We start from the raw sequence: 212,923 nt of genomic DNA on the forward strand, positions 1-212,923 counted from the left end.
TCCGCGACTATTGTTCAATTGGAAAGAATCACATTTAGAATCTGAGAAAAGCAGGTTTAGAAAACGAACCTGTTTTTCTCAGACCCTAAACATGATACTTTCCTTTAGAATTATAGCACAATAACCTGACAACATCATGTCAGGTTATTACCATTTACCGTATTATCATTAATTTACTGCTTATTAGTTTTTTCATTATTTTTCTGATGAATCGGGAATAAATTTTTTTGAATAGATTGATTTTTACGTTAGTATAATATATTTTTTCGAACCATCCACGCTCTTTCCAGTATTCAAATGATAAATCCTTTTTCTTTGCGGATCCGAAGGCTTTAGATTGCATTGCCCTGAACATTGCCAATTGATATAAGGTAGGGGGTGTTTCTTTGTTTTCAAATAATCCATCAACTAAATGATTGATATTATTTTGAACTTCTTCCTTATACGCCTCGTCTGTTTTTAGCGTAACTCCGCAGACTCCTATAGTTCCGGCAATTTGAAATCCCCATCCAATTGCGCACATTTTCATATAGCTCAATGTTCCTTTTAGTCCGGATCCTCCTGTAGAAGAAACCAAAATTGCCTTTTTATTAAAGAAGCGGGGCCTGTGGAACATGAAGGAAAAGTTATTATAAAAATTTTTCATTAATGCTGTCACATGCTGCTCATAAACGGGGCTGGCAAAAATTACAACATCGCTTTCCAGCATCTTATTTAAAAGCATGGTGGTCACTTCTTTATGGGGGCAGTACTGCTCTCCTTTTGTGTAGCACAATAAGCAGCTTTTACAGAATCCAAGATCGATATTTGGATCATTTCTATTACGTTAAAGCAGTCTCCTTTTTTTCTTGGACTGCCTGAAATAGCTGTAACTTTCATCTGATTTTTCTTCCTTTCCTGTCTCGCCAGATGGATTCTGATCTTATATGTTATGGCTCCAATTGTCTAAAAAGTCTGTTGTTTTCCTCCAGCTATCCAGACATGCCTGTTTCCATTCTTCAAGGCCTGCATTCCATTTCTTCAGGTTGGCAATTGACTGATTTGGTAAAGTAAGCATATGGCCTGCTTTTTCATAGGTACAATGCTTGTAAGAGTGTTGGAACTTTTTTTCGTTTAATCTATGTACTGCTGTTTTACAATGAAGGAGAGAGGGCCATATTGAATCAGCTTCTGAGGAAAGAAATAATATAGGGCCATTGATCTTTTCAACAGCAATGCTGGCTTTATCCGTTTCTCCCTTTGTAATTAACTGCTGATACATCCACCGTATCAGGTCTTTCTGCCCCAGCATTTTTTTAATTATCATCTGAAATAGAACAGAAATGGAAAACTTCAGATATGGAAGTTCCTTTCCGCCATAAGTCCACGATGAATGACGGGAAGAGATCTTATCTTTTAATCCTTCATAGACATAACAACTGGGTGTGTTGGCAATTACACAGGTAAGGTCAGGAAAGATTGAGGCAGCTGCAAGAACAAGTTCTCCGCCCTTGGAACGTCCATAAATTCCAATCCGTTTTTTATCGACACTGTCCTGTTTCTTTAACCATTCAATGGCGTTTTCGATGATTTCAAGTGGAATCTGGCTCAGATTTGGTGAAGTACCCTTCATTCCGAAATAACAGATTGCTAATGCGGAATATCCGCGCTGAGCCAGGACCTCTGCAATGGTTTGTGCAATCTCTATTCTACCGTCACTTCCACTTACAACAATAACCGCAGGTCTTTTCTTTATAATATCTGAGGTGAAATAACGTGCAATCAGACCTTTTTGAACAATGGATTCGCTTCTTATGGTTTCATCGCAGAACTGTCTGGTATGTTCTTTAGAAGTCAGAATCTTACCATCGGCCTCCACGGTAAAAAGAATATGAAAACTTCGATTTTCGCTTACTTCGGAAAGTTCTTTTGCAGGTTTTGCCGGACACAGTTCACGAATTTTCATTGAGTAGAAAAGTCCCATTGCATCACACATCTGATACGTCCCCTCAACCGGCGCAGTCTTTCCTAACGAAAGATTACCATTATCATCAGCTATAAAAGTGCCATAGGACTCCCATGTTGAATTTTGTCCCTGCTCAGACAATCCTGAGTTTATGCAATAATAATCTTTGCTTACAGCACGAATGATAACCTTTTGATTTTGTTGCAATCCGCTGAGAGTAATATCAACGGATTGGTCAATAAAGGATCTTTCGGGAATGATACTTAAAACACAATTTCTGTCCATCTATAACCTCCGGTTTTTTCAATCAAGAGAAACTTTTTCCTCGTAGCCAAGCCAATCGCTGCTTTCATAAGCCGCAACCTTCTTCAAAAGTTTCCATAAAGTATGTGCTTCTTCTTCGTCAAAATCTTTAAACAGGTCATTTAAGTATAAATTACCTCTTTTATAGTAATCGCGTAAAATGTCTCTGCAGCTTTCTGAGACCTGGATACAAACGGCACGACGATCAGAATCACTTTCTCTGATTGTGACAAAGCCCTTTCTTTCCAGGACAGTTACCAATTTTTTCGCATTTTGTTTTGTACATCCCATCATGTTCGCAATTTGATTATAATTGGCTTTACCTTCTGGTAAGTGCAGGATAGTCAGCAGTGTCATCCACTGCCGGACTGTAATATCTCTATCTAACTTGTCTCCTTCTGCTTGGATTTTATTGGATAAATAAAATATTGTAGAAAAGATTTGCTGAAAATAAAATTGTTTCATGTTACCTCCTTATAAATAAAGACAACTTGTTGTCTATTAGTATATCATGTAATTTTTTCTTGTCAAGTTATAGTGGATTCCTTAATTGCTTGTAATTTATTACGTTTAGTGATAAATTTATTACAGTAAACGTAATATTGATGGGAGTGATAATTATTCGGGATAATATAAAAGGCGGTGCACTGACTGAAACAACCTTTCTTGTCTTACTGGCCGTATATCAACCCAATCATGGGTATGGAATTATGCAGTTTATTGATAAAGAAACCAATGGACGGGTTGTTTTGGGCGCGGGCACTTTGTATGGAGCGATTAATACATTAGTAAAGAAGAAGTGGATAGATTCTTATGATGATGATGCCGGCAGCAAGAAAAAAGAATATGTCATAACTGATGTTGGAAGACAAAAAGCGGAGGAAGAGTTACAACGATTGAGAGAAGTTGTGAAATTGGCTTCTGTTATCATGTCAGGGGGTAATAGCGAATGAGCAAATTGGTATTTCGATACTTTTTTGATTTTATGAACGGTCAGGAAAGATGGTTAAATCGTATGGATGAGTATGGTTTGCGATTAAGGAGATGTGGTAAGATCACCTATATTTTTGATAAATGCCAACCAAATCAATATGAGTATAAAATAGAGTTTGTGGGGCATAAGACTTACTCACAGGCAAAAGAATATAGAAGATATCTTGAAAACATGGGATTTCGGACCTTTACTAAAAATATTAATCTTAACTTTTCCTTTGGTAAGGTCAAATGGCGGCCATATGCAGCAGGATGGGGGCGGATTGCTGCATCACCCGGAGGTTTTAATAAGGAACTTTTAATTTTGGAGAAAAAGAGGGATGGTAAGCCTTTTGAACTTCATACAGATCTGGCTGATAAAGTGGACATATACAAAAGAGTTATGCGAGTATATACCTGGGCTGCGTTAATGATACTTCTGTCAGGCGTTATGACATTCATGCCCAACATATCTTCATTATCAGACGGTGTGTTATTGGCGGTCAGGATAATACTGCTAACAGGCGGTGGGCTGATTCTTATTCCATTGGTAAAGTACTTCCGATTGGTTCAGTGTTTTAAAGAGGAAGGTAAAATCTATGAATAAGAGCCTGATTCCAGAGACAGATCGAAGCATTCTGAGACAGGATGAATGTGTTCCATTTTGTTATTATAAGTTTGTCAGGAGGTGTTTGAATGGAATGGGTCAGGAGCCTTAACAGAGCAATTGAATATATTGAAAGCCATTTACTTGAAGAGCTAACCTGCGAAGAGGTTGCAGCGCATGTCTATATTTCAAATTTTCACTTTCAGAGGTGTTTCAGTCTGTTGACAGAAATGACCGTGGGAGAGTATATCAGAAACAGACGTCTTTCTCTTGCTGGTCAGGAACTTACTTCGTCTGATAAAAAAATAATTGATATTGCCTTAAAATATGGGTATGAGACACCGGAAAGCTTTACAAAGGCGTTCGCGCGATTTCATGGGGTCACGCCGACACAGGCTAAGGTTGAGGGCTCCGGGCTAAAATCCTTTAATCGCCTTTTGATCAAAATAAAATTGGAAGGTGGAACGGTTATGGATTACAAAATTATAACGAGAGAAGCATTTAAGGTATTGGTAATGACGAGGCTGTTTAAAACGGAGAGTAGTTTTACCGATCTTCCGGATTACTGGACGGAATATTTCTCTAAGGGTTACGGTAAGCTGGTACCCGGCAGTATGGGGATTTGCGAGCCGGAGCGGCCGGATTCTGATGAATTCAGATATGGAATCGGTCAAGAGTATGCCGAAGGAGCGGAAATTCCAAAAGGATATGAACTATTGACTATTCCGGCAAATACCTGGGCTGTATTTAAATGTATTGGTCCCATGCCTTCAGCCATGCAGGAAGTCTGGAAGCGAATTTATGGTGAATGGCTGCCGCAGGCAGATTATGAACGTATTCAGGGATGCGACTTTGAGGTATATACAGAAGGCAATAATCAGAGTGAGGACTATGTCAGCGAAATCTGGATACCTGTCAGAAAAAAATAAACACAATGCTTTGAACTGAGACAATGGCAGATCAGGAAAATGGAGGATTCCTTTTTCTAATCTGCTATTGCTGTTCTATAAGGGCAGGTGTTTTGGGTGTGGCATACCAGACTGTAAGTAAATGGGAAACAAGTGAAACATTCCCGGACACATGAAAAGCTTAGTATTGATTATTAGTGGTTAATGGACTAAAATAATGGGTAACTATCAGTAAAATTGGAGGATATAATATGTCTACAGACAGATTTGAGAGGATTTATGTTCAGGGAAAGTTTGCGCCTGTGACGGAAATATGGGTAGATAAGCAAACGGGTGTAAACTACATATTTCACAGAGATGGCAATGCATCTGGATTTACTCCCTTGCTGGATGAAACTGGAAAACCGGTTATATCGGCTAAATAACATGGAAAGGAAATGGACATGAATGTTCTGCAGATAAAAGACAACCTTGTATGCGAAATTTCAAAATGTAACAATGTGTTGGGCATAGCGCAAACAGGTGATATAAATGCAAAACTGGTACCTGGGCAGAGTGATATTGATTTGTTCGTTCTTTGTGAGAATATCCCTGACCGGAAAGAGCGCGAGCAGATATATTCTGTTTTCGCGGGACAGTATTCAGAATGTACTATGAATGTATGCAATGGCGGTATGTGGGGGTATGGGGATATACTGGAGATCGACGGAATTGAAGTCATGCCCATGTATTTTACTGTGCAGGAAATGACTGCTTACCTGGAAGAGACACTACAAGGAAAACATCTGGAAAAGATGGGCGGTTTTTACCCAACGGGAAGGCTGTCCAGTGTTGAGACGATTAATATACTATATGAAGAAGGTTCTGTTTGGTCAGATTTGAAAGCGATGGTGAAGAGACCTCCGGCTGAATTGTTTCATAAGCTGTTTCAATATCATATTTCCAGGGTGCTTAATGAAGAGGATCTGGGCAGAGTGGTCTTGAGAAAAGAGGTTCTCTTTTATCATCAGGTACTGGAGGACTCCCTCGATCATCTTCTTCAGGCTCTATATGCATTGAACCATACGTACTTTCCCAGCCGCAAAAGGATTGAAGAGTATATCATGCGGTTTGAAATTAAACCGGATAATTGTTATGAAAGGCTGTCAAGGATTCTTAAATCTGCTGTCTCTGATGAAACCATAGAGGAATCGGTAAGAGATTTAAAAATCCTGGCAAGAGAACTTGAAATGGCAGGAAATATGAACAGGAGGGGATAACTTGAGTCTCCTCTTATTTTATTGGCTGTCTGGATAAGTTAACTAAAAAATCATAAGCTTTCTTCTTCTCTTCCTCAGTCAGTGTTAAATAAATTTCTGTTATGGCGGCAGCTCCGTTATCGCCTGTCCGATAGTTATCATCATATGATTCTTTGAGTAGTATCCCGTCTTCCGGTTTGAATGTTCCGCTCTGCCAATGGCTGTTATCAGTAAAGTAATTCTGACAGCCAATTAAGTAATCTGGAGTTGTTTTCAGAATCTCAGCTAATTTTTCCAGAACGTTTGCAGGGACTTTCTCGATATTGCCGTTTTCATATCGAAAGACGGTCGATCTTGAAACACCTAATAGACTTGCCACGTCATCTGCGCGCATACCTAATTGTTTTCTTCTTTTTTTTATTCTTTGTCCGGTTATTGACATGGTTTTACCTCCTGATTGTATTATAACATTAATGTTGCAATAATGCAACAAATATAGGAGCAGATATGCGAATTATCAGTTGACATTTCAACAACTGCATGAAAGCTGCAAAAGAAGGATTGTCCGGCTTACTCGGTTGCTGTATTGGAAGCAAATGCACGATCAAAAAAGACGGTGTATTTTGAGCGGGTTTTAGGGGGAGTGACCATAAAGCGGATATAAAGGGAAAGGAGAAAACTGCGGTTGTGTTGGAAAGGGGGAAAGGGAAGGGGATATTTTTGGAGATAAAAAAATGTCAAGATAATAATTATTAATAGCAAGCAGTCCCATTTTATTTTATATAAAGGGACTGCTTGCTATTTATTGTGATATTTCAGACTACCGAAGTTCATCTCTCCAGCATGCTACTCTTTTCTCATTGATTTCTTTTATTCTTCCAGGGTCAACCTTATAGTTTCTCCTGATATCCATCAGTCCATTGACCTCCTGCTGTACATCTGTAACCTGGGTGTAACAGTAGCCGCACACGTAAGGAATTTCTTTGATTGCCGTTGTGATGCTTTCGAATCGCTTTAAAAAGTCTTCTTCCGTGTTGACTTTATTCCCGTATCCCCAGCCATCCTTGTCTCTGTCAAATGCGATGCCTCCAAATTCACTAATGATTATTGGCTGTCCTTTGTAGGAGAATCCGTTTGCAAGAGCGGATTTGGAAGTGGAGTGATAAACTTCGGATGTCAGGATCTGGTCTTTGTATTGTGTATAACGCTTTTTAAGATTTTCTCCCGCTTCTTCATAGTCGTGCAGTGTGATAATATCGGATACCGTATGTTCCCAGCCGTCGTTTACAATTACCGGACGATGGGGGTCAATGCTTTTTGTCAGGTGATAGATCCCTTCGGTAAAATGCTGCTGTGTTCTGTTTGTTTCAACCTGAGGGACGCCCCAGGATTCATTGACAGGAGTCCAGGTGATAATGGAAGGGTGGTTATAATTCTGTTTTACGATATCGAGCCATTCCTTTGTAAACAGCTCCACTGCTCTGTCAGAATAAACATAGGCAGCAGGTGCCTCGCTCCATACCAGCATTCCCTTTACATCGCACCAGTAAAGGAATCGTTCATCCTCTGTTTTCTGATGCTTTCTTAAGCCGTTATAACCAAGTGCATGAATCTTGTCAATATCCTGGATTAACGCTTCCTCATCAGGAGGTGTCATATGAGTTTCTTCCCAATATCCCTGGTCGAGGATCAGCCTTTGATATAATGGGGCCCCGTTGAGCAGAATGTTGGGGCCTTCGATCCTTATCTCACGCATTCCAAAGTAAGACAATGCCTCGTCGAATAATTCCCCATGATACCATGTACAAAATCTGATATCATACAGGTTTGGTTCGGCAGGTGTCCACGTACGTATTCCCCAGGGGTAACCTGCCTCTGCAGCCTCCAGATCAATAGTAACTTTTGTTGGATTTTTTCCTATGGCTGTCAGTACTTTTGCCACAGGTCTGCCATCAAAGCTTACCTCTGCCGCCACCTCCAGTGCACTTACATCTAAGGCATCAGGATAATCCACTATATATTCCAGTTCCAGACTGCCTTCTGGTAAATTTGGTGTCATTTTAACCGAATGTAAGCTGATTTCCGGTACAGACTCCAGCCATACGGTTTTCCAGATTCCTGTTGTCTGTACGTACCAGCAGCCGAAATTTTCAGGTATCCAGCGCTGCTTTCCTCTGGGCTGCTGCGGGTCAGGATGATCCTCTGCCTTAACAACCACAAGGTTCTCTCCGTTGGTTACCAGGTTTGTGATATCAAAGGAAAAACGGGAATAACCGCCTTCGTGTACTCCGGCCAGCTGCCCATTAATCCACACTTTTGTAAAAAAATCACTTCCCTCAAAGTGGAGTAATAGCTTATTGCCGGTTAATTTCATGTTATCCGCCTGAAATCTGCGGGCGTACCAAATAAAATGATGAAACTCTTCGTCATGAATTTTGCTTTTTTTTGTTTCGTAGGTAAAGGGTACACATATTTCTTTTCCCCCCTGGAAGCCCTGATTCCATCCTTCGGCCTCTCCTTTCTTCTCATCGTCAAAACGGAAGTCCCAGATACCATTTAAACTGGTCCAGTTCTTGCGGACAAATTGCGGTCTTGGATAATCTTTTTGATAGCATAACATGAAGTTGATTCTCCTTTATCTATTTTATACTTATGTCAACCCTTGACGCCGGACATGGTAATTCCCTGCACAATCTGTTTTTCGAAAATAAGATAAATGATAATGGCAGGCATTGACGCGATCATGTTGGCAGTCATTGGTTTTACATAATCCACGGTGTAAGTTCCGGCAAAGATGGGGATTCCCACAGGTAATGTGAATTTGTTGCTGTCCATCGTGCAAAGCAGAGGCCAGAGATAGTTATTCCAGCTTCCTATAAATGAAAAGATGCTGATGGTGGAAAGGACTGCCTTTGATAATGGCATGATAATTCTGGCAAAAATCATAAGCTCTCCCGCCCCGTCAATCCTTGCTGCTTCAATCAGAGAGTCCGGGATGCCCTTAAAAAAAGTGACCATAATGACAAGATTCATGGATGCTGCCACAGATGGCAGAATCAGACCTGCATATGTATCAATAACGTGGATGCTGTTTGCTGTAATAAACAGAGGAACAATAGTGGCTTCTCCGGGGACCATTAGTCCCAGTAAAAAATAAAGAAACAAATTATTTCTTCCTGTAAATTTAATTTTTGAGAGGGCATAAGCGGCCATGGCGGAGAAAAGAAGGGTTAACATAGTAACCAAAATTGCGACAATTACGGAGTTAAGCAGCCATTTCGCAACATCAGAGCCAATAATCAGATCCAGATAATTGCCAAAGGTATAAGGAGGGGAGAACCAGCTGGCTACGCTTTTAATCTGCTTTCCTTCATATTGCAGGGATACAAAGAATGCCCAGATCACCGGTGCCAGAAAAATGATGGCCATCATCGCTGAAAGAAACGTCAAAACAACGCTTCCGGCATTTGTTTTCTTATGATTCATCTTTCTGTTCCCCCTTTTTTTGAATTGTCCTCTGAATGAGGGTACATACTACCAGGACGGCAAACAGTACATACGACATGGCAGCAGCATACCCCATATTGTTTTTCGTAAAACCTGTTTCGTAAATATACTGGATCAGGGGCTTTGTGCTTCCTGCCGGTCCCCCGGCTGTGATTAACTGAATCTGGCCAAATACTTTAAAGCTTGCAATGACCTGCAGCATAACAATTAAGTAAGTGGCGGGCTTTAGCAGTGGCAGGACAATGGACAGCAATTGCTGCCATTTTGCAGCACCATCGATTTCTGCTGCCTCATAAATTTCAGGCGGGATATCCTGTAAAGCTGATAAGTATAAAAGCATGGAAAAACCTACGGTCCACCATACCGTCATTACTGTGATGACTCCCCAGGCATGATTTGTGTCAATCAGCCACTGAATTTCTGTCCCTGATTCTAAAAAACCAATTGCATGAAGAATTCCGTTTACAAAGCCCATATAAGGTGCAAACATATATTTTGCTATAAAGGATGCAACTGAAACAGATATAATACTGGGGAGATAATACGCAATTCGTAACCCCCTTCTGATCTTTACCGGTCTGTTGGCAAACAGGGCAAGTATAAAAGCCATGACTACCAGAAATGGGACGGAAAGAGTGACAAAGATAACTGTATGTTTCAGTGCATCAACAAATTTTTGATCTGATAAAAATTTAATATAATTATCCAGTCCTACATATTTTACCTTACCCATTAAGGACCATTTATGAAGACTTACATAAAGCCCCTGTATGACCGGCCATATGGTAAAGACCGTATATAAGGTAAAAAAAGGAAAGCACAATCCGAGGCCTGTAGCCATATTTCTTAATTTTCTGCTTTTGATCAAATTTCTGTCCTCCCAACTATACAAACCTTCTTCCTTAGAGGGGGATATGATCCCCCTTGGCTGTCATTTTATTAAGGAAGATTTGATTCAAGCTCGTCGTAAAGGGCATCAACGCCGGATGCAGCATCACCCTTACCAGTCCAGATGGTATCAAGACTGTCAATCATGCCTTTCTTCATTCCATTAAAAGTTGATACTTTAGCGGGAAGCACCGCTTTTTCTACCTCGGACATATAGCTGCTTCTGTATGGAAGCGATTTATATTCCTCACTGGCAAGCACTTCCCTGCATGCTGGAATCTGACCAGATCCAGCCCAGGTTGTGCCCCCATTCATGGATGCAGACACCATAAATTCCACTGCTGCCTTGCTGTCTGCCTCACTTCTTGCTTTTTTTACAGGGAGTATGAAGGTATGGGAATCCGCCCAGCAATTATCTGTGTCAAAGAGTTTTGGAAATGGCATAGGCACAAAGCTTAAGTTATCTGTCTGTTCAAAGGCACCGACAGCCCAGGTTCCACCGATGCAGATTCCAGCCTTTCCGCTCTGGAAAAATTTCTGGTGGTCATCAATCCCTTCCCTGACATAACCTTTGTCGTAGAGTCCTTTTACAAATTCTGCGGCCTTAACTGCCTTATCTTTATCAAGAGTGACTTTTTTACCGTCATCGCTGACAATAGGAGTGCCTCCCATCTGAAAATAGACTGCCCACCATAAGCGGTATGGATCGTCTCCGTTGTTAGTGAGGGCAATGGTAGAACCGTCCTCAGGAATCACTGCCTTGATTTTATCGCAGACAGCATAAAAATCATCTGCACTTTGAATATCAACCCCGCCGGTTCCGTTTAATGCCACACCGGCCTTTTCTAATATACTTTTATTAAAATACATAATTTCTGCGTGTGTATCCAGGGGTATTGCATAGACTTCGCCGTCAAAAGTAACCGCATCTATGGAAGCCTGGGAATAATGCTGGCTTAGATCGACCCCCTGTTCTTTAAGGTAGGAAGTAATGGGCTGCACTACGCCATCTTCTACTAACTGAGGCAGTGAAGAGGCGTGTGATATGCCGATATCCGGCCCTTTTCCAGCAGCGACAGCTGTCTGAAGCTTGGTATAATAGTCTGCCCAGACCAGCATGATGGACTGCACCTGTTTTGTAGGGGCGGTACTGTTATAATCTTCAATCATCTTTGACATAAAGCCGCCGTCGCCCCCGCTGAATAAGGACCACATTACCAGCTTGTTGGCATCAACTGCGACCTGCTCAGGATTGTTGACTGTTCCGTCGTCATTGACATTCTTTGTTTCTTCCGCAGCAGCTGACGTATCTCCTGAAACTGTCTCCTTGCTCTCCTGTCCCCCTTTTGCTGACTGGGTTTCCTTGATGGTCTGGGTTGATGCGCTGCCAGTGCATCCTGCCAGTGCTGTCGTAACCAATACTGCTGCACCTAAGGCAGCCATCCAATACTTACTCCTTCTCATAATAACCTCCTTGTTTTAATTTGTTTTACCACAGATCAGCACACTGCTAATTAAGTAGAAAATGTAATTAGTAACAGAAATGCTGATGTAATAAGGTAACAATACGCCTTTTTATTGTGTAAGTCAATATAAAATATGATAAATATAAGCAATATTTGTTAATTATTTATATTTACAACAGTAATAATGTTACAATGGCGTTTTGTTTTCGCTTTATAAATGGTATTTCTGTGATAAAAATAATTGTTCATTCTTCTGGTATATGGCAATAAAAAAACAACCATCTGGAAAATGATGATTTCCAAACAGCTGTTTCGTTTTACCATATCTTAATATTCGATCTCCATTAAAATATCATGGGGATAGTCACCGAAGGTCTTACCAAAAAGATTAAAGCCGCCTTCATACTTTGTATTTCTTTTATTGCCCATAGTCATGGTGATGAAGGCATTTTCTGAAAGAGTGATATCACTGAGTCTGACCTTTGATGCATGCTCTCCATTGATATAGGTTCCGTCTCCCCTGATTTCCCATTTTACCCATATGCCGTACTGGGTAGAGCCGTTGGGCCAGAGGGAGGGGGTAAGTTTTCCTCTTCTTGATCCAAAATCACCCGGGCAGCACCATGTGGCACATTCGATGCCATTCACCCACAGGGTAATGTCGGATTTCCAGTCTTCTGCATATCCAGGTGCTTCTGAACATATTTCCATCGCAAAGGAAAGACGCAAGGGCATTCTTTTGGCAGGCAGCTGATTGGGAAACTTATAGGACACATATCCTTTGGATGTCCATAATAGTCCTGCTTCCAGTCGTTCCGGCAGATAAAAGCTGTACTCCTTATCTTCCATTCCAACAACTCCATGGGGAGTATATAATCCACAGGTAGGGGAAATGCTGCAGTCCACAAATGTGCCTACCGGCATTTCAATGCTTAATACTTCATTGATCTGGCTGTTTCTGGGAAGAAAACATAGATTTGCATAATCCTGCTTTCGGCTGCAGACCTTCATAGTTCCGTGGCTTCCGGGCTGTTCTTCCATACGGATTAAGTCGGCTGCCTCAAGGAGCTTTAAATGAAATGCGGCACTGGACTGAGGAAGACCAAGAGCTTCGGCAATCTGGCTGATGGAATAATTATCCTGATATAACAGTTTAATGATTTCTAATCGAATGGGAGATGAAATTGCTTTGCCAAATTCACAGATTTCCTTGATGTTTTCCAGTGTGAAATCCTTGATTTTTGCCATGCCATCAACGTTCCTTTCTTTTTCGGTACTTTGGAGATTGGTTCTTTCCGGATCTATGTATTTGGTATTTATAATACTCTATCTTCCGGCTTCCTGTCAATCTAAGAGTATCTGGGATATAGAATGTATAATTTCGAAAGCGCAATGGTTAAATGATTGCGCTTTTGCATTAAATATAAGAGATAAAACAATAAATAATTACTAAATAATTAGAGATATATATTTACAATTTATATATATTGCCATATAATAAGAGCGTAGCGCAAACATAGTGCGCAAAATATAATAATTGCGCAAAGCAAAGGGGGATAATAAATGAATAAAAAAAGATGGGGCTGTCTTGCGGCTGCTTTTACTCTGGCGGTGAGCATGACCGGAGTGATGCCCGAAACCAGTTATAATGCGAAAGCGGCTCAAAGGGACCTGGGGATAACGGAAGATTTTATCAGAGGAGTGGATATCTCAAGTGTTATGGCATTTGAACAATCCGGTAGGAAATTTTACTATTCCAATGGAACTGAGGGTGACATATTTGATATTTTAAAAGATGCAGGAGTTAATTATATACGGGTACGCGTATGGAATGATCCTTACGATACGCAGACACACAAAGGTTATGGTGGTGGAAATAATGATATATCAAAAGCAATTGCAATCGGACAGCGGGCCACTGCTCATGGAATGAAACTTCTGGTGGACTTTCATTATTCCGATTTCTGGGCAGATCCTGCAAAGCAATACGCACCAAAGGCCTGGAAGGATTATACTCCATCTCAAAAGGCCGATGCTGTTTATGATTTTACATATCATTCTCTATCTGAACTTTTGTCCTCCGGCGTGGATGTGGGAATGGTTCAGATTGGAAATGAGACAATGGGGACGATGGCGGGAATGGGCGGTCTTTATGATGGCGTATGGAATCTAACCACAGGTGTGGGTGCGGCAATGCAGAAAGGCTGTGAAGCGGTCAATGCAATTAATGCCAGATATGGTTTGAAGGGTGAGAGAGCTGTTCTGAAGGCACTTCATTTTACTGATCCCAATACAACTGCCGCCTGGTATGCGCAGCAGGCTGCTGAAAGAGGAATTGACTACGATGTGTTCGCGGTTTCTGCTTATCCATTTTGGCACGGAAGTGGGGATGATCTGGCGGTAACCCTGAAAAATATTGCAAGGACCTATCATAAGAAAGTATTGGTAGCTGAAACTGCATATCCTTATACGTTTGCAGACGCAGATTCCACAGGAAATAATATCAGATCAAAAAGCGATATGTCTTTCAGCGAATATGAGGTCAGCGTCACTGGACAAAAGAAAGCGGTTTATGATATGTTTCTTGCCGTTGCTTCTGTAAACACCCAGGCAGGTACAAGGGGATTCGGGCTTGGCGTATTTTACTGGGAGCCTGCATGGCTTGGTGCAGATACGTCAGACAGCGGATTATATGGTACGGGTTATGCCTCTTCCGTATCAGGAAATTATGAGCTGCTGTTTCACGACAGAATTGTGGAGTATGCATCAGAGGATAAAGGAAGCTCATGGGATAATATGGCAATGTTCGATTCAGGTGGCAGAGCTTTGGATTCTTTGCAGGTTTTTAAGCTCACCGGATATTAGAGAAGGGATAAGTTTATGAAAGAGATGCAAAAAAGACTAAAGAAAAATAAAACGCTGCTTCTCATGCTGCTCCCTGCAAGTATATTTGTTGTTGTTTTCAGTTATATTCCTATGTTAGGTATTGTTGTAGCCTTTAAAAATTATAATTATACCAGTGGTTTTTTAAAAAGCCCCTGGGTAGGGCTTGATAATTTTCATTACCTGTTTGCCACCGGTAAGATATGGGCGCTTACCAGAAATACACTGCTTTATAACATCGCTTTTATATTCTTTGGGATAATTTTTGAAGTGGGTTTTGCGGTTATGTTAAGCGAAATATCCGGAGCTATATTTAAAAAAGTATCACAGGGATTCATTTTTCTTCCATATTTTATTTCCTGGGTTGTGGTTTCCACCATCATGCTGAATATTTTTGGAGAGAATGGGGTGCTGAACTCGGTACTGGGGGCTTTTGGAATCCAGGGCTTCAGCGTATATAGACAGGTGTCCCGATGGCCGGTTGTAATGGTAATGGTCAAGCTGTGGAAACAAACCGGGTATGGGACCGTCGTTTACCTGGCGGCAATTGCAGGAATCAGCCAGGAGATGACGGAAGCGGCGGAGATTGACGGGGCATCTGTCTGGCAGAAGATACGATATATTACTGTTCCCAGTATAAAACCCACCATCATAATTATGACACTGCTGGCAATCGGAAATATATTCCGGGGAGATTTTGGAATGTTTTATCAGCTGGTAGGTTCCAATCAGCTGCTGCTGCAATCATCGGACGTCATTGATACCTATGTTTACCGCTCTTTGATTACAACACCTAATATAGGAATGTCGGCGGCGGCAGGTTTCTATCAGTCTGTGCTTTGCTTTGCAACCATCTGTACCGCAAACTACATAGTTAAAAAGGTTGATCCGGATTATACCTTGTTTTAGGAGGGGGAACATGAAAATAAGAAAGGGAAAGGATGCCATACTGTTTTATGCTTTGGCATATCTGTTAGTTGGTGTATTTGCGTTTGCCTGTGTGATACCTTTTTACTTAATCATTGTAGGATCCATGACAAAAGAAAATATTATTATTACCCGGGGGTATCAGCTTTTTATTACTGCAAAGGTATTTTCTCTGGAAGCATACCGGCTGGCGTTAAAAGATCCGGAAAGTATTTTAAAAGCCTATGGTGTAACGATTTTCGTTACGGCAGCAGGGACAGGCATATCTATATTTTTAACCACAATGACAGGCTATGTTTTAGCCAGACCGGACTTTCCGTGGAGAAATAAATTCTCATTTTTCTTTTTCTTCACCACCCTGTTTAATGGAGGTCTTGTGCCATGGTATCTGCTTTGCACGAAATATTTAAATTTCAGCAACCATATTTATTCCTTAATTATACCGGGTTTGCTTTCGGTCTGGAATATCATTATTGCCAAAAGCTTTATGAAAGGAATTCCTTTTGAAATGACGGAAGCAGCCAAGATGGATGGAGCAGGAGATTTCCTCATCTTTTATAAAGTGATTATGCCCATGGCAAAGCCGCTGGCTGCCACACTGACGTTATTTATAGCGTTGGCATACTGGAATGACTGGTATAACTGTATGCTGTTTATGAGCACAGGCAGTTATTGGAATCTGCAGTATACGCTTCAGAATATTTTAAATAGCACAGCCGCATTAAAGCGTGTTGCCGCGCAGACTGGAATGCAGGTTGGCCAGTTACCGTCAGAAGGCTTAAAGCTTGCTATGACTGTAATTGCCACCGGTCCCATAGTACTTTTGTATCCGCTGCTGCAGAAGTATTTCGTTAAGGGACTTACCATTGGAGCAGTGAAAGGATAACCAGGAGGGTAAGATGAAAATGAAGTTAAGACGAACAATTTCCGTATTGCTGCTTTGTACAGCTGTTTTATTCATGACAGCCTGTGCAAGTACTGCCTCAAATGAAAAAGATGCAACCATTGTTATGTATGTGCTGGGTGACGAGCCGGCAGACATGCAAAAGATTGTTGATCAGGCAAATGCAGATTATTTTGTACCTGACTTAAACACCACTGTTGAGATTAAATTTTTAAACTGGAGTGATTATGCCACAAAATATTCCCTTCTGCTGTCTGGAGGCGAACAGGTGGATTTAATCTATACCGCAGCCTGGTGCTATTTTAATGAAGAAGCGGCCAAGGGGGCATTTTTAGAGCTGACAAAGGAATTCTTAGAAGAAAACATGCCTGCTACATATAAAGAACAGCCAAAGGAAAGCTGGGAACAGATTTCCATTGATGGAAAAATCTACGCAGTACCAAAGGGGAAAGCTACATTTACCGGATATAATATTGCTGTGGTACGAAAGGACTTAATTGATAAATATAACCTCACTGTACCAGACAGCTGGGAGCATTATCTTAAATATTTAGAAGAACTGGCAGCGCTGAAACCGGAAACGGGTGTAACACCTTTAAATACCAATGCAAACCGTGAACAGCTGCTTACTGTTTTTCTCCAGACAAAAGGAATTCAGAATGTGGCAGAAGGTTATGACTGGATGTATTATCATAACGGAAAAGAACAGGCCCCTTCGGCAGATGATATTTTTTACTTTTATGGTTCAGAACTCAATCTGGAATATGTAAAGAAAATGGCAGAGCTGGCAGCAAAAGGAATATGGCCGGCAGATGCAATCAATGATACCACAGATGCACAGGCGTATTTTGAAAATGGAACCTCAGGCTCTTTCCTGTGGAATACCAGTGTATTTCAGGCTGGTAAGAATCTTGAAGCAGCCGGAAACGGAACCTATGCCGTATATGATTTAACACCAAAAGCAAAAAGATGCCGGGCAAGTTATGCTACAGATGCCATTGCCATAACAACAAAGTCTAAGGATCAGAAGAGAGCTGCACGGGTGCTGGATTATATGAAGAGTAATGTTAGCTTAAACAGACTTTTGCTGGGAGGAATTGAGGGGACACACTATCAGCTGACCGACAAAGGAACCCGTCTGGCATTGGAAGAATCTAAAAATTATACCTGGAATAATTGGGCATGGGCGATTAACCGCCAGGATGAACCGGACGAGGACGGGCTGGATGAGAGGCAGATTGTAATTGATAAAAATTTAAATAACAATGAATATCATCCTCAGGTATCCGGCTTTACATTTGATCCAAAAAAGGTTGAAACTCAATATACCGTGGTTAAATCTATCATTGACGAATATAAACAAAGTTTTGCACTGGGGATTTATGGAGATAATACAGAAGCAGAGTTTGCTTCCTTCCAAAAGAAATTAGATGCCGCTGGAATTGATAAAGTGACGGCAGAACTGAAAGCGCAGTATCAGAACTATTTACAGCGAAATATAAATCAAGTACAATAATAGACATTTAAGAGTGCAACAGACCAGGAGGTAATATGAGATTCCAATACGGGCAGGAGAATGGACGGGAGAGAATTACTATACAGGAGATAGCCAGGCTGCTTAAGATGTCGCCGACCACCGTGTCAAGGGCGATTTCAGGGAAAGGCAGGGTCAGCCAGGCGACAAAGAATAAGGTTTTTGACTTTCTGGAACAGAATCAGTATACGCCTAATGTAATCAATCATTCAGAGAAAAAGTTAAATAATATCTGCGTGCTTCTGCCGGGGGAAGAGGGGCATGCACAGCTGCCTTATTTTCAGGATATTCTTCTGAGTGTCTATGACTGCTTTTCGTCATGGAATTACGGTGTATTAATTGCAAAGACAACTTCCCTGGATATACAATCATTAAAGTCATTGGTGGAACAGCATAAGATAGATGGAGTGGTGCTGACCAGAACCATCGAAAATGACCTGGCTGTCAGCTATTTAAAAAAACAGAAGATTCCATTTGTGGTAATAGGTAGCTGGCCGGAGAAGGATGTACTTCAGGTTGATTTTGACCAGGAGGGGGGCTGCAGGGATTTAGCATCTGTGCTGCTTCGAATGAACATTAAGAGAATTGCCTGTATCTGCGGGGATGAAGAACATATTGTAACGCAAAGCCGCCTGAAAGGAATCCATGCTGCTTACCATGAGGCTGATGCAGTAATGGAAAAAGAGCTTATTTATACGGGAGCGGTTTATTCCTCGATTGTTGAGAAAGATGTGATTGAGCTTCTGGATAAAAAAGTGGAATGTATTCTATGTCTTGATGATAACATCTGTATGGGGGTATTGAATGCACTGCACAAAAACCAGATCAGCATTCCATCTGAGATAAAAGTTGCTTCCTGTTATGGCGGGCGGCTGCTGGCTGGCTGTTATCCTCCGGTTACCTGTCTGGAATTTAATGTGAAGGAAATTGGCAGTGTCGCGTCTAAGAAACTGCTGGATGCGATTCATAAAAATGCGGACTGCAAGAAACTGATTCTTGGCTATCATGTCTTGATTAAAGATTCTACCATGTAGGAAATTAGAGTGGGGATTATGGAGAAGAAACAATGAATAAAAAAATTATAATGAATCAGGATAGGCTGCTGCACGGAGGTGACTACAACCCGGAGCAATGGCTGGATTCCCCGGATATTCTGAAGCGGGATGTGGAGCTTTTTTTGAAGGCGGGTATTAATACGGTTACAATGGGGATGTTTTCCTGGGCATTGCTGGAGCCGGAGGAAGGAAGATACCAGATTGACTGGCTGGTTGAAATCGTAGAACGGCTGTATCAAAACGGAATTTATACAATTCTTGGGACACCTTCCGGGGCAAGGCCCCAGTGGCTGGCAAAACGATATCCGGAAGTACTGCGGGTTGATGAGCAGCGACAACGGAATTTATTTGGAGGACGGCAGAACCATTGCTATACCTCCCCTGTATACCGGCAAAAGGTCAGAGGAATTAATCTGCTTCTGGCGAAAGCGCTTGGAAATCATCCCGGTGTTCTGCTTATTCATCTTTCCAACGAATACGGAGGAGACTGCCATTGCCCGTTATGCCAGGAAAAATTCAGAGGCTGGCTGAAGGAGCGCTATGATACGATAGAGGAATTAAACCGCAGATGGAGTACCACATTCTGGGGGCACACATATCAGAGCTTTGAACAGATAGAGAGCCCCTCATCCAGGGGAGAGATGCTTCTTCATGCACTGAATCTGGACTGGAAAAGGTTTGTAACCGCCCAAACGGTGGATTTTGCGGCACAGGAAAAGAAAGCAATCAGGGACGGAGGGTGTCAAAAGCCTGTTACCACTAATTTTATGGGGGATTATGATGGGCTGAACTACAGAAAATTTAAAGGTGTTATTGATGTCGCATCCTGGGACAGTTATCCGGAATGGCATAGAAAGCCTGTACCCCAGACTGCCGCAGAGACTGGATTTCAGCATGATTTTATGCGCTCACTGCTGAAAAAACCATTTCTGCTGATGGAATCATCTCCTTCCGCTACAAACTGGCAGGAAGTGAGTAAACTTCGAAAACCCGGATTGCTTCACGCGGCATCTTTGCAGGCTGTGGCCCATGGCTCTGACAGTGTGCTGTATTTTCAGCTGCGCCAAAGCAGGGGGGCATCGGAAAAATTCCACGGTGCGGTGATTGACCACTATGGCGGTGAGGATACCAGGGTTTTTAAAGAGGTCTGCCAGGTCGGAGAGACACTTTCGAAGCTGTCAGAACTTGCTGGAACGGTTCAAAAACCAAAGGCTGCTTTAATCTGGGACACGGAAAACCGATGGGCATTGATGGATTCACAGGGACCCAGAAATGCCGGTATGCCCTATAAAGAAACAGCAGAAAAGATGTACGCAGGGGTACGCAGGCTGGGACTTGACATGGATATCATTGACATGGAGGATGATCTGGAGGATTACCGCATTGTCCTGATTCCCATGCTTTATCTGTTCCGTGCGGCAATAGAGGATAAAATCAGGGAATTTGTTAAAAACGGCGGAACTGCAGTAATGACCTTCTGGTCCGGAGTAGCAGATGATACGGACCGCTGTTTTCTGGGAGGTGTGCCTGGAAAATTAACTGAGGTATTTGGTCTCAGGAGAACGGAAATTGATGGATTATATGAAGGGGAAGAAAATGCTGCAATTCCCGTTAAAGATAATTTTCTATCTCTGGAAAGAAGCTATACCTGCCGGAATCTGTGTGAGCTGGTGAATGTCTCGGAGGCCAGGGTGCTTATGACCTATGAGAAAGATTTTTATAAAGATCTTCCAGTTTTAACCTGTAATCAATATGGAAAAGGGAAGGCATATTATATCTGTGCGGATATGGAACGGCAGTTTTATAACGACTTCCTGGAAGCAGTACAAAAAAATGATAAGATTGAAAAACCCCTTTCTGATATTCCTGATGGAGTAGAAGTGACTATAAGAGAGTCTGAGGAAGCCACTTATGTGTTCATTCAGAATTTTAGTACAGATCCGGTTAGTTTAAAATTGCCGGACCATGACTTTGAGGTTGTTTATGGAGAGACAGGGGGCAGTCTGAACGGGCTTTCGTCTGTTGTATTAAAAATATGAATTAGGGATTTATAAAATCAGGGCAGGATTCCTGTTTGGGGAATCCTGCCCTTGTATAGAATAACTCTAAATAGTAACAGCTGGATTTTTAAATAGTTTGAAATAAGTGATAGTCTCCTGATAATCTGCCTCGTCTTTATATATATTTGCAGCTTTTCCAATAGCCAGTGCAAAATCTACATATTCATTACCAGGGCTTAATACGATATTGCCGTCTAAGGTTTGGGTATGATGCGAATTAGCTTCAATGCATAGCGCCTCTGCCACAATATCCCTTCCAGCGCAAATACCACCGATCACTTTATCAATCTTTTTACATTCTCTGATTAAATGATTAAGTTCTGACAGCTTATTAATATTATCTGTATTCCCGCCGCAGATGACCAGAACGTCGATCTCTTCAGCACTTATCTCATTGATGCTTAAATCCACCACGATCCGGACTCCTTCGTTTGTCTCTATCATACTTTTATCATCAGCCAGAATATTAACATTACCTACGGTTTTCATAAAATAAGCCACCAGATCTACCTCGAAAAATGATGTCTCCTGATAAAGATAAATACAAGTATTCATAATACCCCCCCCTTTTTGTTATATTAAACTGCAGCCTTTGATTTTTTTAAAAACAAAGCGCTAATTACCATAACAACAAAACATACGATAAGAAAAGCGACTACAGCAGTACCATGTGCATACCATGCGGCAATGATCATAAAAATGCAGCCTGCAAGGGATATACAGGGCATTATGAACCGGTTAAAGATGTTTAAGCCTTTGCTTTTTACCATAAACAAAATAAATATAGGAATATACAAACCATACACGGTAACGATGGGAAGCTCGGATGAATCAAAGGTGAAAAATCCAAACCAGCTGGCGGTAAGATTCGCTCCGTAAAAATAAAACAGCCAGATACCGCATAAGAATAACCCTAAGATCGCAGAGTTAACTGGCATGTTGGTCGTAGGATCTACCTGATTGAATACCTTAGGTTTCGGTCCTAAACCTCTTGCTGCAAGAGAGTAAATTCCACGGGTGCAGCCAAGCATCAGTCCGTTTAGCGTCCCCAGACAGGATATAATTACAAACACAAACAAAAGGTTGCCGCCGATTGATGTGAATACAGTCTGGAAGGCCAGTTTGGCACCGGCTTCTCCGCCTGCCATAATTACTTCGTTCTTAACGGTGCCCGCCAGTCCGATGTAATACAGGATGTAAGCGGCCATGGTTATTAAGGTTCCGGTAATTAAAGCAAGGGGAAGATTTCTTTTTGCATTCTTAAGCTCTGCATTGATACAGGTTGCAATAATCCAGCCCTCATAGGCAAAGCTTGCAGCAACAATTGCTGTAAACAGTCCGTTGGAGGAGCTATCAGATACGGTATGAGTAAAGTTGTAAGCGGTCATACCATTGTGAAGACCGGTAATGGTTCCGATAATCGCCATTAAAAAGAGAGGAATCAGCTTAATGACAGTGGTGCTTACCTGGAATTTTCCTGCTAAAACAGGAGATAAAGCGTTAATGGTAAAACTGGAAATAAGGTAAAGGCAGGCAATCGTCATACATTCACCTCCGGTAATGGAAAAACCAAAGATAACACTGGTATACCGTGCGGAAACCCAGGCAAGGACGGAGGTGATTGTAGGATAGTAGATAATTGCCATAAAACTGCCTACGTAATAGGCAAATGTTTTTCCTGCCGTTGCCTCTGCGTAGTCTACGATGCCATTAACGTACTGATATCTGGTAGCCATAACGGAAAACGTGTATGCACAGGAAATCATAATGATGCCGCCGATGATCCATGCAAGAATGCCCTGCTTTAAATCACCCCCTGTTGCAGTCAGAATCTTTTCTGCCTTAAAAAACACACCGCTTCCAATCACGATGCCTACAACCATAGCGATGGCTGTAAATAAACCATACTTTTTTTCTAATTTCGCTTCCATAGTTCAACTGTTCCTGCTCTTCTATCGTATTTTTGTGAAAAATCCTTTATATTTTATCATAAAATGATTTACAATTCAGCAAGATTTTATTACCAGGAGCAAGTTTTTTAACTGCATAAACCTATGAGAAAAACAGCTGGTTCTGACTAGTCTTTCTCTTCTTCGCAGCCTAAGGATGAATCCTGAGATTGATTCCGGTACTTTGGCTGTTCGTATAGATCCATGATATATTCATTCGCTTTTCTTTTCCCGGAATCCGTAAGGGTTAAGTAAATCTTCGCCATAGCGCTGATTTTATCACGGTCTTCCTGCCGGGCACTTTTAAGCATTGCTTGTAAGCCATTGTCTGTGTGGTAGCCCAGGCCTTCATCTTCCCTGAATAAGTTATCGTATGCTGCATCTGCAGATCCACGCATCCAGACGGGTGCATCCCAGCTGGAATTTGGATGTTCGAAGCAGTCGTCCTGCCAGCCCATCAGATATGCAGGAGTGGTTTTAAGAATGCCCGCCAGCTTTTCCAGAACATTGGCTGGTACTTTTTCTATGTGTCCGTTCTCATATCTGAAAATGGTAGACCTTGAAACACCTAGTCGGGCGGCTACATCATCTGCACTCATCTCCAATTGATTTCTTCTTTCTTTGATTCTCTGACCAGTGATTGACATATTCATACCTCCTGAATGTATCATATCATCAATGTTGCAAAAATGCAACGAAAACAGGTGCATTTTTGCGATTTATATATTGACTTTTTAATTTCTTTGAGCTATTCTTATAATACGATAGTAGCATTAATGCAACTGGAAAGGGGTGTATTATTTGAACATACAAATGTTAAAGGAGAAGATGGCAGAATCAGCTTTGACTCAGGAAGCGGTTGCAGATGCCATTGGAGTAAGCAGATGTACATTTTATCGTAAGATGAAGAGAAAAGGGAACACGTTTACAGTGGAAGAGATGAACAAAATTATGAAGATGATCCCTCTGACGAAGGAAGAAGCAGCAAGAATTTTTTTTGCCCGGTAAGTTGCATTTATGCGACTGAAAAACTATGGAAGGCGGGAGGTTTTCATGATTATCTCACTTGATTCGGATATTATAGAAAAACTGACTAAGACAGAACTGGAAATCATTAATTTTATTAACAGTCATGAGAATACTCTTCATACAATGTCCATTGTTGACATTGCTTTTGATACTTACTCTTCCCCATCTACTGTATCAAGAGCCATCCGCAAGTGCGGTCTGAATGGATTTAACGAATTAAGATACCGATCCGGGAACCGCGCCAGGAGTGAAGAAATCCAGAGCATGAATGAGCTTTTTAATAAAACTCTTATAGAAGCTCAGGCGGTACATGAACGAATTTCACTGACAGATATTCTGGCAGTTATACAATGCTTAAAAGAAGCACGTCAGATATCTGTGTTTGCCAGAGGACTCACTACCTATGTCGGACAGGAATTTTCATTGAAGTTGCAGCTTCTGAATTATGATGTTTTCTTTACGGACGACCCGAATATCATGCAGGTAAAGGCAGCAAAGCTGAAAGAACGGGATGTTTTGTTTGTTTTGTCGTTGAATGGACAGACTCCGGAACTGGTTTCTTCGGCTGTGACAGCCCACCAGAGAGGTAACTGCGTAATCTCATGCTGCTGTAATCCCAAGTCCAGGCTGATCGCATGCAGTAAGATATCACTGGTAGGGTTTAAGCATTCTCATCAGGCGATTAAGGAATTTGAGGTCTCATCGAGGATTCCCCTGTATATGATCTGCAGAATTATTATAGATTATATGTCAACTTATTCCTGAGTGGTTACATAGGCGCTGGAGTACCTGATTATCTGGTATTCCAGCGTCTTTTAGCAGGAGTGCCCCCGGATATAGATTTTCAATAACTGAAAAGATTTTCATTACCATCTTCTCTATAATAGCAGGTAAGCAGAATTAACATGGAAAAGAGAGGTGGAATCAGTGATCTATACGTTGACAGCAAATCCGGCGATTGATATGAATCTCTCGTCTTGTGGAATTATGGGAAGGGTGGTAAACCGTACCTTTGATGCGGTATACACTCCCAACGGTAAGGGGTTAAATGTCAGCTACTGCTTAAAGCGGTTTCAGACCCAGTCCGCTGTTCTGGGGTTTTTCGGGGGCTTTTCCGGTCGTTTTATTGTTGATGAGACCAGGAAAAGGGGAATTAAGACTTATCCGGTCTGGGTGAATGACACAACCAGAATTAATATCTTTTTAAATGATGGAACGGAGGAGTATAAGTTTGTAAATGAAGGTTCCTATGTTTCGCCAGGGAAGCAGAAGAATCTGTGCAGGCTATTGGAGACACTGAACGATTTGGATACGTTAATCATCAGCGGCAGTCTTCCAAAAGGGGTTAAGGATTCCTTTTACGATGAGGTGATGGAGATTTGCCAGAGAAAACAGACGTCCGTTATTCTGGATATCAGCTCTCCTTATTTAAAAGATTTAATCGGCTGCCGGCCGTATCTGATTAAACCTAATGACGAGGAGATTAAAGAAATCTTCGGAATCGTGATGCGGGATGAAGCAGATGTTAAAGATGTGCTGAAAGATCTCCATGAAAGTGGTGCAGAGAATATTCTGCTCACCTTAGGAGATCGGGGATCTTATTTTTACAATGGCAGTGCTCTGTACCATGCAGGTACGAAGAAAGTCCGGCTGGTCAGTTCGGCCTGCGCCGGTGATGCAGCACTTGCCGGTTTTTTAAGCATATGGCTGAAGCAGCCATATGAGATAGAGGGAGCATTAAAACGTTCCGCAGCAGTAGGCGCCAATGTGGCAGAGAGCAGCGGACTGGGTTTAATGGATAGAGTGGAAGATTATACAAAAGAGATTATTGTGAGAAAGGTGGAGGGTGTATGAAATTACTTGGAGTAACCGGTTGTCCTACGGGAATTGCCCATACGTTTATGGCTGAAAAGGCATTAAAAGAGGCAGCTGGAAAACTGGGGTGTCAGATCAAAGTGGAAACTAACGGAGCCATAGGGGTTGAGAATGCATTAACAGAGGCTGACATTCGGGCGGCTGATGCCGTTATTGTTGCCAGTGACAAAAGTGTGGATCTGGAACGTTTTAACGGCAAGCCGGTTCTGGAGGTATCGGTGGGAGATGGAGTCAGCAGGGCGGAGGAACTGGTGAAAGCATGTCTGGCTGGCAGCGTTCCTGTCAGAAGAGGAACGGTCAGCCGTAATCTGAATCCCCAGCCGCAGCAGAATGCTGTCCGTCAGATTTATAAGCATCTCATGAACGGCGTTTCCCATATGCTGCCGCTGGTGGTGGCAGGAGGTGTTCTGACAGCGGTTTCTTTTCTGTGGGGGATCTATTCTTTTGATCCGTCATCGGAGCAGTATAATCCAATTGCAGCCCTGATTAAATCGGTAGGCGGCTATTCGATGGGATTAATGGTCACGGTTCTAAGCGGGTTTATTGCCCAGTCCATCGGCGGGCGCCCGGGGCTTCTTGCAGGACTGGTGGGAGGTGCCATAGCGGCAGGAACAGATGCTGGTTTTCTTGGAGGAATTGTCGCCGGATTTTTATCCGGATATCTTTCCCAGGGAGTTGTCAGCTCATTAAGAAGGCTTCCCAGGCAGTTAGAAGGATTAAAGTCCATTTTTATAGTTCCAATCATTACCATTGGAGGTGTTGGTATACTGATGATGCTGTTTGCCCAGCCTTGTGCGGCTCTCAACCAGTGGATGATGGCGGCACTGACAAAGATCCAGAATACCAGTCCGGTTCTATTGGGAATCGTTATTGGAACTATGTGCGCGTTTGATATGGGAGGACCGGTTAATAAGGCGGCTTATGTGACGGGAACCGTTCTTCTCGGTCAGGGGAATTATTATTTTATGGCGGGAGTTTCGGCGGCCTGCATTACTCCTCCGCTGGTTATGGCCATTGCTGCCACTCTTAAGAAAAACAGGTTTTCAGAAGAGGACCGGACTGCAGCATTGGTTAACTATGTTCTGGGTTTTACCCATATTACGGAGGGTGCCATTCCCTTTGCGGCAAAGAATCCGTTGAAGGTAATACCGATTCTTATGGTGAGTTCATCTATTTCTGCCGTTTCCACGTATCTGATGAAGATAGAGGTGCCTGCCCCTCATGGTGGATTCCTCATTCTTGGTCTGGTGAATAAACCGGCTGCATGGGTTCTCTGCATACTACTTGGTTCTTTTATCGGTGCCATACTGTATATATTAGTGACTCCGGTTGCAAAAAAGGAAACAGCCCCGTGGAAAGCGGCAGGTGCTTCTTTCCTGCCGGCCTCTCTATTAAAAGAAGAAACAATATGCCTTTCTCTTGAAAATACGGGGAAAGAGGAGGCAATTGATGAAATGGTGGCCATGCTTTATGCAGATGGGGTATTGCAGGATGCAGAGGCATTTAAGAAAGAGATTATGAAGCGGGAGGAAGTTTCTTCTACGGCATTTGGCGGTGGAATTGCGATTCCACACGGCAGATCAAAGGCGGTTCGTATGCCTAGAGTTGCAGTTGGTTTATCAAGGAAGGGAATATCATTTGACTCATCGGATGGAGAACCGGTATATGCGGTGTTCATGATTGCCGTGGGAGAGGAAGAAGATAATGTTCATTTAAAACTACTTTCTGCTCTTTCTCAAAAACTTATGGAACCAGGATTTTTATCAAGGCTCAGAGAATGCAGGCAAAAGGACCAGATTATACGACTGATTACGGAAGAATAGGAGAGAAAAAATGCCATTAGTTACTTCAAAAGATATGTTGCTGGATGCTCAGAAAGGGAATTATGCTGTCGGTGCCTTTAACGTGGAGAATATGGAGATGGTCATGGCAGTCGTGGAGGCTGCACAGGAGATGCAGTCACCTGTTATTTTACAGACAACGCCATCTACAGTCAGATATGCCGGTCTGAACCTCTATTATGCCAATGTAAAAGCAGTGGCTGAGAGAGCGACGGTTCCGGTTGCTCTGCATCTGGACCACGGCAGCAGCTTTCAACTGGCAGTTCAGGCACTGCGGGAAGGGTATACCTCTATTATGATAGATGGTTCTCATCTGCCCTGGGAGGAGAATAACCGGTTAGTCAGACGTGTTGTGGAAGCATGCCGCCCCTGCAGAGTTCCGGTTGAAGCGGAATTAGGCTGTGTGGGAGGGAAAGAGGATGATCTGGTAAGCGGCGGTACCGGTCTGACCTCACCGGAACAGGCTGTGGAATTTGTGGAGCAGACTGGTATTGATTTTCTTGCAGTAGCAATCGGAACCGCACATGGAGTATATAAAGGATGCCCCAACATTAGGCTGGATCTTTTAAAAGAGATAAAAAAGAGAGTTTTTATACCCCTGGTGCTTCATGGGACCTCCGGCGTAGAGGATGAGGTTGTGAGAAGCTGCATTCAGGAAGGAATCTGTAAGGTGAATTATGCCACGGATTTAAGAATTGCGTTTACCGATGGTATGAGACGGATTCTCAGTGAAGACCAGTCTGTTATAGATCCCAAGATTTATGGGAAGATGGGGAAAGAACTGGTAAAGCGCTATGTGCAGGATAAGATCTGGGTTTGTAAAAGCAGCGGGAGAGGGTTTTAAAAAAGAATATTTACCGGTGCTGACTATATAATGGTAGAAATAGAAGGAATCCAGACTGTTGCTGGTAAGGGGGCTGCATGATATTATCTGATGATCGGATCCGTGAGGGGTATATTATAGAAGCGGTTGGCGAAGAGGACTTAGATCAGTACGTAAAAATAAGAAAAGAATTCTTAAAACCATTTGTTGATCAGTATTATGGCGGCTGGGTTGATGAGATACAGAAGATTATTGCAGACGATTTATTTCAAAGGACGAGAAAAGATGCAAGTTTTTTAAGCATCCGGCTGAACGGATTAATCATAGGATTTCTTACATATAAGGAACAGCCGGACCAGATTACAGATGTTTCTGTTATCATGTCTGCGTCCGGCAGTGAAAGAGAATTGTTAAGTGATTTTCTTGATTTCATTACCTGCTTATCCGACAGGACTAAAAAACCTGTTCTGCTAACGGTTTATCAGGCATCTCCTTTTGCAGATATATACCGGGGACACGGATTTACTGTCTATGGCACATCCAGGACTCATTTCCTTATGTGCTATAACGTAGAAGACACCAGTGGTCTGGGGGATTATAAAAAACGGATCTTTTCCAGATAAATATAAAGAATTATTATATCGCAATTATTAAATAAGTTCATGCGTTTGTAGAAATACAAGTGTATGAACTTATTATTGTTTTATGAATAACAGTGCAAGAACTGGCAGGAAAAGTTACATAAATGATAGTAAAAGTTACATTAAAGTAAAGGAGTTAAGAACTTAATTATTCAATCTTTAAAATCAGATACATCCGATTCTCATAATGGTGGAGAGACTGTATTTATAGTTACACTTAAGAATAATATTAAACTAGTATATAAATCCAGAAGCTTAAAAGCAGAAGTATATTTGCAAAAAGCAATTGATTTTATAAAACCCGGACTTAAATATGATTTAGGAAAATTTAATATAATTAATTGTGAGAATTATGGTTGGGAAGAGTTTGTAAAATGTGACTGTTGCAGAAGTTATGAACAGCTAAAACGATATTATTATAGGTTCGGAGCACTGATATTTATCAGCTATATTCTTAATGCAAATGATTTTCATGAGGAAAACTTAATTGCAAATGGCGAATACCCCAAAATCATAGATGCAGAAACTATTCTAGAGAATTGGAGAACATCTGGCCAACTGTATGCAAGAGATAACATAAATATTATGTTAAGACAATCGGTTTTATCTTCTGGTCTTCTACCTAAGAATAGATTTGATAAGAAGGGGCAAGGAATTGATATGAGTGCAGTGGGGGGGAAGGGAGGAACGCTTTACCCATTTAAAATTCCTCATATTGTTGACGAATATACTTCCAATATGCATCTTGAGTATAAAAACCCTGTGAAAGAGGAACGGGAAAATCTGGCCAGGTTAAATGATCTATTTGTGCCCGTTGCAGAATTTTCAGATGATATTGTGGAGGGATTTAGTCATGCATATACATATACTTTTGCTAATAAAAATAGTATGTGTGAGTTATTAAATAGTTTTGGTGATTTAAAAGTGAGACACCTGATACAAGATACTCAAAAATATAGTATGATTCTGCATCTTTCTTATCATCCGGATTTCCTTCAGGATTGTAAAGATAGAGAGTTGTTTTTATGCTCCTTATATAAAGACAGTACAACTGATAAATCAAAAGATATAATTAAACATGAAGTGGATGATATGCTTCATATGGATATTCCGTATTTTACAGTTATGGCAAATGAGACTATTCTAAGGAATGGCAGAGGGGAGTGTATTGAAAATTACTTTTCTCATACAAGTATTGAACGTGCATGCCTTAAAGTAATGGAGTTAAGTGATGGCGATTTGGAAAAACAGGTAATGTTTATAAACATTTCTCTGGATGACGTAGATAAAACAAATGAAAGGAACGCAAAGATAAAACATATTACTCCAATGAATTCTGTTTTGACATATGAGTCTGTATGCGAAGAAGCAGTTAAAAAAATTGCTGACTCCATTATCCGTAAAGCCGTGTGGGGAAAGAATGAAAAAGATATTAGCTGGATCGATGTACTTCCGTTGGGTGATGATGATAACTTTTCGTGGGATATACGGCCTATTTCCGTTTATTTGTATGAAGGTTTGTCTGGTATTGCTATATTTTTTGCTGCCATTAATAAAGTTTTTCAATGTGCAAAATATGAAGAGGTATTAAATGCGGTTGCAGAATCATTATTTCAATATACAGATAGCTTGCTGGAAGATGAGCAGGATCTCAAAGAGGAAGATAGTGGAATTTTTAATGGAGAAGCTGGTCTTGTTTATACATATTGCCTGTTGTATAAAATCACAAACAGGAAAATTTATTTAGAATATGCAGTCCGCCACGTAGATATTTTGGCGGCAGCAATTCAGAGTGATAATAAATTTGATTTGGTATATGGAAATTCCGGAGCGGTTATTGCATTGGTTGAAATGTATGAAATAACAAAAGATAAGACTTACCTAATATTGGCGCAGCAGGCTGGTGATACTTTGGTAGTATCTCAAGATCACAATGGAGGCTGGATTGGAAACCCTAAAATGTCTGCGCTTGCGGGTATGTCTCACGGTACCAGTGGTATTATTTATGCTTTGACAAGATTATGGAAATATACACAAAATGAATATACGTTAAATGCCATAAAAAATGGATTGGAGTTCGAACGAACACTATTTGATCAAACGTATAAAAACTGGAAAGATGAGCGGCACTTTAAAGGCGAAAAAATTTCTGATAAAAATATCTATACAGTTGCATGGTGCCATGGTGCACCAGGAATTTTATTGGGAAGATTAGGCATGTTAAGTATTTATGATAATGAATGCAAAACAATTATCATTCAAGATATACGAAATGCTATCGAAACTGTTTATGGTAATGGAATCAGTAATAATAATTGCTTATGTCATGGTAGCATTGGTAACACAGAAATTATACGGGAGTATTGTAAAAAATTTGATAATAAAAAATTAGAGTTGGACGTTAAAAAAATCAGAAAAGAGATTGTAGCAGGAATTGCTCAAGACGAAAGCCTGGGCGTAACATCTCTATATGGTTATTACTCATTAGGTTTTATGAATGGAATGTCTGGGATCGGATACTCGTTACTAAGAGATTTGTCAGACGATTTACCCTGTGTATTAGCAGTTAATATGAGGTGATAATATGCCAAAAAAGAAAAAGGTTCCTTTGATCAGGCAATTAAGTACAACTGATTGTGGAATTTCATGTCTGACTATGATTTTTCAGTATTATGGCTGTAAATTTAATCAAAATTATATTAGAGCTAACTTTAATATTGGCCGTGATGGATTATCCTTATCTGATATGAAATATATTGCAGAGGATTATGGATTTCAATTTACGGCCTATGAGGATTTTTTTGTGGAAGAAAATATAAGCGTTAATTTACCGCTTATAATGTGCACAAAAAATAATCATTATTTTGTAGTAACTCAGAAGAAGGGAAATATATATCTTATAAATGATCCGGTTAATGGATTAAGGCATATGTCTTTTCAGGATTTAATGAGTGAGTGTGAAAGATATATTATCATAATTATACCAACAAAGGACATTAAAAAAAATAATAAACATGTTAAATATGTTAAACATTCACCTATAAAGATCAAATATTCTTCTATTGTTTTTGCATTTATATTAACGCTTTTAACACAGTGTATTGTTTTGTTACCATCGTTAACAATTCAAAGAATAGTAGATACAATGGGAGAACGTTCTGGTGGATACAAAACTCTTATATATTTCGGAATTGCAGCATTTATCCTGATCGCTTTTTTTTGTGCGAATCTGGTGAAACAAAACATAATACTTCTGGTACAAAATAGTCTATATAAAGAAACTATACACCACATGATTGACAAATTATTTCGTATTAATTTAAAGTTTTATGAAAGTCACACATCTGGTGATCTGCAATATAGATTTAACAGTGTAAATGACATCTATGATTTTGTGTCATCATTACTTATAACAACTCTTGTAGAAATAATAACTGGAATTATTTGTGCTGTTTTTATGATAGGACAATCATTTGTTCTATTTTTAATGACTTTAACTATAATAATTCTTCAGTTAATATATATTAGTTTAATTAAAAAAAAGTTAGATGAATTGGTTATGAATTATATGGCGGAGAGAAGTAAGTTAGAGGGGAAGATGGTTGATACTTTAGTAAATATTCAACAGATCAGATGTATGAGATTAAGTGAGATATTAAATACAGGTCTTAAGCATGATTACGATAAGGTGCTAAATTTATTACGAAGAAAGAGCATTGCGGGAAATTATCTTGAATCAGGCATTAATGCCATAGGTATCATAACCCCACTTTTAATTTATATCTGTGGATCATACTTTGTCTCTCAAACAGAAATAACAATGGGGGGGCTTATTGCATTTGTGACATTATCATCTTATTTTATGGCACCATTTAACACAGTATCAATTGTAATCCCCCAGTTAGGTAATTTAAAAGAGACATTATTAAGAATGGAAGAATTCCTTACATATAATGAGAATGCTGAGAATGGACAGATAGAAATTACGCATTTCGAGAATCTAAAACTGGAAGAACTCAGTTTTTCTTATGGGGACAGTAATAAAAAAGAATTATCTGATATTAACTTTGAATTAAAAGCTGGTGAGCGGATTGCTATTGTGGGGACATCAGGAAGTGGAAAGTCAACATTACTAAAAATAATAATGAATGTTTTATTTAATTATGCAGGTAAAATTACTTTAAATGGGATTGACATAGCAGAAATTAATAGAGATGGTATTGACAGGTTATTCACCATAGTTACGCAGACTCCGGTTGCATTTAGTGGTTCAATTAAGGATAATATAGATGTCTTTAACTGCCTGTCTGATGAAAAACTGAATAAAGCTGTCAGAGTCTCAGAAACCCAGGACTTTATTCAAAGTTGTCCAATGGGTATTAATACTTTTATAGGTGAAAATGGACAGAATATTTCAGGAGGACAAAAGCAGAGGATTGCAATAGCAAGGGCAGTAGCACTTGAACCAGAAGTTATAGTATTTGATGAGGCAACTAGTAATTTAGATCCAATTACAGAAAAGAAAATTTATGAAAATATAAAGAGTGAGGGCGTAAGCCAGATTGTAGTTACTCATCGCTTAAATACGATACAGGATTTTGACAGGATATATGTGATCCAATCAGGAAAAATAATTGAGTCAGGAAAACATGAGGATTTATTAGACAACAAATCATTGTATTATAGATTAACTCACTCAAAACTCTAGGTTAATGCCCTCGTATAGGCTACTATATAATCCTATATGAGGGCATTGATTTACTAATTCATAAGACGAGGAAATACTACAAAAGCAAGAATACATAAGAGATATAGACTGTTAACACCTAGTGAGATCTTTACATTAGTATTTCTCAATCGTATCCCAGCAAATAAAAAAAGGGTATAAAAGAAGCTGATTGTAGAAAAAATGCAATATCCAGTTAAGATAGCGGTGGCATTGGGATTATTAGCGTTCCAAAGTAAGATGACAGTAAAAGGAACAAAAATAGTAATTAAAGAAATAGTGCTTAATAATTTTTCTTTCATAATTAAAACTCTCCTTATTATTAATTTTGGGCTATATCAGCTCTCTTTTTTTTGCCCTTGTCTTAAAAAGATATTGTTCTTTTTAATTTTTATCGATTTTTCAGGCGGGTCAGTAAATAAAATAATTTGGCTGGTGAGCAAAAGTACGACAGCCAGAGTTAAAACTGAGATAAAAAGATTAGCAGGTTCAGCTGTATTCATGTATATTCTTGTATCAAACTGAATTACAGTAAGACCGGATAATATGGGGTACAAACTGCGAAGAGTGACATTTTTTATAAACATAGAGCTATATCCAAATAGAAATGATATAATAACGCCCCCCATAAAAGCATCGCGTTTCCGACTAGTGAAAGTGATAATGGGAAGAACTGAAATAAATGTACAGAGGGCTAAAGCAGGCATTTGAATAAGACCTTTCAACAAGATAGCTGCGCTTAAACCAGTAATACCAGTTACCAATCCTACAATTATAGTTACTAAGAAGCTATAAAAACCAAATAACACACTAATTATACCCATAGTAATCAGTTTTCCAATAATAAGATTTTGAAAACTGATAGGAATTGTGAATATACTTTTAAGTGTATCATCTGTATATTCACGATTAATTAAGTACCCACCGATCAATGTGAAGGTAACTGGCATAAAAATAGTTGCGTTGTTCCAGATAGTATTATCTATCATTGCAGAGATATTAAAATTTTGTATCTGGGCTTCGGGAGTAGAGACAGTTTGTGTAAAAACTGAGAGAATAGCTGGGAAAGTCATTCCAATCATACCAATAAGCAGAATATTAAATCGTTTTAATTTTATGAACTCTGTTTTTATAATACAGATCATGAAGAAGCTCCTTTCTTAATTTTCTCTGTTGTCGTAGATCCGGAACATTATATAAATGCATATAAATGCCTCGAGCAGAAGTACAAAAAAACAAATGGGTGTAGATGCAAAATATTGGCTAAAGCGCTTATAAAAAGCAGTTTGTATATCTCCGGCTGGTTTATAAAACTGATATAACCATCGAAATATCATTGGGACAGGCATTAAAGTACCGGCATTCAATCCAATAGGCTGCATCATTATTGCATCGCTGAAATGCATTACATAGTTTGTAAGGGTGTAAAAGAAAACTATGATAATAGAGAGCAAATAGCTTTTATTAAACCAGATAACCAAAACAATACATGGAAGGGCGGCAGCCCATATCAGTATACCTGTAGACACAGTCAGAAAAAATTGAAAAAAAGGGTCAACAATTGGAATGTTTTTAATGACGGCAATTACCGTACTGACAGCAAAACCAGTAATCTGAAATGTAATTGAAAAAAGCAATAAAACCAACAGCTTTACAATCACCAACTTTTTTGGTGGTATAGGAATACAAAGTAGATTTTTAAGAGTGTTATTATCCTGCTCCACAAAAAAAAGATTAGCGGCCAGAATGATGAGCATAGGCATTAAAAGTAAAAAAGCATTGTCTTCCCTCACACCGGATTGTATACTTGCAAAATTAAATTCTGATAACAGTGCAGAATTAAAAACAGGAAAAATTAATGCAGCCAGTATACCAAATAAAAAGATTTTTCTTCTTTTAAATTTGATAAACTCTGCATAAAGAAGATTAGGCAATTCCTTCACCTCCTGTTACACGTTTAAAATAATCTTCCAGTGTATCTTCGCATGTATGCGCTTCAGAGACCTCCAACCCATTCTCTATGAAAGTTCGGTTTAATAAGGAGACAGATAGATTATCATCATATAGACGAATGCTGTGGTTTCCTTCAACAATAAAGTTTACTGTTTTAAAATTTTTTTCCAATATTCTGGCGGCCTGGGCCGGATCAGATACCACAAAATTAATATATTTACTATTTTTATCTTCTAATTCAGAAAGACTTTGTTCTTCCAGCAGAATACCGTGATCAATAATTCCAATATCGTCTGCCAGCAAAGCAATTTCAGATAGAATATGGCTTGATATTAGAATTGTTTTCTTTTTTACTTCACATAGTTCACGTATAAAGGTGCGAACCTCAGCAATTCCTATGGGATCAAGTCCATTGATAGGTTCGTCTAGAATCAGCAGCTCAGGATCATGCATGATAGCGAGAGCAATGGCCAGGCGCTGTTTCATGCCAAGTGAATATTGTGAAAACAACTTCCTGTCATTATAAGGTAAACCAACCACTTCTAAAGCACTTTCAATTGCATTGCGTTTTGAGACTCCTCTGAGAAGCGCATAAATTTTTAGATTTTCAGTTCCTGTTAAATTCGGATAAAATCCGGGCGCTTCTATAAGACTTCCAATTCGTGGTAATATTTTTCCTTCGTTTCCATATATGTTTTCACCAAATATACTGATTTCTCCAGAAGTGGGATTTGATAAATTTAAGAGCATTTTCATAGTTGTTGTTTTCCCTGCTCCATTTCTGCCAAGCAAACCGTAGATTCGCCCTTGTTTTACGTGTAGATTCAGGTTATCAACACTTTTTTGCTCTCCATAATGTTTAGAAAGATTTTTTGTTTCAATAATTAATTCATTCAAACCGTAAACCTCCTTTTCTTATTGAGATTATACTAACATACCAACCTTGCATTAACCTTGCCTCAACCTTGCGGGAACCTTGTATTTGCCTTATATGTCTTTAATTTGCAGCGGGAAAGCGGACTATAAAAATAGTATAATGATTTGGTTCACTCTCCGCTTCAATCATACCATTCATTTTCTCCACAAGCTGCCTGACAATTGACAAACCTAACCCGCTTCCTTTGTCAGAGCGTCCTTTATCACATTTGTACAACCGTTCAAAGATGTGCTGTAGATCAGCTTCATTAATTCCGATTCCGTTGTCTTTTATCCGGACTACGATATTGGTTTCTTCTTTTTCCATCTGTATCGTTATTATGGAAGCCTGACTGTGGCTGATAACGTTTTGAACAAGATTGTTTATAATTCGTTCATAACAATCAGGATCTACATTTGTCAAAAAGGGCTTTTCAGGAATCTCTATTTCAAAATGAATTCGTTTTTCTTCAAATATGGGAACCCAGTTTTTCAAGATATTACGTGTCAGTTCAGCCAGTTCAATTTGCTGCGGATATAAAGTAAATTCGCTTGAATTTAATTTAAACCAGTCAAATAATACATCAATATAATTTTTTAGGTCATGAGCTTTTAGTCTTGCAGTTTCAATATAGTTTTCATAATCTTCCGGGGAGGCTACGCCCCTGTGTATCGCATCTAAATACCCGATAAGAGTAGTTAGTGGTGTTCTTACATCATGAGAAAGGCTGGTCATAAGCTGGCGATTCGCTTCGTCCGCTGTTCTGAACTTATAAATTTGTTCTTCGTAGCTATAAACAATTTCATTTAATTTATAGGAGAGCTCTGCAGTCAGTTCATTGCTGGCAGCCAGAATTTTTCGGTTGCCATTACCAGACCCAATATCTGATAAAGTCTCTGACATTTCCTGTATCTGTTTTCTGATACTGATTAATTTTGCAAAACTGATTCCACCAAGAAATAATGATACGCACAGAAGTAAACCTAGGATATATGTCAGTGTCACTTTATACCTCCCTGTTAAAACGGTAACCAATTCCTTTTACCGTCTGAATATACATTGGCGATCCTGAATCTGGTTCTATTTTTTTTCGGAGACGGCTGATAATGGCCATAATATTGCTGTCATCGTATACATAATCTTCACCCCAGACCTCTTCGTATATCTGCTGTTTGGTTAATATTTTCCCCTGGTTTTTTGCACAATAAAGTAAAATATCAAACTCTTTAGGCGGTAATTCCAATGTGCCATTTTTTGTAGTCACACTTCGGTTGTCAATATCAATAATTAATCCTTTATAGCTAAGCGGCTGTGATGTGTCGCCCGTGCTATTAAAACGGGTGTATCTGCGGATCAGTGAAATGATTCGGGCTATTAATTCCTCCATATTAAAAGGTTTTGTTAAATAGTCATCAGCACCGGAACGGAGACCGAAGATTTTTGATGCGTTGTCGTTTTTAGACGTCAGCATGAGAACCGGAATGCTGCTTATCTGTCTTATTTTCTCAAGAATCTGAAATCCATCCATTCCAGGTATCATTACATCCAGGATTATAAGCTGATACTCCATTTTTTCAAGAAAAGCCAGTCCCTCAAGGCCTGAGTAGCAGTAATCAGCAGTTATATTTTCTTTTGCAACACTCTGCCTGATTAAAGAACACAATTCTTTATCATCATCAATTACTAAAATATTATAGTTCATATTTAGTCCCCCTAATATTATAATTTTCATTTTTAGTGTAAACTCAGAAACGAATATTTTCAAGAGAATTAAATTAGATATGAATGTACTTATAAAAATATAAAAGGTTACTGATGATAAATATTCGCTATTTTTTATTAATTATGTTATTTTTATAAAAAAAATGTTAAAATGTAATTGCTATATCTAATCAGTTGTTTATTTTAGGGGGGCTAACATGATTAATATCGCAATTTGTGATGATGACAATTTATTCTCAGGTCAGTTGGATACTTTTTTGCATGTAATATCTAAAAATGAATGGAAGAATATTGAAACTGAGATATTCGAAGATGGACAAGAATTAGCTGATTATGTTACGAAGGGAGAAAAGTATGATTTAATTTTTATGGATATAGAAATGAAAGTAGAAGATGGATTATCAGCTGCTAAGAGAATTAGAAAAATTGATAAAAATGTTCTGATTGTATATGTTACCAGTCACGAGATCTATATGAAGCAGTCTTTTGATATGAGGCCTTTTCGCTTTCTCACAAAGCCTATTGATAATGAAATTCTTAAGAAATGTTTTTTTGAAGCATGTGAAGAAATTGAAACAAACAATTATTATTTCAAATTTCGATATCAAAGAATAAACTGGAAAATTCCTGTAAAAGATATTTTGTATTTCGAGAGTCAAAAGCGAAAAGTAAGAATAATAACCCAAAATGGTTATTATATAATGTATGAAAAAATGAATGAGATAGAAAAAATGATAACAAAGGAGAAAATAAATTTCCTAAGAGTGCATCAGTCTTTTCTGGTTAATTACAGGCATATTGAAGGTCTGGCATATGATCGAATAATCATGGATAATGGACAGATTATTTCTATAAGCGAAGATAGAAGGAAAATAGTCAGTGAAGAATATTGTATGATTGGAGATGATTTAGATGTTAATTAACCAATTATATCAATTGACTATAAATATAGCGCTTGCTGTATTTTCGGTATATTTGCTTAATGCATACCTGGAAATATTTCTGGTAATTAATACAAATAGAAATAAAGTCTTAATATCGAATTTAATATTTGGAGTATGGCAGTTGTCTATAAACAAATTAATTATTTTACCTCAAACTATTAACATTATAATCTCGATATTAATGACTATATTAGTTGCTTCACTTGCTTTTAAGGATAACTATTGGAAAAAAATAATTTTTAGCCTATTATTTAATGCAGTTGCTGCTGATGATTGCACCAGTTCCAACTATAAACAGACAAATAGATATTTTAGAAAGTAAGTACCTGACTAAAAAAATAAAATTTATTTTTTTACTGATTGTATTAGTAAATGTGATTTTAACTTTTCTCTCTTATGTAAATTATATTTCATTAATAGCAATGACTATGATAGTTGTTTTACTCTCGGCTATTGCAGGAAAGATAAAATATCACTATGAAGTGAGTAAAAATAAAATCTGATGATTACCCTAATAGTTTAACACAGAATCTTTTTCTGTGTCTTACTATTAGGGTATATTTTAGTTGTTTTTTAAATAATTACCGGCTGAATCTGTTTCCCCTCCAGCGCATATTCCAGTGTCTTACAGATCATATCTGTGCGGGCAATCATGGAATTTGGTTTTTTAACCGGATTATCCTGGCCAAAGGGAACAAAATAAATATTTTTCACATTGTAAAGAGTACCGATATTTTTAAAATTCATACCAAGTGCATCATTGGTGGAAAGGGAGATAACAAGAGGCTTTTCATTTCTTAAATGAGCTTTTGCAGCCATAAGGACCGGAGTGTCGGTAATTCCATTGGCCAGCTTTGCAAGTGTGTTGCCTGTGCAGGGAGCAATAAGAAGGATATCCAGATATCCTTTGGGACCAATGGGTTCTGCTTCTTCCAGCCGCAGTATGGGCTGGTTACCGGCGATCTTCGTAATCCGGTCAATAAATTCTTTTGTGCTGCCAAACCGGGAATCAGTGGTTTGGACGTTGGAAGAAAAAATAGGATAGATATCTGCACCTTCATCCGCAAGGACTTTTATTTCTTCTTCTATTTTGTCAAAAGTACAAAAGGACCCGGTAATCGCCAGGCCTACTTTCTTTCCTTCCAGTTTCATAAAATACTCCTTTGCCTAAACAGTTTCAGATAAACAGGTGAGAATCGCTTCATACAGAATTTTCGCCGAGGTTTCGGGAGCATAGATTCCAGGGAGACCGAGACAAAGTTTTGCACGGATTCCCTGCTGACTGCAGGCATCAAAGTCCACACCGCCAGGGGCGGAAGCAATATCAATAATGGTTGCTGTCCGCGCTGTTAAAGAAACCAGTTCTTCAGGGATAACCAGCGCGGGTATGGTATTGAAGATATAGTCATATTTTCCAATTTCCTTTTCTAAATCACGAAGCAAAACAGTCTGAAAACCCATGGCTGAAGCGAGAGCCAGCTGGTTTGCTTTTCTTCCCGCAATGGTAATTGTTAAATCAAGCCCCTTTAGTTTCAGCGCCAGTGTCCTGGCACATCTTCCAAAGCCTGTAATCAGGCATTTGCTTTGATGGAGACATCCTGGGCTTAACCGAATCGCCTCAGCAATTGCGCCTTCTGCAGTTGCAATGGTGTTTTTTATGGTGACATCTTCCATATCCATATAGTCAAAGCAGCCAATTTCATTTTTTCTGGCATATTCTTTTACGTAAGACGGAATGCCACCTCCAAACAGGATATGATTAGAGGTGAGATGGCTTAAGAGATCGCCAATTCCAAGGTCACTTATAACATGCTCAGAAGACAGGCTGATTTTATCCCTGGTAAATGGTATAGGGCAGAGAATAATATTGCAGTTTTCCATGGCTTCCTTCAGAGAGAAGTCCGGATCGTCTCCGCCGGAATGAAGAACATTAAAAAAGCCGTTTTCAGATAAAATGCGGCTTAAATAAAGCTGTCTTGAGTCGCCGCCTAATAGAAGAAATTTATACATACGGTCATCACTCCTTATACTGGTTTATATGATTGAAAAAAATGTTTTGTGTATGGTACCAACCCGGAATGTTTGTCATATTTGTGTTAGTATGAACCTATTTTTTAGGAATGAGTGTCTATGAATAATGGGATTTTTAAAGGCTCTGCTGCAGCCATTGTTACCCCCATGGATAAACAAGGCAGTCTGGACCTTACAGCAATGGAACGGCTGCTGAAATTTCAGCTGGAAAATGGTACAGATGCGATTTTAGTAAACGGAACAACAGGTGAATCCTCGACTCTGCAGGAAAAGGAAAAGCTGGAACTGCTGGAATTTGTGATACATTATGTAAATCACAGGGTTCCGGTTATTATGGGAACAGGAAGCAATTCAACGTCCTGTTCCATCCAGCTTTCCAGAAAGGCACAATCATTGGGTGCATCGGCGCTTTTGCTGGTTACACCGTACTATAATAAGACATCCCAGCACGGACTGGTGGAGCATTTTAATACCATAGCGGACCGCGTTGATATACCGGTGATCTTATACAACGTCCCCACGCGTACAGGAGTTAATATTGAACCGGAAACTTATTTAAAGCTTTCAGAACATCCCAACATCAGGGCCGTAAAGGAGGCTGGAGGAAATATCTCCCACATTGCAAAAACTGCAGCTCTCTGCGGGGACCGGCTGGACCTGTATTCCGGAAATGATGATCAGACGGTACCGGTTATGTCTCTTGGAGGAAAGGGTGTGATTTCCGTTCTGGCAAATATCATGCCTTATGAGATGCATACCATGTGTGAGCTGTTTTTTAAGGGAGAGATCAAGAAAAGCAGGGATATGCAGCTGGAACTGCTGCGGATTATGAATGCCATGTTTATGGATGTGAACCCTGTTCCGGTAAAAGCTGCCTTATCCATACTGGGATTGTGTGAGGAAAAGTACAGGCTGCCTCTGGTTCCGTTAAAAGAATCGGATAAAGAAAAACTGAAAAATATTATGGATTTATATTTTCCAATGCAGACATTATAAAAAAAAGCGGGGTGTTTAGTGGGTTTCAAACGACCCCGCTTTCATTTCTTTCGAATATTAAGTAAATTCTTTGTTTTATTAATTGATATTCTTTGCAGTTGCTATCCAGAAATCTCCATGCTATATTAAGGATAATTATGGGGAGAAAGGATGTCTATGATGAACAAGAGAAAAAAACGCATATTTACAAAGCTGCTCTTCGGGATTTCCATGCCAGTTATAATCATTTTAATCTTATCAGGATTTCTGATTACCACGCAGGTGGGTAACAGTATGGAACGCCAGTCTATGGAAAATCTTAATTCGGCATCCTTAGCGGCAGCAAATCAGGTGGACTCATTTCTGACTTTTTATCTGGCGGAGATGAAGAGTGCCGCAGCGAGTGAACAGGTGGAGACATATCTAAAGAATGCCACTGGGAAAGTTCGGCTTCCGGATAGTGAGGGGTATCCGGAAATCAAGAAAACCCTGGATAAGCTGCAGGCAACGGATAAGGATAATATTCTTGCTGCATGGATTGCAGATCTGGATCTCAGTCAGGTTACACAATCGGATAACTTCACATCCGAAGACGGCTGGGATATCTCAAGCAGGCCCTGGTACCGCGCCATGGAGCTGGATCACCCGATACTGACAGAACCGTATGCGGATGCAAGCACAGGACAGGTGATTGTCAGTGCTGTCTGCGGTGTTTTTGATGGCAGTACAGGAAAACCACTGGGTGTAATGGGACTGGACATTAAACTGTCCCAGCTTGTTACGATCATGGGCAATTACCGGATCGGAACAGACGGCTTTGTAGTTCTGGCTACAGAGGGCGGACAAATTGTATATCATCCGAATAATGACATGATTCAGAAGAATGTGGCGGAAGTGGATATGTCAGAAAATATTAAACAGGCCATAACCACACAGGCAGCAGGAAACTATAAGTACACCATGAATCAGGAATCGTATTTTGGAGCTGTAAACCGGGTGGGGGACTCCGGCTGGCTTGTACTTTCCAGTATTCCAAAATCGGAAGCGCTTGCTTCCCGTACGGCTGTGACCACTACAATTACAGCAGTCTTTTTTCTGGGTTCAGCGTTATTGGTATTATTAATTTTTCTGATTTCCAAGGGCATGACAAAACCGCTTAGAAAACTGTCTCATGTTGCAGAACAGATTGCTAAAGGCAAGCTGGATCTCGCCATGGAAAACTTTGACAATGATGAAATCGGTATGGTTGCTTCTTCTTTGGGAAATACCGTATTGCAGCTGAAAGATTACGTAAACTATATCGATGAGATTACTTCTGTTCTCAATCAGATTGCAGACAGAAATCTTGCCTTCCAGCTGGAATATGATTACAAAGGGAATTTTGAAAAGGTAAAGAGTGCCCTGCTTAAGATCCGTACAACTTTAACCGCGACGATGGAACGGATCGTATCTGCGTCAGAACAGGTGGCTTATGGATCGCAGAATATATCCGGCAGCGCACAGGCTCTTGCCCAGGGCGCGACGGAGCAGGCCAGCGCTGTTGAGGAACTGGCAGCTACCATCAATGATATCTCACATAACATTGAAAAGAATGCACAGGATTCCACCAGTGCAAATGAGCAGGCGGTTAATGCAGCCAATGAACTGGAAATCAGCAGCAGGCATATGGAGGCACTGGTTAATGCCATGGAGGAAATCAGTGAAAATTCCGCGGAGATCAGCAAGATTATAAAGACCATTGAGGATATCGCCTTCCAGACCAATATCCTGGCGCTGAATGCGGCTGTAGAAGCGGCCCGGGCAGGAGAAGCGGGAAAAGGCTTTGCTGTTGTAGCAGATGAAGTCCGCAACTTAGCTTCTAAAAGTTCAGAAGCAGCGCAGAATACCACACACCTGATTGAGGGTTCCATTCAGTCGGTCATGAATGGTTCCAGCCTGGTGAAGGAGGCGGCAGAGTCCTTATCAACAGCAGTAGCGGGAACCCGTTCCGTCTCCGGAATGATTGAGCGGATCTCACAAGCCTCCGTAAGACAATCGGAAGCGATCCGCCAGGTTACGGTAGGGATTGATCAGATTTCAGCAGTGGTACAGACGAATTCCGCAACTGCGGAGGAAAGTGCCGCAGCCAGCAAAGAGTTGTCTGATATGGCAAATGTGTTAAAAGAACTGGTAGAGGAATTTCAGTTAAATAATCAATAAAATAAATATGAGGCTGTTAAACCAATCAATTAAGATTCGGTTTCGCGGCCTCTTTTTATTAGTATGTATTAATCACGCAGTTTTTTGATCTACCAGAAATGCGGATATGGATTCCAGAACTTCGTCATGGTGGTTGTTGTAAATAATCAGTTCCAGATCGGTGTCGGAACAGATGGTCATGATACCCAGAAAGGATTTGGCATCTATGATAATACTGCCTCTGCAAATGTCCATATCACATTCAAATTTATTTACTGTTTTTACGAATGCAGTTGCTTCTTCAATGTTTGTTAAACGTATTGGATATCTTTTCATATGTCCCACCTCTTGCGTTTTGTGATAATTGTATAAATATGAATACATCACTAGATTATAAAATTCATTTTACAAATAAACTATGTCCAATTTTGTATAAAAACCGTCTTTTCTTGCAAACAATATGGAAAAGGTGATATAATAAATGGGGGAAGGTCATGTGAGTCTGCCGTTTGGAGGTAAATATGGATGAAAAACTTCTGAAATTTTTAAGGAATACATCGGAAGAAAAAAACGGTATTATCAAAGATGCATCTTCAATTGTGTCATACTATTTAAAAGAACCGGGAAGCAATGTGGTAGACAAGGATAAGCTCATTGAACCGGGAAGACTGATGAGCCTTTACTGTCAGCCGCCTCATATAGCAATTCCGGACCACAGTCATAATTATGTGGAGCTGGTTTATATGTACAACGGTACCACAACCCAGGTGATTAATAAAACCAGACGAATTAAGCTGGAGACCTATGATCTCCTTCTTTTAAGGCAGGGAACCAGCCATGCCATAGAACCAGCCGGCGAAGATGACATCGCAGTTCATTTTTTTCTCATGCCGGAGTTCTTTTCCCATCCTTCGTTAATCACAGAGGATGGAAGTATCTTAAGACATTTTATTGCAGGTGCTGTATTAGGAAATCATTCGGTAGCGGATTATCTGCATTTTAGGCTGCAGGATATTCTTCCGGCCAGGAATCTTCTGGAGAATATGATCTGGTCTTTGATGGTGGGAAAAAAGTGCAGGCAGGAGATTAATCAGGTGACGATGTCCATGCTGGTCATGGAGCTGCTTCATGACGCAGATCAGGTAAAATCCTACGATACGGTCCGGTATGAAGAGCAGATTGCATTAACTGCGCACCAGTATCTGGAGAATAACTATTCCACGGCGACACTGGAGGAATTCTGCTTAACGGTCATGCAGCCCACCTATTATGTAAGCCGACTGTTTAAGCGGTATTATCAGATGACGTTTACTGAATGCCTGCAGCTCATCCGGCTTTGCAGGGCAGCCAATTGTCTGACCGCATCCTGCAAACCTGTGGAAGAGATTATCCAGGAAATTGGATATGAAAACAGCAGTTATTTTCATCGGCTGTTTAAAGAACGCTATGGTTTGACGCCGAAGCAGTACCGGGATAAATCCAGGGATTAATTCTGAAAAGATTATGAAATATGTGCTCATAACATTGACTTTGGCTGGATAGGTTATTATAGTTAAGGCAAAGAAAAGGGGCGATAACAAAGCATGAATCAAATGAAAGATCAGTTTATAAGATTTATGACCGGAAGATATGGCGTCGATAAGCTGGGACGGTTTTTAACGGCAGCAGCATTTGTATTATTTATAGCTGGTCTGTTTATAAGGGGTCCATGGTTGGATTTCATAGCGGCAGCAGTCCTTGCGGTAAGCTATTACCGTATGTTTTCAAGAAATATCAGGAGACGTTTTGAAGAAAATCAAAAGTTTGAGCGGCTTTGCTATTCTGTTGCGGAAGCTTTCCGCAGATGGCGTTTCCGGCTGCAGCAGGCGGTAAAGTTTCATATATATAAGTGCCCCGGCTGCGGACAGAAAATCAGGATACCAAGAGGAAAAGGAAAGATAAAAATTCATTGTCCCAAGTGTAATGCTGATTTTATTAAGAAAAGCTAGTGATAAAATATAGAAGGGAACAATTATGAGTTTACAATTTAAGCCGATCGAGGCGATCGATGTTGAAAAGATAACTCCATTTTACGCCTTGCGGGCAAATAAGACCTGTGATAGTGTGTATCTGGATTGTTTTATCTGGAGAGAGTACTATCATGTGAAATACGCAATCAGCGATAACAAGGCGCTGCAGTTTTTAATGGAAAAGGATGGCCAGCCATTTACAGCCATGCCGATGTGCAGGGAAGAAGATCTTCCTTATTATTTTAACGAAATGGTGGAATATTTTAATAAAGAGTTAAACAAGCCCCTTCGCATCTCCCTGGCGGATGAAGCGGCTGTTCAGTATTTAAATCTGGATCCCGATCAGTTTGAGGTGAAAGAAGTAGAGGATTTAAAGGATTATCTTTATAGTGCCGAAGCATTAAGGACATTATCCGGGAAAAAGCTTCACAAAAAAAAGAATCATCTGAATTCCTTTTTAAAGGAATATGACGGAAGATACGAATACCGGACGCTGTGCTGCTCAGACAGGGACAGTGTAGTGGAGTTCTTAAATGAATGGTGGGAGAATAAGGTTGAGGCAGCGGAATTTGTCCGTCAGCTGGACTACGAGGTCATGGGAATTCACAGTATCTTAAAGAACTGCGCCTTTTTAAATGTAAGAATGGCAGGCGTATTTATAGACGGTGTATTAAAGGCCTTCACCATAGGAAGCTACAACCCATTTGAAAAAATGGCAGTCATTCATATCGAAAAGGCTGATCCCAATGTAAAAGGTCTTTACCAGTTTATTAACCAGCAGTTTATCACACATGCATATCCGGAAGAGTTACTACTGGTGAACCGGGAAGACGATGTAGGCATGGAAGGCTTAAGAAGAGCGAAGATGTCCTATTATCCAATTGATTTTGCAAGAAAATACGCGGTAGTACAGAAGGGTTTCTAACTATGGTACGGTATTTGAAGCAGGAAGAAAAAAGTGAAAGCCGGGCATTGTGGGAAAACGTTTTTTCTGAAGATTCCAAGAGCTTTCTGGATTATTATTATTCGGACAGAGTCCGGAAGAATAAGATATTAACCGCGTGGAGCGCAGATCATTTAGCTGCAATGCTCCATCGGAATCCTTATGATGTGGTGGTAAAAGACCGCATATGGAAGGTGGATTATATCGCTGGAGTTGCTACGGATCCGGCATTCAGGCACCAGGGCTATATGAGAAGGCTGTTAAACCGGTGCTTTTTGGATATGTATATGGAACGGATGGAATTTTCCTTTCTGGTTCCGGCTAATCCTGCTATCTACCATCCCTTTGATTTTACCTATATCTGCGATCTGCCGGAACGTGTGCTGAATGAAAAAGGCAGGACCCAGTTAAGCCGCCGTGCGTTTATGGAACGGTCGGATGACAGCAGAGAGGCCGCCAGATTTGTAGGCCGTCAGCTGGAAAAGAAGTATGAGGTATATGCTCACAGAGATGAGGAGTATTACCGGAATTTATGCAGAGAGGTAAGAAGTGACAGAGGAGATATGCTCTTTTTGTTTACCAGAGATGAGAGGGAGCGGCTTGCAGGCGTCTGGGCTTATTACGGAGAACTTGCACAAACGCAGAGAGAGCTCATTGTTCTTGATGATTATGTGAAGGAAGTGGGCAATTTAAGACCTGCTGTTATGGGCCGCATCATTCATCTGGAGCAGTTTGTAAAAGTGATCCGGCTGAAAGAAGACTGCCCTGTCAGCGAGATGGAGCTGTTTATCGAAGTAAAGGATGAGTTTATACGGCAGAATAGCGGTGTATTTCTCTGGAAGCTTAAGAAAGACGGTTCTGTTATGACGCCGGTATCCGAGAATAATAAAATAAAACCTCATCTGTTCATGGGAATCAGTGAACTGACTTCCTGGCTTTTCGGATATGGAATGCCGGAGGTGCCGGAAAACCGTCAATCGATGGTTGACCGGATCAGACCTTTAGAAGGTGTATATTTTGATGAAATAACCTGATTTTTCTTTGTCGGAAATCAGTTTGGGGCGGATTCAGCTGAATCCGCCCTGCATATTGGAGGGTTAAGAAGATGAATGAACAAAGTCTGTTAAAGGACTGGATCAGTGAGAGCCGGAATATAGTATTTTTCGGCGGAGCAGGCGTATCTACAGAAAGCAATATTCCTGATTTCAGGGGTGTGGACGGGCTCTATCATCAGGAGTATCAGTTTCCTCCGGAGACCATCATCAGCCACAGCTTTTACCGTTCCAATCCCGGAGAGTTTTTCCGCTTTTACAAAAATAAGATGCTGTATCCCGAAGCAAAGCCCAATGCGGCTCATTTAGCGCTGGCTAAGCTGGAGGAGATGGGAAAATTAAAGGCGGTTGTAACTCAGAATATTGACGGACTGCACCAGGCCGCCGGTAGTAAGAATGTACTGGAGCTTCATGGATCGGTCAGGAGAAATCATTGCACCAGATGTATGAAGTTTTTTACATTGGAGGAGATGCTTTCTTCCATGGGGGAAGATGGAGTCCCCAGATGCAGCTGCAAAGGGATTATCAAGCCTGATGTAGTGCTGTATGAAGAGGGCCTTGATGAAGATGTGATCAGTCGCTCGGTGGCTTCAATCTCCCAGGCGGATATGCTCATTGTAGGCGGAACTTCACTGACGGTCTATCCCGCCGCCGGACTGATTGATTATTACAGGGGCAAAAGAATGGTGCTTATTAATAAAACCGTTACTCCTATGGATGACAAAGCGGATCTGGTGATCAGCGGCAGCATCGGGGAAGTACTTTCCCGGGCAGTTGACATTTAAAGAGCGGTTCAGGAGAAGAAGGAGAGTAAAACGATGTATCAGGCAGCAGAAGACAGATATAGCACTATGAAATATAAGCGTTGCGGAAGAAGCGGAATCATGCTTCCCATGGTTTCTCTTGGGTTATGGCAGAATTTTGGGCTGGAGAAACCGTTATCAGAGCAAAGAGAGATTCTTCTGAAAGCATTTGACATGGGAATTACCCATTTTGACCTGGCCAACAATTATGGATCTCCGGCACCTGGAAAAGCAGAGGAGAACTTTGGGAAGATTTTAAAGAGTGATCTGTTTCCATATAGGGATGAACTGATTATTTCCACAAAAGCCGGATATGATATGTGGCCGGGACCCTACGGTAACTGGGGTTCCAGGAAATATCTCATGTCCAGTCTGGATCAGAGCTTAAACCGAATGGGACTGGAATACGTTGATATCTTCTACCATCACCGGCCAGATCCGGAGACTCCTCTTGAGGAGACCATGGGAGCGCTGGCTGACATTGTGAAGCAGGGAAAGGCTCTTTATGCAGGAATATCCAATTACGGTGAGCAGGAAGCCGTAAAAGCGATTTCCTTGTTACGGGACATGGGAGTACCATGCCTCATTGACCAGCCAAGATACAACATGCTGGAACGGGGCGCAGAGGAAGGCCTGTTTAATGCTTTACTGGAACAGGGAACGGGCTGCATCTGCTACAGTCCGCTTGCACAGGGCGCTTTGACGAACCGTTATCTAAATGGCATTCCGGCGGATTCCAGAGCAGCCAGAAAGGGAACTACCATAGGCGGCCGTTATCTGACGGAAGAAAGGCTTGAGCAGATCAGAAAGCTCCATGAACTGGCTGTAAACAGAGGTCAGACACTGGCGCAGATGGCTCTCTCCTGGGTTCTTCGGGAACCTGCAGTCACTTCAGTTTTAATAGGAGCCAGCAGCGTAAAGCAGCTGGAGGATAATACCGCCTGCTTAAAGAATCTGTCATTTACTGAACAGGAGCTGAAGGAAATCGATATTATATTAAAATAGCTGTTTATGAAATGGTAAAACTGAACGGATAGGACAGGTGTATGTATGATCTATGAAGTTGGAGATGTTGTAAAATTAAAAAAGCAGCATCCATGCGGAAGCCAGGAATGGGAAATTCTGCGTGTCGGAGCAGATTTTCGTTTAAAATGCATGGGCTGCGGTCATCAGATAATGGTTTCCAGGAAGCTGGTAGAGAAGAATACCAGGGGACTTAAGGGAAAAGATGGACAGCCAAAGTCATAAAACGTCCATATGATAAGAAAAAAGTAATGAAAGTGGGAAAAGGACTTGCTTTTATCAAAAGTTTCCGGTATAATATTGTACCGTGACATATATTAATCCTTGCTCCTGAAACTGAAAGCAGGGGCCAGAGACCACAAGGAGGTAAACAAGCATGAACAAATATGAATTAACCGTTGTTCTGAACGCAAAGCTCGAAGATGAAGAGAGAGCAGCTGCCATGGAAAAAATTAATGGTTACATTACTCGTTTCGGCGGCACTGTAACTGGCGTTGATGAATGGGGTAAGAAGAGATTAGCTTACGAAATTCAGAAAATGAAAGAAGGATTCTACTACTTCATCAAATTTGATGGCGCGTCCACAACACCGAACGAATTAGAAGAAAACGTTCGTATTATGGAGCCGGTTATCAGATACTTATGCGTGAAACAAGAAGCATAATAGATAAAGAAAGCGTGATCGTATGAACAGAGTAATCCTTATGGGCAGATTGACCCGTGATCCAGAAGTAAGATATTCCCAGGGCGAGCGTGCTATGGCCATCGCAAGGTATACCCTTGCAGTTGATCGCAGAAGCCGCAGAAGTCAGGACGGCAATGAACAGACGGCTGATTTCATCAACTGCGTCGCATTTGACAGAGCAGGTGAGTTTGCTGAGAAGTATTTCCGTCAGGGTATGAGAGTACTGATTTCCGGAAGGATCCAGACTGGAAGTTATACGAATAAAGACGGCGTTAAAGTATATACAACCGATATTGTTGTAGAAGATCAGGAATTCGCAGACAGCAAGGGCAGCGGATCAGGTGAAGGCGGCGGCTATCAGCCAACCTCCAGACCTGCTCCCTCCAGTGCAATCGGCGATGGGTTTATGAATATTCCGGATGGAGTCGAAGACGAAGGACTTCCATTCAACTAAATCTAACAGGAGGTATACCAATGGCATTTAACAGGAATGATAAAGCTGATGGCGCTAAGATGAGAAGAGGCGGCATGCGTAGAAGAAAAAAAGTCTGCGTATTCTGCGGCGAGAAGAACGGCGTTATCGATTATAAAGATGTAAATAAATTAAAAAGATACGTGTCTGAAAGAGGAAAAATTCTTCCCAGACGTATCACTGGCAACTGTGCAAAGCATCAGAGAGCACTGACTGTTGCTATCAAGAGAGCTAGACATATCGCTCTTATGCCTTACACTATGGAGTAAATCCTTATTTTATAAGGGTTTGCCAGCTGGGTAAGGGAGTTTTACTCAAAATTTACTCAAATCGGGATGATTTTTCCGGGCGGTTTACCGGCTGGGGAGAGAGCTTCGTGATATAGAAAGACTTCACATGAGAGTGTGGGGTCTTTTTTTAGTACGGAGAATCGAAAATTTGAGATTGATTGATGCCTTATATTACGAAGTAAATTCTTATTGAGTGTCAGTAATGGGGCGGGTTGAAACCGAACCACGTCCCAACTATTGACACAGGGCCTATTTACCCAAGATTATCCCGTATATCTTACCGGTTAACGAAAGGTTATTAAAACCATTCATGACCCTGGGCACACTTATGCTTTTGCTGAAAAGAATGAAGCAATTACAGAGTATAAAAAATCAGTATTTTTAAGGATTGGAGAAAATGAAAAAAATTTCAGCATTGAAATTTGGGGAAAATCACCCGCTCATTATTTTGTTGGCATAAGCTCTCCAACTGGTGATAGACTTGATATAATACCAGCAGGTATTGATAGAGTGGTGAAAAAATTTTATTTTGAAAATACAACTGTAATTATTGAATATTATAATGTAGAACCACATACAGGCGATCCTCTTATACTTATATGTTTTGATAATCCTGCACCTGGTCGATGGTCAATTGATGTTTCTGCTACTGGAGATTATATGTCTTCTGGTTTTCATGTCTGGATTCCAATGAGTGGTTTTTTAAAAGAATCCACCCAAATAAGCAGTTCAAGTGAATTTACCGAATTCGAGGAAAAAACTCCCGAAACTACTTTAACATCACCAAGTGATGCTCAACTTCCGATTACTGTCACTGCATATGATCATCGTAATAATAGTATTTATATCTTTGCTGGCAGAGGTTACACACGTAATAACATAGTAAAACCAGATTTAGCTGCTCCCGGGGTTTCTATATATTGTCCAACAACATTTGGAGAGACATTTTATTCAGGAACGAGCCTGGCTGCGGCAGAAACCACAGGTGTTGCTGCGATGATTTTAGAGTGGGGTATCATTCGAAAAGAATACCCTTTTATGACGGGTATCGACGTAAAACAGTTTCTAATAGATGGGGTTTATAGAAGTTATGAAATTCAATACCCCAATACGCAATGGGGTTATGGAATTTTGGATATTTATGATACTTTCCTTAAACTTAGGAAGAAATAACATTTAGTTTGATAATTGTTTATGATCTATCATAGATTATTAGTTCTGACCAAGTAGTGGTTTTTAGTACCATAAAAGTGTAATTGTTAAAGCATACCATTAGTGCTTAAACATTTACACTTATTTTTTATAATAAGGGAGTAATTGGTCCGGCAGCCTATTGTGGGGACTTTTTTGCTATTTTTTATGCTTGAATGAAAACCCAGAGTCCCTCTTAATAAGAGTTGAAAGATTTGAAGAAATAACTACTTTTCTTGAAGAAATAAGTGTTTTAAATTTAAGGAAAAGTGATTATAATAACGGAACAAACTATAATAAAGTGATATTTTTGCGCAAGATATCCAGACATCTGAAAAATACTTGCAAAAGTAAAATCCACATGCCGAAGTTTGTTTTTCATGGAATAATATTTATCGGATTCAATTACATGTAGCTGTAATAATTCAAGCAGCTTTGAATCAAGAAGCAACTGAGCCAGTTCAAATGGGATACGACCATTAAAACTGGCTCTTGCTGTACTGTTTATATGGTTAGTCATTAAAATGATGTCCTGTGGCGTATAAACGGTCAGAGAAATACCCTTAGGTATAATTTTGCGGATATATTCATGATTTTTCTCCAGTTTTCCTTTCTGCCAGGAAGCAAGAGGATCGCAGAAAAAAATCTTTGTCCGTAACGAACCATCCAGACTAGTCTCCAATGCCACAGGATTTTTAAACTCGGAGCCATTATCTGTGATGATGATTCCGAATAGGCGACGAAAGAGTTCAAGTCCTAATCCTTCTTCTAGCCTATCAAAAACTTCCTGAACGCATAACTGTGTGCATTCCTCCAATAAAAATATCAGCATGAAGTTACAGTCCTTGTTTGATCAGTGGAGTGATCAGACAGTCAAGTTCATACAATTCCTGTCTGGAAAATCCGATGCCTTCTCTGGATTTTTTTAAAGAGCCAAGATAAGCTGTATGTGCAGAATTAGCTCTGTAATAAAAGTGAGGCTTGGAACATTCATAAACCATACTGCAACCATTACAAACGAAAGGAGACTTTGTTGTATAACGACAAGAATCAGAGAAATAGTCAGGGTATAGAGAACGACAATCGGTTTTGCGACAGATAGAACATCACTTGTCAAGAGGACAATAAGCGCATAGATGTTGTTTGGGACATTGAACTTTGTGCGATCATTAGTAGGAGAATTACGTAGAGAGTTTCCGACTCTACGTTTGAAAACTTCTTTAGAAATAGTGGTTCTGTCCCTTCTAAGCATATCTGCAATGCGTGAAAAAGAATAGTTGCAGTTTAAGCCTTCTTTAATATCGTATCGATCCTGAAGGGTAAGATGTTTGTATTGGTTATTTTTATCATCCATAATAAAATACCTCCTGTGGCAGGCAGACATCATATAAGTATTATAAAATTTGTGAAAGAGTAACTTTCCAAAATTTGAACTACTAACATCCTAAAAAACAGAAAAAGTTGTACTTAAAAATACATTTAACCAAAAATTGAAGGTCGAGTTCAAAATGTGAAACTCGATTACAAAACGGGAAACTCGGAATTCTATTGACCTTACAAATTTGCTTAGCTGATTACCAAAGTGTCAATTATGGCACTTAACGTGTATAAAATTGGCGTGTTAGTTGAAAAATATATGTTTTGCGTTATACTAAAAGTAATAAAATATTAAACCAGTGGGCTTTTTTAATCCAATATTTTTCTATACTATATTTTTGAATTTTGTAAGGATGCCACTGTCATAAATAGAAATGGGGGGTAAAAAGTTAATTATTAATTGTATAACTTTATGTATGAGTATATTTTTAGTGTCGACCGCTTGTTTAACTGTATTTGCGGCAGAAATAGCAAAGGACGAAATATATCCACCTTTTAGTATTAATAAAGTTCAACAACAAATAAAAGAGATTAAGGTTGAGAATGACATAAAATTTTCTGATAGTAATGTAGAAAAAAGTATTATTCAAGATTCAAAATTACTTTCAGGTATTCAGTCCCAAGAAAATCAATCGCCTATTGCTGAATTAAAAATGGTTGTTCTAAACCCGGAATCCATGATTAATGGAAAACTCACGACCCAAACTCAAATTGCATGGTTATGGTCATATAACGGACAAAATTTTACTTATGATCCTGATGGAGATAGTATTGCAGATATGCAAGTTGGTGGTATCTCTAATACCGATATTATAGGTACTGTTACTGGAAACATTGGATTTGCGACTCAATTTAAAACAGCTGCACAATACCAACTTACATTTCAAGTGCAAGATTCCAAAGGGGCGTGGTCTAATATTGCAAAATATGTGTTTAGCATAGAACCCGCTGATGGAAATACTAGACCGATAGGTAAAATCAATTATTCTACTAATAAACTAATACCAAATCAGCTTCTAATGATTTCCTGGGATGGCTCAAGCGATAGTGACAGCGGTGATCAAATAGCCAGCATAGGAGGAATGGTGGTTAAGGATGGAGTTACTACTTCATTAGTTGATTATGTTAAACAACTTAATCAAACAAATTGTGTTCTATCGTTTAATGAAATTGGTAATTACGTAATATGGTTTAGAGTAAGTGATACCCATAATGCATGGTCAGACTGGACTATTTTTACGGTTGAAGTAGAGAGTTCATCAATGGCTAATATTCAGATCAAAGGTATTACAGAACCCAGCAGTCAATCGGCCTGGTGGGTCGACAATTTCCAAGCCCGTGGTGTATCTATAGATGCAAGCCAAACCGGGGCTGATTATTTATTTGAACATTTTGGTTCCCACAAATTTCCAGCCTCATTACCTGATAAGATAGTATCAGATGGAAATTTTGAAGTTACTGGTAGGCTACTTACAGCATCAGGCAAACCCATAGCTAATACAAGCGTAAAAATCACAATGCGATTAACGGCAGGTCGTGGAATAAATCAAACAGTCTTATCAGATAAAGATGGTTATTTCTCTTATAAGCCAACTTTACTTAAATTTTGGACTGATGCGGGATATGTGAGTGATGGAAATTTAAATTATGAGTATCTAGGAGATTATTCTGGTCAGGAAACGCAGTATATTCGTTTTTCATCGTCGGGAACTAACTATCTTTATTCAACAGTAATAAATGTGACAGCGGGAGGAAGCACCTATTCAGAAGAAGTGACATGCTTAGCAGGCTACACAAAAATTCCAATGGTAGGTAATTTAATGTATGTTGAGGGAGAATGGTATTACCGGTAAATAGAAGGGAGAGTTTAACAGAATGAATATCTCACAAAGTTCAAATTTTTTTCAATTAAATAAACAGAATCCATTTAGTAGAAAATTTGGGTTACCAATACCTTTAAAAGGTAATGTATTAAATGAAGTAGCTAATAAAGCTGCTGAAAGGAAGCAAATTAATTGCGATTTTGAATTTAAATCAAATATAAAGGAAATAGATTTAGACACTTACGCAAAAACACAATATACCGGGGCTTTAGAAGAATTTCCTCCAGAGGTTCTGGAATATTATTCTGCGAGTCTTAAATTTCTTTCTAATCTGTCCAGTGATCAGGAAGAAGCACTTAGTTCTTTTAAGGAACAGCTTATTACTTTTGATAAACAAATTCAGTCCTATCAGGATATGGCAGATGGGAAGGCGAGTCTGCCGGAGGGTGTCACCAGTAATGATATTAACAATCTATTAGCCAAAACACAAAAATCTCGCGAAAAATACTTAGAGGAAGGATTAAAGAAAATAAATAAGTGGGATTTATATAAGAGTGATTTTTTTAATCGGACAGTTAATACAGTATTTGGTGAAAATAAATTTACTGAAAGCAGCGGAAACTGGAAAATTGATATGAACGCTTCCGATATTTATGCTGAAATAGACAAAGTCATTAATTCAACAAGGGGTGTAACACAAACCCTTAATGAGGGGATTAGCCGAATTCATGATATTCTTGAAAGAAGAGGATATGGGGATACAAAGTATAATTTGCATCAAACCGTATCCCCTTCCTATAACACACAACTTTATGATACAGATACTGCTGACGATTTAGCATTATTACTGGCTTCAATTAAAAACAAAACTCAAGTTTAATTGTTGCCTAAATATAGGGATAAAAAATGGGATGGTCAGACAGATAAATTCAAATCTGTCTGACCGTTTTTAGTATAGCAGTCTTTTAATAAACCACTGCTATACAGGTGCAACCACATTTGGTTTCAGCTTCAAGTAGAAACCTCCAGTGATATAGTGTATTAGTGAGGCTTTAATAATGAATAAAAACGAAACTTTTATTGTGTCTCCAATTGAAAACACATGGCAAAAACAGCGGGAAAAGAACGATAAGATATGTTACTATCTTAAAGTCACACAATGACAGGAAAGATCAGATCAGGGGGCGGCTGATGAACCAGGATATAATAGATTATTACAAAGTATATGATGAAGAAGGCAGGTTGTTTCGGAATAACAGTCATAAGATTGAATGGCTGACCAGTATGCATTATCTAACGAAATGGATAAAAAAAGGTTCCTTTGTATTGGATGGCTGTGCCGGAACTGGGAATTATGCATTTCCATTAGCTGAGATGGGTTATAAGGTGACTGCCGGAGATATAGTGCATGAAAATGTCGATATTATCAGGGAGAAGCAAAAAAGTAATCCTGTATTAAATGATATCTATGTAGGAAGCATGCTGGATCTTTCGCGGTTTAAGAGTGAAAGCTTTTATGCTGTTTTGTGTATGGGGGCATTTTACCATGTTGATAATGAAATAAGACCCAGCATAATGAAAGAATGTCTCCGTGTATTAAAGCCGGGTGGATTGCTGGCGGTTTCTTATATCAATGCAATGGCCGGTGTAATTGCTGGCCTGGATGATAAGTTACAAAATATGGATGAGGCGGAGAAGTGGTTTAAAAACAAAACCTCAGATGGACTATTCTTGTATATGACTCCTTTGCAAATGGAGGAAATGGCTTTGGCTTTTCATGCCCGGATAGTTACCCACTTCGCAGCTGACGGGATAAACTACTTACTTTCCGGTAAGCTTAATACGGCTTGTGATGATGATTTCAATCGGTGGTACCAGTTTCATTTAAAAACGTGCGAAGATAAAAGTCTGTTAGGATATAGTTTACATGGAATGATAATTTTGAGAAAATAAATGTTTAAAAAGGGGCTGAATGAAGGTGATAAAAATAGTTACTGAATGATGTGTATAGGAGAATTTAAGGAACAAGTCAGGAAAAGCTGGCTGGAAACGGATTACAAATTATGAAAACCGAAATTATATATTTTTCTGCAACAGGTACAACAAAAGCAATTGTCACAGCAATTTCAAAAGGGTTAAGAGGTGAAGTGCATTTTACTGATATAACTCTGCCGGAGAAACGAAAAGACGCCATTGAAATAGATTGCGATTTAGTGATTGCAGCGATTCCTGTTTACGGGGAAAGAATTCCTCATTTTCTGTATGATTATTTAAAGAATATTCATGGCAATGGAACATACCTTGCAGCAATCTCAGTTTATGGGAACATAGGATTTGGTATCAGTTTGGAGCAATGGAAACGCCTTGCAGAGACGAACCATTTCAGATTAATTGCTGCAGGGGCATTCATTGGTCAGCATACCTATGCATCCAGAGAAGCTCCTGTCGCTTATGGAAGACCGGATGAATCAGATATACGGGAGGCCCGGACCTTCGCCGAAGATATTCAGAAAAAATTAGATACTGGTGACTCTAAGTGCCCTGAAATACCTAAATGTACATTGCCGGGATTTATAACAAAACTTCCGGATTCGGGTACACGGCTTCTGGTCAGGCAGCCACGGATAAATAACAGGACTGCCTGCAATAATTGCGGAGCCTGCGTCCGAAAATGTCCGGTGGGCGCTATTAACTCCGAAACTTTGGAAATCAGTGAAAATAAGTGTCTTCGCTGTTATGCCTGTGTGAGGGTCTGTCCCCAAAAGGCCAGAACAGCTGGTCTGCGGCTATCCGTTTTTCGGACTATATTCTTTCATGCAGGTATGAGCAAGAAGGAGAATCAGATATTCCTATAGAAGGATACATAGGTATTTGAATATCCAGGTGAGTAAAAAACGGGCCGCCGGATTCAGCCCTTGCAGATAGAACAGGACAAATCCGGCAGCCCGTGATTATTTGCGTTTAAACCGTTTTTCAATTTCCATAATCGGTACAATTAAAACGGAGATCAGTACGGCTGCTGTATATTCCATAAGGGAGATATGCTCGAAAGAGAATGCTCTCCTTAAAAATGGAATGTAAATAACAGAAGTTGTTAAAACAAAAGACAGTAACAGGGAAGTATTTAAAAATCCATTTTTCGTTTTCAAAGAAAAGATGGAATTATTTCTGGAACGCATGTTAAAGGAATGAAACATCTCAAGCAGTGACAGGGTAAGAAAAGCCATTGTCATGCCGTCTGCACTTTTCGCAATTTCCCACACTCCGCTTTCTAAGTAGTGTCCGATAAAATACGCTGCCATAGTCAGGAATGCGATCACAAATCCCTGGAAAGCGATTTCAACACCTACGCCGTCTGCAAAAATGCTGTCTTTCGGGTCTCGTGGCGCCCGTTTCATAATATCGTCCTCTTCTGCTTCCATGCCAAGTCCGATAGCGGGAAAGGAATCGGTAATCAGATTGATCCACAGTAAATGAACCGGCTTTAAGATGGTAAAGCCCATGAGGCTGGCGGCAAATACGGCGATTACTTCTGCCAGGTTGGAGGAAAGCAGAAACTGGATTGCTTTTCTTATATTATCATAGATTCTTCGGCCTTCGGCTACTGCGGCAACAATGGTGGCAAAATTATCGTCAGCCAGTACCATATCTGCAACGTCTTTTGTAACATCAGTTCCAGTGATACCCATTCCCACACCAATATCCGCTTCCTTGATGGCGGGAGCGTCGTTAACGCCGTCTCCGGTCATGGCGGTTACTTTTGAAAGCTTTTTCCATGTTTTCACAATGCGGACTTTATGCTCGGGCTGTACTCTGGCATAGACGGAAAGGCCCGTAATCCGTTTTTCCAGCTCCTCATCTGATAATTTTTCCAGTTCTCCGCCTGTGATAGCCATGCTTTCATTTTCGAGAATGCCCAGTTCCTTCGCGATGGCGACAGCAGTGGCCTTATGGTCCCCGGTGATCATAATCGGCCGGATACTGGCACTCTGGCATTCTTTAATGGCTGCTTTTACTTCCGGACGGACCGGATCGATCATACCGGATAGCCCCAGGTAGATCAGGTCATTTTCCAGAGCTTCAGGAGTGAAGGAAGGTATATCCTGCCATTCCCGCATAGAAGCGCATAATACGCGAAGTGCCCGGTCAGCCATGGCTTTGTTGGCCTGTATAATATCCTGACGGATGTCGTCGGTCATGTTTACAATGCTGCCTTTCATATATGCCTTGCTGCAGCGTTTCAGGACTTCGTCAGGTGCGCCCTTTGTGAACTGGATTATGGTGCCGTCTTTCTTTTTGTGAACGGTAGACATCATTTTCCGAACGGAATCAAACGGTGCTTCACCAATTCGCTCATAATCTTTGGCCAGATCAGTTTTTGACAGGTTATATTTATTTGCATCATTTACCAGTGCGCATTCTGTAGGTTCTCCTACTGCCTGATGGCTTTCCGGGTCAAGCACGGCATCAGAACAGAGTGCCATGGCAGTCATTAGAAGGTTATCATCAAAAGAAGAGTGTTCCACTACGGTCATCTTATTCTGGGTTAAGGTTCCGGTCTTGTCAGAACAGATAATCTGAGTGCAGCCTAACGTTTCTACGGCTGTCAGTTTTCTTACAATTGCGTGCTTGCGTGACATCTTTGTTACTCCGATGGACAGCAGTATGGTAACCACCGCTGCCAGTCCTTCCGGAATGGCGGCTACTGCCAGAGAAACAGCAATCATAAAGGTGTCAATCAGTTCCTCCATCCGGATGCTGTTTCCTGAAGCTGTGATTCTTATAATATTTACAGCGAACATTAAGGTACAAATCACAAGAACCATGATGGACAGCACCTTGGAGAGCTGGTTTAATTTGATCTGGAGAGGTGTTTCCTCGTCTTTCGCCGTGTTAAGGGCATCTGCAATATGGCCGATCTCAGTTTCCATTCCTGTGTGACAGACTACGGCTTTCCCACGGCCGTAAACGATTGTAGAGCCGGTATAAATCATGTTCTTTCTGTCTGCCAGCCCAACCTCTCCCTTTTCAGCATTTATCACATCACTGATTTTAGAGACAGAGACCGATTCACCTGTCAGTGCGGCTTCTTCTGCTTTTAAGCTGGCACTCTCTAAAACTCTGGAATCAGCGGGAACTGAATCGCCTGCCTCCAGGACGATGATGTCACCAGGTACCAGCAGTTCTGAGCGGATGATTTCAAGTTTATCATTTCGAATGACTTTTGATGTGGCAGCCGTCATTTCCTGTAAGGATGCTATGGCAGATTCGGCTTTTGACTCCTGATAAACACCCAGAATGGCGTTAATAATGACGACAAGCAGGATTATAATGGTATCAATCATGCTTTCTCCTGCGTAAAAAGAGGCAGCTCCGGAGATGACTGCGGCGGCAATCAGAACAATTGTCATAAAATTAGAAAGTTCTTTTAAGAATTTTTTGAAGAGACTTGTCTGCTTCCCTTCTTTTAATTTATTTAACCCGTATTTGCCCAGCCGTTCTTTGGCCTGGGCCTGGGTGAGCCCCTGAGGAGATGTCTCAAGCTGGTTTAGGACTTCATTGGATTCCAATAAGTATTCTTTTTGCATTGTTTTTCTCCTAAATTTATTTTTATGTTGCGGTTGACCAGTGATAGATAGTGTTTCCCTTTTTTGCATTAATTATCAGAATTAATCAGTCTCCATAATGTATTCCGGCTGAACAAGTTTATTCATGACCCGGCAAAACATTTCCCATGTTCAGCCGGTTGCTCATGCTCCTTTCCTTAGAAATGTCCGTATTTGAAAGATATGTACAAAATCGCCCTTGTTTTTTCGGAAATCGTAAAAACAAGGGCGATTTATAATGTGCAATGTACTAGAGGAGATCCATAAATTTTTGCAGCCCGTCTCTGGTGTCGTCGCTGTTTAATCTCGAATAAGATGCAGCTTTTTGAAAGAATTGAAATGATTTTACATCCTCCGTCAGAAAATTATGAAACAGCATATCGAAAAGTACCAGTATGAGGATTTCCCTGGTTATAATATTGCTGCTAAGAAGCAGGTCAGTTTTTGGTATCAGCAGGATAATGCTGGCATAGGGAGAACACAGGGACTTTTCATAATTGGTTATGAGCAGAATATCGCTGCCGTTTTTTTTGAAATCAGCCAGTATGGAAGCCAGCTGCTTATGATTACCGGAGAGAGAGAGCGTGATAAAGAGATCACTCTCCTGAGAGAGACTCTGATATAACTTGAGTGTATCATAGTTGGTAAGTGCCTGTACGGTAAGACCCAGAGTCATAAATTTGTGAGTAATAATCTCTGCAGTATTCTGATTAAAGTTGAGCCCAATAATAAAGATTCGCCTTGCTTTTAACATCAGCTCTCTGGTATGGTTAATGTCTGATGGGTTGGTTAGATGAAACAGGCTGTCTAAGAGCATCTTGTAGTCATTGAGCAGAGCCGAATAATCAGAGTGATTGACAGAAGAAGAACTTTTATCTATTTCCTTCTGCATGGTATATTTTAATTCATTTAATCCGGAGTATCCTACTTTCTGGGCAAAACGGATAATGCTGGCATCGGAAGTTCCGATCTCCTTTGCCAGCTCCTGGGCACTGAGTTCAATGAATTTCATTGTGAATTTTTTAATGTATTGTACGATTTTCCAATCCGTTTTGGTGAACTGGTTGGACATGCCGTCAATACGGGCCATTAAAGTAAACAGTTCATAGTTTTCTTCCATTTAAGGTATATTCTTCCTTTCAATCTTTCCAAATTGGAAAGCCGTATTGTAATTTTTGTAGCGTTTATGTAGTGAATTTCAAAGTAAGTATATCATATTTCTAATTTAAAATACAATATTCCTTGATTAAAAAAGTTATAATTACAGAAAAAGTAGTAAAATACATAAATTTATTGTGAAAATAATATAAGTACAATATTGACATAAAAAATGTAGTATGCTACAATTCGAATTACAAAGGGAATAAAAATGTTAAATAAGGAGGTACGATATGGAGAAACCGCAGATTTTGCTCTTAACTCACGGGGGCTGGGGAAAGGCGCTGACGGAAAGTCTGAAAATGATTATGGGAAGCGTTGATTTTGTTCATGAGATTCCTCTTCTTCCTGAGGTTACGTTTGCAGAATATTATGCAATGGTGGATGAATATGCAGCCGGTATGCCGGAAAAGTCCCTGATTTTTACCGATGTATTTGGCGGGACAACCACCAATGCAGGTGCTAAAATCGGACGGGAGCGGAATATTAAGGTGGTTTCAGGACTGAATGCACCACTCATGATTGAGGCCTGTACCCAGATCCAGTACACCGGGGATTGCAACTTTGATGTGGTTTTGCAGCAGGGGCAGTCATCAATTATTGATGTGATCAGTGAGGTCACAAAGTCAATGGGAAAGAAGGAGAGTTAAAATGGCAGAAATTGTATTATGCAGAATTGACAGCAGGCTGATTCACGGACAGGTTATGACCAAATGGGTGAATCAGTCAAAAGCCAACCGGATTGTTGTAGTTAGCGACAGTCTCGCTGCGGATGAATTTATGCTGGAGATCTACTTAATGTCTGCACCTGCAGGGGTTAAGGTAGAATGTTTAAGCAGGGCAGATGCAGTAAAGAATTGGAATGAAGACCAGTTTGGCACCGGCCGGGTACTTTTACTGCTTCCGGATTTAGAAAGCATGAAGGAAGTATACGATGGAGGAATTAAGGTCACTGATCTTCAGGTAGGAGGGCTTGGGGGAGCTCCTAACCGTAAAGTGGTATTTCAAAATATCACTTTAGATGATGCAGATGTGGAAAAGTTGATTTCGTTACAGGAGGCAGGAGTAAAGATTATCTTCCAGACAATTCCGGAAGATGTACCGCAGGATTTTCACACCATCTTAAAAAAATACAATAACTAAGGAGAGTATGCTATGAGTGTGTTGATGTTAGCTGTATGTATGGGGTTCTATTACTGGTTCTGTCGTTTAAGATTTGGTTATACCTTTTCTTCTATGCTTCTTCAGCCGGTTGTCATTGGTGTTTTTGTAGGACTTCTGACGGGAAATATGCCTTTGGCCATGAAGATTGGTGCAGGACTTCAGCTGGTTTACTTAGGGGTTACATCTACTCCCGGCGGCAATGTGCCAAGTGATCCTGCTCTTGCAGGATGCATTGCAATTCCTCTTGGAGTAATGTCCAATATGACTCCTGAGGTTGCCATTGCTCTGGCAATTCCATTTGGAGTAATTGGAGTATTTGTGGATCAATTAAGAAGAAGTACCAATGCAGTCTGGGTTCATATGGCAGACCGCTATGCGGAAAAAGCGGATACAAAAGGGATTTTACGGGCAGCGTTTCTTTACCCGGCTATCGCAGGACTGGTAATCCGTTTTCCAATCGTATTTGCAATTGACTTTTTTGGTGTAACAGCAGTGGAGAAGCTGATCGCGGTTCTTCCTCAGTGGCTGATGCATTCCTTTGAAATCATGGGAGGAATTCTTCCGGCTCTCGGTTTTGCAATTACCTTATCCGTTATTGGAAAGAAGTCACTGATACCGTTCTTTATAACAGGATTTTTCGCAGTTATGTACTTAAAACTTGATACAATGGCTGTAGCAATTTTTGCAACCTGCGTTGCATTGCTGTTAGGTTTATTCCAGATAAAGGAGGAGGCGATTTAAGATGGGAGAGCAGACACAGGTAAAAAAACTGAATAAAAAAGATATTACCAAATCCATGTGGATTTATTATGCCGGCGCAGAACTTTCCAATTCCTACGAGCGTCTGCAGAGTCTTGTATTCTGTGCGTCTATGACGCCGGTTTTAAAGAAGCTGTATGATACAGATGAGGAACTGAGTGCAGCCTTAAAACGCCATCTGGTTTTCTTTAACACGGAAGGAATCTTCGGCGCCATCATTCAGGGAATCGCCATTTCCATGGAAGAACAAAAGGCCAATGGAGAGAATGTAACTGATGAAGCAATCACCGGCATTAAAACCGGGCTCATGGGACCGATTGCAGGAATGGGAGATGCGATTGTGTGGGCAGCCATCATGCCGATCATTATTTCTATCTTTCTTCCTTTTGCAAGTAACGGTTCTGCACTGGGAGGCATTATGCCGCTGATCCTGTATCCGGCCATTACTATTGCGATTGCTTACTGGCTGATTCATAATGGCTACACATTAGGTAAAAAATCAGTGGTGTCACTGCTTCACGGCGGAAAGATGAAATCAATTATTTTCACTGCCAATGTGATCGGACTTACCATGATGGGGGCATTATCCGCCAGCTATGTTACTATATCCACGCCGCTGAAGTTTGGTTTTTCCAGCGGAACACAGATTGTGGTACAGGACATACTGAATACGGTAGCGCCAGGTCTTCTTCCCCTCGCAGCCGTGTTCATCATCTACTATTATCTTAGAAAAAAAGGACCGTATTATAACAGAATTCTGCTTACAGTCGTGGCAGTATCTGTCATCACTTCTCTGCTTGGAATTCTTTAAAGGTCTTAAGGAGTAATCATGGAAAATATATACAGTAAAAGCGGTCTGCAGGCCGTGATTAATGCCTCCGGAAGAATGACAAAGCTGGGTGTTTCCACCATATCGAAAGGTGTGGGGGAAACACTGGTGGAGGCAGCAGGCAACTATGTGGTAATTGACGATCTCTATGTTTATGCAGGCAGAAGGATTGGGGAGCTTATTGGAACCGCAGATGCCTGTGTTACATCCAGTGCCTCAGCAGGAATTGCACTGGCAGTTGCTTCTTTAATCTGCGGAGGAAACTTACAGAAAGTAAAACACCTTTATGACCTTCTTCCTTCTGTTTCTAAAAGGGAAATAATACTTTTAAAAGGGCAGAACGTTGATTTTGGCGCTCCGGTCGCAGAGATGGTACAGATTGCAGGAGGGAAAATCGTAGAGGCCGGATATGCTAACGGGGCGTCTGTTGAAGATATTGAACAGGCAGTAACAAAGGATACGCTGGCAATACTGTTTGTAAAATCCCATCACTGCGTTCAGAAGGAGATGCCAGATGCAGGGTCAGTCATTGAGCTGGCAGGACGTCTGGGAATTCCGTGTATCGTGGATGCGGCGGCAGAAGAAGATTTAAAAATCTATGCGGCCATGGGTGCAGATTTTGTATGCTACAGCGGAGCAAAGGCCATTGAAGGGCCAACCAGCGGTTTTGTTGCCTGCAAGACAAGAGAATTGGCAGACAACATGAGGCTGCAGTACAAAGGCATCGGCAGAGCCATGAAGGTAGGAAAAGAGTGCACCATGGGACTTGTAACGGCAGTGGAGGAATATATTGCCGGGGGAAAGACAAGTCCTGTCTCCAAAGAAGAGCTGGAACGGTTTGCGGCCTGTGTAGGGGAGATACCCGGCTGCAAAACATCAATTATTAAGGATGAGGCAGGAAGAGAAATATTCCGCTGTAAAATTGATTTTAATCCCGAACGATACGGGATGAATGCAAAAGATGTGGTAAGAGAGCTGCAGCGGGGAGATGTAGCCATCTTTACCAGAGATTATCAGGCAAATGTAGGTTCCATCGCAATTGATCCCAGGCCTTTAAACAGTGAGAAAGAACTGGAAATCATTGAACAGAGGCTTAAAGAGATTCACAAATCAGCAAATGGAGGGAAATAAAGGATGGAAGGATTGAATTTTTATAAAGGAAGAGTCTGCTTAAACTGCCTGACAAATTCCATTGACAATGCTAAGGCAATTTATGAGGCTGCAAAGGGTCATGTTGCAGTTGGTATTTTGTCGGCAAATTATCCCGATGCCGAACATGCAGCGGAGGATATGAAACGATATCAGGAAGCGGTGGATAATAATATTTCCGTTGGTCTGGGTGCAGGAAATCCCGGACAGTGGAAAGCGGTTGCAGATATATCCGGACAGATTAAGCCGAAGCACATCAACCAGACCTTTACGGCAGGCGGATATACCAGAGCCAAAACGGGAGAGGGACCATTTTTAAATTCTATGGTTGCTCCTTGTGGTAAAGTGGGTTATGTTAAAATCTCAACCGGTCCGCTCTGTAAGGACATGGAGCCTGCAATCGTTCCGGTTAAAACTGCAATTACCATGGCAAAGGAGCAGGGGGCTGATTCCTTAAAGTATTTTCCTATGGGCGGACTGAAGGTGAAAGAGGAGTATGAGGCGGTTGCCGCAGCCTGTGCAGAGAGCGGATTCGGACTGGAGCCAACCGGAGGGATAGATCTTGATAATTTTTCCGAAATCCTGAAGATTGCGGTTGATGCAGGCGTGGAACATATCATTCCTCACGTATATTCTTCAATTATTGATAAAGAAACGGGAGCTACAAGAATTGAGGACGTTAAGAAACTTTATGATATGATATGTGAAATTTTAGATTAAAATAGGGCTGTTTTCCTGTCTGTGGGGCAGGGAAACAGCCTTTTTTTATTATTCATTTCTATATTCACTGGGACTGATGCCATAAACATGCTTAAAGGTTTTGCTGAAATGGAATTGATCAAGATAACCTGTAAGCTGGCTTATATCAGCTATGGATAATTCGGGATTTCTCAAAAGCTGTCTTGCAATGTTAAGTCTGTAGTTTCTCAAATATTTGGATGGCGTAATATCCGTGTATTTGAAAAATATTTTGCTTAGATAGGGCACCGAAAATCCGAATTCAGAGGACAGTGTGGTAAAATCAATCTGAGTCTGATAGTTTTTGTGGATATATTCCTTTATTAGTTCGACAATTTCTTTTGCTCTGTTTGAGGAGTGAAGAAGAGTGGCCGAATCAAAACGGTCCTGGGTCGCCAGGAGTTTTGTTTCCAGTGCAGCCAGAGTCTTTTCCAATTCATCATAGTTTACAGGTTTCAGCAGATAATTGCTTACATCATACTGGAGAGCTTCCTTTGCGTATTCAAAATCCGTGTAACCGCTGATGATAACGCACAGTATAAAGGGGTACTTTTCATGAATATTCCTGACCAGCTCAAGTCCATCCATCTCCGGCATTCGAATATCAGTGAAAATCACATTGGGCAGATGCTCTTTAACCATATTCAGTCCCTTAAGTCCGTTAGCGGCAATGGCAGTCACCTCAAAGGCGGGATTTAGCTGCTCAATTCTTCTGGCTATATTCCTGGCGATTAAGGCTTCGTCTTCTACAATTAAAACAGAGTATTTCAAGAAATCATACCTCCTATTACAACGATAGCACCATGAGGCACATTGTTGCTCAGCTTAAATATATGGTTGCCCCGGTATAGAATTTTAAACCGGATATAGATATTCATCAGCCCCATACCGTCTATTTCCAGATTGGGCAGAACGCCGTTTTTCTCTATGAGATCTATCTGGATTTTCAGATTTTCCAGGTCTTCATTGGAAAAGCCAGGACCGTTATCCCGGATCTGCAGCTCCCAGTAGGTGCTTGTCATAATACCCAGTATTTTCACATTCCATGGCGGGCTCGACCTAGTGGAGTATTTGATGGCATTCTCCACGATCAGCTGAAGACAGAGCTTTGGAAGACGGACCTGATGCATTTTTTCCGGAATGTCAATCTCAAACTGAAGAGATTCACAGTATCTCACCTTCATGCATTCCAGGTAATCACGGGTATGGTTAAGCTCATCCGTTAACAGAACCATCTGCTCGCTGTCAGAGGAGATGTAACGCAGGATTCTGGAAATGGTCTGACACATGAGGATGATCTCGCTGTTCATGTTTTCATCGGCCATGGCCTGAATGGTTGCCAGAGAGTTATAAAGAAAATGGGGGTTCATCTGAGCCTGAAGTGCCAGCATTCTGGACTGCATGTCACTGTTTTGAAGCTGCAGCTCCCGTTCCATTGATTTTCTTGCCTGCCTTTGCATTTTAAGTAAAGCCTGGTATAGGGTATTCACCTCTGTAATTTCAATTTCTATATCTTCAAATTCTGCCGTATTTTTTCCTTCTCCAGTGAGCTGGAATGCCCGCACCTGATGATAGATCTTATAGAGGGGAGTGGCAATTCTTCGAGAGATCAGATAGGAGATCATAATGGTTATAAGCATAACGAAAAACAGAAGAATTAAGGCAGTAATCAGATATTGATGAACCGGCTGCATCAGCATACGGTTATCGATTACAAGTGCTGTGGTAAATCCGGTATAGTCAGATGAGGAAAAGATCAGGTATTTGTTTTCCTGCTTTAAAAAGACCGGGTCAGATCCGGAGCCTTTTGAGGGAGTACCCTTGTGTGCCTGGATCACTTTATAATAGTTTGCAGATGCATTGAGATCTCCGGTATGATAGATGATTTTACCTTCAGGGTTAAAGATGTAAACACGTTCTTTATACGGACTGCTGAAGGTATTTACTGTACCTGAGATACTTTTAAAGGATTTTTTAACCTCTACAATTCCCTGTGGTATATTAAGAGGGCTGTAATACATGCGGCAGAGGGAGACGAAAAAGTTATCACCGGAATAGGAGTAAAAGCGGCCCAGGGTATCGTCTTTATCGCAGTAAATAAATTTCTTTCCCTTTGCCTGTATCACCTGGCTGTACCAGTCTTTATCCGTCACCCGCTCCTTTGATGTGGTATTATCAAGTCCTACGCCGAATTTTCCGAAATCAAGGGAATAGAGATAGGTCTGGTCAGCCGGTGAATTGGGGCCGATCATAGCAATAATAAGGTCAAACAGGATCTTGGTATTATTGATGTTTTCATAGATTTCGTCGGAGCTTAGGGCATTGTCCTGGTAATTAATGTAGACCCCGAATTTTTCTTTAATGAGGTTGGAGTAAATAATATTCTGGGATACGGTATCCAGATCATGGATAACGGAATCAAAACTGCCCATGATCATGGCAGCGTTATTTTGAAGGGAGGAAAAGGCATTTACTTTTATTTTTCCGGTTTCATTGATAACGGTGTGGGCTGTAAATGACAGAATGACCGTTATGAACAGAGCTGTATAGGGAAGAAAAAGTGTTGTCATTATGCTCTTCTTTTTTGCTCTTTTTGTTGTAAATACCGCCATTTTACACCTTCTTCTTTGTGGATTCTGCCTTGTGGTTAAAAATATACATGAAAACCATTCAAAATGTTCATTCAAAAATGTATATAATACACTATATAATACAGATAACATGATAAAAGTCAACAATAAATTTTGGGGAGGTATTTTTATGAAGTTAAAAAAACTAGCTGCATTAAGTCTTGCTCTGGCCGCAGTCCTTGCATTTTCCGGCTGTACGAAAGAGGAGAATGTTCCGCAGAAAAGTACAGCGGCGGGGGAAAGCTCATCGGCAGAGGCCAAGACCTCAGAAGCATCGGAAAAAAGCAGTGTGACGCTATCCTTTATGGCAAGTCAGGACTGGATTCAGGATGCAGAAATTGAGCTGTCTAAAAAATTTACGGAAGAAACCGGAATTAAGGTTGATTATCAGATCATACCTTCCGACCAGTATGTAAATCTTCTGATGACAAAATTAAACACTGGGGAGTGTACGGACATTTTTGGGGCACAGAGCGGTAAATTTGATATTAAGGCTCAGATTAATGTGGAGAAAAATGCCGTTGATCTGACAAAAACCTCTTGGGGCAGTCAGGTGGAGCCATTGGTTGCGGATCAGCTTTCCGTAGATGGAAAACTGTATGGCCAGCCAATTCAGGACGTATCATCTGTCTGGGCAATTGGCTATAACAAACAGATTTTTAAAAAGCTCAATCTTGAAATACCAAAGGATTATGAAAGCTTTAAAAAGGTCTGCGATACAATTAAGACCGCAGGAATCACGCCCATCTATGAGTGTGTGTCAGATGGCTGGCATCATACACTCTGGCTTCCGGAAACCGGAGTTCAGGCAGAGACAAAGGACCCTGGCATTGTTGATAAATGGAACAACAATGAAGCTGCCTTTTTAGGGAATGAAACCTTAATGACGATTTTAAATCAGATGAATGACATGGTTGCAGAAGGCTACTGGGGAGAAGACTATATGTCTAATACCTACGCAGATTCTGCTAAAAACATAGCATCAGGCCAATATGCAATGACAATTGCAAATCAGGGTTTTGGAGTGGAAGTAAATAAGGTTAATCCTGAAATTGCAGTAGATGACATTGGTTATTTTATAATTCCGCTGGCTGACAACCAGACATTAAACGTAAATCCGGCAGGCCCTGCAAGATTCATATTCAGCGGGTCTAAGCACGCAGCAGAAGCACAGCAGTATTTAGAGTTCTTGGCCAGGGAAGAAAATCTTAAGTACCTCACTGAAAATGTAGGCAAGTTCAATAAACTGCCCTTTAACAATGCGCCCAGCATGTATACGGAAACGATACAGGATTTTTACAACCGGTATGACAAGAAAGGGACTGTAATTCAGACAGCTGTAAAATATGTAAATCCTCAATGGAGTGAAATGGGAGCCAACTTATCTGCCATGATCGTGGGGGAAATGACTCCGAAGGAAGTGCTGGCATCTATTGATGAAGTCAGAGCCCAGCAGGCAAAGGCAGCAGGAGATCAGGCCTGGAAATGACAGCTTGGAAGATCAGTTGAAAGAGAGTGTATATTATGAATAGAAAAAAGATATATCCTACATGGTTTGCGGCTGGAGCATTGCTCTTATATACAGTGTTATTCGTCCTTCCGGGAGTGATTGGAATCGGCTATTCCTTTACGGACTGGTCATCTTATTCAGACCAGCTGAAGTTTGTGGGGCTGGAGAATTTTAAGACTGTATTCTCAGCCGATGGAAATTATTTAAAAATCATGAAAAACACTCTGGTATTCACTCTTGGAACAACTGTAATAAAAAATTTACTGGGGCTTGCGCTTGCAGTTCTGCTTACAAAGTCCATCCGCTTACTGAATTTTCACCGGGGAGTCATGTTTATGCCTTCTGTGCTTTCTACCCTGATCCTTGGTATGATCTTCACCTCCATACTGAATCCGTCAACCGGGTTATTAAACACTTTTCTCCGTGGAATCGGGCTTGGTGTTCTTGCAAAGCCCTGGCTTACCAGTCCGGCGTTTGCTTTCAAATCTGTGATGGCTGTGGATATCTGGAGAGGGACCGGTTATATCATGACTATCCTGATTGCAGGAATCCTGTCAATATCATCGGATTATTATGAGGCCTGCAGCATTGACGGGGCTTCTGGCTGGCAGAAGTTCCGCTTTATCACGCTGCCGCTGCTTCTGCCCACCCTGGCGACAACCACTGTTTTAAATGTAATATACGGGCTGAAGGTCTTTGACATGATATATGCTTTAACAAACGGAGGTCCGGGAAGGGCGACAACGGAGGTACTTTATACGGCAGTATTTAAAAAATTCGGTACTGGTCAATATGCTATTGGTACGGCTCTTTCCTCCGTTATGTTTTTATTCATGGTGTTTATTGGATTTTTTATGATCCGCCTGATGACGAAAGACGAGGTGCAGGAATAATGAAAGCAAATAAGAAAGCCGCCGCTGCTGCAGTAAATGCAGCGGCGTGGCTCATAACAGCAATCTGTCTCGTTCCCATGCTGCTGATATTGTTAAATTCCTTGAAAGACAGTCTTGGGGCTTCGGAAATGAATTTAGGGTTTCCGGCACTTCCCATTCAGTGGAGCAATTTTCTTGTAGTAATTGAAAAGGGAAAGCTCCTTACATCGTTTATGAACAGCTGTATCTATTCTGTTTTAAGCGTTTTACTTTGTACCATACTTGCCTCCATGGCTTCTTATGTATTTTCAAGAAACAGATCAAAATGGAATCGTTTTCTGTATTTGTATATGGTGCTTGGAATTACCATGCCGGTTAATTATGTGGCATTGACAAAAGTGATGATGTTACTTAAACTAAATAATACAAGGCTGGGTATCGTCCTTTTGTATACGGCTATGCAGCTGCCGTTTTCGGTATTTCTGATACATGGTTTTGTGGCAAAGCTTCCGGCAGAGCTTGATGAAGCAGCAGTCATCGATGGCTGCTCTCCGGTCAGATTGTTTGTTTCCGTAATTCTTCCGCTGCTGAAGCCTGCCGTTGCCACGGTAATTGTGCTGACCTTTTTAAATACCTGGAATGAATTCGTTTCTCCGCTGTATTTTTTAAGCAGTTCTTCGAAATGGCCGATGACCTTATCCGTATATAATTTTTTTGGTATGTATTTTAAAGACTGGAATCTGGTATGTGCAGATATTTTGCTGACCAGCCTTCCGGTAATCCTGGTGTATCTGCTGGGACAGAAATATATTGTATCCGGCATGACCGCCGGAGCGGTGAAAGGATAGCGTTATGTCAGATAATAGTAGCAGACAGGTTGTCATAGAGTTGGGGGAACTAAACCTGGCTTACAGAGCAGTCACATCAAATATCATCCATTGCAGCTGCAGCAAAGACGGAAAGAAACCGTTAACATCCCCTCTGGGAATTGATCCGAAGGAGCAGGGGAATCTGGAGTGCAGGAATACGCAGGCAGCACATTATTTTGGAAATGAAAGGTTGAATGCAGAGGTTGACATAAGGTCTGGAGCAGTGCGCTGGACTCATGGAGAATCAGGAAGGCTGCTGTTTGAAGAAGGGGGAAGGGAACTGGAGGAGATACCGGTCTATCATTATAGTGCAAATACGGAGAACCTGGATGTACAGCGGGTGAAAACGGTAGACGGAGAACGGAATTTTATAAAGAATCTGGACCGCCAAAAGGTAAGGACTGCTTACCGGGGAAAACTGTATTTTAACTGGCAGGAGAGCGAACGGATTCATGGATTGGGGCAGGGCGAGGAAGGAATCTATAATTATAGAGGAACGACCCAGTATCTGTATCAGCATAACATGAGAACTCCGATGCCGGTTATAATTTCAGACCGTGGATATGGGATATTGTTCGACTGCGGTTCGCTGATGACGTTCAATGATGATTCCCGGGGTTCTTATGTGAATTTTGATACGGTGGATCAGCTTTCCTACTATATTATACAGGGAGATAATCTGGATGAAATAATTTCAGGCGTCAGAAGGCTGACTGGTCATGCTCCCATGCTGCCCAAATGGTCTTTTGGGTATATTCAGTCAAAGGAGGCTTATCATACCCAGGAAGAACTCCTCAGTGTGGTAAATGAATACAGGAAGAGGGAGATTCCAATTGACGGGATTGTGCAGGACTGGAATACCTGGGAGCAAGGAAAATGGGGGAATAAGATACTGGATAAGTCCCGTTATCCGGATTTTACCGCAGCAGTAAGGGAGCTGCACAGGAAACATACTCACATAATGGTATCCGTATGGCCCAATATGAGCTCTGAGGGAGAAAATTATGAGGAGTTTTTAAGTAAAAACCTGCTGTTAAATGATTGTTCCACTTATGATGCATTTAATCCGGAAGCTAGAGAGGTATATTGGAAACAGCTTGAACAGGAACTTTTTTCGGCGGGTGTGGATGCGTGGTGGTGCGATTCCACAGAGCCGTTTTCCGGGCCTGACTGGAAGGGAAGCTATAAAAGGGAGCCGTGGGAAAGGTATTTACTTGTGGGAGAAGAACATAAGAAATACTTAGATCCCGGAACAGCTAATTTATATGGTGCGGTTCATGCCAGAGGAATCTATGAGAATCAGAGAAAACGTTGCGGGAATAAGCGGGTCTTAAATTTAACCCGCTCCGGCTATGCAGGTTCTCAGGCATATGGTACGGTTCTCTGGTCAGGTGATATCTGCGCAACCTGGGAAACGTTACAAAGGCAGATCCGGGAAGGCTTGAATTTCTGCATGAGTGGGCACCCTTACTGGACTCTGGATGCAGGCGGTTTCTTTGTCGTTAAGGACAACTGGAAGAAACGTGGCTGCGGCTGCCAGAATGATCCGGAACCCAAATGGTTCTGGCAGGGGGGCTTTGAGCTGGGGACAGAAGATGCAGCTTACCGGGAGCTTTATGTAAGATGGCTTCAGTTTTGCGCTTTTCTTCCCATGTTCCGCTCCCATGGAACCGATACCCCAAGAGAAATCTGGAACTTCGGAGAGCCTGGTACCATGTTTTATGATGCAATTGAGCAATGCATTCGTATGAGATACCGGCTTTTACCATATACCTATTCGCTGGCAGGAAAGGTGATGCTGCATGATTATACCATGTTCCGCAGCCTGCTGTTTGATTTTCCGTATGACGAGACTGCCTGTGAATTGGGTTCCCAGTTCATGTATGGGGACTCCCTGCTGGTTTGCCCTGTAACAGAACCAATGTATTATGAGCCGGAAAACTGCAGCTTAGAAACAAAGAAGCAATGGAACTGCTATCTCCCCTCTGGTTTTTGCTGGTATGATTTTCATACAGGCGAAAAATACAAAGGCGGACAGTGGATAACAGTGAATGCAGCTATTGACCGGATACCTGTATTTGTGCGGGAAGGCGCAATTATTCCCATGGAGCAGGGACTTCAATATACCCAAGAAGCTGTTAATACCCCATTTGAATTCCACATATATGAAGGAAAAGATGGATTTTTTGAATTGTACGAGGATGCAGGAGATGGATACGAATATGAAAGCGGAAAGTATAACATGATTCCGGTTTCATGGAATAATACAGAAAAAGAGCTGAGTATCGGTGAAAGCAGTCATGTATTTTCCCAGTCTATAACCAGACGTACCTGTGTAATATATACTGCCTCCGGAAGAACTAAGACATTTTCTTATAATGGAAAAGCGTTGAAAATAAAACTTGAAGGTGCGGAACAGGAATAATGATAATCGGAGAAATGTACCAGTGGCAGAGGTGCATTCCTCCGGTTTTTAACAGTTTTATCGTTTGACTGAATACACCATCAGCTGAAGCTCTTTTGGGGTTTCTGGTTTTCCGTAATAGTTGGAATAAGTCTCTTTAATCACCATGTTTCTTTGCTTAAAAATCACATCCAGTTCCTTACGGGAATAAAGCCGGATGGGGTCACCAAAAATAATTTCAGGTTTGACTAAAGGATCACCGTAAGGGAGGGTTTTACCGCCGTAAAGCATGATCTTCTTTTTGCTGTTCCACTCAAACAGGGAGAGGGAAAGGGTAGTTTCTCCTGCTTCCCAGCCGGTTGCCGGAAAATGTGATTCTGCATATTCTGCATTGCATACATCCATAAAATGTTTTCCCCCAGGCTTTAATGCACTTGCTATTACATCAAATATCTTTAAGTTCTCTTTATCGTTTTCCAGATAACCAATCGCGCCGTCTGCCAGATTTAACACAGCATCAAATTCCTGATTAAATTTAAGATCACGGATATCTGAAAGAATAAACCGGGCGCTTAACCCCTCTGCCTTTGCCGTATTTTCAGCATCAGTAATATAGTCTCTGGTAATGTCGGCGCCCACAACTTCAAATCCTCTTCTGGCCAGCTCCAGACTATGTCTTCCGAATCCGCAGGCCAGATCCAGAATCCTCTGGTTTTTTCTTAAGTCCAGTGCTTTAATAATAAAGTCTGTCTGGTGTCTGGTATCCTCCACCCAGGATTGGTTCTTAATATCAAGGCTCCACATCGTTTTATACCAGTCTGATTCTTTTGCTATCATTTTCGTATCCTCCAATTATTGATTGCCGGCATCATTTATTTTAAACGAATTAAACAAAAAACAGTAGACTTGAATTGAAAAATATGGTATGATTGATAATAGAGTGCGACCATGTGCAAAGTACTTATTTTGTGCAAATTCGACAAAAACACAGTATATGTTTATAGGATTTGTATATAGATCTCCATAGATTTACATGGTATACTGTTCTTAGAAAATAGATGTGTAGTTTGTGACTGGTAAAGCAGGCAAGATCTACAGGGTTGATATCACATGTTAGCGGAATGTGATAAGTGGTCCTTGTAGCTTGTCTATTTTTTTTATCTGAAGGGGCTTATGAAGATAGAGAAGGTTCTGAATAATAATATGGTATTAACTTATAATACTGAAGGAAAAGAAATCATACTGAAAGGGAAATCCATCGGTTTTGGTAAGAAAAAAGGCGATGAGGTGGACCACAAACTGGTAGAGCGGGTCTTTATTCAGAATGATAAGCGTGATGCCCGTCATTTTGAAGAATATTTTGCCAAGCTTCCTCAGGAATACTGGGAGATCAGCGAGCAGACTGCTGATTTTGCCAAGAATGAGTTTGGAATGCAGCTGGATACCAGGATTATACTGACAATTTGTGATCATATTGCAGGTGCAGTTGAGCGTTACAAAGAAGGAGTTATTCTTCGTAATGCCATGCTCTGGGAAGGCAAACGGTTTTATCCCAATGAATTTAAGGTTGGTCAGTATGCAGTTGATTTAATCCGGAGAAGACTTAATATTTCCATGGAAGAGGATGAAGCCATGTTTCTCGCGTTCCACTTTGTCTATGGTCAGAACAACAGACAGGAATCTGACAATCTGGAATTAATTACGGGAATTATCCGGGATATTGTGGATATTGTTGAAGCTGCTTATCAGGTAAAACTAAATACGGAAACCTGGGATTACCGGCGTTTCGTAACTCACATTCGTTTTTTTGCACAGCGCATGCTGCAGAACAAGCAGTATGAATCCACAGATGATGAATGGTATCAGCTTCTAAAAAATAAATACCGCAAATCATACAACTGCATTGTTAAAATTGCGGATTATATTCATGACCGGTACTATTATGAGATGGACCGGGAAGAGATGATGTATCTGATGATTCACATAGAAAAAGTAACGAGAGAACTGATTTAAAACAGAGAGTTGGGATTGTTACCGGACCGGAAGGTCTGGGCAGGACCCTGCACATAAGCAACTGCTGGTATAGAAGAGCAGCCTGCTTTTGGCAGGGTCTTTTTTATATTTTTATAGAATGATAAGGTGCCTTTACTGTATACCTTTTCAGATAAATTGAAAAATAGCCTTATAAAAGGAGGAAAAATTTATGGCATTAAATTATGCAAAAACCGCTGAGACAATTTTAGAAAAAGTCGGCGGAGAAAAAAATGTATCAGGTCTGACACATTGCATGACACGTCTGCGATTTGTTTTGAAAGATTCAGCAGTTCCCAAGGATGCGGAAGTGGAGAAGATTCCGGGTGTCATCCGGGTAATACGCCAGGGCGGACAATATCAGGTGGTAATTGGAAATGAAGTCAGCAATGTTTACAAAGAACTGTTAAAGCTGGGTCGTTTTGAAGAGAGCACGGGTACATCTACCAGCAATTCAAAAGAAAACTTATTCTCACGGCTTTCCGGATTCATTGCGGGCTGTATGACACCACTTCTTCCTGCCATGCTTGGCTGTGGTATGATTAAGGTAGTTCTGACACTTCTTACTACGTTTAGTTTGATTGATAAAACAGGCAGCACTTATGTGATTTTAAATGCAGCAGGAGATGCATTCTTCTACTATATGCCTATACTGCTTGCCATGACAACGGCTAAGCGTCTGGGTTCCAATATTTACCTAGCCATGGTAGTAGCGGCGTTAATGATTCATCCAGACATTACAGGACTTTTGGGACAGGGAAATACCACCTATTTCGGACTGCCGGTAACAGCAGCCACTTATTCCTCATCTGTACTTCCGGTATTGCTGATTGTACCGCTTATGGGTTATGTGGAGCGATTTGCAGATAAAGTCTGCCCAAGCCTGGTCAAAGTATTTATGAAGCCTTTACTTGTCATTTTTATTACCATACCGATTGCTCTCATTGTAGTTGGACCAATCGGAAGTATTCTTGGAAATTACCTTGCTTCTGGTATTAATTTATTATACGGTAAGGCAGGCTGGCTTGCAATTATGCTGCTATCTGCAGGTATGCCGTTTATCGTAATGACAGGTATGCATTATGCATTAATTCCCATTGCATTAACCGGTCTTACAAATATGGGATTTGATGCAATTTTAATTATTACCATGTTCTGCTCCAACTTAGCACAGGGTGGTGCGTCGTTAGCAGTTGCAGTAAGAACAAAAGACAAAGATGCAAGATCTACAGCATCTGCTTCCGGTGTTTCTGCAATCATAGCCGGTGTAACAGAACCTGCTATGTATGGTGTTACATTAAAATATAAGACTCCGATGATTGCTGCTGTAATCGGCGCTGGTGCTTCCGGTTTTTACGCAGGTATCATGCATCTGGTAGCTTATTCCATGGGAGGATCTCCATCCGGATTATCTTTAATCCAGATGCTCGGCGGAACAGGATTTGGGAACTTATTAAACGGTGTTGTAGCTCTTGTTATATCACTGGTAGTGTCCTTTGTTATGACCTTAGTTCTTTATAAACCGGAAGTAAAGGAAGAATCACCAGAAGAAAGCGTCGAAGTGCCTGTTCAGGAAAAGAGAACACTGGTAGAAACCATTGAACTGGTAAGCCCTTTAAGCGGAGATATAATTCCGTTGAGTCAGGTAGAGGATGCGGTATTTGCCGGTGGAGTTTTAGGAGAAGGTCTGGCAATCATACCTTCTGAAGGAAAAGTATATGCTCCTGCTGATGGGATCATCAGTGCCGTTGTTGATTCAAAGCATGCAGTAGGAATTACCACAGATACAGGCGTTGAAATTCTGATTCATGTAGGCCTTGATACCGTTCAGCTGGGAGGGGAAGGGTTCATACTTCACTGCAAGGCTGGAGACAAAGTAAAAAAAGGCAGTCTGCTGCTGGAATTTGATATGAATAAAATTAAAGAAGCTGGTTTCCCGGTTACAACTCCGGTTCTGGTATCCAATATGACAAACTTTGTAAGCCTGAAGACCACCGATAAAAAACAGGTGAAAACAGGTGAAACTTTATTAACAATTGTCTAATAATGAAAGAGGTGTAAGATGTCTGTATTTTCTGATAACTTTTTGTGGGGAGGTGCAGTAGCAGCCAACCAGTGTGAGGGTGCCTGGGATGCAGATGGGAAGGGAATATCCGCTTCCGATGTATGTACCGGAGGTTCCCATATAAGATCCAAGCGGATTACAAGGACTCTGGAGCCTGACACCTTCTACCCTAGCCATGAAGCAATTGATTTTTATCATCATTATAAAGAAGATATTGCTCTGTTTGCAGAAATGGGATTTAAAGTATTTCGTTTTTCCATTGCCTGGACCAGGATTTTTCCTACAGGCATGGAGGAAACTCCAAACGAAGAGGGACTCGCTTTCTATGACCGTGTGATCGATGAATGCAGAAGCCATAATATTGAACCTCTCATTACCATTTCTCATTATGAGATGCCATTTGCACTTACAGAAAAATATAACGGCTGGTCATCCAGAGAATGTGTCGGTCTGTTTGTAAAATATGCGGTGACATTGTTTAAACGTTACAAAGGTAAGGTGAAGTACTGGCTGACATTCAATGAAATTAATGCCGGAACGATGCCTATGGGAGGTTTCCTTTCTCTTGGCATTTTAAATGAGGGGACCTCGGATTTCAACAATCAGGTTGATAATCCAAAGCTGCGCTATCAGGGTCTGCATCATCAGTTTGTTGCCAGCGCCCTGGCTGTGAAAGCTGGACATGAGATTGATCCTGATTGTAAAATCGGCTGTATGATCTGCCACATTACCACTTATCCAATGACCTGTAATCCCGATGATATTCTGGAGGCTCAAAAGAGAAATCAGATCTTAAACCAGTTTTGCGGCGATGTTCAGGTGCGTGGCGAGTATCCTAAATTCATGGATCGTTATTTCAAAGAAAATGAAATTGAAATCAAAATGGAATCAGGAGATTTAGAGATTATAAAGGAAGGCTGCGTGGATTATTATACCTTCAGTTACTATATGTCCAATTGCGCCTCTGCGGATCCGGACCTTGAAAAGACCTCCGGCAATTTAATGGGAGGAGCCAAAAACCCATACTTAGAATCAAGTGACTGGGGCTGGCAGATTGATCCAAAAGGTCTGCGTTATACATTAAATGAGCTTTATGGGCGATATCAGATTCCGCTCATGGTTGTAGAAAACGGTCTGGGTGCTTATGATAAGAAGGAAGAAGACGGAAGCATTCAGGATGATTACAGGATCAGTTATTTAAAGAAACACATTGAGCAGATGCGTGAGGCCGTTGCTGACGGGGTGGATTTAATGGGGTATACTCCATGGGGCTGCATTGATCTGGTCAGTGCTTCCACAGGAGAAATGGCGAAACGATACGGTTTCATCTATGTTGAAAAATACGATGACGGAACCGGAGATCTGTCAAGGAAGAAGAAAAAATCTTTTGAATGGTATAAGAAAGTAATTGAAACCAATGGAGAGGTATTAGAGTAATATAACAGGGGAGTTTTAAATATGAAAAAAAGAGGTTTGGCAGCAGGACTTATTTTAATGACAGCAGTTATGACAGCAGGCTGTGGAAATTCTGCAAAGACAGAAACAACAGCTGTTCAGACAATAGCTGATACGACTGCAGCGGATACAACCGCTGCTGCAGAGAGCACAAAAGCAGGGGGCGTAGTGGCTGCTACCACATACGGCCCGGTAAAAGGGGTTCAGAAAGGGGATATCCTGACCTGGTACGGAATTCCATACGGAAAGGCACCTGTGGGAGAATTAAGATGGAAGGCACCCATGGCTCCGGATACGTGGACAGAGGAATTAGACTGTACAGAAGAATCAGAACAGGCAATTCAGCTTTCGGGCACTGAAGTAAAAGGAAGTGAGGACTGTTTAAAGCTTAACGTCTATGCAAAAGAAGGAAGCAAAAATCTCCCTGTTCTGGTTTTTATCCATGGCGGAAACAACCAGACAGGGAAGGCAGGGGAAATCCCAGGGGCTGACCTGGTAAAAAATGATAACTGCGTTTATGTGTCAGTCGATTATCGTCTTGGTTTATTGGGATTTAACTGCCTTCCCGCTCTGACAGACGGGGATAAGGGAACTGGAAACTTTGCCATGCTTGACATTGCATATGCGCTTGACTGGGTGAAGGAAAACATAGAAGCATTTGGCGGTGATCCGGAGAATGTAACCATATCCGGTTTCTCAGCAGGCGGCCGTGATGTAATGGCCATGTTAATCAGCCCCCAGTTTAAAGGAAAATTCCAGAAAGCAATTGCATTCAGCGGAGGTATGACTACTGCACCGGAAGATTTAAGTGCAAAGAAGATTGCAAAAGCCATTGCTCCTCTTGCAGTTGAGGATAAGAAGGCAGCAGATGAAGAGGCCGCTTATCAGTGGCTGATGACAGACGCAGCTGATGTAAAGGAATATCTTACATCCATTTCGGCTAAGCGGCTGGCACCTCTTATGGGAAATGCGGCAATTCGTATGAGTGTATTCCCTCATCTCTATCAGGATGGGGTAGTAATTCCTGTAAATGGCTTTGATACGGCTGAATATAACAGCGTGCCTCTTATGATGCTGACCGGAAGCTCTGAATTCTCCCTGTTCTGTCTGGGAGACGGTTATTTTAAGAGCGATGATATGGCGGGATATTCTGAGGAAGAGATAAAAGCAGCTAAAGCATTTGCCAGTAAATACGGCAGTGATATATACCGGATCTTCAATGCACAGGAAAGCGCGGTGAAGATGTCTGAACACTATAGTTCTGATATTTATATCTGTCAGGTTAATTACGGAAGCGAACAGTCTTCTATCCGGGATTTAGGTGATTATGGTGCTTTCCATGGTATCTTTGTACCTATGCTTTCCACAAAGCATAATTATCTGGAATACTTCCCGGATGCATTTAATAAGGAAGGTTATCAGGCTATGGCAAAGCAGTATAACAGCTATCTTGCAAACTTTCTGAAATCGGGTAATCCCAATGGGGACGGACTGGCTGCATGGAGCAGCTGGACACCGGATAAAAAGGTCTCCATGGTATTTGATGCGACAGAAGATGAGGCAGTTGTAAAAGAAGCGGATGTTACAACTTCTTATCAGGACATCATGGCAGCTATGGATCAGGATACCAGCATTTCTCCTGAGTTAAAGGATAAAATGATAAAAAATGTTTTAAACGGACGTTGGTTCAGTAAGGCACTTGATGAGCATTACGGCAATCAGAGTCTTTGGAGTGACGTAGAATAAAAGTTTATAAAAGAGATTTATAATTCCTGTAAAACCGGGAGTTACGAATCTCTTTTTTTGTGGTAATATATGGAAAGAGGTACGTTTTTTTACGAATGAAAATAAAGCAGCGGAAATTATTCTCTTATAATTCCAGAGAGGATTTTATATAATCGAATCATAGAAATACGGCTGACAGGGGGGATCAGACATGGTTAAGATATTTCTTGCAGAGGATGAGAAGATCGTCCGTGAAGGAATTAAGAATGGCATTGCCTGGGAAAAATATGGGTTTGAATTTGCGGGGGAGGCACCGGATGGGGAACTGGCCTATCCGATGATATTAAAGTCAAAACCGGACATATTACTTACGGATATCCGTATGCCTTTTATGGATGGACTGGAACTGGCAGAGATGGCAAAACGGGCTTTGCCGGATATACATATCATGTTTTTCAGCGGATACGATGATTTTGAATACGCCAAGAGGGCCATTAAGATCGGAGCTGCGGATTATCTGTTAAAGCCGGTGAGCAGCAGCCAGCTTCTGGAAGCGCTGGAGCGCATGAGCGAAACCATTATGCAGGAGAAGAGCGAAAAGGGCTATAAGCAGGAATTTTTAAAGCAGCAGGAAGAAAGAAAGCAGATGGAGCGGGACCGGCTGTTTGATATTATTGTGTCGGGAAAACTGAATCTTCCTGAGCTGCTAAGAAAGGGACAGGAGCATAATCTGTCGTTATCTGCCCCTATGTACAATCTTATTTTGTTTCAGGCAAAGGGAGCGGAGAGCCAGGAGCTGTATTCGGATGAAAGTGTGCTTTTTGATAAAAGACTGAAGGAAGAACTGGAGGGAAGAGCGGATATCATCGGATTTAACCGTCTGTCAGAGGGGTATGGCTTTTTGATTATGGGGGAAGCATCTGACATGGAGCGGAAGATGACATATTATTCGAAGCTGCTGATACGGCTGGCAGAATCCTTTCCTGAGATGGAATATTTTGGAGGTACCGGAACGAGCGTCTGCAGACTCAGTGAGATTCGCACCTCATTTAAGGCGGCTAGCAGGGCGTATGCCTGCCGCTATATGCTGGACCGCAACCAGATTTTAACTGCAGAAGCGGCTGTACGGATTCATAATGATACGGAAAGCATCAGCTTAGAGGGAATAGATATTACAAAGCTTAGCCGTGATATTATACCTAACTTTTTAAAGAACGGATCGCTTCCTGAGGTGAAGTACTTTGTTGAGGAATATATGGAGGCCTGCGGTAATAATATCAACTCCCTGATATTCAGACAGTACATACTGATGGATGTGTATCTGGCTGTCATTGGGTTTGTATCTCAGCTGGGTTTTGAACCGGAGCAGGTTCTAAAGGAGTTTGGGGATGCCAAGACACTGCAGCCCTGTGTGAACTCCATGGAATCTGCAGTCAGGTATACCAGGGAGATTCTCGCGAAGGCGATCGGTTTTCGGACTACCTGTTCCCAGAAAAAGTACCGTCTGGTACTGGAAAAAGCGGTGGATTATATAGCGGCCCATTATCAGGATGAAGATATTTCCTTAAATGCGGTGGCATCGGCGGTGAATATCAGTCCAAATCATTTCAGCACCATATTCAGCCAGGAGATGGAAATCACATTTGTGGAGTATCTGACAAAGGTACGCATGGATTCCGCCAGGGAACTGCTTATGAATACGGATTTGAGGACTTCGGAGATCGGTTATCAGGTAGGGTATAAGGATCCCCATTATTTCAGCTATCTGTTTAAGAAGATTCATGGAATCACGCCGAAGGCATATCGTTCAGGGGGAGAAAATGAAGTACAAAAGTGATTCGATAAAAACAAAAATAAAAACCATGCAGGCAATCGTTTTCATCCCAGTCATTATTATGATTGGGATCTTGCTGTATACCATGGAATGGCAGAATAAGCAGTATCGCCAAAGCATACAGAACTTAACCATGGCAACGGAATTTAATTTTGATTTTAAATCCAATATTGATTATAAGATGTACCGGATCGTCATCGGAGCCGATACCTTTGAGTCCTTAAACCCCTATGAGGATCTGGAGAATTCCAGAAAGATTTTTCTTGAACTGAAAGATTCCACACCTCAGGAAACCAGTAAAAAAGGGCTGGATGGAATTGTTGTTCTGATTGGCATGCTGGAAAAGCGGATCAGGGATATTGAATCAAGCAATATTATCGGGGACTATGACAGGAATATGGAACGCCTTGACCAGGATATTTATGCGATTACCGATTTAATCCAGGAGTCCATGTCTGATTATATCTATAATGAGACAAAGACGCTGGAATCGGTGCGTCAGAAACTGGACTCCCAGACAAGGCAGGTGATTGCTCTTTGTATTGTGATTGCTTCGTATCTGATTGTATTTTTAATTGCCTCTTTCTCCTCTTTCGGGAAAAGAATAACGAAACCGATTGAGGCCTTGTGTGAATATACCATGAAGCTGGCGGACGGGAATTTAGAGGTCAGCGCACCAAAGAGCAACATACGTGAGATTAAGGTGCTGGGGGAACAGTATGACCAGATGGTAGTCCGGATCGGGGAACTGATCCGGCATATTAAAGAAGAGCAGGAGTTAAAGAGAAAGACGGAGCTGAAGCTGCTTCAGGCTCAGATCAATCCTCATTTTCTTTATAATACCTTAGATACCATTGTCTGGCTGGCTGAGGGAAAACAGCATCAGCAGGTTGTAGAGATGATTACCGCACTGTCTTCTTTCTTAAGAATTGGTTTGAACAATGGAAGGGATTTTATCACCATAAAAGAGGAAGCAGAACATATAAAAAGCTATCTTTTAATTCAGCATTTCCGTTATGAGGATATTATGGATTATGAAATTGATTTTGAGGAGCAGATCGGGGATTATTCCATATTAAAGCTTACTTTGCAGCCAATTGTGGAAAACGCACTCTATCATGGAATAAAAAATTGCAGAAAAAAGGGATTTTTACGAATCAGCGGAAGACAGAAAAATGGAGATATTCTTTTACGGGTGGAGGACAACGGCATCGGTATGAGACCGGAAGAGGTAAAGAAGATGGAGCATCAGATTGCCGGAGGAAGCAAAGAAGATGCTCATGAAGGGGAAGGCTTTGGAATTGCTAATGTGGCAGAGAGGATACGGTTGAATTTTGGTAATGCTTACGGGCTTACGGTTGAAAGCATGTACGGAGCAGGAACGGCTGTTACGGTGAGAATTCCGGCAGTGCAGCGGGAAAATAAATAAAAAAATCAACTTTTATCCGAAAAAAATCAACTAAATTTTGGAAAATACAAAAATGACGTAAAAAACTTAACCCTTTGCAAAAGATATTGCATTGAGAAATCGGAGGGCTGGGTCTATGATACATGTAGTTACTTTAAACGATTCTTATTGGAGGGAACGGATATGAAGAAAAGAGTTTTAAGCGTTCTGACAGCTGCGGTTATGACGACAGCTATGGTATTATCCGGTTGCAGCGGATCACAGACAGCTGCGACTACAGCAGCTCCGGCTGAAACAAAAGCGGAGACAGCAGCAGAGACAACAGCAGCAAAAACGGAAGAAGCCACAACGGCTGCAGCGCCTGCGGAGAAAAAAGAGATCGTAGTTGGATTCTCTCAGGTTGGTGCAGAATCTGACTGGAGAACGGCTAATACCGAGTCCATGAAATCAACGTTTACCGAAGCAAACGGTTATAAACTGATTTTTGACGATGCCCAGCAGAAACAGGAAAATCAGTTAAAGGCAGTCCGCAACTTTATACAGCAGGATGTTGACTATATCGTAATTGCACCGGTTACGGAGACCGGTTGGGATACCGTTTTACAGGAAGCGAAGGATGCAGGCATTCCGGTAATCATCGTTGACCGTATGATCAATGTATCGGATGATTCCTTATATACCGCATGGGTTGGTTCCAATTTCCTTCAGGAAGGTTATGATGCGGTTGCATGGCTGGATGAGTATTTAAAGAAGAATAACAGAGCAGATGATGACATCAATATTGTTACTCTTCAGGGTACCATCGGTTCTTCTGCACAGATCGGACGTACCAACGGTGTGGAAGAGAAGATGAAAGACCATCCGAAGTGGAAGATGTTAGAGCGTCAGACCGGAGAATTTACTCAGGCAAAAGGTCAGGAGGTTATGGAATCCTTCTTAAAGACTTATGACGATATTGATGTTGTAATAGCTGAGAACGACAATATGGCATTTGGTGCCATTGATGCCATTAAGGCTGCAGGAAAGACCTGCGGGCCAAAGGGCGATATCATCATCATTTCCTTTGATGCAGTTGCTGCAGCATTTGACTCCATGATTGCTGGAGATATGAACGTATCTGTAGAGTGTAATCCTCTTCACGGTCCTCGTGTCGCTGAGATCATTCAGAAACTGGAGAAGGGCGAAAAAGTTGATAAGATTGCATATGTAAAGGAAGGCGTATTTCCGGCAGATACAGCCGAGGCTGAAAAACCAAAGAGACAGTATTAATTGGTTGGGACTAAGGCGCTGAAAGCAGAATGATAGCCAGAGAAACAGGTGCAGGGAAAGGAGGACGGGGACAGTCCTCCTCCAGGCACCTTTTTTAATCTCCGAACGTGCAGTGAAAAGCAAAATAGTGGAGAAAAAAAGGAGGAGATCTTATGCCCAATGAGATAGTACTTAGCATGAAAAACATATCAAAAACATTTCCCGGGGTGCGTGCCTTAGACCATGTGGATTTTACCTTACGAAGCGGGGAGATCCATGCTCTCATGGGAGAAAACGGAGCAGGAAAATCTACCCTCATAAAGGTTTTGACAGGGGTGGAGGAATTTGAATCTGGTGAGATACGAATTGAGGGAGGAAGCAGGTCAATTATCAACCACTCCCCCCAGGAAGCCCAGGAGCATGGGATCAGCACAGTATATCAGGAGGTAAATCTCTGCCCCAATTTATCGGTTGCGGAAAATCTGTTCATCGGAAGGGAACCAAAGCGAGCCGGACTGATTGACTGGAAAACCATGAACCGGAAGGCGGCAGAGCTTTTATCCAGACTTGATATGAATATTGATGTGACAAAAGCGCTGGAGAATTACTCCATTGCCCTGCAGCAGATGATTGCCATAGCAAGAGCCGTGGATATGTCGGCAAAGGTTCTGATTCTTGATGAACCTACATCTTCGCTTGATGACAACGAGGTTGTGAAGTTATTCGGTCTGATGAGGCGTCTGAAAGCAGAAGGGGTCGGTATTATTTTTGTAACCCATTTTCTGGAGCAGGTTTATGAAGTGTGCGATAAGATTACAGTTCTCAGAAACGGAGGTCTGGTAGGAGAGTATGAAACGGAGACGCTTCCCAGAGTTCAACTGGTAGCAAAGATGATGGGGAAGGATTTTGATGATCTGGCAGCTATTAAAAAAGAAGGGAACCGAGTTCAGAAAAACAGTGAGGCAGTGATTGATGCCAGGGGAATCGGCAGGCATGGAACCATAAAACCATACGACCTGCAGATCCGTAAGGGAGAAGTGATCGGACTTACCGGCCTTTTGGGATCCGGCCGTTCCGAACTGGCAAGAAGTCTTTACGGAGCAGATAAACCGGACAGCGGTCAGCTGAAGGTGAACGGCAAAACGGTGGTCATCCGAACGCCCATCGACGCCATGATGGCAGGTATGGCATATCTTCCTGAGAACCGGAAAGAGGAAGGAATTGTCGCCGATTTATCGGTCAGGGAGAATTTAATTCTGGCTTTGCAGGCAAAGAGAGGCATGTTCCATCCCATTGGAAGCAAAGAACAGGAGGAACTTGCGAACAAGTATGTGGAATTGCTGCAAATCAAGACCGCAAGTCTGGACACTCCAATAAAAAGCTTAAGCGGAGGAAACCAGCAGAAGGTAATTCTGGGCAGATGGCTTCTGACTGATCCTGATTTTCTGATTCTTGATGAGCCTACAAGAGGAATTGACGTTGGAACCAAAACTGAGATTCAAAAACTGGTGGTCCAGCTGGCAAAAGAAGGCGTTACCGTTATGTTTATTTCTTCGGAAATTGAGGAGATGATCCGAACCTGCAGCCGGATGGCGGTTTTAAGAGACAGGGAGAAGGTTTCTGAACTAAAGGAGGATGAGCTTGACCAAAACCATATCATGAAGGCAATTGCAGGAGGAGGTGGTACCAATGAATAAGGGAAAGGCATTTATAAAAAGACTGACAGGATACCGCTTATTTCTTCCCATCTTCTGTCTGGTGCTTGTTCTGATATCCAATTTGATTAAAACTCCAGGTTTCTTTGAGGTCACAATTAAAAACGGCGTTCTTTATGGATATATCATTGATGTAATTAACAGAGCCAGTGATCTGGTGATTTTATCGGTTGGAATGACATTGGTGGTTGCTGCCTCCGCAGGTACAGATATCTCGGTAGGGGCCGTTATGTCTGTGGCAGGCGCAGTGTGCTGCTTTATTCTTTCGGGCGGACAGCAGACGGTGAATGAATTCGCCAATCCCTATATTCTGGGTGTCTTGGCGGCAATTCTTGCAGGAATCCTCTGCGGCTGTTTTAATGGCTTTCTTGTGGCAAGGCTTAAGATTCAGCCCATGGTGGCGACCCTGATATTATTTACGGCTGGCAGGGGAATTGCACAGCTGATTACCAAGGGACAGATCACCTATATCCGCGTGGAATCCTATAAGATGCTGGGAGCCAGCATTCCTGGAATCCCAATACCCACTCCGGTGTTTGTAGCTCTGATCGTTGTGCTTCTCACTTACGTTCTGCTTAGGAAAACTTCTCTGGGGCTCTACATTCAGACAGTGGGAATTAATCCCAAAGCTTCTAAGCTTATGGGAATTAAATCTTCCATGATTATTTTCCTGTCCTACGTTTTCTGCGGTCTTTGTGCCGGTATCTCCGGTCTGGTGGCTTCTTCCAGAATCTATTCTGCTGATGCCAACAACATCGGACTGAATCTGGAGCTGGATGCCATTTTAGCTGTCGCTTTGGGCGGCAACAGTCTGGCAGGAGGAAAATTTTCACTTTTAGGTAGTGTAATTGGAGCATATACCATTCAGGCACTGAGCACGACCCTTTATGCCATGGGCGTTTCTCCGGATCAGATTCCGGTTTATAAAGCCATTGTCGTTGTCGTGATTGTAGCGTTGCAGTCAACGGAATTAAAACGTATGATCAATAAACTTCAGATAAATGTTAAATCAGGAAAGAAGGTGGCATAAATGAAAAAAAGGGAAAAGCTTGATGGAAAAGTATTTTTACTGATCATCACCATCCTTCTCTTTTTGGTGATGTATGCAGCCGGTCTGATTATATTTAACAGCAAAGGGTTTGCCAAACCACAGGTATTTTTAAATCTGTTTATCTCCAATGCCGGTCTGATCGTCATTGCAGCCGGCATGACTATGGTCATGATAACCGGAGGAATTGATATTTCGGTGGGGTCCGTGGTTGCGATGACCTGCATGATGCTTGCGTGGATGATGGAAAATAAGGGAATAGGGGCGGTTACGGCGCTTTTGATTGTTCTTATTATGGGCATTGTATTTGGTCTGGTTCAGGGTTTCTTTATTGCTTATTTAAAGCTTCAGCCTTTTATTGTCACACTTGCCGGAATGTTCTTTGCAAGAGGTATGACAGCCATTATCAGCCAGGAAATGATCAGCATCAAAAATGAAATGTTTTTAAAATGGGCAAAGAGTAAAATCAACCTGACCTTTTTAGGGGGAGCGGTAAACAAGAAAGGCGTGATAAATTATCCGTTTATTTACCCCAGTGTAATCATCGCACTGGTGACTCTGATCGGTATATTTATTCTTTTAAAGTTCACCAAGTTTGGAAGAACGATTTATGCGGTAGGAGGAAATGAACAGTCAGCACTCATGATGGGACTGAATGTCAGACGGACCAAGCTGCTTGTTTACGTGATTAACGGTTTTTTATGCTCGCTGGGAGGCTTCTTATTCGCATTGAATACCTGCGCGGGATTTGTAGAACAGGCCAAAGGATTTGAGATGGAAGCAATTGCTTCTGCTGTAATCGGCGGAACCTTACTGACAGGAGGCGTCGGCAATGTGTTCGGCAGTCTGTTCGGTGTTCTGATTAAGGGAACCATTGAAACCTTTATTACATTTCAGGGAACACTGTCTTCCTGGTGGACCAAGATTACGATTGCAGCACTGCTTGCGTTCTTTATTATTCTACAGAGTTTGTTTGCAAAGGCGAAAGAAAAGCAATAAAACAGGAAGGAACCAGAAGCCGGGGGAAGGCATACTCCCCCCGGCTTCTGGTTTTTCTCATCTTTGGCCGTTTTTTCTCTGGTTATCCGGTCTGCGGTTAAGATTGCAGCAGTCCATCGTCTGATTTCCAAAGGTTTCCCTGTTTGTTTTAGCCATATCAGCCAGGTAATTCTGAAATGCTTTTTTTATTCGCTGTCCAAGTTTCATCGGATTATCCTCCTGTAATTGGTTCTCTGTTAATGGTAGTATTCTGGTTTGTAGAAACTATGGAGAAGTTTTGATTGCCTTTGCAGGTTATATTTATTATAATCGAGTAAACTTGCTTTTCTCAAGAGCAGGAATGAAATCTGGCAAAAACGGAGGTAAACAGAAAAAGTACGCTTTTACTGGAAAGAAGGATGAACAAATTAATAGGAAATAAGGCATTTTATAAAAAGGTGCTGATCATTGCAATTCCCATTATGATACAGAACGGAATTACTAACTTTGTAAGTCTGCTTGACAATATTATGGTGGGAATGGTGGGGACCGGTCAGATGTCAGGGGTTGCAATTGTAAATCAGCTGATATTTGTCTTTAATGTCAGTATCTTTGGTATCGTTTCCGGTGCGGGAATCTTTGGCGCTCAGTTTTATGGCAGTGGTAAGCATGACGGAGTAAGGCATACATTCCGGTTCAAATTTTTATTTTGCCTTCTTCTGTCAGCTGTGGCTGCACTTATATTTTATTTTTACGGAGAAAATTTGATTTACCTCTACCTCCATGGAGAAGATAAGGGCGGAGATCTTTCGGTTGCCATGAGCAATGGGCGCAGATATATGCTTGTTATGATGCTGGGGCTTTTGCCCTTTGCCCTAGAGCAGGCGTATACCAGCACTCTTCGTGAATGCGGGGAAACGGTGATTCCCATGAAGGCTGGAATTGCTGCAGTACTGGTTAATGTGGTCCTTAACTATATTCTTATCTTTGGTAAATTCGGAGTACCGGCTTTTGGCGTAATGGGGGCAGGCATTGCCACTGTTGCGGCAAGGTATATTGAGACTGTAGTTGTAATAGTCTGGACTCATAAGCATAAGAAACGTTTTCCATTTATCGAGGGTGCATATAAGAGCATGCATATACCAATGAGCCTGATCGGTAAAATCTTTGTGAAGGGTACGCCTTTGATTGTAAACGAAGCTTTGTGGGCCAGTGGAATGGCAGTGTTAATGCAATGTTATTCCGTCAGGGGACTGACTGCTGTGGCTGGATTAAATATTTCCAACACCATTGGCAATGTGTTTAATGTAGTCTATATAGCTCTTGGAGTTTCTGTTTCCATTATTGTAGGCCAGCTATTAGGTGCGGGGAAGATGGAGGAAGCCAGAGATACGGATACGAAACTGATCGCATTTTCCGTTGCCTCCTGTGCTGTTATGGGTACAATACTGGCAATTGTGGCACCTCTTTTCCCTATGATTTACAATACAACCGATGAGGTGAAGAACTTAGCGGTTCAGTTAATCCGGATTCTGGCTCTTCTCATGCCGATGAACGCATTTATGAATGTCTCTTATTTTACACTGCGTTCCGGAGGTAAGACGGTTGTAACGTTTTTCTTTGATAGTGTGTTCATGTGGGTGGCAAGTATTCCGGCCGCGTATCTGCTTAGCCGGTATACGCAGATTCCCATTGTCCCGCTGTATTTTATGTGCCAGATGGTTGAGATTATTAAATGCATTATCGGTTTTGTTCTGGTAAAAAAAGGGGTATGGATTCAAAATATTGTTTTAGATCAAGAAGCATAAGAAAGGAGTTGGTATCATGTCTGAGTCAGTTACTGTTGATACGACCATTGGAGAGCTTTGTACAAAGATTGAGCTTGAACCGTTTTCTAAATATTTTTTCACAAACATGACAGAGGATGTGTGGAATCGGAAAATTGGTGATTATGGAAACGAACGCTGTGGACTTTTGCCGGCAATTAAACGGATTTATGAAGTGATGGAAGTAAAAAGCCAGGTAATCTATGATGTTTATCCCAAAGAGGAATGGGAAGCTGAACCGGACAAGGAGCAGGTAAAACTGATTCATATGCCAGGGGATCCCGATAAGCCCTTTGTGCTCGTGTGTCCTGGAGGAGGGTATGCGAGAGAATGGGTCCTGGTTGAGGGGTATCCCATTGCGGAACAGTTAAACCGGATGGGATATCCGGCATTTATCTTAATATACAGAACCGGGCAGAAAAAGCTTCTTCCAAAACCCCTGAATGATATCGCAGCTGCCTTAAGGTTCCTGGCTGACCATAAGAATGAGCTTCAGATTCGTATGGAAGGATATGCGATGGCGGGATTTTCGGCAGGCGGCCATCTGTCGGCTGTCTGGGGTACGAAAGAGAAAGGATATGAAGCCTATGGCTTAAATAAGCCGGCCGCATTATTTCTGGGCTATCCAAGCATCTCAACGGTTCAGTTTTTAAAGGATATGGAGCGTGCTTCAGATTCTGAGCGGGCGGCTGCCGTGAAGTATTTAGAACGGATCGGAGGAGAGCATTTTACAAAAGAAGATCTGGCAGAGTACAGCGTGGAATACCATATGGATCAGGATTATCCCCCTTGCTATCTGGTTCACAGTAAGGATGATCCTGTGGTTAATATAGAAGCCAGCTGCGTCATGCAGGAACGGCTGAAGCAGTTTCAGGTTATGAACAGGGTAAGGTTTATGGAGCACGGCGGTCACAGCTTTGGTCTGGGAAACGGCACGGAGCTTGATGGCTGGCTGGCAGACGCCGTAAGATTCTGGGAAGAGGTGCGGTAATTTTAATTAAATGTATTATCCCTGTTCTTTCTGACCGGCGTGCTGTTTGCGGCTTTTGGAGGGTGACATGCCTATAATAGACTTAAATACGCGGTTAAAATGAGTTACATTAGAAAACCCCACCTCTTTGCTGATATCAGTGATCGTGCGGTTTGTTTCCATAAAAAGCCGCTGGGCATGAATAATGCGTATGTTATTGATATATTGGATAATCGTGCTGTTAGTATAGCGCTTAAACTCCCGGCATAGATAATAAGGGCTGATGTAAAAGCGGGAGGCCAGATCCTCAAGAGTAATATTTTCCGAATAGTGGTTATGAAGGTAGTGAAGGATTTCTGTAATGCGGCTCTGGTTTTCCGGGGCCGCTGTTTCATCCGCTCTTCTGGCAGTTTTAATTAAAATCTGATTCAGTAACATCTTCATGGCATCAAAATGATACCCTTCTGCTTCTTCCTGCTCTTTAAGGATCTCTTTCAGAAGGAAATGGACAGACTGGCTGGTTTTGGTATCAAACCGGTATACCCCGGCTGACTGGCTGAATATGTGCAGAACCTCCGGAACCATAACTGTTTCCGGTGTAAAATAAACGAGAAGCCGTTTAAATGGAACATCATTATCTCCGTAAGAATGGTGCATGGAATACGGTGGGAAGATGATGAATTCCCCTGAGTTTAAGGAATAGATATTGTCATCTACCATATGGTAGCGCTTCCCATATTCCAGATAATATAATTCGTAATATTCATGATAATGGGATTTGGCCATATTGTCGTTCACGCCCTGTATGCGTTCACTGGCTATCATACGCCCTCCTGCCATCATAAAACTTGCTATGTCGATCAAGTAATTACCCCCTCGTAAGGATTGCTCTTAAGTATGGTTACACCGGCTGGATTCATTATAACGTTTTCATGACACGATATCAATACGGGATTAAAAGGAATTACTACTACAAAAACCGCCCCTGTAACTGTATGACAGGGACGGTTTTTAATGCTGTGTTATTTAATTAATCCAAGAAGTTTTGGCAGCGCCAGAGACAGAGCCGGAATATAGGTAACTGCCAGTAACAGTGCGACCAGTGCAAATAAGTAAGGTAAAAGCTGCTTTACAACCTGTTCAATGGAAACCTTGCTGATTCCGCAGGAAATGAACAGTACAGATCCAACAGGAGGTGTCATGGTACCAAGACACATATTAAATACAAGCATAACACCAAAATGTACGGGATCCATTCCAAAGCTCGTGGCGATTGGAAGGAAAATAGGTGTAAAAATCAGACATGCCGGAGTAATATCCATAAATGTTCCGATTACTAGAAGTACTATGTTCATAAGCAGAAATACGACATATTTGTTGTCTGATACGGACATGATCGCATTGCTGATCGCTGCAGGTATTCCGGAATATGCCATGACCCATGACATTGCTGAGGAGGCGGAGATCAGAAACAGTATGATTCCGCTGGTACATGCGCTCTTTAAAAGGATGTCCAGAAAATCCTGGAATGTGATGCTGCGGTAAACTAAGGATAGGATAAGGCAGTATAAAACTGCAATTCCTGCACCTTCTGTTGCGGTAAATACGCCTCCTACGATACCTCCAATTACAATAACAATGAGAAGAAGGCTTGGAATTGCTTCCATCGTGGTTTTAACTGCCTGGTTAAAGCTTACTTTGGGAGATACAGGGTAATTATGTTTCTTTGCATAAAAATAAGCAATCAGCATGGTTGAAAGTCCCATAAGAAGTCCCGGTATATAACCTGCCATAAACAGAGCGGAGATGGAGACGCCTCCTGCAATGGTAGAGTAAACAATAAATGCGCTGGTAGGCGGAATCAGAAGTCCGGTAGGAGCGGAGGCGATATTCACGCAGGTAGAAAATGCCGGATCATAACCTTCCTCTTCCTCCATTGGATTCAGAGTGCCTCCAATTGCAGCTGCGGCAGCTACGGCAGAACCGGAGAGTGCGCCGAACAGCATATTTCCAAGAACATTGGTCTGGGCCAGAGATCCGGGAATCCGTCCGGAGATAATCTTAGCAAAATTAATCAGCCTTCTTGCAATTCCACCGTTGTTCATGATGTTGCCGGCCAGAATAAACAGGGGTACCGCAAGAAGTGAGAAGCTTTCCACACCGCTGTTCATCTTCTGCATTACAATGAAAACAACCTGATCCCAGGAGAGGTTTGCAAGTGCGGTAGCAACGGAGGATACCAGGATGCTGATGGAGATGGGGCAGCCTAAGAACAGAAGCACCCCGAAAACCGCAAATAGCACGATGGTTGAAATAATAATATTCATGGATTAAACTTCCCCCTTTGCTTTAATAGTAATACCGGTTGCGTCTTCCCAGATGTTGATAATCTGCACAATGATAATGAAAACGCCGGATATGGGAGCCATGCTGTAAACAAGACTTCTGGATATACCTAGAAGTGCAGAATACTCCATTCTCGCGCTGATTGCCAGTTTTGCTCCGCCAATGGTCATAACAAACAGGGCAAATGCCAGCACCAGTAAATCGGTGAAAATCATCAGGGATTTTCTGCTTACCGGATTTAATTTGTCCCTTATAAATAACAATGCCATATGCTGTCTGGTACTGAACGCATATGCTGCTCCCACAAACCCGGTCCAAATCAGCAGGTAGCGCACGATTTCTTCCGTGAAATCACTGGGGTTATTCAGTACATAACGTGTAAATACCTGATAGATTACCAGAAAGCTCATAACTGTTAAAAGGACAGCTGCGATTCTGGAGAGCAGGTAATTGATTACGCTTTTAATATTAGTCAGTAAGTGTTCCATTTTTGTCCTCCATGTTAGTCGACGGAATTGATGATGTTTAAAACATCCTGTACCTTTGGATATTTTTCAGAATAGCTTTGAATCATTTCCTTGGTTGCAGCGCGGAAGGCATCTTTATCCACATCTTCAACAAAGGTAACGCCCATTGTATCTTTGGCTTCGGCAACTGCTTTTTCAATGCCGGCCTCCCATGCAGCCTTATGTGATTCCGTTGATTTCTTCGCAGCATTGATTAAAATATTCTGATCCTCTGGTGTAAGCTGTTTCCAGATCACGGAACTGATTACCAAAACGTCGGGAATCATTGAGTGCTGGTCAACAGAGTAATATTTGCAGATTTCTCCGTGTTTTCCTGTAGTCAGGGCAGTTTCGTTATTCTCTGTTCCATCGATGATGCCAGTCTGTAAGGAGGTGAACACATCTCCCATAGCCATAGCAACCGGGGTTCCGCCCAGTGCTTTGATCATATCGGTCTGGGATTTCATATCCTGGACACGGATTTTTAAGCCTTTTAAGTCTTCGGGCTTCCGGATTGGTTTATTAATGGTGTAGAACGAACGGGATCCGGAGGTATAGTAAGTCAGAGTAACAAATCCGTCTTTCTCACTGGAGCGGAAGAAACCACCCATGGCATCTGAATCCATTACATCGTAATAGTTCTGGGTATCTTTAAAAATATAAGGAAGACCAAAGGTATGGTAGCCTTCATTGTAAGTGGCAAGTCCGGGAGCGGATACTCTGGTCATACCTACTACACCGGCCATGAGCTGCTCTAAAACTTCCGTTTCAGAACCTAACTGTCCGCCGGGATAAATCTGTATTTTAATTCTTCCGTTGCTTTCTTCTTCTACCAGATCGGCAAAATCCTGCAATGCGATTGAGGTAATATGTGTCTCGCTTAAGTTATGAGCCAAAGTCAGCACCATGGGATTTTCAGGGGTCGCTTCAGCGCTGTTTTTTACGCCGGATTTGCCGCATCCTGCCAGCATTGCGGCAGAGACAGCACAGGCTGTAAAGAGTAACAATAGTTTTTTCATTTTGTACGAACTCCTTTATATTTACATACCGATCATATCGAACTGCTGGAATGAGATTACGAGCTTGCAGTCTTTTTTCGGATTTTTATATTTAATCTGAACAGATTTTAACGTCTGGCTGTAATACCAACCGCATTCTGCTGCTTCAAATTTTTTGCGGTAAAGGAAATGCGGCAGTTCTGTTCCGTCTAAAGTGATCCAGAATGGTGCTTTTTCTCTGTGAATTACATCCAGGTAAATGGTTTCCACTGCAGTCTGATAGCTGCCTTCCTGCTTAAATTCTACCGTTGTCTGTTCTCCTGCGGTCATCTCAATGACTGTTTTTAAATAATCCCCATTTTGATAATTCAGGGTAGTACCGTCATCTTCATAGAGTGTAAAGGTATTGCTTTTACCAGCAGCTAAAAGCAGGTGAATACCGGTGACGGTTTCTGTGGATAAGTTATTCATCTGGTTAGCAGCCATAGGAATGATGGCGCCTTCCCTGATAAAAAGAGGTATGCTTGCCAGTGTGACCGGAAGCTTTACGGTCTGTCCGCCCTGGAATTGCTCTCTTGTATAGAAATCATAGAAGGTCTCTTTGGCAGGTAAATAGACTTCTCTTGTAACAGCACCTTTTTCCACCACATTTGCTACCAGAAGTGAGTCTCCGATCATAAAATCCACACCCTCTTCATAACAGCGGTTATCGTGCTGGAATGCGCTGCACATAGGTTCCATAATGGGGAGCCCTGTCTCATGGGCACGTTCCATAAGAGAATACAGATAAGGAATCAGTCTGTAACGGAATTTAATGGCATCCCGGATATAGCCGGTGCAGTTCCCGTACATCCAGGGTTCCGTAACCGTATTATCTGTATTAACGGAGTGAACGGAGAAGCGTGGCTGGAAAATTCCGTTCTGTATCCAGCGCACCATCAGCTCTGCTTCCGGAGAAGTTCCATAAAATCCGCCGATGTCACAGCCCTGGTTTGCCACACCGCTTAAGCTCATGCCAAGAATGGTTGCAATGTTATATTTCAGTGAATCCCAGCAGGTTAAATTATCCCCCGCCCAGGTCTGGGCATAGCGCTGAATGCCGCTGTGGCCGGACCGGCATACAATAAAAGGTCTGGTGTTGTCAAAGGTTTCATGAATGGCCTCGTCGGTGATGTGGCACATTATGTTGGACATGACAGATTTTAACTGTCCGATGGTGCCGCCTTTTCCTTCGAAATCACAGCGGCAGTCCTTGTCCACCATGCTGTCATATTCACAGTTGTCATTCCAGACAGAACAGGTTCCCATTTCCAGAACGTTTTTCTTTAACAGGTCCTTCCAGACAGTGCGGGTTACAGGTTTTGTAAAATCAGCAAAAACACCTTTTCCGCCCCACCAGGTTCCGATACCGGGCTCATCGCTCTGGCTGTCTTTTACAAAGATACCTTTGGCCTTCATCTTGTCAAGATCCGGATGAGATAAAAGAATCCCCGGTTTTACATTTGGAGATACGGTAATACCTCTTTTCCTCATTTGTTCAAAGAAATCTTTGGGATTTTTAAAGCGTTTTTCGTTCCAGGTAAACACACAGCGTTTTACGCCCTGATCGGTTTCCTGTGAGGTATAACCGGAGGAAAGCTGGAATCCGTCAACCGGAATATCTTCTTCTTTTGTTGTATCAATAAATTCTGCAATTGCATCGTCGCAGTCTGCTTCCAGTTCCGGGTAATACATGGAGGAACCCAGGTAGCCCAGTGCATAACGGGGAAGCATGGCAGACTTACCGGTGAGATCCGTATAACGGGAAACAACTTCCCGTATGGAAGGACCGGCAATTAAAAATAAGTCGATGTCACCGCCGTCTGTACGGTACCGGCTGTGGGGTTTCCAGTAATTGCTTTTTTCTCTTCCCATATCAAAATCACATTCATACGTGTTGTGATAGAAGTAACCCACGGCTTTTTTTGAGCTGCGGTTCAATTTCACATAAAACGGTATGTGCTTATAAAGAGAATCAGTTTCTTTGGGATTATAACCCATCGCATCTTTGGGGCTCATGGATAAGAATTTCTGTGCTTTATTCCATTGACCGCTCTTTTCTCCAAATCCATAGAAACAATCCTCTGGTGAGATTTCACTGGTATGGATTCTTCGGTGATTGCTGTCCTCCTGATAACCAAGGTCCACAATATCGGAATGGAGGCAGGTACCTTCCTTATCATAAACACAGATGCGGAAGGGGTCCTTTTCAATAACAACCTTTAAACTGCTTCCCTGAATCACAGCCTGGTGCTCTGACTGAATTAGTTCCGCTGACGCAGGAATAATCTTTTTGCGCTGATCTTTCATCAGCTCATCCATGCGGTCTTCCCATGCGGTCATAACGAGACTGTAAGATTCTTCGGCAAAGTCTCCGTCAAATCCGGCGCGGATCCGAAGAATGGAATCTGTAAGGAATAGTACCCGGATTTCAACTGAATTGGTGGCAATGCTAAAATATTGATCTATCTTCTTTACTTCAATTACGTTTGTGCATAGCTTCATAGGGTGTATTCTCCTTTACTTGAATGTTAAATCGGTTAGCGTTACTATCATAAAGAAAACGGCATAAAAAAACTAGACTAAAATTGCAGATTGTAAGCCAAAACTATACATATCTTGCACTGTTTTAATATAAAACATGCCCGAAATTGCTAAAAAATTGGATTTAAAATGGCAATATAGGTATAAGATATATAAAAACAGTGCAATTTTTGTCTAGTTCTAAAACGAGAAGATGCCTATAATGAAATAAAAGAGGAAGCAGACCGCTTCCGGCAAAGAAAGAGGAGGTTTTAACCATGGCCAGTATGAATTGTCATTATTATAGTTATACATTAGGACATACCGTGGATGTGAATGTATTTGTACCAACACCGGAGGGAAATGAGCAGATTACCAGTGATTCGGCAAAGAAAGCATTTCCTTATGAGAAGGGACTGCCAGTCTTATATCTGCTTCATGGAGCGTTTGGAGATTACAGCTCCTGGATGCGTTTTTCCAATATTGAGCGTTATGCTCAGAAACATTGCTGCGTGGTTGTCATGGCGTCTGCGGAAAACAGTTTTTATCAGGATATGTATCGTGGAAACCGTTACTACACCTTTTTTACAGAAGAACTGCCTGCATTTATTAAAAGCATTTTCCCTGTTTCAAAAAGACGGGAGGATACCTTTGTGGCAGGACTTTCCATGGGAGGCTACGGAGCCTGGTTTTTAGGACTTTCAAAACCGGAACAGTATGCAAAGGCAGCCAGTATGTCCGGTGCGCTGGACATTGTTAAGACCTTTGAAGGAATTAAAAACGGGACGATTGACGGACCATTTCCGTGGGATAATATTTTTGAAAATCCCGATAATCTGTCAGGAAGCAGCGCTGATCTGATGCAGCTGTATGACTGCTGTGTGAAAAATGGTGTCGTGCCACAGCTATATCAGGCATGCGGAACAGAAGATTTCCTTTATGAGATGAACAGAGAAGTAAAGAAGATTATGGAAGACAAGGGAGCCCATGTATTATATGAAGAAGGAACGGGCGGTCATAACTGGGATTTCTGGGATCATTATATTAAGAATGTTCTGCAATGGATGCTGCCTGTTTAATTGAGAATTCTTTTCAAACATAGGGCTTGTTTTTTTAGATATCTTATGTTATTATAATGACAGTTAGTTATTGCTAACTACGTGTGAATATTCTAACATCAGACTAACCCTCTGAATGTATCCTTCATTTGACCCGTGAGGGATCATGACTCCTACAAAAAAGCCGTACCTGTTACCGCATGACAGTACGGCTTTTTTGGTTAAAAAACGGCAGAATTATTAAACATTGGAGGAAACAATGGAGATAAAACAACTGGAATACTTTGTGGCGACTGCGGACCATGGCAGCTTAAACAAAGCGGCTGAGCAGCTTTATACGTCTCAGCCCAATGTCAGCAAGGTCATAGCAAATTTGGAAAAAGACTTAGGAGTAGTACTGTTTGAGCGTAACAGCAGAGGGATGCGCATGACGGAGCATGGAAAGATGCTCTACGGTCACGCCCTTACCATACTTAAAAATTCCAATATGATCCGGTCTCTTGTTCAGAAAAAAACAGGTAACTATTTTTCTGTTTCAGGGTATCAGAGCAGTATTCTTACAAAGCTGACCGCGGATATCTATGTGGCTCATAAGGATCAGAACATTACGTTCGGATTCAGGGAAGGGACAGTGGAAGAAATTACGGATGATGTGTCTGAGCACATATCGGAGATTGGCATTGTTTATCTCGCACATACCCAGCTGCAGTGTTTTAAGCATATTATCTGGCATAAAAAGCTGGAATTTTTCCCTCTGGCGGAGCTGCCCATCTGTGTTTATCTGGGGAGCCATCATCCGTGGTATGACAGGGAATCGGTAGTGCTCAAAGAGCTTTCCCACTTAAAATTTATTGAGGGAACCAAGGATTTTTTTGCAATGGAGCATCATATTGAACGGATCAGTGTTGGTGCAATCCAGATGGAGAACTTAAATAATGTAGTCTGCACCAACAGTGACTATATGATTACCAGTATGTTAAAGCATACGGATGTCTGCTGCCTGGGCATTGATTTTGTGTCCGGAGAATACGAAGGACAGGGAATAAGGGCATTGAAGGTAAGGGATTGTGAGAAATTTCTGACTCTGGGGTATGTAAAACAGAAGAAAAAGGATTTGTCTTTTGAAGCCCGGTTTTACATAGAAGAATTAAAAAAGGCGCTGGCTGCCTATAACGGTTTGTTATAGCCGGCTCTTCCTGATTCGTATTAGTAAGTCATGACTAACTATGATATAGTTAACATCATAGCAAATCAGGAGGAGCAATTATGAAAAAAAGATTATTATATACCTGCCTTGCAGGTGCGATCAGTGCAGCCCTTTTATCAGGGTGCCAAAAGCAGACCGGTCAGGAAGCTGCTGCGACAGCCAAAGACCAGGCAAAGACAGAAGCAGCAGGAACGGAAAATTCTGAAGGGACACCAAAGGATGAGCTGGTGTTTGTAAACTTCCGTGATATCAGGGATTTAAATCCACATCTGTATGCCGGTGAGATGTATGCCCAGGAAATGCTTTATGAGACTCTGGTCAACATAACCGCTGACGGATACGCCCCCTGCCTGGCAGAAAGCTGGAGCGTAAGCGAAGATGGGAAGACCTATACATTCAAAATCAGAAAGGGCGTTACCTTCTCTGACGGAGAGGTGTGTGATGCCAATGCAATCAAGGCAAATTTTGATGCAATTATTGAAAACAAGGAACGTCATACATGGCTGGAAATGATGAATCTGCTGGTGGGAGTATCCGCTCCTGATGCAGAAACCTTTGTAATTGAGCTTTCAAAGCCTTATTATCCCATGCTGACAGAACTGGGAGTTACAAGACCATTTGCAATGATCTCCCCTAAGGCCATGAAAAACGGAAGTACAAAAGAGGGCGTGGAAGCTTATATCGGGACCGGTCCTTATGTACTGAAGGAATCTGTTACAGACGAATACGCTGTGTTCGAGGCAAACGAAAACTATTGGGGTGAGAAACCCAAGGTGAAAAAGATCACCGTTAAGGTCATTCCAGATAACCAGACCCGTATTCTGGCGCTGGAAAAGGGCGAGGTTGATTTAATCTACGGAAAGAATATGATTGATGCTGAGGCAGTGACTAAATATAAGGAAAGCGACAAGTTCTCCGTAGCCTTGTCTGATGCTACATCTACCAGACAGATTGTAATTAACACCACCAATGATATTTTAAAGGATAAGACTGTGCGTCAGGCGATTCAGCATGCCACTAACCGCCAGGCAATCTCAGACGGTATCTTTTACGGGCTGGAGAAACCTGCTGATACGCTGTATTCCAAGACAGTTCCTTACTGCAATATTGAATTAACTCCCTACGAGTTCAGCCAGGATAAGGCATCTAAGATGCTGGAAGAGAGCGGCTGGGTTATGGGAAGTCAGAATGTGAGGGAAAAAGACGGAATGCCTCTGAAACTGACTCTTTTATACAACAGCGACAGTGTTACGGAAAAGACCATCGCAGAGTACCTTCAGTCTGAATATGGCAAGCTGGGAATCGGTCTGGAGATCAAAGGAGAAGAAGAACAGTCTTACCGTGACAACATGAAAGCAGGAAACTTTGACATGGTGTTTAACATCTGCTGGGGACTTCCTTATGATCCTCAGTCTTCTCTGGCTGGAATGAGACAGCGGGTATACGGAGACTACGCAGCACAGCAGGGACTTGCGGACAAGGCGGAGATCGATAAGGCAATTACGGAAATTATGGTATCTACAGATGAAGAAAAGCGCCAGGAGCTGTACCGCTTTGTTCTGACCAGGCTTCACGAGGATGCGGTATATATCCCTCTTACCTATGAGTGTAATAAGGCAGTCTACAGGTCGGATTTAAAAGGCATTGGATTTACCCAGACCCAGTATGAAGTGCCCTTTGCCCAGATGTATTTTGAATAATTTCCGGGAGGGATTTAAAACATGGGAAATACCGGCTGTCTGTATGCCAGGCTGCCGGTTTCCCATGTTTTTTCATACCGTCCAGGCTAAGATGGAGGCTGTATTATGAAGTTCTATATTGTGAAACGAATCCTGTCAGCGATTCCCCTGCTGCTCATGATTTCATTTTTGTGCTTTGTGTTTATAAATATGATTCCTTCCGACCCGGCAGAGGTGGCATTAAGAGTCCGCCAGACACCGGTTATTACGGAAGATGCCATTTTGCAGGTCAGGGAAGAACTGGGGTTAAATGACCCCTATCTGGTCCGGTACCTGCGCTGGGTGGGGAACTGTCTGAAGCTGGATTTCGGTGTAAGCTATACCAATCCTTCCAGAACAGTTCTGGGAGAGATTTCCAGATGTTTTCCGGCAACCTTTTTACTTGCCATGTCTTCTCTGGTGATCGTAATCGTTTTAAGTCTCCCCATCGGTTTCTTTTGTGCCGTCTATAAGGACAGCCTGTTTGACCGGATCGTGCGGGGGATTGTATTTATGACAACTGCTATGCCGGCGTACTGGGTAGGGCTTCTTTTGATCTGGCTCATCAGTATTAAGTGGGATCTGCTTCCTACCAGCGGAAGCGGTACCATAAAGCACTTGATTCTGCCTTCCCTTACAGTAGCGCTTACCTATATTTCCACTTACATAAGGCTGATCCGCAACAACATGCTGGAAAATATGAAAGAGGATTACGTTTTGTATGCCAATGTAAGGGGGTTAAAGCAAAGCACCATTCTGGTAAGGCATATTTTAAAGAACTCCCTTCATACCTGTATTGTGGCAATCGGAATGAGCGTACCCCAGCTGATGGCCGGAACCATTGTAGTGGAAAATGTTTTCGCATGGCCCGGGCTTGGAAAGCTGTGCATTGCGTCCATATTCAACCGGGATTATCCGGTAATTCAGACCTATGTGCTTTTAATCGGAACACTGTTTGTGGTATTTAACCTTTTGTTTGATATCATTCAAAGCATTGCTGATCCAAGACTTCGAAGGGAGGTATCCTAAGATGTGGAATCGCTTTCTTAAAAATAAAATGGCAGTGATCATGATGGGATTTCTTGCTGCCATAGCTTTAGCCGGTGTATTTGCTCCACTTCTGTCTCCCAATGATCCTTATGCAAATGATATTTTAAATAAATTTGCAGGCTTCAGTCTTAAATATCCGTTAGGAACCGATCAGCTTGGGCGTTGCATTCTCTCCAGAATGATATATGGTATCCGGCCTACTCTGTTTTTATCTCTTCTGACCATGACAGGGACAATCGGGCTTGGCTGTATCCTGGGACTTTCAGCCGGATATTTCAGAGGACCGGTGGAAGAAATTATCATGAGAGCGGTGGATGTGATGATGTCATTTCCCAGTCAGATCATGGTATTTGCCGTAGTGGCTCTTTTAGGAGTGGATGTGCGCAATGTAATAATTGCCAATGTGCTGATTAAATGGGCATGGTACGCCAGAATGATCCGGACCAATGTTATGAAATACAGGGATAAAAATTTCGTTCTGTTTTCCAGATGTGTCGGAAGCGGGGAACCGTTTATTCTCTTTCGCCATCTGCTTCCCAGCATTGCATCGGAAATGGCGGTTCTGGCGACCCTGGATATCGGCTGGGCCATTTTAAATATCTCCACTCTTTCTTTTTTGGGGCTTGGCGTTCAGGCACCTACGCCGGAATGGGGAGCAATGCTTAACGAAGCAAAGAATGTTATGACAACCAATCCGGTCCAGATGATCGCACCTGGTCTTGCCATTGTTATTGTAGTGGCTGCTTTTAACTTACTGGGAGATGCCCTGCGGGATGCCCTGGATCCGAAGGAGGTGGAAGTTTAATGGAACCTGTATTAGAAGTAAAAAACCTGATGGTGGAGCTTCGCAGGAAGAATCGGATACAACCCATTATTGAGGGCATTGATTTTAAAGTGTTTCCGGGACAGTGCCTGGGGATTCTCGGAGAGAGCGGCAGCGGAAAGAGTATGAGCCTAAAAGCGGTTATGGGGCTTTTAGGGGCTGACTTTTCAGTAACAGGAGAAGCACTTTTTCAGGGAGAGAATTTAATTGGTAAGACAAAGGAACAGCTTCGCCGGATCAGAGGGAAAAGGGTTGCCATGATTCTGCAAAATCCCATGACCTGCTTTGATCCCTTATACCGGATTGAAGACCAGCTGTCAGAAACCTACAGAGAGCATACGGAGCTGACTAAGAAGGAAATATACGAAAAATCGCTGACAGTTCTTACCGCTATGCAGATAAAAAATCCGGAAGAGGCTGTTAAAAAATATCCCCATCAGCTGAGCGGCGGCATGCTTCAGCGGATTATGATCGGCCTTGCCATGTCCATGGAGCCTGATCTCTTAATCGCTGACGAGCCGACTACCGCCATTGATGCCATTACCCAGTTTGAAATCATGAAAGAGTTTATCCGGATTAAAAAAGAGTCTGATACAGCCATGATCTTTATCAGTCACGATCTTGGAGTGATCTCTGCAGTCTCAGATGAGGTTCTTGTGCTGAACAGGGGGAAAATGGCAGATAAGGGGACCTTCCGGCAGATTTATGAGCAGCCGAAGGACCCTTATACCCGGCTTCTGGTAGAAAAAAAGAAAGCGGTTATGGATCAGTATCACAGAGCCCTGGGAAGGAAAGGAGTGATAAGCCAATGATAAAAGCAGAACATATTGACGTCAGCTTTAAAAAAGAGAATCAGACAACCCTGTTTGGCAGGGAACGGCAGCAGGTACTTTTTGATATATCCTTTGAGGTGAGAAAAGGGCAGTGCCTGGGGATTCTGGGTGAGAGCGGGAGCGGAAAAAGTACTCTGGGTAGAGTTTTATGCGGACTTTTAAAGCCTGATAAAGGAAATGTCCGCTTTGAGGGAGCCAAAAAGGCGGTGATCAGCGTCGTGTTTCAGGATTACACCACTTCGGCAAATCCCAGATTCACAGTAAAAAGCCTGATCGGTGAAGGGCTGATGGCAAGAGAAAAACGGGAGAAAAAAGCGTTGGACCGCAGGAAAGAGACCAGTCAGCTTTTAAAACTGGTGGGACTTGATGAAAGTTATCTGCAGCGGCTTCCCCATGAACTCAGCGGAGGTCAGCTCCAGCGTGTCTGCATTGCCAGGGCACTGGCTGTAAATCCGGAAGTGATTTTGTTTGACGAAGCCATCAGCTCCTTAGATGCTCACACGCAGGTTCAGATCATGGATCTGTTAAAGCAGATACAAAAGGAAAAAGGGCTGACCTACATTTTCATCACCCACGACTTAACCTCAGTCACCTATCTATGCAGCCATGTACTGTTTCTTTACAAGGGAAGAGTGGTGGAAATAAAAGAGACGGAATCCATCAGCGAGGCAAGTCATCCTTACGCGGTGAAACTGCTGAATGCGATTCTTGACGTAGAGGAAACAGATGAGCCGAAGGTCCCAGACCAGGCTGTTTCATAGAGGGAGAGGAGATATAAATGATTCAGATAGGAACTATGAAGCTGGAGTCCGGAAAACGGGTCCAGGGAATGCTTCAAGTAGTAAATCATGATTTGGAACTGCCCGTCTGTGCAGTATGTGGCAGGAGAGAGGGACCTGTAGTACTTATTACAGCCGGGATACATGGAGCGGAATACATCGGGATACAGACAGCCAGAGAGCTGTCAAAGGAGCTGGATCCGGAAAAAATCAGCGGAACCATTGTGTTTCTTCTTGTGGCAAATCCCCAGGCTGCATTTACCTATACCCGTCTTTTTGTCCCGGAAGACGGGAAAAATTTAAACCGGGCATTTCCGGGAAAAAAGGATGGAAGCCTTTCCCAAAAGATCGCGTATACCATAGAGCATGAGCTGCACAGCCAGGCAGACTATTACATAGACCTTCACGCAGGAGATACCCACGAGCAGGTAATGCCTTTTGTATATTATCCCGGCGCAGCGAATGAGGAAGTCATGGATAAATCCAGTAAAATGGCTGAGGCTACAGGTATGGAAATCCGTGTAAAATCTTCTGCAACCACTGGTTCGTATAGTTACGCAGCAATGGAAGGAGTCCCTTCAATCCTTATAGAGCGGGGAGGAGGCGGAAGTTTTACAAAAGATCAGCTTGCTTCCTATAAAAAGAATGTGGTAAATGTTCTTTCCTGTCTGGGTGTTATAAGCGCCAGCCAGGAGACAGAAAAAGAAAATTCCCAGAAAGAAGTTATAAATGCTGTTTACACGGATTCTATTGCAGAAGGCTTCTGGCATCCCACCAGGCAGCCCGGTGAACGGTTCTTACAGGGAGATTTACTGGGAGCGGTAGAAGATGTGTGGGGAACCTCTCTTCAGCTGTGTCATGCTGAATTTGACGGAATCGTTTTATATGAGACGACAGCCATGGGAGTAAGTATAGGAGATTCCCTGATTGCCTATGGGGAATGCCGCCAGTTGTCATAATCCATTCAATGAGCTATAATAAAGACAGAAATGCAATTTGGAGGAATAGAATGAAATCTTTAATTATAGCAGAAAAGCCGTCAGTCGCCCGGGACATTGCCCGGGTGCTTCATTGCACAAAGAATCAGGGAGGTGTTCTGGAAGGAAATGCCTATGTGATTACCTGGGGATTAGGCCATCTGGTTACGCTGGCAGACCCGGAGGATTACGACCCTAAATATAAAGAATGGAAGATGGAAGATCTTCCCATGATGCCGGATCAGTTTAAGCTTGAGGTAATCAGGCAGACCGGAAAGCAGTACAGCGTGGTGAAAAAGCAGATTCACAGAAGTGATGTGGGGGAAATCATCATTGCAACCGATGCGGGACGGGAAGGGGAGCTGGTAGCCCGTCTGATTCTTGAAAAAGCAGGAAATAAAAAGCCAATTAAACGGCTTTGGATCTCTTCTGTTACAGATAAAGCTATAAAAGAGGGCTTTGCCCGATTAAAGAACGGTCACGAATACGACAATCTCTACGATGCAGCCATGTGCCGTGCAGAAGCAGACTGGCTGGTGGGAATCAATGCCACCAGAGCGCTGACCTGCAAATACAATGCACAGTTAAGCTGTGGAAGGGTTCAGACCCCAACTTTAGCCATGATTGCAAGACGAGAGGAAGAAATTAAAAGCTTTGTACCGAAGTCTTATTACGGCATAACTGCAAAGGCTTCCCAACCGGCGCTGACGTTTATCTGGCGGGATGAAAAGTCGAAAAGTTACCGCTCTTTTGACCGTGAGCGGCTGGAAGGGCTGTTAAAGCAGATGAATTCCGGTAAGGAAGGAATTATTACTGAGGTAAAAAGTACTCCGAAAAAAAGTTTTGCCCCCCAGCTGTATGATTTAACAGAGCTTCAGAGGGAGGCAAACCGGAAGTTTAATTATTCCGCGAAAGAGACCCTGAATATTATGCAGAGACTGTATGAGAATCATAAAGTACTTACGTACCCAAGAACAGATTCCCGGTATTTGAGCTCCGATATCGTCCCCTCTATCAAAGAGAGACTGGAGGCCTGCGGAGTGGGACCGTACAGAAAGCTGGCAGGGAAATTATATAACGTAAAGATTGAGGCCAGACCATATTTTGTAGATGATAAGAAAGTATCGGATCATCATGCAATTATTCCCACGGAACAGTTTGTCCAGCTGGATCATATGACTGTTGACGAGAGAAGGGTTTATGATCTGGTAGTGAGAAGATTTCTGGCAGTCTTATACCCTCCATTTGAGTATGAGCAGACTGAGCTTGAGATGAAGATGGGAGAGGAAACTCTCGTTGCAAGAGGAAAGACGGTAAAGGCACCAGGCTGGAAAGAAGTCTATGAAACTCAGGACGAAGATGAGGAGGAAGAGGCGGAAGTAAAAGAGCAGAATCTTCCTTCTGTGAAGAAGGGGGATCCGGTAAAAGGAATTACCCTGCTTCTGACGGAAGGAAAGACTAAGCCGCCGGCTCCATTTAATGAAGCAACTCTCCTATCTGCCATGGAAAACCCTGTATCCTATCTTGAGACAAAGGACCGGGATATGGCAAAAACCCTGGGAGAAACCGGCGGTCTTGGGACCGTGGCAACCCGGGCGGATATCATAGAGAAGCTCTTTTCCAGTTTTCTTCTTGAGAAAAGGGGAAAAGATATTTTTCTGACATCAAAGGCAAAGCAGCTTCTGACTCTGGTTCCGGAGGATTTAAAAAAGCCCGAGCTCACGGCTGACTGGGAGATGAAGCTGTCTGCTATTGCAGCCGGAAAACTAAAGAGAGGTTCCTTTATGAAGGATATCAGACTGTATTCAGAGGAATTAATTCAGATGATCAAGTCTGGGGAAGGAAGCTATCGCCACGATAATTTAACCAATACCAAATGTCCGGTCTGCGGGAAGCGAATGCTTTCTGTGAAAGGAAAAAACAGTGAGATGTTAGTCTGTCAGGACCGGGAATGCGGACACCGGGAAGTGATTTCGAGAACCAGTAACGCCAGATGCCCGGTCTGCCACAAAAAGCTGGAGCTGAAAGGAAAAGGGGACGGACAGATTTTTGTCTGCAGATGCGGATATAAGGAAAAGCTGTCTGCCTTTAAAGACCGTCGTGCCAAAGAAGGTGCCGGAGTCTCCAAAAAGGATGTGGCTAAATACATGAACAAGCAGAATAAAGAGGCAGCGGAACCGATCAATTCTCCTTTTGCAGCTGCGTTTGCAAAGCTGAATTTAGACGGAGAAAAAGACTGACAGGGCTGACGAAATGCCGGAAGGAAACTTAACTTTCTTTCCGGTATTTCTAATTATGAAAAGTTTTTTTCATACTTTGGTAAAAGTTTAGTAAAATTTTACTTTACTTATTGACGGTGACATGGAGTGTTATTATAATGAGTTTGAAAGGTGAGGATATAGATTATGGCTACAATTAAAGAGATTTCAAAGCTTGCGGGTGTTTCGGCTGCTGCAGTGTCCCGGGTGTTGAACCAGGACGATACCATTGCGGTGAGCCCGGAGGTAAAAAAGAGGATATTTAAAATTGCCCACGAATTAAAATATGTCCCACCCAGAATGCGTCACGCGCAGAAAAAGAAAGAGATTGTCATAGGAGTGGCTGACTGGCATATTATCCGCAAGGACAGGACCAACATCAGGCTTTCCTCCCTGGACCTAATTGTAAAGTCCATGTCAGGGAAACAGGAAGTCAGATTTTGCCGTCTTGATAAGAATCAGCCGGGCCAGTATGACGGGATTATGGCTTTCGGTGTTTTTTCCCGGGAAGAGATGGAGTTTTTAAGAATGCAGAGTTATTCCATTGTATTCATTAACTCAGATCCCAAGAATTATGAGTATGACAGCATTGTAATGGATTTTACAAAGGGAATCTGTGAGATGCTTGATTATCTTATGGTGCGGAAAAAGTACCGCTCTGTCGGGTTTATAGGCGGTCTTTATGAGGAAGGCCAGGTGAAAATCGGCTACCGGAGACTGGAGGGAATCCGGGCTTCCTTTACGGAGAGCGGCTATTATGAAGAAGATAATTTCTACATAGGAGACATCAGCCGGGAAAGCGGCTATGAGCTGGCTAAGAAAGCCATTTTAACGGGTCATCTGCCGGAAGCGGTTCTTTTAGGCAGTGAAGAAGTTGCAGAAGGAGCTTTGGAGGCATTTCAGGATGCAGGACTTCGTGTGCCGAAAGACATTGCTGTGGTCATCTATAAGGACATTGAGACGATTGAGTCCAAATGGCCCACCTATACCAAAGTCCGTATGTTTCCTGATATTGTATGGCAGACTGCCATCAAGCTTTTGCTGGAACAGATTACAGAAGGCCGGAAAGACAATATGACAATTTATCTTCCCACCAAGCTGGAGGTGGGAGACAGCGCGTAATGCCTCATGATCCCAAGAAAAACCGATGAATCACACGAAAAGGAGAGCAGTATGAAAAAATCAGTTTCTGTATTAATGGCAGCAGCACTCTGTGCATCTATGATCGGCGGATGCTCTGGCGCAGGAAAGACCGGAGCTCCGGCAGAGACAACCCAAACAGGGACAGAGAGCGCTTCATCTGCAGCAGGAGCTACAACTGCAGCGGAGACAAAAGCAGAGAATAAGAAGATTGACAAGCTGAATGTTTATTTTGTACCTTCCAGAGAGCCGGAGGAGATCGTTACCGCTACGGAGCCTTTAAAAGGTCTGTTAAAGACAGAGCTGGGCAAAGAGGGATATGATATCGGCGAAGTGGTAATTACTGTAGGAACCAGCTATGAAGCAGTAGGAGAAGCTCTTTCTGCAGGCACCGCAGACATCGGTTTTATTCCAGGAGGCACTTACGCACTTTATGATGACGGCGCTGAGGTGATTCTTACTGCAACCAGAGACGGACTGAGCAAGAATTCCGATAATGCTAAGGAATGGAATGACGGCAAGCCAACTGAGGCGACGACAGAACAGGCAACCTCTTACCGTTCACTGATTATTGCAGGACCTTCTGAAAAGGGAAAAGAGCTTGCAGCAAAGATTAACAGCGGTAAAGCGCTGACCTTTGAAGATTTAGACGGAGCAAACTGGAGCGTTATGTCTTCTTCCTCATCAGCAGGATACATTTACCCGTCCTTATGGCTTCAGAAGAACTTTGAGAAGAACATTTTAAACCTCTCCCATGCCGTTCAATCCGATTCTTACGGCAGCGCGTTTGCAAGACTGGCTTCCGGTCAGGTAGATGTTTTATGTACCTATGCGGATGCACGCAGGGATTACGAGGAGAAATGGAAATCTGAATACGGCAGAAGCGGTTCTATCTGGGAAGAGACCAATGTCATTGGTGTAACCCCTCCAATCTTTAATGATACAGTCAGTGTAAGCAAGACTTCCAAGATGATGGATGACAGTTTCAAAAAAGCGGTTCAGACAGCAATGATCAATATCGGTAATACAGACGAAGGCAAGAAAGTCATTGCAATCTACAGCCACAAGGGATACCAGGCAGCCAAGAGTTCCGATTATGATGATGAACGTGCGGCTCAGAAGATGATCAAGGAATTAAATGCAAAATAAATAATATAAAACAGGCTGCGGAGGCGTCGTAAACGGAAGGAAAGCGGCGCCTCCGTTTTTTACTGGGAAATGAGGGTATGTATGATTGAATTTAATCAGGTGGGCAAAACCTATTCCAACGGCTTTCAGGCTTTAAAAGACATTAACTTAAAGATTGAGCAGGGAGAATTTGTAGCCATAATCGGATTATCCGGTGCGGGGAAATCCACTCTATTAAGAACGATTAACCGCATGCATGACATCACGGAAGGGTCTCTTACTGTAGATGGAGTCAATGTCATGGGCTTAAAAGGTATGGCGCTTCGCCGCTTCCGCCGCAGAATCGGTATGATCTTCCAGTCTTTTAATCTGGTAACAAGAACCCGGGTGATCAATAATGTTCTCATGTCAAAGGTACCGGATCTTCCGTTTTTTAAGGCACTTTTTGGTATCTTTCCAAAGAAGGATAAACTGGAAGCACTAGAGGCACTTGATAAGGTAGGAATCTTAGATAAGGCGTTCGTCCGTGCGGACCAGCTCTCCGGCGGCCAGCAGCAGAGAGTGGCTCTTGCCAGAACACTGGCACAGAATCCACAGATTATTCTGGCAGACGAGCCTGTGGCTTCCCTAGATCCGGTTACGGCGAAACAGGTAATGGGAGATTTTTTAAGGATCAATAAGGAGATGAACATTACTATACTCTTAAATATTCATCATGTGGATTTAGCCCTTCAGTATGCAGGCCGGGTGGTGGGAATCCGGGCAGGAAGGATCGTCTATGACGGACCGGCATCGGATGTAACCCAGGAAATTCTTGATGAGATTTATGAAGGGAAAACAGAAGAGGAGGAAGCAGGATGAGTATTTATGACAAGGTATTTCCGCCGAAGAAAATGGTGCTTTCAAACGGAAAAACAGTCTTAAAGCCAGCCTCCAGACTGCCTCTTATTACATTGATTCTGGTTTTCTTAACTGCCCTTTCCGTTAAAATCACAGGGTTTGATTTAGGCGTTTTACGGGAACGGGGAGGTCAGTTTTTTGTGATTCTTGGTATGATGGCTCCTCCGGAATTAAGCTACAGCGCCCAAGTCTGGAAACCTTTGTTTGATACCTTAAAGATGTCACTTCTTGGCACTTTCATCGGTGCCGTGACTGTCATCCCCTTTGCCATGGCGGCATCTACCAATATTGTAAAAAATAACGCAGCAGTGGGAATTGTGAGGTTATTTTTAAGTGTTGTAAGAACGCTTCCAACGCTTGTTACAGCTTTGATAGCTACTTATGTGTTTGGACTGGGGACTCTGGCCGGAACGACAGCCATCGCCGTATTCACATTTGCATACATGGGAAAGATCCTTTATGAAGAGATTGAGACAGCCGATATGGGGGCATTTGAGGCAATGGAAGCCATCGGAGCCACAAAGGTCCGGGCATTCGTGCGGGCGATTATTCCCCAGGTACTCCCATCTTACATATCAAATGGTTTGTTTTGCTTTGAGGGAAATGTCCGTTATGCCGCCATTCTTGGATATGTGGGAGCAGGCGGTCTGGGGCTTATTTTAAATGAAAAACTGGGCTGGAGAGAGTATCCCAGTGTAGGTATGATTCTGATCATGCTGTTTGTTACTGTATTTTTCATAGAGACGGTGAGCCGTTACTGCCGCCGGAAACTGGTATAGGAGGTGGCATATGAACAAACAGATTGAAAAGGCCTATGACGAGCGTCCCAGAAATACCGTATACCAGGTTACTGTTTCTGTCATTGTGCTTGCACTGCTTATCTGGTCCGGGTCAGCAGTGGATGTCTCCAAAACAGGACTTTCCGGAGTACAGATTGCCGGAAATATTTTAAGCGGTATTTTTCACCCGGAGCCAAAGCTTTTATTTAATTTTACAGCGCAGGGAGTTCCGTATCTTCTTTTAGAAACTGTCTGTATTGCCTTTCTGGGAACGATTGCAGGAGCGTTTCTGGCAATTCCCTTATCATTTTTATCCGCCTCTAATTTGATGCCTGCGCCCATTGCCTATGTTACCCGTCTGTTTATTATGGCAGTTCGGACCATTCCTGCATTTGTATATGGACTGATGTTTATCCGTGTCAGCGGGCCGGGAGCATTTACAGGATTATTAACCATGTCTGTCTGTTCTATTGGAATGGTTTCTAAGATGTACATAGAGGCAATCGAGGATCTGGATACCAGAATTTTAGAATCCTTAGATGCCTGCGGCTGCAATACCTTTCAAAAGATCCGTTACGGAATCCTTCCTCAGCTGATTCCCAACTTTGCATCAACGGTAATATACCGGTTTGATATTAACTTAAGAGATGCAACCGTTCTTGGTCTGGTCGGAGCGGGAGGAATCGGTGCACCCTTAATCTTTGCCATGAACTCCTATCGGTGGAATGAAGCAGGGGCAATTCTGGTAGGACTTATTCTTCTGGTACTGATTGTGGAATACATATCCACCAGGATCAGGGTGAAGCTGGCAAGGGGGTAAGTAATTGAAAAAAAGAGCAAAAATTTATTATACATCAGATGTTCATGGATATCTGTTCCCAACTGGTTATGGGGATAAAGAAGAACGCCCCATGGGACTTTTGAACTGTATATCCAATTTTGATAAAGATGGGAATACGCTGATTTTTGATGGGGGAGACACCATATCCGGCTCCCCCATGGCGTCTTTTCTTACAGAGCGTGCAGGTGATCTGCTGCAAAGGGAGCCGTTGGCAGAGGTGTACAATGCGGCTGGATATGACGCAGTCGTTCCAGGAAACCATGATTTTAATTTTGGCTATGACCGGCTCGCCCACTATATGGGAAAGCTGAACGGTGTCTGTCTTTGTGCCAATGCAAAAGATTTAAAGGGAGAGACAGGAATTGTATCCAGTCATATCTTTACACTGGAAAACGGGCTTCGCCTAGGGGTCAGCGGTATTGTTACCGACTATGTAAATATATGGGAGAACCCTGCACATCTGGAACAGATACGGATTACCGATGCATTTGAGGCTGCAAAGGAAGAGCTTTTGCGGTTAAAAAAGGAATCTGATATGACAGTCTGTATCTATCATGGCGGTTACGAAAGTGATCTGGAAACGGGGGCAGTACTGACAACAGGCAGTGAAAACATCGGATACCGGATATTAAAAGAACTTGATTATGATGTCTTGTTAACCGCCCATCAGCATATGACGGTGAGGGGGAGAGACTGTTTTGGCACCCATACGCTGCAGCTGGCAGCCAATGCCATTCAGTATGCATGCATTGAGATCCTGTATGAGGAGGGTGTATGCGCGGTTACTTCTACCATTATGCCGGCAGGTTCCTGCCATAACCGGGAACCATATGAATCTCTGCTTCCGTTAGAAGAGCAGGTGCAGAAGTGGCTGGATCTTGAAATTGGGAGCTTAAAGGAAGCCATTCCACAAAAAGGGAAACTTGAGATGGCTCTTAAGGGCAGTGGAGTGGCAGATTTTTTTAATCAGATTCAGATGGTATATACGGGTGCCGATATTTCCTGTATTGGTCTGGGCAATAATCCCATCGCCCTGCCTGCCCGCGTCACCATGCGGGATCTGATAAGAGTCTATCCATTTTCCAACACTCTGGTGGTTCTGGAAGTTACTGAGAATATTTTAAAGCAGGCACTGGAACGCTGCGCGCAATATTTCACGGTGAAGGATGGAAAGATTGAGATTTCGGAGGTTTTTTTAAAGCCGAAGGTGGAGCATTATAATTATGATTATTTTTCCGGAATTGAATATGAGGTTGATTTGAGAAAACCGGTGGGGGAACGGGTGGTAAAGATCCTATTTGAGGGAAAACCAATTCAGGGAAGGAAGCTGAAATTGTGCATGAGTGATTATCGTGCCAGCGGAACCGGAGGTTATGAGGTCTACAGGCAGTGTCCGGTACTTAAACGGTTTGGTACAGAGGTTCCGCAGCTGGCTCTGGAGTATTTAAAAAATCATCCTGGTGCAGAAGTTGTCCCAAATGGCGGGCTTGTTTTATATAACTGCAGGTTATAAAAGGCATCAATATTCGATATAAGCTTATTGAGAATAGATATTGAATTAATCACGTTAAAGTGGTAAACTCCATTTCAAGAAGTATATACGAAAAAATGATGACTGGGACACAGTCTGATTCCGCACATTCCTTTACAGAGAGCAGTCCGTCAGATGGAAAGGGCGCAAAGGAAGGAGCAGGCCATCACCCAGGAGTTCCTGGCTGAAAGACCTCCCGACAGGAGGATTAATTAAGTGAGGACGGGTCTTTCCGTTAGCAAAGAGCTGCTGCCCGACAGGCGGCGGATTGAAGCGGCTGCATTTTGCGGCAAACAGAGTGGTAACGCGGATTGGTTCATTCGTCTCTGCATCTTTTGATGCAGGGACGTTTTTCGGTATTTGGGACAAATGGAAGGAGAGATTCTATGAATGGTTTAACAATGATGCTTCTCGCAATTATTTTCCTGGGAGGAGCCTACTTAATCTATGGAAGATACCTCGCAAAGACCTGGGGAATTGACCCGGAGGCGAAGACGCCGGCTTTTGAACTGGAAGACGGGGTGGATTATGTTCCCGCTGATACCAATGTGGTTTTTGGTCACCAGTTTGCTTCCATAGCAGGGGCAGGTCCCATTAACGGACCGATCCAGGCGGCTATGTTTGGCTGGCTTCCTGTTTTACTCTGGATTTTGCTGGGTGGAGTCTTTTTTGGCGCGGTACAGGATTTTTCTTCAATGTACGCTTCTGTAAAGAACAAGGGGCGTTCCATTGGCTATATTATTGAACTTTACATAGGGAGAACAGGAAAGAGACTGTTTCTTCTATTTACCTGGCTGTTTTCCATACTGGTAGTGGCGGCATTTGCTGATATTGTGGCAGGAACTTTTAATGGTTTTACTGCTGAGGGAGCACCTGTGGCTGCCAATGGAGCGGTTGCAGCCACCTCCATGCTGTTTATCATATCCGCCGTATTTCTGGGCTTTTTCTTAAAGTTCAGCAGCTTTGGGAAAATGATCAACACGCTGACTGCGATCGGACTCCTGGTATTGTGTGTGGGTGTGGGACTACTTTTTCCAATCTATATTTCCCAGAAAGTCTGGCTGATATTTGTATTTGTTTACGTAATTATAGCTTGTGTGACTCCGGTATGGGCATTGCTTCAGCCCAGGGATTATTTAAACAGTTATCTTCTTATTGCGATGATTTTAGGATCTGTCATAGGAATTGCAGTGTATAATCCTTCCATGAATTTACCATCCTTTACTGGTTTTAAGCTGGTAAATGCAGGTGGAAGCGTATCCTATCTGTTTCCAACGCTTTTTGTTACCATTGCCTGCGGCGCGGTTTCCGGATTTCATTCTCTGGTGGCCTCCGGGACAGCATCCAAACAAATTAAGAATGAAAAGAGTATGCTTCCGGTATCTTTTGGCGCTATGCTGTTAGAAAGCCTGCTGGCCATTGCTGCCCTGATTGCGGCAGGTTTTGTAGCCACAAAAGAGGGGCTTCCTGCCGGAACTCCTCCACAGCTTTTTGCAAAGGCGATTGCAGTCTTTTTAACAACACTTGGACTTCCGGAAGCATTATGTTATACACTTATCACATTGTCAATCTCTGCATTTGCCATGACAAGTCTTGATTCGGTTGCACGTGTGGGGCGGATTGCATTTCAGGAGTTTTTTGCCGACGATACTCCGGAAGCGGAGAGAAGTTCATGGAACAGGGTCCTGACCAATAAATATTTTGCAACAATTATAACGCTGATTTTATGCTATACATTATCCAGAGCCGGTTACAGCAGCATCTGGCCGTTGTTTGGTTCTGCAAATCAGCTCCTGTCAGCTCTTGCATTAATTGCATGTGCCGTCTTTTTAAAGAAAACAAACCGGAAGGGTTTCATGCTCTGGGGTCCTATGATCATCATGCTTGGAGTGACGTTTACTGCTTTGGGATTAAAGATAAAAGACTTAGTTGTGGCATTGTCCGGCAGTTTTTTGTTTGGCAATGCACTTCAGCTGGCTTTTGCAGTGCTTCTTCTTCTCCTGGGTGTCGTGGTTGCTATAGAGGGATTAAAAAAATTAGCAGCTTCATAAAAATACCAATTCAATTTAAATAATTTACTTGACAAAACTAAAATCATGTATTAGTCTAGCAATGTAATTTATAAACTTAACTTAAAGGCAAAGAAGCCATAATCAGTGCAGAGACGCACAGGATTATGGCTTAATTTTTTTGCGCAAAATCAGAAGAAGAGGTGTTTTTTATGGATCACGGAGATATTTCATGGATGCTGATCAGTTCCGCTCTCGTTTTACTTATGACCCCCGGACTGGCATTCTTTTATGGGGGGATGGTAAAACGGAAAAGTGTAGTAAATATGATAATGTCTTCTGCTATTATGATGGGAATTGGTTCGGTAATGTGGGTATTGGTAGGTTTTTCTCTGTCATTCAGCGGAGATATCGGTGGTGTGATAGGGAATCTCAGCTGGTTTGGTCTCAACTTTGATACCCTGACGGATGTAACCTATTCTTCTCCCAATACACTGATTTTTGCAATCTTTCAAATGATGTTTGCAGTAATAGCTCCTGCGTTAATAACCGGTGCGGTGGCAGAACGTATGAAGTTTTCTTCGCTGGTTATTTTTATGGTACTGTGGTCTTTGATCATTTACTATCCCCTGGCACATATGGTATGGGGAGGCGGATTCTTATATCAAATCGGATCTGTGGATTTTGCAGGCGGAGATGTGGTACATATCAGCTCCGGTGTGAGCGCACTGGTTCTTTCTGTTATACTTGGGAAACGTAAGAATCTGGGAAAAGCCCCCTATCACCCCCACAATGTTCCGTTTGTTTTTCTGGGTGCAGCCCTATTATGGTTCGGCTGGTTTGGTTTTAACGGGGGAAGTGCACTGGGAGCCAATGCACTGGCAGGCCATGCGTTTATGACTACCAATACAGCGGCAGCTTCTGCCATGCTTTCCTGGACTCTGATTGAGGTCATGAAAAATGGGAAACCTACCCTGGTAGGAACTTCAACCGGGCTTGTAATCGGCCTTGTTGCAATTACACCAGGGGCCGGATATGTTCCGGTATGGGCTTCTGTTATTATCGGGGCACTTGTCAGCCCTATCTGCTATTTCTTTATCAGCAGGGTGAAACCAAGATTTCAATATGATGATGCTCTTGATGTTTTCGGCTGTCACGGAATCGGCGGAATCTGGGGAGGAATTGCAACCGGAATTTTTGCCAGTAATCAGATCAATCCGGATCTGCCATTTAACGGTCTGGTATATGGAGACATTCAGCTGTTCCTCCGCCAGATTGCGGCAATTGCAATTACTATTGTGATCGCAGCAGTGGGAACCATGATTGCAGCAGGAGTTGCTTCTGCGGTAACAAAGGGAATGAAGGTTTCCGGCAGAGCCGAAATGATAGGACTTGACACCTCAGAACATGGGGAAACTGCTTATCCTGCATTTAATGGAATGGATTAATTAAAGGGGGATTATATCATGAAAAAAATAGAAGCATTTATCCGGCCTGAAAAGCTTGAAGATATAAAAGAAATTATGGAAGAACTGAAATTAAACGGATTAAGTATTATGCAGGTTATGGGCTGCGGAAACCAGAAGGGCTGGACGGAATTTGTCCGGGGTGCAGAGGTGGATTATAATTTCCTGACCAAAATAAAAATAGAGCTGTTTGTGGCGGACAATCAGGCAGAGCCTGTAATTGCTGCAATCATGAAGAGAGCGTATACCGGTGAATACGGTGACGGCAAGATCTTCATCTCCGACATACAGGATGCAGTCCGGATCCGAACCGGAGAACGGGGAGAAGATGCAATTAAATAGAATTTGAAATAAGACAGCAAAGCCAGATACACCGGTTTTGCTGTCTTATTTTTGTTAGAAACATTTTTTTATGGGAATGAATAGAATAGATCGGGTGTATGCCCATTGAAATATAAGAAAATTGTCGTTATAATAAATATATTTGAAAGAATCAGCGGAGGAGTTATGAACATCAGGGTGGTAGTTGTAGATAATTCAGAAGAACTATTAGTAAAACTCACAGGAATTTTAAAAGGCATGAGTGAGATAGAGCTGTGCGGCAGCTTTCCGGAAGCCATTGCTGCCATGCAGTATATCAGGGAGAATCCGGTTGATCTTGTATTTTCTGATATTGTTATGCCGGATATCAGCGGAATTACGCTGGCTTCCAAACTGTACGAACTTCCGGACCCGCCGGAGGTGGTGCTTTTATCAGGAATCCCGGGATTTTCACTGGAAGCATTTAAAATCCACGTATTTTCTTTTGTTGTAAAGCCTTATACAAGAGCTCAGATCAGCAAAGTGATACAGTTATATAAAGAGAAACGTTTATCCGGTGAAGCTTCCGGTCTGAGTGAAAGAATGAGTTAATCCGGTATCTTCCTGATATTCCCTGTTTTTGCTTTTTAATGGACGAACCCTGTATCCTATGTTATAATAAGAAGATAGCGAAAAAAGAACCTTTTTTCCATAAGGAGTCGAATATGAAAGAGAAGTTTAAAATAAAGGGACAGCTGGGGATCTATATGCAATGGCCTCTTTACTTAACCGGGCTTTTAATTGCTGCCAATGCAGTGATCGGCGCAGTCAGCACAAAGGCAGGCATTATTATGGCCCTGTTTACGCTGATCTACGCAGGAATCGCATTCTGGCTTTCTTTTTATAGAAGAAGACGTCTGTTAAGCGGTCTTGTGGAATTCTCAGCGGAGTATTCCTGGATGCAGAAGCAGCTTCTGAATGATCTTGAGATTCCGTACGCGATCGCAGATGAAGGAGGCAGAATTCTCTGGGGGAATGAAGCATTTTCCGCTGTTCTGGGGGAAGAAAAGCATATCAGGGCAACCGGAAAGAACTTAACCATTCTGTTTCCTGAGATCACAAAAGAGGTACTTAATCTGGGAGACGGGGCTGCCGCACTCCACGGTACATGCAATGACAGGAAGTATAAGATTTCATTGAAAGCGGTTCATATGAGGGATGCCTCAGAACTGATGGGTGATACGACTGGCAGAGATCATGTCGAACAGATGCTGCTGGCAGTTTATTTATTTGATGAAACAGAAATTCTCAAATACAAACAGATGGTAGATGACCAGAAGATGGTGGCAGGTCTTATTTACCTTGACAATTACGATGAAGCGCTGGAAAGCGTGGAGGAGGTACGGCGCTCTCTGCTTACCGCTCTCATAGACCGTAAGATTACAAAATACATTGCAGGCATGAACGGAATTGTGAAAAAGCTGGAAAAGGATAAGTACTTCTTTGCCATCAAGCAGTGTTACATTGCAGAACTGAAAGAAAACCGTTTCTCCATTCTGGAAGAGGTAAAGACAGTCAATATCGGAAACGAGATGTCAGTGACATTAAGCATCGGTCTTGGAATGAATGGAGAAAGCTATTATAAGAATTACGATTATGCCAGAATTGCCATTGATATGGCACTTGGGCGCGGAGGCGACCAGGCAGTGGTAAAAGACGGAGAGCGGATTCAGTATTTTGGCGGAAAAGCGCCTCAGGTTGAGAAAACCACCCGTGTCAAGGCGCGTGTCAAGGCTCATGCACTTCGGGAGCTGATGGAAACCAAGGACCGTATCTTAATTATGGGTCACCGTATGACGGATATTGATTCCTTTGGTGCTGCAGTAGGAATCTACCGGATTGCTACCGCCATGGATAAAAAGGCGAATATTGTAATCAATGAAGTAACCACCTTCGTCCGACCCATGAAGGACCGCTTTATGGGGAATTCAGATTATCCGGAGGATCTGTTTTTAAAAGGTGATGAAGCGGCAGCGCTGGTAGACGCCAATACACTGCTTGTGGTAGTTGACGTAAACAGACCCAGTATTACCGATGAGCCACAGCTGCTGCGTCTGGTAAAAACTATAGTGGTACTGGATCACCACAGACAGAGCAGTGAGATCATTGACAATGCTGTTTTATCCTATGTGGAACCATATGCATCCTCTGCCTGTGAGATGGTAGCGGAGGTGCTTCAGTACATTGCAGACGGAATAAAGGTTAAATCAGCGGAGGCAGATGCTCTTTATGCCGGAATCGTCGTTGATACCCATAATTTCACCAATCAGACAGGTGTGAGAACCTTTGAAGCAGCAGCATTTCTCAGGAGGAACGGTGCTGATGTGGTTCGGGTAAGGAAGCTGTTCCGTGACAATCTGGACGATTACAGGGCAAAAGCGGAAGCAGTCAGAGAAGCTGAGATATTTGAAGGAAGCTTTGCTATCAGCCTATGTCCCTCTGAGGGGATTGACAGCCCTACCGTAGTAGGGGCACAGGCGGCCAACGAGCTCCTTGATATATCAGGGATCAAAGCCTCTGTAGTTATGACAGAGTATAACGATACAGTTTATTTAAGCGCCCGTTCCATTGACGAGGTCAATGTTCAGGTGATGATGGAGAAGCTTGGCGGCGGCGGACACAGATCCATAGCAGGTGCCCAGCTTGCCGGTGTAAGCATAGAAGAAGCAAGAAACCAGATAAAAGCGGTTATTAGAGAGATGATAGAGAAGGGAGACATATCATAATGGAAGTTGTATTATTAGAAGATGTAAAAGCACTTGGGAAAAAGGGACAGATCGTCAAGGTAAATGACGGATATGCAAGGAATTTTATTCTCCCGAAGAAACTGGGAATAGAAGCTACCACAAAGAATCTAAATGACTTAAAGCTTCAGAAAGCCAATGAAGCAAGGATTGCGGCAGAGCAGTTAGAAGCAGCAAAGGAGCTTGCAAAGAAGATAGAGGAATCATCAATTACCGTTACAATACGTGCAGGAGAAGGCGGAAGGGCATTTGGTTCCGTATCAGGCAAAGAGATCGCCCAGGTGATATCCAGCCAGTTAGGATTAGATATTGATAAGAAGAAACTGGTACTTCCGGAGCCGTTAAAGACCTTTGGAACCCATGAAGTTCCCATTAAGCTGCACAAGGATGTAACTGCAAAATTAGATGTTAAGGTATTAGAAAGCTAGGAGGCACAGGTATGGATGAGGCCCTGATCAAACGGATCCTTCCTCACAGCATTGAGGCAGAGCAGTCCGTCATCGGATCCATGCTGATGGATCGGGATGCGATCATTGCTGCTTCCGAGATCGTTACAGCAGGAGATTTTTATCAGCACCAGTATGGCGTCATGTTTGAAGCCATGCTGGAGCTTTTTAATGAGAATCTGCCGGTGGACTTAATCACCCTGCAGAATCGCTTAAAGGAAAAAGATGTACCTCCCGAGGTGTCCAGTCTGGAATTTGTCAGAGACATTATTACAACGGTTCCCACCTCCGCTAATGTAAAGTCCTATGCTAAGATTGTGCGGGACAAGGCAGTATTAAGGCGTCTGATTAAGATAAACGAGGAAATAGCCAACACCTGTTATGCGGGAAAGGAACCGCTTGAGAATATTCTGGCGTCTACGGAGAAGACGATATTTGACTTGCTGCAGAACCGGAATTCCGGAGATTTCGTTCCCATCCGTCAGGTTGCCATGAACGTACTGGAAAAGATTGAGGAAGCATCGAAGAATCAGGGAACCGTAACAGGAATTCCTACTGGTTTTATTGATCTGGACTATAAGACTTCCGGTCTTCAGCCCTCTGACTTTGTTCTGATTGCCGCCCGTCCCTCTATGGGAAAGACGGCTTTCGTTCTGAACCTGGTTGACCACATTGCTGTTAAAAAGGGGCTGCCCGCCATGGTTTTCAGTCTGGAGATGTCAAAAGAGCAGCTGGTAAACCGTATGTTAGCCATGGAGTCCAATGTTGACTCCCAGAAGTTAAGAACCGGAACCTTATCCGACAGTGACTGGGATGCGGTGGTGGAAGGAATCGGAGTAATCGGAAATTCCAAGTTAATCATTGATGACACCCCTGGTATTTCCATTATGGAGCTACGGTCAAGGTGCAGGAAGATGAAGCTGGAATATGGGTTAAGTATTGTAATTATCGACTACTTACAGTTGATGAGCGGAAGCGGAAAGAGCGGCGAAAACCGTCAGCAGGAGATATCCGAGATATCCCGGTCATTAAAAGCCCTAGCAAGAGAGCTGAGTGCGCCTGTAATCGCATTATCCCAGCTAAGCCGTGCCTGTGAGACAAGGCAGGATCACCGTCCCATGCTGTCGGATTTAAGAGAGTCAGGAGCGATCGAGCAGGATGCCGATGTGGTAATGTTTTTGTATCGAGATGATTATTATAATAAGGATACTGATATGCCGAATATTGCGGAGGTTATTATTGCCAAGCAGAGAAACGGTCCGATCGGAACCGTGAATCTGGTTTGGAGACCGGAGTATACGAAGTTTGCAAACATGGCCCGGCAATGAGCAGGATAGAAAAAGGGGGAGGTCCACCCTCAGAAACAAATTCATTTGTTTCTGAGGGTGGACCTCCCCCTTTTTCTATGGAGCGAACGCTCCCCATCTGGTAGAAAAATTGTTTCACAATTTTTCTACCAGATGGCTTCTGCGGATTCCCGTCCTCCCATTCCATTCTTTATATCTTTATTATTTTAATCCTTTATCTTTAATCTTTAATCTTTAATCCCCCCCCTTAAAAATTTTTTTCAACATCTTATTCATAATCCGTATCATACCCGCATATGATATAAATAGTAAGGTTATGAAAACTAAACGAACCAAAGGAGAGGATATAGCTATGGCTGAGATACATTACTTAATATCGGATGCATCAAAAAAGGTTGATGTAGAATCCCATGTCCTTAGATACTGGGAGGACGAGCTAGAACTAAATATTCCCAGGAATGAGATGGGACACCGGTATTACACCGAAGCACACATCCGTTTATTCAGGCAGATCAAGGACTTAAAGGAAAAGGGATATCAGTTAAAAGCCATTAAGACAGCGCTTGAAAAAATCATTGGGGACGGAAAGGATCCGGTTATACCTGATGAATTGTTGGAGGGGCAGATGACCCAGGAATTAAAAGACAGCGGACTTGCCGGACAAGACGGTGAGGCGGGCCTGGAGGTACATAACACAGCACAGGTCTCTATTGCACAGGGAAAGATGGAACAGTTTCAGGAAATTATGAATCATATCATTGGACGTGCTTTGGAGTTAAATAATGAGCAGTTGAGCCAGGATGTCAGCAGTCTGGTCAATGACAAGGTTATTAAGGAGATGGAATACTTAATGAACCTGAAAGAGGAAAAAGAAGAAGAGCGTTACAAACAGCTGGACGAGCTTATGCGGACCTATCAAAAAGATAACAAAGGCCGTGCAGAAGCAGCAGCATCTAAAATCCCCTTCTTTAACCGCAAGAAGAAGTTTGGTCGAAACGGAAAAAAGTTATAGCATACTCTCACTTTCAGATAAAAGAGTCCAAAAGAGGCTCAGGCAAAAAATCCGCAGCTGCCACTGAAAGTGTAAACTGCGGATTTTTTTAAACTTATTCGATTCTCAGCAGGCAGCTTCTATAAATTTCTTAAAAAGCCGAAACGCTTCCCCATTATTTTCCCAAAGATACTCCGGATGCCACTGGACCCCCACAAAGAAGGGATAACCAGGCATTTCCAAAGCTTCAATCAAATGATCCGGAGAGTAAGCCGATGCTTTAAGCCCCTGTCCTAACTCCTTCACAGCCTGATGATGCATGCTGTTGACTCTCAGTGTATCCGCACCAGAAATCTTATGCAGCAGTGTCCCCTGTGTCAGAGAAACCGTATGGCTGGGCATATGATATGCAAAAGGCTGGGAATGAGCAATAGGAAAATCCGGTTTTGTCATAGAAAAGATATCCTGCCAGATGGTACCGCCCATTGCTATGTTCAGCACCTGAATGCCTCTGCATATTCCAAGAACCGGCTTTTTTCTCTCCAGAATCAGTGGAAGCAGAGAAATCTCCATCCGGTCTCTCGCCTCCGAAACATTGCCGCAGTGTGCCTGTGTTTCCTCACCGAAAAGAAATGGATGAACATCCGGACCGCCGGTGAACACAAATCCGTCCAGTTCATCAGCCAGCCGTATCCAATCTTCCTCATCCGCTTCCAGCGGCATAACAACAGGAATCCCTCCAGCCGCCTTTAACGCCCGTAAATAAGTAGGTCTCATCTTAATATCATTATTATCTGTATCGTGAACAGGTGTTAATCCTATCAGCGGTTTTTTCATATAAACTTCCTTTCAGAAATAACGTGAGTGATAATAAAAAGATATGGAAATCCATAACAAAATGCCCCTCCCTTCCGGGAGAGGCATATATGTATTCGATAATTATGCTTCAGAAATTGCTCCTGTTGGGCATACACCTTCACAAGCGCCGCAATCGATACAAGCATCTGCATCAATAACAAACTGAGAATCACCCTGGCTGATAGCGCTTACTGGGCATTCGCCTTCACATGAACCACAACTAACACAAGCGTCACTAATAACACGTGCCATGATAAATTACCTCCTTATATTCTATACATTTTTCTATATTTTATACTATTAATAAAATTTAATCAAGTAGTAAATGTAACAATTAATGTTTAATTTTAGGAGCAATAGGGATCGGGTTCACCGCTTCGGGCATCCCGGATTCCGGTAAGAATTATCTTTTTGGCAGAGATAGCATCCTCCTTTGATAAAGGAGGTACACCCTTCAGGGGATAATCCATCCCCATGCTCTCATATTTTACTTTCCCCATATCGTGATAGGGAAGTACATCAAGGGCTTTCACGTTCTTTAACTGGCCGATAAAGCGTCCAAGATGATATAAATCCGGTGCTTCGTCTGTGATGCCGGGCACCACCACATGACGGATCCAGACAGGAATCTCTTTCTCATCAAGATAGCGGGCAAAATTCAGAATTGGTGCGTTGGAATGGCCGGTTAATGGTTTGTGCCTGATATCATTGATCTGCTTGATATCCAGCATAACCAGACTGGTAGAAGCAAGAAGACGGTCAATTTTCTTTCTATATTCTTCATTGCTTCTGTTAAATGTCACTCCAGAGGTGTCGAGGCAGGTGTGAATATCCCTTTTTCTCGCCGCTTCAAACAGTTCAGTAAGAAAATCCAGCTGCATAAGCGGCTCACCGCCTGTGGCAGTGATACCTCCGCCCCGGTAAAAATGCCGGGACGACTCAAATTGCTTTAATAGTTCTTCCACGGTCATCAGACTGCCGCCTGCCAGCTCCCAGGTATCCGGGTTGTGGCAGTACTGGCAGCGCATGGGGCAGCCCTGAAAAAAAACCACCATGCGCACGCCCGGACCGTCAACAGTACCAAAACTTTCGATGGAATGGATACGTCCTGTCATAAGTGCATCGCCTTCTTTTCTGATTGTTACATATTGCTGTGGAATGTTCTTGATATAACCTCATCCTGCTGTTCTTTTGTAAGTTTTATAAAGTTTACAGCATAACCGGAAACACGAACTGTCAGCTGAGGGTAATTCTCCGGATGCTTTTGTGCATCCAGAAGAGTATCCTTTGTAAAGACATTCACATTTAAATGATGTCCGCCTTCTTCCACATAGCCATCTAATAAGTTCACAAGATTGTCGATCTGAGATTTACTGATATTTGCCATTTCATTATCCTCCTTATGTGTATTCAGTTCTGATTGCCCCGGACTGCTTAGAGGTCTTCCTCTTCCCGGTCCATACCCTCAAACAGGGTAGGAACACGGCAGGCGGTATCACCTTCGGCGCAGTCTAGGGAATTAGCAGTAGTAATTGTTTTCGCATTAGTTTTATGGGCGTTTACGGTACCGTCCTCTGCCACACGGATGTTCATATGACCGCCATTGTTAGCCATAAATGAATCCAGCATTGAGACAATATCATCAATTTGTTTTTCATTTGGATCTGCCATAACAGCCACTCCTTACTTCTGGTCCTCGTTTAAAGCCAGTTCAAGATCCACTTCCAAATCTCCGGAGAAGATCTTATCCTCTTTTCCAAGAGCACCTGGAACGATGGAGAAGGTATTGGAGATACCATCCTGAGCATCCTTAAATGGAAGCTTGGCCACAGAGGCTAAGGATGATACCGCACCATGGGTATCTCTCCGGTGCATTGGGTTTGCACCTGGTGCGAATGCTTCTCCCTTTTTACGTCCGTCAGGAGTTGCTCCTGTGTTTTTACCATATACTACGTTGGAAGTAATTGTCAAGATGGAAGTAGTAGGAATTCCGCCGCGGTAAGTATGATTTGCCTTCACATAGTTCATGAAGGTGTGTACCAGGTCATTTGCAATCTGGTCCACGCGGTCATCGTTGTTACCGTATTTCGGGAAATCTCCCTCAATTTCGTAATCCACAACAATACCGTTCTCATCACGGATTGCCTTGACCTTCGCGTACTTAATGGCGGAAAGTGAGTCAGCTACAACGGAAAGACCAGCAATTCCAGTTGCAAACCAGCGGGTTACTTTTTTATCATGAAGAGCCATCTGAATGCGCTCATAGCTGTATTTATCATGCATATAGTGGATAATGTTCAATGCATTAACATAGACTCTTGCAAGCCACTGCATCATATCCTTATAAGCATCCATTACCTCATCATAATTTAAATACTCAGAAGTAATCGGGCGGTACTTCGGACCTACCTGCTTCTTGGTTATCTCATCTACGCCGCCGTTGATGGCATATAAAAGACATTTTGCTAAGTTGGCGCGTGCTCCGAAGAACTGCATTTCTTTTCCTACTCTCATGGAAGATACACAGCAGGCAATGGCATAGTCATCGCCGTGGGTAACTCTCATTAAATCATCATTCTCATACTGAATGGAAGAAGATTCGATGGAAGTCTTTGCGCAGAAACGTTTAAAGTTATCCGGAAGCTTAGTTGACCACAGAACGGTTAAATTAGGTTCTGGTGCAGTTCCTAAGTTATGGAGTGTATGGAGATAACGGTAGGACATCTTTGTTACCAGATGACGTCCGTCAATACCCACACCGCCGATGGATTCCGTTACCCAGGTAGGATCTCCGGAGAAAAGCTCATTGTATTCCGGTGTACGTGCAAACTTCACAAGACGAAGCTTCATAATGAAGTGGTCTACAAATTCCTGAACCTCTTCTTCGGTGAAAGTGCCTTCCGCTAAATCCCTCTGAGCATAAATATCAATAAAGGTGGAAGTACGTCCCAGGGACATGGCAGCACCGTTCTGTTCCTTTACTGCAGCTAAGTAAGCCAGATAAGTCCACTGAATGGCTTCCTTCACATTCATGGCAGGTTTTGAGATATCAAATCCGTAAATGGCTCCCAGCTTCTTTAATTCCTTTAAAGCACGAAGCTGCTCAGACAGCTCTTCCCTGTCACGGATTACATCAGAATACATGGTAGTACGGGTTGTATTCTTCTGTTCTTCCTTATCTTCCATAAGACGGTCGATTCCGTAAAGAGCGACTCTGCGGTAATCACCGATAATACGTCCGCGGCCATATGCATCCGGAAGTCCGGTGATGATGTGGCTGGAGCGGCAGTTACGCATTTCCTCTGTGTAGGCATCAAAAACACCTGCGTTATGAGTTTTTCTGTGTGTAGTGAAAAATTCCTTTATTTCCGGATCAATGGTATATCCATTGTCTGCACAAGCCTTTTCTGCCATTCGAATGCCGCCGTATGGCTGCAGGGAACGCTTAAACGGCTTATCCGTCTGAAATCCCACAATTGTTTCTTTTTCTTTGTCTAAATATCCAGGCCCATGAGAGGTAATCGTGGAAACCAGCTTTGTATCCATGTCCAGAACGCCGCCTGCTTCCCGCTCCTGCCTGCTTAATTCCATAACCTTAGCCCAAAGTTCCTCTGTTTTACCGGTGGGTCCTGCAAGGAAGGAATCATCCCCGTCATAAGGGGTATAGTTTTTCTGAATAAAGTCTCTGACATTAATTTCATGTTCCCAGGTGCCGTTGTTAAATGCTCTCCATTCCGGTCTCATTTGTTTGTACCTCCATATAAAATCTTTATAATAAGTATCAATAATAAATAAGTGTCGTCAAAGGTTATAATTCCTAGGACCTTTGTATGAATACATTATATATGAATACTGTATACAATGTCAATAGTGCTTATTGAGAAATTTTTCTATAAGCGTTTAAAAAGAAAAACGATATGAAACCCTTGCTAATTAACTGGAAAAGTATTATATTATAGAAACAGTATGTACAATTTTATAAGGAGGAATACAAGATGCAGATTGATAAAAATATGCTGATCGGAGCATTGCTTGAGATGGATGACAACATTGCACCGATGCTTATGCGTGCAGGTATGCATTGTCTTGGCTGTCCGGCATCTCAGGGAGAGTCTTTGGAGGAAGCTTGTCAGGTTCATGGAATTGACTGTGATGTTCTGGTTTCTCAGATTAATGAAGTCTTAGCAGACAGATAGAGTGTTTAAGGAGGCGGTCCTATGGATCTGCCTCCTTATTTTTATTTCTTTTTTCTTCCCGGTAGTGTCTGGGACTCATTCCATATTCCTGTTTAAATATCTTAGAAAAGGTCAGAGGGTTATCATAACCGATGCTGGTAGCAATTTCCTGTATGGACCGCTTTGTGCCGGCCAGTTCCTGAGCGGCGATGTTTAAACGAAAACGCATCAGATATTCCTGAGGAGAAACTTCCAGCTTTTTTTTGAAAATTGAAGTTAAATAGGATCGGTTAATGCCGATGTAATCCGCAATATCCTGAACTCTGATGCGGTCATAATTCAGCTTGATATACTGCAGAGCATAATCGATATAGGTATCAATAGAGTAATCATACTGATTCCTGTTGGTACGCAGGCTGCTCTGTGTTTCAATAAGCGTGGACAGAATCTCATACAAGTATCCCACACGCTTTATCTCATTGGCAAAAGTCAGCTGGTTGGTATCCAGAATTTTCTGTATCATGGGAAGATAGCAGCGGTTGGGGATCTGGGAATGGATGGCGCAATGATCGCTTAACAGGCCTGCATACCCTAAATAGGTCTCTGCCATCGTACCGTCAAAGGTGATCCACATATATTCCCATGGGTTTTCGTAATCAGCATGATACTGAATCGGCTGTCCTTTTGGAATCAGAAAAATGTCATCAGCCTCCAGCTCATAGCGGGTGCCCCCTGTTTCCAGAACACCTGCTCCTCCCAGAACAAAATGAAGATGGTATTCATTGGGGATTTTGTGATTGTAGGTGTATCCGGGAGGACACTGCTGAATGCCGCAGTGGACCAGATACAAATCATTGGTTTGACGCTTGATGTTTCTTAAACAACGAAATCCTGCCACGCATTTATAACTCGTCTGTTTTTCAGCCAAAGCTATGCCCCCTCAATCGGATACTGATTATATATCTATTATACAGGAAGTTGGTTTTACTTGCAAATCCTATTTGAGAGAGATGTGTCAGCGGTACATACTCATATAATCACCGTGGGCTTCAATCAGTTCATCCACCATAGCCCGGATATCTTTGATGCTTAGCTCTGCGCTGGTATGAGGATCCAGCATGGCAGCCTGATAAATCGACTGTCTGCTTCTGGTCCGGGCAGCTTCGATGGTAATCAGCTGAGGATTGATATTTGTCATATTCATGGCGGCAAGCTGGACCGGAAGACGGCCCACATGACAGGGAGTGATGCCGCTGCCATCCACCAGACAGGGTACTTCCACACATGCATCAGAAGGCAGATTCTCAATCAGTCCCTTGTTCAGCACATTTCCGCCGATCTTATAAGGCTGGTTGGTTACAATTGCTTCCATAATATAGGAAGCATACTCCAAAGAACGGGTATGCGTAACGGCTCCGTTGTTTAAAATAGACTTTTTCTCTTCCTCCCAGCCGTTAATCTGATTGATGCACCGCCTTGGATATTCATTCAGGGGAATATTAAACTCTTCAATCAGCTGTGGGTAGCGGGACTTTATAAACAGGGAATTATATTCTGCATTGTGCTCACTGGATTCCGTGCAGTAGTAGCCGAGGTTTCGTATGTATTCAAAGCGCACCATATCTTTGTGTACGCCCGCCTGATTCATCTCAAGGGATTTCTGCCGGATTACGGGATAGAGATCCTCTCCGCAGCGGTCCCGGATATTTAAAAGCCATGCCATATGGTTAATGCCTGCAATCAGTTCGGTGCGGCCTTCCAGCTGGTCTTCCATCCCCAGTTCTTTCAGCAGATTTTCCGAGCAGACCTGAACACTGTGGCACAGACCTACGGTTTTGACGGAAGTATAGCGCTGCATGTATCCGGTAAGAATTGCCATGGGATTTGTGTAGTTTAAAAACCAGGCATTCGGGCAGACCTCCTCCATATCTTTTGCAAATTCTTCCATGACTGGAATCGTTCTTAATCCCCGCATGATACCGCCGATGCCCAGTGTATCGGCAATGGTCTGACGAAGACCGTATTTTTCCGGTATCTCAAAATCGGTTATGGTGCAGGGATCATATCCGCCAACCTGGATGGCATTTACAACAAAAGTTGCATCAGATAAGGCTTCCTTCCGATTCCCGGGCCCTAAATAGGTATGAATGTCCGCCCTACCATCGTTCACATTTTTGTTGATTGCATTTAAAATAAGCTGTGAATCGGAAAGCCTAATGGGATCGATATCATACAGTGCGATTACAGCGTCACGCAGTGCGGGTGTGCACATGCAGTCGCCCAGGACATTCCGTGCAAATATCGTACTCCCGGCTCCCATAAAAGTAATTTTTATCATTGCTTTTCCTCCTTCTTTTTCTTGTCTGACTGATGAGGTTATTGTATAATCACAACATAGAAAAAGATAGGAAGTTTGTTTCAAATTATTGTCATTTTGTTGTATGGAGGTAGGATGATGAATCAATCGGCAAGGGAACTTACCATATATTACTGCGGTCACGAGCAATGTGCGCCCGGTCATTTTTTCGGACCTGCAGTCCGTAAGCATTATCTCCTTCATGTTGTTCTGAAAGGAAATGGTATTTACAGAACTTCTGGCAGGGAATACAGGATTGCGCAAGGTGAAGCATTCTTAATTAAGCCTCAGGAAATAACTTACTATCAGGCGGATAACACAGAGCCATGGGAATATGCCTGGGTTGCATTTTCCGGAACAGAGGCAGACCGCCTGGTATCGGAATACCGCAGTGATGAGGAGGGATACTTCTTTCGTTTTGAGGGCGGAAACCAGTGGCGTGAGATCATACTGGCGCTGGTCAATGGGTTTGGTGGTACCACCCATAACAAGGACGAGATGAGGGGGTACCTCTATCTTTTGTTTTCCCGGTTTCCGGGTAATGCACCACAATCAGCTTACTATGAAAAAAGCTATCTGGAACAGGCGGAAACTTATATCCGTCACAATTACAGCTATCCGATACAGATTGCAGATGTGGCAGGATTTATTGGCATTGACCGGACTTATCTCTACCGGATATTTATGAGGCATAAAGGGGTTTCGCCCAAGCATTATCTAACCGAGTACCGGGTACTGGAAGCAAAACGGCTGTTGGAGGAAACCAGCTTAAGCATAACAGAAACGGCTCTTTCCTGCGGTTTTCACGACTCCTCTGTTTTCTGCCGTTGTTTTCAGAAGACAGAGGGGGAATCCCCCCTCAGATACAGGAAGGGAATTCGGGAGATTAATTCAAAAATGTAACATAACACCATAAATAAACAACATTAATCTATGTAAAATATACAAAAAAACAATTATAATGAGGAATATAATAATAAAAAGTAACAAATATATTGGGGGGAATTCTGTAACTATTAAAAAGTAACAAATTATGGGAGGTAACAAAATGAAACGAAGATGGGGTTTACCGGCAGCTATGGCAGTCATAGCTGCATCTGCACTGATTGGCTGTTCCGGCCAGCAAAGCAGCCAGACAGCAGGACAACAGGATACCAAGCAGGAAGCAAAGCAGGATTCAACGAGTGCAGCGGAGACAGAAAAGGAAAAGGGCGGCTCTTCCGGAACGCTTACTGTAGCGATCTGGGATAAAAACCAGGAACCTGGTCTGACAAAGATCATGGCTGATTTCACAGAAGAAACTGGGATTAAGACACAGATTCAGGTTACACCATGGGACCAGTACTGGACCATGCTGGAAGCAGGGGCTACAGGAGGTTCCCTTCCTGATGTATTCTGGATGCATTCCAACGAGATTGCGCGTTACTCAGAGTATGAGATGCTTTTGGATTTAACAGACCGTATTAAATCAAGCAAAAAGCTGGAAATGGATAAATTTCCCAAGGAAATTGTAGATATCTATAACTGGCAGGGAACCAGGCAGTATGCAGTTCCCAAAGACATCGATACCATCGCTCTCTGGTATAACAAAACCATGTTTGACGAGGCGGGAGTTTCCTATCCTGACAAAGACTGGACCTGGGATGATTTTGCAGATGCGGCGAAAAAGCTTACGAAGGCCGATGGCAGCCAGTATGGTTTTGCTGTGAGTCCGACCAACGACCAGGCAGGCTGGTGCAACCCCGTCTATGACATGGGCGGCTATGTAATCAGTGATGACAAAAAATCTTCCGGCTTTACTCAGCCGGGTACCATAAAGGCACTGACCTTCCTTACGGATCTTATGAAAGAAGGATACGCTCCGCCTTATGAGGTAATAGCAGAGAATAAGGAAGAAGCGTTATTTGAAGCCGGTAAGGTTGCTATGATAACCCAGGGGTCCTGGATGCTTTCAGAGCTGTGTAACAATGATTATGTAAAGGCTAATTGTGACATTGCAGTTCTTCCCAAAGATAAAACGACAGGAAGACGTGCTTCCATCTATAATGGTCTTGGTTGGGCAGCTTCCGCCAATACCTCCATGCCTGAGGAAGCATGGCAGCTGATTGAATACATGGGTTCGAAAGATGCTCAGCAGAAGCAGTCTGATCTTGGTATTGTAATATCCGCTTATCAGGGCACCACAGATAACTGGATTAAGGCATACCCGGATTTCAACTTACAGGCTTACCTGGATATGATGGATGATTTAGTAATTCGTCCATATTCCAAATCAACGGTGGCATGGACCAATATGATTCATGAAAAACTGATTGATGCCTGGAATGGAAATAAGAGTGTAGAGGATGTCTGCAAGGATATTGATAAGGAAATGAATGCCATGCTGGCGGAAGAGTAGGTATGGTTGGGGAGGCAGATACAAGGGATGCCTCCCCTTTTAACGAATTTGCGGAGGGACTGCATGAAGAGAGAAAAATCGGTATCAAGACGGGAAAAAAGTGAATTTTTGTGGGGCTGGCTTTTTTTGCTTCCGACCATGACAGGCCTCATGATATTAAATATTATACCAATCTTTCAGACCATCTATCAGAGCTTTTTTAAAACGGGAGCCTTTGGAAAAGGTAATGTATATGTAGGACTCAGTAACTACAGCAAGCTGATAAAGGACGGCACAGTCTGGCAGGCACTTTGGAATACATTTAAATATGCGCTTGTTGAAGTTCCCTTTTCCATAGCAATCGCACTGGTGCTTGCTGTCATATTAAATGGTAAAATAAAAGGCCGGTCCATATGGAGAACCATCTATTTTCTGCCTATGGTCGCAGCTCCGGCAGCAGTTGCCATGGTGTGGAGGTGGCTTTATAATTCGGAATTTGGTTTAATAAACCACCTTTTAAACCGAATTGGACTTTCCTCTGTAAACTGGATTTCAGATCCTGGAATTGCTTATATTTCCATAGCCATTGTGGGAATCTGGTCCGTTATCGGCTATAATATGGTTCTGTTTTTTGCCGGACTGCAGGAAATTCCGAGAGATTATTATGAAGCTGCGGAAATTGACGGAGCCGGGGGTGTGAAACAATTCTTCTACATCACGCTGCCGCTGATTTCCCCCACCATGTTTTTTGTCACAGTGACAAGAGTCATCGGAGCCATGCAGGTATTTGACAGTATTTATATGATGATGGAAAAGGCGAATCCGGCCCTGGTGAAGACCCAGTCCCTGGTTTACCTGTTCTATAAATATTCCTTTGTTGAGGGGAACAAAGGATACGGCTCTGCCATTGTCATGCTGCTGCTTCTGGTAATTATGATCATTACGGTAATCCAGCTTCTTTGGCAGAAGAAGTGGGTTAATTACAGCTAGGGAGGAGAACGATGGATAAGAATAGAAAATTAAATTCAGGTATTCAATACTTCATACTAACGGCAGGCTCTGTTATTATGCTGGTTCCTTTCCTGTGGATGATTCTTACGGCTTTTAAAACAGCATCTGAGGCGACTCAGATGAATCCGTTTATCATTTTTCCTACTGTCTGGAAAAAGGACGCATTTTTATCAGTAATCAGTAAGATGAATTTCTTACGGCTGTACTGGAATACACTGGTACTTATTGTAGAACGGGTGGCATGCGCAGTACTTACAGCAACCTTGGCAGGATATGCGTTTGGAAGGCTTCATTTTAAAGGAAAAAATCTTGCATTTTCCCTGGTTTTATTCCAGATGATGGTGCCCACCCAGATTTTTATTATTCCTCAGTATTTGATGGTAGGCAGGCTGGGTCTGTTAAATACTTCCTTTGGACTGCTCTTTCCGGGACTGGTAACAGCGTTTGGAACATTTTTACTGCGTCAGGCATATATGGGTCTCCCTTTATCGTTAGAGGAGGCGGCCAGACTTGACGGCTGTAACATAGGCCAGACATTTCTGTATGTCATGGCACCCCTTACGAAATCCTCTATGGTAGCGCTTGGGATATTCACAGCACTGTTTGCATTTAAAGAACTGATGTGGCCGTTAGTTGTTAATACGGAACAGAATACCATGCCTCTTTCTGCAGCACTCGCAAAACTGCAGGGACAGTTTGTGACAAACTATCCGGAGCTTATGGCTGCTTCCCTGCTGGCCTGTATTCCTATGATTATCATATATCTGATTTTCCAGAAACAGTTTATCGAAGGAATCGCAACATCAGGAGGAAAATTATAAAGGAGTTTACATTATGCCAATCATTTATCACCAACAAGCAAATGAGTTTCATCTGTATAACCAGACGGTCAGCTATATCATTCAGATTATGGGGAACGGTCAGCTGGGTAATTTATATTACGGAAAACGGATTAAGGACCGGGACTCCTTTGAGTATCTTTTTGAAACAGGTGAGCGCCCGCATGCGGCAATCAGCTGTCCCAAACCAGTCAGTTTATGCCTGCAGTATACAAAACAGGAGTATCCGGCATATGGAACCGGAGATTACCGGTATGGCGCATATTCGGTCAGACAGGAAAATGGCAGCAGAGTTACAAATTTCATCTATGCAGACCACACCATTTTAAAGGGAAAACCTTCCATTGAACCCCTTCCTTCCACTTATACAGAAGAGGATGGGGAAGCAGATACATTAAAGATCAGGCTTCATGATGATTTGATCAACACCGATTTAATACTCACTTATACCATTTACAAAGAGAGACCGGTGATTACAAGAAACGCTTGTTTCAAACACAACGGACAGGAAAATATCGTGCTCTTAAATGCCATGAGCGGGGCGGTGGATTTACCGGAATCCGGATATGACATGATACATTTATCCGGTGCATGGTCCAGGGAACGTTATGTAAAGCGTCGGCCGCTGGAACAGGGAATCCAGTCTGTTTACAGCATGAGGGGAATCAGCAGTGCGGAACACAACCCATTTCTGGCATTAACGGAAAATACGACGACAGAAAACAGCGGCATTGCTTATGGATTCAGTCTGGTTTACAGCGGAAGCTTTCTTGCGCAGGCAGAGGTCTGTGCCCATGATACCACCAGAATTTTAATGGGAATCCACCCCGATACCTTTGAATGGCCTTTAAAAACCGGGGAATCGTTTCAGACACCGGAACTTGTTCTGGTGTATACGGATCAGGGCTTATCCCATATGAGCCAGATCTATCACAGTCTGTACCGGACCAGGCTCGCCAGAGGATACTGGAGAGACAGGGAGAGACCTGTTCTGTTAAATAACTGGGAAGCCACCTATATGGATTTTGATGAAGAAAAGATTCTTTCCATTGCAAAGAAAGCGAAAGAAACAGGAGTGGAACTGTTTGTGCTGGATGACGGCTGGTTTGGGGACCGCAGCCAGGATGACCGCGGTCTGGGAGACTGGTATGTAAACAAAGAAAAACTGCCGGGAGGCATATCGGGCCTGTCCGAAAAAATTGAAGCCATGGGGCTTAAGTTCGGTTTATGGATTGAACCGGAGATGGTCAATAAAAACAGCAGGTTCTATGAGGCGCATCCGGACTGGATTATCTCTGCTCCAGGTCGTTATGAAACACCCAGCAGGCAGCAGCATGTCCTGGATTTCTCCAGACGTGAGATCGTGGATTCCATCTACCAAATGTTGAAACAGGTAATAGAAGGGGCAAAAATATCCTATATTAAATGGGATATGAACCGTTATATTACGGAATGCTTTTCGAGAAGTACGCCAAATAACGAACAGGGCATGGTGATGCATAAATACATTCTGGGCGTTTATGATCTTTACAGCCGCCTGATTCATGATTTTCCTGAGATTCTCTTTGAATCATGTGCCAGCGGAGGTGCCAGATTTGATCCTGGTATGCTTTATTATGCACCGCAGGCGTGGTGCAGTGACAATACGGATGCCATAGACAGACTGAAAATCCAGTACGGGACCAGTATGGTATATCCGGTATCCAGTATCGGTGCCCATATTTCAGCTGTTCCCAACCATCAGATCCATCGGATCACTCCTTTAAAAACAAGAGGAAATGCAGCGTTTTTTGGCGCCTTCGGATATGAGCTGGATTTAAATCACTTAAATGAGGAAGAAATACAGCTGGTCAAAGAGCAGATTGCAATTTATAAGGAAAACAGGAAACTTTTGCACCAGGGAACGTTTTACCGGCTGAAAAGTCCGTTTGAAGGTAATGATACTGCATGGATGGTGGTTTCAGAGGACCAGACACAGGCGATTGCTGCTTATTATCAGATTTTAAACCCGGCAAATGCAGGCTGGCTTCGATTTAAGTTTGCCGGACTTTGTGAGGATATGCTCTATCAGGTAACCGCGGATGGGGATACCGGGGAATATTACGGAAGCCAGCTGATGTACGCAGGGCTGCCGGTTGACAGAAATCGTTTCTTTAAGGATACTGGTGATTTTGCTTCCCTTCTTTTCTTTATTAAGCAGAAGATAGTATAGAAAACAATTTATATATAGTAAGTCCGGTTCCGTGTGGACCGGACTTTATTAATGTAATATTTTACATTATTTTATCTGAAATCTGGTGATTTTATTGAAAAATATTTCAGCGCGTGATATAATCTTTAAAAATTATGGGTGTTTCCTCATATAGCTGAACAAGAGGAGGGTTTCAATGAAGGATTATAATGTGCATTTGACGCTGATTGATCGGATCATACTGGATTCCTATAAGGTTTTATTGGAAGGGCTGGCAGATTATCTGGGGAGCGGTTATGAGATGGTGCTTCACAGCCTGGAGGATACAGAGCATTCTGTGATTAAAATTATTAATGGACATCATACCGGGCGGACAGAAGGGATGCCCATAACAGATCTGGCTCTCCAGATGCTGGAAGAGATAAAAAAAGAAGGGGAGAAGGGTTACATTTCATATTTCACGAAGAACAAAAAGGGTGAACCTTTAAAATCCACAACGATTGTTGTACGGGGAGAAGAGGGCCGGATAATTGGATTGCTCTGCATTAATTTTTATTTAAACACAAGTTTTTCTGAGATTCTTTCCGGATTTATACCGGAGATGTCCTCCCGCGCCCAGGTTAAAACTGAGACTTTTGCCAGTAATCTGGATGAATTGATTTATAGTAAGGTTACCGAGGTACGAAACGAGGTGATGGGCAATGACCAGATTCTTCCCTCTCTTAAAAATAAGGAGATTATCAATATCCTGTGCCAGCAGGGCGTATTTACCTTAAAGGACGCGGTGGTTAAGGTAGCGGAGTTTCTGGATATTTCAAAAAATACAGTATATATGCATATTCGTAATGCCGGATCAACGGCTGAAAAAGAGAATAAGTTATAAGCAAATTTTAACTAAGAAGTTAAAAGGAATAAAAAATTGTCCTGCGTTGTTTGTCAAAACAAACAAAAAATAACGTAGGACATTTTATTTTTTGCGTAATAACACAAAAATATTGCATTTGTATCATGTTTGTGATAAAATAAATTACACTTAAACCTATGAAAAATAAAAAAAATTTTATTCACAAACGAAAGGGAGGTATTGAAATGGAAGGAAAGAAAAAGAAACTTGGACTTGTTCCCAAATTAATCATTGCCATTGTCATTGGTATCTTGTTGGGACTGTACGCTCCAAGTTTTGTAATCTCCATTTTGATTACAGCGGCAGATTTATTTAAACAGTTTTTAATGTTCGTCATTCCGCTGATGGTTGTAGCTTTTGTAACAATGGGAATTGCAGATCTGACACAGGGAGCAGGCAAACTGCTTGCATTTACAGCTGCTGTTGCTTATGCATCGACTCTGCTTGCAGGAAGTGCTGCTTATTTTGTAGCCAGTAACTTTTTCCCCACCTTTGTTAATCAGGAGGTTGTTTCCAAAGTGGCTGCTGCAAGCGACAGAGCAATTGGAGGGTATTTTTCCCTGACCATCACTCCTTTGCTTGAAACAACAGCAGCAGTAGTATTAGCTTTTGTACTGGGTGTGTCGATTAGTACAATGAGAGGAAAGGAAATCGGCGATGCCCTTTATAATGTAGTGAAGGAGCTTTCTGAAATAATCACTAAGGTTTTAAATCGTGTGATTATTCCCCTTCTGCCCCTGTATATTTGCGGGACCTTTGCGAAAATGACTTATCAGGGGACTACATTTGCCATTATGTCCGTACTTTGGAAGGTATTCCTTGTTGTAATTATCCTGCATATGCTTTACCTGTTAATTGCGTTCACGATTGCAGGAACCATAACAAAACGCAATCCTGTTACCATGTTAAAGAATCAGATTCCGGGATATCTAACAGCAATTGGTACCCAGTCTTCTGCAGCGACTATACCGGTTAATATTAAATGTGCACAGAACAATGGGGTTTCTGAGGAGATCCGTAATTTCGTCGTGCCGTTATGCGCCAACATTCATATGGCAGGTTCCATGATAACCATTACCTGCTGTGTGACAGCGACGTTACTGATCTATGGAATGCCTCACGGTTTCCTTACGCTGTTTCCGTTTATCTGCGTTTTAGGAATTGCACTGGTGGCATCTCCGGGAGCTCCGGGTGGTTCCATCTTTACAGCTACTCCGTTTTTCCCGATTGTGGGAATTCCGGCAGTGGGAGACATTGCCAGTCTTTTACAGGCAATGTATATTGCACAGGACAGCTTTGGAACTGCCTGTAACGTATCCGGTGACAATGCAATCAGTGCGCTGGTAGAAGCGTTCTACTGTAAGCATATTAAGAAAGAAAAACGGGACTAGGTGTTTTGAAAGGAGCAGATGTATGTCGTCAATCAGTATATTTGATGTGATCGGTCCCAATATGGTGGGCCCGTCAAGCTCCCATACGGCTGGTGCCGTAGCGATTGCACTTCTGGCAAGAAAATTATTTCCTGGTTCTATTAAAAAAGTTGAATTCGTACTATACGGTTCCTTTGCCAGGACTTACAAGGGGCACGGTACAGACCGTGCCCTGCTGGGTGGAATGCTGGGGTTTGAAACTCACGATTTGAGAATAAAGAATTCTTTTGAGCTTGCAAAGGAACAGGGGTTATCCTATTCCTTTGTAACCAATGAAAAAGAAACCGAAGTTCATCCCAATACCGTTGAGATTCATTTAACCGGCGCAGATGGATCTTTCATGTCTGTCAGAGGAGTGTCAGTAGGCGGCGGTAAGGTAAAGATTATTAAAATCAACGGCGTTGATGTTGATTTTACAGGAGAGTACTCCACTCTGGTAATCCGGCATCTGGACTATCCCGGAATGGTGGCTTATATTGCTACCTGCTTAAGCGAGAGAAATGTTAACATTGCATTTATGCGTCTGTACCGGGAAAATAAAGGGGCGACTGCCTATTCTGTGGTGGAATCAGATGAAGAGATTCCCCAGGAGCTTCTTGATAAACTGCGGGAACATGAAAAAGTAGAAGATGTAATGCTGATTCAGGTTTAGGAGGAGCTATGGATTTTATATCAGGACAAGAGTTACTGCAATTGTGTGAAGAGAACGACTGCCGGATCTCCGATATCATGCGTCAGCGTGAGATCAGTGAATTTGGAGCGTCCGAAGAAGAGATAACTAAACGAATGAAGGAAGCGTTCCGGATTATGAAAGAAGCCTGTCATAAGCCCTTAGATGAACCGGTGCCCTCCATCGGAGGACTCATCGGAGGAGAGGCGAAAAAGGTAAGGGACAGAAGAAGACAGGGGAAATCCATATGCGGAAGCATGCTTTCCAAGGCGATTACATATTCGCTGGCTGTTTTAGAGGTCAATGCTTCCATGGGTCTGATTGTGGCGGCGCCCACTGCCGGAAGTTCCGGTGTCCTTCCTGGTCTGTTACTGGCCCTTGAGGAAGAATTTTCACTTGATGATGAGCAGATTATTGACGGACTTTTCACCGCAAGCGCCATCGGATATTTAATTATGCGGAATGCCTCCGTCGCAGGTGCCCAGGCTGGCTGTCAGGCTGAAGTAGGTGCAGCCTCTGCCATGGCTGCTGCAGCTGCGGCTGAAATTATGGGAGGAACGCCCCAGCAGTGCATGGATGCAGCTTCCGCGGCGATTGTGAATTTACTTGGGCTTGTTTGTGACCCGGTAGCCGGACTGGTAGAATGTCCGTGTCAGAGCCGTAATGTGATAGGCGCCTCCAATGCCCTGGTTTGTGCAGAGATGGCACTTTCCGGAATCCGCCAGCTGATTCCGTTTGACCAGATGGTGGAGACCATGATGGTAGTTGGCCGTTCCATACCATTTGAACTGAGGGAGACGGCACTGGGAGGATGTGCGGCAACAGAGGCTGCCTGCAGCAGAGCCTGCCAGATTTTCCAGAATTAGTAATACAAATAAGATAAGGTAAGAACGGACCGGTTTCAGCACCGGTCCGTTTGCTATTATTTTTTCAGCGTTATTCACACAAAATAGTTGCGAGTGCAACTATTTTGTGTTATGCTGTTTTCGAGTGATACCAGGAGGTGAATAATTTGGATAAACACAGGGAAATCGGAAAATATATTTCGATTCTCCAGCGGCTTAATAATATGTTTTACGCAAACCGGTTATCCTCTTTTCAGATAGGCTGTGGACAACAGTTTTTTTTATTGCAGATTTTTAAAAATCCAGGCATGAATCTTCATGATATGGCGTTAAATGGCCACTATGATAAAGCAACAGCTACACGGGCGGTAAAAAAACTGGAAGAAGAGGGATATGTCCGGACTGAAACAGAAGAAGAGGATAAACGGGTTCGGCGAATCTATTTAACAGACCAGGCCAAGCCGGTTGTTGAGAAGACATTAGAGTGTGTAGACGAGTGGGCGGATATAATTTTAGCGGAGTTTACAGAAGAAGAGCGTAAGCAGGCAGAACAGCTGCTTATAAGAATGGCTTCTAATGCACATCATTTTACAACAAGGGACAAAGGAAAGGAATGACACACTTTATGGAACACAATAAGATAAATCAGGGAGGGAATCCCTTAGGCTACAAACCAATCGGACATCTTCTGATGCAGTTTGCACTTCCTGCAATTATCGCGATGCTGGTTAATTCAATCTATAACATCGTGGATCAGATCTTTATCGGACAGGGGATTGGTTATCTGGGAAATGCGGCTACCACCATAGCTTTCCCCATTGTAACAATTCTCTTAGCAGTTTCAACACTTTTGGGTGCAGGCGGAAGTGCTTATGCAGCCATCAAGCTTGGTGAAAAGAAGGAAGAGGAAGCACAAAAAACTCTTGGCACAGTGACGGTTCTTACTCTGGCAGCAAGTGCAGTTGTAGTGGTTTGTGGTTTTGCATTTTTAGATCCGATGTTAAAGCTTTTTGGCGCTACAGAGAATACTATGGAATATGCCAGGCAGTATACTTCTGTAATTCTGATCGGAACTCCATTCAATATGCTGGCAGTGGTTTTAAGCAATATGGCAAGAACGGACGGAAGTCCTGCCCTGTCTATGTATGCCATGCTGATCGGAGCATTTTTAAATACCATACTGGATCCGATCTATATTTTCGTATTTAAATGGGGGGTTACAGGTGCTGCGATTGCAACCATCACTTCCCAGATTATATCAGCGGTGACTTTAATCGTATATTTTATTAAAAAAGGTAAAAACATGCGTCTGCACAAAAATGCCATGCGTGTTGATCTTGAAATATGCCGTCAGGCACTCCCGCTTGGAATCTCCAGCGGAATCACTCAGGTGGCTACTACCATACTGCAGGTTGTCATGAATAATTCTCTGGTGTTTTATGGGAATCAGACTACGGTAGGCGGAGATGTGGCACTGAGTGCCATGGGAATTGTCAACAAGATCGGTATGATTCTGGTGTCAGTCTGCCTTGGGATCGGAATTGGATCTCAGCCAATCTTTGGTTTTAATAAAGGTGCTAATCAGCCAAAACGGGTTAGAAAAACATTTTTGGTTGCAGCAACAGCATCGACTAGTGTGGCAGTATGCGGGTGGCTGTTATGTCAGCTTTTTCCGGGAGCAATTCTAAGTCTGTTTGGTACCCAGGATCCTGAGTTTAACATATTTGCAGAGCGCTGCTTAAGGATTTACATGCTTGGAATTTTTACAGCCGGATTTCAGGTTGTCAGCACCAGCTATTTCCAGTCTACCGGACAGCCTTTAAAAGCATCTGTTTTATCCATGCTGAGACAGCTTCTGCTGTTAATTCCTCTGCTTCTGATTCTGCCTCTGTATTTCGGACTGAACGGTATTTTATATGCCGGACCGCTGGCTGATATTACATCAGCAGTGATCGTCAGTCAGTTTATTATCTATGAATTAAGAAAACTGGACAGGGCCTGCAAGGCCTGATTCATAATCTTTAGCGGGAAGGAGAAGGACAGCTGTGAGTGTAAAAATACAAATGATAAAATTTTTTGCAGGCATCGGTAATGCAGAAAAGAAGATGGAAGCAAAGCTTGCAGCACCGCCAAGAGGCGGTAATAAAATCAACCGGGATCATTTTACCAGGAAAGTCAGGGTGAAGGAATGGTACACAGATGGATTCGGAGGAATAACGATCAACGGCAGTTATACCAGCAAGAAGCATATCTTGCTGCTGCCGGGCGGTGCTTATACACTGGAACCCTCCCTCCGGTATGTGAATATATCAGAATATTTTGCACTCTCACAGAGAATAAAGGTGACCATTCCTTTTTGTCCCCTCTCACCGGAACATAATGTTCTGGCAGTACGCCAATATCTGCTTCATGTTTACAGAAGCCTAATCAAAGAATATCCGGAAGATGAATTCTTTTTTATGGGAGACTTTTCCGGAGGAGGTCTGGCTCTTTCTTTTTTACAGGAACTTCGGGATATTCATGATCTGCCTATGCCGGTTAAGACGGCGGCGATTTCGCCATGGCTGGATATTACATTGGATAATCCTATGATAAAGATCGCCAGAAAAGGGGATCATTTACTTCCTAAAGAAGCATTAAAGGAAGCTGGAATGCGCTACTGCGGTCCTCTGCCTTCTGATCATCCGTTCGTATCCCCTATATATGGGGACTGGAACCATCTGGGGAAAATTCTTATCTTTTCGGGAACAGAGGATATTATGACGCCAGACTGTGAATTGCTTGCAGAGCGGGCGGGTAGCCTTATTGGAACTGAACTTGTTTATAGAAAGGGAGCAGGCATGATCCATGACTGGATTTTGGTTTCCTGCAGGGAGACAGATGCTACATTGGAACTGATTTCGAATTATTTTCAGGATAGCGGAGAAATTTAAAAATAAGGTTCGACCCGTATTATGGGCCGAACCTCATTTTGATTTGTGATGAAGTACTATGAACAAAGGAACGGATTAAAGTCGTGAAAGTGACTGAAGGGCATTCCCCTCAATCAGGACCTCGTAATGTTCCTTGTAGTACGCTTCGGAAGCGTAATCCTGATGAATCTTGGTTCCGTACTCTGCGAGAAGATTGCATACACGGCTGAAGTCCAGAGACTTCTCCGGGGTGTTACTTATGACCAGATAATACTGTCTGGTATTTGGTTTTTTATATAAAGTATTGCTGCCATCATAAACCTGTCCGATGATCTTTGCGGCATCAGAAATTTGATCCAGACTTTGAAAACAGTAGATTCTTACTGAGGAAGCATTGGACTGCTCTTTTGGTTTTTCTTCTTCCGGCTCTTCTTTTTTGTCGATTCCCAACAAATTTAACAGGCCGTCTGCACCTTCTAAAAGCTCGCTTGCCAGATCTGCCGGCATGGAATCCGGATCTTCGTCTGTTGTTGGTGAAAATTTTGCAAACCTTGTATCTAATTCTTCCGGATCATCGATTTTGGTGATTACTAACATCACGCTTTCGTTGGATAACGGAATTGCTTCTACCATGAGAGGAATGTCTTCGGCTTCAAATCCCACTTCGTTAGAGGCTTTTTGAATCATCTCGCGGAACAGGTTGCGGGCTTTTTCACTGCCATAGGCAAGTTCGCCTAAATTTAGGTTTCGGACGCTTAAATCAAAGCTTGTAAGCGTGCAACGGATCTGATTTTCATTGATACGTTCTATCTTCATAGGATCACTTCCTGTTCTTTTTAAAATGGTGAATAATTTCTACATACTTCCTCAACATAACTATACTATATATTATAGCAAAAAGGCAATTACTATGTGAAAAAATTTATATAATTTTAAGGTTTATATGCAAAAATACGGGTATCCTATCTAATTACTGGGATTTTGCAATTTAAACTATTATCGTGATACTAATATGATACTATTTCTGTAATTTCTCTGCAACTTCTATATGACGGTTAGGGGAGGGGAGGTGGTGCCGGATATGTTTTCATTTGCAGACATGCTTTTATTTGCAACGTTTATCTTGGCATTGCTGACTTACATAGATAAGTTAAAAAAATAGCCTACCCTGCCGCGAACAGGATAGGCGGTGTCCGTTAGGACATTTTGCTTTATCTGGGAGCTTCCACCTTGTGTGGCGGTTACTCTTTGTAATTCTAATATAACATATGGTACGATTCTTTTCAACGATTAAATTTAATATATTCTTATGTAAGTCTTCAATGTGTAGATTTGCTGATTCACTTTGCATTATCCATATAGATCATAGCACCAGTCGAAAGATGGGTGTTTTTTTGTTAAAAAACTATAAAATAGTTGAAAAATAATTGATCTTATATTACAATATTTTCCAGGAGATGATATTGGACAGACATAAGGAGGTGATTTTCGTAAGCACCGTTCTGTTTGGTAAATATCAGCTATGCGGCATCTTGGGAACCGGTCGGGAAGGTACTGTTTTTCTGGCGGTTCATCTTGGGCTTGAGGAATACAGGGCAATTAAGCGGGTATCCAAAAGCTTTCTCGATTATGAACAATTCAGGCGCGAGGCATTGATCTTAAAGGAACTGCGCCATCCTGGAATTCCCATAATTTATGACGTAGAAGAAGACGAATATTATAGTTATCTGATTGAAGAGTATCTGGAAGGAGATTCTTTATATGATCTTGTAAAAAGACAGGGTCATCTATCGCGGGAGCTGACCGTATTTTATGGAATTCAGCTTGCCAGCATCATTAATTACCTGCATCTCGCAGGAACAACCCCTATATTACATTTGGATTTACAGCCGAAGAACCTGTTATTATGCCATGATACCATTAAACTGATCGACTTCGGACTGGCAGCTTGTTTGAAAGAGGCTAATCAGCCGGGAGAACGGTATGGTACGGTGGGATGCGCCGCACCGGAGCAATACACGACAAATGGAGTGCTTGATGAGAGAACGGATATTTTTTCCATTGGTGCGGTCCTTAATTATCTGTACACCGGAAAATTTCCAGTACTGCCTTATCAGACAGACCAGTCAATGGATTCCGGCCTTTTGGCCGTTATCAGCCAATGCGTATGCAAAGAGAAAGAAAACAGGTTCCAAACGGCACAGGAACTTATGGAACAGCTTTGTCTGTTAAAAGATACTGGAACGGATGCAAAAAAACGTCTGGAAACATCATCTCTTACAATTGCTCTTTCCGGGAGCAAATCTGGGGCAGGAACAACCCACATCGGTATCGGCCTGTCTGTCTACCTTAGAAATCAGGGATATCCCAACTTATTAGAAGAAAAACTGGACTCATTTATGGGTACCGGCCTTTCTGAATTCACAAAAGCAAAACGCGACAGTTACGGACTGCTGCATTACAGAAATCTGATTATAAAACCATACTACGGCCCAGGGGTGAAATTAAAAGATCCGCCATTTGGCGTGCGTCTCCTGGATTGGGGAGAGAATCTGTGCCAGGCGGTTGGCATGGCACCGGATGCACTGATTCTGGTGTGTGATGCCAGTATCTGGAGCAGTTCCCGTGCCTGTGATGCTGTAGAAGCAGTTATGAAATCTAAAATACCCTATGCAGTCATATTCAACCATAGCTCTGCCGGGGCGAAACTTTTTCTGCCAAAAGGTGTAAAACCCTCTTTTCTTTTCCGGGCTCCTTTTTTCTCAGACCCGTTCACTGTCCGTGATGAAACGGAAGCATTTTATCAGGCTTTAATTAATGTAATATTAACCGGGAACAGGAAGAAAAGTATAAAAAAACGGTTTCTGAACTGGGTCAGAAGCATGACTCGCAAATGCAGGTCCAGGTAGAGCTGTATGGAGAGGAGTATACCTTATGAAATTAAGGGTAAGAGGATCATGGAATTCATGGATTCCTTTTAAACGGAGAAGAGTGCCGGAATTTATTGGCATCATTGGTACCGGCAGAGGCACAGGGGTAACACACTTTGCAATTATGACAGCCGGATATTTATGCGGTGTGAAACGATTGAGGTGTGCGGTATTGGAATGGAACTGTCACAGCGCTTTTGGATCTATGAAAACTGCCTGTTCCGGTAAAAAACAGGGAGATAATTCATTTCGGATTCTGGAGACAGACTATTTTGAAAAAGCGGGAATAGACACACTGCTGTTGTGTAAAAAGTCTGATTATCAGGCTGTGATTGTGGATTATGGGACTGTAAAGGAGGGAAATCTGGAAGAGTTTTACAGGTGCGGCAGGCAATTTTTGATCGGAAGTCTGAGCGAGTGGCAGATAAACGAGTTTCTGGATTTTGTAAGAAGAGAGAGGAAAGCGGATAAAGGCTGGGATACTCTGGTATCATTTGGAAGTGAGGAGGCAAGAAAGAATCTGGAAAAAAAACTGAGGAATCCTGTCAGAAGAATTCCACTTGCAACCGACCCATTTTCTGTCACCGCTGAGACCATACGCTTTTACGAACACTTATTTTAAACAGTACGAAAGAAAAAACGGGGTCAGGTGAATATGAATAAAGAAGATAGTAGTATTTGGAAAGAGGGGAAAAGAACCCAGTATCTGGAAGGACTGAAACGATACAGGAACAAAGGAGTATCCATTGTGATTGACGGAGAGGAACTTCCTGAGACAGACTGGGAAAAAATATTTGAGATAAGGGAGGATGACAGCTTTTATATGGCAGATTACGTTCCCGATGAGGTAACCGGTAAGCTGCAGGAAATCCGGTTTGACCGTGTCTACAACCGGTAATCTTCGGGGAAATGCCATCAGGGGCGCGTACGGATTCCATCTTCAGCCCTGAGAGAATCAATTTATGCGCGCCAGGGAGGGATTGGGGATCAGAATGTAATGAAAATGTAAATTCCAAAAATAAAGAAGTATGATATAATCTAGGGGATATTAAAGAGTTAAGTTCAGAAGATACGATCCATAATCAGGAGGAAAACAGATGAAGAAGAAAGCGGTGCCGGTTGTGGTGGCACTGGGATTGATTTTACTGGTCGTTGCCGGTTTTGTTGGAAGCCGGTTTCTGGAACAGTATATTCCATCCAGTGAGCAGGCGGATTTGACTGAGTTTTTTGGAGTAACAGGTGATGAAGTTGCAGTTTATTTAAATGATAATCTTCAGGAAACCAAAGGTCTTTTTATAGATGGCCAGACATATCTTCCGATCCGATGGATCAATGAGATGTTAAATGAGCGCTTTTACTGGGACAGTAACGAGAAGCTGCTGGTATATGCCCTGCCTGATTCCATAGTTTATGCAAATTCTGATACAAGGGGAGCTACCGGAAATTCCCTGATACAGATTCGGGAAGATGATGTATATTTATCAATGGGACTTGTGGCCAATTATACAGATGCTGAATTTACCGCGTATGATGCCTCCCAATATAAGCGAGTGTTTATTAACAATAACTGGACGGATAAAGAACGGGCTCCGGTTATGAAAAGCGGCAATGTACGTATCAAAGGGGGAATAAAGAGTCCGGTCACAACTCACATTCTACCGGGAAGCAGAGTGACGGTTCTGGAATCTATGAATAAATGGGTTAAGATCCGGACAGAAGATGGTTTCATTGGGTATGTTGAAGGCAGACGTCTTGGAAAAAGTCAGAAAGAGGCATCTGTAAGTTCCTTTGAAAAGCCGGTTTATAAGAACACAACCATGGACCAGCCCGTCTGTCTGGTGTGGCACCAGATGACGAAAGCAGACGGGAATGCTACTTTTGACAGTCTTATAGCCAACACAGCCGGTGTTAACGTTATCTCTCCCACATGGTATGAACTAACCGATAATGAAGGCGGTTTTCGATCACTGGCAGATGCGGAATATGTGAAAAAGGCTCATAAAAAAGGATTAAAAGTATGGGCACTTATTAATAATTTCAGTTCTGATGTAAATACCGAGATACTGATGTCAAAAACATCTACCAGAAAGAAGCTGATTGATGCGTTGATGGCAGAGGCTAAGACCTATGGATTTGATGGGATTAACCTGGATTTTGAAGGCATTAAAGAAGAAGCAGGGCCTCATTATATACAGTTTATCAGGGAGTTGTCTATCCCTTGCAGGGAGAATGGACTCGTCCTTTCCGTGGATAATTATGTCCCTGTCCCAGGGAATGAATTTTATAATCGAAAGGAACAGGGAATCGTGGCTGACTACGTGATTATCATGGGGTATGATGAGCATTATGCGGGAGGAGAAGCAGGTTCTGTTTCATCCATTCAGTATGTGGAAAATGGAATTAAGGGTACTCTTAAAGAGGTGCCAAAGGAAAAGGTCATAAATGCAATTCCATTCTATACCAGAATATGGACAGAAGGAACAGATGGTAAAACTTCGTCATCTTCCATAGGAATAGCAAATGCCAGGGAATGGGTCAGGAAAAATGATGTAAAGCTGTACTGGCAGGAGGAATTGGGCCAGTATTATGGCGAACTTCAGACACAAGAAGGCAAAAAGGCCGTATGGCTTGAAGAGGAACGTTCCATCGGGCTTAAGATGAATCTGATCCGTCAATACGATCTGGCTGGCGTGGCATGCTGGAAGCTGGGATTTGAGCCGGCTGATTTATGGGAAGAAGTCCGGCTGGATCAGGAATAACATAGGAAAGGGATAAGCAGGAAGGTCAGGTTATGAAAAAGTGGGTATTATTGGCAGCATTGACGGCAGCCATATGTGTGTCCTCCGGCTGTTCTTTAAAAAAAGAATTGCCAGAAACTACGCAGGAAGAGAGTACGGTGCAGCCAGAGACAACAGTTACAGAGGTTCCGGCTTCTTCTGCAGCAGAGACTCCAAAGACAACTGAGGCATCAATTCCAGAACAACCGAATGAGCCGGAAGAAGAAACCGCCAGAATTGTGGTTGCTACGGATATTCATTATCTGGCCAGGGATTTAACCGACATGCAGAAAAGCTATGAATATACGGCTGATCACGGAGATGGAAAAGTGATGAAGTATATTTGGGAAATTACCGATGCATTTATTGAAGAAGTGAAGGCGGAAAAACCGGATGTTGTAATATTAGAGGGAGATTTAACTTATAACGGGGAAAGGGAGAGCCATTTAGAGCTGGCTGGGAAGCTGGAGTCCATTGAGGAAGCAGGCATTCCCGTTATCGTCATTCCGGGAAACCACGATATTAATAATCCTGAAGCCTCCCGATTTGAAGGAGAGTCCATTATCAGTACGGATAGCATTACGCCGGAAGAATTTGAAGAGATTTATGATGAATTTGGTTATAGTGAGGCGGTCAGCAGGGATCCTTCCTCTTTAAGCTATATATACCAGATTAATGATAAGACCAGGGCATTGATGCTTGACAGCTGCCAGTATGATCCCAAAAATCTGGTAGGCGGCATGATAAAAGATGATACATACAGCTGGATTGAAGAACAGATGGAGGAAGCCTGGAATCTGGATATGAATGTCATTCCAGTGGCGCATCACAATCTGCTTGATGAAAGTGAAGTCTATCTTCAGGATTGTACCATTGAACACAGCGAGCAGCTCATTGATCAGCTGGAGAGCTGGGAGGTTCCATTATTTTTAAGCGGACATCTTCATGTCCAGCATTATAAAAGATCACATGATGATTCCGGAATTTATGAGATTGTGACAGGTTCACTTTCCACACCGCCCTGCCTGTACGGGGTATTGGAGTATGGAGAGAAAGGAACCTTCGAATATCATACCAAAACTCTGGATATGAAAGCCTGGGCAGAAAAAACAGGAAACACGGATAAAAATCTTTTAAATTTCAGCGAGTATGGAAAAAAATATCTGAACAAGGTATTTTATAATCAGGCTCAGGATGAGCTGAAAGGACTAAATTCCGTGCAGGGTCTGAATGAATATCAAAAGGACATGATGGCGAAGGTGTATGCTGAGCTGAATAGTGCGTGCTTTGAAGGAAAAGTAGCTGATATCCGTGAGAAGGTCATGGCAAAACAGGGGTATAAGTTGTGGCAGAATGAAGGCTATCCCAGTATTTTATCCCAGTATCTGGAGTGGATCACTGCCGACGGAGCCCGAGATTATAATACATTAAGTGTTAAATAAAGGAAAGTCGTTTGTACCGGTTCTTTTTTAATTCACCAAAAAGTATAATTCAATAAGAATGTGAATCGGGTAAAGAGTGTGAAATTAAAAAAATGGGAACCGTTTATGGCGGTGATTTTACTGATATTGGTTTATGTCATATCAAGTCATGCGGGTAAGCTGGCAGCAGTAAATAACGCCGCTTCTGCGGGAAAGAAAAGACCGGTGGTAGCAATTGATGCAGGGCATGGTGGAAATGATCCTGGAAAAATCGGTATTGACGGCACCCTGGAAAAAGATATTAATCTGAAGATCGCTATGAAGCTGAAAAAATATCTGGAAGCATCAGATGTGGATGTTGTTCTGACAAGAGATAACGATAATGGGCTTTACTCAGCCAAAGACAGCAGAAAAAAGATGGCAGATATGACAAAGCGATGCGATATTATTAATGATGTCAAACCTGCGCTGACAGTGAGTATTCATCAAAACAGTTATCATCAGGAGGAGATCTCAGGGGGACAGGTGTTTTATTATAAAAAATCGGAAAAAGGTAAAAAGCTTGCCGAAATTATACAAAAACGGTTTGATTTCCTGATGGGAGAGAAGAATACCAGGCTTGCAAAGCCGAATGATAACTATTATCTGCTGCTGCATGTAAGGACGCCGATTGTAATAGTGGAATGCGGATTCTTAACAAATTCCAAAGAAGCGGCACTTTTGAATACTGAGGATTATCAGGACCGGGTGGCGTATACCATTCATATGGGAATCATGAATTATTTAAATGACAGATAGAGGATAATACGGGAAGGGGGTGTTGCAAAACTAATGGTTTTGTAGCACCCCGCTTTTTTTGTCTAAAAAAATACTTATCAACTATCTGCTTCTGTTTCGTATTCCCCGGCTTCAGTCTGAGTGGTAACGGCAGTATTTATTTCACCTATTTTTTCAGACTTCTGTGTGGCCAGTTCATCAGACTGGTTTTGCAGCCTGCCCACATCTTCGATTTTCTGTTTCGTGTTCCCATTACCGGATTCAATCTCACTTTTCAAGACTTTTATCTTTCCGTCAATATGGTCTTTGGCTGAAGAGATTATCTCTGCCTGGGACACTCCGGCTGATAATTTTGTTATCTCATTTAACTGTTCTGACTGTGCTTCTTCTTTGGATCTTGGTTTTTTATAGATAGTACCGGTCTGGTCATTAGAAACGGATTTTGCATCATCCGGTTCGTCGGTCTGTAATTGTGCTATCTGGTCGTCAATTGCTTTTAGTTGCTTCTCATATTCTTTCAGCTTTTCATTCATGCTGTCTGCGCCGTTTGTCTGGGCAGAATCCAGCATTGCCTGTTTTTTTTCCAGAATAAACTGCTTCTGATTCATCAGCTGCTTCAGCATACTTTGTTTTTTTCCGGCAGGTGTAATTTTCACATTATCGGTCTGTTCCTTCACCTTATTTTTTCCATAGAGCGCCTGATGTTTCTTATGAGCGGAGCGATTGATCGAAGCAGCATTTAGTTTTGCTGTCTGAGTTTCCATTTTACCAATATACATTTCATTCCCTGTATTCTGATTATTTATTCGGCAGATACATAGTTGATATAATCATAAAAGCGTAAACGGTAAAGATCCTGGTATAAACGGTTTTTGATTAGATGGAAAGTGGGAAAAGGGGGAGCATTACGAAGAAATGAAATATCTCTTCCGAAATTGACAGTTCCAGAGTACCATGGCAGCGTTCTACGGCATCACGAATATTGGACAGACCAATTCCGTGGAGATGAGACTCTTCTATTGTTGAAGGTAAGAGGGTGGTTTTAAGCTTCCGGTTATAAGGAATCGGATTTGTTATTTCAATTATCAAAAAAGAGCTTTGGACACAGAAGGAGGCATTTATAATCGGGACATCAGTCTGACAGTTTGATTTCCTGCAGGCTTCCAGTGCGTTGTCCAGTGCATTGCTTAAAATTATACACAGGTCAGCAGGATCAATCAGATCAGAGGCGGGGAAGATGAGATCCGTTTCCATGCGGATGCCCCAGGTGCGCGCAAGAGCAAGTTTTTCCCGTATGACCGCATCTGCATAAGCATTTCCCGAAGAATAATCCGGATAAAAAGAATTAACGGTTCCGGTTATACAATCCAGGTACTTTATGGCTTCCTGATTTTTATTCATTGAGAGGAGATTTTTTAAACATAACATGTGGTTTTTAAAATCATGACGAAAGCCAGCCAGTTGTTTTTCTTCTCCCTGCCATGCTGCAATCCGCTTTTCCAGTATTATGTTTTTCTCATTTGCAAGCAGCAGACTCAGTTTCCGGTCAGCATAGTAGGCGGAGAAGATAATGAGCGAAATGCCGCCGGCCGCCACTGCAGTAGAGGCTAAATTTGAAATCAGAGTGTTGTTATGCTGAAACTGGCTCCAGCCATAGTTAATAACGGTCTGTCTGGTAAAAAAACATAAAATCAAAAGGAACAGATTCTCAGCCATCGAGATCTCACCATGAAGATTGGAGTATTTCCTTCCCACCCATTCCAGTATAGCGGAGTAAAGAAGGATGGTTAAAACATCACACAGCCGGTATGCAAAATCATGGAATGCAGTTCCGACGATCATATATTTACTGATATATTGAATCAAAGGAAGAAAAACAAAATTGCACGTATACCCCAGTCCGTCAGTGAAAATAGCTGTCATCAACTTTTTCCCTGTGCTGGACTGGAATAAGATCCAGATCATCAACAGTGAAGTAAGAAAATAAAACAGTTCCTGTGGAAAAATGCGGTAAAGTCCCAGATTAATGTTGATAAAACTGGAGATTTCAGAAAAGACAGCAACACCAATAAGTGTTAAAAACTTATGATACCGGCATTTCAGCATTCTGTTGAAAAAACGATAATTTATGTAAGCTGTAAAAATGAGAAGAATTATAACAAGCCCTCCTTTTTGATGTGTTTTAAGAAGGCTTTGGAAAATTCCTGGTATTTTCGTTTGCTGACTGGAATCGATTCTCCGTTTGAAAGATGGAGATCCATTCTGTCAAAACGAACAACATAATCCATGTTAACAATGAAACTTCTGTGGCACCGGTAAAATGGAAGGATAGTTCCCTGTTACGGAAATATCCTTCCAGATCATTTGCAAATCCATGCATAAACTCTGCCTGGTCATCACAAAGAAATACGTTCATTCTAACCACTTCCTATGTAAAATTAAAGAAGAATTATATTGTTCTTCCTGCACTCTTTTCGCATGTCTGCGGGCCAGATGCTGGCCTGGACTTCTCCGACGTGCGCGCGGTCTAATAAAAGCATGCAGAGGCGGGACTGTCCGATTCCGCCGCCAATGGTATAGGGGAGTTCCCCGTTTAGGAGCATTTTGTGGTAGGGAAGTTCTTTACGGTCCTCGCATCCCGCTTTCTTTAACTGCTCCTTCAGGGCTGTTTCATCTACACGTATTCCCATGCTTGAGATCTCAAGTGCACAGTTTAAATGTTCAAACCAGAAAAGAATGTCTCCATTCAGCTGCCAGTCATCGTAATCCGGTGCTCTGCCGTCATGAGGTTTACCGCTGCCTAATTTATCCCCGATTTTCATGAGAAAGACACAGCCGTGCTCTTTTGTTATGTTATTTTCACGCTCCTTTGGTGTCAGATCCGGATAGAGATCCTCCAGCTCCTGGGAGGTAATGAATTTGATATCATCAGGAAGCTGCTTGACTGCCTGGGGATATTTATACCAGACTTCATGCTCCATGTGCTTGATGATCTTAAAAATAATTTTCACAGTTTCTTTTAAAGTATTTTCGTTTCTTTCTTCCCTTGTAATTACCTTTTCCCAATCCCACTGGTCCACATAACAGGAGTGAAGATTATCCAGATCCTCGTCTCTGCGGATGGCGTTCATATTGGTATAAAGTCCTTCACCCGGCTGAAATCCGTATTCATGAAGTGCCATCCGTTTCCATTTGGCCAGGGAGTGTACAACTTCCATGGTTTCACCGGGGACCCCGGAAAGATCAAACTGTACCGGACGTTCTACTCCGTTTAAATTATCATTGAGTCCGCTGCTTCGCTCCACAAATAAGGGGGCGGATATGCGCTCTAAGTTCATTTCCCTGCCAAGCTCTTTTTGAAAGGTATCCCTTATGTATTTAATCGCTTCCTGAGTTTCTCTGACAGAGAGCCTGGGATCATAGTTTTGGGGTATAATCAGTTCCATATTATTCTCCTCTTCCAACATATACTGCTAATATGGTATCATTGATAAGAAAAACTTACAACTGCTATTTCCGAAGGTCCTGGAAAGCCCTGTTTGCAGGGGGTAAAAGCATTGCATGAGCGTGTACGCTGTGATATGATAAATGGAAGTGAAAAGAAAAGAGCGAAGAGATATGAATACAAAACGAATTATATTAAAAGACAAAGAGCATCCGGATTTAGAGCAGCTTAGAGAACCGGCGAAAATATTGCGGGAGGGCGGTCTTGTTGCTTTTCCTACGGAAACTGTCTACGGTCTTGGGGCCAATGCTCTAAACGAAGAGGCGGCAAAAAAGATTTATGAAGCAAAGGGAAGACCATCGGACAACCCTCTCATTGCTCATATTGCAGATTTTGATGATCTTCTTCCTCTGGTAGCAGAGGTTCCGGAGACTGGAAGAAAACTTATGGAAGCATTCTGGCCTGGACCCCTGACCCTGATTTTTCCAAAAAGTGCTCTGGTCCCCTATGGAACCACCGGTGGACTTGATACAGTGGCAGTCCGTATGCCTGCAGATCCCGCAGCAAGCGCTCTGATCCGTCTGGCAGGAGTTCCCATAGCAGCTCCCAGTGCCAATACTTCAGGACGTCCAAGCCCTACGACTGCAGACCATGTCTGGCAGGACATGAACGGAAAGATACAGATGATTGTGGATGGCGGTGCTGTGGGAATCGGTGTGGAATCCACAATTATTGATGTTTCAGGGGAGGAACCCATGATACTACGGCCTGGTGCGGTTACCCGGGAGATGGCATCTGCAGTGCTGGGAAAAGAGATCTTTCTGGACCCTGCTATCACTTCAGGCCCATTAAAGGCAGATGTAAGGCCTAAAGCGCCTGGTATGAAGTATAAGCATTATGCCCCTAAAGCAGATCTTACACTGGTGGAAGGCATTGAAGATGCTGTGGCAGCCGCCATTAATAAACTGGTACAGGAAAAACAGGAAGCAGGATGCCGGGTAGGTGTAATCTGTACGGATGAAACTTTGAATTTATACCCACAGGGCATGGTCAGGAGCATTGGAAGCCGTATACATGAGGAGTCCATTGCCCACAATTTATACGCAGTATTAAGGGAATTTGATGATTTAAATGCAGACTATATATTTTCTGAAAGCTTTTCCAGTAATCATCTGGGACAGGCAATCATGAACAGGCTTACGAAGGCAGCAGGATATCACATTATTCAGGTTTGATAAGGAGGCGCAGGAAAGATGACTGGAAAAAGAGAAGATTATATTACCTGGGATGAATATTTTATGGGAGTCGCTGTTTTATCGGGAAAACGGTCCAAAGATCCAAGTACACAGGTGGGAGCCTGTATCGTCAGTCAGGATAATAAGATTTTATCCATGGGTTATAACGGTTTTCCAATGGGCTGTTCCGATGATGAATTTCCCTGGGAAAGAGAGAATGAGGCAGATGATCCCTATAATGCCAAATATTTCTATTCCACTCACAGTGAATTAAATGCTATTCTTAATTACAGGGGTGGGAGCCTGGAAGGCTCTAAGCTTTATGTAACATTGTTTCCGTGTAATGAATGTGCAAAGGCGATTATACAGTCCGGAATTAAGACAATTGTTTACGGGTCGGACAAGTATGCGGGAACACCGGCAGTGAATGCATCCAAGCGAATGCTCAATGCAGCAGGAGTCCGGTATTACCAATATCAGCCATCTGGCAGAAAAATAGAGATTGAGGTTTAATATGAAGTTCTTACTGGCGGCGTTAAATGCCAAATACATTCACTCCAACCCAGGCATTTACAGTTTAAAGGCGTATACTCAGGCCTGGCTGAAAGAACCGGAGCTAAGTGACGGAAGATTACAGATAGAAATCGGCGAATATACCATTAACAATCAGATGGATGAGATATTGAGCGATATTTATAGAAGAAAACCAGATGCAGTGGGATTCTCCTGCTACATCTGGAATATTTCCTATATTTTAGAACTGGTACGGGACCTTCCGAAAGTTCTCCCTGATGTGGAGATCTGGCTGGGAGGTCCTGAGGTGTCTTACGATGCAGCCCGGATCTTAGAGGAAGAGCCCAATGTTTTCGGCATTATGATGGGAGAAGGGGAAGAAACCTTTAAAAAGGTGATTCGCTGCTATCTTAACAGGCAGAGAGGAAGGGAAGACTGGGATAAAAATTCCTTTCCGGAAACAGAGGGAACTGCCATACGGGGGTTAGACGGCAGACCGGTTGTCAATCCTTTAAAAACAGCGGTTGATTTAAATGCAATTCCATTTCTGTATCAGGATATGGCCGGGTTTGAAAATCGGATTGTTTATTATGAAAGCAGCCGCGGATGTCCGTTCTCCTGCAGTTATTGTCTGTCCTCTGTAGATAAATCTGTCCGGTTCCGTGATACGGATCTGGTATTAAAAGAACTGGAATTTTTCCTGCAAAAGAAGGTTTCGCAGGTGAAATTTGTAGACAGGACCTTTAACTGCAGACGGGACCATTCGTATCGCATCTGGGAGTATCTAATTGAACACGATAATGGTGTGACGAACTTTCATTTTGAAATCTCTGCAGATTTACTGGATCAGGAGGAATTGCAGCTGATGTCCCGTATGAGACCGGGGCTGATCCAGCTGGAGATCGGAGTGCAGAGTACCAATGAGAACACGATCCGGGAGATCCGCCGGAGTATGGATCTGTCCATATTAAGAAAGAATGTGGAGATCATAAACAGCTATGGAACCATTCACCAGCATCTGGACCTGATTGCAGGACTTCCGTTTGAAGATTATGACAGCTTCCGGCGTTCCTTTAACCAGGTATATGATATGAAACCGGAGCAGCTTCAGCTTGGATTTTTAAAGGTGTTAAAGGGATCCTATCTGTCACAAAAAGCGGACGATTATGAGATCCGTTATAAGGAAAAGCCTCCCTATGAAGTGCTGTCTACCAGATGGCTGGCCTATGGAGAGGTTTTAAAATTAAAGAGACTGGAAGAGATGCTGGAGGTGTACGGTAACAGCGGACAGTTTCGGGCTACCATGGAAGAATTTTGCCGGGAATTTGATACACCATTTGATATGTTTGAAGCACTGGCTGAATATTATGATAAACAGGAATTGTCAAAGGTGAGTCACAGCCGGATGGCGAGGTATGAGATATTAGACCGGTTTATCAGCCTTCGGATTCCCCAAAGACAGCTTTATTACAGGGATCTTCTGGTATATGACTTATATTTGAGGGAAAACCTGAAAAGCCGTCCTGGTTTTTCTGCTGATCAGGAGCCTTATAAGGATCAGATTAAGGCATTTTTTGCTGATGAAGCGGTTTCACGCCGGTTTCTGAATGAAGGTTATGAGGGATTTGAAGCCAGACAGCTGATTAAGATGGCCCATTTGGAGGTATTTCATGACGGAAGAGCTGTTCTTTTTGATTATAAGAAGAGAGATGCTCTCTCCCATAATGCGGCTGTCCATGAGCTTGGTATATGGAGGAGATAATGGCTAAAAAAGAGACAAAAGCAGAGAAAAGAGCCAGAGTAACCAAAGTTTTAGAGGCTCTTGACAGGGAATATGGAACGGAATATATCTGTTATTTAAACCATGAGACACCATGGCAGCTGTTAATTGCTGTTATTTTAAGCGCCCAGTGTACCGATGCCAGAGTCAATATGGTAACTGCAGATTTATTTAAAAAGTATGACTCTCCGGAAAAGTTTGCAAAGGCTGATTTAAAAGAGCTGGAGCAGGATATCCATTCTCTTGGCTTTTATCATATGAAGGCCAAAAATATAATATCCTGCTGTACGGATCTGATGGAAAAGTTTGGCGGTGAAGTTCCCCGGACCATGGAAGAGTTAACAAGTCTTGCGGGAGTGGGAAGAAAAACAGCGAATGTCATATTGGGAAATATTTATTTTGAACCAAGTATCGTGGTTGATACACATGTAAAACGGATTTCAAAAAAACTGGGCTTTGCCAAAGCAGATGATCCGGAAAAAATTGAATATGAACTGATGGAGATTTTGCCAAAGGACCATTGGATTCTATGGAACATTCAGATTATCACGCTGGGAAGATCCATCTGCATTGCAAGAAATCCCAAATGCAGAGACTGCTTCTTAAGTAAGCTGTGCCCCAGTGCTGTAACAGGGGAATGAGAGGAAAGGAAGAACGGGACGTGATATCATCTTATGTTGCTGTGGATTTAGAAACGACTGGTCTGGACCCCAAACGGGATAAAATTATTGAAATCGGAGCAGTGCGGGTAACGGAGGATGGGGCAGGTGATACATTTGAGAGTTTTGTAAATCCCTACCGCAGCCTGGAAGAACGTGTAACTTCCCTGACCGGAATCTCAGATGGGCAGCTTAAGACGGCAGAAGGAATCGAAACGGTAATCAGCCGGTTCCTTGATTTTGCAGGGGATCTTCCCATTCTGGGACATCACATTATATTTGATTATAGTTTTTTAAAACGCGCAGCAGTAAATAAAGGATTTGGTTTTGAACGGCAGGGAGTCGATACATTAAAGCTTGCAAGGAAATTTATACCGGAAGACAGACCCAAAAATCTTCTGGACTCCTGCCTGTATTTCGGGATAGAAATGAAACAAAGCCACCGGGCGCTGTCTGATGCTATCGCAGCACATGAACTCTATCAGTCAATGAAACTTAAGTACGGTCAGACGGAACCGGAAGCTTTTGGTTCAACTGGGCTGATTTACAAGGTAAAAAAAGAGCAGCCAGCGTCAAAGAGACAAAAAGAACACTTGCAGGATTTATTAAAATATCATAAAATAACTTTATCTGTGCAATTGGATCATTTATCCAGAAATGAAATATCAAGAATCACGGATAGGATCATAGCACAATATGGAAGAATATAAGAGAGGTGATACAAAATGATTAATTTTAATAATAAGAACAATAAGAAGTTAATGTCAATCGCTTTAATCGTAGTCGTAATTTTACTGATCATAGCAATGGTACTTCCCATGATGTTTAGCTTTATGGGATAGTTTTTATTGGAAAACCGCCAAGCGGAACAATAGAGTAAGAGGAATGAATATGAAAAAAAGAACTTTGTCCATATGCCTGGCAGCCTCCATACTGACAGTGGGAATCGGACTATTCTCACCAGCATACGTAATGGCTGATACGCTCCCCGACGGGATCTATGTGGGAGATTATAATCTGGGCGGTTTGACAGAGGAAGAAGCCGGGCAGAAAATTCAGAGCCTGGTTAATGAGATGGAAAACCAGAAGATTACACTGGTTGTGGATGGACAGCCGGTGGAGACGACAGCGAAGGATCTGGGATTTCATTGGAGCAATCCGGAAGCAGTTGCCCAGGCAGCATCCTCCTGGCAGGGGGGGAATTTATTAAAACGGTATTTCAATAAAAAGGACATTGAGCACAATCCTGTGATCATTCCTTTGGAAACCTCTCTGGATGACGGGAGGTTAGCATCATTTGTATCTGAAAAGTGTGCACCTGCAGTTACAGAACCAAAGAATGCGTCCATCGTCCGTCAGAACGGAGCATTTACAGTCACACCCTCTGTTATTGGAAAAACAGTAGATGTGGAAGCTACGAAGCAGGAGCTGAATGCGGCATTTGCCAACGGCTTAAAAGATCCGGTTACAGTCAATGCAGTTATAGCAGAGGTAAAACCTGCCATTACAACGGAAGATTTGTCCACAATACAGGATGTACTGGGGACCTTTTCCACGAACTTTTCCTCCAGTGGTTCCTCAAGGAGAAAGAACCTGCAGGTGGGGTCGGGAAAAATTAATGGTCATGTGCTGATGCCAGGAGAGACTTTGTCCGGATATGAATGTATGCACCCCTTTACGGTAGGCAATGGATATGCCACAGCATCTGCATATGAGAACGGGCAGGTAGTCGACAGTGTTGGAGGCGGAGTGTGCCAGATTGCCACCACAATATATAATGCGGCACTCCGTGCGGAGTTAGAGATCAGCCAGAGGCAGAATCATTCCATGGTAGTAGGCTATGTAAAACCATCAGAAGATGCGGCTATTGCCGGAACCTATAAAGATATTAAGTTTACCAACAATTACAGCACCCCTATCTATGTAGAGGGTTATACTTCCGGAAGTACTCTTACCTTTACCATATATGGTAAAGAAACCAGACCTTTAAACCGCACCTTTGAATTTGTTTCAGAGACACTTAGCGTGACAGACCCGGGTGCACCCAAAGAGGTCATGGACCCGGCCATGCCGCCTGGCAGCAGAAAGCAGGTTCAGTCCGCGCACAGAGGCATTAAATCAAGACTTTGGAAGATTGTTTATGTAGATGGCGCAGAGCAGAGCAGGGAGATTCTTCATACAGATACCTATAATCCTTCAAAGGCGATTATTAAGGTGGGACCGGCAGCTCCGGTAATGGCAGATCCGGTACAGCCGACACAAGCTCCTGAGATTGTTACTGACCCATCCGAAGAGCCGGAGGAGACACCTGATACCGGGGCAGTACCAGGCCCTGGCTGGGAAGATGCAGGGGACGGTCCTCAGGCAGGACCGGGAGTATAAGCAGAGACGATGAGACGAATTGAACGTGTAAATACAGGAATGGTAAAACCAGGTCAGGATCTTGTAGCTGCAGGATATGCAGGTTTTGCCGGAACAGTAAAAATAGCAAGAGAAAGAGAAGGAGAACTGCATCAGTGGTTCTCCTCGCAATATATTGACCGGATTTTAAATGGGGATTTTTTATTACCGGTGAATGAACCGGGAGAATTTAAAGATCTGGGGGCATCGGAATGGGAGCCGGTAAAAGAGGGCGGAATATTAAAAGCTCTCTGGGATTTATCCGGAGCCTATATGACTGGAATTCGCTTTGAACTTCGCAAAATACCTGTTAAGCAGGAAACCATAGAGATTTGTGAGAGGTTTGATTTAAATCCATACCGCCTTTACTCGGAAGGCTGTTTTCTGCTGACAGCAGACAACGGAGGGGATTTAGTATCTGCCTTAAAGGAGCGGGGGATTAAGGCTGAAGTCATCGGGAAAGTGACAGATGGTATCAAGCGGATTATTGTCCATGAAGACGGCATGGGTTATCTTGACCGTCCGGCAAAGGACGAACTTTATAAGGGATTATCCAGAAAGTGAATCGGAGGTAGGATATGAGAGAAAAGATACTGGCAATTATTGAAAAAAACAGCAGAATTGATTTAAAGGATCTGGCGGTTCTTCTTGGTGAAAGTGAGGCAGCCATTGCCAACGAGATCGCTGATATGGAAAAGGAGCACATCATCTGCGGATATCACACTCTGATAAACTGGGATAATACCAGCGATGAGAAGGTGGTGGCGCTGATCGAAGTCAAGGTTACGCCCCAAAGAGGTATGGGGTTTGACAAGATTGCAGAACGCATCTACCAGTACAGCGAAGTAAATGCGGTTTATCTGATGTCAGGAGCTTTTGATTTTACTGTATTTATCGAAGGAAAGACCATGAGAGCAGTGGCTCAGTTTGTTTCTGAGAAGCTGTCTCCGATGGAATCCGTATTGAGTACAGCCACTCATTTTGTATTGAAGAAGTATAAGGATCATGGGACGGTACTTGCAGAAGAGACACCGGATGAAAGGATGTTGATTACGCCGTGAGAAATCCATTATCAGACCGAATAACAGGGATTCCATCCTCTGGAATCCGTAAATTTTTTGATATTGTCAGTGAGATGAAGGATGCCATCTCTTTGGGTGTGGGAGAGCCTGATTTTGATACACCCTGGCATATCCGGGAAGAGGGCATTTATTCCCTGGAAAAGGGCCGGACCTTTTATACTTCCAATGCCGGACTAAAGGAGCTTAAGACGGAAATCTGCAGTTATTTAAGCCGCCGTTTCGAGGTTACATATGATCCGGATCATGAGGTGATGGTAACTGTAGGCGGAAGCGAGGCCATTGATATTGCGCTTCGTGCCATGTTAGACCCTGGTGATGAGGTGCTGATTCCTCAGCCCAGCTATGTTTCCTATGTTCCCTGTACCATACTTGCCAATGGAGTTCCTGTCATCATAGATCTGGAGGCGAAGGACCAGTTTAAGCTGACAAAGGAAAAGCTTCTTGAAAAGATTACTCCCAAAACAAAGGTTTTGATCCTTCCATTTCCAAACAATCCCACAGGTGCTGTTATGAATGCGGATGAGCTCAAGGAGATAGCAGAGATTATTCTTGAGAAAGATTTGTTCGTGATCTCAGATGAGATTTATGCAGAACTGACCTATGGCGGCGAGCATACAACGATTGCAGCTTTTCCGGGGATGAAGGACCGGACCGTTCTGATTAACGGTTTCTCGAAATCCTATGCAATGACAGGCTGGAGACTGGGGTATGCCGCTGCGCCCAGACTGATCTTAGAGCAGATGTTAAAGATCCATCAGTTTGCCATTATGTGTGCACCTACCACCAGCCAGTATGCGGCAGTTGCCGCACTGCGGGATGGGGATAAGGATGTAGGAGTCATGCGGGAATCCTATAATCAGAGAAGACGCTATTTAATGCATGCATTTCAGGAGATGGGGCTTGAATGCTTTGAGCCTAACGGTGCCTTTTATACATTTCCCAGTATCAAACGGTTTGGCATGACCTCCGATGAATTTGCTACCCGGCTTTTGATGGAAGAAAAAGTGGCGGTTGTGCCAGGGACTGCATTTGGAGACTGCGGAGAAGGGTATCTGCGTATCTCTTATGCGTACTCCTTAAAAAGCTTAAAAGAAGCTTTAAGCCGTATGGAACGCTTTATTAAGAAACTGGATGGAAAGGCGTAATTATCATGAATATTGTACTATTGGAACCGGAGATGCCGGCAAATACGGGAAATATCGGAAGAACCTGTGCAGCAACGGATACAAGACTGCATCTGATTCAGCCTTTAGGCTTTAGACTGAATGATAAGCTTATTAAACGGGCTGGTCTTGATTATTGGGACAAGCTGGATGTTACGGTATACAGTGATTATCAGGATTTTCTGGACCGGAATCCGGGGGCAAAAATCTATATGGCCACCACAAAGGGACGCCATGTTTACTCCGACGTAGCATATGAACCAGACTGCTTTCTTATGTTTGGTAAGGAAAGTGCGGGAATACCCGAAGAGATACTTGTAGAACATGAAGACCGCTGTGTGAGAATACCCATGTGGGGTGATATTCGTTCTCTCAACTTGTCTAACTCGGTTTCCATTGTTCTATATGAAGCGTTAAGACAGAATGGATTTGAACATATGACCATGCAGGGGGAGCTTCATCATCTCCATTGGAAGGAATAGAACTGAAAACGCCTTGACCATTAAGAGTCAAGGCGTTTTTTGTGAAATAATCTTTAATTAACCAGTACAGAGGCGGAGGTCTGACCCTCCTCTTCCGGATTTTCCAGTTTCACATCGTTAATCTCATCTAACGAAACAGGGCGGAATGCTTCGGCTTTTTTAATAACCTTTACCCAGAAAAAAGCAAAGAGTAAAATAATAAATAGCAGTGCAAAGTAAATCTTATAAATAAAGATCCGGGCATCCCCCTCTGCAATGTTCCAAATCATATAAATATCTCCGATAATGCAGATGATCTGCGGGATTCCCCATAAAGTAAGCCGTTTATCCCTGCCGGGAGCATTGGGATAACGTCTGCGCAGCATCAGAACTGTAAGATTGACCAGGATATAAGAGGTGAGCCAGAAGCAGGAGGCTGCAAGCAGGAAGTTGGTTAGTCCGGAACTGTTTGCGATACCGCTCACCAGGATAAAAGAGATGACGCCTGTCATAAGGAAGAGACCTGGTGTGGGAGTACCCTGTTTATTTTTTTTGCTGAAAGAAGATGGCATTAAGCCGGCTTCTGACATACCGCTTAGAATTCTGGTCACGCTTCCCAGCACCGTATTGATGGTGCTGACTCCAGCCAGTATGGTGATTAACCCCATCCAGTAACTGCCGGCCTTTCCCATAACACGTTCTGCAAAGATAATGTGAGGCATGCTGCTGGTACGAAGCTCCTCCAGTGAAACGTAATTCCTCATTCCTGTGCTTAATAAGCTTTGAACAAGAAAAAGAAGGCATACACCAAGGATCATGGCAAGAGGAACATCACGCCTGGGATTTTTTAAATCTTTGGAAACAGGAATAACAAACTCGATTCCTATAAACATCCAGAAAGCCAAAGCGGTGAGGGAGAGGATTCCTGAAAATCCCGTTACAACAGGGGAAGATTGAGCACCTGGAGCAAGGGGAGTGCCGGCTCCTAACTTTAACGTACTAATAATTCCAAGAAGTATCAGGGAACCAATCAGTGCTGTAACAGTAAAGTTCTGTATCTTAGCAAAGATATCCACGCCCAGATAATTGACAATAGTTAAAAATGCAAGCAGACTCAGGCTGATCACCAGCACGGGAACATCTTTTAAGAACGTTTCCTGAATAACCAGTCCGCACATGGCCAGTTCTACAGACCCGGCAAGCATATTAGTAATGACATAGGCGGAAAGATTGGAAACAATGGAAGGGACCGGACCCAGGCCAGCCAGTGTATACTGCCCCAGTCCGCCCTCGGCCTCGGGCATTAAGCCGTGAAGCTCGCGGAAGGAAAAAGCAAGAAGAATATTTAAAATTACAACAATGAACATGGCGATGATAAAGCCTTTTCCGGCAAGACCTGTACCAAGTCCCAGAGATAACAGACAGCTGGTTGCAACGATTAAGCCGACACATACGGAAACTGCACTTCCCAGTCCCATTTTTTTACTGTTCATATAGCTCCTCCTTTTATGCGGTCAATGATGTGAAAAAAACAAAGACATCTTTTTAAAAGACGTCTTTGCCAATGGGTTAAATCTTTGTATGAAACCGGTCATACCGGAAATCTTTAATATCTAAGATGGGTTCCTCTCCCGTGGCCATTTGGGACAAGATGGTTCCTACCGTAGGAGAGATTCCAAAGCCATGACCGGTGAAGGCACAGGCGAGAATCAGTCCGGGAACTTCCTCCACGTGGCTGATGACAGGAACGTGGTCTGCGCATACGTCAATGAATCCTGCCCAGGTTCTGACGATTTTTGCATCGGAGAGGCAGGGAAAATATTTCATAATACCGCGGCAGATGCAGGAAGCCGTCTGGCTGCTGGTCAGAGGAGTACCGCTGCTCTTAGGAAAGTCTTCAAATCCGGAGGAACCTCCGAATACAAAGGAACCGTGAGTACTTTGGTGTCCATAGAAATCAGCCATTGCAGTACCCAGCATCTGGTAGAACATGGGCGGCTGCGCTTCCGTGACAAGAACCTCTAAAAGTGCCTGGTTCATAGGTATATCAATTCCAACTGAAGCTGCAATTTTCCTGCTTTCGTATCCGGCTGCCAGTATGATGGTCTCGCTTTCAAACACGGTGTTTTTAGTAATAACCTGTCTTGCTTTTCCCTTATATTTTTTAAGTTCTATAACCTCTTCGCCCGTAATAAAATGTACACCCAGCTGACGTGCCTTTCTGTAATATGCCAGGGTTGCCAGCATGGGGTTGGCATGCCCATCTGTGGGACACCAGCTTGCGCCGATTACCTCATCGGAGAGATAGGGACATATTTCCTTTGCTTCGTTCCCGTCAATCATGGTAACTCCCAGGCCCTGGGCACTCGCACGCTGAGTAAGGCCGTTTAGTATTTTCAGATGATCCTCTGTTTTTCCAAGGCGTAAATTACCTTTCTGGTAATACTCCACATCCATGCCCAGCTCCTCAGAAAGGAAAGGCCATAGGTTTGAAGCTCCGTACATCGCCAGGGGCAGTTCCCGTTTGTCCCGGCCTGACTGGCGAACACCGCCCCCGTTTCTGGCAGAACCGCCGCCTCCTATGTGGTCGCTTTTTTCCAGGACGATGACAGAACAGCCCTTCTTTGCAAGATAATAAGCTGCTGCATTTCCGATTATCCCACTGCCTATGATAATTACATCTGCGCAGTTACTCATTCCATCACTCCTCCTTCCTGTCGTTACTCAGAATCTTCATTTCTATGGGGCGCATGGGGGCACGGGAAATGGCTGGTTCTATATCACCCGGGGTGAGCCCCAGTTCTTTGGCTATAATTGATTTTACCAGTTTAGAACAGGTCTGCCCCTGGCAAAGCCCCATTCCGCTCCTTAAATATCTTCGTATTTCTGTTAACGTATACATGCCTTCATGAACCGCTTTTCGTATTTCCCCCTTTGTCACTTCCTCACAGCGGCAGATAATCATATCATCATCCGGACAGGGAATCAGTGGACCGATATTTATAAGCCTGTCATTTCGTTTATTCATGAGAATACCTCCCGCTTCTGTAAAATCTCGCCTTTACTGCCATATCAAGTGGAACCTTCATAGTAAGTAAATTGGTATGATCAAAAGCTTTTAAACTCTTTACTTCAAGAATTTCAGCCTGGCAGACCTCTTTTCCGCTGCGGTCCAGGGCAGTTCCCTTATCCCCTGCGGCGGGAAGCGGCAGGAATTCGTAGGGGAGGGTAATAGAAGCATATCCAGGTTCGTACTCCTCGTTTAAAAGAAAGATTGCCTGCCCGGAACAGGAAGCAACGCACATTCCACAGCCGCTGCATGATGTTTCTTCATCAATGACTGGAAGAGAAGTAATGGTTTCTCCGATTTTAATACATTTTCTGGGACATGCCTCCTGACAGGGGTTGCAGGGAATGTTCTGGGTGCACTCCATGACTGGATGAATCCCTTTTCCTTTTGCAATTCCGGGGAAACGGTCTAAATCCCCCTCATCCAAGTATCCTCTTGTTAAAAGACTTTCTGAGACAGGAATTCCTTCGTCTGTGAGGGTGATCTTCTTTCCGCGGTTTTCTGGTGCAAACATCCCTTTTCTTAAGCGGTCTAATGCCGCTTCTAATTCAGCCGTTGTTTCCCTTGCATCATCTTCTGAAAGAAAGCCCAGATATTTTGCCGCTTCTGTTCCGGCGATCCGCCCTTCAATCATGGCAGAGCTTGCCTCTTCAATACCGGAAACATCGCCGGCCGCATAGATTCCAGGTATACTGGCAGCGCCTTTATCATCAATGACTGGTACGTATCCAAGCGGAGTGTCCTGCATCTTGCAGCCTGCCATATGAAGCAGCTGTGACATGGGTGATAATCCAACAGCAAGACAGATGGTATCAACATCAAAATGTTTTTCTGTACCAGGGATCAGCTGAAAGGAAGAATCCACCTCTCCGATAATAACTCCCCTGACCCGGTCCTCCCCCTCTGCTTTGATTATAGTATGGGAGAGATAAAAGGGAACACCGCATCTGGCGACTTTGGCTGCATGTACTCCATATCCCCCTATTTTGGGAGCTGCATCAACAAGGGCGGCAATCTGACAGCCGGCCTGAAGCAGCTGAAAACTGACTACCAGACCAACGTTTCCGGTACCAAGCATCAGAACCCGGTTTCCCGGTTTGATGTGATGTAAATTCATCATTGTCTGGGAAGCGCCGGCTCCGATGACACCGGGCAGCGTCCAGCCTTCAAAAGGGACCATATTTTCCGCAGCACCTGTAGCCACTATTACTGCATCCCCTTTATAGTGGGAGATTTTTTCACCGGTTTTTACGGTAATTTCCTTATCCGGATAAAGTCCTGTTACAATTGCATTTAACACTACAGTTACCTTCAGTTCCTCTGCTTCTTTCAATAATTCTTCCCCGATTCGAAAGCCTCTTATTTTTGCTTTATGTTCTTTTGAGCCGAAGAATTTATGGATCTGTTTGAAGAGCTGTCCGCCTGGTTTGGAATTTTCATCGAAAACAATGACAGACAATCCGTTTTTAGCGGCACTGATGGCGGCAGACAGACCTGCAGGTCCGGCTCCTATAATGATCAAATCATATCGATTCATATTGATTCCTCCTGTGCCGATACTCCGTACTGGGTTTGTACCGTCATACCTTCTTTTAAGGGTGTAATGCAGGTTCTGACATTGGGAATTCCGTCTACAACCATGACACAGTCTGTACAGCGGCCGATCGCGCAGAATATCCCTCTTGGCTGGTGGTATTTTTTGGTATAGCGGTGAATCATAATACCTGCAGCTTCCAGAGCCATGGCAATGGGTTCCCCTTCATAACCAGTAAGCGGCGTTCCGTCGTATGTAAATGGAATGACTTTTCTCTCTTCTGGTTTTCCCAGTATAGGGTGTTCTTCGATTCTCATTTCATCAGCTCCTCTCCTGAATTTTCTAAGCAAGGTAGGGTTCCTTCCATAGATTCAATTTGGTTCCTATTCCGTTTTTAAGGGCATTTCTGTAAACGATGGTTCCCCATGCCACATCCTCAATGGGCATTCCTCCCACGGAATAAATAACAATTTCATTTTCATTTCTGTGGACAGGAGCCTTTCCCGTAAGCACATCACCAAGATCATCCACCTGGTGGGCCTTCATAACTCCGTCCTTCATTAAATCCATACAGTGAACTGCTGGTATGGGAACGGAATTGTAGGAAGGATAGGGGAGTTCCTCTGCCCAGGCTTCGTATAACTGAATATTGTCCGCCACATTTCTTGCCCGGTTTAAGATAAAGTCATCGTCGAATCTGGCAGCTGCAGGACAGCAGAGTATGGCACCTGGTTTGATCCATTCTTCTTTGATGTAAGGATACAGAGAAGGATCACCGGTCGGACTTGAAGTGGCAATACTTACAATATCTGCATTCCTGATGGCTTCCTCTTCAGTTTCCACGACGATCACCTCTTTGATCTGTGGGTATTTATCCCTGACATATTGGATAAATCCGTCCACTGATTTCTGGCTTCTTCCTTTTATTTTTACAGTTTCAATCTGATCTCTGACTGCCATTGCGGCATCAAAAGCAGTTTTGCTCATAACACCTGGTCCGATGATACCAACCACTTTGGAATCTTCTCTTGAAAAATATTTAATACCAACTCCGGGAACAGCACCTGTACGGAATGCACTTAAAATATTTGCAGACATATAGGCAAGAGGTGCACCTGTATCCTTATCATTCAGTGTCAGCATAAGTATAGATCTTGGGAGACCTTTTTTCCGGTTCTCAGTGTTGGAGCCGTACCATTTCATACCGGCCATATCAAACTTACCTCCAAGGTAAGCGGGCATTGCCATAAATCGTCTGTCAGGTCCGTCTGTGGGCATATTTGGAAAAGCAGATGTTTCAGGAAATGTCATCATAATTCCATGGGAATTGGCATTGGAACCGCCCATCCGGAAATCTCCGGCTTTTAAAAGACGAAACATTTCTTCCATGGCCTCTACGCAGCCTTTCATGTCAGTAACTCCAGCCTTCACCATGTCTTCTTCATTCAGATAAATAAAATCAACTTCAGGATATGCCATATGTTTAACCTCTGCTTTCTTCATTTTCATCAGTTATAAATGCTTCCAGTTCAATCTCAACCATTTGAGTCGGGCGGTTGAGTTTTGGTGTCACCAGCTCTTCTAACGGAGCGCCGGAGGCAAAGTTAATGCGTTTCACCGAATGTACCTCCATTCATTAAAAAAAGCCTTATGATATGGAATCATAAGACCTCGCTGTCCTTTTTTGTCATTCTAACTGTTTTATAGTACTCAGGTATTGTAAAAATCGGAAGTCATAAGGAAAGAACTGGCAGAGCATTAATGAGAATATTTCTTGACCTGGAAAAGAGAAAATGATAAAATGCTTCAAAAGACACAAAGGCGTTCTGGACCCTTTGTGTCTTTTGTGCTTTTAAGAAGGTAAACAGAAAGGAGCAGTCAATATGAGCGGTGGATGGAGAAAAGAAGCATCTGGAGAACTGAGCCCCAGACAGCCTGAGTTTGTGCTGGCAACGACAAATTATTCAAAGAAATGTATCATGAAATACAATCTTTCCCATTTTTATCAGTTTACTGCTGAATCGGACCATATGGGAGTGATTCCTGATGCCTGTATTGATATGCTGTTCTGGGAAAAAAATGGGGTAATGAAAGCCAAGGCAGCTGGAACCCTTTTTCAGAAAGGTACAACCAAAACGGAATTAAACTGTCAGTATTTTGGGGTGCGTTTTATGCCGGGGGTGAATCCGATGACCGGTAATGTAAAGCTGAGCGAGCTTGTCAATAATGAAATCAGCCTGGATGACATTATAATTGGAAGGCAGGAAAGGGAAGCATTGCTGGAGCAAATGCACGAAGCTGATTCCTTTCACAAAAAAACTGAAGTATATATGAATTTTTATTTAAAGTCCTTTTTTAAACAGCCAGAAGATAAAAATAGTTTAAAGTTTGCCATTCATAAGCAGATTCTTCAATCAGACGGAAGCTTAAAGCTCTCGGAATTAAGCAGCTACACAGGGTATTCGCAGCGGTATCTAAATCAGAAGATTCATGAGGACTTTGGTATGAATCCTAAAAATCTTATCCGGTTTATCCGGTTCCAGAAGTCAGTCAGCAGACTGGTGGAGACCATTCACTGTTCCAATGGCGCAGATACGGCACTGTTATCCGGCTATTATGATCAGTCTCATTTTATTAAGGAATTTGTGAAAATGTCCGGATTTACACCTTCTGCTTACATAGAGACACTTTTGGGAAATGCTTATGATAAAAAGCTCCATGTTATAAATTAGTATATGAGGAATCCCGGCTTGTTCTTAATTATAAAGAACAAGCCGTTTTTTATGTAATTTTATTGATAATAATGTCGATCAGCATATAGCTATTTTATCAAGTTGTATATACAACTTGATAAAAATACTCAAAATGTTAAAAAATGTATTGACAAAACATTGATGAAATTATATATTTATTTTATAAATGAATTTGGTAAATTTAACCATAAAAAATAAAGTATAAAACGATAATATATGAAATATTACATGCAATATTTGCCACTATTCGACAATGCATGTCGAAGCCGAACAAAATACACATTTGCAATATGTGCAAATTGTATATACTAAAAAAGTGATTATTAGGAGGGTATGAAATGATGAAACGAAAAGTACTTGGAGTCATGCTTAGTGCAGTGTTGGCGGCATCTGCATTATTCGGATGCAGCAGTTCCCAGACAGCTGCAACCACGGAGGCTGGTACCAAAGCAGCGGAGACCAAAGCGGCAGAAACCACAGCTGGTACAACCGCTGCATCCACGGCTGCGGCAGAAGCGGCAAAATCAGCAGGAAGCGGCGGAAAAGTTGGCGTGGCCATGCCGACCCAGTCTTCTGAGCGCTGGATTAATGATGGTGCCAACATGAAGAAGCAGTTAGAAGCTCTGGGTTATCAGGTGGACTTACAGTATGCAGAGGATGATGTACAGATGCAGGTGTCCCAGATTGAGAACATGATAGCCTCTGGCGTAAAATGTCTGGTAATTGCATCCATCGATTCCTCAGCTCTTGTTAATGTAGAAGCTCAGGCCAAAAGTGCCGGAATCCCCATTATCGCTTATGACCGTCTGCTGATGGATACAGATGCCGTTTCCTATTACGCTACCTTTGATAATAAGGGAGTAGGTACAGCCATTGGTGAATACATAAAAGAAGCAAAACAGCTGGATAAGGCAAAATCAGAGGGAAAGTCCTATACCATCGAATTCTTCATGGGCTCTCCTGATGATAACAACGCATTATTCTTATATAACGGGTTAATGGAAGTATTAAAGCCCTATCTGGATGACGGAACTCTGGTATGTGAATCCGGACGTACATCCTTTGAAGATACCTGTATCTTAAGATGGTCACAGGAAACAGCCCAGCAGAACTGTGAAAACTACTTAACCGGTTTCTATGCAGATAAAAAGCTGGATATCTGTGCTTCCGCATTTGACGGATTTGCTTATGGCTGTAAGGCTGCATTAGAGGGAGCCGGCTATAAAGTTGGCGTTGACTGGCCGTTAGTAACTGGTCAGGATGCTGAATTAATGGCAGTAAAAAATGTTATTTCCGGTTATCAGACCATGTCCATTTATAAGGACACCAGACTTCTGGCTGAAAAGTGTGTAACTATGGTTCAGGCAGTTCTGGAAGGCGGAAAGCCTGAGATTAATGATACAACCCAGTACAACAACGGTAAGGTGGTAGTACCTTCCTATCTGTGTACACCGGTTGCAGTCGATAAGGACAATTATAAAAAGATTATTATTGATGGCGGTTATTATACAGAACAACAGCTGGCACAGTAGCAGAGACGTACATACAGGCGGCGGTGGAAAAGACTGCCGCCTGTTTTCGTGAAGGATAAAAAGAAAAGGAGTTGGAAAGATGGCCGATTATGTCCTGGAGATGAATCACATCACGAAAGAATTTTATGGTGTAAAGGCACTAGATGATGTGAATATCAAGGTGAAACGCGGGGAAATCCATGCACTCTGCGGAGAAAACGGGGCCGGGAAGTCTACGCTTATGAACGTATTGTCCGGCGTTTATCCTTATGGAACCTACAGCGGTGATATTGTCTATCACGGAGCAGTGTGCCAGTTCCATAATATTAAGCAAAGTGAGGCAAAAGGCATTGTTATTATTCATCAGGAGCTGGCATTAAGTCCTTATCTGTCTGTGGCAGAAAATGTTTTCCTTGGAAATGAGCAGACAGGTAAAAAAGGAATTATTGACTGGACCAGAACCCATAAGCGGGCACAGGAGATGCTTGCAAAGGTGGGCCTTGAAAATGAAAACTTAAATGTTTTGGTGGGCAGCCTTGGCGTAGGCAAGCAGCAGCTGATTGAAATTGCAAGAGCCATGGCAAAGCAGGTGGAACTTCTGATTTTGGATGAACCGACTGCAGCTCTCAATGACGAGGAAAGCAAACGGCTTCTAAATATTATGCTGGAACTGAAAAAGCATGGAATTACCTGCATTATGATTTCTCATAAGCTGAATGAAATCAGTTATGTGGCGGATTCCATTACCGTAATCAGAGATGGAAAGACCATAGAGACACTTGAGAAAGAAAAGGATGAAATCAACGAAGACCGGATCATTAAAGGAATGGTAGGCAGGGAGCTGACCAACCGTTTTCCGGAACGGACCAGCGATATAAAAGAAAAGATATTTGAAGTGGAGAATTGGAATGCCTATCATCCCGATGATCCGAACCGCCATGTAATACAGGATGTTTCCTTCCATGTGCGGTCAGGTGAGGTGGTGGGATTTGCCGGGCTGATGGGGGCTGGCAGAACAGAGCTGGCAATGAGCATTTTCGGAAGATCCTATGGCCAGAAAATCAGCGGAACCATAAAGATAAATGGAAAGCAGGTCCTGATCAGAAATGTCAGAGATGCCATTAACAACAAGCTGGCATATGTATCAGAAGACCGTAAGAATTACGGACTGATCCTCATAGACACTGTGAAGGGAAATATGACTCTGGCAGCTCTTAGAAACTTCTTTTCCAGGAGGGGCATAGTAAATAAGAATAAAGAAATCATTTCATCAGAGGACTACCGGAAAAGAATTAATGTTAAATCCAACTCCATCAACCAGTCAGTCAGTTCTCTCTCCGGCGGCAACCAGCAGAAGGTGGTCCTCGCCAAGTGGATGCTGACCCAGCCGGATATCCTGATTCTGGATGAACCCACCCGGGGCATTGATATTGGCGCGAAGTATGAGATATACTGCATTATCAATGATCTGGCTAAGGCCGGAAAAGCAATTCTTGTTATATCATCGGAACTTCAGGAGTTAATCGGAACCTGTGACCGCATCTATGTCATCAACAGCGGGCATATCTGCGGAGAGCTTACCAGGGACGAAGTCTCACAGGAAAAGATTATGAAGTGTATCATGGAAGATAACGGAAAGGAAGAATAGAGATGGATAAGAAGAAAACAGTTAATATTAACATGAAGCAGTATGGTATGATTCTGGCTCTTATAGTGGTTTTCTTAATCTTTGCTGCAATGACCGGCGGTAAAAATATGTCTCCGGCAAACATAAACAATTTAATCATGCAGAACAGCTATATTGTAATTCTGGCGGTAGGCATGCTTCTTTGCGTTCTGACCGGTAATATCGATCTGGGGGTTGGTTCCATTGTTGCAGTATGCGGAGCCGTTGTGGGAATTATGATTGTAGACCAAAAGACCAGTATGTGGATTGCGATTCTGGCAGCGCTTGCTATTGGCACTCTTGCCGGTATGTTTGTTGGATTTTTTGTTTCAAAGCTTTCTATTCCTCCTTTTATCGTTACCCTTGCAACCATGCTTATGGGACGCGGGCTTACCTATACGCTGTTAAAGGCACAGACCAAAGGTCCCCTTCCGGCTGATTATACTTACATAGGTGCGGGTTTTCTCCCAACAGTTAAAATTCCCTTTGGGGGAGGAACTCTGGATCTGGTTTCCATCGCAGCAGCACTCATCGCTTTCGCGTTTATTATCATATCTGAGATCAGGAGCATTCAGACAAAAAAGAAATACGATTTTCCTGTTAATCCCATGTGGCAGACCATAGCCAAAGTGGGAGTAATTATGGTAATTGTGTGGTTTTTCTTCTATAAACTGGCACGCTACAACGGGATACCCTTTGTCCTGGTGATCATGGGCGTACTGGTCGCCCTGTACCATTTTATCACAAGTAAAACCGTAGCAGGAAGGCAGATCTATGCATTGGGCGGAAATGCCAAGGCAGCCCGCTTGTCCGGTATTAATACGGAAAAAGTATTTTTCTGGGTTTATACCAATATGGGTATCATGTGTGCAATTGCAGGAATTGTTCTCTCCGCACGAAATGCATCTGCAACACCCAAGGCGGGGGATCAGTTCGAGATGGATGCCATTGCAGCCTGCTATATCGGGGGGGCTGCAACATCAGGAGGAATCGGAACCATTATAGGCGCGGTAGTAGGTGCATTTATCATGGGAATCTTAAACAACGGCATGTCACTTTACGGCTGGTCAACGGATATTCAGAAAATCGTAAAAGGAGCTGTTTTATTAGGAGCAGTTACGGTTGACTTATTATCCAAAAGAAAAAAATAGCAGATGACAGAGCGAGATTACATGAAGCCACAGGAAGCAAAATATATGGCTATTGTAAACTGGGTCATGGAGCAGATCCAGAATGGAGTATTCCGGACAGGGGATAAACTGCCCTCAGAGAACGAACTAAGCCGTGAGTTTGAGCTGAGCAGGCAGACTGTCCGTCATGCTATCGATGTACTGGAACAGAAAAATATGCTGACCAGAATCAGGGGCAGCGGAACCTATTTAGGCGTTGGAATCAGGGAAGAGAGAAAGGAACGGTATCAGAATATAGCAGTTATCAGTACCTATGTAGACAGTTATATTTTTCCGCCGGTTCTAAAAGGAATCGAAAAAGCGTTGTCAAAAGCAGGATATACCATGCAGGTGGCGTTTACAGGAAACAGGATTGAAAAAGAAGGGGAAATCCTTTATAAACTGCTGGGAAAGGGATTTATTGACGGTCTGATTGTTGAACCGGCAAAAAGTGCACTGCCGAATCCCAATCTGGATTCCTACTTAAGACTGGCAAAGCAAAAGCTTCCCATTTTGTTCTTTAACAGCAGTTACCCAAAGCTTCCGTTTCCCTGTGTGTCACTGCATGATGAGCTGGTAGCCCAAAAGGCTGTAGAGTATCTGATCCGGGCAGGGGCATCTTCGTTATCTGGGATTTATAAAGGCTATGAAACAGGCCGGCTTTCACATTGACAGAAGGGGAATCGTCTGGATTGATACAGAGAGTCAGAATGATCTGGAAGCATGGTCTGACTATCTCTTTGACCGGATTAAAGACTGCACAGCCCTGGTTTGTTATAATGATGAGGTAGCTTATATGCTGTCTGGAATCTGCATGAAGAGAGGAATTAAGATACCAAAGGATTTGTCCCTGGTCAGTATAGATAATTCAGAACTGGCATCTCTGGGTGAGGTACCCATCACTTCCTTTCCCCACCCAATGGAGGAGCTGGGTAAAAAAGCAGCAGAAAATATGATACGGATGATTGAAAACCCCTATTTCGACGGGAATTATCTCTTTGATTCAGTGGCAGTGGAGCGTAATTCCGTTCGTATCAGAGGATAGGAGGAGCATGAGTAAAGATAAGAAGCAGCAGGTGGAGTCACCTGCACCCGTTACCATTGTTTTAAGGCTTGTGGGAGGAGGTTATCTGGTCTGGCTGGCATTTCAGATGGTTCCGGAACTTTTCATCTCCTCAGGGTTGAGATACATAATTCAATTGGTCTTTATGACGTTATTTTTCGTTACGGGTACTATTCTGGTTATCTGGTCACTCAGAAAGATGCTGCTGAAAGGGCCAGCCCAGTCAGAGGCGTGTGGAGAAGACGAACAGGAGCATATATCATAAAATTCAGATTATCTGGAACCGGATTCCAGAAAAAAGAATCCGTTTTTACATTTCTTTTACGAAACATTGGTTACAGCAGAACTTAGAAAAGGGTATAATCGGTTTTACAGAAACCAATGTTTCTGAAATTGCAAAGGAGTCCGGTAAATGATAAAAACCTATGTGGTAGATACCAATGTTCTGATTCAGGCGCCTTATGCCATCAATTGTTTTGAGGATAACCGGGTAGTTCTTCCGGTAGTTGTGTTAGAAGAACTGGATCACTTAAAAAAGGCTGAGGGTGAAACAGGTGCCAATGCAAGAAAAGCAATAAGGCTTTTAGAAGAGCTGCGTCATCAGGGAGATTTACTGACAGGAGTAACGCTGGAGCATGGAGGAACAATCAGGATAGAGAAAAACTTTGTAGATGTGGTACTGCCTGCGGATCTTCCTGACGACAAAATGGATAACCGCATTCTCAAGGTGTGCAGAGGACTTGAAGGAGAGGTTGTGCTGGTAACGAAGGATATCCTGCTGCGTGTGAAAGCTCAGATCATCGGAATACGGGCGGAGGATTTTACAACTGAGCAGGTATCCGGGCGTGAGGAGCAATACACCGGAAGGATCGAGGTTTTTGCTCCGGAGGAGAATTTTAAGGAATTTAAGAAAAAGGGAATATCAGCAGAACGGGTATATATCACCGATGAGGCTGGAAAAAAATACAGCCCAAAGCTGTGTGAGAACCAGTTTGTGATTTTAAAAGCGGACCAGTCAAACAGAAAAACAGTACTGGGACGGGTAAATGGAGATAAAATCGTACCACTTGATTATCAGAAAAGCAGGCCTTATGGAGTAACTCCCAGGAATGCAGGCCAGTATTTTGCTCAGGAAGCGCTGATGCAGCCGGCTGAGACAGCTGCGCTGGTCATCATTAAAGGTATGGCAGGAACAGCAAAGACCTTTTACTCTCTTGCTGTTGGGCTTGAAAAGCTTTTAAACAACCCCACAGGGGAATACAGGCGGATCATCGTCAGCCGGCCCAATGCACAGTTTGATTCTGACATTGGATTCCTTCCAGGAGATGAACAGGAAAAGATTTCCCCGCTGATGAGGCCTGTGATCGACAATTTGGAACAGCTCATTGATTCCAATGAGGAGAAGCGGTATGAGAATGAAGAAGAGCTGGCTGGAAAAATAGAAGAGATTTTTGCCAGAGGCCTGATAAAAACAGAGGCGTTGACCTTTATCCGGGGCCGCTCCATTGTTCAGACCTATCTGATTATTGATGAAGCCCAGAATATGACACCGAATCAGGTGAAGGGTATTATTACCCGTGCTGGAAAAGGAACCAAAATAATTCTTCTGGGAGATCCCAATCAGATTGACCGTCCATTTCTTGACGAACGGACCAATGGACTCAGCTATGCTGCAGAGCATATGAAAGGAAGTCCCCTGTGCTGGCAGATCACGCTGCAGGCGGAGGAATGCGAACGGTCCTTACTGGCAATGGACGCAGTAAAACGGTTGTAAACCATAAAAAAACAGGCATGCGCCATCCGAGCGCCGGATGGATCGCATGCCTTATAAATTTGTTGATTTTGGAAGACTGAAGATAAATTCTGACCCAACCCCTTCAGTGCTGACCACGTCGATATTTTCTCCGTGAGACTGAATGATCTCCCGGACGATAGCCAGTCCCAGCCCGGTTCCTTTTTTATCCTTCCCTCTGGACAGATCCGATTTATAGAACCGTTCCCATATCTTTTTGATGCTGTCTTTTGGTATACCGATTCCAGTATCCTTAATAGAAACAAAGATTTTTTCATACTTGCTGGAAGCCTGAATGTAAATCGTGGAATCCGTATGGCTGAATTTGATCCCATTGTCAATGAGATTATAAAGGACCTGCTGGATCTTCCCCAGGTCCGCATATACCATCTGAATGTTGTCGGAGAAGGTGAGATCAAACGTGATGTTTTTAGTGCTGCAGGTGCCCTCAAATGAAGCCGCGGTGTCCTTTATAACCCGGTTAATATCGAAATTGGTACGGTTTAAATATCCTTTGCTGTCAAGGGTATTAAGGGTCAGCATGCCCTGCGTCAGTTTGTTCAGCCGCTCTGTCTCGGAAATAACACGGGTTAAATACTTTTCGTGCATCTGGGGCGGGATGGTGCCGTCTAAGATCGCTTCCAGATAGCCTTTAATTGAAGTGAGCGGTGAACGGAAATCGTGAGAAACATTGGCGATAAAGGTTCTCTGGTATTCCTCCATCTTATTAATCTCATCAGACATATAGTTTAACGTGGCAGCCAGATAACCCATCTCATCTCTTGTGTTTACATCGATATGATGTGTTAGATTACCCTGGGCATATTCATTGGCCCCTGCAGTGATTTTTTTCAGAGGTATATAAACATTTTTTGTGAAAACTAGTAAAATAATGAGAGAAAAACCGAATACTACAGCGGAGGTAATATAAACGATATTAAGGATTCCGTTCCTCTGGGCCTGTAAATAGGACAGGGGAAGGTGGATCACCACATATCCGTGTGTGGTATAATTCCCTGTTATGGGAGCATGGACGCTTAACACGTCGTATGAAAATTCGTTGTAGTAAGTGCCGATGGTATAGGATTTATTCCCCATAATTGTGGGGTCAAAGTTGGCTATCATATCCCCATCCTTACCTGGCTGCTGGCTGTCTGATACGATCTTACCCTGACGGTCAACAATCCATATGCGGGCATGGAGATAATCGGCTTCATTGACAAGTCCCGGATAGGAAGAGGAAAGCTTCATATCCTTTCCATGATACATGCTGCTGAAGGAAGTTGCAATCTGGTTTGCTTCGTCATACAGACACTCGGACTGCTGGCGAAGCAGGTACTGATCGGTAATTCTGGATGAGAAGGAAGCGATGGTAACAAAACCCAGAAGGCCGAAGAGTAAGTAACCCATGATGAATTTGTAATACAGGGAGTGTGTCATTGAATGTTCACCTCTAACTATAACGTATAGGCTGGCCCTACCGCTTTACCTCAAATTTATACCCGATCCCCCACACCGTTGAAAGTGCCCAGCCTGAATGATCTTTGATCTTTTCTCTCAGACGCTTGATATGGACATCCACAGTTCTCGTATCTCCGATATATTCATACCCCCAGATATGATCCAGAAGCTGTTCCCTTGTAAACACCTGGTTAGGGGAGGAAGCAAGGAAATAAAGAAGCTCCAGCTCCTTTGGAGGCATCTCAATGGAGTGCCCCATATAGATAACAGAGTAGTTGGTTAAGTTGACAATCAGATCCGGATATTCCACATAGTCGCCCTGCTGGTCCGTATGGGAAGCAGCAGGAGCAGGACCTGACTGATATCGTCTTAACACTGCTTTTACCCGCGCCACCAGTTCCTTGGAATCAAAGGGTTTGATCATATAATCATCAGCTCCCAGCTCCAGACCCAGTACCTTATCAAATACCTCGCCCTTTGCTGACAGCATGATAATCGGAACCTGGGACCCTGTACGAAGCTCCCGGCAGACCTGATAGCCGTCCATGCCCGGAAGCATTAAATCAAGCAGAACAAGATTGGGCTTAAATTCAGGAAAGACCCGAATTGCTTCCTCTCCGTCTCCGACGATTTCAGTTTCATAGCATTCCTTTAAAAGATATAGGGAAATGAGCTCTGCAATATTGCTGTCGTCGTCCACAATTAAAATCCGCTGTTTCTCTGCCATAATGGATCCCCCGTTCAAATTTATTTAAATGAGACAATGGTGACTCCCGAATCTCCTTCGCCGAAGACACCAAGCCTGAATTCTTTTACATATTTTAATCTCTTTAAATGCTTATGCACCGCATTTTTTAAGGCACCGGTACCTCGTCCGTGAACCACCCGCACCTGGGGAAGATGGGCAAGATAGGCATCGTCTAAATATTTATCAAGCTGAGGTATCGCCTCATCTGTTGTCATACCGATCAGATTGATCTCGGGTGAAATGGAGAAGGACTTTGAGATACGGGCAGAACTGCTTCCGCTTCCTGACTTTTTGGAACCTCCGTTTGAAGGTGTCAGAACTGTGTCGTCATGAAGCAGCTCTAAATCCGACAGGTTAACCAGTGACCGCAGGATGCCCATCTGAACGTATAAATCACCTTTTGCATTGGGAAGGGAGCTTACTGTTCCGTTTAAGTTCATGCTTAAAACTCTTACTCCGTCTCCCAGCTTCAGCTTCTTTGGATCAATCCCTTTCGTGGGATTTTTCTGTTCTCTCTTTATGGACAGGGAAGAGTCCACATCTTTTAGCTTATTCCTTAACCGGCTGCGTTCTGCCTCCAGCTCCCTGCCAACTCCGGAATCGGAAGCCAGCTTGTTAATCTGACGGATGGTCTGATCAGCAGTATCCTTCGCGTCCCGTAAGATTTTGCGGGCCTCTTCTCTGGCATCCTGAATCACCTTGTCCCGCCGTTCATCAAGCCGCTCCTCCTTCTGGGTTAATCGGGCTTTTAACTGTTCTACTTCCAGCTTGTAGGAGGCTATCTGGATTCGTTCTTTTTCAATGGTAACCCTGTTTTCCTCCAGATGTGTCAGCAGATCCTCAAATGTTTCATCCTTTGCTTCCAGATGAGTCTTAGCCTCATCGATGATATATTCCGGAAGCCCCAGCTTCTTTGATATTGCAAAGGCATTACTTTTGCCTGGAACGCCGATCAGGATCCGGTAGGTGGGCTGAAGTGTCTCTACATTGAATTCGCAGCAGGCATTCTCCACACCGGGGGTGGTAAGGGCAAAGACCTTTAACTCGCTGTAATGAGTGGTTGCCATGGTCCGGCACTTCATATTGTGAAGGAACGAAAGGATGGAGATAGCCAGGGCAGCCCCTTCTGTAGGGTCCGTACCGGCTCCAAGCTCATCAAACAGGCAGAGGGAATTACTGTCTGCCTTACTTAAGATCTGTACGATATTTGTCATATGTGCGGAAAAAGTACTAAGGCTCTGTTCGATGCTCTGCTCATCTCCGATATCAGCAAACACTTCATCAAAGACCGCCAGCTCAGAACCGTCAAATGCCGGTATATGAAGACCAGACTGTCCCATCAGGGTAAACAGACCTACCGTTTTTAATGATACCGTCTTACCGCCGGTATTGGGTCCTGTAACAATTAAAAGGTCGAAGGTTTTTCCTAAATGAATGGTAATGGGGACAACCTTTTTCGGATCCAGCAGGGGATGACGCCCGTCTTTAATACGAATCTCATGTTTTGTGTTAAAGATTGGCTCGCTGCCGTTATAATGTTTGGCCAGTGCTGCCTTTGCAAAGATAAAATCCAGTCTGGTAAGAGTGTGATAGTTTGTCTCCAGTTCTTCCAGATAAGGGGCCAGCTGATTGCTTAAATCCGCCAGAATCATCTCGATTTCCTTCTGTTCCTGAATTTCCAGGGCTCTTAAATCGTTATTCAGCTTAACGATTGCCATTGGTTCGATAAAGAGCGTTGATCCGGTAGAAGACTGGTCATGAACCATTCCCGAAACCTGGGATTTGTGTTCGGACTTTACAGGGAGACAGTATCTTCCATCCCTCATGGTGATAACCGCATCCTGTAAATAGGAACGGTTGGAATTTAAAATGGAATTCATCTGGGTGTGGATCTTATCATTAATAGAGCGCATGGAGCGTCTGACATGGTGAAGCCCGGGGCTGGCATCGTCACTGACCTCTTCCTCCGAAATGATACAGCGCTTGATCTCGTTATTAACCGGAGTCAGAGGCTCCAGAATGCGGAAAAATTCTTCCAGAGAATCTTCAGAAATCTCAGGATCCTCATGCCTGCCATATGCCTTTGCTCTTGCAGATGCAGTGAGAAGGGAACTGATGGATAAAATTTCTATGATTCCGAGTGAACTCCCAACTTCCAGACGTTTTAAGGAAGCGCGGATATCCTTAACTCCTCCAAAGGAGATTCCGCCCTTCTGACGGACTCTGGTAACTGCATCGGTGGTTTCTTTTAAGGAAGTGGTTATCTCCTCATAATCCGTAGAGGGTACCAGTCTGCGGCACAGCTCCTTCCCGGACTCACAGGAGGCATATTCGGTAAGTTGTTCGATGATTTTATAATATTCTAACGTTTTCAGTGCTTTTTGATTCATAAGTTATACCTTAATTATTCTGCTTTCTTTGTGAATATTTAACCGGGATGATAACCGGTTTTTGAATAATGGGATCGGTTACAGTATAGCATAGGAAAGACAAATACTGCAATCCTCAGGTTGTTGTTTTTACTGCTGTTTCATATGTTTTTCTTGCATAAAACAGGGAAGAACCTTATAATAGTACATAGGTCTTCTGAAAAGGAGGGTAAGTATGCCGGAAAATAACGGGCCAGATGATAGAAAGGCGGAGACCCGCCGTTTTATCAATGAAAAGATTGTAAGACAGCCCATGTCAAAAAGGGATATGTTTAAGAGACTTCTGGGTCTTTTAGTGACTGCAGTTATTTTCGGAATGGTTGCGGCAGTTACATTTGTCATATCCAGACCTGTAGCTGAGAGATTACTAGTGGGAGAATCCACCGGTGAGACGACTCCGGTGACCATACCAAAGGATGAGCCTGAGACCGTTGCTTCTGCGGCGGAAACCACTTCGACTGCTGCGGAGACGGAACCAATTGAAGACATATTAAAGTCTGCTATGGAGAAATATCCATTCTCCGTGGATGATTTAAATACTCTTTACGGAAGTTTAAAATCTGTGGTGCAAAAGGCGGACAAGGGAATTGTTACGGTTCATTCCGTAAAGACACAGAAGGACTGGTTTAATAATCCGGTTGAAAATTCCGGACTATACTCGGGTGTGATCACTGCCTCTGCAAATCAGGAGCTCCTCATTTTAACACCGGAACGTGCGGTTGAGGATGCAGAATCAATTCGGGTTGCTTTCTCCGACGGAAAAGAGGTTCAGGGTAAGATTAAGCAGACAGATAAGCTGTCCGGCATGGCAATTGTCAGCGTTTCAACTGCTGATTTAGACAGAACACAGCTGGAAGAGGTTAAGGCGATTGAACTTGGCAATTCTTATTCAGTAAAGCAGGGAGACCTTGTGATTGCAATCGGCGGTCCTGCAGGGATGGTTCATTCTACCGGTTATGGTTTTATCTCTTTTATTACGAAGAATGTCCAGATCATTGATGGTATGACCAGAATACTGTATACCGACGTTAAGGGTAATGCCGGAGCCGGTACGTTTCTCATGAACACAAACGGTCAGATTATCGGCTGGGTGACAGATGAATATAAAAACGACAGCAGCAAGGATATGACAGCAGCCATGGCCATATCAGATTATAAGAGTATTCTGGAAAAGCTAAGCAATGGTGCACCATACCCATACTTTGGTATCAAAGGACAGGAAGTGAGTGCAGTGATGAACAGCAGCGGTATGCCTCTTGGTGTATACGTGGTGGAAGTGAATACAGACAGCCCCGCTTACAATACAGGAATACAAAGCGGTGATATCATCACCGAGATGGGCGGATCAGCCATTGTCACTATGAAGGATTTTCAGGTGATTCTGGAAAAATCCAGTCCTGGACAGATAATTCCTGTGACTGTATCCCGTAATGGCCGGGAAGAATATAAAAAGATACAATATCAGGTAACCATCGGAGCCAGGTAAATATCCTGGCTTCCTTGTTGCTTTCAGTAAGATATGGAGGAAAAAAATGAAATATATTGAATCATTCCGGGAAGGAATGCATGTTTCTGATGTGTTTTTGTGCAAAAACAGGCAGATTTCCCTGACCAAATCAGGAAAGGAATACGGCAACCTGATACTTCAGGACAAAACAGGGACTGTAGATGCTAAAATTTGGGACCTGGGATCCCCGGGGATTGGTAACTTCGAGAGTCTGGATTATGTATACATAGATGCAGATGTAACAGTGTTCCAGAATTCCAATCAGCTGAATATAAAGAGAATCCGGAAAGCGGAAGAAGGGGAATATACTCCTGGTGATTATCTTCCGGTTTCTGCTAAAGATATCACTGTGATGTATGAGGAGCTGACAGGCTTTATCCGTTCAGTAAAAAGTCCATATTTCAGAGCGCTGTTAGAAAGCTTCTTTATAGAAGATGCAGCATTTGCAAAGGCATTCCAGTTCCACTCCGCAGCAAAAAGCGTACATCACGGTTTTGTAGGCGGTCTGCTGGAACATACATTAAGCGTAGTAAAGCTCTGCGATTATTATGCGGGGTATTATCCTGTGCTTAACCGGGATCTTTTACTGACTGCCGCAATGTTTCATGATATTGGAAAGACAAAAGAACTTTCCACATTTCCGGAGAATGATTACACCGACGATGGACAGCTTCTCGGCCACATTATGATCGGTACGGAGATGGTGGGAGAGAGAATCCGCTCCATTCCGGGATTCCCGGAGAAGTCTGCTACTGAATTAAAGCATTGTATTCTGGCCCATCATGGGGAACTGGAATACGGCTCACCGAAAAAACCGGCACTGATTGAAGCCCTGGCTCTTAACTTTGCAGATAATACAGATGCAAAGATGGAGACCATGATTGAAGTGCTAAAAGCTGCAGGAGACAATCATGGGTGGCTTGGTTTTAACAGATTAATGGATACAAATATCAGAAAAACAACGAATGAAATCTAAATCACAAGGTGCATAAGGAAGCTGATTTCCTTGGCACCTTTTTTGCCTGCATAGAAGTACGGGGAATTTTAGAATTTCTTTCGTTTTCTCTGTCAATCATTTTAAGAATGGTATTTTATCCTAAGATTGTAGAGAATTTGAATAGGAGTGAGGTTTAATTGATGCAGAAACCGGCGGTATTAACCGGCGGATTATGATAGATAAGGAGAGATCACATGGAGGTAAACCATATCTTATTAGTTGAAGATGACAAAGAAATCAGACAGGGAGTTGAAATATACTTAAGAAGTCAGGGATATGAAGTATTTCAGGCGGCAGATGGTCTGGAAGGACTTAAAATACTGGAAAGGGAGGAAATCCACCTGGCGATTGTTGACGTAATGATGCCGCGTATGGACGGGATTACCATGACCGTAAAGCTGCGGGAAAAACATGATTTTCCAGTTATTATTCTGTCTGCCAAGTCGGAAGAGGTGGATAAGATCATGGGCCTTAACATCGGGGCAGATGATTATGTAGCAAAGCCATTTACCCCTATGGAACTCCTCGCCAGGGTAAATTCCCAGCTGAGACGGTACAGAAAATATATGGATATGCTGGAAGAAAAGGAACAGAAAGAAAAAAGCAATGTCTATTCCATCGGCGGATTGGAATTAAATGAAGATACAGTTGAGGTTACGGTAGATGAAAAGCTGGTAAAGCTGACACCCATTGAGTTTAAGATACTTGCTCTTCTCATGAAGAACCCCGGCAGAGTATTTTCTGCGGAAGAGATTTATGAAAGAGTCTGGAATGAGCGGGCGATCAATACGGATACAATTATGGTGCACATAAGAAAAATCCGGGAAAAAATTGAATTAAACCCGAAGGAACCTAAATATTTAAAGGTGGTGTGGGGCGTTGGATATAAAATTGAAAAACAGGCATAGACTCAGTGCGTTTATCGCGGCAGCTGTTGTAATTGCAGCAGCATTAGTTATGGTGGCGCTTTATCCCTTCTTTCAGAATGAATCTACCCGGAGCGGAACTCCTGTCTATGAAGAAAATACTTTTTTAAGACATCTGTCTTATGGAAATTATGTTCTGTCAATGGAAGATGCCCAGTCAGAACAGAATAAGATTATCTCCCCGTTTCAGTATTTTCTGCCGGAAGCCGAAGCGGAGCTGAAAGCCGGAAAAAATACGGAATATCTAAGGGAGCTGCGGCAGAATTGTATACGGGAATATGAAAACTGGAACCGGTATTTTGGGAGAATCCGAAAGTCCATTGACTATCAGATGATAGATGAAGACGGAAATGTGGTTCTGGACCATGCGGAAGGACGTTTTATTCCAAACAACAGCCATTACGTGTTTCAGGCTGTTCTGCATTACGACGGACAGGGACGTATGGACATATCCTGTATAAGTGGAGAGAATACGGCTTACTTACTCAATACACTTCAGGGATACGGGGATACAGATCCTTTGCAGAACTATTACGATGACCAGTATTTCCCTGATGGGAATATAAAACTTTCCAATCCCAGAAATATGTCCTTTGCCTATGGTATGTCACAACAGCAGGTTGATGCTTTAAAAGATACCAACAGCAATATCTGGACCGCCTACGAAAACTCCGGAAGCGTTACCCGTATTTTTATCGGGCTGATTTGTGCAGTTGCCGCACTTGCGCTATTATTTTCCTGTTTTGATGTAAGCATGGCTGATGATGTTGCACTTTTAAGAACGCCCTTTGAGGTAGTGGCCGGAATCGGAGCCGGTGCAGCCGCTTTTGGCGCAGGTCTCACAAGCCTGGTAGCTGTGACAAACCGCGGGGATTTATACAGTGCCCTTTTGCGTGCCAATTTTCTTCCGGCAGTAGCCAATATCATGGTAAAGCTTTGGAATATGCTCTGGTGGCTGATCCCATTTACAGTGGTTTACTGGTCGGTTTTGTGTATCAGAGATGTATTTCATATAGGGATCGGACGTTATTTAAGGGAAAGAACCATCTGCGGCCTGTTCTGGGGCTGGGTAATCAGATGTATGAAAAAATTATACAAGTATCTGGGAGACATCAATTTACAGGAAAAATCAGACCGGACAATCTTTAAGATTGCAGCAGTGAATTTTATAGTACTAACCATTTTGTGCAGCCTGTGGTTTCTGGGAGTGGGAGCAATCTTTCTTTACTCTGTTATACTGTTTTTTGTCATGAGAAAATATTATCAGGATTTAAGCAGCAAATTTAACATGCTGTTAAAAGCAACAAACCAGATAGCTGAAGGTAATTTAGAGGTTACAATTGAAGAGGATTTAGGTGTATTTGATCCTTTTAAAAAGGAGATTCAGAAGATTCAGAGCGGACTGAAAGTAGTAGTGAATGAAGAGGTAAGGAGCCAGAAGCTGAAGACCGATCTGATCAGCAACATGTCCCATGATTTAAAAACCCCTCTCACAGCCATTATAACCTATGTAAATTTATTAAAAGATGATCATGCTACGACGGAACAGCGCAAAGCCTATATTGATATTCTGGAACAGAAGTCCATGCGGCTGAAGGCTCTGATTGAGGATCTCTTTGAGATCAGCAAGGCAAACAGCAACAATGTGACACTGAATCTGGAAGATGTTGATATTGTCAGCCTGTTAAAGGAGGTGAGCTTTGAGCTTAGTGATAAGATTGAAGAATCAACCATTGATTTTCGGTGGTATTTACCGGATGAAAAAATAATACTTTCTCTGGACAGCCAGAAGACTTACCGGATATTTGATAATCTGCTTACGAATATAATCAAATATGCGATGCCTGGAACACGGGCTTACATTGATTTGAAAAAAGAAAATGACTGGGTGGTTATTATATTAAAAAATATTTCAGCTGCAGAGCTGACTTTTAATCCGGAGGAGATAACCGAACGTTTTGCCAGGGGAGATCAGGCAAGGAATACAGAGGGGTCCGGCCTGGGAATGGCAATAGCTAAAAGTTTTGTGGAACTGCAAAACGGTAAACTTACTGTTGAGACAGAGGCTGATTTATTCCGTGTAACCATACGCTGGCCAATTATGTAGGATAAAATTTTTACAAATGGAAATAAAATAAAAAAAATTTCCAAAACTTCTTGAAAACCGGAAACGAACTGATTATACTAAAAGAAAGGTCAGGTTCAGCCTGTCACATGTCATCCGGAAGGAGAGAGGAGCAGGAATATGATTATACAGAGCAAACGTGTCTGGATTGCAGGACAGTTTATTCCGGCACAGCTTGAGCTGTCAGCAGGAAAAATTCAGGCTGTTTATGAATATGGTACGCATACGGCAGATCAGGATTACGACAGCTGCCGGATTGTGCCGGGATTTATTGATATCCACACCCATGGCGCATATGGCTATGATACCAATGATGGAGATTCCCAGGGACTTCTAAACTGGATCCGGCGTATTCCCGAAGAGGGGGTTACTGCGCTTTTGCCGACTACGGTCACACAGATGCCCGGAGTTTTAGAAAAGGCAGTATCTAATATAGCAGATGTGGTAAATGAAGGTTACGAGGGAGCGGAAATCCTGGGAATTCATTTCGAAGGTCCTTATCTGGATATGAAATACAAGGGCGCACAGCCGCCGGAAGCTATAGCAAAACCGTCGGTTGAGCAGTTTAAGAGCTATCAGAAGGCTGCAAAAGGAAAGATTAAATATATCACACTTGCTCCGGAGCGGGATGAAGGCTTCGCTCTTACAAAATACTGTAAAAGCCATGGAGTGGTAGTAAGTATGGGTCATTCAGCCGCCACATATGAACAGGCACTCATGGGAATTGCCAATGGGGTCACTTCCATGACGCATGTTTACAACGGTATGACGGCCTATCATCACCGGGAACCGGGACTGGTAGGAACTGCTCTCAGAGTGCGGGATATTTACGGAGAAATCATTTGTGATGGCTGTCACAGTCATTTGGCCGCACTGAATAATTATTATACGGCAAAAGGACGGGATTACGCCATCATGATCAGTGACTCCTTAAGGGCCAAGAACTGTCCGTCAGGTGGACGGTATCAGTTAGGCGGTCATGAAATTGAAATCAGGGAGAACGGCCTTGCCTATTTAAAGGGAACTAAAACCATAGCAGGCAGTACCTTAAAGATGAACCAGGGATTAAAGCTTTTGGTGGAGGAAGCGATGATACCGTTTGATTCTGCCCTTAATTCCTGTACCATTAATCCAGCTAAGTGTCTGGGAGTGGATGACAGAAAAGGACGTCTGAATGCAGGATATGACGGGGATCTGGTTGTACTGAGTGATTCCTACGATGTAATACAGACCTACTGTAAAGGAATAAGAATGCTTGATAAAACCGACGTGGATATGTAAAATATGTGCATTTTGCACAAAAATAACACGGTTAATATGGAATGATACACAATTGATTAATCACGCTGTCCTGTGTTATACTTATATTATTATAGCGGGATTGTAACTGTTCAGCAGGCAACACCTAGATTAGTGTGCATATGAAACTATGCATACTGATTTAGGTGTTTTTTATTTAGAAGAGGAGGAATCAGAAGATGAATTATCGTGTTAAAAAAATATACAATAACAATATTATTTTAGCAGAAGATGATAAAATGTCTGAAGTGATACTCTTAGGAAGAGGAATTGCATTTCAGAAACAGGTCGGAGATTTAGCAGACACAGATAAGATCGATAAAAGGTTCGTATTCGAATCTCCTGAAACCTATTCTAAATACATTACATTATTAAAAGAGGTTCCTTTAAATCAGGTAGAACTGGCAAACAAAATTATCGAACAGGCTCAGGAAGAACTGCAGGTAACATTTCATGACAGTATATATATTGGTCTGACTGATCATATCAGTTATACCATATCCAGATATAAAGCCGGACTGACAATAAAGAATGCTCTGCTTTGGGAGATAAAGAATTATTATCCAAAGGAGTATGTGGCAGCCAGGAATTCTTTGAAACTAATCTGGTATTATGAAAAAATTCATCTTTCAGATGATGAAATTGGCTTTATTGCCGTTCATTTTATCAATGCGCAGCAGAATGGGGAAAAGATTCAGCAGACCATGGCGGTTGCGGAGATTGAACATGACATATTAAACCTGGTGAAGTACCATTATCAGATTGAATTAGATGAAGATACTTTAAATTACAGCCGTTTTGTTACTCATATTCGTTTTTTTGCCAGAAGAATGCTAAAAAAAGAAATATTTATGTCAGAGGATAATTTCCTGTATGACCAGATAAAAGCAAAAATGCCTCAGGCCAAGGCATGTGCTGATAAGGTTAAAGATTATTTCATTAAGAAATACGGCATTACGATTTCACAGGAAGAAATGATCTATTTCATGCTGCATATTAACCGTGTTGCGGAAAGAGAAATAAAAAACAGAAACCAGATTTAATAAAAAGGATTGTCGACACCTTTTTGTTTCATATAGATATAAACCTAGAGACAGGAGAAGAAGATTATGAATCATTATGAATTGGCAAAAGAGATTCTGGACCATGTGGGCGGAAGCAGTAATATCACACAGCTGACCAATTGTGCTACCCGCCTGAGAATGAATTTTAAAGATGAATCCAAAATTGATCTGAATAAAATCAAAGAGATATCTGGTGTACTGGGAGCAGCAAAAAAATCCGGACAGTATCAGATCATTATAGGTACCGATGTGTCAAACGTTTGTGAGGGAATAAGAAAAATGGGGCAGATTGACGAGGCAGCAGCACCTGCGAAAAAAGGTGGAAAATTAGATGCCTTAATGGATATTTTTGCTTCTATTTTTACTCCGGTTATTCCGGCAATTACAGCTGCTGGTATGATAAAAGCAATTTTAGTTATATGTGTTCTTCTGGGAATGAATAAGGACTCCCAGGTGTATTCCATATTAAGCTTTATAGCAGATGCCGGCTTTTACTTTCTGCCGGTGATGCTGGCATTCTCCTCTGCAAAAAAACTGGGCTGTAATCCCTATCTGGCAGTAATGATCGGAGGAATTTTACTTCACCCCAATTTCGCTAAGATGGTATCAGCCGGAGATCCGGTTTTCTTTCTGGGCCTTCCGGTTAAACTGGTTAACTATGGTTCCAGTGTAATTCCAATAATACTTGCTGTCTGGCTGATGACCTATGTAGAGCGGTTTGCAGATAAGATTTCACCGAAACCGGTTAAATTTTTTATGAAGCCAGTCCTTACAATATTAATTGTTGCGCCGGTTGTATTAGTTGTTTTAGGACCGATCGGTTCTTATATTGGTACGGTAATTGCCACTGTAACGGATTTTCTTAACAACCATGTAAGATGGCTGGTTCCCATGCTGATGGGTGCTTTTATGCCGCTTCTGGTTTTAACAGGAATGCACTGGAGCTTTCTGCCGATACTGATGACCTCCTATAGTACGTACGGGTATGAAGCAGTTATGGGCCCCGGAAGTCTGGTTTCAAACATATGCCAGGGTGCTGCATCTTTGTGTGTGGCTCTGAAATCAAAGGACAGGCAGTTTAAGCAGCAGGCCTCCTCTGCAGGAATCACGGCACTTATGGGTATAACAGAACCCGCCATGTATGGTGTTACAATTAAGTATAAAAAAGTGTTGCTGTCTGTGATGCTTGGAGGTGCAGCAGGCGGATTTTATGCCGGTCTGATGGGAGTTGTCCGTTATACGTCAGGTACACCCGGACTTCTGTCACTTCCGATCTTCATTGGGGAAAATCCAATGAATGTGGTAAATGCCCTTATTTCCTGTGTCATTGGATTTTCCATAACCTTTTTATTAACCTGGTTTTATGGATTTAAAGAAACAGATAATGACAAGGCGGCTGCACCGGGTTATAATAAACCAGAAGAGGAACCGGGTTTAAAAAGTAAGAAAATCATTATATCCAGCCCGGTAAACGGCGAAAAAGTGAGTCTGTCAAAAGTGAATGATGAGACATTTGCAAAGGAAATTGCCGGAAAAGGAATGGCAGTAGAACCTGCGGATGGAAGAATCACAGCGCCGTTTGATGGTGAGGTAGTAACAGTGTTCCGTACAAAGCATGTGATTGGACTGAGAAGCAATGAGGGAGCAGAGCTGATGATTCACATTGGGATTGATACGGTGGAGTTAGAAGGGAAGCACTTTACCGTTCATGTATCAGACGGGGATCAGGTAAAAACCGGTGATCTTCTAATTGAATTTGACAAACAGGCAATTGAAGCAGCAGGATATGAAACAGTGGTCCCGGTTATAGTAACCAATACAGGAGATTATCTGGATATTATACCAAGTGAAGAGGGACCGGTTAAGAGTGGACAGCAGCTTTTTACAATACTTTAAGGAGTTTATATGAAATTAAAAACAGATTTTCTATGGGGAGGAGCCGTAGCTGCAAACCAGTGTGAGGGAGCTTATCTGGAGGACAAAAAAGGATTGTCACCCATGGATATTCTTCCGTCAGCACAGTATGGAAGAAAAGAGGCAATGTATCATCCCGAACTGGCGCTTAAGAAAGATTATGGCTATTATCCCAGTCACGGTGCCATTGATTTTTATCATCGGTACAAAGAAGATCTTGCACTGATGGAAGAATTAGGTATAAAAGCATTCCGCACATCAATCAGCTGGGCCCGTATATTTCCGGAGGGAGAAGGAGAGCCTAACGAGGCGGGCCTGCAATTTTATGATAATCTGTTTGACGAATGCAAAAAACGTCATATGGAACCGGTTGTGACCATCTGTCATTTCGATACGCCCCTTGCGTTGACGAAAAAATATGGCGGCTGGGAGAACCGGGTGCTTATAAATCTGTATTTAAACTATTGCAGTCTGCTGTTTAAACGGTTTGGAAAGAAAGTAAAATACTGGATCACCTTTAATGAAATTAATATGATTACACACATTCCATTTTTCGGCGGAGGTATGTTGACAGAGGATAGAGAAAATGTCAGCCAGATTGCCTATCAGGCGGCACACCATCAATTGGTAGCCAGTGCACTGGCCGTAAAAATGGCACATGAGTGCAAAGAAGAACTACTGGTTGGCTGCATGCTCGCGGCGGGATCTTTTTATCCGTATAGCTGCAATCCTCAGGATGTTTGGGAAGCAGTGGAGAAAAATCAGGAATCGTATCTGTTTATCGATGTGCAGGTACGCGGAAAATATCCATCCTATGCACAGCGAATCTGGAAAGAAAAAAGAGTTACACTAAAGATGGAAGATGGAGATGAAGAGATTCTGGGATGTAATCCGGTAGACTATATTGCTTTTAGTTATTATTCCAGCCGCCTGGCTGGTGTCAGTCCGGAAATCAGCGGAAAAACCGCAGACGGCAATGCCATTCAAACGCTTAGAAATCCTCATCTGGATATTACACCATGGGGAAGACAGATTGACCCTCTGGGACTGCGTATTACAATGAATGATTTGTATGACCGATATCAAAAACCTCTTTTTATTGTTGAAAATGGTCTTGGTGCAGCAGACAAAATCGAATCCGATGGAACGATCAATGACGATTACCGTATTGCTTATACCAGAGATCATATAAAGGCCATGAAAGCTGCAGTCGGAGATGGTGTGGATTGCCTGGGTTATCTTTCCTGGAGCTGCATCGACCTGGTAAGTGCAGGAACAGGTGAGATGGAAAAGCGTTATGGATTTATTTATGTAGACAAAGATAACAATGGAAACGGCACACTGGAGCGCAGGAAGAAAAAGTCCTTTTACTGGTATAAGAAAGTCATTGAAAGTAATGGTGAAATGATGGATTAGACAGGAGATGACAGGCAGCAGTCGATTGGATAAGGAGAAGCAGATTATGATAAAACGAAGTGTAGTAGTTGCAAATGATTTAGGACTTCATGCCAGACCGGCATTGCTGCTTGTCAGACTTTTAAAGGAGTATCCATGTGACATTCAGGTTTATAAAAATCAGCTGCTTTCTAAAAAGTATCAGCCAAAAGACATTCTTTCAGTTATGTCTATGGATGCGGTAAAGGGAGATGTGCTGACATTTGAAGCGGATGGGGAAAAAGCAGAGGAAGCATTGTTGGCAGTGGAAGCATTTTTAAGAGACAATTGCGTGTAGTAACAGGTAATCAGGAAAACGGGGGTGCGTACGCACCCCCGTTTTTTGCAGATCTTCTACAGGAACGAAGCAGCAGACATTCGGCATAGGATGATAGAAATGAGATATTAAAAAAGAAAATGAAAAATCTGGTATACGTAATTATGTATCATTACGTGAGGGATTTGGAACACAGCCGTTATCCCCGGATAAAAGGATTGGACGTGGACTTTTTCAGACAGCAGATTGAATTTTTAAAACAGAATTTCACAGTTATCACCATGGAAGAATTGATCTGTGCGTGTAACGGGCGGTATGAACTTCCTGAAAAAGCAGTTTTACTGACATTTGATGATGGTTACCTGGATCATTATATGTTTGTATTTCCCGTACTGAAAGCCCAAAATTTACAAGGTTCATTTTTCATCTCTGCAAAAACGCTGAAGGAACATGTTTTATTGGATGTAAATAAAATTCATTATATTTTAGCCAGTACTAAGATGAAAGACCTTCTGCCTTCCGTCCTTGAACGTATGGATTATTATCGGGGATCAGAATACGATTACCCGGACAATAACATGCTTTTTGATAAATATGCAGCAAAAAACCGGTTTGATGACAAAGAAACTATTTTCGTGAAACGAATGCTTCAGACTGTCCTGCCGCAACCAGTAAGAAGCATGATCTGTAAGGATCTGTTTCAACAATATGTAGGGGTATTGGAAGAAAATATGGCAAGCGAATTGTATTTAACACCAGATCAGACCAGGCTTATGAAAAATGAAGGCATGTACATTGGCCTGCATGGATACAGTCACTGCTGGCTGGGCCATATGCCGGAAAAGGAAATGCAGGCTGATATCAGCCTGGCATTAGACGTCATGTCTGAATACGTGGACAGAAAAAACTGGGTAATGAATTATCCCTATGGCAGTTATAATGAGTCACTTTTAAAATACATTTCTTCCTGCGGCTGTAAACTTGGACTTACTACCCAGGTGAAGGCGGCCGACCTTTCGGAGTGCAGCAGACTTACAATCCCCCGTCTGGATACCAACGATTTTCCGCCTGTCAGCGAAAACTATAAGTGCCGAGGTGAAATATTATGAATCAGTTTGATGAACGGTATGAGATCCGGCTTGCTGATTGTTCTGACATAGAGATGATTATGAATTTCATTGATAAATACTGGAAAAAAGGTCATATTATGTCCCTGGACAGAGATCTGTTTCTATACGAATATCAGGATGGGGATCATATTAATTTTATTCTGGCAATTGATAAAAGAACCGGATTGCTGGAAGGCATTTTTGGCTTTATTAAATGTTCGGATACGAAAGATCTTAAAAAGAAGGATATCTGGGGAAGCATGTGGAAAGTACGTGAAAACGCTGATAATATGCCTCTTCTGGGAATTGAGCTTGCAAAGCGCGTATTTGAAATTACCGGATGCAGAACCCAGATTGGAAACGGAGCTAATCCCGCTACTACAATTCCGCTGAGAAGATATTATTTTCATGATAAAACAATCCGCATGAAGCAATATTACAAATTGAATCCGGAGACGGAAGAATTTAACATAGCAGCGGTGAAGAAAAGACCAAAATATCTGCCGGGCAATCAAGGTGAAACTAAGATTACCCTTTTTCGTACCATGAAGGAAGTAAAAGAATATTTCAATATAGAAAGCATTGAAAGCATACCATATAAAGACAGCTGGTATGTAAACAAACGGTTTTTCTGTCATCCGTATTATCATTATTATGTATATGGCTTAACAAACAAGGAGGGCAGAACGGGGGCTCTGATGATGACAAGAGTGATTGAATGCAGCGGTGCAAAAGTCCTTCGTATTGTGGATTATATAGGAGATCAGGCGCTGTTTTCCGGGCTGGGAGTTCCTTTAGAAAGGATTATGGAAGAAATGAATCTGGAATATGTGGATTTCTATACCTATGGCTTTAAGGATCAATATTTATACGACGCTGGTTTTGTTTACAGGTCAGAGGATGATCCCAATATCATTCCTAACTTTTTTGAGCCTTTTTTGCGTGAAAATGTGGATATCTGGGCTCATTACAATCTGGAAGGAACCTTGTTCTTCAAAGCAGACGGAGATCAGGACCGGCCCAATCAGTTAATGGAGAAACCAGGCAGGAGGCCAAAAGGCTATGAAATGGGAACATGAGTTTGAAGATAAACTACTGAAACAGGATCTGCGTGATGTAAATGCAGCGAAGTATGCAGAAAAAATCAGAAGCTGTAATAATATCATAATATGGGGAACAGGGAGCGCTTCCGATGCCCTGTATCAGTTTCTGGAAAAATTCCAATGTTTAGACAGAGTTAAATATTATGCTGACAATCAAAAGGAGCGCTGGGGAGCGTTAAAGAATGGTTATATGACTTTATCACCGGAAGAAGCCGTGAAAGAGGCAGGTGAGAAAGACAGTCTTATTATTATAGCTAGTATGCGCTTTCCGGTCATCAGAAAGCAGCTGCTTTCTCTGGGTATGGAAGAACGGATGATTGATACCGCTGGCTTTACCGTTGCCAATGATTATGATACTTACAAGAAGGAAACTGCTTATCAGATAATACAGTCTCATTATGATGAGTATAAACAAGTCTATTACGATCTGGAAGATCGCCGCTCAAAAGAGATTTATCTGAATATACTCAATTCCAAGATATCTCTGGATAACCAATATCTGAAGGGGATATCTTCTGCCCCTGAAAAGCAGTATTTTGATCCGGAATTATTGAAGTTAAGAGAAGACGAGTGTTTTTGTGACTGCGGAAGTTATAACGGAGATACAATGGAAACCTTCTTTCATTTAACCGGCGGAAAATGCAAAAAATATATTGCAATAGAAGCAGACAAAGGTATCTGCAGGGAGTTGAATCAGAAAATTTCAGACAGAGATTATAAAAACGTCATTGCCCTCAATCTTGCGTGCTGGAATAAAAAGACAATTTTAAAATTTCAATCTGCAAGAAGTGCAGGACACATCACGGATCTGGGGGAGATCGAGGTTTTTGCAGATACTCTGGATCATATGGTAAAAGATGAGCCGGTTACCATGATAAAAATGGATATTGAAGGTGCAGAAACAGCGGCATTAACTGGTGCAGGGAAAGTGATCCGCAAAAACAAACCCGTGTTATGCATCTGTATTTATCATAGCTTAGAAGACTTTTATAGAATTCCTCTCATCATGAAAGAATTAAACGAGGATTATCACCTGTTTATACGCAATTATACAGATATGGTTGCTGCAGAGACTGTGTGCTATGCAGTTCCGGCAAACCGGCTTGATCTGGGGAATCAGGAGGGAGGTCAATGAATCAGCTTGTAATAGGAATGGTAGGCGCAGGAAGAGCAGCACAGCTGCATATGAACGCATATAACCGGGTAAGCGGCATACCGCTTCGATTTAAAACCATTGCCGCCAGACGCCCCCAGCAGTTATTGCCGGCAAAGGAGCTTTATGGATTTGAACAGGCATCCTATGATTTTCAGGAACTGATCGAAGATCCTGAGATTCATATTATTGATATCTGCACGCCTCCTTATGTCCACGAAGAAATAATCATAAAAGCTTTAAAAGCGGGAAAGCATGTGATTTGTGAAAAGCCCCTTTCCGGATATTTCACAGCAGGTACAGTATCAAAATCAGTCATGTATAAGGAACTGCTAAGCTCTCTGGAACGTATGAAACAGACCGTCGAAGATTCCGGCTGTAAATTCATGTATGCGGAAAACTTTATCTATGCCCCCGCTGTTGCAAAAGCAGCCGAGATTATTTCGTCAAAAAAGAGTCGTATTCTTTACATGAAGGGAGAAGAGAGCCTGAAGGGATCAAGCTCTCCAGTTGCAGGTTCCTGGTCAAAAACCGGAGGGGGAACCTTTATCCGCACCGGAACCCATCCGCTATCCGCAATTCTCTGGTTAAAACAACAGGAAGCAAAAGCCCGCGGTATTGATATCAGGGTGGAAAGCGTCCTGGCAGATATGGCAACGGTCACCACTACGCTTTCGGATTATGAACACCGTCATATCAAGGCCCGGCCAGAAGACGTAGAGGATAGCGCAACAGCGGTAATCACCTTTTCCGACCAGTCCAGAGCACTGGTTATAGCCACAGATACCTGCCTGGGCGGCAGCAGGAATTATATTGAGCTGTATTGCAATGATACTGCAATTACCTGCAATCTGACCATGAATGATATGATGTCCACGTATTTTTTGGATGAAGATAATCTTGAGGGGATTGAACTTTCTGAGATGCTGCCCTCAAAAACCGGCTGGAATAAACCCTTTATAGCAGATGAGATCATAAGGGGATACACCGGTGAAATGCAGGATTTCATGGAAGCGGTCTGTTTTGACCGGAATCCCAGGTCGGATTTTTCACTTGCATATGATACCATCCGTGTCGTATATGCCGCATATATGTCTGCAGAAGCAGGAAGGCGGGTGTATCTTTCTTAATGGGGAAAGGAGAAAGAATGAGTAAAATCTGCGATATATTTTTTACCATGGCTGCTAAATATCCACAGAAGACTGCTATCTGGTGTGATAATAAAACCGTTACTTATGAAAAACTGGCATCGTTGGTAAATGGATATTCTTATTTTATGTTCAATCATGGAGTTTGCTATGGGGACCACATAGGGTTTCCCATGAATAACAGTATAGAATCAGCAGCTTTAATTCTTGCAGCAGCAGACTTGGGAGCAGCACTGGTACCCATTAACCCCACCCTGCCTCCAGAAACAATTAAATCCCTGTTTGCAGCAGCAGATGTAAATCATTTGATTGCAAGAAAAAATTTTTTAGAACAAACAGCGGGAGAAACAGACTTTAAATTCTCAGGCGTACAGTTTTGTCTGGATGACACCTGGGAAAATGCCCTGTCACTGGAATTAACAGAAGCAATATCAGAGAGACCGCCGGTCCATAATCAGGTGACCGGAGAAGAAACCCTGATTATAACCATGACCTCCGGTTCCACTGGAGTACCAAAGCCCATTGATTTAACGCAAATCAATAAATTAAAAAGAGCCAGGGCTCATATCCGTTTATACAATCTGACAAAAGAGGACCGGATACTGGCTGCAACACCCCTCTATCATTCCCTTGCGGAGCGCCTGGTTTTAATGCCCCTTCTTATTGGGGCAACGAGTATTTTAATGCCCAGGTTTACCCCCTCATTGTGGTTGAACTGTATAAAAAATCAGAGGGTTACATTCACCATTGCTGTTTCAGCCCAGTTAGGACAGATTGCAGAGCTGCTGACCAGTCCCTTTGTACCTGAGATTGATTCTCTCAGATGTGTGGTATCTTCTTCCTCTCTTTTGGAGAACCATATTAAAAATGAATTAATTGATAAATTAAACTGCGATTTCCTTGAAATGTATGGCACCACAGAGACATCGACTGTTACCAGCATTAACTTCAGAGAAACTGTTAATAAGAAAAATTCGGTTGGAAAACCCCTGCCGGAAGCGGAAGTAAAGATAATAAAAGAGGATCAGAGTGCGGCTCTGCCTGGAGAGATCGGAGAAATTACCTGTAAAACCGCGCTGATGTGCAGCGGATATTATGGCTTGCCGGAAGTCTTTCAAAATGCGATGCAGGATGGCTATTTTAGAACCGGAGATCTGGGCTATCTGGATGAGGACGGGTATCTGTATTTTACAGGCAGGAAGAAAGAATTGATTATCACAGGAGGTATTAATGTATATCCTCAGGATATTGAGGCGTGTATAAAGAAACTTCCGGAGGTAAAGGAGTGTGCAGCTTTTGCATATCCGGATAACAGGCTTGGAGAGGTGGTTGCATTAGCAGTTGTACCGGTGCGGAATACGAAGTTAAGCAAACGTAATATTCAGTTTCAATGCGCAAAGAATCTGGCAGATTTTCAACAGCCCCACCTCATCGTTTTTCTGGCTGAACTGCCAAAAAATTCGTTGGGAAAAGTAGAAAAATACAATCTTGTGGAATATGTAACGAAACATGGCGTGTTCAAATAATATAAAAATAAGGGGGAGTGCAGGAATGACTGCAAGAGATTATATTTTAAAAGAACTGCAGAGAAAAGACACCTTAGGAGAAAATATTGATATAGAGACATTTAACTATTTGGAGAGCGGTTATATAGATTCAATCAGTATCATACAGTTTCTTGCGGGACTGGAAGAGGAGTTTGGGGTTGAATTTACGGATGCTGAAATTGCAGATCCTTCTTTTAAGATTGCTGGTCAGTTAATCCGGTTAGTTGAAAGAAAAGTGATGGAACATGAAAGATCTAAAGCTGGTAATGGCGAAGAATCATGACATAATTACTCCAAAGACTGAAATAAAGATCGGTAATATTACGGTTGGAAGGGATTTCCTTGTCATTGCAGGCCCTTGCAGTGTAGAATCAGAGGAACAGATTATGAAAGCTGCCACTGCTGTGAAAGCAGCAGGGGCCAATATGCTTCGGGGCGGCACCTATAAACCCAGAACTTCCCCATATTCCTTTCAGGGGCTTGGCAGAATCGGTCTGCAGTATTTAAGCGTGGCCGGACTGAAAACGGGTCTTCCTGTTATCACGGAAGTTACAGACACAAGAGATGTGTATCTGATTGGTGAATATGCTGACGTTCTTCAGATTGGTACAAGAAATATGCAAAATTACTCCCTTCTGGTAGAAGTGGGAAAGTTAAAGAAGCCGGTACTTTTAAAAAGAGGAATGAATGCTACTATAGAAGAGTGGCTAAGCAGTGCGGAGTATATTATGAATGAAGGAAATCCCAATGTGATCTTATGTGAAAGAGGAATCCGCACATTCGAGACCCTGACCAGAAACACTCTGGATCTAAGCGCAGTTGCGGCTGTAAAAGGCCTTAGTCATCTTCCGGTAGTAGTAGATCCGTCCCATGCCACAGGCCGCGCTGATTTAATCAGACCCATGTCTTTAAGTGCCGTTATGGCGGGCTGTGACGGCCTTGAAATAGAAGTACACCCGTCTCCGGAGGAAGCGTTAAGTGATAAAGAGCAGCAGCTCACACCAGAGCAGTTTCACATTCTGATGGAGGCTGTAAAGAAAACCTTGATTTTTAAAGAAGAGCTGAAAGAAAAGGGTTGAATGGAAAAATGCCGCGAAACAGTTGGACAGCAGCTGTTTTGCGGCACTTTTGATTCGTATGGTGATTTATAGTATCCGGACATTTTTCAAAGCCCCGGTTTTAGAAAATTCTGTCCATTCACATACATTTACCGCATGATCTCCGATCCGTTCTAAATATTTAGCAATCATCAGTAAATCAATACACTGGTCAATATGTTCTGCCGATTGTTTTAATAAGTCTACCACATCGACTTTCACCTTGCCAAACAGTTCATCCACCACATCATCCTTTTTCTCAATTTCCTTTGCTGTAATTACATCCTGCTGGATAAATGCTTCGATCGAACAGCGGACCATCTCTCTTGCCGCAGCTGCCATGGACGGAATATGACGGACAACATGATAGACATGCTCACCCTTAATCCGAAGGATCAATTCTGCAATATCAGATGCGTGATCCCCGATTCTTTCCAGATCTGTCACTACCTTCAAGGCACTGGAAACTACTCTTAAGTCACCGGCTACGGGCTGCTGACGAAGAATAATGGAAAGACAGCGTGCCTCTATGGAACGTTCTAAATCATTAATAGTACGGTCGGCTTTAATAATGTCTTCCGCCTTTTCAAAATCCTGATCTTCAAAAGCGATGAAACACTGTTCAATGGAATTCTCTACTAACCGTCCCATTTCCTTTATATCATCATTTAAAAGATTTAACTCATGTTCATAATTTACTCTTGTAGTCATATAAGGTTCTCCTTTTATACTTTAAAGATTGATTAACCGAAACGTCCCGTAATATAATCCTCAGTCCTGGAATCCTTAGGAGCAGTAAAAAGTTCCGTAGTGGGAGCGTATTCCACGACCTCACCTACGAGAAAGAAAGCGGTCTGATCTGCAATACGGGTTGCCTGCTGCATATTGTGAGTTACAATTGCAACCGTATATTTCTCCTTCAGTTCATCCATTAAGTCCTCGATTTTTAAAGTGGATATAGGATCAAGGGCGGAGGTTGGTTCATCCATCAACAGAACCTCTGGTTCCACAGCCAAAGCTCTGGCAATGCACAGACGCTGCTGCTGCCCGCCGGACAGACCCAGTGCCGATTTTTTTAACCGTCCGGATACCTCATCCCACAGTGCGGCTCCCTTCAGGCTTTTTTCCACAATGGAATCAAGTTCAGATTTATTCTTGATCCCATGAATTCTGGGACCGTAAGCAACGTTGTCATAGATGCTCATGGGGAAAGGATTAGGCTGCTGAAACACCATGCCTATTTTCTTGCGCAGCAGCGTAGTGTCAACTTTCGGATCGTAGATATTTTCACCGTCTAACAGGACTTCACCCTCAATTTTCACATTGGGCACCAGATCATTCATACGGTTTAAAGTTTTTAAGTAAGTAGATTTGCCGCAGCCGGATGGTCCGATAAATGCGGTGATTTTATTGGTATAAAGTTCCATGCTCACATCCTTTAAGGCGTGATTGGTTCCATAATATAAATTCAAATGACTGGTTGAGATTTTTATTGTATTGGTATTCACTATTCTTTCGCCTCCGTGTTAAATTTATGGGACAGAAACTTTGCAAGTCCATTGATTGCAAGTACGATTACCAGAAGAACTACCGCAATTCCAAAGGCTGCGTCATATTTGGCTTTCTGCATGCTCAGGTAGAGCTGAATGGTCAGTGTACCGCCCGATTCCAATATTTTTCCGAAAAAGCTTCTGGGAAGAATGTATCCGCTGCCTGCCGTGAATAGAAGAGCTGCTGATTCGCCCACAATTCGCCCGATTGCAAGGATAATTCCTGTAACAATACCAGGCATGGCACTGGGAAGTAAAATTGTGCGGATCATATACCATTTGGTTGCACCAATACCCAGGGCGCCGGAGCGGTAGCTTTCAGGAACTGTTTTTAAAGCCTCCTGTGTGGTCCGGGTGATAAGAGGCAGAACCATGATGGATAAGGTCAGTGCACCGGTCAAAACGGAGTAACCAAATCCCAGTGTGTTTCCAAAGAACACATATCCAAAAAGTCCGAAAATGATTGAGGGTATTCCGGATAGAATTTCGGTTGTAAACTCGATGATACGAACCGCTTTCCCGCCTTTTGCGTACTCATTTAAATAAATGGCGGAGCCGACACCCAGAGGTGTTGCAATAACCAGGGTGATTACTACTACATAAAGAGTATTGACAATATTTCCTAATATGCCGAAGGTTCCTTTAATCGTGCTTGGTACGGTAGTCAGAAACTCCAAATTAAGCTGGGGAACTCCTCTGACAAAGACATACCCCATGATGCCGATCAGTATAAAAATAGAAATAAATGCACATAAATAAATAAGTAAGGTTAAAACTGAATCTGAAACTCTTTTTCTGCCATTATAGATACTATTTACAATAATGGACTCTCTGTGAACAGGTATAACGAGATCATTTGTCATTTTTGTCCGCTCCTTTCTTTAAAAGACTGTTTAGCATCACATTAATCAGCATAATAAAGACGAATAGAACCAGTCCTATGGTAAACAGAACCTGTTTGTGAAGACCGGAAGCATAAGACATTTCCGATACAATCGCCGTTGTAAGAAAACGAACCGAATGGAAAGGCAGTGGAAAGTTTACAGAGCTTCCGGATACCAGACTGATCGCCATGGCTTCGCCAATGGCTCTTCCTGTTCCCAATACAATCGCAGTGATAATTCCTGATTTTGCTGCAGGGATTACCACCTGGAAGATGGTCTGAATCTTTGTTGCACCCAGTGCCAGAGATGCGCTTCTTAAATGATGGGGAACAGAGCGCAGTGCGGTTTCGCTGATATTAATCACTGTAGGCAGAATCATAAGAGCAAGCACAAGTACGGCAGAAATCAAATTTGCACCGCCTGTAAACTGATGAGTGGAAGAACCTTTAAAAATCTCCAGTTCCAGATCATACATAAGCGGATTTAAAATCAGAATCCCCAGAAGTCCATAAATGACAGATGGAATACCTGCCAGAAGTTCTACTGCAGGCCGAACAATATTAGCAAGTCTTTTAGGGGCTACCTCCGCCAGAAATACGGCTGTCATTACTCCAATTGGCACACCAATAACGATTGCCAGAGCAGTTCCGACGATTGAGGTTAAAATAACATAAAGAATTCCAAAGCTTGGTATGGCTGCGTCCGGCTTCCAGACGGAACCAAACAAAATATCAAGAATCCCAACTTTAAATAAAGCAGGAGTACCGCTTGTTAACATATAGATACTGATTGACGCCACAGCCAGAACAGCAAAGAAGCCGCAGATGGTAAATATCACTTCTGCAGCATGTTCAATACCAGATTTACTTCCGTGACCGCCAAATATGGAATAAGATTTCGGTTGCATATCATGGCTCCTTTCGTGAAACAGGGACGTAGCGTAAGCGTTTAGCTGCGTCCCCATGTAATGCTTTCATTATGTGAAGGAATGATGATTCCTATTAGTTAGCTGGGATTAAGCCAACAGATTTTACTAATTCTTTTCCTTCATCAGAATAAATATAATCAAATAATGCTTTTACGTTATCGTTCTGTTTGGAAACTTCTCCTTTGGTAGCCATTACAAACGGACGGCTTAAGAAGTAGGAACCAGCTTTGATGTTTTCAGGTGTAGGATCAACGTTCTCCAGTTTAAATGTTTTTACTGTATTATCAAGTACATCAAGAGAAACGTAACCGATGGAACCAGGAGTAGATGCAACCTTTGCCATAACTGCGCCAGTGCTGTCAAGTTCGTTGCTGTATTTGCATGCATCTTCCAGCTTTAATAATTCTTCAAATGCGCTTCTGGTACCGGATCCGGACTCACGGCCGATTACTACGATAGGCTGATCTGCGCCGCCTAAATCTTTCCAGTTTGTGGTTGTCCCGTTGTAGATGGCAATCAGCTGATCCTTTGTCAGATTATCAACTGCATTGGAAGGATCGGTTGCAACAGCAATTCCGTCAATTGCTACAATATTTTCAATAATACCTTTGGATTTTTCTTCGTCTTTTAAATTACGGGAAGCATTTCCGATGTCAGAAGCTCCGTTGGTAACAGCTTCAACACCAGCTCCGGAACCAACAAATTCAGCCTGAACGGTAACTCCAGGATATTTCTCCATGAATACTTCACTTAAAGCAGTTGCAAGCTTTTCCATTGAAGTTGAACCAACCATGCTGATCGAGCCTTTTAAGTCTGCTGTTTTTTCAGCAGTTGTTGCTGCTGCGGTTGTTGTATCACCTGAACCAGAAGCTGTAGTAGTTTCAGCGGCCTTTGTTTCGGCAGCAGTAGTTTCAGTGGTGTTGCTGCTGCAACCGGCTATAGCTCCCATTGTTAATACTGCCATTCCGGCTGCTGTAAGTATTTTAATTAAATTTTTTTTCATAATCATTTTCTCCTCTTTTCATTTAAACTGCTTTCGCTTACATGTTGGAGTATATCAGTCAGTTAATGTTCCTGATATCATATTTTAGTATAGTGTTTGTAAAGCTTGTGTAAAACACGGTTATTGGTGTATAATTTTTCTTATATTAGTATCTGCAGAAATGTGCTTAAGATTCCTTTTGAATTGGTTCCTGTTTCTTAAAATGCCCCAAAATCAGCCAAAATACCGAAAAATTCCTTTATTTATCATAAAAATAACGGGATGGACTGGACAGAAAGGGAACAAATGTGGTAAATTGTTACGTGCATTTTATTATTCTAATTAAAAGAGAAGGTTCCGTAATTTTAAAAGACGGATACAAAGGATACGAGAATGGAGGACGTTTTCATGGGAGCATATCAATTGAAAATCACGATCAAAGGAAGCAAGCCGCCGATCTGGAGAAGGATTCTAATACCTGAAGGAATAACGTTTGAAACACTTCACCACATGATTCAGGCGTCACTGTGCTGGTCCGGCCAATACCCGTATCAATTTGAGTTTCGTTCTGAAAAAGTGCGGGTGGCATCAGATAAGGTTGAGCATTCAGTAAAGTATCAGTATCTTCCGGTGTCTGGAACGATTGACGGACAGTTATCGAAAGATACTAAATTTACATATGTATCATTCAATGCCGGAAGCTGGGAGTTTGTGGTTCTGACAGAAGATTATATAGAAGAATGTCAGGATAATTCAGCAAAAGTCATGAAATATAAAGGGAACATAATCCCGGAGACCTGCAGTAGTTTAGAAGAGTATGCAGGTCTTATAGATGCCTCAGCAGTTAAAGAATTGGAATATGATATAGAGGCAGTGAATCTCCGTCTGGACCAGATGACAGAAGGTTCAGGGGATATTCATATATCTGATATTTTCGACTGTTATGATAGAAACAGCATCCTTGAGATTGCAAAAAGACATCATATGAGCGGAACAAGCAAGTTAAAAAAAGAAGAATTGGTACATAAGACTATTTCTTATATATTAGATGAGAAAATAATGAAGCCGTATTTCCTATGTGTCCGCGATTGTGAAATGGAGGCTTTTGAAAAGATTATGTCCGGCAGCGGACAGCTGAGCCAGTTGGAATCAGAAAGTATGGATTATATTTATGCCGGAGGATATGTAACTTCCGGATCCAACCACTGCTTTCTGATATCAGAGGAAGTAATCAAGGCATATAAGACAATCAATACTGCTGAGTTTCAGGCAGAGAGGTCCCGCTTAAGCAGGATTGGAGATTATCTATGTGCTGCAAATTCTCTGTATGCCATAACCCCTCCTTCTGTTGTGCTGGAAACATTTAATAAATATGAAGAAAAGAAGCTGACGCTGGAGGAACTTTTAAGAGCTTATGAGTGTCTGCGCCCTTACCGCTGTATGGTAACCTATATAGATGGTAACTTTGCAGACGCAGCATTGTCGTCAGAACAAAAAGGCTATACAACACTTTTACGTACACAGAAGAAAGTTCCCTATTACATTCCGACTGAACAGGAAATTCGTTTTATGTCGGACAACTCCGGATTCTTAATGAACGAACAATTAAACAGGCTCAGCCAGTTTTTAACTTCTGAACTAAGTGTGCCGGATGAGATGATACCGCTTATACTCCGTCAGGTCCAGGCTGAACTCAGTCTGGGAGGACAGCTTCAGGATGTGATAAATGATTTAGAGGCTGCCGGAGTACTTTTGGAAACTTCTGAACATATGGAGATGTTTGCTTCTATTATAACCGATACCTGGAATCATACCAGAATGGTGCAAAACAGAGGGCATAAACCGTATGAGATGGTAATGAAGGGATTGGAAGAAGTGAGTGCTCAAAGGAAAAACATTCAGAAGATTTATCCCAATGATGCCTGCCCTTGCGGCAGCGGCAAGAAATACAAGAAATGCTGTGGTAAAAACGCCTGATTCTCTATTAAAACGCCGGAGCTCATTTGACAGTTGAAATGAGCTCCTTTTATGTCTCAAAAGTCGTGAATTACATGTTTTTCAAAATAATTAAAAAATTCCGAAAAACATGTTGACTTTTGTCAAAAGCTTTGGTATGATATATCTCGCCGCTGAAAAAGGCGGCAAACTTCTTCCAAAAACACATCGATGACCGATGAGAAAAGTTTTGAAGAAAATGAAAAAAATGGTTGACAAAAACAACCGGACATGATATCCTATATGAGTTGCTCCTGAAGC

General features: G+C 42.6%; 200 protein-coding genes. 137 read left to right on the plus strand and 63 right to left on the minus strand.

The window, feature by feature from the left end; all coding sequences use genetic code 11:
- Nucleotides 1-154: 154 nt before the first annotated feature.
- Genes CRO04_RS12195 through CRO04_RS12205 form a run of 4 tightly spaced genes read right to left on the minus strand, consistent with a single transcriptional unit; the run spans nt 155 to nt 2,713 of the window.
- Nucleotides 155-724, minus strand: a complete 570-nt coding sequence (locus CRO04_RS12195; protein ID WP_166432544.1) for a flavodoxin family protein — start codon at nt 722-724, stop codon at nt 155-157.
- A gap of 5 nt (nt 725-729) precedes the next feature.
- On the minus strand, nt 730-879 hold the full coding sequence (locus CRO04_RS26260) for an NAD(P)H-dependent oxidoreductase (protein WP_166432545.1): 150 nt from the start codon (nt 877-879) through the stop codon (nt 730-732).
- A 43-nt stretch (nt 880-922) separates the two neighbouring features.
- Nucleotides 923-2,230, minus strand: coding sequence for an acyl-CoA thioesterase/bile acid-CoA:amino acid N-acyltransferase family protein (locus tag CRO04_RS12200; RefSeq protein WP_097004529.1), 1,308 nt, complete (start codon nt 2,228-2,230; stop codon nt 923-925).
- A gap of 18 nt (nt 2,231-2,248) precedes the next feature.
- Nucleotides 2,249-2,713, minus strand: a complete 465-nt coding sequence (locus CRO04_RS12205; protein WP_097004530.1) for a MarR family winged helix-turn-helix transcriptional regulator — start codon at nt 2,711-2,713, stop codon at nt 2,249-2,251.
- 140 nt (nt 2,714-2,853) lie between these two features.
- Between CRO04_RS12205 and CRO04_RS12210 the strand changes: the two genes are divergently transcribed.
- The 5 genes from CRO04_RS12210 (at nt 2,854) to CRO04_RS12230 (ending at nt 5,994) form a co-directional block, all read left to right on the plus strand.
- Nucleotides 2,854-3,201 carry a PadR family transcriptional regulator gene (locus CRO04_RS12210; RefSeq protein WP_330400845.1) on the plus strand — a complete coding sequence of 116 codons (348 nt, stop codon included), beginning with the start codon at nt 2,854-2,856 and terminating at the stop codon, nt 3,199-3,201.
- Nucleotides 3,198-3,827 carry a DUF2812 domain-containing protein gene (locus CRO04_RS12215; RefSeq protein WP_097004531.1) on the plus strand — a complete coding sequence of 210 codons (630 nt, stop codon included), beginning with the start codon at nt 3,198-3,200 and terminating at the stop codon, nt 3,825-3,827. The genes CRO04_RS12210 and CRO04_RS12215 overlap by 4 nt, the downstream gene beginning before the upstream one ends.
- 89 nt (nt 3,828-3,916) lie before the next feature.
- Nucleotides 3,917-4,756 (plus strand): AraC family transcriptional regulator, encoded by an 840-nt coding sequence (locus tag CRO04_RS12220; RefSeq protein WP_097004532.1) that lies wholly within the window; start codon nt 3,917-3,919, stop codon nt 4,754-4,756.
- A gap of 230 nt (nt 4,757-4,986) precedes the next feature.
- Complete coding sequence (locus CRO04_RS12225; protein ID WP_097004533.1) at nt 4,987-5,160, plus strand: DUF6440 family protein; 174 nt, start codon at nt 4,987-4,989, stop codon at nt 5,158-5,160.
- Between the two features lie 18 nt (nt 5,161-5,178).
- Nucleotides 5,179-5,994 carry a hypothetical protein gene (locus CRO04_RS12230; protein WP_097004534.1) on the plus strand — a complete coding sequence of 272 codons (816 nt, stop codon included), beginning with the start codon at nt 5,179-5,181 and terminating at the stop codon, nt 5,992-5,994.
- A 13-nt stretch (nt 5,995-6,007) separates the two neighbouring features.
- Here CRO04_RS12230 and CRO04_RS12235 read toward each other — a convergent pair whose 3' ends face one another.
- The 6 genes from CRO04_RS12235 to CRO04_RS12260 form a co-directional block, all read right to left on the minus strand.
- The gene (locus tag CRO04_RS12235) at nt 6,008-6,415 is read right to left on the minus strand and encodes a helix-turn-helix domain-containing protein (protein ID WP_097004535.1); all 408 of its coding nucleotides are present in this window, start codon (nt 6,413-6,415) and stop codon (nt 6,008-6,010) included.
- A 378-nt stretch (nt 6,416-6,793) separates the two neighbouring features.
- On the minus strand, nt 6,794-8,593 hold the full coding sequence (locus CRO04_RS12240; RefSeq protein WP_097004536.1) for a glycoside hydrolase family 2 protein: 1,800 nt from the start codon (nt 8,591-8,593) through the stop codon (nt 6,794-6,796).
- Between the two features lie 35 nt (nt 8,594-8,628).
- Nucleotides 8,629-9,459, minus strand: a complete 831-nt coding sequence (locus CRO04_RS12245) for a carbohydrate ABC transporter permease (protein ID WP_097004537.1) — start codon at nt 9,457-9,459, stop codon at nt 8,629-8,631.
- Nucleotides 9,449-10,348, minus strand: a complete 900-nt coding sequence (locus CRO04_RS12250) for a carbohydrate ABC transporter permease (RefSeq protein ID WP_242974462.1) — start codon at nt 10,346-10,348, stop codon at nt 9,449-9,451. Before CRO04_RS12250 ends, CRO04_RS12245 begins: the two co-directional genes overlap by 11 nt.
- 71 nt (nt 10,349-10,419) lie before the next feature.
- Nucleotides 10,420-11,832 (minus strand): extracellular solute-binding protein, encoded by a 1,413-nt coding sequence (locus tag CRO04_RS12255; RefSeq protein WP_097004538.1) that lies wholly within the window; start codon nt 11,830-11,832, stop codon nt 10,420-10,422.
- A gap of 329 nt (nt 11,833-12,161) precedes the next feature.
- Nucleotides 12,162-13,082 (minus strand): ArsR/SmtB family transcription factor, encoded by a 921-nt coding sequence (locus tag CRO04_RS12260; RefSeq protein WP_097004539.1) that lies wholly within the window; start codon nt 13,080-13,082, stop codon nt 12,162-12,164.
- Between the two features lie 315 nt (nt 13,083-13,397).
- On the opposite strand from CRO04_RS12260, the gene CRO04_RS12265 reads away from it, so the two are divergent.
- The 6 genes from CRO04_RS12265 to CRO04_RS12290 are packed head-to-tail and all read left to right on the plus strand — an operon-like array spanning nt 13,398 to nt 21,176.
- Complete coding sequence (locus CRO04_RS12265) at nt 13,398-14,699, plus strand: glycoside hydrolase family 53 protein (protein WP_097004540.1); 1,302 nt, start codon at nt 13,398-13,400, stop codon at nt 14,697-14,699.
- 15 nt (nt 14,700-14,714) lie between these two features.
- Nucleotides 14,715-15,626 carry an ABC transporter permease gene (locus CRO04_RS12270; protein WP_097004541.1) on the plus strand — a complete coding sequence of 304 codons (912 nt, stop codon included), beginning with the start codon at nt 14,715-14,717 and terminating at the stop codon, nt 15,624-15,626.
- A 10-nt stretch (nt 15,627-15,636) separates the two neighbouring features.
- The gene (locus CRO04_RS12275; protein WP_097004542.1) at nt 15,637-16,530 is read left to right on the plus strand and encodes a carbohydrate ABC transporter permease; all 894 of its coding nucleotides are present in this window, start codon (nt 15,637-15,639) and stop codon (nt 16,528-16,530) included.
- Between the two features lie 13 nt (nt 16,531-16,543).
- Complete coding sequence (locus CRO04_RS12280) at nt 16,544-18,064, plus strand: ABC transporter substrate-binding protein (RefSeq protein ID WP_097004543.1); 1,521 nt, start codon at nt 16,544-16,546, stop codon at nt 18,062-18,064.
- 35 nt (nt 18,065-18,099) lie between these two features.
- Complete coding sequence (locus tag CRO04_RS12285; protein ID WP_097004544.1) at nt 18,100-19,116, plus strand: LacI family DNA-binding transcriptional regulator; 1,017 nt, start codon at nt 18,100-18,102, stop codon at nt 19,114-19,116.
- Nucleotides 19,117-19,148: 32 nt separating this feature from the next.
- A complete protein-coding gene (locus tag CRO04_RS12290) occupies nt 19,149-21,176 on the plus strand; it encodes a beta-galactosidase (protein ID WP_242974463.1) in 2,028 nt (675 codons plus the stop codon).
- 66 nt (nt 21,177-21,242) lie between these two features.
- Here CRO04_RS12290 and CRO04_RS12295 read toward each other — a convergent pair whose 3' ends face one another.
- From CRO04_RS12295 to CRO04_RS12305, 3 genes are all read right to left on the minus strand, one after another.
- Nucleotides 21,243-21,752 (minus strand): DJ-1/PfpI family protein, encoded by a 510-nt coding sequence (locus tag CRO04_RS12295; protein ID WP_097004545.1) that lies wholly within the window; start codon nt 21,750-21,752, stop codon nt 21,243-21,245.
- 23 nt (nt 21,753-21,775) lie between these two features.
- Nucleotides 21,776-23,128, minus strand: coding sequence for an APC family permease (locus CRO04_RS12300; RefSeq protein ID WP_097004546.1), 1,353 nt, complete (start codon nt 23,126-23,128; stop codon nt 21,776-21,778).
- Between the two features lie 146 nt (nt 23,129-23,274).
- Nucleotides 23,275-23,793, minus strand: coding sequence for a helix-turn-helix domain-containing protein (locus tag CRO04_RS12305; RefSeq protein ID WP_097004547.1), 519 nt, complete (start codon nt 23,791-23,793; stop codon nt 23,275-23,277).
- A gap of 154 nt (nt 23,794-23,947) precedes the next feature.
- Between CRO04_RS12305 and CRO04_RS12310 the strand changes: the two genes are divergently transcribed.
- The 8 genes from CRO04_RS12310 to CRO04_RS12345 all read left to right on the plus strand — a co-directional run bounded on the left by CRO04_RS12310 (nt 23,948) and on the right by CRO04_RS12345 (nt 34,063).
- Nucleotides 23,948-24,154: a helix-turn-helix domain-containing protein gene (locus CRO04_RS12310; protein WP_207654447.1), complete on the plus strand. Its 207-nt coding sequence runs from the start codon at nt 23,948-23,950 to the stop codon at nt 24,152-24,154.
- Between the two features lie 45 nt (nt 24,155-24,199).
- Nucleotides 24,200-24,940: a MurR/RpiR family transcriptional regulator gene (locus CRO04_RS12315; protein WP_097004549.1), complete on the plus strand. Its 741-nt coding sequence runs from the start codon at nt 24,200-24,202 to the stop codon at nt 24,938-24,940.
- A 162-nt stretch (nt 24,941-25,102) separates the two neighbouring features.
- Entirely contained in the window at nt 25,103-26,029 is a 927-nt protein-coding gene (locus CRO04_RS12320; RefSeq protein WP_097004550.1) for a 1-phosphofructokinase family hexose kinase, read from the plus strand.
- Complete coding sequence (locus CRO04_RS12325) at nt 26,026-27,873, plus strand: fructose-specific PTS transporter subunit EIIC (RefSeq protein ID WP_097004551.1); 1,848 nt, start codon at nt 26,026-26,028, stop codon at nt 27,871-27,873. Before CRO04_RS12320 ends, CRO04_RS12325 begins: the two co-directional genes overlap by 4 nt.
- A gap of 10 nt (nt 27,874-27,883) precedes the next feature.
- Nucleotides 27,884-28,735 (plus strand): class II fructose-bisphosphate aldolase, encoded by an 852-nt coding sequence (locus tag CRO04_RS12330; RefSeq protein WP_097004552.1) that lies wholly within the window; start codon nt 27,884-27,886, stop codon nt 28,733-28,735.
- A 77-nt stretch (nt 28,736-28,812) separates the two neighbouring features.
- Nucleotides 28,813-29,337, plus strand: coding sequence for a hypothetical protein (locus CRO04_RS12335; protein WP_097004553.1), 525 nt, complete (start codon nt 28,813-28,815; stop codon nt 29,335-29,337).
- Between the two features lie 168 nt (nt 29,338-29,505).
- Complete coding sequence (locus CRO04_RS12340; protein ID WP_278321368.1) at nt 29,506-31,935, plus strand: type 2 lanthipeptide synthetase LanM family protein; 2,430 nt, start codon at nt 29,506-29,508, stop codon at nt 31,933-31,935.
- A 4-nt stretch (nt 31,936-31,939) separates the two neighbouring features.
- Nucleotides 31,940-34,063 (plus strand): peptidase domain-containing ABC transporter, encoded by a 2,124-nt coding sequence (locus CRO04_RS12345; protein ID WP_097004555.1) that lies wholly within the window; start codon nt 31,940-31,942, stop codon nt 34,061-34,063.
- Between the two features lie 53 nt (nt 34,064-34,116).
- Here the strand turns inward: CRO04_RS12345 and CRO04_RS12350 are convergent, their stop codons facing one another.
- The 6 genes from CRO04_RS12350 to CRO04_RS12375 form a co-directional block, all read right to left on the minus strand.
- Nucleotides 34,117-34,383: a hypothetical protein gene (locus CRO04_RS12350; RefSeq protein ID WP_097004556.1), complete on the minus strand. Its 267-nt coding sequence runs from the start codon at nt 34,381-34,383 to the stop codon at nt 34,117-34,119.
- A 36-nt stretch (nt 34,384-34,419) separates the two neighbouring features.
- Nucleotides 34,420-35,226 carry an ABC transporter permease gene (locus tag CRO04_RS12355; protein WP_097004557.1) on the minus strand — a complete coding sequence of 269 codons (807 nt, stop codon included), beginning with the start codon at nt 35,224-35,226 and terminating at the stop codon, nt 34,420-34,422.
- Nucleotides 35,227-35,241: 15 nt separating this feature from the next.
- A complete protein-coding gene (locus tag CRO04_RS12360; RefSeq protein WP_097004558.1) occupies nt 35,242-36,015 on the minus strand; it encodes an ABC transporter permease in 774 nt (257 codons plus the stop codon).
- Nucleotides 36,008-36,931, minus strand: a complete 924-nt coding sequence (locus CRO04_RS12365) for an ABC transporter ATP-binding protein (protein ID WP_097004559.1) — start codon at nt 36,929-36,931, stop codon at nt 36,008-36,010. Before CRO04_RS12365 ends, CRO04_RS12360 begins: the two co-directional genes overlap by 8 nt.
- Before the next feature lie 100 nt (nt 36,932-37,031).
- Nucleotides 37,032-37,949 carry a sensor histidine kinase gene (locus tag CRO04_RS12370; protein WP_420323213.1) on the minus strand — a complete coding sequence of 306 codons (918 nt, stop codon included), beginning with the start codon at nt 37,947-37,949 and terminating at the stop codon, nt 37,032-37,034.
- A gap of 7 nt (nt 37,950-37,956) precedes the next feature.
- The gene (locus tag CRO04_RS12375; protein ID WP_097004560.1) at nt 37,957-38,652 is read right to left on the minus strand and encodes a response regulator transcription factor; all 696 of its coding nucleotides are present in this window, start codon (nt 38,650-38,652) and stop codon (nt 37,957-37,959) included.
- A gap of 217 nt (nt 38,653-38,869) precedes the next feature.
- Here CRO04_RS12375 and CRO04_RS12380 point away from each other — a divergent pair, with 217 nt between their 5' ends.
- Complete coding sequence (locus CRO04_RS12380) at nt 38,870-39,595, plus strand: LytR/AlgR family response regulator transcription factor (protein WP_097004561.1); 726 nt, start codon at nt 38,870-38,872, stop codon at nt 39,593-39,595.
- A gap of 275 nt (nt 39,596-39,870) precedes the next feature.
- Nucleotides 39,871-40,119: an accessory gene regulator B family protein gene (locus tag CRO04_RS25995; RefSeq protein WP_141400979.1), complete on the plus strand. Its 249-nt coding sequence runs from the start codon at nt 39,871-39,873 to the stop codon at nt 40,117-40,119.
- Between the two features lie 70 nt (nt 40,120-40,189).
- Here CRO04_RS25995 and CRO04_RS12390 read toward each other — a convergent pair whose 3' ends face one another.
- Together CRO04_RS12390 and dpsA are read right to left on the minus strand one after the other, a co-directional pair.
- The gene (locus CRO04_RS12390) at nt 40,190-40,768 is read right to left on the minus strand and encodes a dipicolinate synthase subunit B (RefSeq protein ID WP_097004563.1); all 579 of its coding nucleotides are present in this window, start codon (nt 40,766-40,768) and stop codon (nt 40,190-40,192) included.
- A gap of 15 nt (nt 40,769-40,783) precedes the next feature.
- Nucleotides 40,784-41,626: a dipicolinate synthase subunit DpsA gene (gene dpsA, locus CRO04_RS12395; protein ID WP_097004564.1), complete on the minus strand. Its 843-nt coding sequence runs from the start codon at nt 41,624-41,626 to the stop codon at nt 40,784-40,786.
- A gap of 120 nt (nt 41,627-41,746) precedes the next feature.
- Between dpsA and dapA the strand changes: the two genes are divergently transcribed.
- Together dapA and CRO04_RS12405 are read left to right on the plus strand one after the other, a co-directional pair.
- The gene (gene dapA, locus CRO04_RS12400) at nt 41,747-42,643 is read left to right on the plus strand and encodes a 4-hydroxy-tetrahydrodipicolinate synthase (RefSeq protein WP_097004565.1); all 897 of its coding nucleotides are present in this window, start codon (nt 41,747-41,749) and stop codon (nt 42,641-42,643) included.
- Between the two features lie 156 nt (nt 42,644-42,799).
- Nucleotides 42,800-44,821, plus strand: a complete 2,022-nt coding sequence (locus CRO04_RS12405; RefSeq protein ID WP_166432547.1) for a methyl-accepting chemotaxis protein — start codon at nt 42,800-42,802, stop codon at nt 44,819-44,821.
- Nucleotides 44,822-44,893: 72 nt separating this feature from the next.
- On the opposite strand, the gene CRO04_RS12410 is transcribed toward CRO04_RS12405, so the two are convergent.
- Complete coding sequence (locus CRO04_RS12410) at nt 44,894-45,136, minus strand: HPr family phosphocarrier protein (RefSeq protein WP_166432548.1); 243 nt, start codon at nt 45,134-45,136, stop codon at nt 44,894-44,896.
- A gap of 185 nt (nt 45,137-45,321) precedes the next feature.
- Here CRO04_RS12410 and CRO04_RS12415 point away from each other — a divergent pair, with 185 nt between their 5' ends.
- The 11 genes from CRO04_RS12415 (at nt 45,322) to CRO04_RS12465 (ending at nt 53,250) form a co-directional block, all read left to right on the plus strand.
- Entirely contained in the window at nt 45,322-46,290 is a 969-nt protein-coding gene (locus CRO04_RS12415) for an AraC family transcriptional regulator (RefSeq protein WP_097004568.1), read from the plus strand.
- A 93-nt stretch (nt 46,291-46,383) separates the two neighbouring features.
- Nucleotides 46,384-46,788: a hypothetical protein gene (locus CRO04_RS12420; protein WP_097004569.1), complete on the plus strand. Its 405-nt coding sequence runs from the start codon at nt 46,384-46,386 to the stop codon at nt 46,786-46,788.
- A 25-nt stretch (nt 46,789-46,813) separates the two neighbouring features.
- The gene (locus CRO04_RS12425) at nt 46,814-47,734 is read left to right on the plus strand and encodes a DUF2156 domain-containing protein (RefSeq protein WP_097004570.1); all 921 of its coding nucleotides are present in this window, start codon (nt 46,814-46,816) and stop codon (nt 47,732-47,734) included.
- Between the two features lie 2 nt (nt 47,735-47,736).
- Nucleotides 47,737-48,786: a GNAT family N-acetyltransferase gene (locus tag CRO04_RS12430; RefSeq protein WP_097004571.1), complete on the plus strand. Its 1,050-nt coding sequence runs from the start codon at nt 47,737-47,739 to the stop codon at nt 48,784-48,786.
- A 71-nt stretch (nt 48,787-48,857) separates the two neighbouring features.
- Nucleotides 48,858-49,589 carry an NAD-dependent protein deacylase gene (locus tag CRO04_RS12435; protein WP_097004572.1) on the plus strand — a complete coding sequence of 244 codons (732 nt, stop codon included), beginning with the start codon at nt 48,858-48,860 and terminating at the stop codon, nt 49,587-49,589.
- A gap of 33 nt (nt 49,590-49,622) precedes the next feature.
- Nucleotides 49,623-50,612, plus strand: coding sequence for an L-glyceraldehyde 3-phosphate reductase (mgrA, locus tag CRO04_RS12440; RefSeq protein ID WP_097004573.1), 990 nt, complete (start codon nt 49,623-49,625; stop codon nt 50,610-50,612).
- A gap of 45 nt (nt 50,613-50,657) precedes the next feature.
- The gene (locus CRO04_RS12445) at nt 50,658-50,855 is read left to right on the plus strand and encodes a DUF951 domain-containing protein (protein WP_097004574.1); all 198 of its coding nucleotides are present in this window, start codon (nt 50,658-50,660) and stop codon (nt 50,853-50,855) included.
- Between the two features lie 151 nt (nt 50,856-51,006).
- The gene (gene rpsF / locus CRO04_RS12450; protein ID WP_097004575.1) at nt 51,007-51,294 is read left to right on the plus strand and encodes a 30S ribosomal protein S6; all 288 of its coding nucleotides are present in this window, start codon (nt 51,007-51,009) and stop codon (nt 51,292-51,294) included.
- Nucleotides 51,295-51,316: 22 nt separating this feature from the next.
- Nucleotides 51,317-51,769, plus strand: a complete 453-nt coding sequence (locus CRO04_RS12455; RefSeq protein WP_097004576.1) for a single-stranded DNA-binding protein — start codon at nt 51,317-51,319, stop codon at nt 51,767-51,769.
- Between the two features lie 20 nt (nt 51,770-51,789).
- Nucleotides 51,790-52,056 (plus strand): 30S ribosomal protein S18, encoded by a 267-nt coding sequence (gene rpsR, locus CRO04_RS12460; RefSeq protein WP_097004577.1) that lies wholly within the window; start codon nt 51,790-51,792, stop codon nt 52,054-52,056.
- 531 nt (nt 52,057-52,587) lie between these two features.
- Nucleotides 52,588-53,250 (plus strand): S8 family serine peptidase, encoded by a 663-nt coding sequence (locus tag CRO04_RS12465; RefSeq protein ID WP_097004578.1) that lies wholly within the window; start codon nt 52,588-52,590, stop codon nt 53,248-53,250.
- A gap of 277 nt (nt 53,251-53,527) precedes the next feature.
- On the opposite strand, the gene CRO04_RS26845 is transcribed toward CRO04_RS12465, so the two are convergent.
- Both CRO04_RS26845 and CRO04_RS26850 read right to left on the minus strand, forming a co-directional pair.
- Nucleotides 53,528-54,100 (minus strand): hypothetical protein, encoded by a 573-nt coding sequence (locus CRO04_RS26845; protein WP_242974464.1) that lies wholly within the window; start codon nt 54,098-54,100, stop codon nt 53,528-53,530.
- A 93-nt stretch (nt 54,101-54,193) separates the two neighbouring features.
- Nucleotides 54,194-54,622 carry a helix-turn-helix domain-containing protein gene (locus tag CRO04_RS26850; RefSeq protein ID WP_242974465.1) on the minus strand — a complete coding sequence of 143 codons (429 nt, stop codon included), beginning with the start codon at nt 54,620-54,622 and terminating at the stop codon, nt 54,194-54,196.
- A gap of 454 nt (nt 54,623-55,076) precedes the next feature.
- On the opposite strand from CRO04_RS26850, the gene CRO04_RS12475 reads away from it, so the two are divergent.
- The 4 genes from CRO04_RS12475 to CRO04_RS12490 all read left to right on the plus strand — a co-directional run bounded on the left by CRO04_RS12475 (nt 55,077) and on the right by CRO04_RS12490 (nt 59,323).
- Nucleotides 55,077-56,498 carry a carboxypeptidase-like regulatory domain-containing protein gene (locus CRO04_RS12475; protein ID WP_166432549.1) on the plus strand — a complete coding sequence of 474 codons (1,422 nt, stop codon included), beginning with the start codon at nt 55,077-55,079 and terminating at the stop codon, nt 56,496-56,498.
- A 22-nt stretch (nt 56,499-56,520) separates the two neighbouring features.
- Complete coding sequence (locus tag CRO04_RS12480; protein ID WP_097004580.1) at nt 56,521-57,348, plus strand: hypothetical protein; 828 nt, start codon at nt 56,521-56,523, stop codon at nt 57,346-57,348.
- Nucleotides 57,349-57,659: 311 nt separating this feature from the next.
- Nucleotides 57,660-58,421, plus strand: coding sequence for a class I SAM-dependent methyltransferase (locus tag CRO04_RS12485; RefSeq protein ID WP_097004581.1), 762 nt, complete (start codon nt 57,660-57,662; stop codon nt 58,419-58,421).
- A gap of 110 nt (nt 58,422-58,531) precedes the next feature.
- Entirely contained in the window at nt 58,532-59,323 is a 792-nt protein-coding gene (locus CRO04_RS12490; RefSeq protein ID WP_097004582.1) for an EFR1 family ferrodoxin, read from the plus strand.
- Between the two features lie 96 nt (nt 59,324-59,419).
- Here CRO04_RS12490 and CRO04_RS12495 read toward each other — a convergent pair whose 3' ends face one another.
- Nucleotides 59,420-62,056: a cation-translocating P-type ATPase gene (locus CRO04_RS12495; protein WP_097004583.1), complete on the minus strand. Its 2,637-nt coding sequence runs from the start codon at nt 62,054-62,056 to the stop codon at nt 59,420-59,422.
- Nucleotides 62,057-62,324: 268 nt separating this feature from the next.
- Complete coding sequence (locus CRO04_RS12500; protein WP_097004584.1) at nt 62,325-63,194, minus strand: MurR/RpiR family transcriptional regulator; 870 nt, start codon at nt 63,192-63,194, stop codon at nt 62,325-62,327.
- Between the two features lie 271 nt (nt 63,195-63,465).
- Between CRO04_RS12500 and CRO04_RS12505 the strand changes: the two genes are divergently transcribed.
- From CRO04_RS12505 to dagF, 6 genes are read left to right on the plus strand one after another with little or no spacing between them, the layout of a single operon-like run.
- Complete coding sequence (locus CRO04_RS12505; protein WP_097004585.1) at nt 63,466-63,882, plus strand: PTS sugar transporter subunit IIA; 417 nt, start codon at nt 63,466-63,468, stop codon at nt 63,880-63,882.
- A gap of 1 nt (nt 63,883) precedes the next feature.
- Nucleotides 63,884-64,375, plus strand: a complete 492-nt coding sequence (locus CRO04_RS12510; RefSeq protein WP_097004586.1) for a PTS system mannose/fructose/N-acetylgalactosamine-transporter subunit IIB — start codon at nt 63,884-63,886, stop codon at nt 64,373-64,375.
- Nucleotides 64,376-64,387: 12 nt separating this feature from the next.
- Nucleotides 64,388-65,137: a PTS mannose/fructose/sorbose/N-acetylgalactosamine transporter subunit IIC gene (locus CRO04_RS12515; protein WP_097004587.1), complete on the plus strand. Its 750-nt coding sequence runs from the start codon at nt 64,388-64,390 to the stop codon at nt 65,135-65,137.
- Nucleotide 65,138: 1 nt separating this feature from the next.
- Nucleotides 65,139-65,966, plus strand: coding sequence for a PTS system mannose/fructose/sorbose family transporter subunit IID (locus tag CRO04_RS12520; RefSeq protein WP_097004588.1), 828 nt, complete (start codon nt 65,139-65,141; stop codon nt 65,964-65,966).
- Nucleotides 65,967-65,984: 18 nt separating this feature from the next.
- Nucleotides 65,985-67,115 (plus strand): DgaE family pyridoxal phosphate-dependent ammonia lyase, encoded by a 1,131-nt coding sequence (locus tag CRO04_RS12525; protein WP_097004589.1) that lies wholly within the window; start codon nt 65,985-65,987, stop codon nt 67,113-67,115.
- A gap of 3 nt (nt 67,116-67,118) precedes the next feature.
- The gene (dagF, locus tag CRO04_RS12530; protein WP_097004590.1) at nt 67,119-67,853 is read left to right on the plus strand and encodes a 2-dehydro-3-deoxy-phosphogluconate aldolase; all 735 of its coding nucleotides are present in this window, start codon (nt 67,119-67,121) and stop codon (nt 67,851-67,853) included.
- 48 nt (nt 67,854-67,901) lie between these two features.
- Here the strand turns inward: dagF and CRO04_RS12535 are convergent, their stop codons facing one another.
- Nucleotides 67,902-68,642, minus strand: coding sequence for a response regulator transcription factor (locus CRO04_RS12535; RefSeq protein WP_097004591.1), 741 nt, complete (start codon nt 68,640-68,642; stop codon nt 67,902-67,904).
- Nucleotides 68,639-70,483, minus strand: coding sequence for a sensor histidine kinase (locus CRO04_RS12540; protein WP_097004592.1), 1,845 nt, complete (start codon nt 70,481-70,483; stop codon nt 68,639-68,641). Before CRO04_RS12540 ends, CRO04_RS12535 begins: the two co-directional genes overlap by 4 nt.
- 148 nt (nt 70,484-70,631) lie before the next feature.
- Between CRO04_RS12540 and CRO04_RS12545 the strand changes: the two genes are divergently transcribed.
- Genes CRO04_RS12545 through CRO04_RS12560 form a run of 4 tightly spaced genes read left to right on the plus strand, consistent with a single transcriptional unit; the run spans nt 70,632 to nt 76,177 of the window.
- Entirely contained in the window at nt 70,632-71,990 is a 1,359-nt protein-coding gene (locus CRO04_RS12545; RefSeq protein ID WP_242974466.1) for an ABC transporter substrate-binding protein, read from the plus strand.
- Between the two features lie 35 nt (nt 71,991-72,025).
- Nucleotides 72,026-72,904, plus strand: a complete 879-nt coding sequence (locus CRO04_RS12550; RefSeq protein ID WP_097004593.1) for a carbohydrate ABC transporter permease — start codon at nt 72,026-72,028, stop codon at nt 72,902-72,904.
- The gene (locus CRO04_RS12555) at nt 72,904-73,731 is read left to right on the plus strand and encodes a carbohydrate ABC transporter permease (protein ID WP_097004594.1); all 828 of its coding nucleotides are present in this window, start codon (nt 72,904-72,906) and stop codon (nt 73,729-73,731) included. Before CRO04_RS12550 ends, CRO04_RS12555 begins: the two co-directional genes overlap by 1 nt.
- A 4-nt stretch (nt 73,732-73,735) precedes the next feature.
- Entirely contained in the window at nt 73,736-76,177 is a 2,442-nt protein-coding gene (locus tag CRO04_RS12560) for a TIM-barrel domain-containing protein (protein WP_097004595.1), read from the plus strand.
- A 57-nt stretch (nt 76,178-76,234) separates the two neighbouring features.
- Here CRO04_RS12560 and CRO04_RS12565 read toward each other — a convergent pair whose 3' ends face one another.
- A complete protein-coding gene (locus tag CRO04_RS12565) occupies nt 76,235-76,993 on the minus strand; it encodes an SAM-dependent methyltransferase (protein WP_097004596.1) in 759 nt (252 codons plus the stop codon).
- Between the two features lie 336 nt (nt 76,994-77,329).
- On the opposite strand from CRO04_RS12565, the gene licT (CRO04_RS12570) reads away from it, so the two are divergent.
- The 10 genes from licT (CRO04_RS12570) to CRO04_RS12615 all read left to right on the plus strand — a co-directional run bounded on the left by licT (CRO04_RS12570) (nt 77,330) and on the right by CRO04_RS12615 (nt 91,684).
- Nucleotides 77,330-78,169, plus strand: a complete 840-nt coding sequence (licT, locus tag CRO04_RS12570) for a BglG family transcription antiterminator LicT (RefSeq protein ID WP_097004597.1) — start codon at nt 77,330-77,332, stop codon at nt 78,167-78,169.
- 190 nt (nt 78,170-78,359) lie between these two features.
- Entirely contained in the window at nt 78,360-80,231 is a 1,872-nt protein-coding gene (locus CRO04_RS12575) for a beta-glucoside-specific PTS transporter subunit IIABC (RefSeq protein ID WP_097004598.1), read from the plus strand.
- Nucleotides 80,232-80,249: 18 nt separating this feature from the next.
- Nucleotides 80,250-81,689, plus strand: coding sequence for a glycoside hydrolase family 1 protein (locus CRO04_RS12580; RefSeq protein ID WP_097004599.1), 1,440 nt, complete (start codon nt 80,250-80,252; stop codon nt 81,687-81,689).
- 21 nt (nt 81,690-81,710) lie between these two features.
- Complete coding sequence (locus CRO04_RS12585; protein ID WP_097004600.1) at nt 81,711-83,453, plus strand: carboxylesterase family protein; 1,743 nt, start codon at nt 81,711-81,713, stop codon at nt 83,451-83,453.
- A 190-nt stretch (nt 83,454-83,643) separates the two neighbouring features.
- Nucleotides 83,644-85,269, plus strand: a complete 1,626-nt coding sequence (locus CRO04_RS12590) for a response regulator transcription factor (protein ID WP_097004601.1) — start codon at nt 83,644-83,646, stop codon at nt 85,267-85,269.
- A complete protein-coding gene (locus CRO04_RS12595) occupies nt 85,253-86,695 on the plus strand; it encodes a sensor histidine kinase (protein WP_166432550.1) in 1,443 nt (480 codons plus the stop codon). Before CRO04_RS12590 ends, CRO04_RS12595 begins: the two co-directional genes overlap by 17 nt.
- Nucleotides 86,696-86,857: 162 nt before the next feature.
- Entirely contained in the window at nt 86,858-87,943 is a 1,086-nt protein-coding gene (locus CRO04_RS12600) for an ABC transporter substrate-binding protein (RefSeq protein ID WP_097004603.1), read from the plus strand.
- 152 nt (nt 87,944-88,095) lie between these two features.
- Nucleotides 88,096-89,619, plus strand: coding sequence for a sugar ABC transporter ATP-binding protein (locus CRO04_RS12605; protein WP_097004604.1), 1,524 nt, complete (start codon nt 88,096-88,098; stop codon nt 89,617-89,619).
- Nucleotides 89,612-90,667 (plus strand): ABC transporter permease, encoded by a 1,056-nt coding sequence (locus CRO04_RS12610; RefSeq protein ID WP_097004605.1) that lies wholly within the window; start codon nt 89,612-89,614, stop codon nt 90,665-90,667. Before CRO04_RS12605 ends, CRO04_RS12610 begins: the two co-directional genes overlap by 8 nt.
- Nucleotides 90,668-91,684, plus strand: coding sequence for an ABC transporter permease subunit (locus CRO04_RS12615; RefSeq protein WP_097004606.1), 1,017 nt, complete (start codon nt 90,668-90,670; stop codon nt 91,682-91,684).
- A gap of 57 nt (nt 91,685-91,741) precedes the next feature.
- On the opposite strand, the gene CRO04_RS26265 is transcribed toward CRO04_RS12615, so the two are convergent.
- Nucleotides 91,742-91,891: an LDCC motif putative metal-binding protein gene (locus CRO04_RS26265; RefSeq protein ID WP_166432551.1), complete on the minus strand. Its 150-nt coding sequence runs from the start codon at nt 91,889-91,891 to the stop codon at nt 91,742-91,744.
- Between the two features lie 191 nt (nt 91,892-92,082).
- Here CRO04_RS26265 and CRO04_RS12620 point away from each other — a divergent pair, with 191 nt between their 5' ends.
- Nucleotides 92,083-93,471 carry an MATE family efflux transporter gene (locus tag CRO04_RS12620; protein WP_097004607.1) on the plus strand — a complete coding sequence of 463 codons (1,389 nt, stop codon included), beginning with the start codon at nt 92,083-92,085 and terminating at the stop codon, nt 93,469-93,471.
- Nucleotides 93,472-93,487: 16 nt separating this feature from the next.
- Complete coding sequence (locus CRO04_RS12625) at nt 93,488-94,480, plus strand: alpha/beta hydrolase (RefSeq protein ID WP_097004608.1); 993 nt, start codon at nt 93,488-93,490, stop codon at nt 94,478-94,480.
- Between the two features lie 15 nt (nt 94,481-94,495).
- Here CRO04_RS12625 and CRO04_RS12630 read toward each other — a convergent pair whose 3' ends face one another.
- The 5 genes from CRO04_RS12630 to CRO04_RS12650 all read right to left on the minus strand — a co-directional run bounded on the left by CRO04_RS12630 (nt 94,496) and on the right by CRO04_RS12650 (nt 100,853).
- The gene (locus tag CRO04_RS12630; RefSeq protein ID WP_097004609.1) at nt 94,496-95,323 is read right to left on the minus strand and encodes a helix-turn-helix transcriptional regulator; all 828 of its coding nucleotides are present in this window, start codon (nt 95,321-95,323) and stop codon (nt 94,496-94,498) included.
- Nucleotides 95,324-95,481: 158 nt separating this feature from the next.
- Nucleotides 95,482-96,786, minus strand: coding sequence for a TRAP transporter large permease (locus CRO04_RS12635; RefSeq protein ID WP_097004610.1), 1,305 nt, complete (start codon nt 96,784-96,786; stop codon nt 95,482-95,484).
- 3 nt (nt 96,787-96,789) lie between these two features.
- The gene (locus tag CRO04_RS12640) at nt 96,790-97,293 is read right to left on the minus strand and encodes a TRAP transporter small permease (protein WP_097004611.1); all 504 of its coding nucleotides are present in this window, start codon (nt 97,291-97,293) and stop codon (nt 96,790-96,792) included.
- A gap of 14 nt (nt 97,294-97,307) precedes the next feature.
- Nucleotides 97,308-98,330, minus strand: a complete 1,023-nt coding sequence (locus CRO04_RS12645) for a TRAP transporter substrate-binding protein (RefSeq protein WP_097004612.1) — start codon at nt 98,328-98,330, stop codon at nt 97,308-97,310.
- Nucleotides 98,331-98,351: 21 nt separating this feature from the next.
- Nucleotides 98,352-100,853 carry a TIM-barrel domain-containing protein gene (locus tag CRO04_RS12650; protein ID WP_097004613.1) on the minus strand — a complete coding sequence of 834 codons (2,502 nt, stop codon included), beginning with the start codon at nt 100,851-100,853 and terminating at the stop codon, nt 98,352-98,354.
- Between the two features lie 296 nt (nt 100,854-101,149).
- Here CRO04_RS12650 and CRO04_RS12655 point away from each other — a divergent pair, with 296 nt between their 5' ends.
- The 23 genes from CRO04_RS12655 to CRO04_RS12765 all read left to right on the plus strand — a co-directional run bounded on the left by CRO04_RS12655 (nt 101,150) and on the right by CRO04_RS12765 (nt 127,237).
- Nucleotides 101,150-101,950, plus strand: coding sequence for an alpha/beta hydrolase (locus CRO04_RS12655; RefSeq protein WP_097004614.1), 801 nt, complete (start codon nt 101,150-101,152; stop codon nt 101,948-101,950).
- A gap of 238 nt (nt 101,951-102,188) precedes the next feature.
- The gene (locus CRO04_RS12660) at nt 102,189-103,115 is read left to right on the plus strand and encodes a LysR family transcriptional regulator (RefSeq protein ID WP_097004615.1); all 927 of its coding nucleotides are present in this window, start codon (nt 102,189-102,191) and stop codon (nt 103,113-103,115) included.
- A gap of 80 nt (nt 103,116-103,195) precedes the next feature.
- Complete coding sequence (gene nikA, locus CRO04_RS12665; protein WP_097004616.1) at nt 103,196-104,836, plus strand: nickel ABC transporter substrate-binding protein; 1,641 nt, start codon at nt 103,196-103,198, stop codon at nt 104,834-104,836.
- 105 nt (nt 104,837-104,941) lie between these two features.
- Nucleotides 104,942-105,883: a nickel/cobalt ABC transporter permease gene (gene opp1B, locus CRO04_RS12670; RefSeq protein ID WP_097004617.1), complete on the plus strand. Its 942-nt coding sequence runs from the start codon at nt 104,942-104,944 to the stop codon at nt 105,881-105,883.
- A 1-nt stretch (nt 105,884) separates the two neighbouring features.
- Nucleotides 105,885-106,709, plus strand: a complete 825-nt coding sequence (gene opp1C, locus CRO04_RS12675; RefSeq protein WP_097004618.1) for a nickel/cobalt ABC transporter permease — start codon at nt 105,885-105,887, stop codon at nt 106,707-106,709.
- Nucleotides 106,709-107,539, plus strand: coding sequence for an ABC transporter ATP-binding protein (locus tag CRO04_RS12680; RefSeq protein ID WP_097004619.1), 831 nt, complete (start codon nt 106,709-106,711; stop codon nt 107,537-107,539). The genes opp1C and CRO04_RS12680 overlap by 1 nt, the downstream gene beginning before the upstream one ends.
- Nucleotides 107,536-108,321, plus strand: a complete 786-nt coding sequence (locus CRO04_RS12685) for an ABC transporter ATP-binding protein (protein WP_097004620.1) — start codon at nt 107,536-107,538, stop codon at nt 108,319-108,321. Before CRO04_RS12680 ends, CRO04_RS12685 begins: the two co-directional genes overlap by 4 nt.
- Before the next feature lie 17 nt (nt 108,322-108,338).
- The gene (locus CRO04_RS12690; RefSeq protein WP_097004621.1) at nt 108,339-109,298 is read left to right on the plus strand and encodes a M14 family metallopeptidase; all 960 of its coding nucleotides are present in this window, start codon (nt 108,339-108,341) and stop codon (nt 109,296-109,298) included.
- A 50-nt stretch (nt 109,299-109,348) separates the two neighbouring features.
- Nucleotides 109,349-111,556, plus strand: coding sequence for a DNA topoisomerase III (locus CRO04_RS12695; protein WP_097004622.1), 2,208 nt, complete (start codon nt 109,349-109,351; stop codon nt 111,554-111,556).
- A 165-nt stretch (nt 111,557-111,721) separates the two neighbouring features.
- On the plus strand, nt 111,722-112,696 hold the full coding sequence (locus CRO04_RS12700) for a LacI family DNA-binding transcriptional regulator (RefSeq protein ID WP_097004623.1): 975 nt from the start codon (nt 111,722-111,724) through the stop codon (nt 112,694-112,696).
- Nucleotides 112,697-112,747: 51 nt separating this feature from the next.
- On the plus strand, nt 112,748-113,863 hold the full coding sequence (locus tag CRO04_RS12705; RefSeq protein WP_097004624.1) for a phosphate/phosphite/phosphonate ABC transporter substrate-binding protein: 1,116 nt from the start codon (nt 112,748-112,750) through the stop codon (nt 113,861-113,863).
- Nucleotides 113,864-113,944: 81 nt separating this feature from the next.
- The gene (gene phnC / locus CRO04_RS12710) at nt 113,945-114,703 is read left to right on the plus strand and encodes a phosphonate ABC transporter ATP-binding protein (protein WP_097004625.1); all 759 of its coding nucleotides are present in this window, start codon (nt 113,945-113,947) and stop codon (nt 114,701-114,703) included.
- Nucleotides 114,700-115,521: a phosphonate ABC transporter, permease protein PhnE gene (gene phnE, locus CRO04_RS12715; RefSeq protein WP_097004626.1), complete on the plus strand. Its 822-nt coding sequence runs from the start codon at nt 114,700-114,702 to the stop codon at nt 115,519-115,521. Before phnC ends, phnE (CRO04_RS12715) begins: the two co-directional genes overlap by 4 nt.
- A gap of 10 nt (nt 115,522-115,531) precedes the next feature.
- Entirely contained in the window at nt 115,532-116,341 is an 810-nt protein-coding gene (gene phnE / locus CRO04_RS12720; protein ID WP_097004627.1) for a phosphonate ABC transporter, permease protein PhnE, read from the plus strand.
- 4 nt (nt 116,342-116,345) lie between these two features.
- Nucleotides 116,346-117,875 carry a bifunctional metallophosphatase/5'-nucleotidase gene (locus tag CRO04_RS12725; RefSeq protein WP_097004628.1) on the plus strand — a complete coding sequence of 510 codons (1,530 nt, stop codon included), beginning with the start codon at nt 116,346-116,348 and terminating at the stop codon, nt 117,873-117,875.
- 404 nt (nt 117,876-118,279) lie between these two features.
- Nucleotides 118,280-119,944: a carbon starvation protein A gene (locus tag CRO04_RS12730; protein WP_097004629.1), complete on the plus strand. Its 1,665-nt coding sequence runs from the start codon at nt 118,280-118,282 to the stop codon at nt 119,942-119,944.
- Nucleotides 119,945-120,114: 170 nt separating this feature from the next.
- Nucleotides 120,115-121,350, plus strand: a complete 1,236-nt coding sequence (locus tag CRO04_RS12735) for an ammonium transporter (RefSeq protein WP_097004630.1) — start codon at nt 120,115-120,117, stop codon at nt 121,348-121,350.
- Between the two features lie 18 nt (nt 121,351-121,368).
- Entirely contained in the window at nt 121,369-121,710 is a 342-nt protein-coding gene (locus tag CRO04_RS12740; protein WP_097004631.1) for a P-II family nitrogen regulator, read from the plus strand.
- Between the two features lie 165 nt (nt 121,711-121,875).
- Nucleotides 121,876-122,280, plus strand: coding sequence for a LytR/AlgR family response regulator transcription factor (locus tag CRO04_RS12745; RefSeq protein ID WP_097004632.1), 405 nt, complete (start codon nt 121,876-121,878; stop codon nt 122,278-122,280).
- Between the two features lie 113 nt (nt 122,281-122,393).
- The gene (locus tag CRO04_RS12750) at nt 122,394-124,454 is read left to right on the plus strand and encodes a DHH family phosphoesterase (protein WP_097004633.1); all 2,061 of its coding nucleotides are present in this window, start codon (nt 122,394-122,396) and stop codon (nt 124,452-124,454) included.
- Complete coding sequence (gene rplI, locus CRO04_RS12755) at nt 124,454-124,900, plus strand: 50S ribosomal protein L9 (protein ID WP_097004634.1); 447 nt, start codon at nt 124,454-124,456, stop codon at nt 124,898-124,900. The genes CRO04_RS12750 and rplI overlap by 1 nt, the downstream gene beginning before the upstream one ends.
- Before the next feature lie 11 nt (nt 124,901-124,911).
- Entirely contained in the window at nt 124,912-126,246 is a 1,335-nt protein-coding gene (gene dnaB / locus CRO04_RS12760) for a replicative DNA helicase (protein WP_097004635.1), read from the plus strand.
- A 331-nt stretch (nt 126,247-126,577) separates the two neighbouring features.
- Nucleotides 126,578-127,237, plus strand: coding sequence for a helix-turn-helix domain-containing protein (locus CRO04_RS12765; RefSeq protein WP_097004636.1), 660 nt, complete (start codon nt 126,578-126,580; stop codon nt 127,235-127,237).
- A gap of 105 nt (nt 127,238-127,342) precedes the next feature.
- Here the strand turns inward: CRO04_RS12765 and CRO04_RS12770 are convergent, their stop codons facing one another.
- From CRO04_RS12770 to pflB, 6 genes are all read right to left on the minus strand, one after another.
- The gene (locus CRO04_RS12770) at nt 127,343-128,053 is read right to left on the minus strand and encodes a gamma-glutamyl-gamma-aminobutyrate hydrolase family protein (RefSeq protein WP_097004637.1); all 711 of its coding nucleotides are present in this window, start codon (nt 128,051-128,053) and stop codon (nt 127,343-127,345) included.
- Between the two features lie 102 nt (nt 128,054-128,155).
- The gene (locus tag CRO04_RS12775; protein WP_025231031.1) at nt 128,156-128,326 is read right to left on the minus strand and encodes a DUF362 domain-containing protein; all 171 of its coding nucleotides are present in this window, start codon (nt 128,324-128,326) and stop codon (nt 128,156-128,158) included.
- Between the two features lie 95 nt (nt 128,327-128,421).
- Complete coding sequence (pflA, locus tag CRO04_RS12780) at nt 128,422-129,189, minus strand: pyruvate formate-lyase-activating protein (protein WP_097004638.1); 768 nt, start codon at nt 129,187-129,189, stop codon at nt 128,422-128,424.
- Nucleotides 129,190-129,215: 26 nt separating this feature from the next.
- Nucleotides 129,216-129,461 carry an autonomous glycyl radical cofactor GrcA3 gene (grcA3, locus tag CRO04_RS12785; RefSeq protein WP_097004639.1) on the minus strand — a complete coding sequence of 82 codons (246 nt, stop codon included), beginning with the start codon at nt 129,459-129,461 and terminating at the stop codon, nt 129,216-129,218.
- A gap of 47 nt (nt 129,462-129,508) precedes the next feature.
- Nucleotides 129,509-129,745, minus strand: coding sequence for a hypothetical protein (locus CRO04_RS12790; protein WP_097004640.1), 237 nt, complete (start codon nt 129,743-129,745; stop codon nt 129,509-129,511).
- Nucleotides 129,746-129,757: 12 nt separating this feature from the next.
- Nucleotides 129,758-131,818 (minus strand): formate C-acetyltransferase, encoded by a 2,061-nt coding sequence (gene pflB, locus CRO04_RS12795; RefSeq protein ID WP_097004641.1) that lies wholly within the window; start codon nt 131,816-131,818, stop codon nt 129,758-129,760.
- A 251-nt stretch (nt 131,819-132,069) separates the two neighbouring features.
- Here pflB and CRO04_RS12800 point away from each other — a divergent pair, with 251 nt between their 5' ends.
- On the plus strand, nt 132,070-132,270 hold the full coding sequence (locus tag CRO04_RS12800) for a DUF1858 domain-containing protein (protein ID WP_097004642.1): 201 nt from the start codon (nt 132,070-132,072) through the stop codon (nt 132,268-132,270).
- A gap of 19 nt (nt 132,271-132,289) precedes the next feature.
- Here the strand turns inward: CRO04_RS12800 and CRO04_RS12805 are convergent, their stop codons facing one another.
- Nucleotides 132,290-133,177 carry an AraC family transcriptional regulator gene (locus CRO04_RS12805; RefSeq protein WP_097004643.1) on the minus strand — a complete coding sequence of 296 codons (888 nt, stop codon included), beginning with the start codon at nt 133,175-133,177 and terminating at the stop codon, nt 132,290-132,292.
- Between the two features lie 87 nt (nt 133,178-133,264).
- A complete protein-coding gene (locus tag CRO04_RS12810) occupies nt 133,265-134,587 on the minus strand; it encodes an alpha-glucosidase/alpha-galactosidase (protein ID WP_097004644.1) in 1,323 nt (440 codons plus the stop codon).
- A gap of 114 nt (nt 134,588-134,701) precedes the next feature.
- Between CRO04_RS12810 and CRO04_RS12815 the strand changes: the two genes are divergently transcribed.
- From CRO04_RS12815 to CRO04_RS12870, 12 genes are all read left to right on the plus strand, one after another.
- Entirely contained in the window at nt 134,702-135,508 is an 807-nt protein-coding gene (locus CRO04_RS12815) for an AraC family transcriptional regulator (protein WP_242974468.1), read from the plus strand.
- Nucleotides 135,509-135,653: 145 nt separating this feature from the next.
- Nucleotides 135,654-137,003: an ABC transporter substrate-binding protein gene (locus CRO04_RS12820; RefSeq protein WP_097004646.1), complete on the plus strand. Its 1,350-nt coding sequence runs from the start codon at nt 135,654-135,656 to the stop codon at nt 137,001-137,003.
- A 63-nt stretch (nt 137,004-137,066) separates the two neighbouring features.
- Nucleotides 137,067-137,972, plus strand: coding sequence for a carbohydrate ABC transporter permease (locus tag CRO04_RS12825; RefSeq protein ID WP_097004647.1), 906 nt, complete (start codon nt 137,067-137,069; stop codon nt 137,970-137,972).
- Nucleotides 137,973-137,983: 11 nt separating this feature from the next.
- A complete protein-coding gene (locus tag CRO04_RS12830) occupies nt 137,984-138,814 on the plus strand; it encodes a carbohydrate ABC transporter permease (protein ID WP_097004648.1) in 831 nt (276 codons plus the stop codon).
- Between the two features lie 13 nt (nt 138,815-138,827).
- Entirely contained in the window at nt 138,828-141,044 is a 2,217-nt protein-coding gene (locus CRO04_RS12835; RefSeq protein ID WP_097004649.1) for an alpha-galactosidase, read from the plus strand.
- A 175-nt stretch (nt 141,045-141,219) separates the two neighbouring features.
- A complete protein-coding gene (locus CRO04_RS12840; protein ID WP_097004650.1) occupies nt 141,220-141,906 on the plus strand; it encodes a helix-turn-helix transcriptional regulator in 687 nt (228 codons plus the stop codon).
- Between the two features lie 206 nt (nt 141,907-142,112).
- Complete coding sequence (locus tag CRO04_RS12845; RefSeq protein WP_097004651.1) at nt 142,113-143,318, plus strand: dicarboxylate/amino acid:cation symporter; 1,206 nt, start codon at nt 142,113-142,115, stop codon at nt 143,316-143,318.
- Between the two features lie 22 nt (nt 143,319-143,340).
- Nucleotides 143,341-144,009 carry an L-serine ammonia-lyase, iron-sulfur-dependent subunit beta gene (gene sdaAB, locus CRO04_RS12850; RefSeq protein ID WP_097004652.1) on the plus strand — a complete coding sequence of 223 codons (669 nt, stop codon included), beginning with the start codon at nt 143,341-143,343 and terminating at the stop codon, nt 144,007-144,009.
- 8 nt (nt 144,010-144,017) lie between these two features.
- Nucleotides 144,018-144,893: an L-serine ammonia-lyase, iron-sulfur-dependent, subunit alpha gene (gene sdaAA / locus CRO04_RS12855; RefSeq protein WP_097004653.1), complete on the plus strand. Its 876-nt coding sequence runs from the start codon at nt 144,018-144,020 to the stop codon at nt 144,891-144,893.
- A 137-nt stretch (nt 144,894-145,030) separates the two neighbouring features.
- Nucleotides 145,031-145,489, plus strand: coding sequence for a MarR family transcriptional regulator (locus tag CRO04_RS12860; RefSeq protein ID WP_242974470.1), 459 nt, complete (start codon nt 145,031-145,033; stop codon nt 145,487-145,489).
- A gap of 8 nt (nt 145,490-145,497) precedes the next feature.
- Nucleotides 145,498-146,883: an MATE family efflux transporter gene (locus CRO04_RS12865; RefSeq protein ID WP_097004715.1), complete on the plus strand. Its 1,386-nt coding sequence runs from the start codon at nt 145,498-145,500 to the stop codon at nt 146,881-146,883.
- A 34-nt stretch (nt 146,884-146,917) separates the two neighbouring features.
- Complete coding sequence (locus CRO04_RS12870) at nt 146,918-147,805, plus strand: alpha/beta hydrolase fold domain-containing protein (protein ID WP_097004655.1); 888 nt, start codon at nt 146,918-146,920, stop codon at nt 147,803-147,805.
- Between the two features lie 75 nt (nt 147,806-147,880).
- On the opposite strand, the gene CRO04_RS12875 is transcribed toward CRO04_RS12870, so the two are convergent.
- Nucleotides 147,881-148,600 (minus strand): adaptor protein MecA, encoded by a 720-nt coding sequence (locus CRO04_RS12875; protein ID WP_097004656.1) that lies wholly within the window; start codon nt 148,598-148,600, stop codon nt 147,881-147,883.
- Nucleotides 148,601-149,247: 647 nt separating this feature from the next.
- On the opposite strand from CRO04_RS12875, the gene CRO04_RS12880 reads away from it, so the two are divergent.
- The 6 genes from CRO04_RS12880 (at nt 149,248) to CRO04_RS12905 (ending at nt 155,710) form a co-directional block, all read left to right on the plus strand.
- On the plus strand, nt 149,248-150,693 hold the full coding sequence (locus CRO04_RS12880; protein WP_242974472.1) for a serine/threonine protein kinase: 1,446 nt from the start codon (nt 149,248-149,250) through the stop codon (nt 150,691-150,693).
- A 25-nt stretch (nt 150,694-150,718) separates the two neighbouring features.
- The gene (locus CRO04_RS12885; RefSeq protein WP_097004657.1) at nt 150,719-151,336 is read left to right on the plus strand and encodes a hypothetical protein; all 618 of its coding nucleotides are present in this window, start codon (nt 150,719-150,721) and stop codon (nt 151,334-151,336) included.
- Nucleotides 151,337-151,369: 33 nt separating this feature from the next.
- A complete protein-coding gene (locus CRO04_RS12890; RefSeq protein ID WP_097004658.1) occupies nt 151,370-151,612 on the plus strand; it encodes a hypothetical protein in 243 nt (80 codons plus the stop codon).
- Nucleotides 151,613-151,811: 199 nt separating this feature from the next.
- On the plus strand, nt 151,812-153,473 hold the full coding sequence (locus tag CRO04_RS12895; protein ID WP_097004659.1) for a glycosyl hydrolase family 18 protein: 1,662 nt from the start codon (nt 151,812-151,814) through the stop codon (nt 153,471-153,473).
- A 32-nt stretch (nt 153,474-153,505) separates the two neighbouring features.
- Nucleotides 153,506-154,933 carry a metallophosphoesterase gene (locus CRO04_RS12900; RefSeq protein ID WP_097004660.1) on the plus strand — a complete coding sequence of 476 codons (1,428 nt, stop codon included), beginning with the start codon at nt 153,506-153,508 and terminating at the stop codon, nt 154,931-154,933.
- A gap of 105 nt (nt 154,934-155,038) precedes the next feature.
- Entirely contained in the window at nt 155,039-155,710 is a 672-nt protein-coding gene (locus tag CRO04_RS12905) for an N-acetylmuramoyl-L-alanine amidase (protein WP_330400847.1), read from the plus strand.
- 77 nt (nt 155,711-155,787) lie between these two features.
- Here the strand turns inward: CRO04_RS12905 and CRO04_RS12910 are convergent, their stop codons facing one another.
- The 4 genes from CRO04_RS12910 to asnA form a co-directional block, all read right to left on the minus strand.
- Entirely contained in the window at nt 155,788-156,468 is a 681-nt protein-coding gene (locus tag CRO04_RS12910) for a hypothetical protein (protein ID WP_097004662.1), read from the minus strand.
- A gap of 97 nt (nt 156,469-156,565) precedes the next feature.
- Complete coding sequence (locus CRO04_RS12915; RefSeq protein WP_166432552.1) at nt 156,566-157,612, minus strand: sensor histidine kinase; 1,047 nt, start codon at nt 157,610-157,612, stop codon at nt 156,566-156,568.
- A gap of 230 nt (nt 157,613-157,842) precedes the next feature.
- Nucleotides 157,843-157,977, minus strand: coding sequence for a hypothetical protein (locus CRO04_RS27470; protein ID WP_097004664.1), 135 nt, complete (start codon nt 157,975-157,977; stop codon nt 157,843-157,845).
- Nucleotides 157,978-158,127: 150 nt separating this feature from the next.
- Nucleotides 158,128-159,135 (minus strand): aspartate--ammonia ligase, encoded by a 1,008-nt coding sequence (gene asnA, locus CRO04_RS12925; protein WP_097004665.1) that lies wholly within the window; start codon nt 159,133-159,135, stop codon nt 158,128-158,130.
- A 172-nt stretch (nt 159,136-159,307) separates the two neighbouring features.
- Here asnA and CRO04_RS12930 point away from each other — a divergent pair, with 172 nt between their 5' ends.
- The 10 genes from CRO04_RS12930 (at nt 159,308) to trmL (ending at nt 168,448) form a co-directional block, all read left to right on the plus strand.
- On the plus strand, nt 159,308-160,369 hold the full coding sequence (locus CRO04_RS12930; RefSeq protein WP_097004666.1) for an L-threonylcarbamoyladenylate synthase: 1,062 nt from the start codon (nt 159,308-159,310) through the stop codon (nt 160,367-160,369).
- Nucleotides 160,370-160,387: 18 nt separating this feature from the next.
- A complete protein-coding gene (locus CRO04_RS12935) occupies nt 160,388-160,882 on the plus strand; it encodes a deoxycytidylate deaminase (protein ID WP_097004667.1) in 495 nt (164 codons plus the stop codon).
- A gap of 1 nt (nt 160,883) precedes the next feature.
- Nucleotides 160,884-162,644, plus strand: coding sequence for a B12-binding domain-containing radical SAM protein (locus CRO04_RS12940; protein WP_097004668.1), 1,761 nt, complete (start codon nt 160,884-160,886; stop codon nt 162,642-162,644).
- Nucleotides 162,644-163,303 carry an endonuclease III gene (nth, locus tag CRO04_RS12945; RefSeq protein ID WP_097004669.1) on the plus strand — a complete coding sequence of 220 codons (660 nt, stop codon included), beginning with the start codon at nt 162,644-162,646 and terminating at the stop codon, nt 163,301-163,303. Before CRO04_RS12940 ends, nth begins: the two co-directional genes overlap by 1 nt.
- 20 nt (nt 163,304-163,323) lie before the next feature.
- Nucleotides 163,324-164,031, plus strand: a complete 708-nt coding sequence (locus CRO04_RS12950; RefSeq protein WP_097004717.1) for a PolC-type DNA polymerase III — start codon at nt 163,324-163,326, stop codon at nt 164,029-164,031.
- 181 nt (nt 164,032-164,212) lie between these two features.
- Nucleotides 164,213-165,703, plus strand: coding sequence for a VanW family protein (locus CRO04_RS12960; RefSeq protein WP_097004671.1), 1,491 nt, complete (start codon nt 164,213-164,215; stop codon nt 165,701-165,703).
- A gap of 9 nt (nt 165,704-165,712) precedes the next feature.
- On the plus strand, nt 165,713-166,285 hold the full coding sequence (locus CRO04_RS12965) for an AIR synthase-related protein (RefSeq protein WP_097004672.1): 573 nt from the start codon (nt 165,713-165,715) through the stop codon (nt 166,283-166,285).
- Between the two features lie 14 nt (nt 166,286-166,299).
- On the plus strand, nt 166,300-166,782 hold the full coding sequence (locus CRO04_RS12970; protein ID WP_097004673.1) for an Lrp/AsnC family transcriptional regulator: 483 nt from the start codon (nt 166,300-166,302) through the stop codon (nt 166,780-166,782).
- Nucleotides 166,779-167,948, plus strand: coding sequence for an aminotransferase class I/II-fold pyridoxal phosphate-dependent enzyme (locus CRO04_RS12975; RefSeq protein ID WP_097004674.1), 1,170 nt, complete (start codon nt 166,779-166,781; stop codon nt 167,946-167,948). Before CRO04_RS12970 ends, CRO04_RS12975 begins: the two co-directional genes overlap by 4 nt.
- A gap of 2 nt (nt 167,949-167,950) precedes the next feature.
- Nucleotides 167,951-168,448: a tRNA (uridine(34)/cytosine(34)/5-carboxymethylaminomethyluridine(34)-2'-O)-methyltransferase TrmL gene (gene trmL / locus CRO04_RS12980; protein ID WP_207654449.1), complete on the plus strand. Its 498-nt coding sequence runs from the start codon at nt 167,951-167,953 to the stop codon at nt 168,446-168,448.
- 53 nt (nt 168,449-168,501) lie between these two features.
- On the opposite strand, the gene CRO04_RS12985 is transcribed toward trmL, so the two are convergent.
- From CRO04_RS12985 to CRO04_RS27045, 7 genes are all read right to left on the minus strand, one after another.
- Nucleotides 168,502-169,920: an APC family permease gene (locus CRO04_RS12985; RefSeq protein ID WP_097004676.1), complete on the minus strand. Its 1,419-nt coding sequence runs from the start codon at nt 169,918-169,920 to the stop codon at nt 168,502-168,504.
- Nucleotides 169,921-169,996: 76 nt separating this feature from the next.
- Nucleotides 169,997-171,124 carry an NAD(P)/FAD-dependent oxidoreductase gene (locus CRO04_RS12990; protein ID WP_097004677.1) on the minus strand — a complete coding sequence of 376 codons (1,128 nt, stop codon included), beginning with the start codon at nt 171,122-171,124 and terminating at the stop codon, nt 169,997-169,999.
- Nucleotides 171,125-171,128: 4 nt separating this feature from the next.
- Nucleotides 171,129-171,455, minus strand: a complete 327-nt coding sequence (locus tag CRO04_RS12995; protein ID WP_097004678.1) for a (2Fe-2S)-binding protein — start codon at nt 171,453-171,455, stop codon at nt 171,129-171,131.
- Entirely contained in the window at nt 171,448-173,034 is a 1,587-nt protein-coding gene (locus CRO04_RS13000; RefSeq protein WP_097004679.1) for an FAD-dependent oxidoreductase, read from the minus strand. The genes CRO04_RS12995 and CRO04_RS13000 overlap by 8 nt, the downstream gene beginning before the upstream one ends.
- Nucleotides 173,031-173,348, minus strand: a complete 318-nt coding sequence (locus CRO04_RS13005; RefSeq protein ID WP_097004680.1) for a (2Fe-2S)-binding protein — start codon at nt 173,346-173,348, stop codon at nt 173,031-173,033. Before CRO04_RS13005 ends, CRO04_RS13000 begins: the two co-directional genes overlap by 4 nt.
- Nucleotides 173,349-173,373: 25 nt before the next feature.
- Nucleotides 173,374-174,510: a tyramine oxidase subunit B gene (locus CRO04_RS13010; protein ID WP_097004718.1), complete on the minus strand. Its 1,137-nt coding sequence runs from the start codon at nt 174,508-174,510 to the stop codon at nt 173,374-173,376.
- A gap of 4 nt (nt 174,511-174,514) precedes the next feature.
- Complete coding sequence (locus CRO04_RS27045) at nt 174,515-174,649, minus strand: hypothetical protein (RefSeq protein WP_278321367.1); 135 nt, start codon at nt 174,647-174,649, stop codon at nt 174,515-174,517.
- 265 nt (nt 174,650-174,914) lie between these two features.
- Between CRO04_RS27045 and CRO04_RS13015 the strand changes: the two genes are divergently transcribed.
- The 8 genes from CRO04_RS13015 (at nt 174,915) to CRO04_RS13050 (ending at nt 182,967) form a co-directional block, all read left to right on the plus strand.
- A complete protein-coding gene (locus tag CRO04_RS13015; protein ID WP_097004681.1) occupies nt 174,915-175,763 on the plus strand; it encodes a helix-turn-helix domain-containing protein in 849 nt (282 codons plus the stop codon).
- 362 nt (nt 175,764-176,125) lie between these two features.
- A complete protein-coding gene (gene chvE, locus CRO04_RS13020; RefSeq protein ID WP_097004719.1) occupies nt 176,126-177,316 on the plus strand; it encodes a multiple monosaccharide ABC transporter substrate-binding protein in 1,191 nt (396 codons plus the stop codon).
- A 79-nt stretch (nt 177,317-177,395) separates the two neighbouring features.
- Entirely contained in the window at nt 177,396-178,943 is a 1,548-nt protein-coding gene (gene mmsA, locus CRO04_RS13025; RefSeq protein ID WP_097004682.1) for a multiple monosaccharide ABC transporter ATP-binding protein, read from the plus strand.
- Nucleotides 178,944-178,945: 2 nt separating this feature from the next.
- Nucleotides 178,946-180,112: a multiple monosaccharide ABC transporter permease gene (gene mmsB, locus CRO04_RS13030; protein ID WP_097004683.1), complete on the plus strand. Its 1,167-nt coding sequence runs from the start codon at nt 178,946-178,948 to the stop codon at nt 180,110-180,112.
- 45 nt (nt 180,113-180,157) lie between these two features.
- Entirely contained in the window at nt 180,158-180,802 is a 645-nt protein-coding gene (locus CRO04_RS26860; protein WP_242974475.1) for a GntR family transcriptional regulator, read from the plus strand.
- Complete coding sequence (locus tag CRO04_RS26865; RefSeq protein WP_242974477.1) at nt 180,777-181,175, plus strand: substrate-binding domain-containing protein; 399 nt, start codon at nt 180,777-180,779, stop codon at nt 181,173-181,175. Before CRO04_RS26860 ends, CRO04_RS26865 begins: the two co-directional genes overlap by 26 nt.
- Nucleotides 181,176-181,182: 7 nt before the next feature.
- Nucleotides 181,183-181,458, plus strand: coding sequence for a hypothetical protein (locus CRO04_RS13040; RefSeq protein ID WP_097004684.1), 276 nt, complete (start codon nt 181,183-181,185; stop codon nt 181,456-181,458).
- A gap of 147 nt (nt 181,459-181,605) precedes the next feature.
- The gene (locus CRO04_RS13050) at nt 181,606-182,967 is read left to right on the plus strand and encodes a PhoH family protein (protein ID WP_097004686.1); all 1,362 of its coding nucleotides are present in this window, start codon (nt 181,606-181,608) and stop codon (nt 182,965-182,967) included.
- A 51-nt stretch (nt 182,968-183,018) separates the two neighbouring features.
- On the opposite strand, the gene CRO04_RS13055 is transcribed toward CRO04_RS13050, so the two are convergent.
- From CRO04_RS13055 to CRO04_RS13065, 3 genes are read right to left on the minus strand one after another with little or no spacing between them, the layout of a single operon-like run.
- Nucleotides 183,019-184,425 carry a sensor histidine kinase gene (locus CRO04_RS13055; RefSeq protein ID WP_097004687.1) on the minus strand — a complete coding sequence of 469 codons (1,407 nt, stop codon included), beginning with the start codon at nt 184,423-184,425 and terminating at the stop codon, nt 183,019-183,021.
- 37 nt (nt 184,426-184,462) lie between these two features.
- Complete coding sequence (locus CRO04_RS13060; RefSeq protein ID WP_097004720.1) at nt 184,463-185,173, minus strand: response regulator transcription factor; 711 nt, start codon at nt 185,171-185,173, stop codon at nt 184,463-184,465.
- Between the two features lie 20 nt (nt 185,174-185,193).
- Nucleotides 185,194-187,584: an endonuclease MutS2 gene (locus CRO04_RS13065; protein ID WP_097004688.1), complete on the minus strand. Its 2,391-nt coding sequence runs from the start codon at nt 187,582-187,584 to the stop codon at nt 185,194-185,196.
- 214 nt (nt 187,585-187,798) lie between these two features.
- Between CRO04_RS13065 and CRO04_RS13070 the strand changes: the two genes are divergently transcribed.
- From CRO04_RS13070 to aroF, 16 genes are all read left to right on the plus strand, one after another.
- Nucleotides 187,799-189,109 carry a S1C family serine protease gene (locus tag CRO04_RS13070; RefSeq protein WP_097004689.1) on the plus strand — a complete coding sequence of 437 codons (1,311 nt, stop codon included), beginning with the start codon at nt 187,799-187,801 and terminating at the stop codon, nt 189,107-189,109.
- A 46-nt stretch (nt 189,110-189,155) separates the two neighbouring features.
- Entirely contained in the window at nt 189,156-190,106 is a 951-nt protein-coding gene (locus tag CRO04_RS13075; protein ID WP_097004690.1) for a 3'-5' exoribonuclease YhaM family protein, read from the plus strand.
- A gap of 215 nt (nt 190,107-190,321) precedes the next feature.
- Nucleotides 190,322-191,035, plus strand: coding sequence for a response regulator transcription factor (locus tag CRO04_RS13080; protein ID WP_097004691.1), 714 nt, complete (start codon nt 190,322-190,324; stop codon nt 191,033-191,035).
- Nucleotides 191,007-193,160 (plus strand): sensor histidine kinase, encoded by a 2,154-nt coding sequence (locus CRO04_RS13085; protein WP_097004692.1) that lies wholly within the window; start codon nt 191,007-191,009, stop codon nt 193,158-193,160. The genes CRO04_RS13080 and CRO04_RS13085 overlap by 29 nt, the downstream gene beginning before the upstream one ends.
- A gap of 138 nt (nt 193,161-193,298) precedes the next feature.
- A complete protein-coding gene (gene nagA / locus CRO04_RS13090) occupies nt 193,299-194,459 on the plus strand; it encodes an N-acetylglucosamine-6-phosphate deacetylase (protein WP_097004693.1) in 1,161 nt (386 codons plus the stop codon).
- 197 nt (nt 194,460-194,656) lie between these two features.
- Nucleotides 194,657-195,520 (plus strand): BglG family transcription antiterminator LicT, encoded by an 864-nt coding sequence (gene licT / locus CRO04_RS13095; protein WP_097004694.1) that lies wholly within the window; start codon nt 194,657-194,659, stop codon nt 195,518-195,520.
- Nucleotides 195,521-195,586: 66 nt separating this feature from the next.
- Nucleotides 195,587-197,437, plus strand: coding sequence for a beta-glucoside-specific PTS transporter subunit IIABC (locus tag CRO04_RS13100; RefSeq protein ID WP_097004695.1), 1,851 nt, complete (start codon nt 195,587-195,589; stop codon nt 197,435-197,437).
- Between the two features lie 9 nt (nt 197,438-197,446).
- On the plus strand, nt 197,447-198,871 hold the full coding sequence (gene ascB / locus CRO04_RS13105) for a 6-phospho-beta-glucosidase (RefSeq protein ID WP_097004696.1): 1,425 nt from the start codon (nt 197,447-197,449) through the stop codon (nt 198,869-198,871).
- Between the two features lie 46 nt (nt 198,872-198,917).
- The gene (locus tag CRO04_RS13110; RefSeq protein ID WP_166432553.1) at nt 198,918-199,187 is read left to right on the plus strand and encodes an HPr family phosphocarrier protein; all 270 of its coding nucleotides are present in this window, start codon (nt 198,918-198,920) and stop codon (nt 199,185-199,187) included.
- Between the two features lie 119 nt (nt 199,188-199,306).
- Complete coding sequence (locus CRO04_RS13115; RefSeq protein WP_097004698.1) at nt 199,307-200,275, plus strand: polysaccharide deacetylase family protein; 969 nt, start codon at nt 199,307-199,309, stop codon at nt 200,273-200,275.
- Nucleotides 200,272-201,354: a hypothetical protein gene (locus tag CRO04_RS13120; protein WP_097004699.1), complete on the plus strand. Its 1,083-nt coding sequence runs from the start codon at nt 200,272-200,274 to the stop codon at nt 201,352-201,354. Before CRO04_RS13115 ends, CRO04_RS13120 begins: the two co-directional genes overlap by 4 nt.
- Nucleotides 201,338-202,513, plus strand: coding sequence for an FkbM family methyltransferase (locus CRO04_RS13125; RefSeq protein ID WP_097004700.1), 1,176 nt, complete (start codon nt 201,338-201,340; stop codon nt 202,511-202,513). The genes CRO04_RS13120 and CRO04_RS13125 overlap by 17 nt, the downstream gene beginning before the upstream one ends.
- Nucleotides 202,510-203,661, plus strand: coding sequence for a Gfo/Idh/MocA family protein (locus CRO04_RS13130; protein ID WP_097004701.1), 1,152 nt, complete (start codon nt 202,510-202,512; stop codon nt 203,659-203,661). Before CRO04_RS13125 ends, CRO04_RS13130 begins: the two co-directional genes overlap by 4 nt.
- Before the next feature lie 17 nt (nt 203,662-203,678).
- On the plus strand, nt 203,679-205,205 hold the full coding sequence (locus CRO04_RS13135; protein ID WP_097004721.1) for a class I adenylate-forming enzyme family protein: 1,527 nt from the start codon (nt 203,679-203,681) through the stop codon (nt 205,203-205,205).
- A 25-nt stretch (nt 205,206-205,230) separates the two neighbouring features.
- On the plus strand, nt 205,231-205,509 hold the full coding sequence (locus CRO04_RS13140; RefSeq protein WP_166432554.1) for an acyl carrier protein: 279 nt from the start codon (nt 205,231-205,233) through the stop codon (nt 205,507-205,509).
- On the plus strand, nt 205,472-206,305 hold the full coding sequence (aroF, locus tag CRO04_RS13145; RefSeq protein ID WP_097004703.1) for a 3-deoxy-7-phosphoheptulonate synthase: 834 nt from the start codon (nt 205,472-205,474) through the stop codon (nt 206,303-206,305). The genes CRO04_RS13140 and aroF overlap by 38 nt, the downstream gene beginning before the upstream one ends.
- A 66-nt stretch (nt 206,306-206,371) precedes the next feature.
- Here the strand turns inward: aroF and phoU are convergent, their stop codons facing one another.
- From phoU to CRO04_RS13170, 5 genes are all read right to left on the minus strand, one after another.
- Nucleotides 206,372-207,034 carry a phosphate signaling complex protein PhoU gene (phoU, locus tag CRO04_RS13150; RefSeq protein ID WP_097004704.1) on the minus strand — a complete coding sequence of 221 codons (663 nt, stop codon included), beginning with the start codon at nt 207,032-207,034 and terminating at the stop codon, nt 206,372-206,374.
- Nucleotides 207,035-207,066: 32 nt separating this feature from the next.
- A complete protein-coding gene (pstB, locus tag CRO04_RS13155; RefSeq protein WP_097004705.1) occupies nt 207,067-207,831 on the minus strand; it encodes a phosphate ABC transporter ATP-binding protein PstB in 765 nt (254 codons plus the stop codon).
- Nucleotides 207,831-208,736, minus strand: coding sequence for a phosphate ABC transporter permease PstA (gene pstA / locus CRO04_RS13160; RefSeq protein ID WP_097004706.1), 906 nt, complete (start codon nt 208,734-208,736; stop codon nt 207,831-207,833). Before pstA ends, pstB begins: the two co-directional genes overlap by 1 nt.
- A complete protein-coding gene (gene pstC, locus CRO04_RS13165; RefSeq protein ID WP_097004707.1) occupies nt 208,726-209,664 on the minus strand; it encodes a phosphate ABC transporter permease subunit PstC in 939 nt (312 codons plus the stop codon). Before pstC ends, pstA begins: the two co-directional genes overlap by 11 nt.
- A gap of 94 nt (nt 209,665-209,758) precedes the next feature.
- Nucleotides 209,759-210,688 carry a phosphate ABC transporter substrate-binding protein gene (locus CRO04_RS13170; protein ID WP_097004708.1) on the minus strand — a complete coding sequence of 310 codons (930 nt, stop codon included), beginning with the start codon at nt 210,686-210,688 and terminating at the stop codon, nt 209,759-209,761.
- Between the two features lie 387 nt (nt 210,689-211,075).
- On the opposite strand from CRO04_RS13170, the gene CRO04_RS13175 reads away from it, so the two are divergent.
- A complete protein-coding gene (locus tag CRO04_RS13175) occupies nt 211,076-212,644 on the plus strand; it encodes an IS1096 element passenger TnpR family protein (protein ID WP_097004709.1) in 1,569 nt (522 codons plus the stop codon).
- Nucleotides 212,645-212,923: the final 279 nt, after the last annotated feature.

The organism is Lacrimispora amygdalina, assembly GCF_900205965.1.
GTDB classification, from domain to species: Bacteria; Bacillota; Clostridia; order Lachnospirales; family Lachnospiraceae; genus Lacrimispora; species Lacrimispora amygdalina_A.

Bases quoted from the DNA above. Each gene is read 5' to 3' on its own strand.
- CRO04_RS13015 (WP_097004681.1), top strand. From the start codon at position 174,915: ATGAGCGGTGGATGGAGAAAAGAAGCATCTGGAGAACTGAGCCCCAGA.
- CRO04_RS12770 (WP_097004637.1), bottom strand. From the start codon at position 128,053: ATGAAAAAACCGCTGATAGGATTAACACCTGTTCACGATACAGATAAT.
- CRO04_RS12305 (WP_097004547.1), bottom strand. From the start codon at position 23,793: ATGTCAATCACTGGTCAGAGAATCAAAGAAAGAAGAAATCAATTGGAG.
- CRO04_RS12600 (WP_097004603.1), top strand. From the start codon at position 86,858: ATGAAGAAAAGAGTTTTAAGCGTTCTGACAGCTGCGGTTATGACGACA.
- CRO04_RS12210 (WP_330400845.1), top strand. From the start codon at position 2,854: ATGGGAGTGATAATTATTCGGGATAATATAAAAGGCGGTGCACTGACT.
- CRO04_RS12525 (WP_097004589.1), top strand. From the start codon at position 65,985: ATGGAAAATATATACAGTAAAAGCGGTCTGCAGGCCGTGATTAATGCC.
- CRO04_RS12515 (WP_097004587.1), top strand. From the start codon at position 64,388: ATGAGTGTGTTGATGTTAGCTGTATGTATGGGGTTCTATTACTGGTTC.
- CRO04_RS26850 (WP_242974465.1), bottom strand. From the start codon at position 54,622: ATGGATGATAAAAATAACCAATACAAACATCTTACCCTTCAGGATCGA.
- CRO04_RS12605 (WP_097004604.1), top strand. From the start codon at position 88,096: ATGCCCAATGAGATAGTACTTAGCATGAAAAACATATCAAAAACATTT.
- grcA3 (WP_097004639.1), bottom strand. From the start codon at position 129,461: ATGGCAAATATCAGTAAATCTCAGATCGACAATCTTGTGAACTTATTA.
- CRO04_RS12255 (WP_097004538.1), bottom strand. From the start codon at position 11,832: ATGAGAAGGAGTAAGTATTGGATGGCTGCCTTAGGTGCAGCAGTATTG.
- licT (WP_097004597.1), top strand. From the start codon at position 77,330: ATGAAGATAGAGAAGGTTCTGAATAATAATATGGTATTAACTTATAAT.
- opp1B (WP_097004617.1), top strand. From the start codon at position 104,942: ATGAAGTTCTATATTGTGAAACGAATCCTGTCAGCGATTCCCCTGCTG.
- dnaB (WP_097004635.1), top strand. From the start codon at position 124,912: ATGGATGAGGCCCTGATCAAACGGATCCTTCCTCACAGCATTGAGGCA.
- CRO04_RS12555 (WP_097004594.1), top strand. From the start codon at position 72,904: ATGAAAGCAAATAAGAAAGCCGCCGCTGCTGCAGTAAATGCAGCGGCG.
- CRO04_RS12650 (WP_097004613.1), bottom strand. From the start codon at position 100,853: ATGAAGCTATGCACAAACGTAATTGAAGTAAAGAAGATAGATCAATAT.
- CRO04_RS12910 (WP_097004662.1), bottom strand. From the start codon at position 156,468: ATGTATATTGGTAAAATGGAAACTCAGACAGCAAAACTAAATGCTGCT.
- CRO04_RS12580 (WP_097004599.1), top strand. From the start codon at position 80,250: ATGTCTGTATTTTCTGATAACTTTTTGTGGGGAGGTGCAGTAGCAGCC.
- CRO04_RS12775 (WP_025231031.1), bottom strand. From the start codon at position 128,326: ATGGCACGTGTTATTAGTGACGCTTGTGTTAGTTGTGGTTCATGTGAA.
- CRO04_RS12420 (WP_097004569.1), top strand. From the start codon at position 46,384: ATGAATCAAATGAAAGATCAGTTTATAAGATTTATGACCGGAAGATAT.
- CRO04_RS12480 (WP_097004580.1), top strand. From the start codon at position 56,521: ATGAATATCTCACAAAGTTCAAATTTTTTTCAATTAAATAAACAGAAT.
- ascB (WP_097004696.1), top strand. From the start codon at position 197,447: ATGAAATTAAAAACAGATTTTCTATGGGGAGGAGCCGTAGCTGCAAAC.
- CRO04_RS12405 (WP_166432547.1), top strand. From the start codon at position 42,800: ATGATGAACAAGAGAAAAAAACGCATATTTACAAAGCTGCTCTTCGGG.
- CRO04_RS12730 (WP_097004629.1), top strand. From the start codon at position 118,280: ATGAATGGTTTAACAATGATGCTTCTCGCAATTATTTTCCTGGGAGGA.
- dapA (WP_097004565.1), top strand. From the start codon at position 41,747: ATGAATAATGGGATTTTTAAAGGCTCTGCTGCAGCCATTGTTACCCCC.
- CRO04_RS12905 (WP_330400847.1), top strand. From the start codon at position 155,039: ATGGCGGTGATTTTACTGATATTGGTTTATGTCATATCAAGTCATGCG.
- sdaAB (WP_097004652.1), top strand. From the start codon at position 143,341: ATGTCGTCAATCAGTATATTTGATGTGATCGGTCCCAATATGGTGGGC.
- CRO04_RS12270 (WP_097004541.1), top strand. From the start codon at position 14,715: ATGAAAGAGATGCAAAAAAGACTAAAGAAAAATAAAACGCTGCTTCTC.
- CRO04_RS13065 (WP_097004688.1), bottom strand. From the start codon at position 187,584: ATGAATCAAAAAGCACTGAAAACGTTAGAATATTATAAAATCATCGAA.
- CRO04_RS12735 (WP_097004630.1), top strand. From the start codon at position 120,115: ATGGATCACGGAGATATTTCATGGATGCTGATCAGTTCCGCTCTCGTT.
- CRO04_RS12275 (WP_097004542.1), top strand. From the start codon at position 15,637: ATGAAAATAAGAAAGGGAAAGGATGCCATACTGTTTTATGCTTTGGCA.
- rpsF (WP_097004575.1), top strand. From the start codon at position 51,007: ATGAACAAATATGAATTAACCGTTGTTCTGAACGCAAAGCTCGAAGAT.
- CRO04_RS12435 (WP_097004572.1), top strand. From the start codon at position 48,858: ATGAATGAACAAAGTCTGTTAAAGGACTGGATCAGTGAGAGCCGGAAT.
- CRO04_RS12345 (WP_097004555.1), top strand. From the start codon at position 31,940: ATGCCAAAAAAGAAAAAGGTTCCTTTGATCAGGCAATTAAGTACAACT.
- CRO04_RS12645 (WP_097004612.1), bottom strand. From the start codon at position 98,330: ATGAAAAAACTATTGTTACTCTTTACAGCCTGTGCTGTCTCTGCCGCA.
- CRO04_RS13040 (WP_097004684.1), top strand. From the start codon at position 181,183: ATGAGTAAAGATAAGAAGCAGCAGGTGGAGTCACCTGCACCCGTTACC.
- CRO04_RS12655 (WP_097004614.1), top strand. From the start codon at position 101,150: ATGGCCAGTATGAATTGTCATTATTATAGTTATACATTAGGACATACC.
- CRO04_RS12565 (WP_097004596.1), bottom strand. From the start codon at position 76,993: ATGATAGCAAAAGAATCAGACTGGTATAAAACGATGTGGAGCCTTGAT.
- CRO04_RS12590 (WP_097004601.1), top strand. From the start codon at position 83,644: ATGGTTAAGATATTTCTTGCAGAGGATGAGAAGATCGTCCGTGAAGGA.
- CRO04_RS12260 (WP_097004539.1), bottom strand. From the start codon at position 13,082: ATGGCAAAAATCAAGGATTTCACACTGGAAAACATCAAGGAAATCTGT.
- CRO04_RS13130 (WP_097004701.1), top strand. From the start codon at position 202,510: ATGAATCAGCTTGTAATAGGAATGGTAGGCGCAGGAAGAGCAGCACAG.
- CRO04_RS13055 (WP_097004687.1), bottom strand. From the start codon at position 184,425: ATGACACACTCCCTGTATTACAAATTCATCATGGGTTACTTACTCTTC.
- opp1C (WP_097004618.1), top strand. From the start codon at position 105,885: ATGTGGAATCGCTTTCTTAAAAATAAAATGGCAGTGATCATGATGGGA.
- chvE (WP_097004719.1), top strand. From the start codon at position 176,126: ATGAAACGAAAAGTACTTGGAGTCATGCTTAGTGCAGTGTTGGCGGCA.
- CRO04_RS13050 (WP_097004686.1), top strand. From the start codon at position 181,606: ATGATAAAAACCTATGTGGTAGATACCAATGTTCTGATTCAGGCGCCT.
- CRO04_RS12350 (WP_097004556.1), bottom strand. From the start codon at position 34,383: ATGAAAGAAAAATTATTAAGCACTATTTCTTTAATTACTATTTTTGTT.
- dpsA (WP_097004564.1), bottom strand. From the start codon at position 41,626: ATGTATAAATTTCTTCTATTAGGCGGCGACTCAAGACAGCTTTATTTA.
- aroF (WP_097004703.1), top strand. From the start codon at position 205,472: ATGAAAGATCTAAAGCTGGTAATGGCGAAGAATCATGACATAATTACT.
- CRO04_RS12540 (WP_097004592.1), bottom strand. From the start codon at position 70,483: ATGGCGGTATTTACAACAAAAAGAGCAAAAAAGAAGAGCATAATGACA.
- CRO04_RS12970 (WP_097004673.1), top strand. From the start codon at position 166,300: ATGAGAGAAAAGATACTGGCAATTATTGAAAAAAACAGCAGAATTGAT.
- CRO04_RS12315 (WP_097004549.1), top strand. From the start codon at position 24,200: ATGATTATCTCACTTGATTCGGATATTATAGAAAAACTGACTAAGACA.
- CRO04_RS12415 (WP_097004568.1), top strand. From the start codon at position 45,322: ATGGATGAAAAACTTCTGAAATTTTTAAGGAATACATCGGAAGAAAAA.
- CRO04_RS12295 (WP_097004545.1), bottom strand. From the start codon at position 21,752: ATGAATACTTGTATTTATCTTTATCAGGAGACATCATTTTTCGAGGTA.
- CRO04_RS12330 (WP_097004552.1), top strand. From the start codon at position 27,884: ATGCCATTAGTTACTTCAAAAGATATGTTGCTGGATGCTCAGAAAGGG.
- pflA (WP_097004638.1), bottom strand. From the start codon at position 129,189: ATGACAGGACGTATCCATTCCATCGAAAGTTTTGGTACTGTTGACGGT.
- CRO04_RS13010 (WP_097004718.1), bottom strand. From the start codon at position 174,510: ATGGCATATCCTGAAGTTGATTTTATTTATCTGAATGAAGAAGACATG.
- CRO04_RS12960 (WP_097004671.1), top strand. From the start codon at position 164,213: ATGAAAAAAAGAACTTTGTCCATATGCCTGGCAGCCTCCATACTGACA.
- CRO04_RS12335 (WP_097004553.1), top strand. From the start codon at position 28,813: ATGATATTATCTGATGATCGGATCCGTGAGGGGTATATTATAGAAGCG.
- CRO04_RS13075 (WP_097004690.1), top strand. From the start codon at position 189,156: ATGAAATATATTGAATCATTCCGGGAAGGAATGCATGTTTCTGATGTG.
- CRO04_RS12205 (WP_097004530.1), bottom strand. From the start codon at position 2,713: ATGAAACAATTTTATTTTCAGCAAATCTTTTCTACAATATTTTATTTA.
- CRO04_RS12230 (WP_097004534.1), top strand. From the start codon at position 5,179: ATGAATGTTCTGCAGATAAAAGACAACCTTGTATGCGAAATTTCAAAA.
- CRO04_RS12430 (WP_097004571.1), top strand. From the start codon at position 47,737: ATGGTACGGTATTTGAAGCAGGAAGAAAAAAGTGAAAGCCGGGCATTG.
- sdaAA (WP_097004653.1), top strand. From the start codon at position 144,018: ATGGATTTTATATCAGGACAAGAGTTACTGCAATTGTGTGAAGAGAAC.
- CRO04_RS12280 (WP_097004543.1), top strand. From the start codon at position 16,544: ATGAAAATGAAGTTAAGACGAACAATTTCCGTATTGCTGCTTTGTACA.
- CRO04_RS12285 (WP_097004544.1), top strand. From the start codon at position 18,100: ATGAGATTCCAATACGGGCAGGAGAATGGACGGGAGAGAATTACTATA.
- nth (WP_097004669.1), top strand. From the start codon at position 162,644: ATGGCTAAAAAAGAGACAAAAGCAGAGAAAAGAGCCAGAGTAACCAAA.
- CRO04_RS12225 (WP_097004533.1), top strand. From the start codon at position 4,987: ATGTCTACAGACAGATTTGAGAGGATTTATGTTCAGGGAAAGTTTGCG.
- CRO04_RS12290 (WP_242974463.1), top strand. From the start codon at position 19,149: ATGAATAAAAAAATTATAATGAATCAGGATAGGCTGCTGCACGGAGGT.
- phnE (WP_097004626.1), top strand. From the start codon at position 114,700: ATGAGTATTTATGACAAGGTATTTCCGCCGAAGAAAATGGTGCTTTCA.
- CRO04_RS13060 (WP_097004720.1), bottom strand. From the start codon at position 185,173: ATGGCAGAGAAACAGCGGATTTTAATTGTGGACGACGACAGCAATATT.
- CRO04_RS12545 (WP_242974466.1), top strand. From the start codon at position 70,632: ATGAAGTTAAAAAAACTAGCTGCATTAAGTCTTGCTCTGGCCGCAGTC.
- rpsR (WP_097004577.1), top strand. From the start codon at position 51,790: ATGGCATTTAACAGGAATGATAAAGCTGATGGCGCTAAGATGAGAAGA.
- CRO04_RS12520 (WP_097004588.1), top strand. From the start codon at position 65,139: ATGGGAGAGCAGACACAGGTAAAAAAACTGAATAAAAAAGATATTACC.
- CRO04_RS13110 (WP_166432553.1), top strand. From the start codon at position 198,918: ATGATAAAACGAAGTGTAGTAGTTGCAAATGATTTAGGACTTCATGCC.
- CRO04_RS12695 (WP_097004622.1), top strand. From the start codon at position 109,349: ATGAAATCTTTAATTATAGCAGAAAAGCCGTCAGTCGCCCGGGACATT.
- CRO04_RS12235 (WP_097004535.1), bottom strand. From the start codon at position 6,415: ATGTCAATAACCGGACAAAGAATAAAAAAAAGAAGAAAACAATTAGGT.
- CRO04_RS27470 (WP_097004664.1), bottom strand. From the start codon at position 157,977: ATGGATTATGTTGTTCGTTTTGACAGAATGGATCTCCATCTTTCAAAC.
- mgrA (WP_097004573.1), top strand. From the start codon at position 49,623: ATGTATCAGGCAGCAGAAGACAGATATAGCACTATGAAATATAAGCGT.
- CRO04_RS12810 (WP_097004644.1), bottom strand. From the start codon at position 134,587: ATGATAAAAATTACTTTTATGGGAGCCGGGAGTACGATATTTGCACGG.
- phnC (WP_097004625.1), top strand. From the start codon at position 113,945: ATGATTGAATTTAATCAGGTGGGCAAAACCTATTCCAACGGCTTTCAG.
- CRO04_RS12895 (WP_097004659.1), top strand. From the start codon at position 151,812: ATGAAGAAGAAAGCGGTGCCGGTTGTGGTGGCACTGGGATTGATTTTA.
- CRO04_RS26865 (WP_242974477.1), top strand. From the start codon at position 180,777: ATGAAACAGGCCGGCTTTCACATTGACAGAAGGGGAATCGTCTGGATT.
- CRO04_RS13115 (WP_097004698.1), top strand. From the start codon at position 199,307: ATGAAAAATCTGGTATACGTAATTATGTATCATTACGTGAGGGATTTG.
- CRO04_RS12220 (WP_097004532.1), top strand. From the start codon at position 3,917: ATGGAATGGGTCAGGAGCCTTAACAGAGCAATTGAATATATTGAAAGC.
- nagA (WP_097004693.1), top strand. From the start codon at position 193,299: ATGATTATACAGAGCAAACGTGTCTGGATTGCAGGACAGTTTATTCCG.
- CRO04_RS12455 (WP_097004576.1), top strand. From the start codon at position 51,317: ATGAACAGAGTAATCCTTATGGGCAGATTGACCCGTGATCCAGAAGTA.
- CRO04_RS12490 (WP_097004582.1), top strand. From the start codon at position 58,532: ATGAAAACCGAAATTATATATTTTTCTGCAACAGGTACAACAAAAGCA.
- asnA (WP_097004665.1), bottom strand. From the start codon at position 159,135: ATGGAACTGATTATACCCCAAAACTATGATCCCAGGCTCTCTGTCAGA.
- CRO04_RS12690 (WP_097004621.1), top strand. From the start codon at position 108,339: ATGATTCAGATAGGAACTATGAAGCTGGAGTCCGGAAAACGGGTCCAG.
- CRO04_RS12625 (WP_097004608.1), top strand. From the start codon at position 93,488: ATGTCTGAGTCAGTTACTGTTGATACGACCATTGGAGAGCTTTGTACA.
- CRO04_RS12200 (WP_097004529.1), bottom strand. From the start codon at position 2,230: ATGGACAGAAATTGTGTTTTAAGTATCATTCCCGAAAGATCCTTTATT.
- CRO04_RS12375 (WP_097004560.1), bottom strand. From the start codon at position 38,652: ATGAACTATAATATTTTAGTAATTGATGATGATAAAGAATTGTGTTCT.
- CRO04_RS12835 (WP_097004649.1), top strand. From the start codon at position 138,828: ATGCCAATCATTTATCACCAACAAGCAAATGAGTTTCATCTGTATAAC.
- CRO04_RS12820 (WP_097004646.1), top strand. From the start codon at position 135,654: ATGAAACGAAGATGGGGTTTACCGGCAGCTATGGCAGTCATAGCTGCA.
- CRO04_RS12890 (WP_097004658.1), top strand. From the start codon at position 151,370: ATGAATAAAGAAGATAGTAGTATTTGGAAAGAGGGGAAAAGAACCCAG.
- CRO04_RS26860 (WP_242974475.1), top strand. From the start codon at position 180,158: ATGGCTATTGTAAACTGGGTCATGGAGCAGATCCAGAATGGAGTATTC.
- CRO04_RS12790 (WP_097004640.1), bottom strand. From the start codon at position 129,745: ATGGCAGATCCAAATGAAAAACAAATTGATGATATTGTCTCAATGCTG.
- CRO04_RS12660 (WP_097004615.1), top strand. From the start codon at position 102,189: ATGGAGATAAAACAACTGGAATACTTTGTGGCGACTGCGGACCATGGC.
- CRO04_RS12765 (WP_097004636.1), top strand. From the start codon at position 126,578: ATGGCTGAGATACATTACTTAATATCGGATGCATCAAAAAAGGTTGAT.
- nikA (WP_097004616.1), top strand. From the start codon at position 103,196: ATGAAAAAAAGATTATTATATACCTGCCTTGCAGGTGCGATCAGTGCA.
- CRO04_RS12915 (WP_166432552.1), bottom strand. From the start codon at position 157,612: ATGACAGCTATTTTCACTGACGGACTGGGGTATACGTGCAATTTTGTT.
- CRO04_RS13000 (WP_097004679.1), bottom strand. From the start codon at position 173,034: ATGAATCGATATGATTTGATCATTATAGGAGCCGGACCTGCAGGTCTG.
- CRO04_RS12380 (WP_097004561.1), top strand. From the start codon at position 38,870: ATGATTAATATCGCAATTTGTGATGATGACAATTTATTCTCAGGTCAG.
- CRO04_RS12750 (WP_097004633.1), top strand. From the start codon at position 122,394: ATGAAAGAGAAGTTTAAAATAAAGGGACAGCTGGGGATCTATATGCAA.
- CRO04_RS12390 (WP_097004563.1), bottom strand. From the start codon at position 40,768: ATGAAACTGGAAGGAAAGAAAGTAGGCCTGGCGATTACCGGGTCCTTT.
- CRO04_RS12825 (WP_097004647.1), top strand. From the start codon at position 137,067: ATGAAGAGAGAAAAATCGGTATCAAGACGGGAAAAAAGTGAATTTTTG.
- CRO04_RS12575 (WP_097004598.1), top strand. From the start codon at position 78,360: ATGGCATTAAATTATGCAAAAACCGCTGAGACAATTTTAGAAAAAGTC.
- CRO04_RS13080 (WP_097004691.1), top strand. From the start codon at position 190,322: ATGGAGGTAAACCATATCTTATTAGTTGAAGATGACAAAGAAATCAGA.
- CRO04_RS12510 (WP_097004586.1), top strand. From the start codon at position 63,884: ATGGCAGAAATTGTATTATGCAGAATTGACAGCAGGCTGATTCACGGA.
- CRO04_RS12985 (WP_097004676.1), bottom strand. From the start codon at position 169,920: ATGAACAGTAAAAAAATGGGACTGGGAAGTGCAGTTTCCGTATGTGTC.
- CRO04_RS12610 (WP_097004605.1), top strand. From the start codon at position 89,612: ATGAATAAGGGAAAGGCATTTATAAAAAGACTGACAGGATACCGCTTA.
- CRO04_RS13170 (WP_097004708.1), bottom strand. From the start codon at position 210,688: ATGAAAAAAAATTTAATTAAAATACTTACAGCAGCCGGAATGGCAGTA.
- CRO04_RS26265 (WP_166432551.1), bottom strand. From the start codon at position 91,891: ATGAAACTTGGACAGCGAATAAAAAAAGCATTTCAGAATTACCTGGCT.
- CRO04_RS12930 (WP_097004666.1), top strand. From the start codon at position 159,308: ATGAATACAAAACGAATTATATTAAAAGACAAAGAGCATCCGGATTTA.
- CRO04_RS12215 (WP_097004531.1), top strand. From the start codon at position 3,198: ATGAGCAAATTGGTATTTCGATACTTTTTTGATTTTATGAACGGTCAG.
- phoU (WP_097004704.1), bottom strand. From the start codon at position 207,034: ATGACTACAAGAGTAAATTATGAACATGAGTTAAATCTTTTAAATGAT.
- CRO04_RS12815 (WP_242974468.1), top strand. From the start codon at position 134,702: ATGATGAATCAATCGGCAAGGGAACTTACCATATATTACTGCGGTCAC.
- CRO04_RS12485 (WP_097004581.1), top strand. From the start codon at position 57,660: ATGAACCAGGATATAATAGATTATTACAAAGTATATGATGAAGAAGGC.
- CRO04_RS12685 (WP_097004620.1), top strand. From the start codon at position 107,536: ATGATAAAAGCAGAACATATTGACGTCAGCTTTAAAAAAGAGAATCAG.
- CRO04_RS12560 (WP_097004595.1), top strand. From the start codon at position 73,736: ATGTCAGATAATAGTAGCAGACAGGTTGTCATAGAGTTGGGGGAACTA.
- CRO04_RS12800 (WP_097004642.1), top strand. From the start codon at position 132,070: ATGCAGATTGATAAAAATATGCTGATCGGAGCATTGCTTGAGATGGAT.
- mmsA (WP_097004682.1), top strand. From the start codon at position 177,396: ATGGCCGATTATGTCCTGGAGATGAATCACATCACGAAAGAATTTTAT.
- CRO04_RS12245 (WP_097004537.1), bottom strand. From the start codon at position 9,459: ATGAATCATAAGAAAACAAATGCCGGAAGCGTTGTTTTGACGTTTCTT.
- CRO04_RS12705 (WP_097004624.1), top strand. From the start codon at position 112,748: ATGAAAAAATCAGTTTCTGTATTAATGGCAGCAGCACTCTGTGCATCT.
- CRO04_RS26845 (WP_242974464.1), bottom strand. From the start codon at position 54,100: ATGCTGATATTTTTATTGGAGGAATGCACACAGTTATGCGTTCAGGAA.
- CRO04_RS12840 (WP_097004650.1), top strand. From the start codon at position 141,220: ATGAAGGATTATAATGTGCATTTGACGCTGATTGATCGGATCATACTG.
- pstA (WP_097004706.1), bottom strand. From the start codon at position 208,736: ATGACAAATGATCTCGTTATACCTGTTCACAGAGAGTCCATTATTGTA.
- CRO04_RS12830 (WP_097004648.1), top strand. From the start codon at position 137,984: ATGGATAAGAATAGAAAATTAAATTCAGGTATTCAATACTTCATACTA.
- CRO04_RS12195 (WP_166432544.1), bottom strand. From the start codon at position 724: ATGCTTTTAAATAAGATGCTGGAAAGCGATGTTGTAATTTTTGCCAGC.
- CRO04_RS25995 (WP_141400979.1), top strand. From the start codon at position 39,871: ATGCAGTTGCTGCTGATGATTGCACCAGTTCCAACTATAAACAGACAA.
- licT (WP_097004694.1), top strand. From the start codon at position 194,657: ATGAATTATCGTGTTAAAAAAATATACAATAACAATATTATTTTAGCA.
- CRO04_RS12990 (WP_097004677.1), bottom strand. From the start codon at position 171,124: ATGAGTAACTGCGCAGATGTAATTATCATAGGCAGTGGGATAATCGGA.
- CRO04_RS12615 (WP_097004606.1), top strand. From the start codon at position 90,668: ATGAAAAAAAGGGAAAAGCTTGATGGAAAAGTATTTTTACTGATCATC.
- CRO04_RS12680 (WP_097004619.1), top strand. From the start codon at position 106,709: ATGGAACCTGTATTAGAAGTAAAAAACCTGATGGTGGAGCTTCGCAGG.
- CRO04_RS12620 (WP_097004607.1), top strand. From the start codon at position 92,083: ATGAACAAATTAATAGGAAATAAGGCATTTTATAAAAAGGTGCTGATC.
- dagF (WP_097004590.1), top strand. From the start codon at position 67,119: ATGGAAGGATTGAATTTTTATAAAGGAAGAGTCTGCTTAAACTGCCTG.
- CRO04_RS12265 (WP_097004540.1), top strand. From the start codon at position 13,398: ATGAATAAAAAAAGATGGGGCTGTCTTGCGGCTGCTTTTACTCTGGCG.
- CRO04_RS26260 (WP_166432545.1), bottom strand. From the start codon at position 879: ATGAAAGTTACAGCTATTTCAGGCAGTCCAAGAAAAAAAGGAGACTGC.
- CRO04_RS12635 (WP_097004610.1), bottom strand. From the start codon at position 96,786: ATGAATATTATTATTTCAACCATCGTGCTATTTGCGGTTTTCGGGGTG.
- CRO04_RS12595 (WP_166432550.1), top strand. From the start codon at position 85,253: ATGAAGTACAAAAGTGATTCGATAAAAACAAAAATAAAAACCATGCAG.
- CRO04_RS13125 (WP_097004700.1), top strand. From the start codon at position 201,338: ATGAAATGGGAACATGAGTTTGAAGATAAACTACTGAAACAGGATCTG.
- CRO04_RS13100 (WP_097004695.1), top strand. From the start codon at position 195,587: ATGAATCATTATGAATTGGCAAAAGAGATTCTGGACCATGTGGGCGGA.
- CRO04_RS12875 (WP_097004656.1), bottom strand. From the start codon at position 148,600: ATGAAGATAGAACGTATCAATGAAAATCAGATCCGTTGCACGCTTACA.
- CRO04_RS12505 (WP_097004585.1), top strand. From the start codon at position 63,466: ATGGAGAAACCGCAGATTTTGCTCTTAACTCACGGGGGCTGGGGAAAG.
- CRO04_RS12240 (WP_097004536.1), bottom strand. From the start codon at position 8,593: ATGTTATGCTATCAAAAAGATTATCCAAGACCGCAATTTGTCCGCAAG.
- CRO04_RS12495 (WP_097004583.1), bottom strand. From the start codon at position 62,056: ATGCAAAAAGAATACTTATTGGAATCCAATGAAGTCCTAAACCAGCTT.
- mmsB (WP_097004683.1), top strand. From the start codon at position 178,946: ATGGATAAGAAGAAAACAGTTAATATTAACATGAAGCAGTATGGTATG.
- CRO04_RS12885 (WP_097004657.1), top strand. From the start codon at position 150,719: ATGAAATTAAGGGTAAGAGGATCATGGAATTCATGGATTCCTTTTAAA.
- phnE (WP_097004627.1), top strand. From the start codon at position 115,532: ATGAACAAACAGATTGAAAAGGCCTATGACGAGCGTCCCAGAAATACC.
- CRO04_RS13120 (WP_097004699.1), top strand. From the start codon at position 200,272: ATGAATCAGTTTGATGAACGGTATGAGATCCGGCTTGCTGATTGTTCT.
- CRO04_RS12585 (WP_097004600.1), top strand. From the start codon at position 81,711: ATGAAAAAAAGAGGTTTGGCAGCAGGACTTATTTTAATGACAGCAGTT.
- CRO04_RS13140 (WP_166432554.1), top strand. From the start codon at position 205,231: ATGACTGCAAGAGATTATATTTTAAAAGAACTGCAGAGAAAAGACACC.
- CRO04_RS12325 (WP_097004551.1), top strand. From the start codon at position 26,026: ATGAAATTACTTGGAGTAACCGGTTGTCCTACGGGAATTGCCCATACG.
- CRO04_RS13135 (WP_097004721.1), top strand. From the start codon at position 203,679: ATGAGTAAAATCTGCGATATATTTTTTACCATGGCTGCTAAATATCCA.
- CRO04_RS12355 (WP_097004557.1), bottom strand. From the start codon at position 35,226: ATGATCTGTATTATAAAAACAGAGTTCATAAAATTAAAACGATTTAAT.
- CRO04_RS13175 (WP_097004709.1), top strand. From the start codon at position 211,076: ATGGGAGCATATCAATTGAAAATCACGATCAAAGGAAGCAAGCCGCCG.
- CRO04_RS12740 (WP_097004631.1), top strand. From the start codon at position 121,369: ATGAAAAAAATAGAAGCATTTATCCGGCCTGAAAAGCTTGAAGATATA.
- CRO04_RS12550 (WP_097004593.1), top strand. From the start codon at position 72,026: ATGAATAGAAAAAAGATATATCCTACATGGTTTGCGGCTGGAGCATTG.
- pflB (WP_097004641.1), bottom strand. From the start codon at position 131,818: ATGAGACCGGAATGGAGAGCATTTAACAACGGCACCTGGGAACATGAA.
- CRO04_RS13005 (WP_097004680.1), bottom strand. From the start codon at position 173,348: ATGAGAATCGAAGAACACCCTATACTGGGAAAACCAGAAGAGAGAAAA.
- CRO04_RS12640 (WP_097004611.1), bottom strand. From the start codon at position 97,293: ATGGAACACTTACTGACTAATATTAAAAGCGTAATCAATTACCTGCTC.
- CRO04_RS12940 (WP_097004668.1), top strand. From the start codon at position 160,884: ATGAAGTTCTTACTGGCGGCGTTAAATGCCAAATACATTCACTCCAAC.
- CRO04_RS12865 (WP_097004715.1), top strand. From the start codon at position 145,498: ATGGAACACAATAAGATAAATCAGGGAGGGAATCCCTTAGGCTACAAA.
- CRO04_RS12995 (WP_097004678.1), bottom strand. From the start codon at position 171,455: ATGAATAAACGAAATGACAGGCTTATAAATATCGGTCCACTGATTCCC.
- CRO04_RS12300 (WP_097004546.1), bottom strand. From the start codon at position 23,128: ATGGAAGCGAAATTAGAAAAAAAGTATGGTTTATTTACAGCCATCGCT.
- CRO04_RS12425 (WP_097004570.1), top strand. From the start codon at position 46,814: ATGAGTTTACAATTTAAGCCGATCGAGGCGATCGATGTTGAAAAGATA.
- CRO04_RS12500 (WP_097004584.1), bottom strand. From the start codon at position 63,194: ATGGAAGAAAACTATGAACTGTTTACTTTAATGGCCCGTATTGACGGC.
- CRO04_RS12700 (WP_097004623.1), top strand. From the start codon at position 111,722: ATGGCTACAATTAAAGAGATTTCAAAGCTTGCGGGTGTTTCGGCTGCT.
- CRO04_RS12410 (WP_166432548.1), bottom strand. From the start codon at position 45,136: ATGAAAAGATATCCAATACGTTTAACAAACATTGAAGAAGCAACTGCA.
- CRO04_RS12900 (WP_097004660.1), top strand. From the start codon at position 153,506: ATGAAAAAGTGGGTATTATTGGCAGCATTGACGGCAGCCATATGTGTG.
- CRO04_RS12965 (WP_097004672.1), top strand. From the start codon at position 165,713: ATGAGACGAATTGAACGTGTAAATACAGGAATGGTAAAACCAGGTCAG.
- CRO04_RS12445 (WP_097004574.1), top strand. From the start codon at position 50,658: ATGATCTATGAAGTTGGAGATGTTGTAAAATTAAAAAAGCAGCATCCA.
- CRO04_RS12745 (WP_097004632.1), top strand. From the start codon at position 121,876: ATGAACATCAGGGTGGTAGTTGTAGATAATTCAGAAGAACTATTAGTA.
- rplI (WP_097004634.1), top strand. From the start codon at position 124,454: ATGGAAGTTGTATTATTAGAAGATGTAAAAGCACTTGGGAAAAAGGGA.
- CRO04_RS12935 (WP_097004667.1), top strand. From the start codon at position 160,388: ATGACTGGAAAAAGAGAAGATTATATTACCTGGGATGAATATTTTATG.
- CRO04_RS12845 (WP_097004651.1), top strand. From the start codon at position 142,113: ATGGAAGGAAAGAAAAAGAAACTTGGACTTGTTCCCAAATTAATCATT.
- CRO04_RS13070 (WP_097004689.1), top strand. From the start codon at position 187,799: ATGCCGGAAAATAACGGGCCAGATGATAGAAAGGCGGAGACCCGCCGT.
- pstC (WP_097004707.1), bottom strand. From the start codon at position 209,664: ATGCAACCGAAATCTTATTCCATATTTGGCGGTCACGGAAGTAAATCT.